The sequence below is a fragment of the Candidatus Nitrosopumilus sp. genome, assembly GCF_965223225.1.
Taxonomy (GTDB): Archaea; Thermoproteota; Nitrososphaeria; order Nitrososphaerales; family Nitrosopumilaceae; genus Nitrosopumilus.
This window is the reverse complement of record NZ_CBDCVU010000004.1, coordinates 1,634,983-1,812,117: the sequence shown is the minus strand read 5'-3', so window position 1 is coordinate 1,812,117 and position 177,135 is coordinate 1,634,983. Positions and strand designations below refer to the sequence as shown.

The 177,135-nt window shown below is 33.5% G+C and carries 212 protein-coding genes, 7 tRNA genes, 1 other RNA gene and 2 pseudogenes (1 of these 222 only partly in view); 103 read left to right on the top strand and 119 right to left on the bottom strand.

The genetic code is table 11. The features are described from left to right. The first annotated feature begins 559 nt into the window (after positions 1 to 559). Positions 560 to 1,222, top strand: coding sequence for a plasmid partition protein ParG (locus tag ACOQN3_RS11460; protein ID WP_420546570.1), 663 nt, complete (start codon positions 560 to 562; stop codon positions 1,220 to 1,222). Positions 1,223 to 1,306: 84 nt separating this feature from the next. Here ACOQN3_RS11460 and ACOQN3_RS11455 read toward each other — a convergent pair whose 3' ends face one another. The 6 genes from ACOQN3_RS11455 to ACOQN3_RS11430 form a co-directional block, all read right to left on the bottom strand. After that, the gene (locus ACOQN3_RS11455; protein WP_420546569.1) at positions 1,307 to 1,630 is read right to left on the bottom strand and encodes an ArsR/SmtB family transcription factor; all 324 of its coding nucleotides are present in this window, start codon (positions 1,628 to 1,630) and stop codon (positions 1,307 to 1,309) included. Positions 1,631 to 1,835: 205 nt separating this feature from the next. Then, positions 1,836 to 2,120, bottom strand: coding sequence for a hypothetical protein (locus tag ACOQN3_RS11450; RefSeq protein WP_420546568.1), 285 nt, complete (start codon positions 2,118 to 2,120; stop codon positions 1,836 to 1,838). A 66-nt stretch (positions 2,121 to 2,186) separates the two neighbouring features. Beyond that, positions 2,187 to 2,717: a hypothetical protein gene (locus ACOQN3_RS11445; RefSeq protein WP_420546567.1), complete on the bottom strand. Its 531-nt coding sequence runs from the start codon at positions 2,715 to 2,717 to the stop codon at positions 2,187 to 2,189. 3 nt (positions 2,718 to 2,720) lie between these two features. Beyond that, positions 2,721 to 3,077 carry a hypothetical protein gene (locus ACOQN3_RS11440; RefSeq protein ID WP_420546566.1) on the bottom strand — a complete coding sequence of 119 codons (357 nt, stop codon included), beginning with the start codon at positions 3,075 to 3,077 and terminating at the stop codon, positions 2,721 to 2,723. Beyond that, on the bottom strand, positions 3,077 to 3,550 hold the full coding sequence (locus ACOQN3_RS11435) for a hypothetical protein (protein WP_420546565.1): 474 nt from the start codon (positions 3,548 to 3,550) through the stop codon (positions 3,077 to 3,079). Before ACOQN3_RS11435 ends, ACOQN3_RS11440 begins: the two co-directional genes overlap by 1 nt. Before the next feature lie 331 nt (positions 3,551 to 3,881). Further along, positions 3,882 to 4,250 carry a hypothetical protein gene (locus ACOQN3_RS11430; RefSeq protein WP_420546564.1) on the bottom strand — a complete coding sequence of 123 codons (369 nt, stop codon included), beginning with the start codon at positions 4,248 to 4,250 and terminating at the stop codon, positions 3,882 to 3,884. A gap of 363 nt (positions 4,251 to 4,613) precedes the next feature. On the opposite strand from ACOQN3_RS11430, the gene ACOQN3_RS11425 reads away from it, so the two are divergent. After that, positions 4,614 to 4,829 (top strand): hypothetical protein, encoded by a 216-nt coding sequence (locus ACOQN3_RS11425; RefSeq protein ID WP_420546563.1) that lies wholly within the window; start codon positions 4,614 to 4,616, stop codon positions 4,827 to 4,829. Between the two features lie 315 nt (positions 4,830 to 5,144). Here ACOQN3_RS11425 and ACOQN3_RS11420 read toward each other — a convergent pair whose 3' ends face one another. Continuing rightward, entirely contained in the window at positions 5,145 to 5,477 is a 333-nt protein-coding gene (locus ACOQN3_RS11420) for an OsmC family protein (RefSeq protein WP_420546648.1), read from the bottom strand. Between the two features lie 435 nt (positions 5,478 to 5,912). Between ACOQN3_RS11420 and ACOQN3_RS11415 the strand changes: the two genes are divergently transcribed. After that, positions 5,913 to 6,572, top strand: a complete 660-nt coding sequence (locus ACOQN3_RS11415) for a hypothetical protein (RefSeq protein ID WP_420546562.1) — start codon at positions 5,913 to 5,915, stop codon at positions 6,570 to 6,572. A gap of 52 nt (positions 6,573 to 6,624) precedes the next feature. Here the strand turns inward: ACOQN3_RS11415 and ACOQN3_RS11410 are convergent, their stop codons facing one another. Then, complete coding sequence (locus tag ACOQN3_RS11410) at positions 6,625 to 7,659, bottom strand: class I SAM-dependent methyltransferase (protein WP_420546561.1); 1,035 nt, start codon at positions 7,657 to 7,659, stop codon at positions 6,625 to 6,627. A 168-nt stretch (positions 7,660 to 7,827) separates the two neighbouring features. On the opposite strand from ACOQN3_RS11410, the gene ACOQN3_RS11405 reads away from it, so the two are divergent. Next, entirely contained in the window at positions 7,828 to 7,971 is a 144-nt protein-coding gene (locus tag ACOQN3_RS11405; protein ID WP_420546560.1) for a hypothetical protein, read from the top strand. Between the two features lie 42 nt (positions 7,972 to 8,013). On the opposite strand, the gene ACOQN3_RS11400 is transcribed toward ACOQN3_RS11405, so the two are convergent. Then, on the bottom strand, positions 8,014 to 8,364 hold the full coding sequence (locus ACOQN3_RS11400) for a winged helix-turn-helix domain-containing protein (RefSeq protein WP_420546559.1): 351 nt from the start codon (positions 8,362 to 8,364) through the stop codon (positions 8,014 to 8,016). A gap of 155 nt (positions 8,365 to 8,519) precedes the next feature. Here ACOQN3_RS11400 and ACOQN3_RS11395 point away from each other — a divergent pair, with 155 nt between their 5' ends. Continuing rightward, positions 8,520 to 8,822 carry a hypothetical protein gene (locus tag ACOQN3_RS11395; protein WP_420546558.1) on the top strand — a complete coding sequence of 101 codons (303 nt, stop codon included), beginning with the start codon at positions 8,520 to 8,522 and terminating at the stop codon, positions 8,820 to 8,822. 83 nt (positions 8,823 to 8,905) lie between these two features. Here ACOQN3_RS11395 and ACOQN3_RS11390 read toward each other — a convergent pair whose 3' ends face one another. The 5 genes from ACOQN3_RS11390 to glnA (ACOQN3_RS11370) all read right to left on the bottom strand — a co-directional run bounded on the left by ACOQN3_RS11390 (position 8,906) and on the right by glnA (ACOQN3_RS11370) (position 12,729). Continuing rightward, positions 8,906 to 9,814: a malate dehydrogenase gene (locus tag ACOQN3_RS11390; RefSeq protein WP_420546557.1), complete on the bottom strand. Its 909-nt coding sequence runs from the start codon at positions 9,812 to 9,814 to the stop codon at positions 8,906 to 8,908. Next, positions 9,811 to 10,155: a hypothetical protein gene (locus ACOQN3_RS11385; RefSeq protein ID WP_420546556.1), complete on the bottom strand. Its 345-nt coding sequence runs from the start codon at positions 10,153 to 10,155 to the stop codon at positions 9,811 to 9,813. Before ACOQN3_RS11385 ends, ACOQN3_RS11390 begins: the two co-directional genes overlap by 4 nt. Positions 10,156 to 10,232: 77 nt before the next feature. Then, positions 10,233 to 10,664 (bottom strand): universal stress protein, encoded by a 432-nt coding sequence (locus tag ACOQN3_RS11380; protein WP_420546555.1) that lies wholly within the window; start codon positions 10,662 to 10,664, stop codon positions 10,233 to 10,235. Between the two features lie 152 nt (positions 10,665 to 10,816). Next, the gene (locus ACOQN3_RS11375) at positions 10,817 to 11,239 is read right to left on the bottom strand and encodes a potassium channel family protein (protein WP_420546554.1); all 423 of its coding nucleotides are present in this window, start codon (positions 11,237 to 11,239) and stop codon (positions 10,817 to 10,819) included. 86 nt (positions 11,240 to 11,325) lie between these two features. Then, positions 11,326 to 12,729: a type I glutamate--ammonia ligase gene (gene glnA, locus ACOQN3_RS11370; protein ID WP_420546647.1), complete on the bottom strand. Its 1,404-nt coding sequence runs from the start codon at positions 12,727 to 12,729 to the stop codon at positions 11,326 to 11,328. Between the two features lie 89 nt (positions 12,730 to 12,818). Between glnA (ACOQN3_RS11370) and ACOQN3_RS11365 the strand changes: the two genes are divergently transcribed. After that, positions 12,819 to 13,052, top strand: coding sequence for a hypothetical protein (locus ACOQN3_RS11365; RefSeq protein ID WP_420546553.1), 234 nt, complete (start codon positions 12,819 to 12,821; stop codon positions 13,050 to 13,052). A 53-nt stretch (positions 13,053 to 13,105) separates the two neighbouring features. Further along, positions 13,106 to 13,282, top strand: a complete 177-nt coding sequence (locus ACOQN3_RS11360) for a hypothetical protein (RefSeq protein WP_420546552.1) — start codon at positions 13,106 to 13,108, stop codon at positions 13,280 to 13,282. Between the two features lie 81 nt (positions 13,283 to 13,363). On the opposite strand, the gene ACOQN3_RS11355 is transcribed toward ACOQN3_RS11360, so the two are convergent. Next, a complete protein-coding gene (locus tag ACOQN3_RS11355; protein WP_420546551.1) occupies positions 13,364 to 14,155 on the bottom strand; it encodes a rhodanese-like domain-containing protein in 792 nt (263 codons plus the stop codon). Between the two features lie 189 nt (positions 14,156 to 14,344). Between ACOQN3_RS11355 and ACOQN3_RS11350 the strand changes: the two genes are divergently transcribed. Beyond that, positions 14,345 to 14,890, top strand: a complete 546-nt coding sequence (locus ACOQN3_RS11350; protein ID WP_420546550.1) for a hypothetical protein — start codon at positions 14,345 to 14,347, stop codon at positions 14,888 to 14,890. A 97-nt stretch (positions 14,891 to 14,987) separates the two neighbouring features. Here the strand turns inward: ACOQN3_RS11350 and ACOQN3_RS11345 are convergent, their stop codons facing one another. After that, positions 14,988 to 15,140, bottom strand: coding sequence for a hypothetical protein (locus ACOQN3_RS11345; protein ID WP_420546549.1), 153 nt, complete (start codon positions 15,138 to 15,140; stop codon positions 14,988 to 14,990). A 349-nt stretch (positions 15,141 to 15,489) separates the two neighbouring features. Here ACOQN3_RS11345 and ACOQN3_RS11340 point away from each other — a divergent pair, with 349 nt between their 5' ends. After that, positions 15,490 to 16,092, top strand: coding sequence for a nitroreductase family protein (locus ACOQN3_RS11340; RefSeq protein ID WP_420546548.1), 603 nt, complete (start codon positions 15,490 to 15,492; stop codon positions 16,090 to 16,092). A gap of 115 nt (positions 16,093 to 16,207) precedes the next feature. Here ACOQN3_RS11340 and ACOQN3_RS11335 read toward each other — a convergent pair whose 3' ends face one another. The 3 genes from ACOQN3_RS11335 to ACOQN3_RS11325 all read right to left on the bottom strand — a co-directional run bounded on the left by ACOQN3_RS11335 (position 16,208) and on the right by ACOQN3_RS11325 (position 17,409). Continuing rightward, positions 16,208 to 16,456 carry a hypothetical protein gene (locus ACOQN3_RS11335; RefSeq protein WP_420546547.1) on the bottom strand — a complete coding sequence of 83 codons (249 nt, stop codon included), beginning with the start codon at positions 16,454 to 16,456 and terminating at the stop codon, positions 16,208 to 16,210. 119 nt (positions 16,457 to 16,575) lie between these two features. Next, positions 16,576 to 16,998 (bottom strand): universal stress protein, encoded by a 423-nt coding sequence (locus tag ACOQN3_RS11330; RefSeq protein ID WP_420546546.1) that lies wholly within the window; start codon positions 16,996 to 16,998, stop codon positions 16,576 to 16,578. A gap of 96 nt (positions 16,999 to 17,094) precedes the next feature. Then, positions 17,095 to 17,409 (bottom strand): P-II family nitrogen regulator, encoded by a 315-nt coding sequence (locus tag ACOQN3_RS11325; RefSeq protein ID WP_420546545.1) that lies wholly within the window; start codon positions 17,407 to 17,409, stop codon positions 17,095 to 17,097. Between the two features lie 158 nt (positions 17,410 to 17,567). Here ACOQN3_RS11325 and ACOQN3_RS11320 point away from each other — a divergent pair, with 158 nt between their 5' ends. After that, entirely contained in the window at positions 17,568 to 18,530 is a 963-nt protein-coding gene (locus ACOQN3_RS11320; RefSeq protein ID WP_420546544.1) for a lysylphosphatidylglycerol synthase transmembrane domain-containing protein, read from the top strand. Positions 18,531 to 18,619: 89 nt separating this feature from the next. On the opposite strand, the gene ACOQN3_RS11315 is transcribed toward ACOQN3_RS11320, so the two are convergent. Both ACOQN3_RS11315 and ACOQN3_RS11310 read right to left on the bottom strand, forming a co-directional pair. Next, positions 18,620 to 20,398 carry a cation:proton antiporter gene (locus ACOQN3_RS11315; RefSeq protein ID WP_420546543.1) on the bottom strand — a complete coding sequence of 593 codons (1,779 nt, stop codon included), beginning with the start codon at positions 20,396 to 20,398 and terminating at the stop codon, positions 18,620 to 18,622. A gap of 116 nt (positions 20,399 to 20,514) precedes the next feature. Then, complete coding sequence (locus tag ACOQN3_RS11310) at positions 20,515 to 20,688, bottom strand: hypothetical protein (RefSeq protein ID WP_420546542.1); 174 nt, start codon at positions 20,686 to 20,688, stop codon at positions 20,515 to 20,517. Positions 20,689 to 20,890: 202 nt separating this feature from the next. Here ACOQN3_RS11310 and ACOQN3_RS11305 point away from each other — a divergent pair, with 202 nt between their 5' ends. The 4 genes from ACOQN3_RS11305 (at position 20,891) to ACOQN3_RS11290 (ending at position 22,460) form a co-directional block, all read left to right on the top strand. Continuing rightward, positions 20,891 to 21,274 carry a CBS domain-containing protein gene (locus tag ACOQN3_RS11305; RefSeq protein WP_420546541.1) on the top strand — a complete coding sequence of 128 codons (384 nt, stop codon included), beginning with the start codon at positions 20,891 to 20,893 and terminating at the stop codon, positions 21,272 to 21,274. Positions 21,275 to 21,295: 21 nt separating this feature from the next. Then, positions 21,296 to 21,724, top strand: a complete 429-nt coding sequence (locus ACOQN3_RS11300) for an HPP family protein (protein WP_420546646.1) — start codon at positions 21,296 to 21,298, stop codon at positions 21,722 to 21,724. A gap of 92 nt (positions 21,725 to 21,816) precedes the next feature. Beyond that, positions 21,817 to 21,996: a hypothetical protein gene (locus ACOQN3_RS11295; protein ID WP_420546540.1), complete on the top strand. Its 180-nt coding sequence runs from the start codon at positions 21,817 to 21,819 to the stop codon at positions 21,994 to 21,996. Positions 21,997 to 22,142: 146 nt separating this feature from the next. Then, positions 22,143 to 22,460: a hypothetical protein gene (locus tag ACOQN3_RS11290; RefSeq protein ID WP_420546539.1), complete on the top strand. Its 318-nt coding sequence runs from the start codon at positions 22,143 to 22,145 to the stop codon at positions 22,458 to 22,460. Between the two features lie 112 nt (positions 22,461 to 22,572). Here the strand turns inward: ACOQN3_RS11290 and ACOQN3_RS11285 are convergent, their stop codons facing one another. The 3 genes from ACOQN3_RS11285 to ACOQN3_RS11275 form a co-directional block, all read right to left on the bottom strand. Continuing rightward, the gene (locus ACOQN3_RS11285) at positions 22,573 to 22,965 is read right to left on the bottom strand and encodes a DUF6659 family protein (RefSeq protein ID WP_420546538.1); all 393 of its coding nucleotides are present in this window, start codon (positions 22,963 to 22,965) and stop codon (positions 22,573 to 22,575) included. 10 nt (positions 22,966 to 22,975) lie between these two features. Further along, the gene (locus ACOQN3_RS11280; RefSeq protein WP_420546537.1) at positions 22,976 to 23,347 is read right to left on the bottom strand and encodes a hypothetical protein; all 372 of its coding nucleotides are present in this window, start codon (positions 23,345 to 23,347) and stop codon (positions 22,976 to 22,978) included. 265 nt (positions 23,348 to 23,612) lie between these two features. Next, positions 23,613 to 23,876 carry a hypothetical protein gene (locus ACOQN3_RS11275; protein ID WP_420546536.1) on the bottom strand — a complete coding sequence of 88 codons (264 nt, stop codon included), beginning with the start codon at positions 23,874 to 23,876 and terminating at the stop codon, positions 23,613 to 23,615. Positions 23,877 to 24,286: 410 nt separating this feature from the next. On the opposite strand from ACOQN3_RS11275, the gene ACOQN3_RS11270 reads away from it, so the two are divergent. Beyond that, positions 24,287 to 24,673, top strand: coding sequence for a PDC sensor domain-containing protein (locus ACOQN3_RS11270; RefSeq protein WP_420546535.1), 387 nt, complete (start codon positions 24,287 to 24,289; stop codon positions 24,671 to 24,673). A gap of 1,115 nt (positions 24,674 to 25,788) precedes the next feature. On the opposite strand, the gene ACOQN3_RS11265 is transcribed toward ACOQN3_RS11270, so the two are convergent. Both ACOQN3_RS11265 and ACOQN3_RS11260 read right to left on the bottom strand, forming a co-directional pair. Further along, positions 25,789 to 25,923 carry a hypothetical protein gene (locus tag ACOQN3_RS11265; RefSeq protein WP_420546534.1) on the bottom strand — a complete coding sequence of 45 codons (135 nt, stop codon included), beginning with the start codon at positions 25,921 to 25,923 and terminating at the stop codon, positions 25,789 to 25,791. A 79-nt stretch (positions 25,924 to 26,002) separates the two neighbouring features. Next, positions 26,003 to 26,077 (bottom strand) — tRNA-Val (locus tag ACOQN3_RS11260). Positions 26,078 to 26,156: 79 nt separating this feature from the next. Between ACOQN3_RS11260 and ACOQN3_RS11255 the strand changes: the two genes are divergently transcribed. After that, positions 26,157 to 27,188: a glycosyltransferase gene (locus tag ACOQN3_RS11255; protein WP_420546533.1), complete on the top strand. Its 1,032-nt coding sequence runs from the start codon at positions 26,157 to 26,159 to the stop codon at positions 27,186 to 27,188. 31 nt (positions 27,189 to 27,219) lie between these two features. Continuing rightward, positions 27,220 to 28,638, top strand: coding sequence for an aspartate kinase (locus ACOQN3_RS11250; protein WP_420546532.1), 1,419 nt, complete (start codon positions 27,220 to 27,222; stop codon positions 28,636 to 28,638). 148 nt (positions 28,639 to 28,786) lie between these two features. Here the strand turns inward: ACOQN3_RS11250 and ACOQN3_RS11245 are convergent, their stop codons facing one another. Next, positions 28,787 to 28,993 carry a hypothetical protein gene (locus tag ACOQN3_RS11245; protein ID WP_420546531.1) on the bottom strand — a complete coding sequence of 69 codons (207 nt, stop codon included), beginning with the start codon at positions 28,991 to 28,993 and terminating at the stop codon, positions 28,787 to 28,789. Positions 28,994 to 29,086: 93 nt separating this feature from the next. Between ACOQN3_RS11245 and ACOQN3_RS11240 the strand changes: the two genes are divergently transcribed. Both ACOQN3_RS11240 and ACOQN3_RS11235 read left to right on the top strand, forming a co-directional pair. Further along, on the top strand, positions 29,087 to 30,001 hold the full coding sequence (locus ACOQN3_RS11240) for a branched-chain amino acid transaminase (protein ID WP_420546530.1): 915 nt from the start codon (positions 29,087 to 29,089) through the stop codon (positions 29,999 to 30,001). Between the two features lie 245 nt (positions 30,002 to 30,246). Continuing rightward, positions 30,247 to 30,801: a class I SAM-dependent methyltransferase gene (locus ACOQN3_RS11235; protein ID WP_420546645.1), complete on the top strand. Its 555-nt coding sequence runs from the start codon at positions 30,247 to 30,249 to the stop codon at positions 30,799 to 30,801. Positions 30,802 to 30,818: 17 nt separating this feature from the next. On the opposite strand, the gene ACOQN3_RS11230 is transcribed toward ACOQN3_RS11235, so the two are convergent. From ACOQN3_RS11230 to ACOQN3_RS11220, 3 genes are all read right to left on the bottom strand, one after another. Next, on the bottom strand, positions 30,819 to 31,496 hold the full coding sequence (locus ACOQN3_RS11230) for an adenylate/guanylate cyclase domain-containing protein (protein WP_420546529.1): 678 nt from the start codon (positions 31,494 to 31,496) through the stop codon (positions 30,819 to 30,821). Between the two features lie 290 nt (positions 31,497 to 31,786). Next, positions 31,787 to 31,860: transfer RNA gene (locus ACOQN3_RS11225), tRNA-Lys, on the bottom strand. 61 nt (positions 31,861 to 31,921) lie between these two features. Continuing rightward, a complete protein-coding gene (locus tag ACOQN3_RS11220) occupies positions 31,922 to 32,524 on the bottom strand; it encodes an SRPBCC family protein (RefSeq protein WP_420546528.1) in 603 nt (200 codons plus the stop codon). Positions 32,525 to 32,620: 96 nt separating this feature from the next. On the opposite strand from ACOQN3_RS11220, the gene ACOQN3_RS11215 reads away from it, so the two are divergent. Further along, complete coding sequence (locus tag ACOQN3_RS11215) at positions 32,621 to 33,145, top strand: hypothetical protein (protein ID WP_420546527.1); 525 nt, start codon at positions 32,621 to 32,623, stop codon at positions 33,143 to 33,145. Here the strand turns inward: ACOQN3_RS11215 and ACOQN3_RS11210 are convergent. From ACOQN3_RS11210 to ACOQN3_RS11185, 6 genes are read right to left on the bottom strand one after another with little or no spacing between them, the layout of a single operon-like run. Next, positions 33,135 to 33,578 carry a COX15/CtaA family protein gene (locus ACOQN3_RS11210; RefSeq protein WP_420546526.1) on the bottom strand — a complete coding sequence of 148 codons (444 nt, stop codon included), beginning with the start codon at positions 33,576 to 33,578 and terminating at the stop codon, positions 33,135 to 33,137. The two genes, ACOQN3_RS11215 and ACOQN3_RS11210, sit on opposite strands and share 11 nt — an antisense overlap. A gap of 2 nt (positions 33,579 to 33,580) precedes the next feature. Next, positions 33,581 to 34,549 carry a plastocyanin/azurin family copper-binding protein gene (locus ACOQN3_RS11205; protein ID WP_420546525.1) on the bottom strand — a complete coding sequence of 323 codons (969 nt, stop codon included), beginning with the start codon at positions 34,547 to 34,549 and terminating at the stop codon, positions 33,581 to 33,583. A 12-nt stretch (positions 34,550 to 34,561) separates the two neighbouring features. Then, positions 34,562 to 36,088, bottom strand: coding sequence for a cytochrome c oxidase subunit I (locus ACOQN3_RS11200; RefSeq protein WP_420546524.1), 1,527 nt, complete (start codon positions 36,086 to 36,088; stop codon positions 34,562 to 34,564). A 49-nt stretch (positions 36,089 to 36,137) separates the two neighbouring features. Next, entirely contained in the window at positions 36,138 to 36,569 is a 432-nt protein-coding gene (locus tag ACOQN3_RS11195) for a hypothetical protein (protein ID WP_420546523.1), read from the bottom strand. A 2-nt stretch (positions 36,570 to 36,571) separates the two neighbouring features. Continuing rightward, positions 36,572 to 36,832 (bottom strand): heme transporter CcmC, encoded by a 261-nt coding sequence (locus tag ACOQN3_RS11190; protein ID WP_420546522.1) that lies wholly within the window; start codon positions 36,830 to 36,832, stop codon positions 36,572 to 36,574. Positions 36,833 to 36,888: 56 nt separating this feature from the next. Next, the gene (locus ACOQN3_RS11185; protein ID WP_420546521.1) at positions 36,889 to 37,512 is read right to left on the bottom strand and encodes a histidine phosphatase family protein; all 624 of its coding nucleotides are present in this window, start codon (positions 37,510 to 37,512) and stop codon (positions 36,889 to 36,891) included. Between the two features lie 50 nt (positions 37,513 to 37,562). Here ACOQN3_RS11185 and npdG point away from each other — a divergent pair, with 50 nt between their 5' ends. The 3 genes from npdG to ACOQN3_RS11170 are packed head-to-tail and all read left to right on the top strand — an operon-like array spanning position 37,563 to position 38,867. Continuing rightward, entirely contained in the window at positions 37,563 to 38,234 is a 672-nt protein-coding gene (gene npdG, locus ACOQN3_RS11180; protein ID WP_420546520.1) for an NADPH-dependent F420 reductase, read from the top strand. A 14-nt stretch (positions 38,235 to 38,248) separates the two neighbouring features. Further along, the gene (locus ACOQN3_RS11175) at positions 38,249 to 38,482 is read left to right on the top strand and encodes a hypothetical protein (RefSeq protein ID WP_420546519.1); all 234 of its coding nucleotides are present in this window, start codon (positions 38,249 to 38,251) and stop codon (positions 38,480 to 38,482) included. Then, positions 38,466 to 38,867 carry a pyridoxamine 5'-phosphate oxidase family protein gene (locus tag ACOQN3_RS11170; RefSeq protein ID WP_420546518.1) on the top strand — a complete coding sequence of 134 codons (402 nt, stop codon included), beginning with the start codon at positions 38,466 to 38,468 and terminating at the stop codon, positions 38,865 to 38,867. The genes ACOQN3_RS11175 and ACOQN3_RS11170 overlap by 17 nt, the downstream gene beginning before the upstream one ends. On the opposite strand, the gene ACOQN3_RS11165 is transcribed toward ACOQN3_RS11170, so the two are convergent. Then, complete coding sequence (locus ACOQN3_RS11165) at positions 38,861 to 40,036, bottom strand: aminotransferase class I/II-fold pyridoxal phosphate-dependent enzyme (RefSeq protein ID WP_420546517.1); 1,176 nt, start codon at positions 40,034 to 40,036, stop codon at positions 38,861 to 38,863. The two genes, ACOQN3_RS11170 and ACOQN3_RS11165, sit on opposite strands and share 7 nt — an antisense overlap. Before the next feature lie 44 nt (positions 40,037 to 40,080). Between ACOQN3_RS11165 and ACOQN3_RS11160 the strand changes: the two genes are divergently transcribed. Together ACOQN3_RS11160 and ACOQN3_RS11155 are read left to right on the top strand one after the other, a co-directional pair. After that, positions 40,081 to 40,155 (top strand) — tRNA-Arg (locus tag ACOQN3_RS11160). Positions 40,156 to 40,196: 41 nt separating this feature from the next. Then, positions 40,197 to 40,688: a hypothetical protein gene (locus ACOQN3_RS11155; RefSeq protein ID WP_420546516.1), complete on the top strand. Its 492-nt coding sequence runs from the start codon at positions 40,197 to 40,199 to the stop codon at positions 40,686 to 40,688. Here ACOQN3_RS11155 and ACOQN3_RS11150 read toward each other — a convergent pair. Further along, on the bottom strand, positions 40,652 to 41,245 hold the full coding sequence (locus ACOQN3_RS11150; RefSeq protein ID WP_420546515.1) for a hypothetical protein: 594 nt from the start codon (positions 41,243 to 41,245) through the stop codon (positions 40,652 to 40,654). The genes ACOQN3_RS11155 and ACOQN3_RS11150 overlap by 37 nt on opposite strands. Positions 41,246 to 41,358: 113 nt before the next feature. On the opposite strand from ACOQN3_RS11150, the gene ACOQN3_RS11145 reads away from it, so the two are divergent. Together ACOQN3_RS11145 and ACOQN3_RS11140 are read left to right on the top strand one after the other, a co-directional pair. After that, positions 41,359 to 41,598 (top strand): hypothetical protein, encoded by a 240-nt coding sequence (locus ACOQN3_RS11145; protein ID WP_420546514.1) that lies wholly within the window; start codon positions 41,359 to 41,361, stop codon positions 41,596 to 41,598. A 23-nt stretch (positions 41,599 to 41,621) separates the two neighbouring features. Next, a complete protein-coding gene (locus tag ACOQN3_RS11140; protein WP_420546513.1) occupies positions 41,622 to 42,269 on the top strand; it encodes an SDR family NAD(P)-dependent oxidoreductase in 648 nt (215 codons plus the stop codon). A 13-nt stretch (positions 42,270 to 42,282) separates the two neighbouring features. Here ACOQN3_RS11140 and ACOQN3_RS11135 read toward each other — a convergent pair whose 3' ends face one another. After that, positions 42,283 to 42,921, bottom strand: coding sequence for a PqqD family peptide modification chaperone (locus tag ACOQN3_RS11135; protein WP_420546512.1), 639 nt, complete (start codon positions 42,919 to 42,921; stop codon positions 42,283 to 42,285). Positions 42,922 to 42,959: 38 nt separating this feature from the next. Further along, positions 42,960 to 44,009 carry an S-methyl-5-thioribose-1-phosphate isomerase gene (gene mtnA / locus ACOQN3_RS11130; RefSeq protein WP_420546511.1) on the bottom strand — a complete coding sequence of 350 codons (1,050 nt, stop codon included), beginning with the start codon at positions 44,007 to 44,009 and terminating at the stop codon, positions 42,960 to 42,962. A gap of 91 nt (positions 44,010 to 44,100) precedes the next feature. On the opposite strand from mtnA, the gene ACOQN3_RS11125 reads away from it, so the two are divergent. Next, complete coding sequence (locus tag ACOQN3_RS11125; RefSeq protein WP_420546510.1) at positions 44,101 to 45,114, top strand: SIS domain-containing protein; 1,014 nt, start codon at positions 44,101 to 44,103, stop codon at positions 45,112 to 45,114. A 195-nt stretch (positions 45,115 to 45,309) separates the two neighbouring features. Then, positions 45,310 to 46,068: a class I SAM-dependent methyltransferase gene (locus ACOQN3_RS11120; RefSeq protein ID WP_420546509.1), complete on the top strand. Its 759-nt coding sequence runs from the start codon at positions 45,310 to 45,312 to the stop codon at positions 46,066 to 46,068. A 25-nt stretch (positions 46,069 to 46,093) separates the two neighbouring features. On the opposite strand, the gene ACOQN3_RS11115 is transcribed toward ACOQN3_RS11120, so the two are convergent. Genes ACOQN3_RS11115 through ACOQN3_RS11100 form a run of 4 tightly spaced genes read right to left on the bottom strand, consistent with a single transcriptional unit; the run spans position 46,094 to position 49,143 of the window. After that, positions 46,094 to 47,158 (bottom strand): polysaccharide pyruvyl transferase family protein, encoded by a 1,065-nt coding sequence (locus tag ACOQN3_RS11115; protein ID WP_420546508.1) that lies wholly within the window; start codon positions 47,156 to 47,158, stop codon positions 46,094 to 46,096. 25 nt (positions 47,159 to 47,183) lie between these two features. Then, a complete protein-coding gene (locus ACOQN3_RS11110) occupies positions 47,184 to 47,762 on the bottom strand; it encodes a D-sedoheptulose-7-phosphate isomerase (protein ID WP_420546507.1) in 579 nt (192 codons plus the stop codon). Positions 47,763 to 47,771: 9 nt separating this feature from the next. Further along, complete coding sequence (locus ACOQN3_RS11105) at positions 47,772 to 48,605, bottom strand: N-acetylneuraminate synthase family protein (protein WP_420546506.1); 834 nt, start codon at positions 48,603 to 48,605, stop codon at positions 47,772 to 47,774. A 37-nt stretch (positions 48,606 to 48,642) separates the two neighbouring features. Continuing rightward, positions 48,643 to 49,143 (bottom strand): KdsC family phosphatase, encoded by a 501-nt coding sequence (locus tag ACOQN3_RS11100; protein ID WP_420546505.1) that lies wholly within the window; start codon positions 49,141 to 49,143, stop codon positions 48,643 to 48,645. A gap of 152 nt (positions 49,144 to 49,295) precedes the next feature. Between ACOQN3_RS11100 and ACOQN3_RS11095 the strand changes: the two genes are divergently transcribed. Next, positions 49,296 to 50,762, top strand: a complete 1,467-nt coding sequence (locus ACOQN3_RS11095; protein ID WP_420546504.1) for a hypothetical protein — start codon at positions 49,296 to 49,298, stop codon at positions 50,760 to 50,762. A gap of 40 nt (positions 50,763 to 50,802) precedes the next feature. Beyond that, entirely contained in the window at positions 50,803 to 51,522 is a 720-nt protein-coding gene (locus tag ACOQN3_RS11090) for a cytidylyltransferase domain-containing protein (protein WP_420546503.1), read from the top strand. 25 nt (positions 51,523 to 51,547) lie between these two features. On the opposite strand, the gene ACOQN3_RS11085 is transcribed toward ACOQN3_RS11090, so the two are convergent. Further along, the gene (locus ACOQN3_RS11085; protein WP_420546502.1) at positions 51,548 to 51,742 is read right to left on the bottom strand and encodes a hypothetical protein; all 195 of its coding nucleotides are present in this window, start codon (positions 51,740 to 51,742) and stop codon (positions 51,548 to 51,550) included. On the opposite strand from ACOQN3_RS11085, the gene ACOQN3_RS11080 reads away from it, so the two are divergent. Beyond that, the gene (locus tag ACOQN3_RS11080) at positions 51,741 to 53,072 is read left to right on the top strand and encodes a hypothetical protein (protein ID WP_420546501.1); all 1,332 of its coding nucleotides are present in this window, start codon (positions 51,741 to 51,743) and stop codon (positions 53,070 to 53,072) included. The genes ACOQN3_RS11085 and ACOQN3_RS11080 overlap by 2 nt on opposite strands. Here the strand turns inward: ACOQN3_RS11080 and ACOQN3_RS11075 are convergent. The 8 genes and pseudogenes from ACOQN3_RS11075 to tes all read right to left on the bottom strand — a co-directional run bounded on the left by ACOQN3_RS11075 (position 53,069) and on the right by tes (position 62,890). Further along, a complete protein-coding gene (locus ACOQN3_RS11075; RefSeq protein WP_420546644.1) occupies positions 53,069 to 53,698 on the bottom strand; it encodes a glycosyltransferase family 4 protein in 630 nt (209 codons plus the stop codon). The genes ACOQN3_RS11080 and ACOQN3_RS11075 overlap by 4 nt on opposite strands. Next, positions 53,699 to 54,181: pseudogene (locus ACOQN3_RS11070) on the bottom strand (glycosyltransferase); the annotation flags it as partial. Between the two features lie 71 nt (positions 54,182 to 54,252). Continuing rightward, complete coding sequence (locus tag ACOQN3_RS11065; protein ID WP_420546500.1) at positions 54,253 to 55,200, bottom strand: NAD-dependent epimerase/dehydratase family protein; 948 nt, start codon at positions 55,198 to 55,200, stop codon at positions 54,253 to 54,255. 1 nt (position 55,201) lies between these two features. Further along, entirely contained in the window at positions 55,202 to 56,566 is a 1,365-nt protein-coding gene (locus ACOQN3_RS11060; RefSeq protein ID WP_420546499.1) for a nucleotide sugar dehydrogenase, read from the bottom strand. Between the two features lie 42 nt (positions 56,567 to 56,608). Continuing rightward, the gene (gene wecB / locus ACOQN3_RS11055) at positions 56,609 to 57,694 is read right to left on the bottom strand and encodes a non-hydrolyzing UDP-N-acetylglucosamine 2-epimerase (RefSeq protein WP_420546498.1); all 1,086 of its coding nucleotides are present in this window, start codon (positions 57,692 to 57,694) and stop codon (positions 56,609 to 56,611) included. A 77-nt stretch (positions 57,695 to 57,771) separates the two neighbouring features. After that, on the bottom strand, positions 57,772 to 58,866 hold the full coding sequence (locus tag ACOQN3_RS11050; RefSeq protein ID WP_420546497.1) for a glycosyltransferase: 1,095 nt from the start codon (positions 58,864 to 58,866) through the stop codon (positions 57,772 to 57,774). 126 nt (positions 58,867 to 58,992) lie between these two features. After that, positions 58,993 to 61,083, bottom strand: coding sequence for an STT3 domain-containing protein (locus ACOQN3_RS11045; protein ID WP_420546496.1), 2,091 nt, complete (start codon positions 61,081 to 61,083; stop codon positions 58,993 to 58,995). Positions 61,084 to 61,225: 142 nt separating this feature from the next. Then, a complete protein-coding gene (tes, locus tag ACOQN3_RS11040; RefSeq protein ID WP_420546643.1) occupies positions 61,226 to 62,890 on the bottom strand; it encodes a tetraether lipid synthase Tes in 1,665 nt (554 codons plus the stop codon). A gap of 116 nt (positions 62,891 to 63,006) precedes the next feature. Here tes and ACOQN3_RS11035 point away from each other — a divergent pair, with 116 nt between their 5' ends. From ACOQN3_RS11035 to ACOQN3_RS11025, 3 genes are read left to right on the top strand one after another with little or no spacing between them, the layout of a single operon-like run. Further along, positions 63,007 to 63,774, top strand: coding sequence for a TrmB family transcriptional regulator (locus tag ACOQN3_RS11035; protein WP_420546495.1), 768 nt, complete (start codon positions 63,007 to 63,009; stop codon positions 63,772 to 63,774). A 3-nt stretch (positions 63,775 to 63,777) separates the two neighbouring features. Further along, the gene (locus tag ACOQN3_RS11030; RefSeq protein WP_420546494.1) at positions 63,778 to 64,230 is read left to right on the top strand and encodes a metal-dependent transcriptional regulator; all 453 of its coding nucleotides are present in this window, start codon (positions 63,778 to 63,780) and stop codon (positions 64,228 to 64,230) included. Between the two features lie 50 nt (positions 64,231 to 64,280). Then, the gene (locus tag ACOQN3_RS11025) at positions 64,281 to 64,445 is read left to right on the top strand and encodes a hypothetical protein (RefSeq protein WP_420546493.1); all 165 of its coding nucleotides are present in this window, start codon (positions 64,281 to 64,283) and stop codon (positions 64,443 to 64,445) included. A 1-nt stretch (position 64,446) separates the two neighbouring features. Here ACOQN3_RS11025 and ACOQN3_RS11020 read toward each other — a convergent pair whose 3' ends face one another. Beyond that, a complete protein-coding gene (locus ACOQN3_RS11020) occupies positions 64,447 to 64,866 on the bottom strand; it encodes a secondary thiamine-phosphate synthase enzyme YjbQ (RefSeq protein WP_420546492.1) in 420 nt (139 codons plus the stop codon). Between the two features lie 172 nt (positions 64,867 to 65,038). On the opposite strand from ACOQN3_RS11020, the gene ACOQN3_RS11015 reads away from it, so the two are divergent. After that, positions 65,039 to 65,455 carry a hypothetical protein gene (locus tag ACOQN3_RS11015; protein WP_420546491.1) on the top strand — a complete coding sequence of 139 codons (417 nt, stop codon included), beginning with the start codon at positions 65,039 to 65,041 and terminating at the stop codon, positions 65,453 to 65,455. 8 nt (positions 65,456 to 65,463) lie between these two features. After that, the gene (locus ACOQN3_RS11010) at positions 65,464 to 66,540 is read left to right on the top strand and encodes a pelota family protein (RefSeq protein ID WP_420546490.1); all 1,077 of its coding nucleotides are present in this window, start codon (positions 65,464 to 65,466) and stop codon (positions 66,538 to 66,540) included. On the opposite strand, the gene cutA is transcribed toward ACOQN3_RS11010, so the two are convergent. Further along, a complete protein-coding gene (gene cutA / locus ACOQN3_RS11005; protein ID WP_420546489.1) occupies positions 66,537 to 66,848 on the bottom strand; it encodes a divalent-cation tolerance protein CutA in 312 nt (103 codons plus the stop codon). The genes ACOQN3_RS11010 and cutA overlap by 4 nt on opposite strands. Positions 66,849 to 66,892: 44 nt before the next feature. Between cutA and ACOQN3_RS11000 the strand changes: the two genes are divergently transcribed. From ACOQN3_RS11000 to ACOQN3_RS10985, 4 genes are all read left to right on the top strand, one after another. Then, a complete protein-coding gene (locus tag ACOQN3_RS11000) occupies positions 66,893 to 68,089 on the top strand; it encodes a site-2 protease family protein (protein WP_420546488.1) in 1,197 nt (398 codons plus the stop codon). A gap of 17 nt (positions 68,090 to 68,106) precedes the next feature. Continuing rightward, positions 68,107 to 69,024 carry a TIGR00269 family protein gene (locus tag ACOQN3_RS10995; RefSeq protein WP_420546487.1) on the top strand — a complete coding sequence of 306 codons (918 nt, stop codon included), beginning with the start codon at positions 68,107 to 68,109 and terminating at the stop codon, positions 69,022 to 69,024. A 34-nt stretch (positions 69,025 to 69,058) separates the two neighbouring features. Continuing rightward, an RNA gene (gene ffs, locus ACOQN3_RS10990) (signal recognition particle sRNA) lies at positions 69,059 to 69,370 on the top strand. A gap of 34 nt (positions 69,371 to 69,404) precedes the next feature. Next, positions 69,405 to 69,728, top strand: coding sequence for a hypothetical protein (locus ACOQN3_RS10985; protein ID WP_420546486.1), 324 nt, complete (start codon positions 69,405 to 69,407; stop codon positions 69,726 to 69,728). On the opposite strand, the gene ACOQN3_RS10980 is transcribed toward ACOQN3_RS10985, so the two are convergent. Continuing rightward, complete coding sequence (locus ACOQN3_RS10980) at positions 69,725 to 70,003, bottom strand: acylphosphatase (RefSeq protein WP_420546485.1); 279 nt, start codon at positions 70,001 to 70,003, stop codon at positions 69,725 to 69,727. The two genes, ACOQN3_RS10985 and ACOQN3_RS10980, sit on opposite strands and share 4 nt — an antisense overlap. A 48-nt stretch (positions 70,004 to 70,051) precedes the next feature. After that, on the bottom strand, positions 70,052 to 70,786 hold the full coding sequence (locus ACOQN3_RS10975; protein ID WP_420546484.1) for a 50S ribosomal protein L2: 735 nt from the start codon (positions 70,784 to 70,786) through the stop codon (positions 70,052 to 70,054). 104 nt (positions 70,787 to 70,890) lie between these two features. Here ACOQN3_RS10975 and ACOQN3_RS10970 point away from each other — a divergent pair, with 104 nt between their 5' ends. Genes ACOQN3_RS10970 through gatE form a run of 3 tightly spaced genes read left to right on the top strand, consistent with a single transcriptional unit; the run spans position 70,891 to position 76,341 of the window. Next, positions 70,891 to 73,077 (top strand): CDC48 family AAA ATPase, encoded by a 2,187-nt coding sequence (locus ACOQN3_RS10970; RefSeq protein ID WP_420546483.1) that lies wholly within the window; start codon positions 70,891 to 70,893, stop codon positions 73,075 to 73,077. A 32-nt stretch (positions 73,078 to 73,109) separates the two neighbouring features. Further along, positions 73,110 to 74,429: a Glu-tRNA(Gln) amidotransferase subunit GatD gene (gatD, locus tag ACOQN3_RS10965; protein WP_420546482.1), complete on the top strand. Its 1,320-nt coding sequence runs from the start codon at positions 73,110 to 73,112 to the stop codon at positions 74,427 to 74,429. Positions 74,430 to 74,442: 13 nt separating this feature from the next. Beyond that, positions 74,443 to 76,341 carry a Glu-tRNA(Gln) amidotransferase subunit GatE gene (gene gatE / locus ACOQN3_RS10960; protein ID WP_420546481.1) on the top strand — a complete coding sequence of 633 codons (1,899 nt, stop codon included), beginning with the start codon at positions 74,443 to 74,445 and terminating at the stop codon, positions 76,339 to 76,341. 9 nt (positions 76,342 to 76,350) lie between these two features. Here the strand turns inward: gatE and ACOQN3_RS10955 are convergent. The 6 genes from ACOQN3_RS10955 to ACOQN3_RS10930 form a co-directional block, all read right to left on the bottom strand. Further along, a tRNA-Leu gene (locus ACOQN3_RS10955) sits at positions 76,351 to 76,435 on the bottom strand. Between the two features lie 235 nt (positions 76,436 to 76,670). Further along, positions 76,671 to 77,204, bottom strand: a complete 534-nt coding sequence (locus ACOQN3_RS10950; RefSeq protein WP_420546480.1) for a 5' nucleotidase, NT5C type — start codon at positions 77,202 to 77,204, stop codon at positions 76,671 to 76,673. A 7-nt stretch (positions 77,205 to 77,211) separates the two neighbouring features. Further along, the gene (gene dnaJ / locus ACOQN3_RS10945) at positions 77,212 to 78,291 is read right to left on the bottom strand and encodes a molecular chaperone DnaJ (RefSeq protein WP_420546479.1); all 1,080 of its coding nucleotides are present in this window, start codon (positions 78,289 to 78,291) and stop codon (positions 77,212 to 77,214) included. 48 nt (positions 78,292 to 78,339) lie between these two features. After that, positions 78,340 to 80,238, bottom strand: a complete 1,899-nt coding sequence (gene dnaK, locus ACOQN3_RS10940) for a molecular chaperone DnaK (protein ID WP_420546478.1) — start codon at positions 80,236 to 80,238, stop codon at positions 78,340 to 78,342. A 9-nt stretch (positions 80,239 to 80,247) separates the two neighbouring features. Then, on the bottom strand, positions 80,248 to 80,808 hold the full coding sequence (locus ACOQN3_RS10935) for a nucleotide exchange factor GrpE (protein WP_420546477.1): 561 nt from the start codon (positions 80,806 to 80,808) through the stop codon (positions 80,248 to 80,250). Positions 80,809 to 80,843: 35 nt separating this feature from the next. Continuing rightward, positions 80,844 to 81,980, bottom strand: a complete 1,137-nt coding sequence (locus ACOQN3_RS10930; RefSeq protein ID WP_420546476.1) for a hypothetical protein — start codon at positions 81,978 to 81,980, stop codon at positions 80,844 to 80,846. Between the two features lie 63 nt (positions 81,981 to 82,043). Here ACOQN3_RS10930 and ACOQN3_RS10925 point away from each other — a divergent pair, with 63 nt between their 5' ends. The 3 genes from ACOQN3_RS10925 (at position 82,044) to ACOQN3_RS10915 (ending at position 84,012) form a co-directional block, all read left to right on the top strand. Continuing rightward, complete coding sequence (locus ACOQN3_RS10925; protein WP_420546475.1) at positions 82,044 to 83,072, top strand: DUF354 domain-containing protein; 1,029 nt, start codon at positions 82,044 to 82,046, stop codon at positions 83,070 to 83,072. Positions 83,073 to 83,143: 71 nt separating this feature from the next. Continuing rightward, a tRNA-Gln gene (locus ACOQN3_RS10920) sits at positions 83,144 to 83,216 on the top strand. Positions 83,217 to 83,274: 58 nt separating this feature from the next. Beyond that, positions 83,275 to 84,012, top strand: coding sequence for an NAD-binding protein (locus tag ACOQN3_RS10915; protein WP_420546474.1), 738 nt, complete (start codon positions 83,275 to 83,277; stop codon positions 84,010 to 84,012). Positions 84,013 to 84,018: 6 nt separating this feature from the next. On the opposite strand, the gene ACOQN3_RS10910 is transcribed toward ACOQN3_RS10915, so the two are convergent. Both ACOQN3_RS10910 and ACOQN3_RS10905 read right to left on the bottom strand, forming a co-directional pair. Then, positions 84,019 to 84,759 (bottom strand): ABC transporter permease, encoded by a 741-nt coding sequence (locus ACOQN3_RS10910; RefSeq protein WP_420546473.1) that lies wholly within the window; start codon positions 84,757 to 84,759, stop codon positions 84,019 to 84,021. A gap of 4 nt (positions 84,760 to 84,763) precedes the next feature. Next, on the bottom strand, positions 84,764 to 85,702 hold the full coding sequence (locus ACOQN3_RS10905; protein ID WP_420546472.1) for an ATP-binding cassette domain-containing protein: 939 nt from the start codon (positions 85,700 to 85,702) through the stop codon (positions 84,764 to 84,766). Positions 85,703 to 85,847: 145 nt separating this feature from the next. Here ACOQN3_RS10905 and ACOQN3_RS10900 point away from each other — a divergent pair, with 145 nt between their 5' ends. Next, a complete protein-coding gene (locus ACOQN3_RS10900) occupies positions 85,848 to 87,245 on the top strand; it encodes a single-stranded DNA-binding protein (protein WP_420546471.1) in 1,398 nt (465 codons plus the stop codon). Here the strand turns inward: ACOQN3_RS10900 and ACOQN3_RS10895 are convergent. Both ACOQN3_RS10895 and ACOQN3_RS10890 read right to left on the bottom strand, forming a co-directional pair. Continuing rightward, positions 87,242 to 89,983, bottom strand: coding sequence for a DEAD/DEAH box helicase (locus ACOQN3_RS10895; protein ID WP_420546470.1), 2,742 nt, complete (start codon positions 89,981 to 89,983; stop codon positions 87,242 to 87,244). The genes ACOQN3_RS10900 and ACOQN3_RS10895 overlap by 4 nt on opposite strands. A gap of 92 nt (positions 89,984 to 90,075) precedes the next feature. Then, a complete protein-coding gene (locus ACOQN3_RS10890) occupies positions 90,076 to 90,735 on the bottom strand; it encodes an ATPase domain-containing protein (RefSeq protein WP_420546469.1) in 660 nt (219 codons plus the stop codon). Between the two features lie 108 nt (positions 90,736 to 90,843). On the opposite strand from ACOQN3_RS10890, the gene ACOQN3_RS10885 reads away from it, so the two are divergent. Together ACOQN3_RS10885 and metK are read left to right on the top strand one after the other, a co-directional pair. Beyond that, positions 90,844 to 91,089: a U6 snRNA-associated Sm-like protein LSm6 gene (locus tag ACOQN3_RS10885; RefSeq protein ID WP_014964213.1), complete on the top strand. Its 246-nt coding sequence runs from the start codon at positions 90,844 to 90,846 to the stop codon at positions 91,087 to 91,089. Between the two features lie 18 nt (positions 91,090 to 91,107). Next, on the top strand, positions 91,108 to 92,274 hold the full coding sequence (metK, locus tag ACOQN3_RS10880) for a methionine adenosyltransferase (protein WP_420546468.1): 1,167 nt from the start codon (positions 91,108 to 91,110) through the stop codon (positions 92,272 to 92,274). On the opposite strand, the gene ACOQN3_RS10875 is transcribed toward metK, so the two are convergent. After that, positions 92,260 to 93,120: an NAD-dependent epimerase/dehydratase family protein gene (locus ACOQN3_RS10875; protein WP_420546467.1), complete on the bottom strand. Its 861-nt coding sequence runs from the start codon at positions 93,118 to 93,120 to the stop codon at positions 92,260 to 92,262. The genes metK and ACOQN3_RS10875 overlap by 15 nt on opposite strands. A gap of 93 nt (positions 93,121 to 93,213) precedes the next feature. Between ACOQN3_RS10875 and ACOQN3_RS10870 the strand changes: the two genes are divergently transcribed. Genes ACOQN3_RS10870 through ACOQN3_RS10855 form a run of 4 tightly spaced genes read left to right on the top strand, consistent with a single transcriptional unit; the run spans position 93,214 to position 96,766 of the window. After that, on the top strand, positions 93,214 to 94,302 hold the full coding sequence (locus ACOQN3_RS10870; RefSeq protein WP_420546466.1) for a cobalt-precorrin-5B (C(1))-methyltransferase: 1,089 nt from the start codon (positions 93,214 to 93,216) through the stop codon (positions 94,300 to 94,302). Positions 94,303 to 94,333: 31 nt separating this feature from the next. Next, on the top strand, positions 94,334 to 95,386 hold the full coding sequence (locus ACOQN3_RS10865; protein WP_420546465.1) for a cobalt-precorrin 5A hydrolase: 1,053 nt from the start codon (positions 94,334 to 94,336) through the stop codon (positions 95,384 to 95,386). Continuing rightward, the gene (locus tag ACOQN3_RS10860; protein ID WP_420546464.1) at positions 95,383 to 96,135 is read left to right on the top strand and encodes a sirohydrochlorin chelatase; all 753 of its coding nucleotides are present in this window, start codon (positions 95,383 to 95,385) and stop codon (positions 96,133 to 96,135) included. The genes ACOQN3_RS10865 and ACOQN3_RS10860 overlap by 4 nt, the downstream gene beginning before the upstream one ends. Continuing rightward, positions 96,125 to 96,766 carry a precorrin-8X methylmutase gene (locus ACOQN3_RS10855; RefSeq protein WP_420546463.1) on the top strand — a complete coding sequence of 214 codons (642 nt, stop codon included), beginning with the start codon at positions 96,125 to 96,127 and terminating at the stop codon, positions 96,764 to 96,766. Before ACOQN3_RS10860 ends, ACOQN3_RS10855 begins: the two co-directional genes overlap by 11 nt. Here ACOQN3_RS10855 and ACOQN3_RS10850 read toward each other — a convergent pair. Continuing rightward, complete coding sequence (locus tag ACOQN3_RS10850) at positions 96,755 to 98,107, bottom strand: cobyrinate a,c-diamide synthase (RefSeq protein WP_420546462.1); 1,353 nt, start codon at positions 98,105 to 98,107, stop codon at positions 96,755 to 96,757. The genes ACOQN3_RS10855 and ACOQN3_RS10850 overlap by 12 nt on opposite strands. Before the next feature lie 84 nt (positions 98,108 to 98,191). On the opposite strand from ACOQN3_RS10850, the gene cobO reads away from it, so the two are divergent. Genes cobO through ACOQN3_RS10835 form a run of 3 tightly spaced genes read left to right on the top strand, consistent with a single transcriptional unit; the run spans position 98,192 to position 99,717 of the window. Further along, complete coding sequence (gene cobO, locus ACOQN3_RS10845; protein ID WP_420546461.1) at positions 98,192 to 98,722, top strand: cob(I)yrinic acid a,c-diamide adenosyltransferase; 531 nt, start codon at positions 98,192 to 98,194, stop codon at positions 98,720 to 98,722. A 40-nt stretch (positions 98,723 to 98,762) separates the two neighbouring features. After that, positions 98,763 to 99,560, top strand: a complete 798-nt coding sequence (locus tag ACOQN3_RS10840; protein WP_420546460.1) for a translation initiation factor IF-2 subunit alpha — start codon at positions 98,763 to 98,765, stop codon at positions 99,558 to 99,560. Position 99,561: 1 nt separating this feature from the next. Next, entirely contained in the window at positions 99,562 to 99,717 is a 156-nt protein-coding gene (locus ACOQN3_RS10835; protein ID WP_420546459.1) for an RNA-protein complex protein Nop10, read from the top strand. Positions 99,718 to 99,782: 65 nt separating this feature from the next. Here the strand turns inward: ACOQN3_RS10835 and ACOQN3_RS10830 are convergent, their stop codons facing one another. From ACOQN3_RS10830 to ACOQN3_RS10815, 4 genes are read right to left on the bottom strand one after another with little or no spacing between them, the layout of a single operon-like run. Next, positions 99,783 to 100,229 carry a YbhB/YbcL family Raf kinase inhibitor-like protein gene (locus ACOQN3_RS10830; protein WP_420546458.1) on the bottom strand — a complete coding sequence of 149 codons (447 nt, stop codon included), beginning with the start codon at positions 100,227 to 100,229 and terminating at the stop codon, positions 99,783 to 99,785. Between the two features lie 38 nt (positions 100,230 to 100,267). After that, positions 100,268 to 100,636, bottom strand: coding sequence for a PIN domain-containing protein (locus ACOQN3_RS10825; protein ID WP_420546457.1), 369 nt, complete (start codon positions 100,634 to 100,636; stop codon positions 100,268 to 100,270). Next, positions 100,629 to 101,891, bottom strand: coding sequence for a translation initiation factor IF-2 subunit gamma (locus ACOQN3_RS10820; RefSeq protein WP_420546456.1), 1,263 nt, complete (start codon positions 101,889 to 101,891; stop codon positions 100,629 to 100,631). The genes ACOQN3_RS10825 and ACOQN3_RS10820 overlap by 8 nt, the downstream gene beginning before the upstream one ends. A 31-nt stretch (positions 101,892 to 101,922) precedes the next feature. Continuing rightward, entirely contained in the window at positions 101,923 to 102,330 is a 408-nt protein-coding gene (locus ACOQN3_RS10815; protein WP_420546455.1) for a S6e family ribosomal protein, read from the bottom strand. Between the two features lie 76 nt (positions 102,331 to 102,406). On the opposite strand from ACOQN3_RS10815, the gene ACOQN3_RS10810 reads away from it, so the two are divergent. Further along, positions 102,407 to 102,529, top strand: a complete 123-nt coding sequence (locus ACOQN3_RS10810; RefSeq protein ID WP_420546454.1) for a hypothetical protein — start codon at positions 102,407 to 102,409, stop codon at positions 102,527 to 102,529. Here the strand turns inward: ACOQN3_RS10810 and ACOQN3_RS10805 are convergent, their stop codons facing one another. Then, positions 102,530 to 102,703, bottom strand: a complete 174-nt coding sequence (locus ACOQN3_RS10805; RefSeq protein WP_420546453.1) for a zinc-domain-containing protein — start codon at positions 102,701 to 102,703, stop codon at positions 102,530 to 102,532. 51 nt (positions 102,704 to 102,754) lie between these two features. On the opposite strand from ACOQN3_RS10805, the gene ACOQN3_RS10800 reads away from it, so the two are divergent. Beyond that, a tRNA-Gly gene (locus tag ACOQN3_RS10800) sits at positions 102,755 to 102,828 on the top strand. 1 nt (position 102,829) lies between these two features. On the opposite strand, the gene ACOQN3_RS10795 is transcribed toward ACOQN3_RS10800, so the two are convergent. The 5 genes from ACOQN3_RS10795 to ACOQN3_RS10775 are packed head-to-tail and all read right to left on the bottom strand — an operon-like array spanning position 102,830 to position 109,418. Continuing rightward, positions 102,830 to 103,792: a tetratricopeptide repeat protein gene (locus ACOQN3_RS10795; RefSeq protein WP_420546452.1), complete on the bottom strand. Its 963-nt coding sequence runs from the start codon at positions 103,790 to 103,792 to the stop codon at positions 102,830 to 102,832. A gap of 34 nt (positions 103,793 to 103,826) precedes the next feature. Beyond that, positions 103,827 to 104,369 (bottom strand): type 1 glutamine amidotransferase, encoded by a 543-nt coding sequence (locus tag ACOQN3_RS10790; protein ID WP_420546451.1) that lies wholly within the window; start codon positions 104,367 to 104,369, stop codon positions 103,827 to 103,829. Then, positions 104,370 to 107,225 carry a UPF0182 family protein gene (locus ACOQN3_RS10785; RefSeq protein ID WP_420546450.1) on the bottom strand — a complete coding sequence of 952 codons (2,856 nt, stop codon included), beginning with the start codon at positions 107,223 to 107,225 and terminating at the stop codon, positions 104,370 to 104,372. It abuts the gene before it with no gap. Positions 107,226 to 107,271: 46 nt separating this feature from the next. Then, on the bottom strand, positions 107,272 to 108,393 hold the full coding sequence (locus ACOQN3_RS10780; protein WP_420546449.1) for a DNA primase small subunit domain-containing protein: 1,122 nt from the start codon (positions 108,391 to 108,393) through the stop codon (positions 107,272 to 107,274). Next, positions 108,393 to 109,418 carry a DNA primase gene (locus ACOQN3_RS10775; RefSeq protein ID WP_420546448.1) on the bottom strand — a complete coding sequence of 342 codons (1,026 nt, stop codon included), beginning with the start codon at positions 109,416 to 109,418 and terminating at the stop codon, positions 108,393 to 108,395. The genes ACOQN3_RS10780 and ACOQN3_RS10775 overlap by 1 nt, the downstream gene beginning before the upstream one ends. 76 nt (positions 109,419 to 109,494) lie before the next feature. Between ACOQN3_RS10775 and ACOQN3_RS10770 the strand changes: the two genes are divergently transcribed. The 3 genes from ACOQN3_RS10770 (at position 109,495) to ACOQN3_RS10760 (ending at position 113,112) form a co-directional block, all read left to right on the top strand. Next, entirely contained in the window at positions 109,495 to 110,334 is an 840-nt protein-coding gene (locus ACOQN3_RS10770; protein WP_420546447.1) for a deoxyribonuclease IV, read from the top strand. A 31-nt stretch (positions 110,335 to 110,365) separates the two neighbouring features. Then, positions 110,366 to 111,823: a glycine--tRNA ligase gene (gene glyS / locus ACOQN3_RS10765; RefSeq protein WP_420546446.1), complete on the top strand. Its 1,458-nt coding sequence runs from the start codon at positions 110,366 to 110,368 to the stop codon at positions 111,821 to 111,823. 122 nt (positions 111,824 to 111,945) lie between these two features. Continuing rightward, positions 111,946 to 113,112 (top strand): glycosyltransferase, encoded by a 1,167-nt coding sequence (locus tag ACOQN3_RS10760; RefSeq protein WP_420546445.1) that lies wholly within the window; start codon positions 111,946 to 111,948, stop codon positions 113,110 to 113,112. A gap of 43 nt (positions 113,113 to 113,155) precedes the next feature. Here ACOQN3_RS10760 and ACOQN3_RS10755 read toward each other — a convergent pair whose 3' ends face one another. Then, the gene (locus ACOQN3_RS10755; protein WP_420546444.1) at positions 113,156 to 113,806 is read right to left on the bottom strand and encodes a Snf7 family protein; all 651 of its coding nucleotides are present in this window, start codon (positions 113,804 to 113,806) and stop codon (positions 113,156 to 113,158) included. A gap of 105 nt (positions 113,807 to 113,911) precedes the next feature. Here ACOQN3_RS10755 and ACOQN3_RS10750 point away from each other — a divergent pair, with 105 nt between their 5' ends. Next, positions 113,912 to 114,676, top strand: a complete 765-nt coding sequence (locus ACOQN3_RS10750; protein WP_420546443.1) for a glutamate racemase — start codon at positions 113,912 to 113,914, stop codon at positions 114,674 to 114,676. Here the strand turns inward: ACOQN3_RS10750 and cobM are convergent. The 4 genes from cobM to ACOQN3_RS10730 are packed head-to-tail and all read right to left on the bottom strand — an operon-like array spanning position 114,666 to position 117,288. Then, entirely contained in the window at positions 114,666 to 115,433 is a 768-nt protein-coding gene (cobM, locus tag ACOQN3_RS10745) for a precorrin-4 C(11)-methyltransferase (protein ID WP_420546442.1), read from the bottom strand. The two genes, ACOQN3_RS10750 and cobM, sit on opposite strands and share 11 nt — an antisense overlap. Then, the gene (gene cobI / locus ACOQN3_RS10740; RefSeq protein WP_420546441.1) at positions 115,426 to 116,148 is read right to left on the bottom strand and encodes a precorrin-2 C(20)-methyltransferase; all 723 of its coding nucleotides are present in this window, start codon (positions 116,146 to 116,148) and stop codon (positions 115,426 to 115,428) included. The genes cobM and cobI overlap by 8 nt, the downstream gene beginning before the upstream one ends. 35 nt (positions 116,149 to 116,183) lie before the next feature. Beyond that, entirely contained in the window at positions 116,184 to 116,774 is a 591-nt protein-coding gene (gene cbiT / locus ACOQN3_RS10735) for a precorrin-6Y C5,15-methyltransferase (decarboxylating) subunit CbiT (RefSeq protein WP_420546440.1), read from the bottom strand. A 22-nt stretch (positions 116,775 to 116,796) separates the two neighbouring features. Next, positions 116,797 to 117,288, bottom strand: coding sequence for a hypothetical protein (locus ACOQN3_RS10730; protein WP_420546439.1), 492 nt, complete (start codon positions 117,286 to 117,288; stop codon positions 116,797 to 116,799). Between the two features lie 102 nt (positions 117,289 to 117,390). Between ACOQN3_RS10730 and rqcH the strand changes: the two genes are divergently transcribed. Continuing rightward, a complete protein-coding gene (gene rqcH / locus ACOQN3_RS10725; RefSeq protein WP_420546438.1) occupies positions 117,391 to 119,337 on the top strand; it encodes a ribosome rescue protein RqcH in 1,947 nt (648 codons plus the stop codon). Here the strand turns inward: rqcH and ACOQN3_RS10720 are convergent. Further along, positions 119,315 to 119,704 carry an aconitase X swivel domain-containing protein gene (locus ACOQN3_RS10720; RefSeq protein WP_420546437.1) on the bottom strand — a complete coding sequence of 130 codons (390 nt, stop codon included), beginning with the start codon at positions 119,702 to 119,704 and terminating at the stop codon, positions 119,315 to 119,317. The two genes, rqcH and ACOQN3_RS10720, sit on opposite strands and share 23 nt — an antisense overlap. Then, complete coding sequence (locus ACOQN3_RS10715; RefSeq protein ID WP_420546436.1) at positions 119,704 to 120,858, bottom strand: aconitase X; 1,155 nt, start codon at positions 120,856 to 120,858, stop codon at positions 119,704 to 119,706. The genes ACOQN3_RS10720 and ACOQN3_RS10715 overlap by 1 nt, the downstream gene beginning before the upstream one ends. An 88-nt stretch (positions 120,859 to 120,946) precedes the next feature. On the opposite strand from ACOQN3_RS10715, the gene ACOQN3_RS10710 reads away from it, so the two are divergent. After that, positions 120,947 to 121,570, top strand: a complete 624-nt coding sequence (locus tag ACOQN3_RS10710) for an endonuclease III domain-containing protein (protein ID WP_420546642.1) — start codon at positions 120,947 to 120,949, stop codon at positions 121,568 to 121,570. Here ACOQN3_RS10710 and ACOQN3_RS10705 read toward each other — a convergent pair. The 3 genes and pseudogenes from ACOQN3_RS10705 to ACOQN3_RS10695 all read right to left on the bottom strand — a co-directional run. Further along, positions 121,554 to 122,219, bottom strand: a complete 666-nt coding sequence (locus tag ACOQN3_RS10705; RefSeq protein WP_420546435.1) for a hypothetical protein — start codon at positions 122,217 to 122,219, stop codon at positions 121,554 to 121,556. The two genes, ACOQN3_RS10710 and ACOQN3_RS10705, sit on opposite strands and share 17 nt — an antisense overlap. Before the next feature lie 30 nt (positions 122,220 to 122,249). Further along, positions 122,250 to 123,392: a sulfate adenylyltransferase gene (gene sat / locus ACOQN3_RS10700; RefSeq protein ID WP_420546434.1), complete on the bottom strand. Its 1,143-nt coding sequence runs from the start codon at positions 123,390 to 123,392 to the stop codon at positions 122,250 to 122,252. Between the two features lie 10 nt (positions 123,393 to 123,402). After that, positions 123,403 to 124,122: pseudogene (locus tag ACOQN3_RS10695) on the bottom strand (phosphoadenylyl-sulfate reductase); the annotation flags it as partial. A 77-nt stretch (positions 124,123 to 124,199) separates the two neighbouring features. Here ACOQN3_RS10695 and ACOQN3_RS10690 point away from each other — a divergent pair. From ACOQN3_RS10690 to ACOQN3_RS10675, 4 genes are all read left to right on the top strand, one after another. Then, on the top strand, positions 124,200 to 125,312 hold the full coding sequence (locus ACOQN3_RS10690) for a thiamine biosynthesis protein (RefSeq protein WP_420546433.1): 1,113 nt from the start codon (positions 124,200 to 124,202) through the stop codon (positions 125,310 to 125,312). Positions 125,313 to 125,343: 31 nt separating this feature from the next. Beyond that, positions 125,344 to 126,579, top strand: coding sequence for a glycosyltransferase (locus tag ACOQN3_RS10685; protein ID WP_420546432.1), 1,236 nt, complete (start codon positions 125,344 to 125,346; stop codon positions 126,577 to 126,579). A gap of 155 nt (positions 126,580 to 126,734) precedes the next feature. Then, entirely contained in the window at positions 126,735 to 127,046 is a 312-nt protein-coding gene (locus ACOQN3_RS10680) for a hypothetical protein (RefSeq protein ID WP_420546431.1), read from the top strand. Between the two features lie 10 nt (positions 127,047 to 127,056). After that, positions 127,057 to 127,455, top strand: coding sequence for a hypothetical protein (locus ACOQN3_RS10675; RefSeq protein ID WP_420546430.1), 399 nt, complete (start codon positions 127,057 to 127,059; stop codon positions 127,453 to 127,455). 4 nt (positions 127,456 to 127,459) lie between these two features. On the opposite strand, the gene ACOQN3_RS10670 is transcribed toward ACOQN3_RS10675, so the two are convergent. Further along, entirely contained in the window at positions 127,460 to 128,260 is an 801-nt protein-coding gene (locus ACOQN3_RS10670; protein WP_420546429.1) for an SDR family oxidoreductase, read from the bottom strand. A 58-nt stretch (positions 128,261 to 128,318) separates the two neighbouring features. After that, complete coding sequence (locus ACOQN3_RS10665; protein WP_420546428.1) at positions 128,319 to 129,335, bottom strand: lysylphosphatidylglycerol synthase transmembrane domain-containing protein; 1,017 nt, start codon at positions 129,333 to 129,335, stop codon at positions 128,319 to 128,321. A 226-nt stretch (positions 129,336 to 129,561) separates the two neighbouring features. Between ACOQN3_RS10665 and ACOQN3_RS10660 the strand changes: the two genes are divergently transcribed. Genes ACOQN3_RS10660 through ACOQN3_RS10650 form a run of 3 tightly spaced genes read left to right on the top strand, consistent with a single transcriptional unit; the run spans position 129,562 to position 131,937 of the window. Further along, positions 129,562 to 130,320 carry an ATP/GTP-binding protein gene (locus tag ACOQN3_RS10660; protein ID WP_420546427.1) on the top strand — a complete coding sequence of 253 codons (759 nt, stop codon included), beginning with the start codon at positions 129,562 to 129,564 and terminating at the stop codon, positions 130,318 to 130,320. After that, positions 130,320 to 131,237, top strand: coding sequence for a homoserine kinase (locus tag ACOQN3_RS10655; RefSeq protein ID WP_420546426.1), 918 nt, complete (start codon positions 130,320 to 130,322; stop codon positions 131,235 to 131,237). The genes ACOQN3_RS10660 and ACOQN3_RS10655 overlap by 1 nt, the downstream gene beginning before the upstream one ends. A gap of 19 nt (positions 131,238 to 131,256) precedes the next feature. Next, a complete protein-coding gene (locus ACOQN3_RS10650) occupies positions 131,257 to 131,937 on the top strand; it encodes a 7-cyano-7-deazaguanine synthase (protein WP_420546425.1) in 681 nt (226 codons plus the stop codon). On the opposite strand, the gene ACOQN3_RS10645 is transcribed toward ACOQN3_RS10650, so the two are convergent. The 7 genes from ACOQN3_RS10645 to ACOQN3_RS10615 form a co-directional block, all read right to left on the bottom strand. Further along, positions 131,934 to 132,188, bottom strand: a complete 255-nt coding sequence (locus ACOQN3_RS10645; protein ID WP_420546424.1) for a hypothetical protein — start codon at positions 132,186 to 132,188, stop codon at positions 131,934 to 131,936. The two genes, ACOQN3_RS10650 and ACOQN3_RS10645, sit on opposite strands and share 4 nt — an antisense overlap. Before the next feature lie 41 nt (positions 132,189 to 132,229). Next, on the bottom strand, positions 132,230 to 132,787 hold the full coding sequence (folE, locus tag ACOQN3_RS10640; RefSeq protein ID WP_420546423.1) for a GTP cyclohydrolase I FolE: 558 nt from the start codon (positions 132,785 to 132,787) through the stop codon (positions 132,230 to 132,232). A gap of 62 nt (positions 132,788 to 132,849) precedes the next feature. Beyond that, the gene (locus ACOQN3_RS10635; RefSeq protein WP_420546641.1) at positions 132,850 to 133,557 is read right to left on the bottom strand and encodes a 7-carboxy-7-deazaguanine synthase QueE; all 708 of its coding nucleotides are present in this window, start codon (positions 133,555 to 133,557) and stop codon (positions 132,850 to 132,852) included. Between the two features lie 48 nt (positions 133,558 to 133,605). Beyond that, positions 133,606 to 133,800 carry a hypothetical protein gene (locus tag ACOQN3_RS10630; RefSeq protein WP_420546422.1) on the bottom strand — a complete coding sequence of 65 codons (195 nt, stop codon included), beginning with the start codon at positions 133,798 to 133,800 and terminating at the stop codon, positions 133,606 to 133,608. A gap of 44 nt (positions 133,801 to 133,844) precedes the next feature. Further along, positions 133,845 to 134,834 carry a hypothetical protein gene (locus tag ACOQN3_RS10625; protein ID WP_420546421.1) on the bottom strand — a complete coding sequence of 330 codons (990 nt, stop codon included), beginning with the start codon at positions 134,832 to 134,834 and terminating at the stop codon, positions 133,845 to 133,847. Next, positions 134,831 to 135,895 carry a MarR family transcriptional regulator gene (locus tag ACOQN3_RS10620; RefSeq protein ID WP_420546420.1) on the bottom strand — a complete coding sequence of 355 codons (1,065 nt, stop codon included), beginning with the start codon at positions 135,893 to 135,895 and terminating at the stop codon, positions 134,831 to 134,833. Before ACOQN3_RS10620 ends, ACOQN3_RS10625 begins: the two co-directional genes overlap by 4 nt. Positions 135,896 to 135,899: 4 nt before the next feature. Continuing rightward, entirely contained in the window at positions 135,900 to 136,187 is a 288-nt protein-coding gene (locus ACOQN3_RS10615; protein WP_179371730.1) for a winged helix-turn-helix domain-containing protein, read from the bottom strand. A gap of 504 nt (positions 136,188 to 136,691) precedes the next feature. Here ACOQN3_RS10615 and ACOQN3_RS10610 point away from each other — a divergent pair. Together ACOQN3_RS10610 and ACOQN3_RS10605 are read left to right on the top strand one after the other, a co-directional pair. Continuing rightward, a complete protein-coding gene (locus ACOQN3_RS10610) occupies positions 136,692 to 137,114 on the top strand; it encodes a hypothetical protein (RefSeq protein ID WP_420546419.1) in 423 nt (140 codons plus the stop codon). 102 nt (positions 137,115 to 137,216) lie between these two features. After that, positions 137,217 to 137,690: a transcriptional regulator gene (locus ACOQN3_RS10605; RefSeq protein ID WP_420546418.1), complete on the top strand. Its 474-nt coding sequence runs from the start codon at positions 137,217 to 137,219 to the stop codon at positions 137,688 to 137,690. Here ACOQN3_RS10605 and ACOQN3_RS10600 read toward each other — a convergent pair whose 3' ends face one another. Further along, positions 137,691 to 138,335 (bottom strand): Snf7 family protein, encoded by a 645-nt coding sequence (locus ACOQN3_RS10600; RefSeq protein WP_420546417.1) that lies wholly within the window; start codon positions 138,333 to 138,335, stop codon positions 137,691 to 137,693. A gap of 227 nt (positions 138,336 to 138,562) precedes the next feature. On the opposite strand from ACOQN3_RS10600, the gene ACOQN3_RS10595 reads away from it, so the two are divergent. The 4 genes from ACOQN3_RS10595 (at position 138,563) to ACOQN3_RS10580 (ending at position 141,073) form a co-directional block, all read left to right on the top strand. Beyond that, entirely contained in the window at positions 138,563 to 139,000 is a 438-nt protein-coding gene (locus tag ACOQN3_RS10595) for a hypothetical protein (RefSeq protein WP_420546416.1), read from the top strand. Positions 139,001 to 139,260: 260 nt separating this feature from the next. Beyond that, positions 139,261 to 140,004: an SDR family NAD(P)-dependent oxidoreductase gene (locus tag ACOQN3_RS10590; RefSeq protein ID WP_420546415.1), complete on the top strand. Its 744-nt coding sequence runs from the start codon at positions 139,261 to 139,263 to the stop codon at positions 140,002 to 140,004. A gap of 40 nt (positions 140,005 to 140,044) precedes the next feature. Further along, on the top strand, positions 140,045 to 140,251 hold the full coding sequence (locus tag ACOQN3_RS10585; RefSeq protein ID WP_420546414.1) for a hypothetical protein: 207 nt from the start codon (positions 140,045 to 140,047) through the stop codon (positions 140,249 to 140,251). 9 nt (positions 140,252 to 140,260) lie between these two features. After that, positions 140,261 to 141,073, top strand: a complete 813-nt coding sequence (locus ACOQN3_RS10580) for a 3'(2'),5'-bisphosphate nucleotidase CysQ family protein (protein WP_420546413.1) — start codon at positions 140,261 to 140,263, stop codon at positions 141,071 to 141,073. Here the strand turns inward: ACOQN3_RS10580 and cysC are convergent. Next, entirely contained in the window at positions 141,068 to 141,583 is a 516-nt protein-coding gene (cysC, locus tag ACOQN3_RS10575; RefSeq protein ID WP_420546412.1) for an adenylyl-sulfate kinase, read from the bottom strand. The two genes, ACOQN3_RS10580 and cysC, sit on opposite strands and share 6 nt — an antisense overlap. A gap of 36 nt (positions 141,584 to 141,619) precedes the next feature. Next, entirely contained in the window at positions 141,620 to 142,162 is a 543-nt protein-coding gene (locus ACOQN3_RS10570) for a hemerythrin domain-containing protein (protein WP_420546411.1), read from the bottom strand. A gap of 117 nt (positions 142,163 to 142,279) precedes the next feature. Here ACOQN3_RS10570 and ACOQN3_RS10565 point away from each other — a divergent pair, with 117 nt between their 5' ends. Then, positions 142,280 to 143,665 (top strand): cation:proton antiporter, encoded by a 1,386-nt coding sequence (locus ACOQN3_RS10565; protein ID WP_420546410.1) that lies wholly within the window; start codon positions 142,280 to 142,282, stop codon positions 143,663 to 143,665. A gap of 48 nt (positions 143,666 to 143,713) precedes the next feature. Here ACOQN3_RS10565 and ACOQN3_RS10560 read toward each other — a convergent pair whose 3' ends face one another. Continuing rightward, on the bottom strand, positions 143,714 to 144,619 hold the full coding sequence (locus tag ACOQN3_RS10560) for a transcription initiation factor IIB (RefSeq protein WP_420546409.1): 906 nt from the start codon (positions 144,617 to 144,619) through the stop codon (positions 143,714 to 143,716). A 159-nt stretch (positions 144,620 to 144,778) separates the two neighbouring features. Here ACOQN3_RS10560 and ACOQN3_RS10555 point away from each other — a divergent pair, with 159 nt between their 5' ends. Further along, positions 144,779 to 145,150 (top strand): hypothetical protein, encoded by a 372-nt coding sequence (locus ACOQN3_RS10555; RefSeq protein ID WP_420546408.1) that lies wholly within the window; start codon positions 144,779 to 144,781, stop codon positions 145,148 to 145,150. Between the two features lie 175 nt (positions 145,151 to 145,325). Here the strand turns inward: ACOQN3_RS10555 and ACOQN3_RS10550 are convergent, their stop codons facing one another. Beyond that, a complete protein-coding gene (locus tag ACOQN3_RS10550) occupies positions 145,326 to 145,628 on the bottom strand; it encodes a hypothetical protein (protein ID WP_420546407.1) in 303 nt (100 codons plus the stop codon). Between the two features lie 104 nt (positions 145,629 to 145,732). On the opposite strand from ACOQN3_RS10550, the gene ACOQN3_RS10545 reads away from it, so the two are divergent. Together ACOQN3_RS10545 and ACOQN3_RS10540 are read left to right on the top strand one after the other, a co-directional pair. Further along, positions 145,733 to 145,942 carry a hypothetical protein gene (locus ACOQN3_RS10545; protein ID WP_420546406.1) on the top strand — a complete coding sequence of 70 codons (210 nt, stop codon included), beginning with the start codon at positions 145,733 to 145,735 and terminating at the stop codon, positions 145,940 to 145,942. A 114-nt stretch (positions 145,943 to 146,056) separates the two neighbouring features. After that, positions 146,057 to 146,329: a hypothetical protein gene (locus tag ACOQN3_RS10540; RefSeq protein WP_420546405.1), complete on the top strand. Its 273-nt coding sequence runs from the start codon at positions 146,057 to 146,059 to the stop codon at positions 146,327 to 146,329. 9 nt (positions 146,330 to 146,338) lie between these two features. Here the strand turns inward: ACOQN3_RS10540 and ACOQN3_RS10535 are convergent, their stop codons facing one another. Beyond that, complete coding sequence (locus ACOQN3_RS10535) at positions 146,339 to 146,569, bottom strand: hypothetical protein (RefSeq protein ID WP_420546404.1); 231 nt, start codon at positions 146,567 to 146,569, stop codon at positions 146,339 to 146,341. A 5-nt stretch (positions 146,570 to 146,574) separates the two neighbouring features. Continuing rightward, the gene (locus ACOQN3_RS10530; RefSeq protein WP_420546403.1) at positions 146,575 to 146,955 is read right to left on the bottom strand and encodes a fluoride efflux transporter FluC; all 381 of its coding nucleotides are present in this window, start codon (positions 146,953 to 146,955) and stop codon (positions 146,575 to 146,577) included. Between the two features lie 280 nt (positions 146,956 to 147,235). Here ACOQN3_RS10530 and ACOQN3_RS10525 point away from each other — a divergent pair, with 280 nt between their 5' ends. Then, positions 147,236 to 148,156, top strand: coding sequence for a transcription initiation factor IIB (locus ACOQN3_RS10525; protein ID WP_420546402.1), 921 nt, complete (start codon positions 147,236 to 147,238; stop codon positions 148,154 to 148,156). A 41-nt stretch (positions 148,157 to 148,197) separates the two neighbouring features. On the opposite strand, the gene ACOQN3_RS10520 is transcribed toward ACOQN3_RS10525, so the two are convergent. Together ACOQN3_RS10520 and ACOQN3_RS10515 are read right to left on the bottom strand one after the other, a co-directional pair. Beyond that, a complete protein-coding gene (locus ACOQN3_RS10520; protein ID WP_420546401.1) occupies positions 148,198 to 148,611 on the bottom strand; it encodes a hypothetical protein in 414 nt (137 codons plus the stop codon). Between the two features lie 62 nt (positions 148,612 to 148,673). After that, positions 148,674 to 148,892: a hypothetical protein gene (locus tag ACOQN3_RS10515; protein ID WP_420546400.1), complete on the bottom strand. Its 219-nt coding sequence runs from the start codon at positions 148,890 to 148,892 to the stop codon at positions 148,674 to 148,676. 291 nt (positions 148,893 to 149,183) lie between these two features. Between ACOQN3_RS10515 and ACOQN3_RS10510 the strand changes: the two genes are divergently transcribed. After that, positions 149,184 to 150,542, top strand: coding sequence for an NAD(P)/FAD-dependent oxidoreductase (locus ACOQN3_RS10510; RefSeq protein ID WP_420546399.1), 1,359 nt, complete (start codon positions 149,184 to 149,186; stop codon positions 150,540 to 150,542). Positions 150,543 to 150,562: 20 nt separating this feature from the next. Here the strand turns inward: ACOQN3_RS10510 and ACOQN3_RS10505 are convergent, their stop codons facing one another. Beyond that, positions 150,563 to 152,095: a peptidylprolyl isomerase gene (locus ACOQN3_RS10505; RefSeq protein ID WP_420546398.1), complete on the bottom strand. Its 1,533-nt coding sequence runs from the start codon at positions 152,093 to 152,095 to the stop codon at positions 150,563 to 150,565. Positions 152,096 to 152,167: 72 nt separating this feature from the next. Here ACOQN3_RS10505 and ACOQN3_RS10500 point away from each other — a divergent pair, with 72 nt between their 5' ends. Both ACOQN3_RS10500 and cbiE read left to right on the top strand, forming a co-directional pair. Then, the gene (locus ACOQN3_RS10500; protein WP_420546397.1) at positions 152,168 to 152,659 is read left to right on the top strand and encodes a hypothetical protein; all 492 of its coding nucleotides are present in this window, start codon (positions 152,168 to 152,170) and stop codon (positions 152,657 to 152,659) included. Position 152,660: 1 nt separating this feature from the next. Next, positions 152,661 to 153,377, top strand: a complete 717-nt coding sequence (cbiE, locus tag ACOQN3_RS10495) for a precorrin-6y C5,15-methyltransferase (decarboxylating) subunit CbiE (RefSeq protein WP_420546396.1) — start codon at positions 152,661 to 152,663, stop codon at positions 153,375 to 153,377. Here cbiE and ACOQN3_RS10490 read toward each other — a convergent pair. Continuing rightward, positions 153,374 to 154,303, bottom strand: coding sequence for a cupredoxin domain-containing protein (locus tag ACOQN3_RS10490; RefSeq protein WP_420546395.1), 930 nt, complete (start codon positions 154,301 to 154,303; stop codon positions 153,374 to 153,376). The two genes, cbiE and ACOQN3_RS10490, sit on opposite strands and share 4 nt — an antisense overlap. Before the next feature lie 117 nt (positions 154,304 to 154,420). Beyond that, a complete protein-coding gene (locus tag ACOQN3_RS10485; RefSeq protein ID WP_420546640.1) occupies positions 154,421 to 154,924 on the bottom strand; it encodes a stage II sporulation protein M in 504 nt (167 codons plus the stop codon). A gap of 113 nt (positions 154,925 to 155,037) precedes the next feature. On the opposite strand from ACOQN3_RS10485, the gene ACOQN3_RS10480 reads away from it, so the two are divergent. Then, positions 155,038 to 156,483 (top strand): DNA-directed DNA polymerase II small subunit, encoded by a 1,446-nt coding sequence (locus tag ACOQN3_RS10480; protein WP_420546394.1) that lies wholly within the window; start codon positions 155,038 to 155,040, stop codon positions 156,481 to 156,483. On the opposite strand, the gene ACOQN3_RS10475 is transcribed toward ACOQN3_RS10480, so the two are convergent. Continuing rightward, positions 156,460 to 157,662, bottom strand: coding sequence for a Cdc6/Cdc18 family protein (locus tag ACOQN3_RS10475; RefSeq protein ID WP_420546393.1), 1,203 nt, complete (start codon positions 157,660 to 157,662; stop codon positions 156,460 to 156,462). The genes ACOQN3_RS10480 and ACOQN3_RS10475 overlap by 24 nt on opposite strands. Positions 157,663 to 158,157: 495 nt before the next feature. Here ACOQN3_RS10475 and ACOQN3_RS10470 point away from each other — a divergent pair, with 495 nt between their 5' ends. Then, positions 158,158 to 158,544 (top strand): hypothetical protein, encoded by a 387-nt coding sequence (locus ACOQN3_RS10470; RefSeq protein WP_420546392.1) that lies wholly within the window; start codon positions 158,158 to 158,160, stop codon positions 158,542 to 158,544. A 3-nt stretch (positions 158,545 to 158,547) separates the two neighbouring features. On the opposite strand, the gene ACOQN3_RS10465 is transcribed toward ACOQN3_RS10470, so the two are convergent. The 3 genes from ACOQN3_RS10465 to ACOQN3_RS10455 all read right to left on the bottom strand — a co-directional run bounded on the left by ACOQN3_RS10465 (position 158,548) and on the right by ACOQN3_RS10455 (position 159,952). Next, positions 158,548 to 158,709 (bottom strand): AbrB/MazE/SpoVT family DNA-binding domain-containing protein, encoded by a 162-nt coding sequence (locus ACOQN3_RS10465; protein ID WP_420546391.1) that lies wholly within the window; start codon positions 158,707 to 158,709, stop codon positions 158,548 to 158,550. 135 nt (positions 158,710 to 158,844) lie between these two features. Continuing rightward, positions 158,845 to 159,462 carry a winged helix DNA-binding protein gene (locus ACOQN3_RS10460; protein ID WP_420546639.1) on the bottom strand — a complete coding sequence of 206 codons (618 nt, stop codon included), beginning with the start codon at positions 159,460 to 159,462 and terminating at the stop codon, positions 158,845 to 158,847. Positions 159,463 to 159,589: 127 nt separating this feature from the next. Next, positions 159,590 to 159,952, bottom strand: coding sequence for a hypothetical protein (locus tag ACOQN3_RS10455; RefSeq protein WP_420546390.1), 363 nt, complete (start codon positions 159,950 to 159,952; stop codon positions 159,590 to 159,592). Positions 159,953 to 160,017: 65 nt separating this feature from the next. On the opposite strand from ACOQN3_RS10455, the gene ACOQN3_RS10450 reads away from it, so the two are divergent. Together ACOQN3_RS10450 and ACOQN3_RS10445 are read left to right on the top strand one after the other, a co-directional pair. Then, entirely contained in the window at positions 160,018 to 160,773 is a 756-nt protein-coding gene (locus tag ACOQN3_RS10450; protein ID WP_420546389.1) for a geranylgeranylglyceryl/heptaprenylglyceryl phosphate synthase, read from the top strand. A gap of 8 nt (positions 160,774 to 160,781) precedes the next feature. After that, complete coding sequence (locus ACOQN3_RS10445) at positions 160,782 to 164,162, top strand: DNA polymerase II large subunit (RefSeq protein WP_420546388.1); 3,381 nt, start codon at positions 160,782 to 160,784, stop codon at positions 164,160 to 164,162. 1 nt (position 164,163) lies between these two features. Here ACOQN3_RS10445 and glyA read toward each other — a convergent pair whose 3' ends face one another. Beyond that, the gene (gene glyA, locus ACOQN3_RS10440; protein ID WP_420546387.1) at positions 164,164 to 165,486 is read right to left on the bottom strand and encodes a serine hydroxymethyltransferase; all 1,323 of its coding nucleotides are present in this window, start codon (positions 165,484 to 165,486) and stop codon (positions 164,164 to 164,166) included. A gap of 100 nt (positions 165,487 to 165,586) precedes the next feature. Between glyA and thsB the strand changes: the two genes are divergently transcribed. Together thsB and ACOQN3_RS10430 are read left to right on the top strand one after the other, a co-directional pair. Continuing rightward, on the top strand, positions 165,587 to 167,293 hold the full coding sequence (gene thsB / locus ACOQN3_RS10435; RefSeq protein ID WP_420546386.1) for a thermosome subunit beta: 1,707 nt from the start codon (positions 165,587 to 165,589) through the stop codon (positions 167,291 to 167,293). Between the two features lie 55 nt (positions 167,294 to 167,348). Then, positions 167,349 to 167,630 carry a hypothetical protein gene (locus ACOQN3_RS10430; RefSeq protein WP_420546385.1) on the top strand — a complete coding sequence of 94 codons (282 nt, stop codon included), beginning with the start codon at positions 167,349 to 167,351 and terminating at the stop codon, positions 167,628 to 167,630. On the opposite strand, the gene glnA (ACOQN3_RS10425) is transcribed toward ACOQN3_RS10430, so the two are convergent. After that, positions 167,627 to 169,087, bottom strand: coding sequence for a type I glutamate--ammonia ligase (glnA, locus tag ACOQN3_RS10425; protein WP_420546384.1), 1,461 nt, complete (start codon positions 169,085 to 169,087; stop codon positions 167,627 to 167,629). The two genes, ACOQN3_RS10430 and glnA (ACOQN3_RS10425), sit on opposite strands and share 4 nt — an antisense overlap. 54 nt (positions 169,088 to 169,141) lie before the next feature. Between glnA (ACOQN3_RS10425) and ACOQN3_RS10420 the strand changes: the two genes are divergently transcribed. Further along, positions 169,142 to 169,699 carry a hypothetical protein gene (locus ACOQN3_RS10420; protein WP_420546383.1) on the top strand — a complete coding sequence of 186 codons (558 nt, stop codon included), beginning with the start codon at positions 169,142 to 169,144 and terminating at the stop codon, positions 169,697 to 169,699. Positions 169,700 to 169,733: 34 nt separating this feature from the next. Beyond that, positions 169,734 to 170,018 carry a hypothetical protein gene (locus ACOQN3_RS10415; RefSeq protein WP_420546382.1) on the top strand — a complete coding sequence of 95 codons (285 nt, stop codon included), beginning with the start codon at positions 169,734 to 169,736 and terminating at the stop codon, positions 170,016 to 170,018. Between the two features lie 4 nt (positions 170,019 to 170,022). Here ACOQN3_RS10415 and ACOQN3_RS10410 read toward each other — a convergent pair whose 3' ends face one another. Next, complete coding sequence (locus ACOQN3_RS10410) at positions 170,023 to 170,244, bottom strand: AN1-type zinc finger domain-containing protein (RefSeq protein ID WP_420546381.1); 222 nt, start codon at positions 170,242 to 170,244, stop codon at positions 170,023 to 170,025. 111 nt (positions 170,245 to 170,355) lie between these two features. Between ACOQN3_RS10410 and ACOQN3_RS10405 the strand changes: the two genes are divergently transcribed. Then, the gene (locus tag ACOQN3_RS10405; protein ID WP_420546380.1) at positions 170,356 to 171,096 is read left to right on the top strand and encodes an SDR family oxidoreductase; all 741 of its coding nucleotides are present in this window, start codon (positions 170,356 to 170,358) and stop codon (positions 171,094 to 171,096) included. Between the two features lies 1 nt (position 171,097). Then, entirely contained in the window at positions 171,098 to 172,249 is a 1,152-nt protein-coding gene (locus ACOQN3_RS10400; RefSeq protein WP_420546379.1) for an NAD(P)/FAD-dependent oxidoreductase, read from the top strand. Between the two features lie 3 nt (positions 172,250 to 172,252). Here ACOQN3_RS10400 and ACOQN3_RS10395 read toward each other — a convergent pair whose 3' ends face one another. After that, complete coding sequence (locus ACOQN3_RS10395; protein ID WP_420546378.1) at positions 172,253 to 172,462, bottom strand: hypothetical protein; 210 nt, start codon at positions 172,460 to 172,462, stop codon at positions 172,253 to 172,255. 56 nt (positions 172,463 to 172,518) lie between these two features. Between ACOQN3_RS10395 and ACOQN3_RS10390 the strand changes: the two genes are divergently transcribed. Together ACOQN3_RS10390 and ACOQN3_RS10385 are read left to right on the top strand one after the other, a co-directional pair. Continuing rightward, a tRNA-Pro gene (locus tag ACOQN3_RS10390) sits at positions 172,519 to 172,592 on the top strand. Between the two features lie 104 nt (positions 172,593 to 172,696). After that, positions 172,697 to 173,491 carry a helix-turn-helix transcriptional regulator gene (locus ACOQN3_RS10385; protein WP_420546377.1) on the top strand — a complete coding sequence of 265 codons (795 nt, stop codon included), beginning with the start codon at positions 172,697 to 172,699 and terminating at the stop codon, positions 173,489 to 173,491. Here the strand turns inward: ACOQN3_RS10385 and ACOQN3_RS10380 are convergent. Beyond that, positions 173,484 to 173,921, bottom strand: a complete 438-nt coding sequence (locus ACOQN3_RS10380) for a hypothetical protein (protein WP_420546376.1) — start codon at positions 173,919 to 173,921, stop codon at positions 173,484 to 173,486. The two genes, ACOQN3_RS10385 and ACOQN3_RS10380, sit on opposite strands and share 8 nt — an antisense overlap. Before the next feature lie 132 nt (positions 173,922 to 174,053). On the opposite strand from ACOQN3_RS10380, the gene ACOQN3_RS10375 reads away from it, so the two are divergent. The 5 genes from ACOQN3_RS10375 to ACOQN3_RS10355 form a co-directional block, all read left to right on the top strand. Then, positions 174,054 to 174,494 carry a universal stress protein gene (locus tag ACOQN3_RS10375; RefSeq protein WP_420546375.1) on the top strand — a complete coding sequence of 147 codons (441 nt, stop codon included), beginning with the start codon at positions 174,054 to 174,056 and terminating at the stop codon, positions 174,492 to 174,494. 5 nt (positions 174,495 to 174,499) lie between these two features. After that, entirely contained in the window at positions 174,500 to 174,802 is a 303-nt protein-coding gene (locus ACOQN3_RS10370; protein WP_420546374.1) for a universal stress protein, read from the top strand. 278 nt (positions 174,803 to 175,080) lie between these two features. Next, positions 175,081 to 175,443 (top strand): proteinase inhibitor, encoded by a 363-nt coding sequence (locus ACOQN3_RS10365; protein WP_420546373.1) that lies wholly within the window; start codon positions 175,081 to 175,083, stop codon positions 175,441 to 175,443. A gap of 625 nt (positions 175,444 to 176,068) precedes the next feature. Then, on the top strand, positions 176,069 to 176,869 hold the full coding sequence (locus ACOQN3_RS10360; RefSeq protein WP_420546372.1) for a helix-turn-helix transcriptional regulator: 801 nt from the start codon (positions 176,069 to 176,071) through the stop codon (positions 176,867 to 176,869). Positions 176,870 to 177,029: 160 nt separating this feature from the next. Then, positions 177,030 to 177,135: the 5' portion of a hypothetical protein gene (locus tag ACOQN3_RS10355; RefSeq protein WP_420546371.1), read on the top strand. Its footprint extends 44 nt past the window's final position; only the first 106 of its 150 coding nucleotides appear in the window; the start codon lies at positions 177,030 to 177,032; the stop codon falls past the right edge of the window.

The following is a 177,135-nucleotide window of genomic DNA, read 5'->3' as shown; positions in this document are numbered from 1 at the left end:
ATATTACAGACATTGAATGCCGTGAGGGATTTAACCTTGTAATGAAGTCAAACAACGGAATACCAATGTGTCTCAAATCAGATACAGCACTTAAGATGATTGAAAGAGGTCTTGCAGTTCCTGCAAACTAACTTTTTTCTTTTTTTTACTACAAAAAATTGAGTTTTGATTTTTATTTTCAAGATAAAAAATGATTGTAATTTATGAAATGGTTTTAAATAAAAAACAAATCACTGTTAGCACTTGATCGCTAAATTTTGATTTGTTTATATTCTTAAACCACCCAATTCGATCATGAGTTTTAGGGAATGCGTACATTGTGGTAGAGAATATGAAGACGTGTTTAACAGAAGAATTTGTTCAGACAGGTGTTCTGCTGAGATATCATCCTAATTTTTGATTTTGACCTAACTGATAATATTTCCATAAAAAAAATCATCAAGCAAAAAAGCAAATACAGATACAAATGGAAATATTTGATTGTATTTTATGGCATAACTGATTTTTTTTGAAATGATATCGTGATATCTTATATATGTCAGGATTGGAGAACTAAAACATGACTAAAGACCTACTTGTGCGTGGATTTGACGATGAAATCCATACCAAATTAGGTGATGCTGCAGGAAAAATGGGAGTATCTTTGAATTCAATTGTCAAAGATGCAGTAGACAAATGGTTAGAAGCAAAATCGCAAATCACAAAAAAACATGAATTAATCATGTATGCAGATAATGAAGCTTTGAGGAATTTACTAAAATCAATGCACCGTATCACAGAAAATAATGATATTTTTAACACGTGTTGTGGACCTGAGGATCATCCAGGAATGCAGTATCTTGTCAAACACGGATGGTTCAATGGAACTGTAGAACCATACAAAAATTTTCTTGAAAATCCAAACACATATGGAAAAAAACTACTGAAAAAAATAGGAACCAACGCAGACAAAGAACAGCTTTTGGTTTTAGCATTTCTGACAGGAAATCTTGCTGAAAAAAAATCAGTGTCAGATTCAATAGACTTTTGCAAATGGTATGATGATCAAAATGTTGAAGGAATTACTCATTGTGTTGCAGATGTAAAAGATATTTTGTCGGCAAACTTTGAAGATGTACTTCACTTGTTTGAAACACACGATCAGGTTTTTGTTGCCAAGAGAGATTCTCTGTACAAGATACATGTAACCAAAGAAAACATTCACAAACTATTCTTGGATTGATTTGAATATCAAAGCACTAAAACATTTTGTGTTCCAATAAAATTATTTGAGTAGGATTACGTAAAAATTATTAAAAAATTTTTGTTAATTTAGTTTTGATTTTATTTCATCAAATACTTCTTTACCATCTTCAAATAAGGTAGATGGAAAATATATTGCACCATACTTTTCTCCAACCTTTGAAACCATACTATTTTTCTCTAGAACTCTCATATGATGCTGAACAGCTTTGTAATCCATACCAACTGTTTGTGATAATTGGTTTACATTTCTTGGGCTTTCCAAGATTGCAGACATGATCTTGATTCTACTATAACCTCCTCTACTTCCAACAAAAAGAAAACAAAACAAAGCCTTTGTCTGAGGATGGCTTTTTGCCTTTAAGGTTCTAACCGTAACTATTTGCATAAGTTAGCATAGTTTTATCTACCATATAAAACTTATTATTTTGATATCATGATATCATTTTTAGCTAGACAATGCTAGTTACATTCGTGAACTGAATGGGCATATCATTTGGAAAAAAAGAGGAACAGAGTACTGTCTACCAAGAAAATTAATGTAAAAACAAGTACTCAAAGTTTAGTTTCCACTAGGGAAATCTACGAGTACTTTAGAGAATTTGTTGCTTGATTACTTCATCAAAGGCTTTTAGATGTGTATAGTGAGATTGAATCATCTCAGTTGACATTGTTTCAGTTGTGTCTGTGGCAGGGCTTGTGTCATTTGGGATTGCAAGAATCTCATATTCAACACCATCTAAAAGTTCTCCAAACTCGTGAACTAGAGTATCTGCAGGATTTTGTTCGGATAGATCCGTAAATCCAAGTGCCATCCCGATTAGAATGGTCGTAAGGATCGTCAAACCAACAGATTTTTTGTTGTGCTGTCTAGTCACAAAAAAAAGGACACATTATATTATTTAAAAATAAAGAAGAAAAGATCTTTTATCAATCTGACTGCATTACATTTCTTTTGCTACAGCATAAACATCAGATACTTCTTTAATTGTGTCTTTGACGTTGTTGATGGTAGCTGATTTTTTCGAGTAGGCCATAGTCAAGGAAATCTCATTGACCAAATCTTTGATAGAAAGCATCATTTCTTTGGATGCAATACTCATGTCACGAAGATCTTGACCGTTGATGTTGTTTGGATCATCATCAATGGAAAACGAATTTATTTTTTCTTTGGCAGATTTTACCAGTTCAGAGGTTTCATACATAAATCCTGTCTCACGTAATTGTGTTACAGTATTTTCCATTTTTGCAGAGGTCTCATTCATATTTTCTGAAATAAGACGGAAATTTTCAATGTTTTTTACCATTTCTGATGTACTCAATCCACGTATGATTTCATTAACTGCTTTTGCAGTATCCTTAACTTTGTTTAGGGATTCAAGGACTCCTGGATTTCCAATTTGCTGCATTATTTCTGCTGCATCAGAAACAGTATCTTTGATTTCACGTAGTTTGCTAGATTTTATTGCCTCCATATCTTACACCTCCTTTTCCTTTGTCTCCAGAATTGCTGGAGTTTCAAGTACATCTGCATTTGAAGAAATAGGTTGAATCTTGTTGTTGTGATGCAATTGTGCTAGAAAAATAAAGCCGCTAGCTGCAAATAATGAATTAAGTACTCCAAATTCCACACTATTTGCAAGAAAATCATTTGCAGCCATCAAGGTGTTCAAACTTGCCAATGAGAGAAAAATGATTGGAAAGTTTTTACCAATTCTAGTTATTGCTTCTAGAGAATAGATCAACAGTGTTACTTCAGTATGGTCAGAAACTCTAGTTGCCCATTGTAGTGAAGGACTTGTTCTCGTTTTTCTCTCATTAGCAAAGTTTGACATTATGCTTCTACCTTGTTTTTGATGCTTTTCACTACTTTTCCTGTAACATGACCGGTTTCTTTTCTTGCCGTTTCAAGACTTTCCTTTACAACTCTAGTTGTATAAGGCGTAGCTTTCTGAGCAACATCTGAGAGTTGCTTTACAGTTACAAGGGACTCTTCTGCAGATTTCAAAGTGTTTTCAACTGCACTGGCAGTATCGTTGACTATTCCTTTCTTTTTTAATTCCTGAGTTGTTTCATTGATATCTTTAACAATATCACGAACAGCAAATGAACTTTCTCTAATTGCAAAAGCAATTTCAGGAATAGCTCCACTTTCACGAAGAGCTTTCATGGTCTGTCTCATTTGGGAAGAATGTTCCCTAATGTTTTTTGAGATATTTTGGATTGTTGCAACAGTTTGGTTTGCATTCAATTGATGGATTCTAGCTTCCTGAGAAGATAGATTTGGATTGGGGTTATAATTTTTCATGTTATTATTATATGAAAAATTATTAATAATATTCACGAACAATTTATTCATATCAATCGTCCATTTTTTATTTTGGTTAGTGAAAATTATTTTCAAATTTTTTTAAAATAAAATTTTGATAAAGCAAGATGTTATTTTTTTCAAAAATTTAGAGGAAAACAAAAACACCAAATATCAGGCAATAACATTTCAAATGTCATATCAGACAATTCGGATTAATTAGAAAATAGGTGATAGAGATAATTGATTCTATCAAAATATTCTTTTGGTTAATTATGGAATTTGTAAAAAAAGCAGAGAAAGAATACTAGAGTCCCATGTTAGCATTTACCTAATCTACAATAGTCATGATATTTTTGACGTTGCCAAATTTTTCTCCCTCCAAACTGACAAACAACAAGTGATTGTTGGGGAGAGGTACCGTGACTCTTTTGATTTTGTCATATGCAACAATTGCATATTTACCATGGCCAATCTTGGATGACAAACTATCACGCTTGTTCCAGGATTCAAGAGACCTTTTTAGGCTCTCTTTGGTTTCATCTAGATTGAGATAACTAGTGGTATTATCTCTAATACTATTCCACAAAATATTGCCATCTTGATCACATATTATTGCGATTCTAGAACTTGGAATTTCACCCAAAATCATATTGAGTAATTTCTCTTCGTTCTCGCTGACATTTTGCGTAACAGACATTAGATATAGTTCTCATCAAAATAAAATAATCTTAATGCTTGGACGCCTTTAGAACTGTTTAATTGTTTTAAAATAAATTAACAATTTTTTATTTTACTTTTCTTGCTATCAAGCAATAACTTGAGTTGTGCGATATTCAATATTGAAAAAACATCTCTAATGATTCCTGCAACTATTCTTAGCAGATGATGAGGTATTGAAGAATTAATCAAAAAATGACAAAAAGAATGATTTCTTGGATAAATTGAATATAAGTAATATTACTTATAAATTAAAAATTTATCAATTTTAATTGATATTTATGTTATGATTATAAGGTTTTCACTAATAACCATTAAAATATGATTTGTATCAATACGGAACATGGAAAAAATTGAAGCAATGGTTGGATACAACTTTGACCCTCAAAATGAATTATCAATTGTATTAAAGAACACAGCCAAAACCAAGAACTTTGGAGAATACACAAAATGCCAGTTATGTCTCAATCCGTTACGCTACTGCTATTGTGTTTGTCCTTACTGTGGAGAACGTGATGAATGCGAATGTGCGTTATTTGAGGCAGCTACCGGAGGATAAACATTTTTGAAAAATTGTAAAATTCTAAATAAATTTAAAGAAAATTAATTGCACATTTAATTTTCTGTGTTTCCATATTACTCTATGAGAGAAGATTTTGGAGAATACACAAAATGTATTGAATGTGACACATCATTGCTCAATTGTGATTGTAATTGTCCAAAGTGTGGGAAGAGAGAAAATTGCAGGTGCAATCTGAGACCCATAAAATGGAGTGAATTACTAGAATACGCTTAAAATTGAAAACTAGATTTGTATCAAGATTAGATTTTACCTGATAGAATAATTAAAAAAAGAAATGAATGCATTAGAAAATTACTTTTCTAATGAAGCATTTATTGGCGTAGGTCGTAAAACGGTATTTGCAACTGGAGAGGCTTTCTTTGCCAAAGCAATTAACTCTCGTAGGGTTTCATCAGACGCATCAGATTTTATTCTGAATGAGATGTTGATTCCTTGGTATCCAGGATTTACATTCTCATCTATTTGAAGAAGTCCTGAAAGATCTATGTCACCTTCTAGAGTTGATTCTATTGAATCAATTTTAATTCCACGTGCAGAGGCATGAGCCACCAGACTTGTTGTAATGCATTCAGCCAATCCTGCAAGTAAATATTCAACAGGATTAGCACCGCTGTCATTTCCCAGTAATATTTCAGGTTCATCTTTTACAAATACGTGTGGATTACTTCGTGTGAAAGTTTTGCAAGCACCATAATAATCACTAATGGTAGTTCGATTCTCAGTACCGTCTACCCATTTGTTTTTTGCTCGAAAATTAAATTTTGCAATTGCTGTTTTTTTTTATTGCATCAATGGTGTCAAATAGTTGTGTGACGTTTACACCATTTACTATTTTATTTGTGGTTTGAGACATTTATGCTGACACTCCCATAGTTGTTCTAATTTTTTTCGAGGTTCACAATCAAACCGTTTAGGATTTGACTTTCACTCTCCTGATTGCCAATTGAATTAAAGGCCAATTTCCAATCAGATAATTTTTTTTCATTGTTGAATATGTTTTCATAGTAATGGTACCATGGTACCATAAAGTATATAGAGCATGCAATAGAGATAAGCAACATGGGAAAAGATCTTCACATTAGAGACATTGATGAAAACGAGCATTTGGAATTGACCAAAATTGCAGACAAGATGGGAGTCTCTGTTAACTCTATTGTAAAAGATGCAATTGACAAGTGGCTTCAAAATAAAACACATCTGCCACATGTTCATGATTTATTGATTTATTCTGATGAAAAATCAATGAACAATTTCCTTAAATCGTTGGATAGAATGGCTGACAAGTCCCAATGGCACAAATCCTTTGTAGCTCCACCAGATCACCACACAGAAAAGATTTTTTCAAGACTAAATTGGAACAATGAGACTGTAAAACCATACAATCCAAAAGGAATGGATGACATGAAGTATTGTGGACAATTAATCCAGCAACTTTCAAAAGAATCTAAAAAAAAGCCTCTGTGTTGTGTCGATTTTGTAATTACAGATATTGCGAGAAATTCATTTAGAAAAGCTATGGAGATCGAAAGAGCTTATGATGAGTCAAGGCTTCCTGGATTGATGTTCTGTCCTTACAGTACATCAGATCTTGTAAGTTCAGATATGACTGAAATGATTGAATTGTTTATGATGCATGACAGAATATTCTTGATAAAAGACGATGACATTTACAAACTAAACATGACAAAAGAAAGTGTTCATAAAATATTTCTTAACTGAATGGAAACAGGAAAAAACTTGTTAGTTGTTTGACATTAGAAGAGATAGCAGTCTATGGTTTTGAAATATAATAATAGTTTATTGGATCATGGCTTAACTCTTTGACCTGAACGCTTGAAAATCCTGCATCATTTAACATCTGTGTTGCAAGTTCTTTTCCCCACATTGCACCTAGACCTTTTCCTTCCAATGCAAGAGATACAGTCATGCAGTGTAAACAAGAAACGGTGTAAAGATAAGGTGCAAGTGAATGATCCATATTATTTTCAAGTTTTGAAGAGGCACGTATGTCTTGCATCATAAATACTCCATCAGGCTTTAGTGCTTTTTTGATGTTTTCTAGAACTTTTTCTGGTTTTGCCTGATCATGGATTGCATCAAATGCAGTTATCACATCAAAATAAGACTCTTTAGAAAAGGATGCAGCGTCTTGTTTCTCAAATGAGACGTTAGGCAGGCCAAGTTTTTCTGCTTCATTTCTTGCATTTTGTATTGCCTCTGATGAAAAGTCATAGCCAGTAAAGCTAGAATGTGGAAAGGATTTTGCCATAAGATGGATTGCTCTGCCACTACCACATCCTACATCAAGCACTTTGATTCCTGTTTTGAGTTTCTCAAAGGTAGGAATTAGTGGCAAAATCTCGTTGATTAAGGCAGGGAGAACGGTTTGTTGGCTTTCTTCAGCCATAACGGTATGGAATCGATTGAATAGTTCGTATGATACCCCACCACCCTTCTCAAAGCAATCTACAATATGATCCTCAACATATGCAAGGGATGGAATCCATTGCATTGAAGATGCAAAATTATAATTTCCATCTCGGGTAAGAAACTCTGCTTTTTCCTTAGATAAAGAATATTTTTGCAAATTGGGTTGATAATCTATAATTTTTGAAGTCACTAAACCTCCTAACCACTCTCTTACATAGCGTTCATTCAGATTTGCTGCTGTTGCAATTTCTTGACTAGTTGAAGGTTCAAGTTTTGCTATGGCATCAAATAGTTTAGTTCTATGGCCAACAGACAATAATAGTGCGGTTGCAGCTTTATTCATCACATCTAGCATTTCATCTTCAAATGAAACCATGTTATTTTGGAATATTTATTCAAAGTAATTATTGTTTCGTGTTTTCAAAATTCAAGAAAATTACAAAATATTAAATTAAAATACATTTTTCACCGACAGTTGCCAAATCTGAAAACCACTTGAGAAAATTATGAAATTTGTAATATAGTATTTTGATGAAACAATCACATGAAGCTACGATTAAGGAATATGGAATTTTCAAAAAACATGCCATTTTATGCAAAGATCACAAGAAAATGTCTTGTTTGTGATAGCACAAAGGTATACTCTAATGAATTAGGAGATGCTATGATGATTGTGGAGCAGTTATAGATTACGAAGAGAGTAGTTGTTGCAGAACATAACAAAAACAAATTACCAGTAAGAGCTAACTCCCATACCCTCATTTTCTACAATTTGTATGTCTAATTCTTCCAAACCAAAAACCACGTATATTGATTTTAGTCTATTTTGATAGAGAAAGTATTTTTTCCCATCATCAGTTACAATTGAGCCTGCAACTTTTAGAATTTTATTTTCTTCAAGTTCATGAACCCTTCTATATGCTGTGGTCATGGGGATATCACATTCTTTGACAATGTCTACTACAGACTTTGGTTTTTCAATTGTTTGATTCATAATAGTTCTGGAATACTCGTCAGATAATGCTTTAAGAATTGCCTTACGTAAGTTAGAATCTCTTGCTAAAAGTTTGAAATCAGCCAACTATAGTTTCTAAAAAGCCAATCAATATAATCTTGATTCAAAGGATGAACATAAGGGATTATTATCTAAAATCCAATAGTATGATTTCCATTTTTGAAAATTAGTATTGGAAATTGTATTTTGAATTTAAATCAAGTTTTAGCTAACCTTTTACCATGTCTGCAATCAAAAATAAACCCAAAAAAAGTTCAGATAAGAAATCTCTGATCACAGTAGGCGGAATTATTGCAATTGGGGCAGTATTGTTATTTGCATATTTGATGTGGTACGTTGCACCTGAGGAGACTATGGAGAGAGTCAAGATCATAGCAGTCACAGAATCAGGATGTATTGGAGAGACCTTTGATGGTTATTCAGTCAACATAGGAGAATGTGATGCAGCTCCAGGCGAATCTGTATATGCAATGGTTGACCAGAAAACCAAAGAACGAGCTGCTCTGATGAACCCAACAAGCTAGATTTTTTTCTAACTTTTCTTTGTCCAGAAGAATTCCACTAATTTTCTATTTTTATTGAATAAAACAACAAGAAACATTCAAAGTTAATTTTCAATTGAAGTGATCAAATTTTTAATTATCTCAGAAGATAAATTCAACATTGATGATTCTTCGGAGTTTAGGGCGATCTCATATATCTCTGAAATTCCATTTTGATTAATTTTAACAGGCACGCCCATTGCAACATCATTTGTTTGATATTCTCCCTCTAACACAACACATGCAGGAACAGACAAGGTGTTTGAATTTTTAATTGCCTCAAGAATATCAAAAGCATTTTTTGCAATTCCATATTGAGATCTGCCCTTATATTTTCTCAATTTTTTCCAGTATTCTCTAACATCTTGTGTCATTGAATTTTTTTCTTCATCACTAAGTAATGTTAAAAGAGGTTTTCCCTTGACACTAACTTTAGAAAAAATCGGAACCATAGAGATATCATGTTCTCCAAGAACTATTGCGTCAGAAACATCTGATTGAGACACAGAGAATTTTTTTGATATAAGAAAGCGGAATCTACTTGAATCAAGACTGGATGCAACACCAATTACTTTGAATCTTGAAAATCCCGTTTCTTTTTGAAAAAAATAAGTCAACACATCAAGAGGATTTGAAATTATCAGAACTATTGTAGAGGGACAATATTGTTTAATTTTTGCTCCTATATCTTTTATCATGGATACTTGTTGGGATAAATTTTCAGTTCTGCTTTGCATATAGACTCCAGTACTTGCAGTTACGACAACAATATCTGATCCAGAGATTTTTGAAAAGTCATCAGTTGCATCAATTGAGAATTTTGATGTAGAAGGAATTGCATTTGCTAGATCTAATGATTCGCCAATGGCATCATCCTTAGTTCTATCAATCAGTACAACATCATCCAATCCACTAGATACGCAAAGAAATGCAATAGAAGAACCAACTCTTCCAGCACCGATAATTGAAATCAATCTGCGTCTTTTTTACGAATACTTGAGCGCTGACGCTTGGAATCGTGCTTGGTCAAATTGTCTTCTAATTTACGACATAGTTTGTCTGAGATTTTCAAAATATCCCAATCTGATTCTGAATAAATCAATTGATTTTTTGCAGTCACTATTGTAGCGGTTACGTCATAATGTGTTTTTGTACCTTCTGTGTTTTGGGATTTGACAGAAATTTTTGCTTCAATAATTTCTGGAAGAACATTTTTTGCTTTTTCTAAGACACCACCAAATTTTGACAAGAGTAATTCACCAGCCGGCTCATCTTTTGGCAGACCAATTAGATACAAGGGTACGCTATCAGTCATATTGATACGATATTGATTTGAATTATAAATTAAGGTAGCTATTTCCAAAAATGATTTTTAGCATGATAGATCATGCATTATTTTACAACCAAAACTGGTTTTTTTGATTTATGTAAAACATAGTTTGAAACGCTTCCCAAGAATAATTCCTTGGCAGAGCCCCTTCCTCTTGCCCCAATTACAACAAGATCTATCTTATTTTTAGCATTGTTTGCAAAACGAGCAATATCATAACCAGGATCGCCTGCAAGTGCTTTTTGGGTCAATTGAATTCCTTTTTTGGCAGCACGAAGTTTGGCATCATTAAGGATTTTTTTAACCTCAGTCATGGAATTAAAATCTAGGAATCCGAGTGGGTGAAGTGCATATATTCCAGGCACAGATTTCACTGCAAGTGCAGTAATCGTTCCCTGAGATTGCCGTGCGATGTGAATAGCCATGTCTAGACCTCGAATAGAATTTTTGGAGCCATCAAGTGGAACAAGAATTTTTTTTGTTTTAATTCTCATGTTGTAGGACAAAACAGATGGAGTTTTAAAAGATATAACAATTATCGTCGTTGATTTTCAAGGTTGAAAATAAAAGAGTAGAACGCATAAAAATTGAAAATTTGAGTCAGAATTAATTAAAATTTTTAAAATAGGAATAAAAATTAAAGAAATTATTTTTTGTGTTGTATATCGCGGTGTAGTGTGTCTATCATGTTTTTTAACATCTCAATTTCATTTTTCTCTAATTTTTCTAATTCTTCAATTTTAGATATTAGTAATGATTTTGTATCATCTGCAACTCCTGTTTGCCTCATTTTTGAGCCGATTAATGTTGCGCCAATTGAGGATATGAAAGCACCAATCACGCCTATTCCCACATACATCATTGCAATACCAATCATTCTTCCCGTCTCAGTTACCGGAACAATATCGCCATAACCTACAGTAGTAGCAGTAGCTGAGGCCCACCAAAATGCATCAAGCCAAGAATTTATCTGAGTATTTTCAGCTTCAGACTCTACAACAAATATTGCAGAAGCTCCTAAAATAATAACAATTACAGATACTATTGCAATGTAAATAATTGCCTTCACAAAAAAATTACAACAAATGAATTACAGTAAAGTATAGATATAAAAAAATCACTGTGTGAATTAAAAAAATTGTAGTAAGTTTAATCTTAATCTAAATGAGAAATATACATTTCAAGAAAATCATCATCAAATACTGGTTTTAGAAAATTATTATCTGAGTTGAAAGCATCAATAGATTCTTTTAATGAGGTTGGTAATTTTTTAATCGATAGTTTTTGCATTTCTGATTCAGATAGTTTGTAGGTATCAACATCCACAGGATCAGGTGGCTGAATCTTTTTCTTTATACCATCAAGTCCTGCAAGCAGTATTACCGTCTCTGCCAAGTAAATGTTAGAGGTAGGATCAGGAGGTCGATATTCAATTCGTTTGCTTTCTGGTCGTTTTTTATGATGCGTTGGGATTCTCACACTTACTGAGCGATTCATTTTTCCCCATGCAATGTTAGTTGGTGCCTCATAACCAGGTACCAGTCGTTTGTAGGATTGTTGGGATGGATTGGTAATAGCGCATAGCGCCCTTGCGTGTTCTAAGAGACCTCCAATGTAATAATGAGCAGTTTGGCTCAGCTCTGCATATTTGTCTGAAGGGTCATAAAATGCATTATAATCTTTTTTGTTTTTCGTTTTCCATAGACTTTGATTAATGTGAACAGCAGAACCATTATCATTTTGCATGGGTTTTGGGTTAAAGCTTGCAACCATTCTACGTTTTGAAGCAATTTCACGTATTGTCTTTACACCAGAAACAAAACTATCTCCCATTTTAAGAAGACCTTGATATGACAACACAACCTCGCTTTGTCCAGCTGTAGCTACTTCATGATGATGAGCTATGGTCTTTGTTCCAAATTGTTTTAGCGTATCACAAACTTCGTCTCTAAAATTAGTCAGAGTGTCAGATGGTGAATCTCGATAATATCCGCTTTTTAGTGCAATAACATTTTCAACATCATCAGATATCCATGGAGCTTCTCTTGAAATGATTGAAGGTGTATCTGATTTATTATTCTCGGTAGTTTCATTAGTTATTGATTTAGCCTTGTCAAAAACAAAAAATTCCAATTCTGCTGCCCAATATGATTTTGTAAAGCCGTTCTTTTTTGCATACTGCTCGGCTTTTTGTGCAATATGCCTTGAATCATTTGAAAAACGTCCACCTCCAAATCCATTGTAGATATTTGCAAACATTCTTGCAGCTTTAGGTGAGTAGTCTTCTCCGTCACTTGGAGTGGAATCAAAGTAATCTGGCAAGACCGCAAAGGTTGAAGGATCAGGAACCAAGAGTATGTCAGATTTGTTGATAACGGTAAATCCAAGTATTGAACTGCCATCTAGTGGAAACCCGTTTACAAAAGATTCCTTTGTGATTTCATCAGCAGGGATACTTAGCTGATGAAGCAACCCAAAAGGATTACAAAATTGTAACCTGATCCATTTTACATCTAATTTTTTGATTTGGTTTACTACAGTTTTAGCAGACGTATCGATTTACTCCATATTTGATACGAGGATCTATTATATCAATAAATTTTCATCATAAAAACAGCAACAGATTCTTGAAATTCTAGTCATTAAATTTGAATAAAATAGATGCAGATAACTTCAAACAGGTTTTTATGCAAATTCGAATAAAGGGAATTATGGGTACATTTGAGCCTGGAATTATAAAATTGCTCGAAGGCAAAAACTTTGCATCATTTGTTACTCTGTTAAGTGATGGATCACCTCATGTAGCACCTACATGGATTGATCATGAAGAAGACATCATATTGATAAACACAGCATTAGGGAGGTTAAAGGAAAAAATGTAAGAAAAGATCCCAGAATTGCTCTTTCGATTTATGATAATGAAAATCCATATCACATGTTGGCAGTTAGAGGAAAAGTTGTAGAAGTAACAACTGATGGAGCTGAAACACACGTTGACAAGTTGGCAAAACGATATCTTGGAATGGAGAAATATCCCAGACGATCTCCGGATGAAAAGAGAATTTTAATCAAGATTAAAGCTGAAAAAATTCATCATCAAGATTACTCTTGAATTTCTAGTTTAACATTTAGTCGATTATATTTGAACAATTCTTGAAAAGAAAAAATACTAAATTCAAAAAAAATTAAAGAATTAGGTTTCTAATTCTTGAAAAGAATTCCACGCGTTTATTCCTCCTTCTAGGATTTGAAAGTCAATATCTTCCTGTGCTAGTGCATATGACGCAATAGTTGCACGGTTTCCCGAACCACAGATAACCACCACAGGTTTGTCAGTTGGAATCTCATCTATTTGGTTTGGTTTGAAAATTTCAGCTAGAGGAATATTCACGGACTCATCAATCTTGGATTTTAAAAGCTCGTCAGGCTCTCTAACATCTAGCAGATAGATATCTTCGTTTGTGGCAAGTTTTTCTGATAACTCTTGTGAAGTTATAACAGGATAAGAGCCAGATTCAAGACTCTCAGAAACAATGTTGATGCCTCCATTAAGATAAAAGGTTTGGATTCCCATCTCAGTCATTGTCTGAGCTGCCTTTTTTGCCTCTGTTCCATCATCATCAACTAAAACAAAGTTATACTTTGATGCAACCTCTGGGAGCCTATTTTGGATTGTTTTAACTCTTTTTTCAAGAGTTGCTGGATCCAATTGGTCATAAGATACACCATTAAGATGTCCTTTCTGATATTGATCTGCAGATCTAATATCTATAACTAAAACATGCATATCATTGTCCAACAACACACCTACTGTCTCATAGTCTACTGAGAGTTTGTCCATATTGTCTTGTTCAATATTGGTTCCAACGGTCAAAACCCCAACCATTGTAATTACAACTGCGATACCAGCAAGAATTCCTACATTTTTGGTTTGCATGAATTTGTATCTGTAGATTTTCTTAAAATACCAAAGTACAGTTTTCAAAGATAGTTTCCAAGTGTGGAAATCGTATCTTTTGAATGAATGAAAATAGGGCAATTGATTTGTAAATGATATAAAACAAGTACTGATTAATGGACGAAAATTATCACAAAAGATTCCTAAATGCAGACAGAAATTTAGGCATCATTATTACCATGATGGATTGAAATAGCGCTATATCGAAATGTAGGCATGATTAAGATTGCATTGGTTTCTTTTGTTTTCTTGTTCTGTGCCAATTTTATAATTTTAGAGTCATACCAAACACACATTTCAAGCCCAATAATCACATCAGATAAGACTAACTACAAACAAGGAGAGGACATTGTAATTTCAGGATGGGTAAACTATAACGAAGAGGCAACATCAGATGTATTGTTAAGAATAATTGTTAGTGATCCTCTTGAAATGAAAATTTTTGATGAATATGTAACAAGCAATACAGAAGGAGAATTTTTCGTAGAGATTCCAACGTCAAAAGATTCCAAAGTAGGAAATTACGACATAGAAATAACTAGTCAATGTAGAGAAATTCACAGAGAAATATGTACGCATCAAAATGAATCAATATCAATCACAGTAGAAAAAGAATCAAGTCAAGACAAAAAAATTCCAGACTGGATAAAGAATGTTTTTGTATGGTATGCTCAAGACATAGTAACAGAAGGAGAATTGTTAAGCGCAATTGAATTTCTTGTAAATCAGAAGATAATTCAGATTCAAACTAATAATAGATAATTATTTTTAAAAACTTTACAAGTTTTGCAAACTAGGATGTAATTGACATGCGCAATATAGTTTTAGGCTAAAACAGATCGCATCTAATTTTTTATTTTCATATCCACGGATCATTATCGATATTGAACATTATTGGAATATCAGACAAAGATTTAGCATAAGAGACAGATCTAAACAGGCACACATCAGAGCAATGAGTAACATTATGGTCATGTATTTTTTTTCCACATTCTCTGCATCTATCTGACATATCTATATGAGAATTAAATTGCTTATTAAGATGAGATCATATTCTCACGATTGGGGATGATTATCATTTTTGATTTTTACTCAATTGTTTTTCCAAAAAACTATATCAAAATAATTTGTTTTAAGAAATTAGTAAGGAATGGATAAAGCCCGGTGCTGTCATATCGGTTCCAACTATTTTCTTGGCTGCAATACTCGTATACTTTCAGATTCCTCTGATGTCGTAAAGAAATGATCAACAATATGGAAATAGAAAAGACCATGATGGATTAAAAGATAATTCTAGTGATAATTAGAATTACCTGATCAAATCAAATAAATTACAATTTTTTAAAATTCATACATTCATTATGGATACTTTGGAGGCAATCAAAACCAGACGTGCAACAAAAAAATTCGATAAATCATACAAAATGACATCTGAGCAAGTTAAATCATTGATGGAACATGCAATACTTTCTCCTACAAGCTACAACCAACAAAACTGGAGATTCATTACAATTACAGAACAGTCAATCAAAGATCAAATTAGTAAGGCTGCAAGAGACCAACCACAACCTTCCGAGGGATCTTTGGTTATTATTTTGTGTGGAAACATGAATGCATGGAAGGAAGAGCCTCTAAGATATTGGAAAAACCATCCTTCTGAAAAACAAGAGACAGTAAAAAATGCCCTACATAGAAAGTATGCAGACAGTCCCCAAAATCGTCGGGATGAGGCTATTCGTTCCTGTGGGATGGCAGCCCAGACAATAATGCTTGCTGCAAGACAAATGGGTCTTGATTCATGTCCTATGGGCGGTTTTGAGTATGATGAGTTAGCAAAAGTGATAAACCTTCCAGAAAACCATTTGATTGTTTTAATGATAGTTGTTGGAAAGGCAGCAGAACCAGCAAAGCCTCGTGGCGGTCAGTTATCCTTAGACAAGATAGTTTTTGAAAATAGATTCTAAACTGTAAATTCACAGAATATCAGAGTAAATTTACTTGTGTAAGAGCAAGAATAGTTGTTTTTACTGTTAATAATCATAAATTGGGTTATAGTTTGTTTCGTTCTTTTTTTTTGAATTAAGAATTTAACATCTTGTTGATGTCATCAAGTGTCTTACAGTTAATCATAGCTTTTGCAAAATCAACAGTAACCTTGGGAAGACAAATTTTGTGATAAAAAAAGCCGCCTTGTTTTTCTTTAGTTTGCATTTCAATGCTTTGAATCTCCAACTCTTCTACAGGTTGTTTTGTCCCACAAATAACACAGTTACCATCCCTGATTCTTTGAGCAAATTGCATTTTTACATTTTCAATATTCTCAGACATTAAGTACAGTTATCCGGAGTTATTTTAAAGAAATTAGTTCCCGTATTGTCTAAAGACAAATTTCAGATTTGCAAAACAGTTAAAATTCAAAAACAAAATAATAAAAAGAAATTGTAAATTTATTTTACAATCAATACTGGAACCTTGGACTTGTGCATAACAGCGTTAGATGTACTTCCAAGGAATGCTTCTTTGGTTCCACCAATGCCGCGAGCTCCTATGACAATCATGTCAAAATTTCCTTTTTTGGCTGCATTGATTATTTGAGATGCAGTATTACCGCCACCGGTAGCGTATTTGAATTTGGCACCAGCACGTTCACATTTTTGCATGGCCGGTCCAATTGCTTTTACAGCTTTTTTCTGTGCATCGTCTTTCATTGCTTTGGTGTACTTTATTCCTGCTGCCAAAGGCAAGTGAAACACATAGTATCCAGTTATTTCTGCATCACTGGATTTTGCAATTGATATTGCAGTATCCAGTCCTCTCATAGCATTTGCTGATCCATCAAGAGGTACAAGAATTTTTTGGAATTTTGCCATTACAACTCGCTTTCAGTGATATCTTATATAAAAAGAACATGATTTTCAAAATTGAAAGTGTATAATCGATGTGATTTTGATTTCTTAAAAAGAGATCTAAATGGATGTGGTTCCACGTTTTCTTGTACATATATCCAATGCATCATCTACTGTAGTGACAAAGACTTTACCATCCCCTTTGGTTCCGGTGCATGCAACATTTGCAATGGAATCCAAAATGTCGTCAAGTTTTGGGTCATCTACCACACAAATGATCATGTCCTTGCTAAAGTATTGTCCTACCAGAGGAGGATCTTGTGCTCCTTGACCCTGTACTTGATGGAGTGTAACACCACCGACTCCGTTCTTTTTGATAGCATTCACTACTTTTTCCCTCAGTCCTGTTCGAACGATTGCTTCAATTTTTTTCATAACGATGATTAATCTTCAATGTATTTAAATTCAATTTTTGAAATCTGCAAGACTAACAAATTGGCATAATAAGTAGATTACGTGTTTTTTAGAGGGATTTTTGTTCTGGTGTTTTCCTGCAAATTATTTATCCTAGGATATTCCTACGGGATTTACTTTTGACACATAAGGGAAAGATGCTAGATGCAATTAAAACAAAATTCTTGTGGATTATTCTTGGAACGGCAGTTTTCTATGTATTATTGATTTTGATGTCAGACGTTGAGGAAATATCCAAATCATTTTTGGATATTAGAGCAGAGTTCTTATTTTTGATATTTGTTCTTGGTTTTTTGTCTCATGTTGTGAAGAGTTTTCGACAAAAGGATCTGTTTGGATTGGTAGGAGAAAAGATTCCAATGTTTCAAAATTTGATAATATACATGTCAGGACTTTCACTTGTCACCACACCAGGTGGTGCTGGTATTTTTATCAAATCAGTGTATATGAAAAAAATATTCAACACGCCTACTGAAAAGTCAATTGCAGTTATTTTTCTTGAGAGATATCATGATTTACTTGGAGGGACATCTATTGTTCTAGTTACATTATTGATTCATTTTGGTCTGATCTCAATGTCTTTGGTTGTTATCTCGTCATTATTGCTTGGTGTGATTTTCCTTTTGATTAAGAGTCAGAGATTTTTTGTCTCACTATATTCCAAATTAAGAAAGGTAAGATTTGTATCAAAAAACATCCCAGAAATAAAACCCAGCAAGTCATTTTCCATACTTACAAAGCCCAAAAACATGACCCGTGGATGGTTGTTCAGTGTTTTAGGATGGAGTATAGACTCTCTTTCAGTGTATGTGGTCTTTCTGTCTCTAAATGTTGATCTGGGATATATTCTAACTTCCCAAATTTATCTAGCATCTCTGGGATACGGCATACTGTCTCTTTTGCCTGGAGGCATAGGTGTCAGCGAGGGTGTGGCAGATTTGCTCTTGGTAAGACAGGGATTGGAACTTTCTGTTGCAGCATCACTTGTAATTATGATGAGACTTTGTACAATGTGGTTTGCCACATTCATTGGAATTATTTTTACTCGAATAGTATTAAAACAAAAAATTCAATCATCATAGAATATTTTTGAAATTTTTATTTTTTCAAAAAAAAATATTGTGCAACATTAGGATGTTGTTTCTAAATATATTTGCTGGTCTAGTTTTGTTCAATCATTATCTTCTTCTTTTCCAGTAGGCATCCAGCTGTCAAATACATGAGTTTGAGTCAACCTCTTTATTGAAAAAATAGTATCTAAAATCAGTGGCATAGCTATGATCAAGGCTGCAATTGAGATTATGACTATGACTGTATTATCTTCAAATTCAACGAAGCTGATAAAGATAGATACCAACAGCAACATTAAACCCATAAAAAGAGAATTTCGAATGACTTTGTACAGTGGGCGGTCTACTTGTTTTTTCTCCTTTGAGTCAAAGTTAATGGTGATTTTGTTACAGATATCTGAAATTATTTTTTCTGTTTTTCCAAAGAACGAAAACACTGGATAAATTAAGATGGTTACTGTCAGAATGACAAGAAATATTTCAGGATCTATCAAGAAGGGTATTTCCCATTCATTCATCAATGAGATGATTGTAGGTGAAAAGTAATTCATTGCAGCTAAAATTGTGACTATGACAACAATATGGACCAGGATTAGAGGAGCATATTTTTTGATGCTTGTTTTCTGATCCGAGTCTGGTTTCTGATCAGCAGGTTTTCCTCTTAGCAACATTCCAGCGTAATATATGGTGTTAAGCAGTCTGTATGGTACAATTGATTTGGGGTCTGCCTTTGTCGGCATTGCCCTTAAAAGAAGTGGCATTATCAGCATCGTAATTATTGCCACCAATACCGTTACTGGAAAAATTGAATCTCGTATGACTCCGCTGTCTGCACCAAGCTTTGCTATGATAAATGAGAATTCTCCAATTGGGATCATCACCACCCCTATTGTGGATGCACTGACAAGTGAATTTCCTGCAAATGATGCTGCAAACATGTTTCCTATGAATTTCCCAATTATTGCCACAATCACTATTGGAATGGTGATCCAAATTGCGTCTGGTATCAAAGCAATGTTCACTAGCATGCCTATGGAAACAAAGAACATTATCAGGAAAAAGTCTCTGAGAGGCAAAACCTTGGAGGTTATTGATTCAGAATATTTGGTGGATGCGATGATCATTCCCATCAAAAATGCACCTACAGCACTACTAAGATTCAAAAAGTGAGCAAGTACAGAGAGTCCAAATACTAGTGCAAGTGATGAAATGAAAAGAGCCTCTTCCATTTTGATTTTGCTGACATGCTCTAAAAGTTTTGGAATAATTTTGATTCCAACTCCAAAAGTTATTACAAAAAATACAATGCTTTGAAGTATGATTAATCCAAAATCAGTCAATTCAAAACCATTCCCCTTGGTTGCATCACCTAGGATAGTCAACAACAAAACAGCTGCAAGATCTTCGACGATGAGAATTATTACAACGGTATTCCATTCGGTAGTCTTTACTAGATTAAGGTCCCTGAGAAAACGTAGTGATATTGCAGTACTGGTAATCGACAGAATACTTCCTAAGAATAGGGCTTCAAGATGAGTCCAGTCAAATGCCATGGCTACCACATAGCCTAGTGAAAATACAATTGCAAGTTGAATTGTACCAACTAAAATTCCCGTAAATCCAACTTTTTGTAGTTTCTTTAGACTAAACTCCAATCCCACAACAAAAAGTAGTATTATAATTCCAAACTCTGCAAGCAGATTGATTAGTTCTGCATCCTTTATCAGACCAAGACCAAACGGACCTGCAATTATACCAATCAGTATGAATCCTATGATTGTTGGAAAATGGATTTTGTGCATAATCCAGGCACTAATCATGCCTCCACCAAAGAGAATTGCCAATAAGCTTAGAAATTCAGTAAGACCTGCTGAAACCATCTAGAAAATATTAGAAGGTACTTTATTAATGCAATTCCACATTAGAGAGGCATCGAATTAGCATTACGAGTGTCAAAGGAGATTTTGACCTCAAAAGAAGAATGATTCTACCCAGACTAAGTTTGCACCATCATGGAGTTGATATCCTTTAGCAAACATACAGGATGCATTATTTTTTCTGCCATTATTCCACAGTCATGACAGAACAATCTTGTTGGTTCATCACATCCTTTGCATCTTCTTTGTACTTCAAGGTCAGAGTTGCAAATTTTGCATGGTTTGTTTTCCATGAATACATTATGTAAGCATGGTATAAAAAAAGTATGAAAATCATAAGTAAATAATTAGATCGGATTGTAATTCTTTACGCATGATTAAATTTAGAATATTCGATTATTAGAGATTAATAATTTTACAACCAGTTGCATACACAAACATCATAATTGAGAATGATATCTTCTGTTTTTATATCAAATTCCATTAGGTAAGGAATTGCAAGCAAGAAATATTTCAAAAGAACCAATTACAATATTGAAGAATTCAACAATTTCAGATGCAATCAGGATGTTACTAAATACAAAAATTAGCAGACTAGTAGTTACGGATGATAAAAAACATGTGGGAATAATTACTGAAAAAGACATTGGATTATTTTTGTTTTCAGATAATGCAAACCAAGGATTGGATAAAATTCCAATAACAAAGATTATGAAACCAATTGAGTTTGTAAGTCATGACATCACGCCTGAGAATTCAGCAAAACTGATGATAAAGAAAAACATAAGCTCTTTGGCCATCAAGGAAAATGAGGATAAAGTAGAGTCAATTTTTACAAAAAGTGATCTTGTAAGATATTTTGGAGATAATTTTTCATGAAAAATAAAAGTGGTAGATGTGATGACCAAAAATTATGAGTATACACATACTTCTGCTCCTCTATACAAAGTTGTAAGAAAAATGTTGGACAATAAAATTTCTAGATTAATTGTAAAGAATCAAGATGGAGAATCGGTGGGCGTAATATCATTTAGAGACTTGTTCAGAATTTCAGTTGAGCTTGGCAGTGAGGAAGATTATTCAGGATTCACACTATCAGACAATATCAAACGCGGATTTCTTTCAGAGAATGGGTTTGGAGGTATTTCACTTGCAAGAGATGTTATGACCAAAGGAATAATCACTGTAAAGTTTAATGAGGATTTAGCCAAAGCTTGCAAAACTATCTTAGAAAATAACGTAAGTGGATTGGTTGTTTTGGACGGAAATGATGGCATTGCTGGAATAATCAGTAAAACTGATGTGACAAAGGCTCTAGCATCATTGTAAATGCTCTGTGTTCTTAGCTATTGTTTTGGAGTTAAAAATAGATTCAGACAGTGTGAAAATACTTATCTGAATTGAATCCATGAAATTCTGTTATGGGTTTGTTAGACAGATTTAGCCGTACGTTTGACAAGTATGGATATGACTTATATGGTTATGATAAAAATGGGTATGACAAAGACGGGTATGATGAGAATGGGTATGATCACCTAGGTTATGACAAAGAAGGATACAACAAATTCAATAAAAAGAAAAACGAAATATACAATGATTAAAATAAATTTTTATTTTAATAAATTCAACAAAAATGTACATCTTCACTGTATTCTGAAGATATCTTTCTTGCATTATAGCATCATTTAATTCGACAAAATCACCAATTTCCTTTTTATTGAAAAATGCATACAATTAGTGAGGAAAAATGCTAAGACAAAAAGAAACAAAGAAAACACCAAGGCTTGGATTTATTGCAATGATGGCTGCAGGAACAGCTGTTGTTCTTGTTTTAACATTAACTCCATGGAATTTTATCCCTACACAAATAACTGAAGATGTAACAGTTCTTGGAATTACAGAACACGGATGTGTTGGAGAATCACAATATGGTGTTAGTGTTGTTGTGCCTAATTGTAATGCGCAAGTTGGTGACGTAGTATCTGCAACATTTTATGTTTCTTCGATGGAATTCAGCGGATACTATGACAAATTACAAGATAGAGTTGAAGTAGTTCAGCCATAACTCTATTCTTTTTTATTATGAGAAGTTCATGTGTTCCGGTTGATCTCCCAAATTAAGCATAGAAAATGAACGTAAAATGCATGAAAATTATAAATTTAGATTTAAATTTTAATTATTCTTCGATATATCCCCATTGTCTATTTAATTTTGAGAGAATTCTAAATGCAAGCCTGTCTATATTGATGTGAGATTCTGCAAGTATCATTACTACATTATTATAAATGGGAAAACTCATAATGACAACACGTTCTCTTCTTGAGGCAGAATACTTTACACGACCCAATTCGGAATTAAATTTTTTTCTTTTTGTAACACGAGATGCTAATTCAGAACAAATATTTTGATGTTGTTCATCGGTTAATCTAGAGCAAGTTCCAGGTTTGTAGCCTCCTGCTAAAAGAGAATCCATACCATCCAATAATCCTGCAAAAAGGATTTCTGGATTTTCTAAAATCTTAGAGCATTTATCAGCATATTCATTTACGTCAAGGTTTTCTTGGTTCATTTTAAAAAATTTATTTTATTCTTTTGTAAATCTCTTTGAATTCATTTGAGATGTCATATGACATATTCAACAAATGTGAGATCTGATTCATTGATGTTTTATTCTTGCCCAGATTTCTTAGGATCGTAAAAGCTTTTTGTGGCGAAGTTGTAGATGAGGGTTTTTGATTTGTCCAAGTCTTAAAGGAGTCACCTATATCTAGACAAAAATTTAAAATAAATTCTTTCCAGGTAGGTAAATTTTTTACTTTGTCTGTAAGGATTGTGTTTGATAATTCATCAAATTCATTTTTTCGATCTTTGTATAAAATATCAATGGCTTGTTGAATTTTCTCCTTCTCATATTCTTCAGTGTTTAACATATACATTCCAACTAGATCCATGAAGCAGACATCATATATTCAGATATAAATTAAATAGCAAATTTTTAGTTTTGAATCTATAGAGACTAGTTACAAAAATAATAACATAAGAAAATCTCACATAATCTCATGACTCAGCTACTGTTCTGAGGTCAAAATGAGATACAAGTAGGCATGAATTGTAATTTTACATCAAATCAAAGGTTCTGAATCAAATCTAAATCAAATTTGGGTTTTTAGATATTATTGGTTAGATCATATATCTTTATGACACAGATTAAACTCCTCAACAAACTTTTTCAAGTTTCCATGGGGCCTTCTGAGAAGCTGATTCCATACAGGAATAGTTTCCAGAAATAATTATCTCACCATATTCTAGGTTTACATACATTTTACTAGGAGGGTTTTTGCCATAAAGGATCTTTTCACCCATATCAGGAGAAATCACAAAAGAATAGAACAATGTTGCAGAAAAGAAAATTAAAATTCCAATCCCCACCATTTTATTAATTGACATGTTTTTTGTTTTTCTTCGTGATCGGATTGTCATGTCCTTCTCAAAACCTCTTTAACATCTTCCAATTATATCCATTCAATAAACTCTTGTTTATTGTTACAATCAATTTCTTGGATTTCAGCAAAATTGTTTAAAGTGCATGAACCCAAAAAGTCTTGAACCGTTTTTGAGTATTAAAATGGACACATGGGGTTTGAACTTGTTGGCAAGAGGTTTCATGCACAATACAATCATTACATCTCTTGATTTTCTAAATTAAGGGTAAAAGGAACTAATTTAGAATTAATTTTCATGTCCGGTTCCCAGAAGCTAAAGATTATGTTGTTTACGGGAATTGGAATGATTATTTTAGGTATCATTGCATCACTAATTACACAAGAAAAGATTGTAAAGTTGTTATGTTCTTAACCAAGTTTTTATAAAATAAAGTCGTATAGAATTAGTTGTCATCAGAAGAATCTCAACGATTTGCAAAGGAGATCTTTAATGCAGATCCACAAATTGTTCATTTAGGTTTAGTGGATTTGGAAGGAAGTGTCTTGCTTGATCAATCTTCTGCAGCAAATGCTCCAACAGAACCTGATTCTGACAGAAGAGAGTTTTACAATCAACTTGCTGTTAGACGAAGTACTAGGGAACATTTTGATGAGGCCTACGGCAAAACTGACTACATTCACATTATCAGAGAAAAAATGCAACAAGTGATTTTATACTTGCCAGATTTGACAGTTTACCTTACTTTGGAGAAATCTATGACTCCGGACGAAGTTAAAGTTACTGCTCAAAAAATTAAATTTCTTGATAATGATATAATGAATAGCGGAATATAATCTCAAGTAAATCCAGAGTTAGAATCAAAAACTGTAAAAATAATATCCCAACTTGCCAAAAAATAATCATTTATGAATGTGATATGGGCCCACGTGGACTCAACTACCATTTCGGGGATAAAAATAGACGCAGATAAGCACAAATGCCATCTTTGGCAATCTAAGATTGAAAATTAATCAGAATACTTGATTGGAAATTTCAATTATTTGATTATCTAGATCTGCCTTAGTATTTTGTAAATTTAAAAATTTTACACGATATATCCAATCTCTCACATTCAAGATTGCAATATTGGCTTTTTCTATTATCAAATTCTTTTCTGCATGTTGCGCATATATTTTTGATTTTAAATGTCATTTAATTCAGATTGTATTGGTTTTCTTTGGTTAAAAATTGATTTCAAAAATTATTCAATTACCACTAGCATTATTCTTTATCACTAGTTAAGTATAATGACGGCAGAGTAACTATGAAAGGTTCGGTTGTGACCTGATAACAAAGGCTACAGGTCTTAAACCGATGCTAAAACCAAAACCGTCCTACCCGCAATGGTATCAGAACGAAGCTGTCGTCAGATTTCCTGCTGCTGCTGACCTTAAGTTTCGAAACCTTTTGTCTTTCATTTCATTACTTGCTTTGAATTGATCCAATGATTATGCATTGAATTGATTAGATGGGTTCAATATTTCTAATTGGCCCCCTTTTTGACATATCCAAAGCAATTGTCCTATAATTCCAAAGATAAACACACGGACTATTCTCTTAAGATTTAATTTTCAAAAATGAGATTTGTATTCATAAGACTAGTGTTCCATAAATCCTATCAACACATACTTAACTCAAGAATGCTTGATCAAGGTTATGAGTAAAAAAGAATTTTACATTTGTAAGAATTGTGGCACAGAATTCCCTTCAACTGAAATTAGATTATATTGCAAAGTTTGTAAATCAAATTTAGACAAAACTGGAAATCTACCTAAACTATAGAGAATCATATTTTTAGTTCATAGACACTGTCTTAACGTGAAAATGAAACGAAATGAAAGGAGGGGAGAAAGATCTCTCAAAGAATATGAGCCCTTAAAAATTTGAATCGTTTTTAGGAACAAAGATTCTATTTCTTAGTTTTTTGTGGTTTTGAATGTGCTTTAACCATGTGTCTCATTGTTCTATCAGGATCAGTGAATTTCATTTCACATATTCTACAAACTAGACCAGGTGTTTCAGGCTTTTTTTTGAATAAATTCATGAAAACACAATAATCTGTATCAATATGAACTGTGAAATATTCTAAAAAGGACTTGAATCAATGAAGGTTCAAGTCCAAATGGGCCCACGGGGATTTGAACCCCGGATCTTCGCCGTGTAAGGGCGACGTCATAACCGATCTGGACTATGAGCCCAGAAACCTACCTTGTTGAAATCCATTTAAACTTTGAGACTGGAAAATCTACAAATCTAACATGAAAATCATATAAATTCGTGAATGTAGATTTTTTTGCAAGCCCAATTGGACTAGGCCACATAACTAGAGACATCGCAATTGCAAATAATTTTGGAAATGTTTCGACTAATTTCATCACAGGCAGTGGGGCAGCAAAACTGCTGGAAAATATAGGCTTGAAGGTACAAAATGAATATCACCCACCCTCATTTAATGTTGAAAAAGGAAAGCTCAAAAGTTCAGCAAAGTGGCTTTGGCAATACTACCAATACTACAAGGATTGCAAGAATATTTCAGAGAGAATTATTCAAGAGGATAATCCCAGTCTAGTAATCAGTGATGAAGACTTTGCATCGCTAACAGTTGCTCAGAGCAAAAAAATTCCCACAATACTTGTAACTGATATTTTGGAAACAAGGTTCACTAAAGGACTTGCATCACTAATTGAGAGAAAAATGAACAAGTCAATGCAGGAGATCATAAAAAATTGCAATACAGTAATTATTCCCGAAGATGGAAAAGATCAAGACAACATAAGAAGAGTAGGACCAATTGTAAGACAAACTAAATTTTCAAGGGATCAATTAAGAGAAAAATTTGGCTTTAAAAGAAAAACTGTTGTAATTTCAATTGGAGGTACCGAAGCGGGAATATTTCTAATTGATAAAGCACTAGAGTCATTATCAAAGATCAATCAAGATTTAGAGATAGTACTGGTCTCGGGTCCTTCCATAAAGAGAGATTTTCAAGGAGCAAGAAATTTGGGTTTTGTGGAGAATCTACATGAAGTTATTTTTGCAGCAGATCTCTTGATTTCACTTGCAGGCAAGTCTACTATTGATGAAGCAAGGGCGTATGGAACACCTGGAATATTCATTCCAATAAAGGATCATTTTGAGCAAGAAGACAATGCAGAAAATGAAGGATTTGTTTTTGAAGATATCTACAGGTTGGAGTCTTTGATATTAGAAAAACTGGAAGAAAAGCGAAAACAAGTGAATACTGATGGAGCAAAAAAAGCATCTTCCATTATTTTAAAAAAAATAGCAGAAATACAATCAAATGCTTAATAGATGGCCGTAAAACTTTGGTAAAATACCAATGACCAAACTAGTTGTAGCAAAATTTGGAGGTAGTGCAATAGGCCCAAACGGAGAGGGAATTCCACAAATTATTCAACGTATTGCAGATTTAAAGCAGAATTCAAAGGTAATTGCCGTTTTTTCAGCACCGCTGACAATTGATAATGATGGCAAAAAGAGATCTTTGACAGATGTTATCTTAGAGCAGGGCAGAAATGCAGAAAAAGGCATCGCTCCAACTCTGGAGACGGTAAGGTCAACATATAATCAGATAGTAAAATTGCTAGATTCTGAGAACGAATCAGATTGTAGAAAAATAATAGACATCAATCTAGAAAAGGCCCAACAATCTCTTGACCATGCCCTTGAAAAACAAGAATTTGCAGATGAGACTCGTTCTAAGGCACTGGCATTCACAGGAGAAATTTTGATGTCACATGTAATGAAGTATATTTTGAAAAGTAATCACATCAATGCAGATTCTGTAGAATATGATGATTGGCCAATCATAACAGATAGCAACATAGAATCAACAAACTTTCTTCCATCAGAATCACGGGGAAAAATGGGTAAAATCGAAGAATTGGTTGCACAAAATGAAGTTGTCTCCATCGGCGGATTTATTGGAAAGACAGTAGATAATATCACTACAACATATGAACGAGGGGGATCAGATAGAACAGCAGCTGATCTTGGAATTTTGTTTAATAAAAAATATGAGACCAGCATAGATTTTGAAAAAGATAGTGCAGTAGTTTCTGCAGATCCAAAAACCGTAGAAGAAGAATTGCGAGAGGTCAAGCAATTATCTTACAATGAAGCAAGACTTGCAGGAATGTTTGGAATGAAAATTTTGGATCCAATTGCAATAAAAGAGATAGTAGAAAACGGAGTAGATATGCCGATAACTGTGACTAACATGAAAAATCCATCTGAGATAACTACAATAAAAAGATCATTAGATAACCAAGAAGGTCATCCAATAAAATTAGTCACTGGAAAAGAAAATTGCTGTATATTTAGAATTGAAACAAGCTCCATTCAAAAACTCTTGACATCCCTAGAAAAAGACAAGCGCTACAGTGAATACGTAATATTATCACCATTCACAAAAGATGGAATTGAATTTTCCAGAATTTTGTTTTTGGATGGAGATTATGTAAAACGAAACGAAAAATATCTCATGGGTTTTGACTCTCTTGCAACGATCACATACAACAGAGGAGTAATAACACTAATCGGAGATGAGATGTGGAGAGTTCAGCAGGTCGCATCACGAACCAGTGCAAAAATAGGAGAGTCTGGATTAAACATACTAAACATGGATGCTCAAGAAGAAACTTCAAGAATAATAATCGTAATAGAAGATTCAGAAGGCAACATTAGAAAGGCAATCAAAGCAATACATCACGAAATCTCAAACATTAATTTTATTTAGTAAAAGTGTGGCGTTACAGGTTTTCACCAGTAGCGCCATCATGGGTTTGTTCTTGGACCATTATCTAGAGTTAGTCCGGCGTTACCCAAAACACGCGATACCATATGTTACCATCTCTAGTATTTAGAGCTGATCTATATAGATCACTTTACATATTCTCAGCTGCGTAAAATAAGATTATTCCAATCCCAATTAGGGCATACCACTTGAAGTTTCTTTTATCAACAAAGATATTTGGTGAGGCTAAATTGTCATTGCCATAGGTTGCAAGTCGGATTTTTCTCATTTCAAACCCTTGTCCTATAAGACCAACGACAAGACAAGCTATTCCTGCAAATGCTAAACCCCATTCCATACTTTATTTTGGATATAACCAAATTTGTACCTTACAAGTCCAGAAAATCAATAAAAATAATTATTTAAATTAGCAGGTTTTTTTCCCTCTCCTATGAAAGAAGTTGGCAAGATCTGGATGAATGGAAAGTTGGTCCCATTCAAAGATGCCAAAGTTCACGTACTTACTCATGCATTACATTATTCAACTTCAATTTTCGAGGGAATCAGATGCTACAACACACTAAATGGTTCTGCAGTATTTAGACTCCAAGAACATGTTGACAGATTCTTCAAGTCTGCAAAACTCTATTCAATGAAAATGCAGTTCTCGAAAAAAGAGATTTCAGAAGGAATACTAAAAACTGTAAAATCCAGCGGGCTCAAAGAATGCTACATTAGACCACTAGCATACTATGGTTATGGAACAATGGGGTTGACTCCTACAACGAATAAAGTCGATGTTTCAATTGCATGTTGGGAATGGAAGATGGGTGAGTCAAAGGCCGGAAAATTTTCAGGAGCAAAATGTAAGGTATCAAGCTGGACAAAGATTGATTCTAGATGTCAACCCACGCAAGCAAAAGCTGCATCAAACTATGCAAATGCCGCACTTGCTAGAGTAGAGGCTTTAGAAAATGGATATGATGAGGCAATAATGCTAAACTCAAATGGAAAGGTAGCAGAAGGAAGCGCTGAAAATATTTTCATTGTAAAAGACGATGTTGTTCAAACACCACCACTATCTGCCGGAGGATTAGAAGGAATAACAAGAGACAGTGTGATTCAGATTATTGAAGAGAACAGCGGATTTGTTATAGAGCGGGATCTGGAAAGAGACGATCTTTATTCAGCTGATGAGATATTCATGACTGGGACTGCCGCAGAGGTAAAATCTGTAACGCAGATAGATAAGGTCAAGATTGGCAATGGAAAGATGGGACAGGTTACCAAAGCATTACAAAAATCATTTTCGGATGCAGCAATGGGAAAAGACGAGAGATTTTTGCCATGGCTGACATTTGTTTGAGATTATAGAGAAGAAGTTTTTTACCCATACGCCTAAATGAAAATCATGGATGGATGTACGCCTGGTAAGACCGAAGAGATCTGCTGGTTCTGTAGGAAAGGAAGACATGACGACTGCATGAAAGAAATACCCACACAGGGAAGATCAGATGGTCCACATGATTGTACATTTGATACAAAAATGATCCCATGCAAGTGCCAGCACTAGACGATTACCAACAAATACAGCTTGTAAAAATTAGAATTATGCAGTATAATGAAGAGTTTTGGAATGAATATACAAGTAAAAATGAATCAAGATACAATGAAGAATTTGCAAAATTTATCAGAGATTTAGCTATTTCATTGCGTTGTTCAAGTGTATTAGAGATCGGGTGTGGAACTGGCATAGATTTGAGACTGTTTCCAGACACTTTTACGATAAATGGGGTTGACCTAAATGAGAATGCTTTGAAAATTGCAAAAGAAAAAATGCCAAATGCTAATTTCAGCAAAGAAACAATTACAAAATTACCTTTTGAGGACTCGTCAATAGACTTTGTTTTTACACATCAATTATTGAATTATTTAGAAGATGATGAATTGGAGAAAGGAATCTCAGAAATGTATAGAGTAGCTGGAAAATACATAATGAATTGCGAAAAATTTTCAGAAATTGAAGAAGAGATAGACAAGAGTCATAAATTCCGCAACATGTACAAGAGATGGATGGATTACAAAGTCAGGATAGTAAGTAATGTAGATATGCACGAGGATATAGATCCAGATAAAAGTAGATTCACTCTTTTAAGAAAGATGTAAATTTTTGGATCTATTCATTAATTAGTCCACTTTCTTGAAATCACATAGATAGGGTATGAGTGAGTAGAGCGTACTTCAAAATCACCTATGCGTTTGAAGATAAATTGGTCAAAGGTTTTGATTCTTTCATAAACAGTTCTTCCAATTACCATGTTATTTCTAGCGGCTAGAGTATTGATTTTTGCACAAGTGTTTATTGTTGGTCCAACAAGATCAATGAGACCATTTTTTGTTTTCATTACGGTTACATTTCCATAGTCAAAACTGATTCTAAAATCAATTAGAGGAAGCATATATCTTTCAAGTATGTTGTTAAGTTTATCGTGCATATTTATCATTGAGAAACCACATTCCATGGCATCTAAGAATCTAGTATTTTCAGGATTACACGTATCTCGAAAGTAGAACAAAAGGCTATCACCCATTATTTTTAGAATGTCCCCATTATTCGAGTATACTACTTTTGCCATATTATTTAGAAATATCTCATAATATTTTGGGACTTCATCTGAGCTAAGTTGATCAACTGTTTTGGTTGAATCAACTATATCCACCATTCCTATACAGAAAGATTTAGGTTTGCTAACTGCCGTGATGATTTTTGTAGGTGGAATTTTGTCTGAAAAAACGGATTCATTTTCAGAATAATGATTTTCAAATTTAGTTTTTGAATTTAGTAAAGTTTCTTGATTCATGATAAAAGTAGAAAAATATTTTACATAAGGTTTATGATAATAAAGTTAACAATGTTAACAAAAGTAAAAGTTGAAAATTAACTTTACAAAAACATCAGAGATTAATTTAATTTGTATAAAATAAAGATAATGCAATCAAGTCAATTTCAAATTGATTTTTGTAATTTGTAAATTAGAAGATTTGTGTCTGTCAAAAATACGTAAACTCAATTTGTATATTTGAAGAGACCATGAAATCGTCTAAATTAAAATGCCAATTTTATAATCGTAAATTTAGAAATCAGAAAAAGCGGGTCTAGAGGGATTCGAACCCTCGACAGCAGGATTAAGAGTCCTGTGCGCTACCTGGCTGCGCCATAGACCCCACTAAAACAAAACATGCCCAGAGTTGTTATTAATCTTAAGATTGGAAAATAAGGAAAAACTTAGTTGTGTGCTTTAGCTTCAATCTCACTGTATTTTTCTAGTATAGCAGTAAGTGCAGTTGAAACAGGAACATCATTCATCTTTTTCTTTTCGGCCAAGAGTTTTTGGTATGCATCAAGTGTAATGTACACTGGAATTGAACCATTTCCTTCTAGCAATCCTCTAACGTTGTAAAGTGCAGTCTCCATGCCTTTTTCAGCAGATTTTGCAAACTTTGCTTTATCCATAATTGCTCCTAGTGGACCAAATGGCATTTCATAATCTACAGACATTGTCACTCTTGTAAGGTTGTTACCTAGAGCCTTGAATTCATTAGTAATTTGCCACTTCTTGAATGGACCTTCAATTTGCATTGCAGAAATTTTTTCATTTCTGATGAATTCAGTTGTCTCACAATCCCACTCTAAACGTTTGCCGCTAAAGTCACCGATAACTCGAAAAGTTGTACCTACACCCATTCCTTCTTTGATATCCATAGGAACGACAGTCATGCCTACTGCATCAGATTTAATTTGATCAGAAACATGTTCTGGTCTTGCAAAGTAGGTAAATACATTCTCTACTGGTGTCTTAATGTCGATTGATTTTGTTACGAGGGTCAACGATTCAATGTCTTGCCAATAAGGATTTAAAGGTTTTGAAGATTTTCGTGGCCAAATGATTTACAATATATTCATCTGACCTACAAGATAGATCGTATGGCCAAACAGCGATCAACAATTTTGATATTATTTTTGATCCTTTCAATCATTCCAATATTTGATGATGTGTACGCACATTCTCTGTTTAATTCGGCTGAAAAATTTTATGCTGGATACAGAGTTCAGGTTGCTACGGCACCAGAATTTCCTCAGATTGATGAACCTTCACAGTTTTTGATAAGAGTAACTGAGGGTTTTGAGTATGAAGAAGTTGATCGCTTTACTATGGGAATTAGGGTTTTCTACCAAGATGAACAAATAGATGCAATTCCTCCAACTTCTATTGAGGGCTCGCATTGGGACTTTGATTATGTTTGGAAAAATTCTGGAAACCACATAGTAAAGATCGACCTTTATGACATGGGAGGAACTTCAGGAGTTCTAACTTATCAATTCAACATGGGAACACAAAGCCCGTTTGGATATGTCTTCATAATTGCAATTGCTATTGGGGCTTTGTTTTTTACAGGAATGATGATTTACATCTACTTGCCAAAGTTGTTAAAAAGATTCAAGCAGTAGCAGGTATAGGATTTCTAGAGATCCTAAATGCAAATAGGGTTGTTAGCAGCACCATTGAGAATAGCAATATTCCAATTCCTAAATGGATAGCTACCAATACTGCATGTAACATTGTGTCGATTACTAGTGCACCTAAGGTAATTTGTGTAATTACAAATACAGTAGCAAGAGTGCTTGTAACTTTGATTTTAAGATCAGCATTTTTGTTGAGAAAACTTGCAACCATAGTAGCAATTACCAAAGCCCCAGTTGTAGCTGCTGCCAACCTATGAATCCATTCAATTAGATATTCTTCTGAAGGCATGACTCCATTTGGACATAATGGCCATTCAGGACAAGTCAACCCAAGTCCAGCAGCAGAGATATATCCTCCCAAGAACATCAATGAATAAAGCACTATCATTGTTGCTAGGGCCAGGTACTGAATTGCCAAAATTACTCTACTACGAAAGTGCCCTGCATACCTTGCATTGCGTGTCCAGGTACAGTACAGATGTAATAATAAGTTCCAGGAGCACCTGCCATGAATGTAACACTACCAGACTCACCTGGCTTTAATGGATTACTCATAGATCCAATTTCTGAACCCCATATGACATTGTTAAAGTCATCAGGATTTGCAACAACTCCAAATGCATGGAATGAGTTACCTAAATTAGCTGAAGTAACGGTTACTTCATCTCCAGAATTAACACGAATCTCTGGATTATTGCCGTCTTCACCAGGTAATGCATTAAATGCCAAGGTTCTGAAATCATCAGATTCTACAAAGTCTAAAGTAAAGTCATGAGAAACTCCAGTTGGACCTGCAGCCTCACCACCAGATGAACCACCTTGAGCTGGACCAACAATGATTTCACCAACCATTCCCTGTTCTCTATGACCAGGTACAGTACAGATGTAATAATAAGTTCCTTCTTCACCAGCAATAAATTCAGAAGACCCACTTTCACCAGCTTTCATTGGATTTGATGGGCTAGCTATTTCAGATCCTGGAATAATTCCTCCAAAGCCTTCAGTATCTTTTGTGACACCAAATGCATGGAATGATACCCCATCATTAACTACATTAAACTCAATCTTATCACCTACGCTAATGTTGTAAGTTGGGTTGGCCCCATCTTCACCAGGTAAGCCATTAAATCCCAATGTTCTAAAGTCCGATGATTCAACAAAAGATAGATTAGATGTAATTGTTATTCCAGTTGCTGCTGCAGGGGCGGCATGATCTACATCTCCTGCCATCATTGCCACAACAGGAGCAGGTTCTGAAATCCAATAATCCCACATTGAGAAGAATATTGCTCCACCAACAATACAAATGCCCAACATGATTGCCATCATTTTTCCAGTTCTGGCTGGAGTTGTTCTGTAAATTGTTTGTGGGTCTATATCATGAGTCATTTCATTTATCTCCTAATGTGATGGGTTCTTTGCCTCAAATGGATAGTAATACTTGCCACCAACGCCAAATGGATCGTCTGTGTTTGCAAGTTCGCCTTTACCTGAACTGTAAATCATGTTCCATAAGAATATGACCATACTTACACCAATTATCATGGCACCAACTGAAGCTATTTGGTTCATTGCAATCCATTCAGGGATTGGAGGATAGTCAAAGATTCTTCTTGGCATTCCATACAGACCAAGTATGTGTTGCGTAAAGAATACCAATACAGTTCCTACAAATGATAGTATAAAGTGAATTTTACCCATTGTTTCATTGTACATTCTGCCGGTAACATATGGGAACATGTAGTAGAGATATCCCACTGAGCCAAATAGAATGGTACCCATGACAAACAGATGGAAGTGTCCAACTACCCAGTACGAATCGTGAGTTGTGAAGTCTAATGGCATGGCAGCGTTTGCTACACCACCTGCTCCTGCAGAGAAGAATAGTGCAATACCACCTACAGCCCACATCATTGGGGTTGAGAACTTTATTCTACCATTCCACATTGTAGCAATGAAGTTAAAGACGTGCATTGCAGATGCTGGGACAGCAGCAAGTGTACCAATCATGAAGACTGTTTTTTCTGTAAATGACATTCCTGTAGCATACATGTGATGAGCCCAAGATGAGAAACCTACAATGGATAACAGGACAAATGCAAAGATTCCAGAGTTATAGCTATAGATTGGTTTTCTAGAGAATCTAGGTATAATTTCATACATCATTCCAATTGCAGGAATTACTAATACATACACTTCAGGATGGAAAGTAAACCAGAACAAGTGTGCATATGCAATAGGATCTCCTCCCATAGCAGGATTAAAGAATCCAGTTACACCAAGTCTATCAGTAAGAAGCATGAGCAGTGCTGCTGCAAATGTTGGAATTGCAACTAAGATAATTAATGATGAAGACAAGAAGGACCATGCAAGTAGCGGAACTTGTCCAATTGACATGTCTGGATGTTTACATTTGAGAATAGTGACAATGAAATTAATTGCACCAAGTACCGAGGAAATACCCAATATTTTCAGTCCAAAAATCCACATATCAGCTGCTGGACCAGGTGCACTGATAATAGAATAAGGAGGATTAGCATACCAACTGAAATCTGCAAAGCCTAACCAGATGAGTGCTCCACCAGGTGGAATCATCCAAAATGCAATGGCATTTAGTTTTGGATAAGCCATGTCTTTGTATCTAACCATTATTGGAACAAAGTAGTTACCAACTGCAGATGCAAATGGGATGATAAACAAGAAAATCAAAGTTGTACCGTGAACGGTAAATATTCTGTTGAATGTCATGGCATCTCCAATAATTTGTGCTCCTGGCAAGAACAATTCTGCTCTAATTGCTAGTGCTAATGCACCACCAAGGAACATAAATCCAAGAGACATTATCAGATAAAGTAAGCCTACATCAGTGTGATGAGTTGAGAACATAATTTGCCAAATTGGGCGTGGTTTTTGTAATTCTAGGACCATTAGTTAATCTCCTCCATTGAGCCATTTGAAACTTGGGATAAAAGCGTTATCAAGTTGAAGGTTCCTCCACATACAATGTTCCACGCATATTATAGTGAATTAATCCACAATACTCTCTGCATTGAATATCATGAACTCCAGGTGCATCAGGGGCAAACCACACAGTATTGACTCTGCCGGGTATTGCATCCATTAATACCACATAGTCATGAATGTTAAATGAATGATTCACATCTTTTGAATGTATTTCAAATTTGTATGCCTTTCCAGCTTCAACGTGTAATTCTCCAATTTCTTTGGTTCCATCTTCATGCTCAAAAGTCCAGAACCATTGTTGGCCCACAACCTTGATTATTTCAGCATCTTCTGGATAATGTTCTACAAGTCTTTCTACTTCCCATGCTTCAGCACCTACCCAACACATCAAGGCCACTACAACACCGATATAGATCCATTCAGGCCAGTTAGAATGATCACCCATTTCTACCAGTCAGTCCCCTCATATGCAGTAGGCTTTGCTTTAGGATGAGACTCTCTAAATCTCCAGCATTGCCAAATAATAGTACCAGAAACTACTGCACCAACTACAAAAGCAACAGTCATCATTTTAAAGAATAAATTCCAAATAAGCACTCTACGGTCCATATATTCTCCAGGTTCGTCACCTGCGGCAAAAGCCAATTCCAAGGATGGAATTCCTACCAAAACTGCCAATACTAAGAATAATCCGACCACATTCTTCATTAGCGATTGACAGACGTGACCTTTGATTTCTATTTAAGGGTTTTCAAGATTACTACTTACCAAGTTTGATCGAAACGAGAAGGATGCATTACGTTCAATCCAGAAAGTGAGAACTTGCGATCGTTTTCTCGAAATATGTTAAGAGAAGCATTGGCAATTATTAGTTCAAAAAGAGCAGTAGGAGTTAATTCAAAAATTGATGAGAGCATTGCTTTGATCGGATCCATATGTGTTACTAGGACAACGTTTTCGTTTGGATGTTTTTCAAGAACGTGCTCAACTATGCTATTTACTCTTTTTTTTACTTCAGAAAAAGTTTCCACGCCGTTATGAGCGATCTCGAGCTCACCATTATAGAATTTCATAAATACATTGCCATGACTGTTAAAGATTTCATCATAAGGCATTCCTGTAAATTTTCCCATATCAAGTTCGATTAAACGATCATCAATTTGCACATCAATAGAGTTATGATTACCAACGATCTCAGCAGTGTGCTTTGCCCGTTGAATAGGACTGGAATAGATTGCAGAGATATTCATATGTTCTAGTAATTGTGCAGTGTGTTCAGCCTGCTGTACTCCTCTTTCAGTTAGAGGTATGCCTTCGGTTCTTCCAGCCAAAATTCGTTCAGTATTATTTTTTGCTTGACCGTGTCTTAGAAAAATTACTTGTCCCAACTTGATCGAGCTTCAAATAGAGATAATAATAACATTATCAGATAGAAATTATGAAAATTGGAATAATTGGTGGAACAGGTGGAATGGGCAAAGGTTTTGCCTTGAGATGGTCACAAAAACATGATGTAATTGTTGGATCAAGAGATGCAGCTAGGGCAGCTGAATCAGCAACAGAGTATACAAATCTTGCAAAAGAAGCATTTGGAAATATTAACGGTACAATTTCTGGAAGTGACAATCTTTCAGTTGCAAAAGACAGCGACGTATTGATTTTATCAATTCCTTACACCAATATTGACACGGTGTGTTCAGGACTGTTATCTGAGATTAAAGATGGTTGCATAGTTGTATCGCCAATTGTACCAATGACAAAGACAGATGTTGGTTTTGAGTTTATTCCCATTAAAGAAAACAAACCATTTTCATACCAATTGGTTTCAAAACATATGAACGACAAGTCCAAACTGGTGTCTGCATTTCATGTAATTTCAGAAAAGAAACTGATTAACCCAACATTAGAACTTGATTATGATATTTTTGTCTGTGGAGACGACAAGGATTCAGTTGAAGTTGTAAATGGATTGATTAACGAAATAAAAGGACTAAGACCAATCTATCTTGGTTCTGGTGAGCTCTCTTATCTTGCAGAGATGTGTACACCTCTTTTACTAAATGCAATGATTAAAAACAGGATAAAAAATCCAGGAATAAAAATTATCTAAGTCATTCATTTGTCATGAGTCACGAGTACCAAAGGAGAGGTCGAAATTGGTATACGGCCATGGGCGTGCTTTTTTGTGTAAGTGCGGCTATCGTTCTAATCAGACAATTACTAATATGGGGACCAGAATTTGTTTCAGACTTTTTGTTTAATGATGAAATCACAAATGAAAAGGTTTCATTTGCAATGCTAACGTTTGGCTTGATAATGGTACTACTAGGATTTAGAAAACATGAACAAAAAAGATGAATTTTTAAAAACACAAAAAATCATAAGGATTGCCACTATTGACAAAAACAAAACTCCGCACATTGTTCCTGTTTGGTATATGTACAGTAGAGGAAAAATATACATTGGAACAAACAGTACCACCAACAAAGTAAAAAATCTCAAGAGAAATAACAGAATATCCTTCTGTGTAGATGTTGGAATTAATTCGCCAAAAATATTTGGTGTCATGGGACAAGGAACAGCAAATCTGATCTTTGATACAGACAAAGTTAAAACAATTGCAAAAAAAATATTGTTGAGGTATTTTAAGACATTAAAAAATAGTTCTGCAAAAGAGTTACTTGACGATACTGATTGCGTTATTGAAATAATTCCGGCAAAGTCTTCACAGTGGAGTTATTGAGATACAAAGTCTTCAATTTTATTCATTGCAGATTCTAAAATTTGCATATCTGGAAGATAGACAAGTCTAAAATGTCCACTGCCATATTTTTCACCAAATCCAGAACCGTGAACAGTCAATACCCCTTTTGTTTCTAAAAGTTTTGTTACAAAATTTTTATCGTTACCAAATTGTTGAGTCTCAATTTTTGGAAAAGCGTAAAAGGCTCCCTTGGGGTTGGGGCAAGAAATTCCAGGCATTTCATTTAAACGCTTTACGACAAGATCTCGATGTTTTTTAATTTCTGAGACAAATTTGCCTATATAGTCTTGAGGACCGCGAAGAGATTCAAGGGCAGCATGTTGAACAGGCAAACTTGTTGCTATACGCACTCGAGCTAGTTTAGGCAGATTTTCTTGCAAATTATCAAGTTTAGAAGAATTGTTAAATGCAATATATCCAATTCTCCAACCAGACATTAGATGAACTTTTGAAAAGCCATTAAGAACAATAACAGGAGAGTCTCCAGCCACCTTGCCAATTCCTACAAACTTTTCATCAAAAATGATCTGGTCATAGATTTCATCACAGATGATGTACAGATTGTGTTGGTTAGCAACATCAACCAATTCTCTCAAAGAGTTTTCGTTGAATACCACACCTGTAGGATTATTTGGACTAATCAAACAAATCGCAACAGTACGTGAAGTAATTTTTGATTTGATGTCTTCTATATCCGGAGTAGAGTAATTCAGATCAACTTGGAACTCAACTGGAATTCCTCCATGTAATCTGACATATGATGCATAAGGAGGATAATACGGTCCAGGCAACAATACTTCATCCCCATCTTCTACAATAGAGGAGATTACCATATCAAGGCCTTCAGAAACACCGTTAGTTACCAAAATGTTTTCTTCTGAAATTGACAAGCCTTTTGCATTTTCTTTTTTGGCAATCTCTTGCCTTAATTCCAATAATCCTTCTGATGAAGAGTAAAAATTATCCCCTCTGTTTATTGCATCAATTAAGGCTTGTTTAACATTATCAGGAGGTTGAAATCCAAATTGGACAGGATCTCCGATATTTAGATAGTCTACCTGCATTCCTTTTTGTTGAACTTTCCTTGCTGCCAGAACAATGTCTCTAATGGCATATTCAACCCCAGCAACTTTTTTTGAGACTTTCAAAGCACCTAGACAGATATTTAGGCCTGTTAAATTCTTACTTGTTTGGACTCGTAGCACAGTCTGGATAGTGCGGGCGGCTTCGAACCGCCAGGTCGAGGGATCGAAGCCCTCCGAGCCCTTCAGATTATCTTATTAATCCAGTATTTGGATAGTAGATGAATTGAAATTATCACTTTTCAAACTAGGAGTGGTATTAATCATAATAGGAATAATGTGGATTGGAATTATTTTTAATGGAACTGAAAAAACTCAGGATGTATTTCAAATAAAACAATCAAATTCAGTTGAATCAAAGATAAAACTTTCAGGTGAAGAAATTGGATTTTACAAGATCTATTTGCCAGAATTTTTAGGAGAACAAGTTTTCATTCAGATACTAAACACGCAGGGAAATGTAATTCAGGAAGAAAAAATCCAGACAAAAATGTCAGTAGGATATTTTGATTTTACAGATGATGGAACATACACCATGAAAGTCACAAACATTTCTAAAAATATGATAGAAGTACAAACTGAATTTGGCAATACTAGCTCTCAAGAAATGATTCCAGCAGGGATTTTGGTGATGATAGGATGTATTACAGTATTGGTAATGTCATATTTCAAATTAGCAAATTATAATATCGCACATCCTGATGAAAAGATTTCATAAACTGGAATACACTGAATTGTGTGTCCAAAGATTAGGACCAAATTAAACAAAAGCCACGTAGTGAAAAAAAGGAAAGTGACAACAGAAAAGGGAATAAACATTTTCAGTTTTGGATTTTCATTATTTTTTAGAATCATAAAGCCTCCAAGAGACGCAAGTACAAGTCCAAGTTCAAGAGGCTGATGAGACCAAGATATCAGTCCGTCAATACCATAGATTTCATGAGAAATCGAATCACCAAATCCTGAAATTAGTTGAATGGCAGAACCTACAATAACAAGAATTATTCCAGTTTTGAAAGATTTCCTAATTAGTTTTCTAGCCAACAAAACAGTACCTAGAATTGCAGCACACGAAGTTATAGAAACTCCAGTATAAACAACAATGTGTGGAGAGCTCCAAAAGAATTCAGGCTCCTTTTGAAGATGCGATATAGCATCCCAAAAACCAGCGCTGACTACAATAACAGGCCCGATTACTGCCAGAATAGATACAACAGAAATGAGAGTATAAGGCTTAACAAAAGAAGAGTTTGAAATTTTTTGAAGTAACTTCATTTGTATTGTCTAGTTATCAGGCATATTTGAAATATTGTGACAATTTCAGATCTAAAATACACACAAAGGTAATTTTGACATTATCTATATTAGATGAGACATTAAGGAATAGTATGAGCCCAGGAATAGGACTAATGAAAAGGCGTCTTGAAAAGGAGAAAGACGCAATTGCTCTTGCAATTTCAGGGATTGTAAAAAAGTACAATACAAAACCAGAAGAGATCAAAACATTAGAAACAAAATATGATGATGATGCTGGAGATTGGTATGTTGCTTTAGAATGGAATGAGAAAAGAGCAATAATAAAAATGGATTCTGTTCAAGCCACAATAACTGAAATTAAAGAAATTTAATCTTCCAGAACTTCTTTCATTTTATGACCAGAGCGATAATTCTTGGCGGTTCACGTGGCATAGGAAAAGCAATTTCAAATTCACTAAAATCTATTCAAATGGACGTTTTTGCAGCTTCTAAGAAAGATGTAGATACTTCAAATTTGGATAGTGTCAAAAAGTTTTTGAACAAATACGGCCAAACAGATATCTTAGTGTTAAACACAGGAGGGCCTGCTCCAAAACTATTCCCAGAAATTAGTGAAGAAGATTGGAACTCGTATCATAATCAATTGTTTTTGGGATTTTGTTTAATTTTACAGAAAATGAAGATTAATGATGGAGGTTACATTTTTTTGATAAGCTCAAGTGTAATTAAAGAACCAAATCCAAAGCTGATAATTTCATCTGCATATCGTGCTGCATTTACTGAAGTATTCAAAATTTTAAGCAAAGAATATGCTCAGAAAAATATAAGCTGTATCAATATTGCTCCTGGCCCTATCAATACAGACAGAACACAGGAATTGATAGAAGATGTTGAAGAATTCAAAAAATCATTGCCTATGAAAAGATTAGGGGAACCCCAAGAAATAGGAGATTTCATAAAATCAATAATTGAAAATGAGATAAAATACCTATCAGGAGTTACAATAAACTTCGATGGCGCAAATTCAAATTATGTTTTTTAAAAATAATTAAAAATTATTTTTTAAATTCAACATTTGGTGTGTCAGGTTGACCTGCAATTGCAATTAGTCCACCATCACGCAATTGTTGTAATAGTTGCATTACTTCCTTCTCCACTTGATTTCTTTGAAGTCCTGTTTGTTGTGCAAAGATTTCTACTAGTTCGGTAACTTTGCGTTGTCCGTTACAAGATTTCCAAAAATCAACAATTGCTTGATTTACCATAAATCCTTGATCATGCTCATTTGCTAATACCATTGAGCCATCTTCTTGTTGAACAAGTTTTCCAACACCTTGTGGAAGAGCAGTTTCATAGTTAATTGGTGCAGGAGTATTCGTTCCAGCTCCCATATTTTTGATTTTGATTTTTGCCTCTTCAGACATTTTATCCATTGACCAAGGTGGATCCCAGACAATATCGACATTGACATTGTTAACTCCTGGAACTTTCTTGACGTATCGGGTTGCGTCTTGAACTAAGGTTTCATGTAATGGACAACCTTGAGTAGTCATTGTCATTTTAATATTAACATCATTATTTTCTGCAACATCGATTCCATAAATCAAACCCATTTCTACAATATTAAGAGGAACCTCTGGATCCATACATTGTTTGAGAGAATCCTCAATTGCTTGTTCAGAAACAGTACTCATATGAAATTTGGATATTGAAAAAGAATAAAAACTTTCTATTAATTAGCTTCAAATAATTTTGAGATGGACTCCTCATATGGAGATTGAGCCACTCCTTTTTCTGTGATAATTCCTGAAATTAATTCAGGAGGGGTCATGTCAAAGGCGGGATTTATCACATCAACATCATCAGGCGCAGTTTTTTTGTCACCAATCCCTGTTACCTCAGTTCCTTTTCTCATTTCAATAATTACATCCTCAAATTTACTTTCTAGATCAATAGTAGACAGAGGTGCTGCAACATAAAATGGAATTCCGTGTTGTTTTGCCATGGTAGCAACTTGGTATGTACCGATTTTATTGAAGACATGGCCAGTTTTTACGATTCTATCTGCCCCAACTACCACCTTATCTACCAACCCGTTAGCCATAGAATATCCAACAGCTGTATCGGGAATCAAACTAACATCAAAACCATCATGTTTTAACTCAAATGCAGTTAAACGTGAACCTTGTTGGACAGGCCTGGTTTCCGTTGCAATTACTTTGACATTTTTCCCACTCTCCTTTGTAGCTCTGATAACCCCTAACGCAGTCCCATAGGCAACAGTAGCCAAAGCACCCGCATTACAGTGAGTCATTATCGTATCATTATTTTCAAAAAGAACAGAACCATTTTTTCCCATTGTTTTGTTAATTTGAATATCATCATCAGCCATTTTTTTTGCTGCCTCAACAACAGATTTTCTAATTTCTACAGGATCATCGTATTGTCTTGCAACCTGCATTATCTTATCTAGTCCCCATTTGAGATTAACAGCAGTGGGTCTTGTTTCAAAAAGAATTTTTTGTGCTTTTTCTAAATCTAAAATTAATTGGTCTTTTGTTCTTGCATCGCTTTGAAGTGCTGCCAAAGCCAAACCAAAAGCTCCAGAAACCCCAATTGCTGGGGCCCCTCGTACGATTAGAGTTTTAATTGCATTTGCAACTTGATTGTAATCATTGTATTCAACAAAGATTAGTTCATTTGGTAATTTGGTTTGATCTATCATTACAACTTTGTTGTCTAACCATTCAACAGTTCGTAAAGAAGACGCCTTAGGATTCATTTAACCACCCTGACTAGATTAGTATATTTAAAATCAACTTATTGAAGATAGAATCAAACATTATATTATTATCAAGATATTCAGCAAACACTTGTTGGATCTAGAAAGTTTAGAAAAGTATGACTCACAAAAGATGTACAAAATTTATGAGAAATGGCCAGAAATAGCAAAAGAGCAATATGATCACAATTTTCCAAAAGTAGATTTTCAGAACATATCAAATATCATTTTTGCAGGAATGGGAGGTTCGGGGACAATTGGGGATATTTTCTCATCAATTTTATCAAAAACCGACATTCATGTTAATGTTGTAAAAGGATATCTTCTTCCTAAGACAGTCAATAACAACTCACTAGTAGTTGTAACAAGTGTGTCAGGAAATACGGATGAAACATTAAACATTTTGGAATCCACACAAAAAATAGGATGTAAAACTATTGCCTTTTCAAGCGGCGGATTGGTAAGAGAATATTGCAAAAAAAATAACATAGAATACAGAAAACTAACTATGATACATTCTCCCAGAGCATCATTGGTATCATTCCTTTATGCTATGTTAAAAATTTTAGAACCGATCATTCCGATTCTAAAAAAAGACATAATACAATCAATAGAGGAATTAGAAAAGATCAAGAAACAAATTTCATTTAGAAATTTGTCAAATACAAATCAAGCGTTATCTGTTGCAGAATGGATAGAAAGTATTCCAGTAATTTATTATCCGGCAGGATTGCAATCAGCTGCAATAAGATTCAAGAATTCTCTTCAAGAAAATGCAAAACTCCATGCAATAACAGAAGATATCATAGAGGCATGCCATAATGGGATAGTTCCATGGGTAACTAAAACAAATTTGAAGCCAATTTTGTTAGAAGGTTCTGATGATTATCACAAAACAAAGGAACGATGGGGCACAATTAAAGAACTGTTTAATTCTACACAAGTAGAATACAAAGAAGTTTTTTCAATTAATGGTAATATATTATCAAAATTGATGTGTTTGATTTACCTATTAGACTACGCATCAATATACAAAGCAGTCATATCTAAAACTGATCCAACACCAGTAGAACCCATAGATTTTGTCAAACGAAGTCTTGAATAATTATGGATGAATTTTCATGTGGCTCTATTTTTTAATTTAATGATTATTATGCATGTATAAGGAAATCAAGATATGAATCAAACTTGTATAATTTGTAACAAGAAAAATTTTTGTACAATTTCAAAACATGTAAGAGATTCAAAAAGACATAAAATAATTAAATGCAAAAATTGTTCACATATACAATTATTTCCATTGTTAACAAAATCAGCTTACAGAAAATTCTATGATGAGAATCGACAAACTAGAAATATAAAATTTGATTTCAAAATAGAACAACTTGAAAAGAAAAGCAATTTTGATGTCAATAAAAGGTCAAAATTATTAAAAAAATACTGTCTTAAAAAAGAGAAAATTTTAGAGATAGGTTCTGGAAATGGTTTTCTTTTAAAAAAATTGTATGAACAAGGATATGATATTAGAGGAATTGAGATATCACAAGAAAGGAGAAGAATTTCACAAATAGTATCAGACGCACCAGTAATTGATTTTGACATACTTTCTGAAACCAAATCAATTGGACAATTTGATACAGTGGTTATGTTTCAGGTTTTAGAACACATAGTAGATCCGGTAGAGTTTTTAAAAAAAATATCTAAAATTCTTAAAAAAAATGGTAAATTGATAATAGAAATTCCAAATGTAAATGATTTTCAATTAAAATTAAATCAGATTTATAGAGATTGGTTCTGGCAAAAAGCTCATGTAAGTTATTTTTCTGCAAAAGTTCTTTCAGAAATCTTAACAAGAAATAAATTTCAAGAAGTCAAGATTTCGGGAATTCAACGATATAGCATTGAAAATATGTTCAGTTGGAAATTAAATGGAAAACCACAAGCAAAAAAACCAAGTTACAATATGCCAGCAGAGTACGATTGGATTGACAATCATTATAAAAAATATCTAGAGAAGAAGCTAATCTGTGATACCTTAATAGCAATAGCAAAAAAATAATCTTGAGAATACAGAGAAGTAATGTTCAAAGTTGTAAACGATTTTTAATGAATTGGAAATTTGTTTGGTATGTTTGTTTAATTTTTTGCATGATTTGTTTATGCATCAAATCCCAATTCAAGTCAGACAATTCGTTATAACGTTGGATTAATTTTTTGCCCAGCATTGGATCAGATTCCTCAATCCCAAAATGAGACAAACCCATATCTTTTAAAAACCAACTAAGTTTATCATGTGAAATTGGAGTCATTATTTTACAACCACATGCAAGTGGAATCATTTGACCGTGTCCTCTATCTGCAACTACAGTATCAATTTCAGAATATTTTTTGTAAATATATTCTGCATCTTTTTCAAATAAGTCAATCTCCGCATCAAACGTTAGGTACTCCTTTATCCAAGTATCATTCAAATGGTTTACAAGAATAGTTTTAATCCCATTTTGTTTTAGGTAATTTACAAAAATATTGATTTGCTCAAAAAATTTATTCAAGTCAGTATGGCGTAAATGTAATCGATCACCTCCAAAGACAAAGCCTACATTTTTAGTAGAATGTGAATTTTGAAACTTGTATTTCTCGTTTAACATTAAGGTAGGACAAAAATTTAGTTTTACCTTATTAGACAAATTTTTAGGGATATGGTTTTGGACAGACAGACAACTTCCTGTGTTTCTCATACTAAAGAAAATAGATTTTTCAACTAACTTAGTGACTGTTTTATCAAATAAACCGTTAAAATTTCTCTGGTTTCTGAATTTATTGTATCCAATAGCATAAACAATGATAGGAATCTTAATTTGTTCAAGTAATTCCTCAGATATTCCCCATTGCCAATCCGAAACGTTATTTGGAAAAGTATCATACAAGAATACTCCTCCTCCACTCAAAAAAAGTAAATCAGCTTGATTGATTGTATCTATATCACTAGTGGAGAAAATTTTTCTACAATTCATGAATTCAATCTTGCTGGAAGGAAATTCTTTGGCAAATAAATATTCAAATGCGCTTCCAATTGCAGTGTCACCTGCGTTTCCTTTGCCTGCCTTTTTGCCAGGGCCTATTTTTGCGCCTAATTGAATAATTTTCATATTAGAAAAATTCCAAATGCATAATTTATTTTATTTTTGTTTTAGTTAAGGACTGTTCTACTAGATCACAAATTATATGATAAACAACTCTGTGTACCTCTTGGATTCTAGGGGTTGAAGAAGATTCCACGATTATTGGTATGTCAACAAATTTGGATATTATTCCACCTCCATTTCCCAACAAGCCAATAGTTTTTGCTTTTTTTTCTTTGGATAATTTTAACCCGTTGATAACATTTTTGGAATTTCCACTTGTAGATATCCCAATAACAACATCATTTTTACAAACTAATCCCTCACATTGACGACTGAATATTTGATCAAAAGAGTAGTCATTGCCTAAAGCTGTAAGAATGGATGTATCAGTACTTAATGCAATTGCAGGTAGGCTTTTTCGTTCACACAGATATCTTCCAACAAGCTCAGCTGCTATATGTTGTGAATCAGCAGCACTACCGCCATTTCCAAAAATAATAACTTTGTTTCCATTTTTTAAAGAATTAATAATTTCATTTGCAGCACTTTGAATACCAGCTGAAAGTGAGAGTGAATTTTTTATTATTTCTGCACTATCGAGTATTTCTTTTTCAACAAAAGTAGTCATACTTAAACACTAAGCCAAGATTTCTCGAAGTTTTTTCATAGCTGGTTTTTCGGTGTCCCAAATTATTTTTTTGCCATCACCTAAAAGTTTCTCAAGAGTTCTAACATCTCTAACCATCCTATATAATCCATGAGGCTCTAGAGAGGCAGCTTGATCAGAGCCATACATAGATCGATCAAGTGTAATATGACGTTCCAGAGATGTGGCACCAAGCATTACAGCAGCAACTGATACAATATAGGAGGCTACTTCATGACCACTATAGCCTACTTTGCATCGGAATTTTTTTCTAAGAGTTTCTATAACTTTGAGATTAGCTTGTTCCAGCGGCATTGGGTAAGTACTATTAGAATGCATAAGTTCAAAGGGACAGCGGTATTTTTGCAAAATTTTTACGGCATGTGAAATTTCTTTAAGTGTGCTCATTCCAGTAGATATGAAGGTGTATTTTTTTTCAGAGGCAATGGTTTCCAATAATTTATCATGAACAAGCATTGCAGATGCAACTTTGTTATATTTAGTTTTGAAAGATCTCATCAGTATTTGGCTATCAATATCCCAACATGAAAGATACCAATCTATTTTTTGCTGTTTGCAATGCTTATCAATTTTTTTGTAATCAGCAATTGAGAACTCCAGGCCATTTTTTTGATCTCTTTGTGTATTTCCCCATGGGCTTTCTCTTGGAGAATCAAGAAATTCTTGTGTGTATACTTTTTCTACAGTACGCTTTTGGAATTTGACTGCATCACATCCTGCAGTGGCAGCAACGTCAATCAATTTTTTTGCAATTTCAATGTCACCATTATGATTGATGCCAATTTCAGCTGTAATAAACACCACAATAGAGAAATAATTGGGTTACAATATAGTTTTTTTGTTAATACCAATCAGTTTTTGAGGGGAATTTTTTAATTAAAATTAAGTCAGCTAATTCTCGAAAAGAACCTTTTCCGCCTTCAGATTTACAAACATAATCTACAATTTCTTTTACAAAAACAGAACTGTCTTTTGGACATGCTGAAAATCCTACTTTTTGTAATAATTTGATATCATTAACATCATCTCCAATAAACGCAATTTCATCATAGTTTATTCGAAATTCATTACAAATTTTTGGTAATAATTTTTCTTTGTATATTGCTCCGGAATACACCTTTGTAATATTCATTTGAACAGCCCATTTCTTAGTTATTGGAGACCTCTCTTTAGTTATAATGGCAGTAGGGATGTCATTTCTTAACAATAAATTAACACCCATTCCATCTCTTGTATGAAACTTCTTTAGTTCTTCTCCATTTTTAGAAAAATATCTACCACCATCAGTAAGCACACCGTCAACATCGGTTAAAACAAGTTTAATATTTTTAATATATTTCAAAAAGAATCAATAAAGGTGAAGATTATCCAAATTAAAATTTATTGATTAATACTTTTACAAAGTTTTGAAACATAATTCTTGTAAAATATAAAGAGTCGTTGTTTTTTTGTAACAATTACCTGATGAAAAATAAAATATTATTTTTACTGGACATGGAATGGTTACATTTTGGAATAGCAAAATTCATAATCGACGCACATCCATGCGAATCATTTGCAATAATAGATATAGATTATAATTCAAAACAGTTTTACAAAAATCAGAAGATAATCAAATTTGAAAAATGTTGGTTCTATAGAGATTTTTTGCAGAATGGAGTAAAAACGCCTGATCTAGAGTTCTTAAAAAAGATGGAAAAGAAATACAAAATAGATTTATGGAGAATTGCACTTTCAGAGAGATTTTTCTATCAATATAATCCATACCATATTTTTTCTGCAATTGAAGTACAAACCATACTTCAAAATGAAATTCAATTGTTTGATGAAATATTAGAACAAGTTAAACCTGATTATCTAGTTACCAAATTAACAGATTCACATCAGAGTGAGCTTCTTCTCAGAATGTGTAAGGCCAAAGGCATAAGAGTATTGATGATGGCATCAACAAGATTACATAACAGATACGCAATTTTTGATGAATATGATAAATTCGATACGAGGGTTATAGGAAACATAAACGACAAAGAGAGGAGTATAGAAGAGTTAAAGGACATAGTAGACAAACACAATAAATCAAAGGCACTCAAAAGTACCTATACAAAAACTGAGAGTTCAATTACAAGAATTAAAAAATATCTAAAATATTTAAGATTACTAGACAGCACTACAACAGATTACTACGCTCATTTAGGCAAAAACAAATTTTCGGTTATTTCACAATGGATGTTTTTCAAAAGATGGTATAGAAGAAAATTCATAGATAAAAAATTTCTAAGCAAACCAGAAATCAAAAAACCTTTTGTATATTTTCCACTACATGTTGAACCAGAGCGCCAGCTTTTAATGGTTGCGCCGTTTTTTGATGATCAATTAGAAATAATTCGTAACATAGCAAGATCATTACCAATAGATTATCGATTAATAGTAAAAGAACATTGGATGATGGAGCCTAGAGGATGGAGAGACAAATCATATTATGAACAAATTTTGAAAATACCAAATGTAGATTTAGTACATCCGTCATTTGATGGGGAGGTTTTAATGAAACATTCATCACTGGTAGTTACTATTTCTGGAACATCAGGATTTGAGGCCACTTTTTACAATAAACCAGTTATTACGTTTGCAGATAATAGTTACTCCACATTACCATCAGTATACAGGATTAGGGCAATTGAAGAGTTACCTAAAATCATAAGATCAGCAATCAATGAAAAGGTAGATTTTTCTGCTTTAGACTCTCATGTAAGGACAATAGAACAAAATTCTTTTGAAATAGATCTAAGGCAATTGGGAATAGATTTTAAGAATTATTTTGGATTGAATGTTAATACAATTAAAAGTGATATTGACGTACCAAAAATGGAAAAATTTTTAGAAGAACATAAAAATGAATTTTCTACAATTGCTGAAGAACATGTTAAAAAAATTAAAAAATACACAAGATCAAAAGACTAAGTAATTAGTATTGGACCAAGTTTAACCAGATGATAATAAAATGGAAGTTTTAGCAATTATTCCCGCAAGAGGAGGATCAAAATCAATCCCTTTGAAGAATATGAAATTATTAAATCATAAACCACTTATCGATTATTCTATTCAAGCAGCGTTAAAGTCAAAATATGTTTCGAGAATCATAGTAAGTACAGATAATGAAAAAATTAAGAGGTATGCAATAAAAAATGGAATTGAAGTACCTTTTAAACGACCAGCAAAATTATCAAATGACAGAGCATCAACAATAGATGTTATCAGACATGCGATAAATTTCCTTGATGAAAAAGAATCATACATTCCAGATGTAGTGACATTATTACAACCTACAACGCCATTTAGGACTGTAAAGATGATAGATTCGTCTATACGATCACTAAATCAATCGAAAGCAGATATAATTATAGCTGTAAAAAATTCTAAAAATCATCCATTTAGAACATTTTGGTACAAGAAATTTTTGGAACCCTTAAACAAAGATTTTTTAAAATATCATCAAAGACAGATGTTCCCAAAATGTTATTACCCAACTGGAGAAATTTACACCTTCTGGACCAAAAATTTAAAAAAATTTAATCATATGTATGGACCAAAAATACTACCCTTAATTCCAAAAAACCACATTTCAATAGACATAGATGAACCATTAGATTTTTTTATTGCAGAGCAGATAATGAAAAAATTGAATAGATCAAGCACGCACAATATTTCAAAAATCTTTTAGTAAAATAATCAAATTCCTCAAACCTTTAGATTAACCCTATAGTTCGGATCTGTAAAATCATGTCTAACATCAGAGTAACATATTCAGGTTTAATTTCATTTGTGATTGGATTACTAAGTATCATTACAGGCTTAGTATTTACCATCATAGTAACCAGACAATTGTCTCCTGAACAACTAGGCTCATGGACGTTGATTGGAGGATTGATTGTGTATGTCATGGTTATTGAACCAATGATAAGTTACTGGGCAACAAGAGAAACTGCAAGAGATATTAAATCGGGAAAGACTGCATTAGTTTCATCAACTATTTTTTCAACAATAGCAATTACAATATACTTGATCATTGCATTAGTAGTAAGTGAAAACTCTCAAGTAAGTAGGGAAACATTATTTTTTGCGGCAATATTAATTCCTGTGACTTTTATCAATAGGATTCTATCTGCTATTAATTATGGATGGAAACCACATGTAGAAAGGTATGGTTTTCTTGCAGCAGAGATTTCAAAGATACCAGCAGGGATATTATTCGTATACTTTTTACAAATGGGAGTAGAAGGAGCTATTGTCGCGACCTTCATTGGAAACATAATTAGTATTAGCGTTCTAATTGTATTTGGTAGAAGAAAACTAAAGGGAAGTTTTTCATTTGATTTTGTTAAAAAATGGTTCAAACTTAGCTGGATTTCTCTTTATCCTGGAATAACTGGAGTTATTATAAAATTAGATGTTCTGATATTTTCAATTTTAACAGGTGCTGTAACAGGATTAGCATATTACACAGCAGCTTTTGCTGTAAGCTCACTAGTTATTCATTCAGGTGCAATATCAAAAGCGATTTATCCAAAATTACTGGGTGATGCTAGAAAAGAACATTTAGAAGAAAATTTAATGAGATTATTTTATTTCTCAATACCTCTTACAGCAATTTCTATTGCATTTATGAAAGGAGGTCTATTTGCATTAAATCCTGCATATGAAATTGCAGTAATTGTTGTTTTTTTCTTGAGCTTGAGAGCTTTTACATCAACTTTGACTGTTGTATTCACACAATCATTATCAGGAATAGAGAAAGTTGACATGGATGAGAAATCTACTTTCAAAGATTATTTTAAAAGTAAATTGTTTTTCGTGCCAACTGTTAAGATGATTAAAGCAGGATTGTACATTATTAGTCTAGTTATCATATTCGTTATTTTCAATGATTCAACACAAATACAATTAGTTGAATATTGGGCAATGGCCGCGTTATTGATAGAAATTCCATTCACAATTTATTTTTATTTAGTACTAAGAAGATATTTTGAAATACAAATAGAGAGATTTACCATTTTAAAATATGTGATAATTAGTGTGGGTGTATTTGGAAGTACTTTCCTATTAGCTGAAAATTATTTAGAGTATAATGCTGAAATTTTTAAATTTCTTCCGAATCTTTTGATATTTGTTTTTATTGGAATTTTGGGATACCTAGGTTTAACATATGTGATAGATATTAAAACTAGAAAGTTATTCAAGTCTATTTTTAATGAAATTCGCAAGAAAAATTAATTTTTATTTAAAATCTTTTCCAAGTTCTCCGCAATTATGTTCCAATTGAAGTTTGTTTTAACATGATTTAAAAAATTAAGAGATATATCTTGTCGAAGTTGAGCAGAATTTAATAAGAGTTTCAAATTATGTGCAAATTCATCTGAATTTGAAGGTGAAGCAAGATATCCAAATAATTCATGTTTTAGCAATTTTTCTGTTTCTGTTACTTTAGTTGCAACTATAGGTTTTCCACATGCACCATATTCAAGTAATTTTACCGGGTGTGCTGCTGCATAATATGGTTCATCTGGAAATGAATCAATACAAACATCAGCACAAAGTAAGAATTTTGGAATTTCTTCTCTAGGTTTCTTTCCAGTAAAAATAAAAAAAGAATCTAATCCTTTCTGTTGAACTTTTTTTTTCCATTGGTCCTTAGAACGGTTTGGATCACGATGATCACCTAAAATTAGATATTTTGTCTCAGGAAAATCAGAAATTACACTCTTTGCAGAATCAATTATTATATTTAGATCCTGTAACGCTCCTGAAAAAACTATGAGATTTTTGGCGTTAAAGGAATTACGTAGGTTTTGAATTTCTTCAGAAGAGTATTTGGATGGATTGAATAGATCTAAATCCACTCCATTAGGAATTATGTGGATTTTTGATGAATTTATTCCTGAATTTATCAAAAATTGTTTTAGATAATCAGTTATAGTGATAATTTTATCTGCATTTTCAAACGATCTTTTAGCTAATCGTTTAGGCCTTACATAGACATGAAGATCTGCAAAATCAAGTATGTGTTGAATTTTTAATTTTGATTTAAGTTTCATAGCAGGATATGAACTTCCAATGCCAGGCATGTAGGAATACACAAAATCAATTCTCTTATTTTTCATAATTTCTAGAGCAGTTTTATAGATTGTTGAATTACAAAGAAAGTAATTTACATATTTTCCAACTCCTTTTTTTCCAGAAAACGGAGTGTATGATGGAGGATGAATTTCAAATACATCAATAGAATTATCTCGAAAAATAGAAACAGATGGAATTTTTTTTTCAGGCCTTATTACAAAAATGGTTACTTTGTGACCTCTATCAGAAAATGCTTTCATAAGTGAGAAAACTCGTGTATAGTCACCCCATTTTTGAGAAAGGTCAACATTGCATAAAACAAGTAGATGTAATTATATCACCTATTTTGAGAAAACCACTCACATGTTTTAAAAATTCCATCTTTGATGTCTGTTTTAGGAGAATATCCAAGAAGTTTTTTTGCTTTTGAAATATCCATTTTTCTTCTTGTAATGTGATCAAACTTACGTTTTGGTTTAAAAATAATTTTTGACTTACTGTTAGTATTTTTTTTAATTAGTTGAGCAATTGTAGAAATTTTTGTTTCTTTGCCTGTCCCTAGATTAAAAATTTCATTTCTTGCTTTTGGTTTTTTTGCTGCTAAAATTATTCCATTAACCACATCATCGACAAAAGTAAAATCACGAGTTTCGTTTCCAGTACCAGTAATAACGATATTTTTATTTTTCAATGCACTTTGAATAAAATTTGGAATTACATTTCTATATTTTCCAGGTGGGTCATATGGACCATAGGAATTAGATAATCGTACAATTGAATAATCCATCCCATACTGTTCATGAATGGCATTACAATAAAATTCACCAGATAATTTACTGACAGCATAAGGGGTAGTTGGTTTTGGAAATAAAGACTCATTTTTTTTAATTAAATTTGTTTGGCCGTAAAGAGAAGAAGAAGAAGTATAAACAAACCTATTTACATTTTTTTTAGCAGATTCTAACAAAATTTTTAATGTTCCTTCTATGTTCACACGTAAATCTTCAACAGGATCATAAACTGACATTTCGTTTGCAAATCTAGCTGCCAAATGGAAAACGGCATCAAAATCATTAGAAAAGGTTTTCTTAAGAATTTTAGAGTTTAATAAATCACCTTTGATTATCTTGAGGTTTTTGTGGTTGTTCAAATTATGAATACTACTTTGAGAGAAATCATCTAGTACTGTTACATTAGTGCCAGATGCTAATAATTTTTGAACTAAATTACATCCGATTGCACCGTTTCCTCCTGTTACTAAAACTTTTGAAGCGTGTAAATGCAATCTATATTCCTCTATTATCAGACATATCTGAATTTTTTACATAACCAACTGAAATGTAGATTACATCTAAGTTTTCAACTTCTGTTGCGTTAAACATTCGTTTTGTATCAATTAGGATTGGAGTTTTTTTCATTAATTTAAAAAAAGAAGGTTTCAGCTTTTTAAATTCATCATGATCAGTTGCAATAATTAGAGTATCACAATTTCGGATTATAGATTCGTCTAAGACATCAATTTTTTCAGCATTAAAGGTCTCATCTGTATGTGGATCGTAAAGTAAAACTGTGCAGAGTTTTTGTTGCAAATCATGAATTATGTGCCTAGAAGGTGAAAATCTAGTATCGCTTACATTTCCCTTATAGGCAGCTCCTAAAATTAGAACGGTGGACTCACTAAGTTTTTTTCCTTGTGATTCTAATGCATCAGTAACCAGTTTTGATACATGAAGTGGCATTAGGTCATTAACTTTTCTAGATTCTTGAATTATTTTGGAATTTAGTTTAATATCCCCAGCAGGATTCAAAAGAAGAAACGGATCTTTAGGTAAACATGGACCTCCCACTCCAGGTCCTGCCATATGCAAATCAACTCTTGGATGGGAATTGCAAACATTTGCAAGTTTTGTAAAGTCTACCCCATAATGTTCACAAATGAGAGCAATTTCATTCGCGAATGCAATGTTCACATCTCTAAAGGAGTTTTCAACTAATTTTGATAACTCTACAATTTTTGAAGCTGTTATAATAACTGGTAAATTAACAATATTTTCATAGAGAGATTTTGTCAGATTTCCAGATTTGTCATCTTCAACTCCAATAACCCTAGGAGTTTGTTTAATTTCAGATAATGCTTTGCTAGGAGAAAGTCTTTCAGGAACATAAGCGGCCCAAAAATTTTCACCAAGTTTATTCTTTTTACTAATAATAGGCAATACAGAGTTAGTAAAAGTTCCAGGCGGAATTGAACATTCTATGATTACAAGTTTTCCGTGCAAATTCATTGTACCTAATGATTCAGATACATTTTGCAGAAATGTCAGATCAGGTTTATTATTAGATGCAATAGGAGTGGGTACGCAAACTATGATTATGTCAGATTTACTGACTACATAATCAAGTGATTCATGAGGCTCAAATTTTCCATTGTCAATTGTTAGATTGATTAATTCGTTCAAGCCTTCTTCTTTGAAAGGAGATTTTTTTTGAATAAGGGAGGAAATCAATGTTTTATTGATATCATTTCCAAAAACTTTGTAACCTTGTTTTGAAAAAGTTAACGCAGTTGGTAGTCCAACCTGACCTAACCCTAAAACAGAAATTTGTGCCTGATAATTTTTTATTTTTTCAAGCAGTAATTCATAAGACATAATGTTATTCATATTCTTCAGATATAATATATCGTGACATGACTAATCAAACGTTTTCTTCATAATATTGACTATTTTTTGACTTGTATGGCCTATTCCATACGGATTTTTTGAAAGATTGAAAGATGTATCAAAATTTTTTCGAATAGACTTGGTTATCATAGAAGATTTTATTCCTATTAATTCGGCATATCCAGAATCAATGGCTTCAGTTCTTTCTGTTGAAGTTCTCAAAACTAGAACTTTTTTACGTATATGTTTAGAAGTAGATTCTTCTTGTATTCCTCCAGAGTCAGATACTATGTGATTACATTTTTTCATAAGATACAACATATCAAAATATCCAATAGGTGGCAAAATGGAGATAGTCTTCAAGTTTTCTATTTTACTATACAGTCCAAATTGTTTTAGTTTTTTGTAAGTACGTGGATGTAAAGGGAAAACAATTTTTACTTTTGAATCAATTAATCCTTTTATTATTCCAGATAAAATTTTTTTGTCATCTACATTTTCTCCTCTATGTAACGTTAAGAGTACAAAATCATCTGAATCATAAGAAAGAGTTTTCATTTTTTCAATACGATGTATATTTTCATTAACCGCATCAATAGAAGTATTTCCAGTAACAAAAATTTTACCATGCACTTGTTCATTTTTTAAAATGGACTTGTTTTTGTGAGTTGGTGCAAATAAAAATTCAGAAATGTGATCTACTGCAATTCTATTATGTTCTTCTGGCATTCTCCAATCATAACTCCTTAAACCTGCTTCAACATGAGATACGGGAATATTGCATTTAATTGAAGCAATAGATGATGATAAAACTGTATTAGTATCTCCTTGCACAATTACAGTGTCTGGATTTATAGATGTGAAAATTTTAGCTAAATTTATCATAATTTCACCAATTTGAGTAGCACGATCCGTTGTAGTATTCTGAAGTTTAGTTAATTTTATTTTGTAATCAGGTTCTCTTAGTCCAAGCTGATCTATGAATTTAAGACTCATTTCGAAATCATAATGTTGGCCAGTAAAAATTATGGTAGTTAATTTTTTTGGAAGTTTTTTAATAATTGGTGCAAGTTTGATAATTTCAGGTCTAGTTCCCATTGCAATAGCGATTTTCATTGATTTCCAATTGAACTTGATTTTGATAGGTATATTTCATTATGTAAAAAAATGTTAATGACAAACAAATTAATTTATTATAATTTTATTGAAAGCTTATTGTTTAAGTAACTTTCTAGATTAGATTTGAAATTTTCTTTATCGAATTGTTGTATAGACTTGTTGAGAGGATCCAACAAGTGATCAAATTTGCCGTCTAAAGCATCCTTAAGTTTAGTGGAGGCATCGTTAATATCATTTGGTCTATACCTGAGCTGTTTAAAAGGAACAGTTTCTACATGTGCAGAATCATCAGGTACAATAGGTATACACTTAGACGCAATTGCTTCAATTACAGATATCCCAAAAGTTTCTGGAGACGAATGAAAATAAACCTTGGACATTTTTAGATTTTTAACTAATTTTTGTCTTGATGTATTTTTTAAAAGATTGACTTTATGATGAATTCCATATTTGTTAATTTTTGCTAAAAGTTTGTCAAAATATAGTTTGTTAGATTTTGTCTTAGTATTACCAATGATTGTAAATGATCCATCAAAATCTTTTATTACATTTAAAATAAATTCAAGATTTTTTTCTTGTGAGAAACGTGAAACTGTTACAATTTGATTTTCTTTAGGTGAAGTATTTTTCGTAAATTCTGACAAATTGACAGGAGGATAAATTACAGTAGATGATTTTGAATATCTAGATTTAATGGAATCATGAGTAAATTTTGAATTGGTAATAAGATGGATATTCTTATTGTGAATTAAATTATTAAGATCTTTTATAAAATTAGAATATGGTTTGTAATAGAGGGACCATAATCCTTTGTATTTTGAAATTTTCTTTCCAAGCTCATCTTGGAAATCACTATGGCAATAAACTACTATTTGTTTTACAGGATTATCAGAAGAAATTAAACCACCAGAAGCATTGATTATCAGATCATCTTTTTCAGTTTTTTTTATTAAATTTTTTTCATAATATCTTTGATACAATCCAAAAAAAGGTAAGTGGAATGGAAGAATGTATTTTAATTTAATTCCAGTAACTGGAATAGAAGGTTTTGAGAATGAATATAATGTAACATTATGTTTTTTCTCTTTAAGAAAATCAATTATTGTTAGAAGTGTTTTTTCGGTACCACCTCCACCTCCAACAAAACCATGAATCAGACCAATATTCAACAATAAGAAAATGATTTAGGACTATTAAGGTCTTAGATTGTTTTATTACAAATGGAGAGAGGGCAAAAAATATTTTTTAATAAATTACCATCATAGTATCATGAACATAATTTATACAAAAATAAGTTAAGAGTCATTAATGTTAATATCTGATACAACATAGTTCTTGTTAACTTCATAAATAAATACACCAATCATTGGACCAGATTTTTCTTCAGTAAAACTGGGTGATGCATATACCAATTTGAATGGACCATCTTCGTTTATAGGATATTTGATTTCTTTTTCATATATTGGAATAAATCCAGGCACATATGAGACGGATTGTTGTTGTTGATTTTGAGGATTGACGTAACCTAACAATGAAAAAGGGAACATCTGTCCCAACATAGTTTGATCCCAGAAATAATCAGTTCCACTAATACCATCTGAATGTAAATATTTTGATAATGGTTCATCAGCGATACGCATAAACCATTGTTTTTTTGATTCATCACCCCCTCCACTAAGAGTGTAAAGAGGAGTTTCACTAGGAATATCTAATTTCTGACCTGACACGAAAATAACTACATAATCTACATCTAGTTTATTTAGCATCTCCCAAGATTGATCAGGAGAATTCAGAAAGATTTTTGCAATTTGTTGAATTTTGCTAGTATGAATTGTAGCATTATCTGCCAAAGTAGATCTTTCAGATAAGGTTGTAATCCAATATCCATAATCCCACCAAGAAGCAATTACAGAATCTTCAGGAGTATTTTGTTTAATCCATTCTAGAGAATCCTTCCAATCATTGGTGGTGATAGTAAAAGAAGTCCCTCCATTCAATATTGTTGGGGGATTACTAGATGCACTAACCCAGTTTCCATTTAGAGGGAAAATTAAAGGCATGAGAAGGAGAACTACAATTCCAGAAATAAATAGGATTTTGGAAGAAGTTCTGACAAAATTAGTTTTTGATTGAGATGATTGTTTATTCATAAATTTATGGATTAATACAGACAGTCCAATTGAAGATAGAATAATAATCGATATGGATGCAAACACCTCTAATCGAACAAAAGCAGAACTAACATAGACACCTAACATACCAATAATTAATGAAAAAGCTATATTCTCATTTGAAATGATTGGGGGATTAAGGGATGATTTCCTACTGAAGATCAACCAAACTCCTAATCCTGCAAAAATCATCAATATTGAATGAAACAAGAAGGATTGTTGTATGGTGGTCGTTGCGTGTTCTGAAACTGAATCAACCAAAGGATCAGTCGTAGTAAGAAAGGGATTAATTGCATTTAGGTATCTAAAACTAGGTAATGAGAGCAAGTCAGACTCATTTGCAATTACAACGCATGAAACCCCTATGATTATTATTGCCATTAAGAACAATAAACCATTTCTTCTTTGATGTTCAGGTTTGCTTTTCTTTTGTAATAATGTGCAACCAACCATAAACAAGGTTGGCATAATTAAGGACAAGCCACCAAGACCCAATACAAAATCCATACCAGGTCTTTCAAACAATCCAGCAGTAAACAGAAAAGAGACAACAAATAACGGTATTGTGATATTTAAAAAACGAAAATCATGTCTAAGAAATGGGAGGGCAAAAATAAAAATTCCTATAGGCAATACAAAAAATTGTATTCCACCCCACGATGCTAATCCAAAACCTAAAACAATTCCACCTCCAATTACTTTAAGAAAAGCTATTTTCTGATTTTCAGATTTTATTCCACTTAGTAGAAGATAAATCCCTAAGAGTCCATAAAACAATCCCAAAGGTTCAGATTTGAACCATCCCAGAGTTCCTCTAATAACAATTGGTAAAGAAACTGAAAAGAGCAATGCAGCAATTAGACCTGCAACCGTGCCACCCAAAACCCGAACTAATCCAAAAATAACAAAAACTGTCAACGATCCAATAATTACCGGAAACATGATTGTAAAATCATACAAAGAAGAATCACCACCAAAAATTGTATAACTTGTCGCTGCAGTAAGATGCAACATCACTTGTGAACTACTAGATACGTTACGTCCCTCTGGATACCATGTCATATCATCATGCCAGTGAAAATATTCAGAAAAACCATTTTCTATAATAAATTGAGTTGCACGAAAATTAAAAAAAGGATCAAATTCGTTTAATTCAAATCCAAATGCTGCAGGTTGATAACGAATCAAAAAAGAAGTAGAAAATGCTAGAATCAAGATGCCAATAATCAATATGTGAATTAATCGAAACTCAAAATTTTGAATTTTAAATAAAGTATATTGAGATGTCAACAATGAAACAATAGAATAAATGGTTATTACTCTTTTGAAAAAAGAGTTCTAGAGTAAGAATCTAGTTTCACATTGTAGCCTGTGCTGCATCATGGAACATCTGACTCTTAGCACAACCAGCTGCAAGTTCATCTCCTGCTCCACGTCTCATAAGACCACGATATAATCCATCTTCTAATTTTACACCTTCTCTTTCTTCCCATTCTTCAACGGTGATAGAATATTTCTTTTGAATTCTATCTCTATACCATTCTGGAATTACATTGAATGCACAGAATGGAACTATTCTAAGATCTGGTGTAAGATAATGAATATCACATCTTTGTAATCTCTCAAGATCTTCGTTGTATTTGTCTTGGAAATGCATCATACCAAGAAATAGACCTTTAACATGCCATGAACCGACAGAATCAAATGATCTTTTCATTAAGATATTTCCAAACATTTTAGCCAAATCCAACCCAGCAGGTTGTTTCTTTGTGTCAACAAATCCTTTGAGTTTTCTTACAACTTCAAGCATTGTGAAATACTTATTTTTACCAGAACGAATCTCTTCAGATTTATCTTCAAACAATTCCAACATACCCTGAATATCACAGAACTTTGTTAATGGAACAAATTTCTTAGTTTCCTCATCTTCAAAGATGTAAGTTCCTGCACCACAAGCAAAGTGGATTGATAACTCGTATTTTGGTTTGCTTGAGAATGCTTCAATTACATTAGTCAGAGGCATACAACTTGGTACTGGGAACCAATCATCAACAGTAACTTCTCCGTTGGTCTGTTCTTCAATTCTTTGAATACAATCTGGAATAGTAATTCTGTATTTTTCACGTTCAGATTTTCCCATTCTTCCAGTAAGAGATACAGGTTGGAAGTTTACAGCATGAACTACGTCCATGTTCTTTTGAGCATATCGAATAATTCCACCAAGTTCATGATCATTGATGGATTTAATCACAGTTGGCACAAATACAACAGTTGTACCGGTTTTTCTGCAGCTATCAAGAGCATAAGGAATTTCCCAGTGGTTTTTTGGATTAGTTCTTGCAGTTACTCCATCAAATGAGAGATACAAGTTGTTACATCCAGCAAGTCTAACTTCTCTTGCAGCTTCAGGATCCATCGCATGTCTTATACCATTGGTATTCATTTGAATATGATCAACGCCCTCTTCTTTCATTATTTTAATAACATCTGCAATGTCCTCTCTCAACATTGGTTCACCACCAGTTATTTGCATGGAATTTCCTGGAATTGGTCTTTCAGCTCTAAGAGTTTTCATCATTGCTCTGACTTGAGTATGATCTGGCTCGTACATGTATGCACCTTCAAGTCCTTTCTTAACGTAAAAGAAACAATACCAACATGTAAGATCACATCGATTTGTAACAATCATGTTTGCCAAGCCGCTGTGAGACAAATGGTTTGAACATAATCCACAATTATTTGGGCAAGAACATTTGTCAATCATTACGTTTGGAGCATGAGCACCCTTTCCATCCATCCAATAAGTGCTAAATTTATTGTACATTTCATAAGAACCAAAGTACAATTCTTCACATTCGCCATGTGTTGGGCATACTTTGGACATGAATACTTTGTTGTCTCTCTCGAAAACCTCAGCGTCCAGAATCATATTACAGTCAGGACATATGCTTTGAGTGAATCTTATGGTGGACTTCTTACCTAAATTTTTAGTAGATTGGTTAGATATTTGAATTAGAGCCATGCTTACATTGGGCATTTTTCAGAAATACTATATAATGCATTTCATACTTGCCCCCGTGTGGAATTTAGGAAGTACGTGTGCCTGGTTTAAATATTAAATCTGATCGATTAGATCGCATGAGCATATCAGATAAGACAAGAAAGGCATTAGAAAAAATTGGATTAACAAGTTATGAGATTAGAACATTTTCTTCTCTCTTAAAATCAGGGGAATTAACAGCGTCGGATCTTAGTCAAAAATCAGGAGTTCCATATTCAAAAATTTATGAAGTGTTAGGAACTTTAGAAGAGAAAGGATGGATTGGATCAGATGATTCAAGACCAACAAAATATTTTGCAAAGTCACCATCAACTGGAATAGAAACTACAAAACAAAAGATGGAAGTTGACTTTTCAAAAAATCAGAGCATTATACTCAATGAGTTAGTTCCGCTGTATGAAAAAAGTGGAACAAGTGAAAGGCCAGACATTTGGGTACTTTCAGGTGCAATAAACATAGCAGCAAAGATTTTGGAGATGGTAGAGACCTGTAGGAATGAAGTAATGATTGCACTACCTGAAGCTGGAGAAGAACTTGTCAGACAAGCGTTACCAAAATTAAGATCGTTACATGATAAAGGAGTGGATATCACAATACTTACTTCAGATAAAATGGATAAAGAATCTATCAAGGCAATTAAAAGAGTTGCAACTGTAAAAATAAAAAAAGGATTGTTTGGAGGAGGTATAATTTCAGACAAAAGATATGTTGTAATATTATTAGGTCCAGAAATAGGAGGTAAAAATTCGTCTGAGGTGGTTGCAATTTGGGCAGATCATGCAGGGTTGGCCGGATTTGCAAGGCAATATTTTGAATACTTATTAAAAGATTCAAGGAAGGTTTAGGATATGGATGCACTAAATGATGAAGAGATTCTTTTTGTTGGAACTGCAGAAGCAGAACATGTTGAGATGTATCTAAAAGCTATATGGCATATCAAGGAAAGAGGGGAAGATGTCAAAATTAGCACCATAGCAAAAATGCTCAATGTTAGACAACCCAGTGTTGTTCAAATGTTAAAGAAATTGAATGCTCAAAGTTTGGTTACCTACAATAAAGCAGGAGTAAAACTAACAGAAGAAGGAGAGAAGATCGGTGCAAGTATGATGCGTAATAGCAGATTACTGGAAGTTTTAATGGATAGTGCATTAAAGGTTGCAATTGATGAGGAAATGGTATGTGGGATAGAACATCATATGAACAAACAATTTACAGATGCTTTGTGCACAATGCTAAATCATCCCAGAAAATGTCCCCATGATCATGAGATTCCCGCTGGTGAATGTTGTAAAACAGGGTAACAGAAGTCTACATCCTAAAAGATATATCATATTGAAAAGTGGAAGTAGATATGGCATGTTTTTGTGGATGTGAAACTTATAGTAAAGACACAGATGGGTTCAAGATAGCATGTACAAAATGCGGACATGGCCCTCAAAATCATGATGAAGAATTCAGGGCAGCTGCAAGAAAGAATGAATCACAAAGCCAGAAACGTGATGCAGATTTTGGATAAGTTATTCTCCAATAATTTTTACTAAAACTCGTTTTGGTCTTTTTCCATCAAATTCTCCATAGAAAATTTGCTCCCAAGGACCAAAGTCCAATTCACTATTAGTAATAGCTACCACGACTTCTCTTCCCATGATTTGTCGTTTTAGGTGAGCATCAGCATTGTCTTCACCTGTGTTATTGTGATCATATTGATCGATAGGAGAATGCGGTGCCAAGTTCTCCAACCACTTTTCATAATCTTGATGAAGACCTGGTTCGTTATCATTAATGAAAACACTTGCTGTAATATGCATCGCGTTGACAAGACAGATACCTTCTTGAATTTGGCTTTTTTTAACCAATTTTCTTATGTCAGGTGTGATATTCACAAATGCTCTACGAGTTTTAGTTTGAAACGTAAGATATTCAGTAAGAGAAATCATATATTTTTAAAAAGAAAATGTTCAATTAATATCATTAGACAGGCTCAGAACTCAAGATCCTCATCATCAATCAAAGGGATATGTTCATCATTACCTGTAGGCATATTCTAAACAGATGACTTTTGAGTCTTTCAAGAAGCTTGATAAATGGCGAATAGTTTAGTCATTCAAAATGGTTTCAATTGATACACCTGCATCATTGGAAAGTTTTAGGAGATTTATCATTTCAAGTACGTGTAAATCATATGCGCCTAGAAGTTATTTGGATGATTTTGAAGTATTTGCAGAAAGAGAAGATAGTTTAGGATCAATTTACGTAGAGGCAGCCGACAAAGTTACATTAAAAAAAATCAGAGACATTACATTTGTAAATGCAAGAGATGTTCTTGGCATAATCTATAATTCAAAAAGTGGCAACACCTCACTAAAATGGCGTCAATTAAGACGAAATAATGGAAAAGTTAGTGGAGAAGCATCAGCAAATTCTCTGACAAATTTGGCAGAAGCTGGAGTTCTCACCTTGGATTGGGTTGAAAATTATCTCAAGAAAAAATCTGAAGAAACAAAAATCAATGAAGAATCAAGCTAACTCTTCATTTGGCAGTTGTTGTTGAATATAGAATGATTACAAAAACTATTGATGACAATTCAATTTCAATTATTCCAGAAGATTCTGACGATCTTTTGAATCTACGCAGAATTCTAAAGATAAATGATCAAATAGTTGGAGACACAACAAGGGTTTTAAAAAAAGATAAGGACTTTACAAGACCAGACAAAGGAGAAAGAATTAAGGTAAGAATCAGATTAGCATTAGGGAAAATTTCACTTGACGATGTATTAGACAAGTTACGGATAGGCGGAACAATTCTGGAGTCAAACAACGAATCTGTTCCACATGGTTCTCATCATTCCTTAATTTTGAACATTGGAGATAGCATAACAATTTCTAAAAAAAAATGGCTGCCAATTGAAAAAAATCTAATTAAATCAAGTAATAATAAACAAGGTTTTATTCTTGTTGCAATTGATACTGCAGACTGTGGAATTGCAAGATTAAAAGGAACGCATCTAGAGTTCATGCCAAATATTTATTCAGGTTCAGGTGGAAAAAGATACAAAACGAATTTTAAAATAGAAAAATTCTTTGTTGAAGTGCAACATGGCTTGTTGTCAATAATCAAAGAAAAAGATATGATTATTATTTTTGGTCCAGGTGAAACAAAAAAAAGATTTGCAAATTTTATTCAAAAGTCTCAAAACATATCAAATTCAAAATTGCAAGTTATTGAAGGAATTGATTCAGGAGGTGAAGATGGGATTTACACCTTTACAAAATCAGAAATAATGAAGGAAATAATGACAGATAGTAAATTAGCCAAAGTATCTGAAATAATAGACGAGGTTATGATACTTGCAAATAAAACTAGTAAGAAATTCACTATGGGTTTTGACGATACATTTGCTGCAAATCAGATGGGTGCAATTGATTCTATTGTATTTTCGGATAAATTAATTCAAGAATATGATGAACAGAAGATAATTGATTTTTTAAATGATGTTGAAAGTAAAGGCGTAAAAAGCTACAGTGTAGATTCGTCAACAGATATCGGCCTTAGAGTTACGGGTTTGGGAGGTATAGTTTCTTTACTAAGATATGCAGTTGAAATTTAATTGGTGGACTGTACCATCCAATTCAGATATTCCTTATTGATAGAAGTTACATCAATTTCTGCTATTTCAGGAACTTCATATGGATGAGAATCTTTAATTTTTTGTTGTAAGAGTTTTTTATTTTTTGGAACTGTTTTAAAAATAGCCAAATATTCAGATGCATTTTCAATTTTTTTATTCCAAGAATAAATAGAGGAAATTTTTGAAATATTTACGCATGCTACCAATTTTGTTTCTACAAAATCATTGGCTATTTTTGTAATTGACTTTTTATCAGGATAAGTAGAGACAAGAACAATCGGTTTCATAGTAACCGATAAATGTACGTACTTTAAAAAAATTAGCAATTAGTTTGGAACTTGATTTTATTACCCAAAATTCGATAATCTATGTCTTAATTGCTTGGGTAGTTGTTGTAATAGTTGCAAAAGGACTCCGACTAGAGAGATTTGGTTTTGAAATTAAAGCATATAGTCTTGTATACAAGAATAAACAAGTAAATTCTGTTCTTCTAAAAATTTTAGGGCGAACAAAAAGAGGAATTAGGGTTTTTGCAGATGTCAGTGTGATTTCAGGTTTCATAATGATGGGATTTGCATTTTGGTTTTTGATAAATAATATTACAAACTTTTTTGTCGTGCCAACTGAATTCTCAGAGTTAACTGTCCTTATCCCAGGTGTAACATTGACTTCCTCGTCATCTATTACATATTTTTTACTATCAATTCCAGTTGTGCTTGTCATTCATGAAGGAGCACATGGTATTGTTGCTGCATTAGAAAAAATTAAGATCAAAACAGGAGGTTTTGCAATTTTTATTGCAATGTTTGCAGGATTTGTTGAACCAGACGAAGAAGAATTCACCAAGGCAAAAAAGATTTCAAAATTGAGAGTAATTGGAGCTGGTGCCACATCAAATGTAATTTTTGCACTTGTACTTGGAGTTATTTTGTTAACAAATCCCTTTTTCGCAATGGTATTACCAGAACCACTTTTGAGTACCTTTTATGATTTGCCAGAGGGAGTTTTAGTACTTTCAATAATTGAAAATTCTGGAGCTGAAAAGGCTGGAATGTTAGCAAATGATATCATTACATCAATTAATGGAATACCGATTCTGAGTCCCGTTGATTTTCCTAGTCTGAGTCCTGGAGAAACAGCAAGTGTGGATGTAATCAGAGACAATCAGGAATTAGAATTTGATGTAGAAATAACTCCAGCGCCTGATGATCCTGAAAGAGGATTAATAGGAATTATACGAGACAATACATTTGCATACAAACCTGTTCTAAATTTTATTGAATGGAACGATCCAAACGTATCGATGTTTTTATTGTGGTTGTGGATGATTTCGTTTTTCATTGGAATAATTAACATGCTTCCTTTACCAATTTTGGATGGTGGAAAATTTATTCATACTATTATTGATAAAAAAATCTCAGAAAAATCGCTAAACGGAGTAATGTGGGGAATTTATGCATTCACGTTTGCTTTATTTGGGTTAAATATTGCATTATCATATGTTAAATCAGGATGGTTTACAATATAGAAATCATCTAAAGAATCATGAACTGTACAAGATGTAAAAATAACTTAGCAGCATATACAAGAAAATATTCAGGAGAACAGCTATGTTCAGAATGTTTCTCAAATTCTATTGTACGAAAAACTGCTAAAACAATTTCTAAATACAATATGATTAAGAATAATGAATTAGTAGCAGTAGCTGTATCTGGAGGTAAAGATTCCCTAGCTTTACTAAAAATTATTCATGAGATGTCGTTAACACATAACTTTAGAGTAAAGGCAATCACAATCGATGAAGGAATTCCAGGATATAGAAATGAGGCATTACATATCGTTGAAAAATTCTGTAACGAGTTAAAAATAGAATACAAAGTTTATGCTTACAAAGATCTATTTTCATTAACATTAGATGAAGCGTTGGAGATTAGAGAGAATCAAAAAACATCATCTTGTTCAATTTGTGGAACATTAAGAAGGCGTGCAATTGACTATGCTGCAAAAGATATTGGTGCAGATGTGATTGCAACAGGACACAATCTTGATGACACATTACAGACTTTTGTGATTAACATGTTATCAGGAGATACTAATAAAATTGGATGGACTCATCCGGATACGTCAGGTAATTCTTTAAGAAAAATAAAACCATTTTGTGAAATATACGAATCAGAAATTGTGTTTTATGCCTTTACAAATGATATTCCTTTTCAATCAGAACCATGTCCTCACATGAATGAAGGTATAAGAACAGAAATTCGTGAATTTCTAAATTCTTTGGAAAATCAACATAGTGGCATTAAAAATAATTTTTATCAATCAATACTCAAAATATCAGACATCGTAAAAAGCTCCAATACAAAAGAAAAGAGGATTTGTTCAAAGTGTGGAAATCAATGTACAGGTACAACATGTTCTGTTTGCAATATGATTTTAAAACTGAAAGAAGAACAAACCTAATGCAAATATAACATACTTTCATTAAAGAAATTGGTAGTAGGTAGGATCGGGGTGCCAGCCGTGCCCCATTCTGAAACCGGCTATATGCAGAGATCAGTAACTGTTGGGTAAATCTCTAGAGGAGTAATTCCCGCTTGGTGTGCGGAAATGAAATCACGCCGAGGCGGGTGGTTGCAGGGCTAGAATTATTCGAAGGAATAACGTCTAAGACCGAACCATCGAAAGGGATGAGGTCCGGGAGGGAGCAATCCTAAGGTGGAGCATCCACGCTTCCTCGTCAACGTGGCGGATCTTGTATGCCTTGAAATGGGGCTATTCGTCTAGACTGGAACCAGCAGAGCTGCTACCTTTATTATAAAACTCAATTATACTGTAAGAGAATGATTAGATTTGGAAATAAAAGAAACTTTGAAGATTTTAAACCACAAATTCCCAATCAGGTACTGCCACTTTTTGACTCAATCAAAAAATTTTGTCTGGAATTAGGAGATAATGTGATAGAAGATGTAAGAATGCATAGAATCGTTTATTGTAAGTCTATGACATTTAGATGGTTTTTAGATGTAGAACCAGAAGAGGAAGGTCTAATTCTCAAGATTCAGAAAGATCGAAAAGATATGAAAAAAATAATCCATGTAAAAAAAGATGAAGAGATTACTGAATATACCAAAATTATCAAAGAAGCTTTTGATTTAATCCATTAATACAAAACATCAAATTTTACAAATTCTCCTGTAAAATTTTCATTTCGAATTTCTACATCTTCGACTCTAGCATTGGCAGGTCCTCTGTGAGCCCACTCTATGACTCTGCTAACTTTTTCTTCATTTCCTTCCAAAATCGCTTCTACACGACCATCATCAAGATTTCTGACCCAACCAAAGACGTTATTTTTTTTAGCAGTTACTTTCAGAGCTTGACGAAAAAAAACACCTTGTACCTTACCTGTAACAAAAATTTTGATTCGTCTGTCTGTCATTTAACTACTGTTTGATAGAGTTACTAATCAATTTTAAGTTAGATTAACTCACTTTCTTTCTTTGATTCTAGCTCTACCAGTCTTTCTTGCAGCAATAGAACCAACTTTTGCACCTGGTGGAGCATCTCTAGATACAGTTGAGCTTTGTCCAACATGTTGATGACGACCACCACCATGAGGGTGAACATAAGCTGCTTGAGCAACACCTCTAACAATTGGGTATTTCTTTCCTTTAGCTTTAAAGTTTCTCCATTTGCCACCTGCGCTCATGAATGGTCTTTCACTAGCTCCGCCTCCAGCTAATGTTCCAATCATAGCTCGATTTTTTGGATTAAGAGTGGTAAATTTGCCAGATGGTAGTTTTACTGTAACACCTTCATCTCCATGAGAGAAAATAGTAGCATCAGTACCGGCAGATTTGACAATAGCACCTCCATCGCCAAAGTGTTTTTCAATATTACAAACAATTGTACCATCTGGAATATTTTGTACACTAATGACATTTCCCTTTTCAATTTTTGATTTTAGACCAAATTGCATTGTTGTGCCAACCTTGGTGCCAAGTACGGCAGGAATAAATGAAATTGAACCATCTTCAAATCTTATTTTTGCCAGTGGAGCGTCTCTACCACGCTCATGAATTAAATCAATAACAAGACCCTCATGTTGTTCTGAGAGTGGAAAACGAGGATAATTTGCTTTGGAGCCTACTTTTCCAGTAGAAGTAGATCTAAATTGGAATCCTCCACGGCCACGTCTTCTAACTAATGGTCTTTTACCCAAGTTGATCGTTTCCTACGCACAGAGGATTTTAAGCTTGTGATTACTGAGTACCATTTGAATAAATTACCACAAAGATATAAAAATTAGACAGAGGGCTTTTCTGTATGAGTCAAAATGCTCTTTCGCTTAAGGTTCTAGAAGCATATACTAGAGATGTTGGAAGGGGAGTAGCAAGAATTGATTATGATTCAATGGATACGCTTAGTGCCTCTACAGGAGATGTAATCGAAATTAAAGGAAAACGAAGAACAGTAGCAAAATGTCTTCCACTTTACCCATCCGATGAAGGAAAGGGGATAATCAGAATTGATGGACTTGGACGAAATAATTCGGGTATCGCAATAGGAGATACTATTTCAGTCAGGAAGATAAAAGCAGTGGCGGCCGAAAAAGTTGTAGTTGCTCCGCTAGAAGCAATTCCTCCAATTGATGAGAGATACCTTGCTGATGCTTTGGAAAGTGTTCCTCTAATTAAGGGAGATAATGTGATGGTACCTTATTTTGGAGGTCGTTTGACATTTCAGGTTATTGGAGTAACTCCTGCAGCTGATGCAGTTTTAGTTACACAAAAAACAGTATTTCACATTGCTGAAAAAGGTGAAACATTACGTGGGGTTCCACAAGTTACTTATGAAGACATTGGAGGATTAACAGATGAAATTAAGAAAGTTAGAGAAATGATAGAGCTTCCGTTAAGACATCCGGAAATTTTTGAAAAATTAGGGATTGAAGCTCCAAAAGGTGTTTTGTTGTATGGTCCACCAGGTACCGGAAAAACGCTATTAGCAAAAGCTGTTGCAAATGAAAGTAACGCTCATTTTATTAGTATTTCAGGACCGGAAATTATGAGTAAGTTTTATGGAGAGAGTGAAGCTAGATTAAGAGAAATTTTTAAAGAAGCTCGAGAAAAAGCTCCATCAATAATATTTGTAGATGAAATTGACTCCATTGCTCCAAAACGAGAAGAAGTAACTGGAGAGGTTGAACGTAGAGTAGTGTCACAAATGTTATCCTTAATGGATGGTTTAGAAGCAAGAGGTAAAGTGATTGTTATTTCTGCAACAAATAGGCCAAATGCAATTGATCCAGCACTTAGAAGACCAGGTAGGTTTGACAGAGAAATTGAAATTAAAGTTCCAGATAAAAAAGGACGAAAAGACATCCTTGCAATTCATAGTAGAAACATGCCCTTATCTGATGATGTTAATGTAGATAAAATTTCATCAGTAAGCCACGGATACGTTGGCGCAGATCTAGAATATCTTTGTAAAGAAGCTGCAATGAAATGTTTGCGAAGACTGCTACCAATACTTAACTTGGAAGAAGAGAAAATTCCTCCTGAAACATTAGATAAATTAGTTGTAAATCATGAAGACTTTACAAAAGCTTTGATTGAGGTAACTCCTTCTGGAATGAGAGAAGTTTTCATTGAAAATCCAGATGTAAAATGGAATGAAGTAGGAGGTTTAGAGGATGTTAAGAGAGAGCTCCAAGAGGCTGTAGAATGGCCTATGAAATACCCAGGATTATATGATAAATTAGGACACAATATGCCCAGAGGAATTTTGCTTCATGGACCTAGCGGTACAGGTAAAACGTTACTAGCAAAAGCAGTGGCAACTCAGAGTGAAGCAAATTTTGTTTCTGTGAGAGGTCCAGAATTACTTTCAAAATGGGTAGGCGAATCAGAGCGAGGAATAAGAGAAATTTTCAAGAGAGCTCGTCAATCAGCTCCATGTGTAGTATTTTTCGATGAAATTGATTCTATCGCTCCTATAAGGGGAGCTGGGGGTGAAACTGCAGTGACCGAAAGGGTTGTGAGTCAACTTTTGACAGAATTAGATGGAATGGAAAATATGCATGGAGTTGTGGTTCTAGCTGCAACAAATAGGGCAGACATGATTGATCCGGCTTTACTAAGACCAGGTAGATTTGATAAAATAATTCAAATTCCATTACCAGATAAAGAAAGTAGAAAGAGTATACTGAAAATTAATGCAGCAAAGATACCAACGGTCAACGAAGAAAATGATCCTCAACGTGTTGATTTCGATAAAATTGCAGATTTGACAGATGGATTAAGTGGAGCTGATACTGCTTCTATTGCCAACACAGCAGTATCATTAGTTATTCATGAATTTCTTGATTCACATCCAGACGTTAAAGATGTGGAAAAGAGTAGTATTGATGCAAAAGTAACAATGAAACATTTCGAAGAAGCCGTAAAGAAAGTTAGGGAACAAAAAGACCTAAAGATGGGCGAAAAATTAGTAGCATCCTATTACAGGTAGTTTTAATAAAATAACAAATCTAGAGTTCATAAATGTCTGAACTTGCCGGATATAAGGGACGTTCTTTAAAACTTCTAGAAGATTTCCATGTAAAAGTTGGAGACACAGTACAAATTACTACGAAAGGAGACAGTGCTGCATTTTCTGATAATTATGCCGGGATAATAATGCCAAGATATGAAAACGCTGATGACAAACATGTCGTTTTGAAAGTAGATAGCGGGTACAATATTGCAATAGAGTTAGGCAGAATTGATAAGATTTCAGCAATGGAACAAAAACCAACTAAAAATGAAAAGTCAGAGCAGAAAATAAAAGCAGATTCAAAATTACCCAAGTTATTACTTCTATCAACCGGAGGCACCATTGCAAGCAAGATTGATTATAGAACAGGTGCTGTAACTCCAACACTGACTGCTGAAGAATTAAACAATTCAATCCCTGAGCTAGCAGAAATTGCAAACATAGAGACAGAAGTATTATTTTCAGAATATTCTGAAAATATCATGCCAAATCATTGGTTAGAAATTGCAAACAAAATTAAAAATGTAATTCAAGAAGATAATGGATATCACGGAATCATAGTGGCTCATGGAACTGATACAATGCATTATACATCATCATTTCTGTCTTTTTCACTAGCAGGATGTCCAATCCCTATTGCATTGGTGGGATCACAGAGATCATCAGACCGTGCATCATCAGATGCTGCACTAAACCTGATTGGAGCAACAGAGTTTTTGGTAAAATGTAAGACAAATGGAATCTATGTAGTAATGCATCAAGATGAAAATGACGAAGTAATTGCATGTCATCTAGGAACAAGAGTGAGAAAAAACCACACTAGCAAGAGAGGAGCATTCCAAACAATTGGAGGCGATCCTGCGTTTCTAATTATAAACAATCAGATTCACAATAATAAAAAAACAGACTTTTTTTCGAATAACAAGTTTGAACCAAAAATAGCATTAGATGAAAAAGTTGCATTAGTAAAATATTATCCTGGATTTGATCCTGAAATCCTTCAAAATTATATTCAAAAAGAATACAAAGCAATAATTTTTGAAGGTACAGGTTTAGGACACGTAGGTAAGAACATGTATTCTATAATAAAATCAGCTAATGAGAAAGACATCTTTATTGGCATGACTTCCCAGTGCATTGATGGAAGAGTTAGTATGACGGTATATGAGAGTGGAAGGGATTTGTTAAATCTTGGAATAATTCCTCTTGAAGATATGATACCTGAAGTTGCACTAACAAAAGCAATGTGGGCAGCAGGAAATAGTAAAAATTCTCAAGAAATAAAAAAAATTATGCTAAATAAAATAGCTTCGGAAATATCCAAATAGTCACGTGAAGAAGATGGAAAAGTTTTCTATAGACAAATTAGGAGTTTTGATTGGATTAGAAATTCATCAACAACTTGCAACAAATAAAAAATTATTTTGTAATTGCACTCCAATTGAATCAGATGAATATCCAATAAAATTTCACAGAAAGCTTAGAGCTTCAAAAAGTGAATTGGGAGAATTTGATCCAGCTGCAAAGTTTGAAAATACAAAATCAAAGACTATAATGTATTATGCTAATCCTCAAAGCAGTTGCATGGTGGAACAAGATGAAGAACCACCACATGAATTAGATAAAGATGCCTTAGAAACTGCACTCATCATCGCATCTACATTAAATTCAAGAATTTTTAGTGAAGTTTATCCTATGAGAAAAACAGTCATTGATGGTTCAAACACTACCGGATTTCAGCGAACTATGTTAATCTCTGATGGTGGCTTTTTTGAAGTAAAGGGAAAGAGAATAGGAATACAATCAATTTGTTTAGAAGAAGATGCAGCGAAAATTTTAGGAGAAAAAGATTCTGTTAAGAAATATAGTTTAGAAAGATTAGGAGTACCACTAGTAGAAATTGCAACTGAACCATTTCAAGTAGATTTGAGCCAAGTAAAAGAGATTGCACTATCTCTAGGGAGAATTTTACGAAGTACTAGAAAGGTCAAACGAGGTTTAGGATCAATAAGGCAAGATGTCAACATATCAATCGAAGGTGGAAAAGTTGTGATAGAAGTAAAAGGAGTTCAGCAGTTAGATCAATTAGAAAAAGTCGTGGAATATGAAGCAAAAAGACAACATGGGTTGTTAGAGATATCTGAGAAGATAAAAAATAGCAATTGGGATCAAAACACGTCAAAAAAAGAAGATATTACACACTTGTTTTCAAAATGTAATTCAAAAATTATTCAAAATGCATTAAAAAAAGAAAATGAAATTTATGCAATATCCTTTCAAAACATGTCAAATATTTTTGGATATTCCCCACATGAAGACATAAGATTAGGAAAAGAAATTGCAGAGTTAGTTAGGTTTTTTGGAATTGGCGGTGTTTTTCATTCTGATGAACTTCCAAATTATGGAATAGAAGAACAAGATGTAAAGAAAGTAAGAGAAGAATTGGCACTAAGTAATAACGATGCATTTTTGATTTTAGCAAGTCCTAAGGATAAAACACAAATAGTAATAGAGCAAATAATCTCAAGAGTAGACCATATCAAAGAAAAAGGAATTCCAAGAGATACTCGTTTAGCAACACCAGATGGCAAAACAAAATTTTTGAGACCAAGGCCAGGATCAGCTAGAATGTATCCAGAAACAGATGTTCCACCAATTATCATTTCAAATAAGGAATTGGAAGAATTACGAGGAAAAATTCCAAAATCATTGGATGAATCAATTTTAGATTTACAAAAAAAATACAATCTCAATAATCAACTTTCTGTTCAAATTTTTGATTCAGAATATGGGGACTTGTTTGAAAAAATAGTTGAAAATACCAAAGTCAATCCCACCTTTGTTGCATCAGTACTTTGTTCTTCTATTACTAGTTTAGAGAGAAAAGGATTGGATTCAAAATTATTGAAAAATGAAGAGATTTTGAAGATGTTTGAAATGTTAGAATCTGAAAAAATTGCAAAAGAATCCATTGAAATAATTTTGGAAGAAATAATGTCTGGAAAATCACATACACTTGCAGATGCAATAAAAAATTCAGGAATCGAAACAACTAGTATTGCAGATGTTGAACGAATAATTGAAACAATTGTGGAAAAAAATCAACACATAGTTAACAAACAAAAAGAAAGAGCAATAGGACCATTAATGGGGATTGCAATGAAAGAATTACGAGGAAAAGCCTCTGGTGAGAGCATAAACAAAATTTTACTGCAAGCAATTAAGAAAAAAATGCAATAAAATAATTAATGCGGGAAATGGGATTTGAACCCACGAACTCCTAGAAGATAAGGATCTGAACCTTACGCCGTTGACCAGGCTGGGCGATTCCCGCACTGAGGATTTTTGAGATCTAGAATAAGTTTCTTTATTATAATATGAATAAGTGATAGCTAATGGAAATGGAAATGCAATTCAGAGAAGTTTATTGTTTAAACTGTAAAAAAATTCTCGGTCGTTATAATATTAAATTTTATAGTAATGATAAGATTAATGAATTATTGAATACAACCCACGTAACTCATGTAAGAAGTGGTCATCAAGTAAAAATTAGAAAATATGTAAAGAAATTATCCTAATTTATCTACCACGTCAGAAAGAGTAGAAATTCTGTAAAAACGATTGTCTACAAGATTTTGATTCCAAGGTTGGGAATATAGAAATATTTTTTTATTTTTTTGAATTAATTTTAATGCATTTAATGGAGAGTCGTCAATAAAAATATCATAATTCAAATTTGCTTTCATAGGTCCATCAATTACTGATACGTAATTGTCGTATGTTATATTCTGAACATTCAACCATTCTTTTACAAAATGATCAGTAGATTTTTCTCTGGCAGTTACAATATCAACTTGCCCAATCTCTGCAAGATTTTTTGTTACATTCTTGAGATTCTTTTCTGTAGGCGGTATTGAATTCCAATTTTTCCAACACAAACTAAGTTCTTTATAAAAATCATATCTATCTATCTTGTATTTTTTCCAGAAATCCCAACTAGTAATATGAGATTTTTGAATTTTAAATCGAATTGAGTTATTATAATTTAACCAGGATTGAATAACATCTGCCAGCACACCATCGACATCTAATGCAATTCTCATTGTTTATTCAATTATCTTCATTTTGGAATTCTTCCAAAAGTTTTTTTTGATGTTTGTTGATGTTTTTTGGAATATTGACAACGATCCTAACATATTGATCTCCCCTACCTCTAGAATTGATGTATGGAACTCCTTTCCCCTTAAGTTTTATTATCGTATTTGGCTGGCTGCCAGCGTCAACTTTTATTTTTTCGGACCCTTCTAATGTTGGAACAACTAGTTTGCATCCTAATGTTGCATCAACCATAGATACATCTTGGTCGTAGAAGATATCTTTTCCATCTCGTTTAAAATTGGAATGAGGTTGAACCCTAATCCTAACAATCAAGTCACCATTTTCCCCATCTGGTACTTCATTTCCTTCTCCTGGCACGGTATAATCTCCAGAATCAATCCCAGGTGGAATTCCAAAAGTAACTTTTTTGGTACCATTTTTCTTACCTTGTCCTTTACAGATTGTGCAAGGAGTTTCAATTACATGTCCCTGACCACTACAAGAAGAACAGGGAGCAGCAGTTACAAATGATGCAAACCCCATATTTCGAGTTTGTTTAACTTGACCTTGTCCATTGCAGGCGTTACAGATTTTCTTTTGAGTTCCAGGTTTGCATCCAGTCCCATCACATGTATCACATTGAACCTGTTTTTGTAAAGTAATATCCATATTTTTTCCATTCAGTACATCTTCTAATGTTACGGAAGTTTCATAGAGAATATCAGAACCTCTTTGTCTGGCAAATCCTCCACCTCGTCCACCAAAAATGGATTCAAAAATTGATTCAAAGCCACCTCCACCACTTCCAAAAATATCACTAAAATTACCACGTGCACCTTGAAAAATATCTTCGCTACTATATCTTCCATCTACTCCAGCGTGTCCATGTTGGTCGTAAACTTGACGCTTAGAAGGGTCTGAAAGAACAGCATATGCTTCAGAGATTTCTTTGAAATGTTCAGCTGCTTCAGATGATTTATTACGATCAGGATGGAACTTTAATGCTAATTTCCTATATTGTTTTTTTATTTCATCGGGAGAAGAAGATTTTGAAACACCCAATACTTCATAATAATCACGTTTTGCAGACATTGATTCTTTCCCTTATTTCAATAACCGTATAAGTAATCGATTTTGAAGCTAATTAGATTTCGTTTCATTAGATGATGATGAGTTAGTAGACTGTTCGTTATTATCTGCACCTTGTTGTCCTTCTGCACCTTGTTGTCCTTCTGCACCTTGTTGTCCTTCTGCACCTTGTTGTCCTTCTGCACCAGGTGGAGGTGCAGCATTTTTGTATAATTCAGTTGTTATCTCACCAACAATGGATTGTAGAGTTTCCAATTTTGGTTTTAGTTCATCAGGTTCTTTATCCAGTACTTCTTTTACTTCTTTTACAGCATCAGTAATTTTGATTCCCTGTTCTTGAGATATTTTATCCTTAAGATCATGATTAACTAATTTTTCAGTTGTGTAGATATAACTTTCAGCTTCATTTTTAAGATCGATTTTTTCTTTTTTCTTTTTATCTTCATCAGAGAATTTTTCTGCATCTTCTTTCAATTTTTCAATTTCATCTTTAGATAATTTAGAGCTGGATTCTATAGTAATTTTTGCTTCTTTCTGAGTTCCAAGATCCTTTGCAGTGACATTAATTATTCCATTTGCATCAATATCAAATTTTACTTCAATCTGTGGAACGCCTCTAGGTGCCGGTGGCAAATCAGTTAGGTTAAAACTTCCTAGCGAAACATTATCGGTTGCCATAGGTCGTTCACCTTGAACAACATGTATCGTTACGGCCGTTTGATTATCAGCTGCGGTTGTGAAAACTTTGCTCTTAGATGTCGGAATTGTTGTATTACGTTCAATTAAAGGTTCTCTAACCCCACCCAAGGTTTCAATTCCAAGGGTTAGGGGAGTAACGTCAAGTAGTACTATGTCACTAGCAACATCACCTGCAATAATTCCTGCTTGAATCGCAGCTCCCATGGCAACAGCTTCCATAGGATCAACTCCAGATTCTGATTCTTTTCCAATAACTTCACTTACAAACTTTTTTACCAAAGGAATTCTGGTTGGTCCGCCAACCATGACAATCTTGTTAATATCAGAATTTGAAAGCTTTGCATCTTCAAGAGCCTTGACGATAGAGGGTCTACAGCGCTCCACAATAGGAGTAATCAATTCATCTAGTTTTGCTCTAGTGATTCTTAATTCAAGGTTTTTAGCTCCAGTTGATGCGTCATGAGCAATAAATGGTAAATTAACATCAGTCTCCATTACTGTTGATAACTCAATTTTTGCTTTTTCTGCAGCCTCCCGTATTCTAGTCATTGCCGTAGTATCAGATGAAAGGTCAATTCCTTCTTTTTTCTTGAATTCATCATTGATGTAATCGATGAGAACTTTGTCCATATCGGTACCTCCTAGTTGAGTATCACCTGAAGTGCTCATGACTTCAAAAACTCCTCCGCCCATTTCCATGATTGTCACATCTAACGTACCTCCACCAAAATCAAAGACAAGTATTTTCATATCTTCTTTTGATTTATCCAATCCAAAAGCTAAAGAAGCAGCAGTTGGTTCGTTGATAATTCTAACAACGTCTAGACCAGCAATTGTTCCTGCATCTTTGGTCGCCTGACGCTGATTATCATCAAAGTAAGCAGGTACAGTAATTACAGCTTTTTCAACAGTTTCACCTACGAATGCTTCAGCATCTTTTTTGATTTTTTGAAGAATAAATGCTGAAATTTGTTGAGGTTTGTATTCTTTGTCTTGAATTTTGAAGACATGATCGCTTCCCATTTTTCTTTTTGCAGCCACAATTGTGTTGTCAGGATTTGTTACTGCTTGTCTTCTTGCTGGTTCACCAACAAGCAGATCACCTTCTTTTGAAAAGGCCACAACCGATGGAAATGCCTTTCCTCCTACTGTAGCACCTTCTGCTGCCGGAATAATCGTTGGTTTACCACCCATCATAACTGCTGCCGCAGAGTTGCTTGTTCCTAAATCAATCCCAATTACTTTTGCCATTTTTTATCATCACTTTTTTGAAATTTCTACTAATGTTGGTCTTATAACCCTCTCATGAGAAATATATCCTTTCCTGATCTCTTTTGTGATTGTATTTTCATCCAAATCAGGATCACTAACAACAGAAATTGCTTCATGAAAATTTGGATTAAAAATCTCACCCAAGGCATCAATTGGTTTTACATGATATTTTGTAAGCAACGAATCCATATTTTTTAGAATAGACTCTAATCCTGTGGTATCGATTTTGCTTTGAGAAAATACTTCTTTTGCCCTGACAAAATCATCATAAATTTTTAAAAAATCTAGCATAAATTCATCAATCTTACTATTTACCCCATTTTCAATATCAGATTGTGTTTTTCTACTTAGGTTTTGAAAATCAGCCAAAACATGTTTTAATTTTTCTTCATATTCTGTAACTTTCTTTTGTTCTAATTCTAACAAAGTCAACACATCATCAATATTTTTTTCTGAAGTTTTAGTTGATTGGGTTGAATCTTCTGTATCGTTTTTATTTTCTGATATTATATTAACAGAAATTTCATCATTGTTTGTTTCAGTTGACAACTTAAACAGAATAGCAATTGAGCTAATTTATAGTCTTATTGAATTGTTTCACACAAGGGATTAGCTTTTACGATTATAAGATCAGAATTTTTTTCGGTTTTCTTTAGATTTTCATAGTCAGATTTGGAACATGCAACAACAATTGTGGTCTTGTCACTATGAAATAGATCAAAATTTGGGTCTTCATATGCTTCAACATCGCCTATATAATCACGAAGTTTTGAAGTTAAATTTTGAAGCATTTCAATTTTATCACCACGCATTGTATGTTGATCTAAAGTCCAAGACAGTGCGATTTTCGTTCTGCTAGCTTTTAGATCATTTTTCTTTAAAGTAGATCTAATTTCATCAATTAAACGTTTGATGTATCCATCAATTCCTTTTACACTTCCATTGATTAGATACATCAATGTATTAGTACCCTCAAATGAAGAACCCAAAGATTTCAAATCAAGTAATCCACCAGTCATATTATCAAGAAAGACTTCATGAATACTATCTGAAGATAAATCATTTTTTGTAATATCATCTTGAGCAAACTTACACACTTCTAAAATGCTACATAGACTCGAAAATCGAGATAAAACATCAATAGCGTGAAAATGTTCAGATGATGAAATAGCAACAAATTTTTTATTTTTTTTATCTACAGTAAGTAAGTCAGATAAAACTGGATCATCTTTTCCATTAAAGGAGCCTACAACTTTTGGAGGAGGGTTTAGATTATCCAAAGGGTAGTAAAAATAGGAAATTTGTTTTCCAACCTCTAATCCAGTTAAATGTTCTAATAACGATATATTTTCATTGTTGCCACCAAATCCAACTGGAAGAGTAAAAACAACTGAACTATTTTTTTTTAACGATGTTACTGCATCTTTGAATTTAGAATGAATTTCAGTTTTTACGTCTTGTCCTGTTTTTCGTATTCTAGGTGTAAAAAAGAGATATTGAGCTTTAGAGATTGCAGTATCAATTGGTTCCATGGCCAATAATGGCTCATCTTCTTTTAGAGATGAAACATTTGGATAAGTCTTGGCTATTTCTGATTTAAGCAAAATGGCAGAAGGGGTAGATTCATCAATAATGTAAACTGTAGCACCTTTGATTGCCATTTGTGAGGCAATAGAATATCCTTCTGTGCTTAATCCGTACACTACTACATTGGTACTCATTACAATTACGACATTATTAGACTAAGAAAAACTTATTGAACTTGCAATAATTACTGAAATTACTTGAAAATTTGGATAGATGTTCTTACACCAAAGCAATTATTGTTTGCTGAACCTCTAATTAAAAAATTAAAGAAGAATAATGACCTATTGTGTACATCAAGGAAGTATAATGAAGTCACAAAACTGACAAAAATACGTAACTTGGACCTTATTTTTGTAGGAAAGCATGGAGGTAGTGAAAAAGAGTCTAAACTAAGATTTAGTATCAATAGAATGAATAAATTATTAACAAAAATTACGAAATTTGAACCCGACATAACAATTAGTTTTTGTTCTCCTGAGGCGGCTAGAGTTTCATTTGGATTGGGGATAAAACACATTGCTTTTTGTGATTCGCCACATGCTGATGCCGTGATGAGATTAACTCTTCCATTGATTCAAAAATTACTAATTCCTAATGCAATACCAAAAAAAGAATTTACAAAATATGGAATAGAACAAGAAAAAATTATTCCTTACAATGCGATAGATGCATTTGTCACTATTCAGAGAAGATACACAAACAACACAAAATTACCATTTGAAAATAATCAAAGAAAAAATATTTTGATTAGGATAGAGGAAGAGGAGGCATCATATGCATCAAAATCAAAAATAATCATTCCAATTATCAAAAAAATTATCAAAGATCATAAAAACGAGAATATCGTAGTTCTTGGAAGATACAAAAAACAAATTCAGGATTTAAAGGAACAGACAAATAGAGAAATTAAGATCGTAGAAATGTCATTTGATGGAAAATATTTGCTAAAAAATACTGATATTTTTATTGGATCAGGCGGAACAATGACTGCAGAGGCAGCATTAATGGGAATTCCAACAATATCATACAATGCAGTTCCTAACATAATTGAGAAGTTTTTAGTGAAAAAAACATTAGTTAAAAGAGAAATAGATCCCAAAAAGATTTCTAGATATATTACCAAAATTTTTCAATCAACAAATGACGAACGTCAGATTAGAGCAAAAGAAGTCATACAAGAAATGGAAGACCCAATAGAGAAATTAATCAAAATAATAAAAGAATAATTTTCATTTTAATAATTAACCAAATACAATAAAAAGTTCATTAAGGGAAAAAAACTGCCCGAAATAGTAGCAGCCCGGTAGTGTAGCGGTCAAGCATAGGGGCCTTTGGAGCCCTTGACCCCAGTTCGAGTCTGGGCCGGGCTACTATATTTTAAAATTAAAAATCAATATAGTGTAGAAGATTTATTTAAAATCAGATAACATGACAGAGATCATTTTGGGAATGGGTGAAGTAGGAAAAACTTTGTTTGATCTACTTTTGGAAAGAAAATTTAATTGTGTTGGAATTGATGCTGACGAGCAAAAATGTAAAAATTATTCAGAAAATTCATTAAAAGAAAATCCGGAATATCTTCATGTTTGTCTTCCAGGAGAGTTGGAAGATTTTGTAGATATCGTATCAGAATGGATTAAAAAATTGCCAAATTTGAAAATGGTTTTAATTCATTCAACCATACGACCAGGAACAACAAAACAAATTCAAGAAAAATCTAAAATTCCAATTTTATTTTCTCCAGTTCGTGGGGTGCATAGAAGATTTCTGGAAGATATGAAAAAATATACAAAATTTATTTCGTCAGATAGTCCTATAAACGAAGAAACAAAAAAAGAGCTAGAAGAAAGATTTCATAAGATAGATTTGATGTCAACTACAAAAACTGCAGAATATGCAAAGATACTAGTTGACACAACATATTATGGATGGTTAATTAACTATGCCCAAATTACAAAAATGATTTGTCAAAAAGAAGGCATCGACTTTGATGAAATGTGGAAATTTGCAGATGAGATTCATTCGAATTTAGGAAATAGACCTAAAATGTATCCAGGGATAATTGGTGGACATTGTGTAATTCCAAACCTCAGTTTACTGGAAAATGAAGACCTAAAAATGATAAAAAAAGTTAATGAATTATATGAAAAATTCAAAAAACAATAAAAATTACTAAAAATCTAATTTCGTGAGAAGTTTGGAAGCAATAATAAAAAAGACGGATGCAAGAAAAGCAAGTATCACCATTTCAAAAATAACAAATTCAGTTACATTTCCAAAGATCCCTGCTCGAATAATATCTACTAAGTAGGTCAAGGGATTTAAGAAAAATGCAGATCGTAAAGGTTCAGGAACACCTTCTACGGGATAAAATGCAGTGCTAACAAAAGCAAAAAAGAGAAAAACAGTATTAATGATAACGTTAAACCCTTCACTTGAACGTAATCTAGTTGAAATAATTGACGCTAGTGAACCAAACAAGACAGAACCTACAACTGCTCCAAAGATGATTAATGGAATTGTGAAGTATGACATTTCAACTGATTCAAAAAATACAGGATAACCAACTAAAGCAATTAAAGATGCACTAACTAAGCCAACTATTCCTATTGTACAAATATTACTTAGTATGTAATGACTTCGAGTAAAAGGACCAGACATTATTTGTTCGAACATGCCATGTCGTCTATCATTCCAAATAATAATTCCAGATACTAGTGTACTATTCATAATGTTAAACCCAATCATTCCAGAAGCAAGGAATGCAGGATAATCAAGATCTTTAACACCAAATGGAACTTGTTGAATTAATGGTGCATATGCAAAACCTGCAACAAAAATGTAGATAAGAGGAAAAATCACTTGCCATATTAAAAATCCAGGATTCAAGGAAATGGTTAGATTCCTATTCACTAATCTAATTATCGGATGAATTTTCTCTCACCATTTTTAGAAATATTTCTTCAAGATTTGTTGGCATTGCAGATAGATCCTCAATTTCAATACCGTTGTCGTTAAGAATTTTTAATATTTGTAATAAAACAAGTTCCGATTGTTCTGAATGAATAATTATGTTTGTTCCATTTTTAAAATTAATTTCACAGTCTGAAATTGTACTTAACATGGATGAAACATCAGGATGCTTCTTTAGTAAATGAATTTTAATAGTTTTTTCTTTTCCAAATTTATTTTTTAGTGCATCTGGAGAATCAATGGTTATAATTTTTCCCTTGTCAATAATTGCAATCTCATCACATAGATATTCAGCTTCACTTAGAATATGAGTAGTGTAAAAAATAGTTAAACCAGTTTTTACTCTTTTTTTTAAATAATCCAAAAGATTTCTTCTGGCAGTAGGATCTAAACCCACAGTGGGTTCATCTAGGAACAATAATTCCATATCATGCATAAATTCTCGTGCAACCTGAACTCTACGTCTTTGGCCAATGGACAGGTCTTCATTTCTCTTTTTTCGTATTTCGTTTAAATCAAAGTCCACCAATAATCGTTCCATCCTTTTTTTACGCTCATTTTTGGATACATTCCACATCATACCATACTTGTCAAGTGATTTTTCAACAGATAAAGTAGGTTCATAGCTTGGTTGCTGTAAAACAACTCCTATTTTGTGACGTACTTGTAGGGGATTTGCAATTGCATCAATTCCTAAAATAGAAAGAGAGCCATTTGAAGGGGGCATCAAAGTTGTAAGTAATTTAATTGTGGTAGATTTCCCCGCCCCATTTGGTCCTAAAAAACCAAACACTTTTCCTGGCTTTACAGATAAAGTGATGTTATCAACTGCTTTGATTGATCCATACAATTTTGATACGCATTGTACATCAATACAGGACACACACAAGGTACGATCTTTCCTATTAATTTAGTTAATGAGTATAAGCAAAGTATCTTCAAAATCAAATTTGAAGAGATAAAATTATTTTTCTAAGACAACATAATAATGAAATTGTTATTAATAGAAACATTTTATCAACAATAAATTGACGGAATTAGAAGATCTAATTACTAAACTTTTGGAACAGAAACCAGAATTGTCAAAAGAAGAAATTATTGAACAAATTCAACTAAAGAAAGAAAAGATAGGTGCAGGATACTTGACAGATCAAGGTGCGCTATTTTTAATTGCGTCAGATTATGGAATCACATTATCAGAACCCTCACAAGTTGAAATTGGGTTAAAGGATCTGTATGCAGGTGCAAAAGAGATTTCATTAGAAACCAGAGTTTTGAATTTATCACCAACAAAACAATTTTCTAGAAAAGATGGTTCTCCATTTTATTTAAGGACAATGACAGTATATGATGAAAATTCAACTGCAAGTGTAAAGTTATGGGATGAAAAGGCCAATTTACCAGGGCTTAGTGATCTTAGGCCAGGAGATTTAGTCAAAATCATAAAAGCATATGTAAAATCAGATCTTGATGGATCACCAACAATAAACATAGGTTCAGGCTCAAACATAGAAGCTGCAGATTCCGAAAGTAAAATTCCGACAATTGAGAATATTACAAAAAATGTTAGTGAATTAAAAGAAGGACAGAAAGATCTTGTGATTTCAGGAGTTATTGATGGGATAATCAGTGGCATGAAGTTTACTAATTCCAGAGGCCAACCAGGCACAGCATTAAGAATGAAATTAAAAGGAAAGGATGGGATTGGAGTGAAAGTAGTTATTTGGGGTAAGGATGAGTCATCAATTCCAAATATGATTTCTCAATCTGCTAATGTTAGATTACTAGGAGTGAAAGTAAAAAGTGGTAATAATGGATTAGAAATTCATGGAAATGACGCCACAATTATTGAGATTGAGGGAGGAAAAGAGGCCGAACCAATTATTGCAAGAGTCCTTTCAATTTCAACAACTGAGAATGGAAATAATATGATTATTGGAATGGATAAAAAAAATAATCTTTACAATATTAGTGACTTTTCAAATTCTACTAGTATTTGTGGTGAAGGAGATGTAATAGAGTGTATGCCATCAAAAATATATGGTAATTCAATTACATTAGACGAAAATTCTTTTGTAAGAAAAGTTGACGATGATGATTCGATTCCACAACTATCTCAAGCTAGAACAAAAATCAAAGATGTAAAAGTAGATTCTAGTTATTGTATTGAAGCAATAATTTTAAAGATTCCCGAACGACGAGAAGTTCAAACGAAAACAGGAGAATCAATCTTACTTGCTGAAATGTTTGTTGAAGATGATACAGGTCAAATTTGGGTAAAAGGTTGGAGAAATCAAGCTAGACTAATAGACAAATGTGAATTGGGAGAAATTATTTCAATAACAGGACTTAACGCAAAATCAGGACTTGAAGGTAGAGTAGAATTATTTTTAACATCATTCTCTAAAATTACAAAGAAGAATTAAGAATCCCAAAAACCTCTTGTTACAATATATTGTCGTTCTGCTTCATAGATTTGTTTAAACAAGTGTTCTTCATCAATCATGTTACGTAGTATTCTGGCTCCAGTATCAGCTCCTATCCCATATCCAGAAAGTACAACTATTGCAGTCTTACCAAAATTTTCAACTAAAGAAGAAACTTTCCAAGCACGAATAAATTTGTGCTTTTCTTCCTTGGATAATTTTTTGCCAGCATGCTTCTTTTTTATTATTGACGGGAGATCATAATCTGAATAAAAAGTGGCAGTAATCTGCCTACCTTTACAGTATGGACATGCTAAAAGACCTTTAATTTCGCGTGTTTCAACAACACGTTCCCATTTTCCACATCTAGCACAAATTAATCTATGTTTTGTCTTCTCTAATCTGGATTTAACAAGATCAAGAATTCCCTTATCAAGATTTGCTGGTGACGAATAGTATTTTGCAGTGTGATCTAAAATGGGTTCAGCTAATTTGGAAAATTTATCAACCTCAATCCACTTGACAGAAATTTCATTTTTACGAATTTTTGACAGAATATCTTCAGTATTTTCAAGATCGTATTTATCATGGAATAATTCACGCAGTGCTTCACGAACTAATACAGATTTAGAATATCTTTCATACAAGAAACGAGCAGATTTTTTTTCATAAATTGCTCCTCTTCCTACAATTCCAAATTTTTTGGCTACACACCAGGTCTTCCAATTTACATTGTGAGTTCCAGTTAAAGATGCACCAACGATGGAATAAAGATCATAATCATCCCTTATAACTTCGAGAAATAATTTTTCGGAAATTCTAGAGTGAGAAGACAAAACAATTCGATAACCATCTGAACGAGAATCAACTATAGATCCTAATAGAGAAGACAACATGGACGAAAGAAGGGAAGACAATGTGGAGTTAATTTTGGTTCCAAAACAACAATGCATCACTATTGATCCTTGTATTTTGTTAGATTCAATGGTAATGTTATTTTCATCGATGAATTCACCAAAATTTAATTTTTCAACTATTTTGTTATTGAGTTCCAACATATTCTTCTTTACCTTACTACGAAATTGTCCAACTTTTTGTGCCGTTTTAAAATCAATGGGAATACTTTCACCTTCCCAATATGGAACTGTATTTTCTCCTCCTCTAAAAGGCTCAACATTTACGGTAAAAGATTTTTCATCAACGTTTAGTATTCTCCATTGGGAACCTTTCAATACAAAGACATTTCCCGAATCTCCAAAATCGCCTACAAACCTCTGATCTAAAGAACCAATTATTTTTTTTCCAACACTGTCAAAAACTTTGAATTTAAGTATGTCTGGAATTGTAGACAAATTTTCAAAATAATATTTGAATGATCGGCCTTTCTTCCAAAAAGTCATTTTTGTTCTGTCAAAAAAGATTAGATAATTAGAATCAAGTAGATCTAATACATTTACAAGATCATCTATCCGTATATTCCTAAATGGGTATGATTTAGTTACAAGTTTGAAAGCTTGTTCAACAGAAATTTCACCTATTTGCATGGTTAGTCCCACCAAATGGTGAGCCAAAACATCTAGGGAATCACTATGTACTGTTTGCTGTTCAATTGAACCCTCTTGTATACGATTAAGAATGGCTTGAGCTTCGAATTCATCATCAGGACTATTAGTTATGATTAGACCTCTGGCTGATTCATTACGATTGTGTCTACTTCTTCCTATACGTTGAACAAATTTTGATACTTGTCTTGGCGAACCATAATGAATTACCAATTCAACAGAACCAATATCCAATCCTAATTCAAGCGAAGACGTACATACAACAATCCCAGATTTTCCTTCCCGTAAAATTAATTCAGTTTCTTCGCGGACTTGCTTAGATAAAGAACCATGATGTAATTCTATTGGGATAGAAGATTTTTCTTTTAAAACAGCAGCTAGAAATTCTGCTTCACCTCTTGTATTAGTAAACAAAAGAATAGGAGAATCTAGCCTTATTTCTAAAACATATTCTATTATTTTGTCAGCTACATCAGAAATAGTTCCATCAACATATTTTATTTCTACATCATATTTTCGAATTGAATTATCTTGGATTATCTTACATTTTCTTTTTGTTCCTACGACAAATTTTGCTGCTTCTTCAGGATTACCAATTGTTGCTGAAAGCCCAATTCTAGTAAGTGGATATTTTGAATTATATTCCAATCGTTCAATACTTAATGAAAGTTGAGAACCACGTTCACTTGATAGTAATTCATGCACTTCATCAATAATTATCCATTCCAGATCAGATAATGCATCAAGCATCTTAATTTGAGTCAGAAGAATTACAAGAGTTTCGGGTGTAGTAATTAAGATATCAGGAGGATTATCACTAATTTGTTTTCTATCTTTTTGAGAGGTGTCACCATGTCTAATTCCAATGGACAGACAATTAGAATGAGCATATTTTGTTATTCTTCTGAATACATCACGATTTAATGCTCTTAAAGGAGTAATGTAAAGTGCTTTGATCTTTTTTTCTTTTTTAGAATTTTTTAAAGTAGAAAAAACTGGTATGACAGAAGATTCAGTTTTTCCTGAACCAGTTGGAGCAATCACAAGACAGTCTTTTTTTTGTAAAATTACAGGTGATGCCTTTTTTTGTATTTGAGTTAATTTGGAAAATCCAAAATTTGCAAATAATAATTCAAGGTTGTTTGTATTTGACTCTATTTTATTTTCAAATTTCATATCAAAACACCAGAGATTAGAGAATACAAATTACAATAAATGTTGAAGTAAAATCGACAACAATTCTCATTGATAGGCTTTGTTATTAGATGTTAAATATCTTCAGAACAATTTGATACTCCAGATGCATGTATTTCATATGAAAAAGATTCTTTTTTAAAAGGAGAAAAAACAATGCCTGAAAATTTAGATGATTTTTTGAAGAGATGAATTTTGATATGAGTGAATTGATTGATTGCAGTATTCATATTTTCGATTTCCTTACCTTCAATATTTCTAACCATATTTGTAATAACAATAGGGATTTTATTTTTAGTTGCCAGTAGGGAAAGATTATGCATGTATTTCATAAATAAAAAATTTTTTTCAAAAATTGATTCTGGTTTTTTATATTCATATGAAAAAAGATCAGTTATGTTATCAATTACAATTAAAGAATAATTTTTTGTTGAAAGATTTTCTATGGATTTTAATTGCTCAGAGGTATTTCTTATTCTTGATATGGTTATTGAATTTAGAAAATTTTGATTAGTTTTGGATTGTTCTTGAATTTCAAGTATTCTCTCTGGTCTGAAGCCTCCAGTGGTATCAAAATATAAAACATGTCCACCATTCTTGACAGAATTAAAAGTAAGTTGCAATAGCATTTGAGTTTTTCCGGTTCCATTTTTTCCAAAGATATCTACAATTAGACCTTCAGGAATTCCTCCATCTAGAAATTTATCTAATTTTTGCAGACCAGTAGAAATCATTTGTATAATATTTTAAAAACTAAGAAAAAATTTAAGGAATTACAATTTTTAGAAAGGAGGTAAGGCTTTTATTCTAGAGAACAAAGTTGCAAAACAAGTGAATAATTAGTGTCCCAATCAAATAGTGCAAAAAGACCTTTAACAACTCTTCAAAAAAGTACAAAAAAGAAAGTCACCGTACGACTAAAAAATGAAGTAGAATACAAAGGAAAAATGGATAATGTAGATTCCTACATGAACTTGATTATGACAGATGCAGAAGAACTTCATGATGGTAAAACAATTGCAAACTATGGACGAGTAATAGTAAGGGGCAACAATGTATTATTTATCAAACTAGAAAATGAACTCTAGTTAGTTTGGGGTGATTTTATGCCTAATAATTTTCTATTTACCTCTGAATCTGTCACTGAGGGCCATCCAGATAAAATATGTGACAATATTTCAGATGCTTTTTTAGATGAATATCTTAGACAAGATCCTGATTCTCGTGTAGCTGTAGAGACAATGGTCACTACGGACTTCGTTGCAATATCAGGTGAGGTTACATCTAAAGCTGAGCTTGATAAAAAATCTCAGGAAGAGCTTGTAAGAAAGATAATTAGAGAAATAGGATACGATAGCAAGGATTTGATGTTTGATGCCAATACATGTCAGATTAATTTACGATTACATTCACAAAGCCCAGACATCAGTCAAGGAGTAACAGCTACTGAAGATAAAGAACAGGGTGCAGGAGATCAAGGATTGATGTTTGGCTATGCCACAAATGAAACTGCAGAATTAATGCCAATGCCAATTTTACTAGCTCATAAATTAATTCAAAGACTTTCTGAAGTTAGAAGAAATAATACATTGTCTTGGGTTAGACCAGATGGCAAATCACAGGTTTCTGTCAGATATGAGGACAACAAACCAAAAAAAATTGAAACAGTTGTAATTTCAACTCAACACTCGCCAGATGTTTCACAAGAAGAAATCACAAAAGAAATTACCGAAAAAGTGATCAAACCGGTTTTAGGCAATCTTTGGAATGATTCAATTAAAATTCACATCAATCCCACTGGGAAATTTGTTATTGGTGGGCCCCATGGAGACGCTGGATTAACAGGTAGAAAAATTATTGTAGACACATATGGTGGATTTGGAAGACATGGTGGCGGAGCATTTTCAGGAAAAGATCCATCCAAAGTAGACAGATCAGCATGTTACATGTGTAGATACATTGCAAAAAATCTTGTAGCTGCAGGACTTGCAGAAAGATGTGAAGTACAGCTTGCATATGCAATAGGAGTGGCAGAACCAGTTTCATTGTACGTCAATACGTTTGGAACAAACAAAATTGCAGAAAATCAGATAGAAAAAATAGTCAGAGAGAATTTTGATATGAAGCCATCTGGAATAATATCACAATTAGATTTAAAGAGACCAATTTATAGAAAAACCGCTTCGTATGGACATTTTGGAAGAAATGAGCCGGAATTCACATGGGAAAAAACTGATAAGGCAAGTGCATTAAGACAATCAGCAGGCCTTTAAAAGACCTAAGATTGATTGAAATTTTATTCCAGAAATTTCTTTTAGTTTCTCATGATTTCCAGTAAACCCACCTAACAATAGATTAAGATCATCAACTCCAAATTCAGAACTTGAAGTATGAATGGCTCTATGAAATGCATCTTCTAAATTAATTTTTTTTACTAAAACATCTGAATTTTTAGAAAATAATCTAACATAATCTTTGAATGATATTTTTTCAGGTCCAACTAAATCAAAGATTTGATTATCAAATTTTTTTTCTAAAATAGATTCCAAAACAATTTGTTCAACATCATTGATATGAATAGGTTGAATTAGAAATTTTCCCGAACCTGGGATTTCTATTGAACTATTTTGAATTTGTTTCTTGAGATATTTTGTAAACAAATCATCTTTTCCTATTATGTATGAAGGACGGAAAATTGTATAGTTTAATCCAGAATTTTGGATTAGAATCTCTGCCTTATATTTAGAAATAAAATAACCTAAAGGAGTAGTAGAAGAAACTCCCAATCCACTAAAATAAATGAATTTCTTTATTTTAGTTTTTTTCGATAAATTAACAAAATGTTTAGTCAAACCGACATTTATTGATTCAAAATCAGAATCAACTGACTGTTTTCCAGTTCCTACCAAATGTATCAAAACATCTACATTTTTAATTTTATTAAGAAGAGATGGATCATCATATTTTTCTAAGATGATTTTTTCTTCATTTTTATATTTCTTAAAATTGTTTCTTGCAATAGAAATTAGTTTATAATGATTCAAAGAAAGAAATTTTCTTATATTTTTTGCAACAAATCCAGAAGCTCCTGTAATAACAATTTTTTTGGGTTCATTCATAAGGATTTGAATTTTTTATTAATTTTAAATGTATTAAGAAATATTTGATTTTATCAAATAAGAGTTAATACAGTATCAAGTAGTAAATGCAATGTGGAAATAAAAAGTAAAAAACTAAGAACTGGATATACGACAGGTAGTTGTGCAACTGCTGCTGCTAAATCCGCATTATTGTCTATAATTAATCAAAAAAAAATAACAAAAACAGAGATCAAATTGCCAAAAGGAGGGCATATTGAAATTCCAATTAAATCATGTAAATTCGGGTCTGAAGAAGCAGAAAGTATTGTGATAAAAGATGGGGGAGATGACCCAGATGTAACCCATGGGGCAGAAATTTGTGTTAAATTATCAATAACAGAAAAAACAGACGAAATTGAAATTGATGGAGGCGAAGGAGTAGGAATCGTAACTAAACCAGGTCTAGGATTAGAAATTAACAAACCTGCAATTAACCCTGTTCCAAAAAAAATGATAATCGAGAATTTAAGAGAGTCTGGAAACAGCCTTCTCAGTAAAAAAGGAATCAAAGTAGTAATTTCGGTTCCAAAAGGAAAAGAACTCGGACCAAAAACAGATAATCCAAGAATTGGGATTAAAGATGGAATTTCAATACTAGGAACCAGTGGAATAGTGATTCCATTTTCGACTGCATCATATGCTGCATCCATTAGACAAAATTTGGATGTAGCAATTGCCATGGGTAACGATACGGTTGTTCTAACTACAGGAGGAAGAAGTGAAGATTTTGCAAAAAAAATTGTAGATCTTCCAGAGCACTGTTTTGTACAGATGGGAGACTTTTCTGGTTATACAATGCAGCAATGTGGTAAAAAAAAAATTAAGAAAGCATATGTTGTTGGATTTATTGGAAAACTCGCCAAGATGGCAGCAGGAGTAAAACAAACCCATGTAAAAGGCTCAAAAGTAGACATGAATTTTTTAGCTGAATTAGCAAGTGAAGTTAATGCTGACGAGAAAGTAATCGAAGAAATAAAAAAAGCAAATACAGCAAGACATGTTTCAGAAATAATTCAAGAGAATAACATAGAGGGATTTTTTGAAATAATTTGCTCAAATGTGTATAAACACATGAAGAAACACAGCGATGGAAAAGTTCCAATTGACGTGATCTTATTTGATTTTGAAGGAAATATTTTAGCAAGAAAGTCTTCAGAGTAAGGTATTTTATTAAATCAGAAAAGATTTGGTTATGGAAAAAATCTCAGTTCTTGCGATTACTAAAAACGGCATAAACATAGGACAAAAACTAAAAGAATTTTTTCCAAAATGGACTATTTTTGCACCGTCTAAATTTTCAAATGAGGACAATTCAATTACATGGTATTCAGAATCTACATCAGATAAGATTATTGAACTATTCAAGAATAATGACGCTTTGATTTGTTTATTTTCATTAGGCGCAGTAATTAGATTAATTTCTCCTCATCTTATAGATAAAAAAACTGATCCTGCAGTAATTGTTATCGATGATAAAATGAATTTTGTAATTAGTGCTTTATCTGGACATATAGGTGGAGCAAATGAGCTAACAAAAAAAATTGCTGAAAAATTACAAGCACAGGCAGTAATCACTACAGCTGCAGATGTGAATAAGACCATTGCAGTAGATTTAGTTGGAAAAGATCATGGATGGAGGATGGAGGATGACTCAAATGTAACTAAAATTAGTGCAGATATGGTAAATGAAGAACCAATTGGCCTTTTTCAAGAAGCAGGAACAAAAAATTGGTACAAACAATTACCAAAAAATGTCTCAATATTTGAAACCATAGAAGAATTGGAAAAATCAAATTCTAAATCAAATTTAATAATTTCAGACAGAATTATTGAAAAGGATTTAGCATCTAAATCAGTTATCTATAGACCACCTAGTCTAGTGATAGGAATAGGTTTGCATTGGGATACATCAAAAGAAACTATCAAAGAAGGAATCGAAAACTGTCTTGAGAAGTTTGGTCTTAGCTCAAAGTCAATCGCAAAATTAGTTTCCATAAAAAAACCACAAGACGTACAAGGGCTAATAGATATTGGAAAAGAAATGGCAATTCCAGTAGAATATATCAACAGAGAAGATTTAGCTAAGGTTACAGCTCCTAATCCATCTGAAACTGTAAAAGCCTTTGAAGGGACAGCAAGCGTATCAGAAGCTGCTGCAATTTTAGTGTCAAGGGGTAAATTAATTGTAGAAAAACAGAAATTCCCACCAAATTTGACTATAGCTATAGCGAGGATTGAAGATTGAAACGTGGTCTTTTGATAATTGATAGAGGAAGTAGGGAAAGAGAAGCATCAGAGGAATTAGAAACGATTTGTTCCGGAATTAAAGAAAAAAAGGACTATGTTTTAACTGATTTTTGCTTTTTAGAGGTGGAGCCACCATATATCGAAGATGGTGTAGCAAAATGTCTCAAAGAAGATATCGATTCATTAACCATAGTACCGTATTTCCTATACCCAGGAAAAAAAGTCAAAATTGCAGTAACCGATGTAATGAAAATGCAAAAAAATACCAACGTAAAGTTTCTGATAACGAAACCAATGAGCATGCACAAAACTTTGGTGGACATTGTTAAAAGTAGAATTACAACTACATTAAATGAAAACAACATCAAATTACCTAACAAAGAAGTAGATGTATTGATAATTGGTCATGGTAGTAAAGATCCTAATGCACAAATGTCCTTAAATTATATTGTAAATGAACTAAAAGATTCTTACAGAAATATTAGCCGATGTTGGTTAGAAATAGAACAGCCAGATATTTTTGAAGGAATTAAAAAATGTGAAAAAGACGAACCAAAAGTACTGATAATTGTATTTTATTTTCTACATGAAGGAGCTCATGTTAAAACCGATATTAACAATGATCTTATACCAGCATTAAAAGAATCAAATCTCAAAGATACTTTTATTACAAAACATATTGGAACTGATGAAAAAATTATTGATTTGATTATTGAGAGAGCAGAAGAGGTAGAAGATGCAAACTAAAAAAGGCCAATCAATTGAAGATGCAAGTATGCAAATGATTGAAGAAGAGATTGGTTCTCATCCATACAATGAAAAGGAATGGCCCATTGTACGAAGAATTATTCACTCCACAGCAGATTTTGATTTTGCAAATAAGAATAAAATAATTTTTCATAAAGATGCGATTGAAAGTGGAATAAATGCTTTGAAAAATGGTTGTAGTATTGTAGTAGATGTTAATGGAGTGATAGGTGGTCTAAACAAACAAAATCCAAAAGATTTTGGAAATGAAATTGTCTGCAATATATCCAAACCTGAAATTATGGAATTAGCAAAGAAAGAAGGAAAGACACGTTCTCAAATATCTATGAGGGCTGCGCAGTCAGATATCGATAAAGGAGTTGTGGCCATAGGAAATGCACCAACAGCCCTACAAGAAGTTATAAAAATGGTAAAAGAAGGAATTGTCAAACCTGCACTAATCATAGGCATTCCAGTAGGTTTCATTTGTGCTTCGGAATCAAAAGAGGAACTATCCAAGCTAGAAGAAGTACCATTTATCACGAATTTAGGTAGAAAGGGAGGCAGTTCGTCAGCATCAGCAATAATAAATGCAATTTTTAAACTGATTAGAGAAGAATCATCTTCTTGAATATTTCATACAATTTTTAATAAAAATCTCTGCATAATTTGCACTATCAAAATAAAGATGACCGTAAGATGCAAGAGAATTATATTGAATCAAACCATCTTTAGAATTTTTAATTCCATCACCTATCTTTAGTTCATAGGCAAACCTTGAATCAGAAGATACAGAAGATAATTTTGAATAATGAAACTCATGACCCTGTATATTATGAGTTCTTTCAGAAATTATAGAAGGAAGAATTCTTCCCTTAGTATAATTTAATGTCATTTTTTTTGTCATCAAAGTTTCTGCGTCAAATAGACCAACCATTTTATGCTTTTTATTGTCAGATGAAATAGAATTTGTCAGATACATCAATCCTCCACATTCGGCATATATTGGAAGATTATCTTCTGCAAGTTTTTTAACAAGTTTTTTCATAGTTTGGTTCTTTGCCAATTTAGAACCCAAAATTTCTGGAAATCCGCCACCAATGTATAATCCATCACAGTTTGGAATTTTTTTATCGTTGACAGGACTAAAAAATTTTAGTGAAGCCCCTTCTCTTTGAAGAGCCATCAAATTATCGCGATAATAGAAATTAAATGATGTATCTAATGCTACTGCAATTGTGATTTTTGGTTTTTTAAAATGAGATGAAGAAATGGTAGACATTTTAGATGTATTTTTTGAAATTTTAATAATTTGATCAATATCAAAATTTTTTGAGATAGATTTTGATATCTTTTGGATTTTATTGTATAATGTTTTGTTATCCAAAGTAGAAAACAATCCCAGATGTCTTGATTCTAATTTTAAGAGAGGATCTTTTGGGATTACTCCAATTATTGGAATTTTTGTTACTCGTAAAGCCTGTCTACATAGATTCTCATGTTTTTTGCTACCTATTTTGTTTAGAATTAGGCCAGAAATTCTAGAATTTTTATGAAATTTTTGAAATCCCAAAGCTGTAGCAGCAATAGAACGAGCAGTTTTACTTGCATCAAGAACAAGAATTACGGGAGATTTTGTTAACGTGGCAACATGATGAGTGCTAGCATAGTTAGTCTTGCCTTCAAATCCATCATAATACCCCATTACACCTTCAATGACAGAAATATCTGATTTAGAATTAGAAATGAAACTTGATAAAAGTTGGTTTTTACCCATTAACCAAACATCCAAGTTGAATGTTTCATTTTTTGAAATGCTTGAAAGGTAACTTGGATCTATATAATCAGGTCCAACCTTGAATGGTTGAACAGAGAATCCGTGTTTTCTTAGTGCATAAATTATTGAACAAGTAATGGATGTTTTTCCAACTCCACTACTTGCACCTGCCAATACAATTCTAGGAATTTTCAATTGCATGAATGATATTATTTTTTTATTTAAATCGAGTGTTTGTAAAATCTTAATCTTTTTACTTAGATGTTAAAAGGAAATCCTATGGATAAGGGATTAACTATTGTCTATACAGGTAAAGGTAAAGGTAAGACAACTGCAGCGTTAGGATTAGCACTAAGAGCTACTGGTTATCAGAAGAAGATCTGCATGATACAGTTTATCAAAGGTTCATGGCATTACGGTGAGATGGATTCATCAAAAAAACTTGAACCAAAGTTTGAAATGGTTGCAATTGGAAAAGGATTTGTCGGCATTATTGATGACAAAAGTCCAAGGGAGGATCATGAGAAAATTGCAAAGGAAGCAATTAAGATTAGTAGTGAAAAAATTCAATCTGGAAAATATGATATTGTAATTTTGGACGAGATCAACTATGCTGTCAATTTAAATCTCGTTTCTTTAACCGAAGTTCTGCAACTCATAAAGTCAAAGCCTTATGATGTTGATTTGGTTTTGACCGGGAATTACGCCAAAAAAGAAATAATTGAGATAGCAGATCTTGTCACCGAAATGAAAGAGATAAAACATCCTTTTCAAAGTGGTATTAAAGCAAAAAAAGGAATTGATTTCTAACTAGCAACATTAATTTACGCATGTAGAAGTTTTAGAAGAAATGTCTACAGAAATTCAAGAGATGCCTGAACAAGGAGAAATTGTTATTGCCACAGTTACAAAAGTAATGGATCATGGGGCATATGTGACATTAGACGAATATGAAAATATTCAAGGTTTTTTACACATTTCTGAGATTGCGCCGGGATGGATTAGATCGGTAAATCGGTTTGTAAAAGATGGAGAGAAAAAGGTACTACTTGTAAAAAAAGTAAACCCCAATAGAGGAGATATCGATTTATCATTAAAACAAGTATCTAACGACCAGAAGAAACAAAAATTAAAAGAAGTAAAGAAGTTTGAAAAAGGAAAAACTTTACTTCAAAATGTACAAGAAAAAGCAAAGCTTTCAGATGAAGAAATTGAAAAGTTAGAAGATGTCATTTATTCAAAATATGATTCTGTTTATGATGCCTTTATTGAAATTGGAAGAAATGGTATTGGTGTTGTCAAAGATTTGAAGCTTGCAAAAAAAACTGCAAGTGTTATTGAAGAAATTTGTTCTAAAATCAAACTACCTTCAGTTGAAATAAGAGGAATTATGGAAATTACAAACTATAATTCACAAGGAGTAGAAATTATTAAGAAAATATTGTTGGATGTTCTAAAAAAGGATCCCACGATAGATATAACATATTTAGGTGCTCCAAAGTATAGATTATCAATTACAGCTGAAGATTTTAAATCTGCAGAAAAGTCTCTCAAACCAATTATTTCAGAAATTCAGAACAATATAGAAAAGAAAAAAGGATCATTCAAGTTTACAAGAGAAGTCTCAAAGAAAACTAGGGAAAATTAAAATGAGATTTCAATTAAGAAAATGTTCAAAGTGTAATAGATATACATTAAAAGACAAATGTACAAAATGTAAAGAAGAAACAAATTCTGCACATCCGGCAAAATTTTCTCCTGATGATAAGTACATGAGATACAGATTAGCTGAAAGATATGACTAAATCAATAAAATTTAGTTTTTTGGAAATGATTCTATAAAAAAAATTGATTTGATACGAAACTAGAATTAAGGAGTGTATTTTCCTTCAAGTTTTGTATCTGCTAAGATGTGATTTTCCATCGACTTTTCAAGTTCTTGTTTATTTGAGCCTCTCTCTAGGTTCAGTAGTGTGTCTAATGCATAAAGCTTGAATTGATATGTATGTTCTTTATCAGGAGGTGCTGGTCCTCCATATCCAATTTCATTAAAATCTGTTTTTCCTTCAAGTGAATTTGGAGGTATAGAATTTTCAGATATTTCATTGGATTCAGGAGAAATATTCCACAAAATCCAATGGACCCAAACTTTTCCAACTGCACCCATTGCATCAGGATCATCCATAATCAAAGCTAGTGATTTAGTACCCTCAGGAATTTCAGCAAAATTTAATGGAACGCTATGATTCCCATTTTTATAACCATATTTTCGTGGTATGCTTTCTCCATTTTTAAAAGCAAGACTTTGAAGTAACATAACTAACAATCATGACAATCTCTTCAAGTTAAATTTTTCTAAGGTTCTAAGACAATTTTATTATTTGAAAAAGAAATTACAGAGCCTCCAGCTTGTTTTATCTTTTTTTTTAATATTTTGTCCATGGTTGCAATAAAAGAATTATGAGTTTTTACATAATTGATTAATTCCTCATCAGCAAAACTTCCAAAAATGGGAACTATTTTCATATTTTTTATAAATTCCAACGTTGCAGTGATATCTTGTTTTTTTGAAGAGATACTTTGTAGTTTAAATAATTCAGATAAAACTACCTCTGGAACAACAAAAGAGATTGAACCTATTTCCTGGTCAAGGTTATCAATATTTTTGATTCGTCGAGTGGATAAATGAATTAGGAAATTAGTATCACAGATTACTTCAACCAACTATTCCGGCACCGATTAATCTCCATCTATCAGCAATACGTCTGCTTATAGCTACATTACCACCTTCAAAAATACAAGCAGGTCGTCTCAATTCAATCTCAATTTTCTTCGATTTGATTTTGGTAACTTTTCCTAATACAGGAGCAGTTCCAATATTGAGTCGAAGAAGTTCGCCAGATTGGATTGGTTGTACTTTAACATCTTCAGTCACCCCAACTGCGGAGTCAAATAGGTTTACAGTTAGAATTATTGTTGAAGAATTCTCAGGAAGTGTTCCAGGTTTTCCAATTACGGATCCAATAAATGAATCGCTTCGAGTCATAGATGGATCTAGTTTTGTACCAATTGCCACTAGGCCACCAGGTTTTACAGATTCAACTATTCCTGCAGCGGTGCCCAGTGAGGTAATTTCAGTTAGCAATGGTTCATATGACTTCTTTTTCTCATTGATTATTCCAGGTTTAATCTCAATTTCATCTCCAACTTTAAAGACTCCTTGAGTCAAACTTCCTCCAATAACACCACCACGAATATTTTTTAGTTTTGTACCTGGCTTGTTCACATCAAAAGATCTTAACACATGCATTACTGTATCCTTTTTCTCATCTCTTTCAGGTGTTTTTATTGTTGATTCAATTGATCCAATTAGAGCATCAATATTTAATCCAGATTGAGCTGAAATTGGTATTACAGGTGATTTTGCTGCTGTAGTTCCTTTTACAAATTTTGTAATATCTTGATAGTTTGCCAAGACTTCTTTGTAGGAAAGCAAATCAACTTTATTTTGAACAATAATAATTTGTTGAATACCAAGAGTTTGGAGAGCTAATAGATGTTCTTTAGTTTGAGGTTTAGGAACTTTTTCATTTGCTGCAACTAATAATAATGCACCATCCATTAACGCAGAGCCAGAAAGCATGTTGGCCATTAAGCTTTCATGTCCAGGACTATCTACAAAACTAACAACTCTAGATAATTCACTTTCGCTTCCGCAATTATTGCATTTAGGGGTTGTAGAGTATCCTAATGGTTCTTCACAGCTTTTGCATTTGTAAAATGCGGCATCAGAATATCCAACACGAATTGTAATTCCACGTTTTAATTCTTGACTATGTACACTAGTCCAAGATCCAGTTAATGCTTGAATAAGAGTTGTTTTGCCATGATCTACGTGACCTGCGGTACCAATGTTTACACATGGTTGATAACCATATTTTTTTACATACCAATCAGGGAGAGTCTCTTTCCAGTGCATGAGTCAAAAGATAGAATTGGTATATGTTAAGTTATTCTTTTTTATCTTGAGCTGATTCCTCAGTACTTTCAGATTCATCACTAGCTTTTTCAACGGGTAATTCTCCATCAAATTTACAATTTACTTGATAGATTTCTTCAGATACTGTATTGCCACGCATTAACTTTCTCACTCTTTGACCAGTTTCAGCATTTTGTAAACCAACTCCTTTAGAAAGTAAAACATATTTTCTTGCTGCACCATGAATATCATTTCTCATAGGAACACCGGATTTGTCACTACCTCCTGTTAGCTTTAGTTTTCCATTTAATCCAACTATAGAGGCGTCAGTTTCATTACCCAGTTGTAAGCCCAATAGAGGATTAGCATCACTGTCCTTGAGTTCTTTGGACATAGATTTACCTTTGATGTCTGAAATCGTAAGCTTGAAGTTTGCCATGTATTTGCAAAAAAAAATTGAACGACTAATTAACCTTTGGACATTATTTTTTAACTATAGATTAAGAAATTTGAGTGTGAATGAAGAGATAAGGTGCCCTAGATGTGATAATAAGATGGTTGACATGCAAGCATGTCACATGTTTTGTCCTAATTGTGGAGCTCATCTTGATTGTTCAGATAAAGGAAACTATTGGTGATTAAAGTCCAGGTCGATCGGGAATATATTCAGAGGACATATTGATCGCCTGATCTTTCATGATTTCTAAATAAGTATCATAGTCTGCCTGAAAATTACAATGAGGACATTTTACATTAGTAATAGCATCATCTAGAATAGCGACTTTTTCACATTCAGGACATCTTGCATCCATACAATTATTGTATGATGAAGATATTTAATTATATTTGCTGAAGTGTATGTGGCGGAGTTAGTTTAGTCTGGTATGACGTCAGCTTCCCAAGTTAAAGGCCGCGGGTTCAAATCCCGCACTCCGCACTCAGAGTTCTCTTATAGCTTGTTCAATTATGCCTCTATCAGGAGCTCGTGGAAAAATTTTCAAGTATTTTTTCAAGTCATCTTTGACACCAGAAATGTTACCTAATTTTTCTCTAACATATGCACGGTTCTTGTAAATTTTTGCCGATCTTTTTGGATTGATTTCAATAGCCTTGTTGTAAAAATTTTCTGCTTTTTCAAATTGATTTGTTTTGAGATAAAAATTTCCTAGGCCATTATAAGACAGATAAGATCTTTTATTAGATTTTAGACTTTGTTCAAATAGATTAATGCAATCAGAAGAATTCTGTGTACTAAGCATTGTCCCCATAAGATGTAAAGCAACAGAATTATCAGGAGAAATTTCTAGTGCTTGTTTAAGTGATTCTAGTGCTTTTTCTGGATTTTGTAGAATGTTATATCGTTCAGCTGCAAAACACAATCTGTTTGATTGATCACTTGATATGTTTTCAAACATCAATTTAGATAATATTTCTGAAGGTGCTAAAATTATTACAAGTCTTCCTTCTTCAGACCATTCATCATCAAAAATATTCTGTGGGATTACTCCTTCCTGTTGCTCTCCCTCTTGTGTGCCTTTCTGAACATAATGAAATATGGTATTTTCTTCATCACTATATCCTGTGATTATTGATGCATGTTGTGTAATTTCAGGAATTCCTGGTAAAAGGACAATAGGAGGAATTCCAGAATCAATTATTTTTTTTAATTCAGATAAAGATGAACTAACAATTTTACATTGTAGGCCATGTCGTTCTGCAGATTCAATACCTTCAATCATTATACTCCCACTAAATGCACCGTATTTTTTTGCCGTCTCTATTGCTTCACTCATTGGTAATTGAATATTCCAATATTGTGAGACTGCATTTATTGGTAAAGGTAGACATATGTTTTCTTCTTCAACAAGAGGTAAAAATAATTCGTGATTTTCTTCGTCCACGAATATAGAGAATTAGAAGAGTTATTAAAATCAATCAAAGAGAACAGAATTTTTCAATAAGATCATGACCGTCTGGACTCATTTCTGGATGAAATTGAGTTCCAAAAATGAATTGATTTCGATATTGTATAACTTCATACTTACAATTTTCAGATTCAGCCAGATGAGTAAAAGAAGCAGGTAATTTTGATATTTCAAAGTTATGACTTTCAAATACATTCAAAGAATTATTCAAGATAAAATTATTTTCAAATACTTTGATACGTTGATTTCCTTTTTGAATAGATTTACTTTGTTTTATTGTTCCACCCAAGGTCAGAGCTAAAATTTCTGCACCATAACAAATTCCAAGTAATTTGATGTTGTTTTTGATGCAATAAAAAATAATTTTTGAATTTATTTCATTTATTTTTTTATTATTTTTTCTTCTTCCAGATAAAATAATGGAGTGATAATTCGATAATGAATCTAGAGAAGTGGATTCAGGAGTTTCTTTTTTAAATTGAATCTCCTTATTTTCTAAGAAATCTGTTAGTTGCTTTGTGTAGATAGAGCCATTATCTACAACAAGAAGCAACTAGCTACCTACCTCAATTGAGATATAGTGCATTTCTGGTACTTCATCTTTAACATAGACTGTACCTATGTTAAGATCATTTCCTTCTTCCCACATGAATACCCTATCACTTCTTGGTTTCACGAAATTATCAATGAACTTATCAATGAACTTTTCGGTACTCTCACGATCATTCTCTGTAAAGAAGAACATACTTCCTTCGTTAAATGATAATGGGATTTGAATTGATGTTGGTTCAGCAATTGTAATTCCATTTTCTTTGAATACAGATCGAATAACATCAATTCTATCAACTCTATCTAGTTCAACATAGTCACTATCTGGTGTTGTAATAGCTGGAGCAACACCTGAAACTTTTTTCAGATAAGCTTCAAACGCTTTTTCTTGGGTGTCACCCAAACCAACAAAATACTCTCCATTAAAAGCAGCACCTACGGCTGCAATTGTACCTAATTGAGCAACGACTCCACCTGCGCCTGCAGTATAAACAGGAATAAAGTAAATATCATGAGCACCAACACGATAAAGGATATTATCACCAATTCTTGGGTTTCTCAAAAGCGTCTTTAGTTGGGCAAATTCAGGATCCCTATCAAGAGCCTCACGTACAGCTGTAGGTCCTATCAATTTTGTAGTTGAATTTAATGGAACTTCATAGAATTGTAGATTTCCAAGATTAGTTAGATCATTTTCAACTACCATGTAGCCGGCAAGGTTTCTTCCCTGAGATCCCTTTAATTCTAATGAAAGTAACCCAAGAAATTCGGTTTGTTCAAAACCAGGTGGTTTTGCTTCTACATAATATGTGTCAAGGCCACGTGGAATTTCATAAAATTGATTAGCCTGGATAAATGTCTCAACATTCGTTACATGATAGATGTTATACATCTCAGTTTTCCAATTAAATAGTTCTACAGGATATCTAATCTGTTCTTCTAACCATGCAGGCATAGGTTCAAATTGCTCAGAATATTGACTTGCAAACATTTCAGAAAAGAAATCATTTCCAGTCTTCAGGAGTTGAATATCACCATTATAAGAGTCGACTAAAGCATATCCAACTAATCTAAGGTAAGGATTACCTACTGACCAAGGAACATCACCAGTATCAAAACCAATAATCAATGGAATTAACCAATAGGAGTTTTCGCCATCAGTAACAGGCAACGAATCTAGTTCTCTTCCAAACAAATCGTATAGGAAATATGGATAAAGGGTTTCCATTCTCTCGTTGACATCCTTATAGCGCATAATGTGAACAGATTCGGCAGGAAATGACAACAAGAAATTAGGTTCAAATATCCAGCTTAGAGGAGGCGAAATATCCAAACCACCTGTACCGGCATAAGATGCTCCTCCTAGCTCTGCACTATTTGAGCCTCTTGAGTTTGGGTATGCAGACCAAGTTTGCTCAAATAATCCACCTTCACCGTAGTAGATTTCCCTCTGTTGGAAAAATTCACTACTATCAACAATCTGGCCACTAGTAGCCTCTAAAGTTAAAAATCCATCTGGAACATGAGTATATACAAGGTGTTCATTATACCATCTATTTTCTAAGCTGACTGATGTTGGTAAGATTGGCTTCATAGAAGCAGTCCAATACAGTGTATTATTGAAACGAAGAATATCGTTATCTTCAAAATCGACATACGGAATTAATCCAATTTCAGGTTTTAATTTGGCAAAGGCAGCCTCCCAATCCCATACTCGTATTACATCAAGAACATCACTATTTTGTTTAACATAGTTATTGATATTATTTGGAGAAACAGATGTCAGCTTGACATCATGAATATTTTCTTGCACATTTGTTAATTCACCTAGATAACGATTTACGCCAATTTGTTGTGCTGTATATGGGCCAAGAAATTCAATTTTTTTGGCGTCAGCGATGCTGTTGTTAACAGAAACAACTCCCAGTACAATAATAGCAATTGCAATTATTGTTAAGAATCTAATGTAAACATCACGTTTGAACATATGGGTAAGGACACGTGCTCTAATTCTATCAACTATTGAAAAAGCAATAAGAGCAGAACCAATTACTAAAGTACCACCAATTACGTAACGTGTATTATAATCAATTTGATCTGTAAAGAAGAGATTAAACCCAGCCCATAAAACACCAATTCCGAGTATTCCTTCTATAGTTGAAACATAATTTAGATATCTTGGTTTGCCATCATTAGAATCTTGAAGATATGACGTGATAACGTTAATAATTCTATGCAAGCCTACATACAAAACTAATCTCATACCTATAGCTGCAAGAATTGGCGGAATCAAAATTACTAAAGCTGGAATCATTGGGACGACCTTATCTGCAGCATAAGCAGGATCAGTATCAGGAGTTACAAATGGTAAGGAAAAGAGATTTGGAAGATTTTCAATTCCAAGATAGTTTCCGTCAATAAATGACATTGCTGCAAATCCAAACATAATATTGGCAAAAAATGCACCAAATAGGAAAATCTTGGTAATTTGCCAAATTACAAATTGTGCAGGGGTTAATTTGTAATCTCTAAAACTTTGAATATTGCTGGATATGGGTTGTTGTCCACTTCTGCCTAGAAAACCAATTGCAGTACTAATTCCATACCAGAATATTGAAGAACGTCCAGCAATGTTGACACGTACAAGAGAGATGGCAGATAAAATTAATGTGGAAATAAGGGTGTAGTACAGAGGTTTACTGAATTGATCCCCAAATTCGTTAAAATTCATTGATAAAATTACCGCTTGATTGCCAACAAGAGTAAAAATTACAATTCCAATAATAGCAACAATACCCAACCTGATGTATTTACCAGCATCAGGAGGTGGAGCTTGCTTATCAGTAGAGGCGCTATACAAAATCAAATTTTGTTGTGATTTGGTAAATTAATGTCTTACCAGCAAATTAAGATAATGTGGCTAGTTTTTTGCAAATCATATAAACCGCAGCATAGGTTGGAACGGTTACCTTTTCTTTGTTATAAGGACCAAATTTTTTCTGTCCAAGTCTGAATTCTATGGGACAATTTGCATAGATTTCAATAGTATCATCACTTAGTAAGGATGCTTCAACATAAGGATCAAACTTAGTCAAATCATCGCACAGAATTTTGGTCAAACCACTTTTACTATTGATAGATCCAGGTAATCTAAAGATTCTATGAATGTCCATCGTCACGTTAGGATCAATTTTTACTCCAATTTTACTTGAAAAATTGTCTAATGTTTTTTGAAATGAACCATAACCATTTCCAATTAACTCAGTAATAATTTTTGAGCGCTTTGATTTTGAACCATATACATACTTTGCAAATCTACCTCGCCATCCTTTTTCATGAAAATCCGGAAAATCAGATCTATTTGGTTTAATTTTTCTCATCCCAAATGTTTCAGGAATTACTCCTTTTAACAAAATATAATCAGCCAATTCTGAACGTTCTCTGGAACCAATAGTTTGAAATTGTGAGTCATAGACATATACATGAAAGCCTTCGTTTCCAGAAAAAAATGTCTTGATATTTTTTTCTGGAATTGCAAAGTCATCAGTTAAAATTTGATATAACTTACTGACTTCATTTTTTGATTCGTTAATACATATTTTACAAGGTAGGGATTTGTTTTCTAGTTTAGTAGAATTGCATTTAAAACACTGTTTAGAATTTTGTAAAACAGTATTGCATTCATTACAAATAGATACGATATGATTTTTCCTACATGGTAAATTAAGATCTTTAGCATCAATATCAAAAATAAGATCAGCCTCTTTCCATTCTTTTTCATTCATAGCTAAATTAGGAAATGAATAGTATGCATTTGAACAATAAACATCAGATGGAATATTTTGCATAAACAAAAGATGAAGTTCTTTGTTATTTTTTACCGATATATGACGAGTCATTCCAGAATTAAATTTCTGAAAACCAAATTCTCTTTCAGATGCTCGTTCAGGAACATGGATCAAATCAAAATGTTTGAAATAATATTCTTTAAATGAATCCTCTAAAAATTTAATATCAATTTCTTGCATTACTTTCTCTTCTTTCCAAATTGTAAAGGGCTAATGATATTATCACATTCTGGTATTGCAAAACACAGGCTTTGTGTTTTTAATTTTTCACATGAAGGACAGGAATATTGAGTTCCGCTTCCTGAAGTTCCTGCTAAGTGATTAAGTTGGTAGAGAGTAACACGTTCATTGTAATCAGGAGCATTTTTGAACATGGGTGCGATTTGTTGAACAGATTGACCTTTAGATAATAGAAAAGTGGCCAACATAAATCGTCCTGAATGTGGCAAATTTTCACCTTTTTCAAGTACTTCAATAGCATGTTTTATACAAGGAGGGTATTCACCAGTAGATACAGCAAAAATTGTATATTTTTTAGAGAGTGAATTTAGTTCATCTACCATTGACTCAAGTCCAGGAATCATAGGGGGAGTGGGTGCATTAGTAATTTTTGAGCTAATATAATTGCCAAGTTCTTTTCGAATTAGTCTTACTGTTTTCTCTGGGCTAAGAAGAACTTTACCATTTTCAACATGTCGATTAATTAATTTCCATTCACGTTCATGAAAAGCTACTGAATGTTTTAGATAATCTGAAACCGGAATTTCAAAAAAATCACCTTGTTTGATTACTTCAATGTTAAATAAATCATAAATTATTCTAGTTGCCAAATCAATCTTGGATTTGTCAGAGGCATTTCCCAAATCTTTTTCAAGATATTTTTCTGCTCTTCGGGCTTCGGCCAATGCAAATCGTTTGATCAAAGTAGACATGCCCGTTAATTTTATCAATACAATAGCAAGAAGAAAAGAGAAAACTTCTCTCTCAAGAATATGAGGTTTTGTTGCCTGTCCGTCAATTAGATCTGATTTGTAAATAGTGCCTTCTGTAACAACCTTGATTCGATGAAAAGCTTTCTCTGCAGATAATTTAAGGACAGGATCAGTTCCAAATTCATTTAATGAAAACCCTTTATCCTTTAGATATTCACCTGCATCAGTCAAAAAAGGATATTTTGCCTTTTCATCCTGACCAAGTACTAGCATAATATAGATAAATAATATTTACATAAAAATCTGATTTTATGCTGATTTAAATTATGTTCTGATAAATTATTGGAATATGGAAATAGGATGCCATGTTTCAATATCAGGTTCAATCGATAAAGCAGTAGATAATGCTGTTGAACGAGAATGTTCTGCCTTTCAGATATTTACTAGAAATCCAAGAGGATGGCATGCAAAAGATCTTTCAGATGAAGATATTACAAATTTTAAATCAAAATTAAAGTCAAGTAAGATAAACAGATTTGCAACTTGTGCACATATGCCATATCTACCAAATTTGGCAACCCCAAAAAAAGATGGATTTGAAAAATCAGTTAAAATTCTAATAAACGAAGTAGAGAGATGTGCACAATTAGGAATACCCTATCTTGTAACCCATCTAGGCAGTCATCTAGGTACTGGAGAGGAATCAGGAATCAAAAGATTAGTTGAAGGATTAACAAAAGCAGGAGAAACAAAAAATGATGTAATGATATTATTAGAGAATACTGCAGGACAAAAAAATTCTGTTGGTTCTGATTTTCAACAACTAGGGGAAATTTTTAATCAGTTAAAACCAACAAAAAAATTTGGAGTTTGTTTTGATTCTTGTCATGCCTTTGTTGCAGGATATGATCTCAGAACGGAAAAAAAGGTAAAAGAAACATTTGATGAATTTGATAAATATGTTGGAATAAAAAATTTAAAAATTCTTCACCTCAATGATGCAAAAGGAGATCTTGGTTGTAACCTAGATAGACATTATCACTTAGGATTAGGCGGAATTGGAGAAAAAGGAATAACTGCAATTGTAAAATTTGCAAATAATCACAAAATACCAATAATTTTAGAGACTCCAATAGATGATGATAGAGATGATTTTGGGAATATTAGAAAAGCCAAAGAATTTGCGTAGAAATTTATGCAATGATTGAGGGGAAACAATAATGGATTATGAAGCTGTGATGAAACTAGCACTAGAAAGAGGATTTTATTTTCCTAGTTGTGAGGTATATGGAGACGCGCAAGCAGGATTTTGGGAATATGGACCATCAGGAGTTAGCCTCAAAAATAAATTCCTTGAATTATGGAGAAGAGAACTCATCAGAAGAGATGGAATGCTCGAAATTGATGGATCCCAAATAATGTCAAAATCAGTTTTTGAAGCTTCAGGTCATTTGGGAAATTTTGCTGATCCAATAATAAAATGTACAAAATGTAGTTCTACATTCAGAGCAGACAAGACAATAGCAGACATGATACAAATTGAAATTCCAGAGAATGCAGAGTTGGAAGAGTTTGATAATGCAATTAAAGAAAATAACATAAAGTGCCCAAAATGTAAAGGTGAGTTTGAAAATACAAAAAAATTCAATATGATGTTTGAGGTTGGAATTGGTCCAGAAGGTGAGGAGGCATATCTAAGGCCTGAAACCTGTCAATCAATTTTTGTGGATTTTCCTCGACTTTTTAAAACAATGAGAGGAAAATTGCCTATAGGAATAGCTCAAGTTGGCAAGAGTTTTAGAAATGAGATAGCACCAAGACAAAGTCTTCTTCGATTAAGAGAGTTTTATCAAGCTGAAATCGAAGTGTTTTGTAATCCAACAAAATTGAATGAAAGTGAAAAATTCTCAGAAGTTCAAGACACAGTAATTAGAATTCAAACTGATGCAGAACCTAAATCGATGACTTGTAAAGAAGCGTTAGAATCAGGTATTGTACCAAACAAATTTGTTGCGTATTATTTGGGTATCTTGACAGAGTTTTATGAGAAAACAGGAATAGACATTGCAAAAAGTAGATTTAGAAAGTTAGGAGAAAAAGAAAAGGCGTTTTATGCCGAAGTAGCATTTGATTTTGAAGTAGAAACAACAATTGGATGGCTTGAATTAGTTGCATGTAATTATAGATCTGATTATGATTTGTCAAATCATGCAAATAAGAGTAAAGAAAAGTTCGAGGTAATGGATAATGATGAAAAGATTTTGCCACACGTTTTTGAGATTTCTATGGGAATTGATAGGAGTCTCTACACCATATTAGAGCATTCTTTAAAAAATGATAAGGAACATGAAAGGATCGTTTTATCATTAAAACCATATCTGTCACCAGTGCATGTAGGTATTCTTTCACTTGTAAAAAAAGACGGATTAAAAGAGAAAACTGATGAGATTTTCTTAAACGTTAAAAGGAAATTTGACACATTTTTAGACCATTCAGGTGCAATTGGAAGAAGATATAGAAGATTAGATGAGATAGGTGCACCATTTGCCATCACGGTAGATCATCAGACATTAGAAGACAATACAGTAACAATTAGGAGACGGGATTCAATGGAACAAAAAAGAATAAACCTATCTGAGATTGACTCAATTTTATTACAATCTGTTGCATTTCCTTAAGAAATACCAAAAAATATTCATTTAAACTTATTATTAATTAGCAAAGTTTTACAAAATTCAATCAGAAATTAAATTAAAAGAATTAAGCTTTAATATCCACTGAAAAGGTCAAGTGGATAAGGATGTTAAAACAAAAAGTAGATGAAAACGGTCAGATTTCTATCATAATTCCTACATACAACGAATCTGAAAATATCATCAAGATTTTACATTCTATTGGTGAAATATTACCGAAAAATATTCCGACCCAAGCCATAGTAGTAGATGATAACTCTCCAGATGGTACGGGTAAATTAGTAGATGATTATTTAAAAAATGTAAAAAAAATTGCAGATTATACAATAGAAATCATTCACAGAAAAGCCAAAGACGGTTTGGGTTCAGCTATTCTGAAAGGAATTCAGCAAGCAAAAGGAGATACAATTGTAGTTATGGATTCAGATTTTTCACATCCACCACAAATTATTCCAAAATTAATTGAGTCTATAAAAAAATATCAGTATGATATTGCAGTAGCATCACGATATATCAATGGAGGAAAAATTCAAGGTTGGTCCTTCAAGAGAAAATTCATGAGTAAGTTTGCGACGTTGATTGCAAAAAAAGGATTAGGAATAGATACTAAAGATCCAATGTCAGGATTTTTTGCATTTAAGCGAAATATCATAAAGGGATTAAACATCGATGCAATAGGTTACAAAATTCTTTTAGAAATTCTAGTTAAAACCAGAGATGTCAATATTAAAGAAATTCCATATACTTTTCAGGATAGGGAATTAGGAGATAGTAAGTTAACCACCAAGACCATTATTGATTACTGCAGTTCAGTCTGGAAATTATATAGACATGGAAAACCAATGGAAAAACAAGAAAAGCGTTTATCAGTAAAATTTCTCTATAAAGCTGGTAGGTTTTACACTGTAGGGGCATCTGGATTTGTTGTAAATTATTTAATTTCTTTACTATTTGCTGGAGGCGTTTCGGATTTATGGTATTTACATGCAAATGTAATTGGAATCATTGCTTCAATCACTACAAATTTTATTTTAAATAAAGTCTGGACATTTGGAGATAGTAATTTTGGTGCGAAACGAACAATATCACAATATGGAAAATTTGCGATGTTTAGTTCTTTGGGAGCATTAGTACAATTGGGAATGGTGTATTTCCTAGTAGACAGTAATGAAATATCATATCCAATTGCTTTAATTTTAGCTGTAATGACTGCAGCATTTGGAAATTTTGTTTTAAACAAAAAATGGACCTTTAAAGAAAAGCTGTTAGGTTAATTAGTAAAATAAAACAAAAAGAAGACTTTTCGTCTTATCCATCCTACTCAAAGGTTGAAGTAGAGGATTGAGACGAAAGTCCAGTTGAAGAAGGTACAGATGGGAATTTATCTCCTATCTGTTGCTCAGCTACTGCAGATGCTTCTTGTAGAATCTTCTCAGTTTCATCACTTGAAAGATCAGACTCCATGTTAAATGAGTCGCCTGCAAGTGAATCCATCATTAGTCCGTTGAGGGTTTGGGTCATGCTATTCAATTCTGAGTCTGCTTCTGGCATGAATCTTCCCAACGATGATTTCAATCCCTTCATTGTAGACATCGCAGGTCCAATTGCTACCATAGCATCACCTAGATCGTGAATTGTAGTAAGTCGTAGTTGGACTTGTTCTAGTGACATTCTTGCGTTGCCGAGCATCTTTGTAACTTTACGAATTTCAGCTAATTCGTTAGACAAAACTCTACTTGTGCTAGTATCATGTTGCTGCATTGCAGTCACGACTCTCTGAAAGAGTTGCGCATCTCTTTCATGCAGCTTACCAAGCATAGAGTCCATTTTTGAGATCTGGACTTGGAGTTTATTTACTGCAGTTTGAATTCGTGGTTTTAATGCACCTTGAGGCTTTACTGCTTCTCGGAGTTTGCCAGTTACGCTTTGGGTCTCTTGACGAGCCCAAGTCTTATCGAAGTTTGGCATGGTTTGTGGTTTAGAAATAAGCTCTTAATGGACGGTGTATATTTAGATCAACTTTAGACTAAATTTAGCTAACAAACTATTATCCAAGATGAGCAGATCAAACCTATGGGGAAAATCGTAGTTTTTGACTCAGGCTTGGGATCATTATCAATTATCAAGAAGATACAGAAATTATCAAAATTGGAGATTATCTATTTTGGAGACCAAAAAAACTATCCATATGGCAAAAAGTCAAAGAGGGAACTTGAAAGAATTATCAGACAAACAATCACTCTGATAAAAGAAAATTTTTGTCCTGACTTGATAGTAGTTGGATCAAATACTCCAACCATATTATTAGATCTAGAAACTCGAAAAATTATTGGTGTAAAACCACCACTAAAAGAAGCTGCAAGAATTACAAGAACAGGAAATATAGGAATACTTGGAACTGAATCAGCAATTCAGAGTAAAGAATTGAGAAATTTTATCAAAGATTGTAATCTAGACTCTAAAATAAAAATTCATAAAATGAATGGATCCCCATTAGTAGAATTAGTAGAGTCAGGAAGATTTCTTACTAATAAATTATTTTGTAAAAAAGAGATCAGAAATAATTTGAAAAAGATGGTAATGGCAGAAAATTTAGATGTTATCACACTATCAAGTACACATCTTCCTTTTTTGAGATCAATCCTAGAAGAAGAATTTCCTAATGTTAAATTTTTAGATCCTGCTAGTTTGATTGCAAAAAAAGTACATAACAAAATGAAAAAAAATCAAGAAGAAAAAAATAAATTGAAAATTTTTACTTCTGGTAATTTGAAAGTTTTTCAAAAAAATCTTTTAAAATTAGGAATAAGAAACAAACCCAAGGCTTTCATTGCTTAATTTTTGCTTTTCTGTATCCGTGACTGAATTCTTTGTCATATAGTTTAGAATACTCATATGATTCTGGTTCGATTACGTCACTAATTATTACTATAGCAGTTCTTGTAATTTTTTCATCTTGAACTTTTTTTGTAATATCATTTAATGTCCCTTTGATTATTTTTTGATCACTCCAACTTGCCCTATAAACTACAGCAACTGGAGTTGATTTCTTATATCCACCTGCAATGGCTTCTTTTGTTAATTTTGAGAGAAGATGAATGCTTAGATAAAAAACCAATGTTGCTTTGTGTTTTGCTAGTTCAGAAATTTTTTCACGTTTTGGAACCTTTGTTCTAGATTCAGCCCTTGTAACAATAATTGTCTGTGTAACACCAGGCAAGGTTAATTGTGTACCAAGTGCAGCAGCAGAGGCTAGAAATGCAGTGATTCCAGGAACTACTATTGATTTTATTCCCTTTTTTTCTAAATTATCAATCTGCTCTTTGATTGCTCCATAAATAGATGGATCTCCATCATGAAGTCGAACAACAATTTTCTCCTTTTTTGCATTTTTATAGAGTAAATCAAAAATCTCTTCTCTTACGAGATGGGAGGCATCAAATAATTTTCCTTTTTTGCATAGTTTAAGAATTGGTTGAGGTATAAGTGAGCCAGAATAAACCACGATGTCAGCTTTTTGGATTAATTTTTTTGCTTTAACAGTAATTAGTTCAGGATCTCCAGGACCACATCCTACAAAAAAAACATCAGACACGTTTTACCACCAAAATAGAGAAATATTTTGTAGTTAAAGATTCATCGTTCACTTCTCCCAGAGTCATTTTTCGTATAATCTCATTTTCTGTTCCAAGGTCTTGTCCTATAGCAAAAATAGAATCATCAGGAAATCCAGATTCTTTTAACACATCAATAACTTGATCAAAATATCTTCCATCTTTTAGAAACACCATCGTCTCAGAATTTTTTGCAATTTCTTTTACGCTGGATAGATCGTAGCAAGATGGAATAATTGCAACCTTATCAGCACCCTCAGCAATACTAACACCTGCCTTGGAAGCAAAAGTAAACATTGAAACAATACCTGGAATTACACTAATCTCCATTGAAGGATGATTTTCCTTTAGATCCTTGTGCATATAGATCCAAGTGCTGTACAAATAAGGATCACCTACCGTTAGATAAACTACATTTTTCCCCAATAGAACTTTTTGAGCCATAATCCTGGCATTTTTTTTCCACGTTTCTTCCAAAATATCTTTGTTTTTAGTCATAGGGAAGATCAATTTTACAATCTCTTGATTTTTTGATTTGTCAATCAAAGATGAGACAACAGATAATGCAATGCTGGGTCGATCTTCTTTTGATGCAGGGCACATAATGATATCTGCATTCTGTATTGCTTTTACAGCCTTGACTGTAAGTAGATCTGGATCTCCAGGACCTACTCCTATTCCAATCAATCCAGTCATGAGGAAACTTGTTTTAACCCAATTAAAAATCTAGATTAAATTTTAGTAGCAGAAATTATAGTAACAGGATTTCGTGCCAACATCATGGTTCCCATTCGAGTTTTCTTGCTCTTGGATATTGTAACCTGAGTTATATCTACGGATTTAAATTGTAAATTATCTAACACTTGCAGGACTGAATAAAGAGTCTCAATCAATATGATTCCAATTACAATTCTCCCGCCGGATTTTAGTTTATCCTGAGAAATCTCAACTATCTCTCTTGTGTCTCCACCAGTTCCTCCAATGAATATTGCATCAGCAATTTCAAGATTTTGCATTTTTTCTTTTGCATTTCCAAGAATCACAGAAATATTGTTCAGATCAAATTTTTTGATGTTTTTTTTAGTTAGTTCAACTGCATTTTCATCATAGTCAATAGATAAGACTTTTCCAGAAGAGCCAATCTGAATTGCTGCTTCAATAGAGATGGAACCGCTTCCACATCCAATATCATAAACAACTTGGTTTGGTTTTAATCTAGCTTTACTAATTTGAACAGTTCTAACTTCCTCTTTGGTGATTGGAACATTATCAACTCGATCAAAATAATTGTCAGGGATTCCTGGCGTTTTGTATTCCCACATTCAAAACCCTCCCTCAACATAGTTAAGAGATTGGAGATGGAATTCCAGTTGTTCCACTTCCCACGTTAACCAGAGTATATGAGAGAATCCACATAAAGAGATACATAAAGACATAACTTCCTATACCTTGAGTAACAATTTTCTTTCTATCTGAGGAAGGCAACTGCATTTTCATTCCCTTAGCTACAACAATTGTTCCTGCAAATATGACAATCATAAATGCAATAGAAGCCCATCGTCTATCTTCGCCCTCAATACCCTCAAAAATGAAAGTTGCTGCAATACCTGCAATAACAGCAAGACCAACACGAAGCCAAAATAATTTGTTAAGTTTTTTATCTTTGTCGCTCTTTTCAGCTGGATTCATTGGGGGATCAGTAGAAGAATTTTCAGAAACTGGTTCAGTTTTCTCAGTCTCAGGAACAATATCAATTGACTCTTCTTTTACAGATTCTTTTTTGGAATCTTCTGAGTCAGGTGTAGGTTTAGATTTTTTCTTTTTGAATTTTGCCAAGTAAATTTCTAGCGTGTCTCAAGCAGACCATGTTTAAAGTCTTTGGCCAAGATTAGGCTCATAAAAACAAGGATATAATGCCGAGGCAGATCATATTTTGCTATGACCCTAGCTGGGATAGAATTACGTTATCTGATAGATCACATTTCAAAACAAGTCCAGGACTATTATGTTAGTAATATTTACGGAATTACCAAAGACAGCATACTCTTCAAATTACACCATACTGAAAAGACAGATCTCTTCATGATGGTGTCAACTTCAGGAATATGGTTAACGACGGTAAAGATAGATCAGATAGAACCCAATAAACTGCTTAAGAGACTAAGAAGTGATCTTTTAAGATTAAAATTAAAAAAAATCGAGCAAATAGGCGCTGAAAGAATTGCCTATTTTATCTTTGAGGGTTTTGGGAAAGAATTTGTCTTAGTTGGAGAATTTTTTGGAGATGGAAATATTTTGCTGTGCAACAAAGAAATGAAAATTCTAGCTCTACAGCACTCTATAGACGTAAGACATAGAAAACTAACGGTGGGATTAGATTATGCACAACCGCCAAACAAGGGAATAGATATTTTTAATATTTCAGAACTTGATTTTGAAGAACTTAAAACAATAGACTTGACTGGAGGAAAATGGTTTGGTAGAACGCTGGGTTTACCCAAAAAATATGTAGAAGGAATATTTGAAATCGCACAAGTAGATTCAAAAAAAGTTGGAAATCAACTCAATTTAGATGAAATAAACAGAATTTACAAAACTGCAAAAAAAATTGTTTCAGATGTGATATCCGGAAACCACGAAGCAATCATAGTTAGAAATGAAAAGGTAGAAGTTTTTCCTGTAAAACTAGGACAATTAAAAGGAGAGATAACAAAAGTCAATAGTTTTATCGAGGGATTAGATACTGTATTCACACAAAGTCTAATCGAAAAAGGAAAAAATATCCAATCGAGTGATTCTAATAAGAAAATCAAAGAATTAGAAACACAAATTTCAGAACAAAAAAGAGCAATTGAATTAGTTAAAGAGAGATCAAAGAACATTACAAATGTTGCAAATTCAATGTTTGTAATGATCTCTAGTGGAATATTGTCAATAGCAGATAAGAGTTCCCAAGAATTCTTGAAAAATCAAAATGCAAAATTGATAACCGAAAAAGGAATTTCATTAATTGAAATAGGTGACGAAAAGATAAAGATAAACCCACACTCATCTCTTCAATCAATTGCATCGATATTGTTTGATGAAGCAAAAAAACAATCGCGAGCAATTAGCTCAATTGAAAACATATTATTAAAAACTGAAAAAAAATTGCAAAAACTACAAAATAAAACAGAATCAAAAAAGGAACAGTTCACCGTCTCCGAAATTAGGAAAAAAAATTGGTACGAACGATATAGATGGTTCTTCACATCAGACGGAATGCTCGCAATTGGGGGAAGGGATGCTGCATCAAATTCTGCAGTAGTTAGAAAACACTTGGGAAAAGACGATAAAATATTTCATGGAGACATCTTTGGTTCACCATTTTTTATTTTAAAAGATGCTCAAAATGCTTCCAATACTACTATGAATGAAGTTGCACATGCTACTGTTTGTTTTAGTAGAGCATGGAGAGAAGGAATGTATGGATTAAGCGCATTTTGGGTTAATCCAGAACAAGTAAAAAAATCTGCTCCAAGTGGCCAATTTTTACCCAAGGGATCTTTTACAATTGAAGGACAAAGAAATTTCATCAAGGCTGCAAATCTTAGACTGGCAGTGGGAATCATCCCACAAGGAGAGGATGATTTTGCACTAACATGTGGTCCACCAGACACAATAAAGAAAAATTCTCTATGTTACGCAATAATTGAACCTCACGGAATTGAGATGGTAGAAGCTGCAAAAAAAATAAGATTAGAATTTTTGAAGCTAAATGAAGTTGCCAAAAAGATTAGCATAGATGATTTTGTTCGCGTTCTGCCTGCAGGAAAAAGCCAGATTAAAGATATTGGAATAGGAGGACTGCAAAAAGGCGATTTTATTGATGATGAATTAGATTAGATGAATCAGTGTCAAGCAAAAGTTTCATTCCACTCTCAAGAGAACTAAATTTTTCGTCTGTGATAGTGATTAATGGAATATTTGCCAATGCACATCCTGTAGCTACAGTCAGATCTGCTTTTTTGCAAATCATTGCAAGAGGTGCTGCTTTGTTTGATTTTATTGAATAAATTGTGTATGCACCTACACTACTACCCACACCAGATGGAAACACAAGAATAACATCTTTGATTGAAGTTCCAAATAGATCATGGTTTTTATCGGAAACAATGCCGGTTTTTTTATCAACAGTGCCTAGAAAATTAATTGGATCATTTGATTTGAGTACAATTCCTTGTACTTTTCCTGAAACTAAGATTTTGTTCATTACTGTGTTTCATCCTCTATAATTTTGGAGAGGGGTTTTAGATTGATGCCTACTCCATTAGAATTTTTCAAGTAAAAAGCACCCTTGATGCTGTTTGTGGTAACCGCATCTACCTCATCTTTGCATATTAAGGGGCTTAAGCATGTACAGCAATCTGAAAGGATTTCACAACCTGCACTTTCAAGTTGTGTAATATATCCAATTTTGCGTGCCTGATCTACAACAGTTCTAGGAGAAAAAACCATACATCGTTTCTTAAATGATCTTCCTTTTAATTTTCCAGCAAGATCTGAAATTTCTTCTAATCCTAGTTGTGGACTTCCAAGCGTAATTAAATCACCTTTTTCAGATGTGTTTAATTCATCATACACATTTTGCATTTCTTTTTCATCAAAATCAATTTTTTCAGATTGTGAATCTCCATCATCAAAATAAAATTTAGCACAAGTGCCAGAAGTGCCCATTCCACCACACATAGCTTTGCGTTGTCTTCGATCCATTTCAGTTAAACCAAAAATATTAACAGATGTTTCCCCTACTTTTCCTGCAAAAAATCCAAGCATTCCATAAGTTAATTCATTTGGGTTTGTTATCTTCATACGGATTGTAATATTTGCAGAATCTTCTTTTCGTAATGAAGAGTAAGGACTTTTTCCAGTTAGTGCACTGGCAAGTGCACTAAATGCACTTTCTTTATTTGTTTTTAAATTATCATATGAATTAGCATGAATTGCGGCATTACTTTCTGCAAAGGCAACTTGTGAGCCAGATTTTGGGATTTCAAATATCTCATAAGGAATACAAGAAAAAGAGGGAATAACGCCCATCATTTCATATGATTTTTTTATTGAAAGTTGTTTTGAAATAAAATTTTCATCTAATCCATAATTCAAGACATTGTCATTATCAAACCCCATTGGATTTAGAGTAGTTTTTACCTTCACTCTAGCATCTTTGCTAATACTGGAAAGAAATTCCTCGCCAGCATCTCCTATGGTATTATAATTTACTCCAGATAAATGAGCCCACTCTATAGGTACAAGCTTTTCTGCATCTGTTGCCTCTCCAGTTGCAACCAAGATCCTATAAGCCATCTGCATAATTTCTCCATGTTCACCTTTTAATGCAGATTCTTCTTCTCTTGTTAAGTCCATTACAATTATTTTATTACTACAGTTATAATACTTGTAGGTAGTTTTTCAAATTAAATTGGAAAAAATTCTTCGTGGAATGATGAATACTATGAACTCTGTTAAACCCCCTAGAATGACAGCACTCAGAGAATTGCATGAGGCAGAGACTGGAGGTCCATTTAGTATTCTTATAGGTACAATTCTTTCTGCACGAACTAAAGATGAAAGTACAACAAAAGTTGTAAAAGTATTATTTTCAAAATATAAAAATGCAAAAGAACTTGCAAATGCAAAGCTTAAGGATGTTGAAAAAATAATTAAGTCAATTGGATTTTATCACGTAAAATCAAAACGAATCATAGAAGTTGCAAAAATTATTGATAAAAAGTACAAAGGGATAGTTCCTGATGATTTAGATTCTTTGGTTGCACTACCAGGAGTTGGAAGAAAAACTGCAAATTGCGTTTTAGTTTATGCATTTGAGAAACCAGCAATTCCAGTTGATATACATGTTCATAGAATTTCAAATCGACTAGGATTAGTTGAGACAAAGAATCCAGAAGAAACTGAATTGAAATTGATGGAAAAAATTGATAAAAAATACTGGATAGCGATAAACGATACATTTGTCATGTATGGTCAGAATATTTGTAAACCAATATCTCCAATGTGTGATGTATGCAAGATCAAGAAGGAATGCAAATATTACAAAATTACTAAGAGCGTTTCTTAGTTAGGTATAGTGTTCCAACAATGACTCCAATTCCAGCTGCAACGAAAAATGGAAATAATGCAAACACATTTTGCGCAGGATCACCAGACAAGAATTCCATAATAAGGGTACCAGAATTAACTGCTGGTGGATCTGTAGAACCCTCCAATCCATGAACAGAATACGAATCAATTACAAACGTTCCTATGTCTAAGTTAGTAACAACTATTCTAGCGCCATTGTTAACGGTCAAACCTGCTCTGTCAGTATAGGATACAATAGATTTTGCTTCTGGGTACCAACCTCTATCCAAATTTCGATGTACTACAATATACCCTTCTTTAGGAGTTTGAACAGCTACCCAATACTTGTTATCAGGATGAGAACCCATTCCTACCTCAATAAATTCATCAATAGACTCTTGATCATAAATCCTAAAAACAGCATTACCATTAGGATTAGCGTATATGAGATTATTGTCAATAGTTACTTGCCAACTAATTGCATGAACATCATCAAGTTTTACAATTGGAGCATCACGTAAAACTCTGTTAAATTCTTCAGCTGGAATTTCTACAGTTTCAATAAGCAAAGAGGGGTTTATTTGCTGAGCAAACGCAGGTGTTGTAAGAAATCCAATGAACAAAATAAACGCTAGTAAATACTTCACAAGCTAAACCCCTTTTGATCGAATAAATATCTAATCAACAAAGGGTTTAGGATGATCTAGTATTACTTTTGCAACTTCTGGTCTCAGAATATACTGAGATGGTGCTTGACCATTTTGGATCATTTCTCGTAATTTTGTTCCGCTTATCTGTTCTTTTGCATCATCATCATGTGGACATGCCTTCGGATTTGTGTATGTTAAGCATTTTCTGCAGTAGAAGAAGGCTGGGAAAAATACCGGAGCAATTTCTAATTCAGGATAATCATCAAATATTTTTTGTGCTGCAAATGGATCATAAAACTTGCCTACGCCAGCATGATCACGTCCTATAATTATATGAGTGCAACCATAATTTTGTCTCATTATGGCATGATGAATTGCTTCTTTTGGCCCTGCATACTTCATCTCAGTATGAAGAGTTCCAAGACGGCATCTGTTTTCAGGATAATAACTTTCTATCATAGTCTCATAGCATTTTACGATAACTTCGTCTACAAAATCACCAGATTTTTTCTTCCCAATAATCGGATTTACGAAAACACCATCACGGGTAGTTATTGATGTTTTTTGTAGCATTTCATGTGCTACGTGTGGAGGATTTCTTGTTTGAAAGGCACATATTGTTTTCCAATCTGTTTTTGCAAAAGCCTCTCGTGTTTGGATAGGGGTTAATCGATATTTTCTAATTTCAGTTTGTTCGGGTCGACGAATAAGATCAATCTTTCCTCCTACAAGATATTCTTTCATCGACATTGTCTTTGCAACTCCAGGATGAGACAAATCGTTTGTACCATAGATTCCTAGTGCCGTTTTTTCTTTATCAAAAGAGTATGTTTCCTCCACATGTAAAACTGCAATTCTAATACCGTGAGGATTTTCTAACAATACATCTCCAGCATCTTTTATTTTTGATGCTGTTTGTTCATCAACATCTAGTACAATCGGAATTGTCCAAGCTAAACCGTTTGCTAACCTTCCCTTAGAAACAACACTTTCAAAATCTTGTTGTCCTAGAAATCCTTCTAAAGGACTAAAAATCCCATCAGCAATATTTTCTACATCATTTCCCAAATCTTCACTAATTTGGATTGAGATTAATCCTGTTGGTTCTTCATCAATTGTTCTATTAATTAACACTCCACCGTGTGGTTTGATTGAATTATCTTCTGACATAACAAAACTGCTATTTATGGTCTATATGAAGGCCACACTCTTTGTGTTCTCCTTGTTCCCACCACCATCTTCCAGCTCTAAGATCTTCACCAGGTTTTATAGCTCGAGTGCATGGTTCACAGCCAATACTTGGATATCCCTTATCTAGAAGACTATTGTAAGGAAGTTGATTTTCTTTTATGTATTCTTGAACTTGATCCCATGTCCAATCTATTATTGGATTAATCTTAAGAATCCCCCCGTGTCCAGAATCTAATTGAAAAATTTGTGCATTTTCGCGTATTTTTGTCTGATCTCGTCGTAAACCGGTAATCCAACCATCCAAAGCATCTAACATTTTGTTCATTGGATGAACTTTTCTAATTTCACAACATAATTTCCTATTTTCAACACTTTCATAGAACAGATTCATCCCATTTTTTCGAACCATTTCTTCTACTTCATTTGTGTCAGGAAATAGGACTTCAATTGAAATATTGTATTTTTTTCGTACAATATCCATAATATCATAGGTTTCTTGCGGCAATCGTCCAGTATCCAAGGTAAAGAATCTAAAGTCAGGATTAATTTTTAGCATGATATCCATGATGACTGCATCTTCAGCACCAAAACTGGAGGCTTTTGCTACTTTAGGATGAAGATTTTCAGATGCCCATTGTAAGGCTTCTTCTGTAGTCTTTATTTTTGAATTTAATTCATCCACTTGTTCCTGGGTGAATTTTGTCATAAGGTCATTTAGATTATTTGTTTTATATTAATTACCCATATTGCCTAAATTATAAACAAGTATATTTTCAATCATAGAACATGGATAGCATTTCATATGTCGTAGTTTTTCCAAATATTTTTTCAAAGAATAAAATCCCAAATCTAATAAAAAATATCAAAAAAATCTTAAAAATTAAAAATCAAAAATTTAGATCTGTAAAACGTGATGGAGATATTATTTTGGTGGATTCAAACGATCCTGTGTTTGCCTCTTCTGCAATTAATTTACTTTTTGGTATTGAGAAAGTCTCCATTGCTAAATGTGTAAAAAATAATTTTAATGAGATAGTGTCTGAGATCACATCTGTTGGAGGTAACTTAATTCTTAAGGGCGAAAAATTTTTGGTGAGAGTTGAAGGAGTATCAAAAGGATTTCTTACAAAAGATGTAGAGATTGCAGCAACATCAAACATTATAGAAAAAAAATCAAAATTAGGAGCTTACCCAGGAACAGAGAAAAATCATGATAAGCTATTGTATACGTATCTGACAACAAAAAATGCTTACATCAGTATCTTTTCAGATAAAGGTAATGGTGGCATCCCATATCAAGTACAAAAACAAAAAACAATTTGTGCAGTGTACGATGAACTCTCCGCAATATCTTGTTATGAAACGATAAAACAAGGATATGATACTAAAATAATAATTTGTTACAGAAAGAAATCCGAATTAATGAATCTTACAAAAATTGTCAATCAAATAATTCCAAGGATTCTAGAAGATAAAATTGAATTAGAGTTTATTCATCTAAATATTAATTCAAACGGTATTAGAAATTATTTGACTTATGTCAATTCAATAATCTGGATACTAATACAAGATTCAAAAGATTATGTTTCACTAGCGTTGTCACCATTAGTGTTCTCATCAAATTTTATTAGCAATGCACTAAAGCAAGTATTTGAAAGTAAAAAAATACCAATTTTGCCACTCTCAGGAGTAGATGATAATATGTTTTATGACGCAAAAGAATTAGGCACGGATAAGAATTTTAAAAAATTGGAAAAAATAATCAATAAATCAAATGAAGTTCCATTAGTTTCAGAAAAACAAGTAGAATCTATCCTCAAGACAAGAAAAAAAATTTTGATTCATCTGGGTCCTAATAACGTTCATGATATTTTGGACTCTTTAGGTGAAAATCATTGAGAATTTAAACAGGCACATTTGGTTTCATATTGTGCTTAAAATAGGAGAATTCATCTATCCTTGGGGAAGCGGTCATTATTCTAGGATGATGAGATTAAATGAGGTATTAGGTGATTATGTCAAGGAAGATTTTGAAGTTCATTTTTCAAGTAAGGATCATGTATATGAGAAATTATTGAAAAAATTTCCAAATGAAAGAGAAAGAATCCACGAAGTATTGATGCCCACTCCAATTGATGGAAAATTTGGTCCTAGTGTTTCAATGTCATTGATGAATTTACTATTACCTATCTCAAAGAATCCTCCGTTGGTGAGACAGATTGCAAATTATTTGAGGGAGGAAAGAAAAATCTACAACAAAGAAAAGTTTGACCTAGTCATCAATGACGGAGATATGGGATCCAATATTTTAGCAAAAAATAGAAACATTCCAAGTTTGTTTGTCACAAATCAATTTAGACCAAGATTATACAATTCAAGATCTTATTTGTATCCATCATTGATCTTTGTAGCAAAACAAATTGCTAAAGCATCAAAAATTCTTGTTGCAGATTCGCCGCCACCATTTACGATGTGTGAATATAACCTAAATTTTATCAAAGAAGTAGAAAAAAAAGTATTCTATGTGGGACATTTTACCAATCAAAAACAAATCAAAAAAGAACAAACTTCAGATATTGAAAAATTAGTCAGAGATAATGAATTTGGGTATTGGATGAGAACAGGGAATAAATCCACTAATGATGGAACTGGCCAGAGATATGAAGAAGTATTTCATCAAGATGAAATGAAAAATGAGAAAAGGGTTATTTCACATGCTAGGAATGATCCGAAAATTAATTCTGTACTTGGAAAAAATGGGAAAAAATATTCCATCTCAGATGCTGTAGAGAAGAAAGTCGATTGGATTCAGATTGATGTAGGATTCTTGTCCGAGCAAGAAAAAGACACAATTTTGGATCTGTGTAAATATTCAGTAGTTAACGGATCTCATACAGTTATGGGTGAAATAATGGGAGGAAAATCAAAGCCGATAATAGGAATTCCAATTTATGATGAACATACTAATAATATAAGATGGGCTGAGGAGAAAAATTTGGGAGTATTAGCTACAAAAACAAATCAAGTGGTCAAAGCAATCTCTAAAATTAAAGAAAATTATGGAAAATTTGAAGAAAATCTTAGTGATTTTTCAAAAAATTTTATGCCTAACGGTGCAGAAAATTCAGCAAAGATAGCGGCCCAAATTCTAGAAGAAAAGAGATAATAGATTATCTTAAGAATTTGGATTCATCTGGCACGCGGGATGTTCGATGGGCGAACGGACCGCAAGGGATGATGAAAAAATCCGCGTGTCAGATGAATATCGATCAGAAAATAATGTGGGAACGCTTTTATGGAAAAAATTTAGCCAGATCATCAGTGCCTAACTGTCCAGAATGTGTTGCAAGAGAAAAGAAAAAGATTCAAGCAAAGTATGAAGCAGAAGTTCCTGAAGAAGACAGAGATAAGCAAGAATTATACAAATTATTTGATGAAATTAATATTCCAATGAAAATGGATGAAAAAAACAGAAGAAATTTCATCTGTAAGATATGTGGATTATATGGTACAAGAGAAGAGATTTCAGATATTAGATTTAGATTAAATCAAAAAGAGAAAACAAGAGAAGACAAACATGATGACTATCTAGATTGGTGGCAAAAAAGTAAAAAAGAAAAACAAGCAAACTAGAGTTGATTATATGGTAAAAAAGAAAGATGAAATTCCAGATTGGGTTTCTGATGAAATTCAAAATGCCAAGTTTAAGAAACCAGAAGAACTGAAAAGAACTGGGTACATACTGGAATTATACAATGAAGATAATAAAGTTGATGTTCAACTGTATGACCCAGTTGAAGATGGACGACATATTGTTACAATGGATTTGCCAAAAAAGATCAAAATTGATGATTTAGAAAAAGGAGTGGTCTATGAGTTCACTTTTGATCAACACAAAGCCCCACTAAGTAAGAAAGTTTCAGAATATTTAGCTAAAGAAAAAGAGATAGAAATGAATGCAATTTATCAATTTGAATTAAAGTCTCTAGAATTATTAGATGTGGGATCAGAAGATTCTGCTGAAGACGATGCTGAAGAGTAGAGGTTCAATTACATTTTGTATTATCTAATTGTTTCTTAAACGATTTTCCTAACAAGGAGTTGACCAAAAAAGGAAAATTACTTTTCGCCCAGACAACACTACGTGCCACAGAAGGCACGATAATTTCTAATTTTGATGAATTTGATGCTCTCAATATGGTTTTTGCTACTTTTTCAGGACTTAATGATGTACGAGAATATTTTGGCATCTTTTCAAATGATGGATGATCAAAAAAGTTAGTTCGAACCATAATTGGACTAACAACTGTTAGTCCAACTCCTGTATCCTTTAATTCGTATTTCAAACCCTCAGAAAATCCCAACATTGCAAATTTTGATGCACAATATGACGCAATTCCAGGCAAACCAAAACTAGCGGCAACAGATGCAACATTGACAATATGTCCTCTTTTTTTCTTAAGCATTACAGGTAGGAAATGTTTGATGCAATAGATCATTCCAAAATAATTCGTCTCCATCTGGGATTCTATTTCATCTATTGAAAGATCAGAGACAGAGCCATATATTGCAAAACCTGCATTGTTTACAAGAATATCAATAGAATCAAATTTCTCTAAGACAGTTTTGGACATTGATTCTATCTGTTCTTTTTTTGAAACATCGCATTGACATGTTAGTATAGACACATCAAATTTTTTTAGTTCATTAGCAATATTTTCGAGTTTATTTTGTCTTCTACCAATTAAAACTAGATTGGTACCTTGTTTTGCAAACTCAACTGCTGCTTCTTTTCCAATTCCAGAGGATGCACCAGTAATTACTACTACCTTATTTTTAAAATCCACATTTCAGAAAAATTATTGAGAGATAAAGTAGTTTCTATATTTCTAAAAAATTTCTGGTTTAAGGAGAACTTTGTTTGGGTATTTTGCTTAATGCTAATTTGACCAACAGCAACCAAGTGATTAAGATAGGTACGTAATAAGTTGCAATTCTCCAACCAATTACGGCATCCCATGCAACATTTCCTTCAGGAATATCAAAATTGAATGGATCTAAATTGTTAAGGTACGCAACAATTCCAAATTCTGCTAGACCAGAACCTCCTACTGTAATGGGTAGATTTCCAATTGCATTTGCTCCCATTACTGCCATAATAGAATCAAATGCACTAATCATGTATCCTGTACCCATTGCAATAATCATAAAGGATATACCGTAAAACAACCATGATGCAAGCGAAAACAAGAAGGAAATGCCAAATATTTTTTTAGATTCAGAAGTTCGTAAATTTTTTCTGCTCATTGTACATACTTCTTCCATCCAAGAATTTGTTTGATTGATATATTTTGTTCCTTTTTCTTTTCCAAATCTTTGAACTAAATTGGCAAGAAGGTTTGGTACTTGAAATGTATGTTTGGAAGACAAGAAGAACAAAACCATCCACAATGAAGTAACAGTAATGCTAGTAGCTAAAACAACCGCAGCTACAACATAAGCCCCATTTAATAACGCAATAATTCCTGCAAGAATAGACAACAAACCTCCTGCAAATACTTCAGTAACAATATCCATTATTGCAATCCATGTAGATTTTGAGGGTTTTACTCCTTTTTTATGAAGATAATAAATTACAATAAACTCTGCTCCAATAAACATCGGAGTTGTAAATTTAATAAATTCACTTCCTACTCTTACGCCAGTCAATTTCCAAAAGGAATCAAAACAACCAAGATACTTTCTAGTGATATATGCAAACTTGAATCCTTGAAGACCTAATTTAACCATCATTGCTAGAATTGCAGCTACAAAGGGGAAAAATCCAATTGCTAATACATCCTCTAATTTAATATCAAATTGAATTGCAATGATGAAAATAGGAATTAGGGTAGCTGGAATAGCTACAAGTCTCCAGTTCATTTGATAACTTTGTCGCAGATGTAAATATGAAAGTTGAGTAAATTTCCAAATCAAAGTAATTTTTAACCAGTATAGGCACAGAAAATCATTCAAGAATTCGGTTTATCGTAGAGATTTTTATGAATAAAGAAGTAAAGTTATCAATTTATTTTTGTGGATAAAATATTTTGAGGTTTTAGAGTGCCAAGCTAGTTTGAAATAGAAGCATATAAAAAAATCAGATGTATTGAAGACAATTTTTATTTCTGGTACAGCCGGTTCAGGGAAATCGTTGTTAACATCAAAGTTGTATGAATATTATACAAAAAATGGTGCATTTACATCTGTTTTGAATTTAGATCCAGGCGTCGAAAGTCTACCCTATACTTGTGATGTAGACGTCAAAGATTTTGTTGATATTGTATCTATAATGCAACAATATGACCTAGGTCCAAATGGTGCGCTAATTATGGCAAACGACCTCATTGCATCAAAAATAGATGACATAAGGGAAGAAGTGGATAGAATCAATCCGGATTATCTAATTGTAGATACTCCAGGACAAGTGGAATTATTGGCATATCGTTCAAGTGGAAAATTTTTAGTTGAGAATATTGCATCAGATGAAAAAACAAATATTTTTCTTTTCGATGGAGCGTTAATCACAACACCAGTAAATTTTGTTTCAATTGCGCTTCTTGCCACCTCAATTAGGTTACGACTAAATTTACCTACAACAAATGTAGTTACAAAAACAGATCTTATTGGAAATAAACTGAAAGATATTTTGAAGTGGTCTACAAGTTTACCTACCTTAGAAAACGCAATTTCAAAGGAAGCAGATGGAGATACATATACATTAACAACAAACATTTTACGTGGTTTGAATTTAAGTGGATTTGCACAGGGTTTAATTCCTATTTCTAATGTTACAGGAGAAGGTTTTGTTAATCTCGAAGGAGCGTTAAGCAGAATTCTTAATTTAGGTGAAGAGGTCGAAGATTGATGAATTCAAAAATTACAATTCGTGCACCATCAACTACTGCAAATTTAGGTCCAGGTTTTGACGTGTTTGGACTTGCATTAGATGCATTTTATGATGAGATCACATTAACCAAGATCAAAAAAGGAATATCAATAATTACCACTGACAACGTTCCTACAAAATTAGAGGACAACACTGCTGGACTAGTTGTCAAAAATATGAAAAAAAAATTTAAGATTAAAGAAGGAATTGAAATTGAAATTAAAAAAGGAATTCCTGCAGGATTTGGAATGGGAAGTAGTGCTGCATCTGCAGCTGGAGCCGCTGTAGCATTTGATAAATTATTTGGGTTAGGTCTTGATGGAAACAGTCTGGTGGAATTTGCAGGGTATGGGGAGAAAGCAAGTGCAGGTTCAGTCCATTACGATAACGTTGCAGCATCAGTTTTGGGAGGATTTGTTATTGTTAGAACAGATCCCTTAGATGTATTTAGAATAGAACCACCAAAAGATCTTAGGTTATGTGTTGCGGTTCCCAAGCTTAAGGTACCAAAAAAGAAAACAAAAGTTTCTAGAGGAGTCATTCCTAAGAAAATCAAGTTAGAGGATAGTACGAGGAATCTTTCAAATGCATCTACCATAGTTGTTGGATTTCTTACCAAGGATTCTAAATTGATTGGGAAATCAATCAAGGATATCATAGTAGAACCAGCAAGAAAGCACATGATACCAGGATTTGTCAAAGTTAAAGAAAATGCGTTAAAAGCAGGGGCATTAGGAGTGACAATCAGTGGCGCAGGTCCTTCAGTAATTGCTTTTACAGAAAGATCTTCAGATCAGAAAAAAATTTGCAGGGCAATGGAAAAAGGTTTTGCATCAGCTAAAATAGAATGTAAGACAATAATCTGTAAAACCGGTAAAGGTGCTTCAAACAAGTGATAGTTTTTGGTGAGAATAGATGAAAAAAGCAATTATTGTTTTTAGTGGAGGTATTGACTCAGTTTGTGCCGCTTCCTTTTTAAAATCACGATATGAATTACACGGAATAACTTTTTCATATGGACAAAAAGCAAGTATGGAGCTTGATACGGCCAAATATTTTGCAAAAAAAATGAAATTAAAACAACACAAGATAGTTGACATTAGTTTTATGAAGGATTTGTATGGAAATTCCAATGTACTGACTAGTACCAAACGGAAGATTCCAACAAAATTTGATTATTCAATTGTAGTTCCAATTAGAAATGCTGTATTTCTCTCAATTGCTTCAGCATGGGCATATACTCTTAATGCATCCATTGTTGCATATGGAGCCCATACAGGTGACAGGCATTATCCAGATTGTAGACCAATATTTGCAAAAAAATTGGAAACGGCATTTAACCAAGGAGAAATTGATGGAATAAACTCAAAGTTACGGAAAAGACTTGAAATTTGGTCTCCATATAGAGAGGGATTATCAAAAAGTGACTTGTTAAAGATAGGCAAGAAATCTTTAGGAGATGTAATTTTTAATGCATGGAGTTGCTATTCAAACAAAAAGGCTCATTGTGGAGTTTGCGAATCTTGTAATAACAGAAAGTTGGCATTTGAGAAAGCCGGTATTGAAGATAAAACAAAATATGTTAAAAAATACTAGTAACTATTTCGAAGGATTTTCTTTTTGAGAACAAATCCTCTAATTACAATATACCAAGCCAGAAATATTAGTCCAACTATTCCCATGAAGACATAGTTTTGTAATTCGGGAGTAAGTTCTTCAATCGAGTTAGTAATTTCTCTTGAAACAAGCATGGATACTGCAAGAACAATTCCAAACTCAAGTGCAAACCATGTCCAACGAGGCCATGATTCTTTTGGAACATGAACGTTAGGATGAGCACTTCCCATGTTGAAGATCAGAAGAGATGATTATTTAATTATTCAGTATTCTAAAAAGAGGGATCTGAAGCACGTTTCCTAATCAGAGTCATAATTCCCTCTTTTTCCTCTTTATTTTCATAAATTCCTCTGAATGCAGATGATGAAAGCATTGCATCATTTTTTACCCCTCGCATTTTCATACACAAATGCTCAGCATCAGCCAAAACCACAACACCTTTGACTCCTTGAGCATGCAATTCGTCGGCGATATTTTTAGTAAGTCGCTCTTGAATCTGAAGCCTCTTAGAATATTTCTCAACAAGCCTAACTAATTTTGATATGCCAAAAACTCTTCCATTTGGTGAATAAGCGATATGAATTTTGCCAAAAAATGGCAGCATATGATGTTCACACATTGAATAAAACTGAATATTTCGGGCAATAACTACATCAGAGTCTTCAGAAAATTGTACAGATAATTCAGAATCAGAATCATAGCCTCCAAAAATTTCTTTGTACATATTTGCAATTCGTTCAGGAGTTTCTTTCAACCCTTCACGTGTAGGATCCTCTCCCACTTCAATTATCAATTCTCTAACAAGTTTTTTCACTCGTTCTTCGTCCATTTTATACATTCACAGATTTGTGCTACTATTTGAACCTAATCAGATTTTTTACCGTGTTAGAATTATGGGGCCCCAATAATTTTGTGAAGTTGAGGAACTACCTTTACTTCTTCATAATGGGGATAAACTACATCATACAATTTCAATAAGAGATCTAAGGAAGGTTCAGCGATTCCGTATGTTGGTTGGATAATAAATCCATCAATATCATCCTTTGATATAATAGAAAAAATTTTGTTTGTAAGATCATCAAATTCTTTTAATTGAGTTTTTGAACTGACCACAATTTTGATGTAAGTGGTTTTATCAGATCTGACAGATGACTCTAGACATTTCATTGTTTGGCCAATTAATTTTTCGTAATGTTTTGAATCGACAAAACCGGAATCTTTGGTTTTGAATTCAATTTTGGCAATATCAATAAAAGGTAAAACATGATTAAATCTATCCGCATCAAAACATGAAGATTCAAGATAAGTTAAGATTTTTTTATTTTGTACATGTTTTGCCAATAAGGCTACTGACTCATGTTGAATTAAAGGATCGCCTCCAGTAAAATTAACCTTGTAGGTATGGTCTTTAAGATTGGAATCAATCAAATGGTTTGCTTGATCTATTGTATACTCTTTTCCAGAATCAAGTGGTAAGGATTCAGGCGTATCACAATAAAAACAAGTAAAAGGACATCCTGCAAGTCTTACAAAAAGTGTCTTTGTGCCATAGAGAATTCCTTCGCCTTCTACTGATGTAAATATTTCAAATAATCTCACTTTCAAGTAAGTTCAGTAAAATTTTTTCATTATTTATTCAGTGAGTTTTTAGTGCATTACAGGTTCTTTAGTATAAAACAATCCTGAAATAAAGAATACAACGCCTAGAATTCCAATAGTACTGCCTACAAGTTCAATCTGACTTTGATAAATTCCTTCTATTGGAGCCCATAACCATGCCATTAAGGCACCAACAACAATCATTGGAATTCCCACTCCAGCCGTAATTGCTTTAGATGCCATAATCATGCTGTTTGGAAAATGTATATGAAGTTTATGATAAAATGTTAATGAGAATTTTTGATGGTGTGTAATTGCTCTAATAGATCTTTAATTAGATCATTTGCTAGATCAAATTCACCATTATTCAAATGATGTTTAATAATTTCCAATGTTTGTTTTGCTCTTTGAATATCATCATATTCTATGTTACCATTATTAGATAATTCTGAAATGGTTTTCTCAATTTGTAAAAGTCGAGATTCGATTATATCATTATTGGTCAGTTGATACTCTACTTTCAATGACATTACATTTCTAATTTCCTTGATAATTTCACTAGGACTTTCTGCTAAAATGAGATTTTCTTTAGCATTTGATAGTTTTTCAATGATCTCTTGGTCATAATTTTGTTGTTTCGCATACTCAATCAGACGGTCTATTTGTTCTAGATATTTTAATGCGTACTCTTTGGCACGTTGAGACTCGTGATTTGATGCTTCTTCTTTAAGTTCTTGCTTTACTTTCACAATAATGGATTTAATCTCTTTTATAGTTTCAAGAGATAATTTGTATTGTTTATTGTTAATTTGTTCTTGTGCTTGGATAAACAACTTGTCTAGTATAGAGAAGTCAAATGATACGTCATGGTTTTTTGCAAGCAATTTTAAAGTTTTAACATAAGATTGTAGTCTTTGTAGGTCTATTGAAACATGTTCATCATTCAAGTTATTGGAATCACTTTCTTGATTAGACAGTAGTCTTGAAATTTCTGCAAAAATCTTCATTGCAGAAAGAAAATTCTCTTTGGCAGAAATGTCATCTTCATTTCTAATTGCATTTTCTAATGATTCAATATTTTGTGAACCTTTGTTAAATAATTGTTTGATTTTATCAGAAGAATCAATATTTATTTGATTTTCGATTTGGTCTTGTGCACGTTTAGCGATTTTGGAAAGAATTGAAAGATCTTCTTGTGCATAGATATCATTTGTAATACCTCCAAAAATAATGCTAGATATCAAAATTAAGAGACCAAAAGTTAAGATGTTATTCATTCTTCTACATCCTCTGTGTCAATTTTGATTTTTACTAAGTTCTGTAGATCCTTTTTTGTAATCTCAATTAATCCCTGTCTTTCTAATCTTTTTACTGCTCTCCACATGGTAGTGCGTGGTTGAAGGAATTTTTTTCTCAGATCGCTTTCTAAAACTTCTCCGCCATTTTGAGAAATAAATCTAACAATTTCTTTATCATCTTCGCGCATATCTGGTCTGGAATCTAAAATATTTTCAATATTGATTGTGTCATTAGGAATTGATTCAGGTTTTGGATTAGAGTTTGATGATGGTATATTCAAGGAGTTTTTTTGTTTCCTTTTAATTAAAATAATTGCAATTGCTATAGTTGTAGTTATTGGAATAGCTAATAGAACAGCAGAATAAGGTTCGATGGTTGGCTGTTGGGGGTCAACTGGTGGATTGGTAACTGGGGGATTGGTAACTGGTGGATTGGTAACTGGTGGATTGGTATTTCCAAAAATATAGTTAATTTCAGATAAACCTGGATTGAGTTCAAGCTTTGTTTGGTCATCTTGTAATTCCATGTTTAGTGGAAGAGCATTCATGCCAACAATAATGGAGTTTGGAGGCATTAAAAGAGAATATTCAGTTGATGAATCAAATGAGAAAGTCCAGACTCTTCCCTCTTTTGAAATCAAGTCATGAATATCATAATCTATAGTAATAGAGGAGGAGCCTATGGTATCAATTCTTACTTTATCTTCAATAATTTCACTAAACAAAAATCCATTTTCCCCAACTGCGACAAAATTATCCACTGAAGGACCAAACAAATCAACCTCAAAATCTGGTTCCAATGGATCTATATCTAGTTGAGCCGAGACATGAGCTGAACCATCAGCATAAAGAGTAAGATCTAGGGTGCGAGTAGAGCTGAATGAAGTCTGAATTGGCATCATTAAAACAACAACAATTAAGCCAGCTACTATCAATGAAGTCTTAACCATTGTTTCGAGAATACCATCAGTCCTTACAAAAAGCATTCCATCTACTTGGGAATGGATCTTAGTATTGAGAGACTCAATTTCTTGGTGCATCTACTCAATACCTTAGATTCATACTCTCTACTAACCCCTGAAATCTCTTGAATTCTTGGAAGAATTGGAGTCCTTTTTCAGTGATCAGAAAGACTCTGTTCCTGTCATTCTTGACGGATTCGACTAAGCCTGCTTCTACCAGTTTCTCACATTTGTCTAGTACTGCATAGTGAGATAGGTTGGCTTTGCGAGATATTGCAGATACAATGATTCCATTACGACCGCCATCAGCGGTAACGTCTAAGATATCACCCATGATGCCCATTTCGGACCTGTATTGTTGTTTTGACATGGATTAGTATAATCTCAATTGGTTTATCAGGTACATTTTGAAACTTTATAGCGGAACGCATAGCGGAACGGATGTTTCGTGTTAAAAAAAGAGGAATTTTCAACAAAATTGGCGCGCGGGCACTTTGCCAGAAAAAGTCATTCCTAAAATTGAGAGATTATCTAGTGGTCTTTTTTCTGAAACTTTGATTATTTTTCTAATCTTACAAAATTCAATGAATCGATGTAATTGCCAAGAAATATTCTAGAATTCAGTATATAAGGAACAGAACGATTCGTAGTTGTTCCTAAACTAGTATTTAAAGAAAAACCAAATGATGAAAATTAGAAAAAAGCCTGTTTTTGGCATTATGGTACTTTTGATGCTGGGAGCTTCTCCAATATCTGTGACATACTCATTAGCAGATACGTCAAAAACTGGCCAAGATAAGACACATGAAAATCAATTACATATAGAAAAAAAATGCTCAAAATGAGAAAATTAAAGGGATTTTGACTGAGAATATTGTTATCTGATGAACAAACTTCAAGTTGGACATATGTAACTCATAATGCATATGAGTCAGGAATAGTTCTTTTTGACGGAAAAGTCTCCAAGGAAGAGAGTAAATTTTGGACAATTGTATCAAATAATCCTGCAAAGTCTCAAGAAAATCCATCAATTTCAGAATTAAAGGCAAATTCTAATGATATGATTGAATTATCGAATAAAACTTTCTCAGAAGAAAATTTTAGTTACAAAGTCATTTTTTCAGGAAATAATGCAAATATGATTGAAGAAAATGAATACGTCATTTCCTTGATGAAACTAGGTGTAGATAGTCACTATAAAGAAAATGAGATCCTACATTTTACTGATAAAGACGAATCCTATTCGATATTAATTGAACCTACCAACTTTAATCAAAACTATGTAGATATGATGTAAAATAATGGAGTAATCATCATCAAGAGGTAAAAAATCATTCATAAAGTCAGCTTTGGGTTTCTTAGTAACTTTTTATTCTCAGTTTGAATAGAAAGTGATAAAATGTTTGATAAATTCAAAAAAGGTGAAGGGGCAGAAATGACAGTAGAAGAGAGAGTTGAGGAAAAAATAGACGAGACTTCGGTAGAGACAACAAACGAGACTTCATCATCAAGTGATATTGGCATTGGAGAATTAATGGGCAAACGCGCAAAGCTAGAAGAAGCCATAGATTACGTGGGAGTGATGATTAAGAATCTGAAAGACAAAAGAACCTTGCTTGAAAAAGATATTGAAGATGAATCAGTAGATATTAAAAATCTGAAAGAGAAATTACAGAAAGTTAGTGAATACATAGATGAAGAAAATCAAGGAATTAAAGAATTAGCAAACAAGAGAAAACAGGTAGAAAATGAAGCTGATGAAGTAGGAACTATAATCAATAATTTAAGACAAAAACTTTCAGGAATCGACACCATTATTGAAGATGAAGGTAACAAAGTTAAGAGAATTAAAGAATCACGAGATCAACAATAATTAGAAAGATTTTGTGGTTGTGGTAGAGCCTTGAGTATCAGTTGGAACTGAGGGGAACATCTGACCTGCAGAACTTTCTGCAACAGCGGCAGCTTCTTTTAGAATGCTTTCAGATTCAGCGGTCATAGTTTCATCTGTTCCAAATGCTGCATCTCCTGAGAAGCTTTCTGTCATAAAGCCTCCCAACATCTCTGCCATTTGACCAATTTCTTGTTCAGCTCCTGGCATTACTTTTCCTAGAGAAGATTTTAGATTCTTCATCAATCCCATAGTTGGCATAATTGCAACTACGGTATCACCAAGGTCATTAAATGTAGTTAATCTTAATTCTATTTGTTCTAAGGCTATTCTAGCACTACTTAGAATTTTAGTAACTTTACGCACTTCGGCCAATTCATTGCCCAAAACCTTGCTAGTTTGAGTATCATGATTTTGAGTTGCCTCTACAATTCTCTGAAATAATTTTGCATCTCGATCTTGTAAATTTGTTAACATAGAATCTAATTTTTTAATTTGTAATCGTAGTTTTTTTATTCCATTTTCAACTCTTGGTTTCAGAGCACCTTTAGGTTTTATAGTGTCGTTGATTTTTTCAGTAATCGTAGGTTGTGGCTGTTTTGACCATTTATTCTGTAAGTTAGACACAGAACCTCATATTGGAATTGGTACTTAATTTTAAGTGTAAATTTTCATTAACTGCTCATAAAATTTTGCTAACTAACAAGTCGATTGCTGTTGAAAGGTTTTTGTGAGAGAAAATTAGCCGGTTTGAAAAATTTGCAAATAAAAATTCAAAGAGAAGTTGAATTTCGAATACAAGGAAAAGGAGATTATCAGAAAGCTCTTTTTATGTAAATATTAAATTCGATTATGTGAACAAAAAAATGATAATTATTCCAATTGTCATAATATTTGGAATTATTTTTGTGAGTTTTACAACTGATTCGCCTAAAAAAGGAGAGAATTCTGTGGTATTTCATGTAACACTTGCAGATCCAAGTTTGTATGGAGATGATGGAGTTTACACAGAAAAAATCAACGTTAGTGAGGGCCTATACAAATTTAGATTTGTGCCAAATGGAAGCAGTCCAGAAATTTTATCGATAATGTTGAAAGGGGAAAAGTTTGATTTTCACGGAAATTTTGTGCTTGAAAACACTTTGCATGAAACTGGTATTTCACAATATTACACATGGAATTATGAAGGGGAAAAGGAAATTTTGGTGACCATTGATCAAGAAATTTTGGTGACCATTGATCCTAATGGAAACACGATGGGTTCAGTATCAGTAGACATTATAGAAAATTAATTGGCGTAAACCCCTTTACTGCAGAACTTTGAGAGATTTCCTCTCCTTGTCAGAAAACTCTTTTCCGAACACCATTCTCGTTCTGCGGGGCTACGCAGTTTTAGTCGATAGGAATTATATCCATCGGCATTAAATTATATAGTAACTTTAATTATTTAATATTTTCCATTAATTTTTATATAATTTTCGAAAATTTATTGAAAATTTTTGTGCATCCTTTTAACATGGATCTATAAATTACGAATTCATGCCTAAAAATTATGAAATTAGCAAAGAAAGTTGCACTCATAACTGGAGCAAGCAGAGGAATTGGATTAGCTACGGCAAAAATCTTGGCTGAAAATGGTGCAACAGTAGTGATGACTGCAAAAGACTCTGACAGATTACAAAATTCATCACAAGAAGTTCTTAATTCAATTTGTATTTCTGGAGACATCAAAAATAGTCACGATGTTAAAAATATTGTAAAAAAAACAATTGATGAGTTTGGACGATTGGATATTCTGATTAACAACGCAGGAATCTTTCCAAAAATCAAAAAATTGCATGAAATTGATGACGACGAATGGGAAGAAGTATTAGATGTAAATCTTACCGGACAATTCAAGTTTACAAGAGAAGCCATTCCTCACTTACAAAAAACAGGTGGTTCAATAATCAATATTGCATCAGATGCAGGCCTAAAAGCGTATCCAGGTTTTAACGCTGATGCATACTCTGCAACAAAAGGGGCTTTAATTTTACTAACAAAATGCTGGGCATTAGAATATGCTAACGATAAGATTAGAGTTAATTGTATTTGTCCAGGAGTAGTAGATACAGACATGACAAAATCTTTCCTGAAAACAGAAAAAGACAAAGAATTCATGGATAATGAACACCCAATTGGAAGGATTGGTAAACCTGAAGAAATTGCAAATGCAGTACTTTATTTTGTTTCAGACGAGGCTTCTTGGACCACAGGTGCTATCCTTACAGTAGACGGAGGAGAATCAATAAAATGAATTCACAGGAATTTAATACAGCTCAGGAATAGGAATGATGATGAAAGACAGAAAATCCAAAGCCAAATTGATAATACTTTTAGGAATTATTTGGATAATCATTACATTACCTCTTCCGTGGATAATAAATAATCCCGAAGTTTCAGAATCTCAATTTACCACAATACTTGGAATCATCGGAATTATGACCGTTCCATTTATTGTCCTAGGTGTAGTTTGGACACTAAAACCAGAGCTTACAACATAGGGAATTCATTTGATCTTAATTCCTATAACAAATAAAATTCCAGAGTTAGAGATTGCAGTCAATGCTGCAATAAAAGCAGGAGAGACAATACTAGATATTTACGATGGAAATTTTAGGACAACTACAAAAACTGACGATTCTCCTGTAACTGACGCTGATTTTAAAAGCAATGAAATAATTAAGAAAATCCTTTCTAAAACGAACTATTCTATTTTATCTGAAGAAGATATTGACGATCCAAAACGATTATCAGAAAATACAATATGGGTGATAGATCCTCTTGACGGAACTTCAGACTATATTGACAAAACTGGAGAGTTTACAATAATGATATCATTGATAAAAAATAATGAGCCTATTCTGGGAGTGATTGGTTGGCCCACAGAAAAAACGTTGTTTGTTGCACAAAAAGGAAGTGGAGCATTTAGATATTCAAATAATGAATGGACAAAAATGTCTGTATCAAAAATTTCGGATCTTTCACTCTGTAGAACTGTTGGCTCAAGACATCATCTAACAGATAAAGAAAAAAATTTCATTAAAAAATTAGGCATCGTTAATTTCACAAGTATAGGCAGCTCGCTAAAAGTTGGGAAAATCAGTTCAGGTGAAGCCGATGCATACATTACAACTACAGATAAAATGAAAGAGTGGGACTCAGCTGCATCTCACAGTATTGTTCACGAGGCGGGTGGAAAAATGACAGACATGTTAGGCAATGACATATCGTACAATAACAAAGACGTCTACCATCACAATGGGATACTTGTAACAAATGGATTGTTACATGATAAAATAGTAAGAGAATTTAAAAAATTATAATAGATTTTTATTTTTCAGAAATTCTTTGACCTTATTTGCACTTTCAGAAAGCGATTCGTTCTCAGTATCAACTACTAAATCTGCATTCTCAGGAACTTCATAAGGATCATCAATTCCAGTAAATCCTTTGATCTCTCCTTTTCTGGCCTTTGCATACATACCTTTAACATCTCTTTCTTCACACTTTTCAACTGAACATTTTACATAGCATTCAGCAAATTGATCTCCTGCATCAATGATTTTTCTGGCATTTTCTCTGTTTTCAGCATATGGTGATACTAAAGATACACAGCTTGGAACTCCATGTTTTAGTAGGAGTTTTGCTAAATGGGCTACTTTTTTGTTATGCTCGTCTCGTCCTGCTTTTGAAAAGTCTTTTGGGGAAAACCATTCACGTAATTCGTCTCCATCTAACATTGCTAAATTAGGTATATCTTTTTGTAAATCTTTAACAATTGTGGTCTTTCCTGAACAGGGCAAGCCAGTCATCCAAAGAATAAAGGGTTTCATATCTAAAAATCCAAAACAGCACATAAAGAGCTTACGTTAATTTTTTACCCAAGATTGATTTTCCAGATATTCAATCTCTTTGATCATGTCTTCCATTTTTTTGGAGATACTCATTACAGATTTGAACTGATCATACATGTCATATTCTTCCTCTTTTGAAAGAACTTCCGCTTCTGCCTCATCAAAAAATTTTTCTTCTTTTGTCATATGATCCATAAGATATACAGAATATGTTTTGAGGTACCTAGCTACAGGTTCTCTTGCGTCATCGCCTTCATTCCATTTTTTCAGATATTTTTTAATTTGTAATGCAATTCTTCTAGAGAATTCATGTTCTATTAACAATCCTCTAATTTCTTGTTTTAGATGATCATAGCTTGCAACGCACGGAAAATACGAATCTTCCTCTCTGGAATAATGAATTGAATCCAAGAATTCCTCTATTATTACAGTAATTTTATTAATATCAGATAATGGAATGTCTTTTCCAGTATAAAGTTCTGTGTAACATTTGATAATAATTTTGTCTAAACGTCTAATTTGTTTATGATCCTCACGTAGTGTATCAGTTGCACTCAAGTAAATAACAGGGCATTAAGGTTAACTTAATGTGTATCTAAGATTTTTGCTTTAAATCTAACATTGCAACACGATCTAGTTTAATTTTTATCCATACGTAACTACATTTAGTCATTAATGAACTTCACAATTTTATCCATTTTGAATTTATTAACTGGTCAAACAGGTAATGCGCCCTCATTTGCCGGGTTTGATTCAAGTATAATATTGGATAAAATTGCAGAATTAGAAAGATCCGTAGGAACGCTAGCAATTCAAGATGGTCCAATTGCTTCGGCTCATGTAATATTGCTTGCAGCAGGAGTTGTAATTTTTCTTGGAGTGGCAGGTGAAGCATTTTTTAAAAAAACAGGCATTCCAGATGTAACATTTCTAATGATGTTAGGAGTGATAATAGGACCAGTCTTTGGAATTATTCAACCTGAAGCTGTAATTCAAGTTGTGCCGTATTTTGCTGCGTTGGCACTAATCATTATCATGTTTGATGGTGGATTAAATTTAGACATTAAACATGTCATCAAAACTGCTCATTTTTCAGTTACGTTGGCAATACTCGGATTTATTTTGTCAGTTGTCATAATTACACTTGCGGCACACTTTGTGTTAAATTGGTTATGGCTAGAAAGCATCCTTCTTGGATCTATTGTTGGTGGAAGCAGTTCGGCAATTGTGTTTGGACTTGTGAGAAATATCAAAATATCTGAAGAAACAAAATCAATGTTAAGCTTTGAATCAGCATTAACAGACATCCTAGCTACCATTGTTGCATTTATTTTATTTGAAGCGGTATTAGCAGGTCAATTTGATCTTCAAACTCTTCAAGAAACTTTAGGAAGGGCAATAGTAGTTGGTTTGATACTAGGTTTCGGAGTAGGAGTTCCGTGGATGTATGTTTCTACAAAGCTGGGAAATGCGCAGCATGCCTATATGCTTACGCTAGGAGTGTTGTTTGTTTTATTTTTCTTGGCAAATTCATTTGGAGAATCAGGAGCACTGACAGCCTTGGTGTTTGGTTTAATGTTAGGAAACAAGAATCATTTGTCAAAAATACTCAAATTCAAATTACCTAGGATAGAAACAGATGATCCAACTCATAATCAACTTACATTTTTGGTAAGATCTTTCTTCTTTGTATTTGTTGGTTTAATGGCTAGTTTTGGACAAATTGAATATATCATATTTGGTATTTTAATAACGGTTGCAGTTTATTTTGGAAGATTGTTTGTTGGAAAGATAACACTAACGAAAAGATTTTCTAAATTAGATAGAGCAGTAACAAATTCTATGATACCAAGGGGATTAGCTGCTGCCGTACTTGCAACGTATCCTGTAACTATGGGTCTACCTAATGCAGAAGCATACCCACAGATCATATTTTTTATTATTTTATCATCTGTAATTATAACCACAATTGGTTTAGGAAAATCAAAAAACATACCTCCTCCAGAATCTATGGAGGGAGGATTTGTTAAAAAACCACCTGAAGATTCGTCGCAGAGTTAAAACAAGGATTTGAAAATTAAATTAAATTAAGATTTGAAATTCGTCTTGTTATAGGTCTAGAGAATCTTTTAGACCTTTGTATCTATTTCTTATAGTCACTTCTGTAACATTTGCAGCTTCAGCAATATCACGTTGAGTTTTGTCTTCACTATTTTTTACACATGATAGATACAATGCTGCTGCTGCCAGACCCATCGGATCTTTTCCTGCGGAGACTTCATTTTCCTGAGCTTGTTTTAACACTTTTACTGCATATCGTTTTGTTTTTTCAGCTATTCCAATTCTACTTGCAATTCTTGCAACACATTGAATAGAATCAGTTACAGGCATTTTCAAATCCAGTTCCTTGACTAGTAATCTGTAACACCTTGCAATATCCTTCCTTTTGATATTGGCAGCTTGCTCAACGTCTTTCAAATTTCTTGGAGTTTCAGTATCACGACATGCAGCATAAAGTGCTGATGCCATCAAAGCTGAGATTGAGCGACCTCTAACTAGGCCTTTGTCTAAGGCTTTTCTGTAAATATATGCAGCTTTTTCAATTACTGCATCAGATATAGCTAGTTTGTCTTTTAGTCGGTTTAATTCACTAAATGCTTGCCTAAAATTTCGGTCAACAGGCTCATGTACTTGACTTCTACTATCCCAAGTTCGTAGTCTTTCTATTGTACTTTTCATTGATGCTGTAAGAGGTCTTCCAGAGGCATCCTTGTTTACTGGGTTAATTATCGTTGCAAGTCCCATATCATGCATTGTTAATGAGGTTGGAGCACCTGCTCTAGCTCTATCACCGTGTTCATCTTGTGTGAAAGATCGCCATTCAGGTCCAGATTCCTGTAATTTTTCAGTCATAACAAATCCACATTTTGAACAAAACATTTCTCCAGATTCATTATCAGTTACTAATTTTCCCTGTGCACATCTTGGACACATTTCTTTTGTTTTACTTACCATATACGAATCGAGGATCCTGAGTTGGTTGGTATTTATGAATCAACAACTTTTTTTCCAAAATTTTGAGCCTGATAATAAAACAGAATAAGCATTATCGAGTAATTTAACTAAGAAATATGAACATTTTTTGGATATTTCCAATATTGATTGAACTCCATATTGATTACAAATCCAAAAGACAACATCGTGATTGACAGACTTGCAGAAGGTGGTTCATATGGTGTCAATGGAGACAGTGCAGTTTCAAATAATACAAACTCAGGAATTCATTTTCTAAACCTAAACTATTCACAAATTCTGGTTGCAAATAATGAAGTTCGGATGCCTGAGACTTTTCATGATATTGCAATACCCATTACAATAAAGGATACATTTTCAAAAATAGAAACTAAAACTCCTGTTAAAATTACTTTTCAGATCATAACACCTAACGAAGAAATAAATTCTGAATATAATTTTCCTTTTGAAATCATGGTAAGATATACAGACTATATGAGGATGGAACAGAAGATTCACAAACTGTTTCTATAATTTTAAGGCCTAGAATGTTTATGGAAATAATATAGACTGAGGGATATGTATTGGTTATTTCGTTATTGCGCCATATGTCAGTCTTGGGACTAATAGGAATACCTGCAGGTGTGATAATATCACTGTAGATGAGAAGAAATCAAAATTATAGTAAAAAAGACCAAGAAAGAAAAACTTAAGAATTGATTATATTTTCAATTGTTTTGATATATTTTTCATTATATTCATTAAATAACTGAATTTTATCTTGAGCTAAGGCCATAGCACCAGGTCTGCTATTTACGTGATCTCTTGCATTTGTTTGTTCTTCTAAAATTCTAGCAAGTTCAGTTTGTGATTTTGATTCTAGTTCTTTGGTCAAAATTGAAAATTCTTTTTTGAATATCTCTTTTGTGTCAGGATCTAAAGGAGGTTCTGCTCCAATAATTTCTCTGGTCAAGATTTTACCAAAAACTTTCTTGTCTAATTCAAGCATCATGATAATTAAAAACCAACAGTATTATAAACTCAATTTTTTTAAATCATGCAGGTAATTGCATTGCAATCAAATCTTTTATCTCTTTGAGGATTTCTTTGTTTTTCATGACTTACTGTATAGGTAAATGCAAAAATTACAAAGCACACAAACCAATTGAAATTGGAAGATATGCTGCAGGTCAAAAAAGATGCAATTATTGTGAAATATTTCTAGAATATGATGGGATTTGTTGTCCATGCTGTAAGCGACAATTAAGATGTCTTCCAAGAAGTAGGAAGGGAAAGGAAAAGTATTTAGCTCAAGTAGTAAGATAATAGAAATTTTTGTGAACAGTAGAAACCCTTAACAGAATTGTGATTTGTGAAAAATATCTAATCACGCCTGAAAATTAAAGTTCTATTTATAAGAAATTACTCTTATCACTATTTATGACAATTCCTACTGATGTTGAAGAATTTGTTGAAAAACACATCAAGTTAATGATATCTCAGACAGAGACATATCTTCCATTCATTAAGGTTGCATTTCCTTATTCGAAAAATGTTGCTGATGGAGTGTATAATTTGATCATAGGTAGTGCATTATCAGTATTCGTAAATCAATTTGCTATGAGAATGAAATATCCTACAGAAGAAGATTTTGCAGATTTTGGAAAGATTGCTCTCAAGTATAGAGATCAAGTGGACCAATTTTTCAAGTAGTCAATCAAGTCAGCCTAATTCGCCTAGAAAATGAACAATGTCGTTTGTTACTAATACAGTTCTGTCTTTAGGTATTCGATAAAGTTTTTTTGAACCATTAGATGACTGGACTAGGATTTTTGAGTATGGATCTTTTAATGATTTGTAGAGAATACCTTTGTCTCCAATTGATTGAGACCAATTAGTACCTTGTAAAAAAGAAATTGTTTGAAATTTTATAACTTGATAGGAATAGACCATAATTACTAATTATTAATAATTGCACTCATTAAGGATTTTCCTCCAAGCAGTGCTCCAATAGATAGTCCAATGTTTGTCATAATGTTAACAGCAAATGTTGCATAATGTTTGTTCTCTAGAAGATTAGTCGAGTCAAGTGCAAAGGATGACATCGTAGTTAATGAACCACAAAACCCTATTGCTGCAAAAAGAGAATATCTTCCATCAAGGTTCCATTGTTGTGATAATACAATAAACGCTCCAAGAATAAATGCACCAAGAACGTTAACCAGTAAAACATTAACAGGCAAGGTATTGAAGAGTAATTGAGATTCTGTCATTTTGTATCTCAAAAACGCACCAAGTAGCGAACCTACAGCAAGAAATACAAATTCAATGCCCTTCATCATTTTAAATTAAAAAACGACATTATTAGTTGTATTTAATAAAACTAGTTAGTTGTCAGTTTTTATTCCAATGTTCGGGGGTAATTCTTTAGAATCAATTGGAAAATAGTTGTAAAGAATATTTTTTATTTTCAAAAATTATCAATTTGTAGCCATATTTTTTAAAAGAACAATTATTTTTAAAAGGATTAGGTATTTCTTGATTATTTTTTTAAAATTTCATTATTACGTTACCTTAAACAATTTGTTTTTATTTTAAAATCACCTTCTATTAACAACAGTGTTAGAGAATTATTCTGGCAATTTTAATGTCAAATGTCAATTAGATACATGCAAGAACTATCCTGCAGTTACAGACTTTGAACGAGGAGAAATCGTATGTATGAAGTGTGGATCAATTTTACTGCAGAAAATTTGGGACATGTCATCTGAATCAAATACCTTTTCTCAAGAAAGTTATATGAAATCAACAAGAACAGGTCCAAATATTTCACTAACAATGCATGATAAGGGATTATCTACTGTTATTGGTTCTAACAAAGATTCTTGTGGAATCCCATTATCAAATAAATCAAAATATGAATTCAATAGGTTGCGAAAGTGGGATCAAAGAAGTCAATCTAGAAAAACAGCAAGCTTGAGCAAGGCCTTTACCTTGTTACATGCAATGAAGTCGAAACTTGGCATTCCCAATAATGTTGTGGAAAAAACGGCCTACATTTACAGAAAAGTTGTAAATGCAAAATTAACTAGAGGAAGAACCATGAAGTCTCTGATTTCAGCATCATTATATGCTGCATGTAGAGAAAGTGGGATTCCTAGAACATTAGATGATATTGCAATTGCGGGAAATGTTGAAAAGAAAATACTTTCAAGAGATCTAAGGACCATAATTAAAAAACTTGAATTAAATCTTAATCAATATGACACGACGACGTTTATTTCAAAAATTTCAAATAATTTGAATTTAAAAGAAAAAACAAAACGTGATGCATTTGAAATTTTTTACAATTGTGAAAAAAAGCAGATAACGGCTGGAAAACATCCAGTCGTGCAAGCTGCTGCCGCAATCTATGTTTCTTGTATGATAAATAACGAGAAGATTAGTCAGAGCAAAATTTCAGCTGAGTCAGGAGTAAGTAGTGTAACAATAAGAAATAGAGTAAATTCAATTAGGAAAATTATGAAAATAGCTGATTAAATTATAGAGGTCATATGTTTGCCGAATTGGTGATTGTATTTTCAAGGAATCATATCTTTTAATTTAGTTACAAAATCCATAATCAAGCGAGCTTGTTCTAAAACTATTTTTTGAAATTCCTGCATAGAATGCTTTAGTTCTGTTATTTCGGTTTGTAATCTTAATTGTTCGTCTTTAAGATTTGATATCTCTGTTTGTAAGGCGGCATTTTGTTGCTTTAGTTGAGAATTTTCATTTGTTAATCGTTTTAATTTTTCTGATTCAGTTTCTTTTGGGAATGGATCTGGTACTGGAGTAGGATCTGGTAGTTTGATTGGTTCAGGCTCTGGAGTTGGTTCTGGAATTTGAGGAGGTTCAGGCTCTGGAGCACTGTCTGAGGCGGATACAAAAGAAAAGGAATTTGGTGACAAAATTACAAATGCTAGTAAAAAAATAATTGATGTTCTAGTTCTCATAAAAAAGAATTACAATAATTTGTATATGAACATAATTGTGAATTTCAAAATATGTAGGAACTCTACTGATAGAAATCAGGTTCTTGATTCTTTTTCTGTTTTGGTAGATCTTCCATTACGGCTTGAACAACTTCACTATGGTTATAGGTCAAGTGTCTTAGGAATTTTGCAGATTTATCAGATCTTGTTTCTGCGTCTGCAAATAGCATTTCAGGACTGCTTAACTCTGCCATCATAGTATGGCACTCTTGGCAAGGTTCAAAATCAAGATAAAGCTTCAATGTTTTAGGTCATTTTCCTTAGTATTTAGACTATTTTGTAGATCGAGTAGGCATAAAGCTATTTTTTTGAGGCTAGTTAATCCTATATCTCAAAAGGATTACATGCAAACAAAATTAGTTAGAAATTAGTTTTTAGTTAAGACATTGCATGATCATTCTCAATTAGAGGATGATGATCCATTAAGAACTCATAGTTTACATTTAGATATACCTGAAAACATGATAGCAATCTAATTTGGACTGAAGTTAGGCTTTATAGCATATATTCACCTAGATTGTGGGAAGTACGCCTTGGGCAGAAATAAGAAAAAAATTGTAATCTTAGGTGGAGGTTTTGCGGGTGTTGAGTGCTCAAGACAGTTAGAAGATCAATTCAGGGACAACCCTGAAATTGAATTGGTGATGATCAGTGAAGATAATTTTTTACTGTTTACTCCAATGTTGCCCCAGGTAGCATCTGGAATGATCGAGACAAGGCACATAGTCTTACCCATCAGAACAATATGTCAAAAAACCAAATTCTATGAAGGCCGAATAAAAAATATCGATCCATATGGAAAATTAGTTACAATTTGGGGAACAGGAGACAAACGTAGTGTTTCTATCCATTATGATTTTCTAGTAATTGCTCTTGGCAGTGAGACTAATTTCTTTGGCATGGCAGATGTTGAAAAAAATGCGTACACTATGAAGACGCTTAATGACGCAGTAATGTTAAGAAATAGAGTAATAGATATGTTAGAACAAGCAGAAAATGAGACAAATCCAATTTTACGAAAAAGTTTTCTGAACTTTGTAGTAGTTGGAGGTGGATTTGCAGGTGTTGAGACAGCAGGGGAATTGATGGACTTACTTTTAGACGCACGAAAACATTACCCAACAATATACAAAGAAGATTTGAAAGTTGTGATACTAGAAGCATTGCCAATGATTCTACCTGGTTTTAACCAAGATTTAGCAGAATTTGCAAAGCAGAAAATGATAGAGAGAGGAATTGACATTAGGTTGCGTACAGCTGTTACTAGTTTTGATGGAAACGAAGTCACAATAAAGAAGTTAGATGAGAATCCAAAAAATCCTTCAGATGAATCAAAAATAGACGCAATTAGAACAAAAACTTTGGTTTGGACTGCAGGTGTAACACCTGTTAACACAATAAAGAGATCTCTCTTTAAGACAGATAAAGGAAAAGTCATTATCAATAAATACCTAGAAGTTGCAGATTTTCCTGGTGTTTTTGCAATAGGTGATTGTGCATTATTTTTAGATCCTGAAACAAATAGGCCATTTCCTCCGACTGCTCAAATTGCAGAAGCCCAAGCTAAAACTGCTGCAAAAAATTTGAATGCATTGATTACAAATTCTGAAAAAGAGAAATTTGAATATCATTCAAAAGGTCAAATGGCAATTATTGGAAAGAGAACAGGAATTGCAACTTTTCTTGGAATGAATATTTCTGGATTTTGGGCTTGGCTAATTTGGAGAAACGTCTATCTCTCAAAAATATCAACATTTGATAAGAAAGTGAGAGTATTTTTAGACTGGACCATAGATCTTTTCTTTGACAGAGATATTTCCAGACTGAAACTGATGAAGCATAAAACAGAAAAAGAATACAAAGTGCTCGATGAGGTAGACGATGTTTGGTAAAAAAATATCTTACTTGGATTCTATTTTCTGATCTTGTATACAGCTACAGCTGCTACAGGTAATGCAAAATATATTCCAATATTCATCATGATAACTCCAATACCATAAGATACTATCTCAAACTCTGAATCAATTTCTTCATGATTCAAAATAGAAAGAGTTGAAAGCATCGGCGTGATTAAGAGCTTGACAGTTTCCTTGAATAGAGGGCTTTGACGCTCTAGATCTGCAATTGACGGTGAAAAGGAATAATAGATTTGATTAAATGTAGTCATAAAAGCTAGTCCTGAACTTGTTTGTAGTATTTTTGTATCTCTAATCTCTCTTAATTGTTGTACTTGTGGAGCAAGCTCCGATCCATATGTTGCAGTTGCAATCAAGCATCCACCGTTTTCTTCTTCGGTTGATGCATTATCATCAGTAGGAAATGATTGATTTCCTTTTGAAAGAATCTCAAAAGAATCTACCGTTTCTTCAAATCTTGGAATTTGAGAGTCAAAATCATCTATGCCATTTGCGTATGCTATGGTGTAGGTTTTCTCCACATCATAAATCATGATTTCCTTAAACTTTACATCATATTGTTCGTTATTAGAGGAGAATATTCCTTCTGCATCAATTGCATAAGCATCATTTCCATTAATTGTTATTTTTTCTTGGGAGATTAGACTAAGACTTCCTGATTCAACTGCTTTGTTTAACTGTTCATTTTTTTCAGCAATTAAATCGTCAAAAGTTTTTTCATTGGTTAATTGCACAGTCAAAGAAATGACTGGGTTCATCACACCTACCTTAGGACCAACTGCAACTACATCCGGAGAGTCTTCTTGAAGTTTTTCTCTTTGCTGCAATAACCAACCTTCTGGCACACTTAGAGAAATATCATGTTCATCACTTTCAAATTTTTGGTTGCCAGGAGTCGTAACTGAGGTAGATTGTGTTCGTTCTGGTTCTCTCAAATCTAGTTTGTCGGCAACCTCATTGGCATTTACAATTGTTATTTTTGTGATTTTTACTTTTTCTGTGTCTGTTGGATTGTCTCTGTCTCCGGTTTCAACAGAAGCAATCTTGTCAAGTGTATCAAAACTTTCATCAGTTACAATCCGGCCAAAAACTGTGTATTGTTCATCAAGAAAATTAGAATTGCTGTGAACTATGAAAAATTGAGAACCGGCACTGTTAGGATCAGGCGAGCGTGCCATCGAAACAATTCCTCGATCATGTTTGATGGTGTTAAATTCTGCATTTACTCGGTGTGCTGGTCCTCCCAATCCCCAAGTACTAGGATCACCATCAATTGTGTTTGGGTCACCCCCCTGAATCATAAATCCAGGAATTATTCTGTGGAAGATGGTTCCGTCATAGAATCCAGATTCAGCTAATGTGATAAAATTATCAACATGATTTGGTGCATCGTTTGGAAAGAATTCAATTACCATAGTACCAAGATTTGTTTCTAATACAGCAAGTTTTTCGTCGGATTGAGCTAGTGCATTATGACCAAAAGAAAATAGTGTTATCGAAATTGCCATAACAAGTAATATTTTATTCAACAATGTTTTGCAAAAGGAGTTACTTAAAAGGCAATTGATGGGTTTTTAACAAAGATAAAAAAATTAACCCACATGCAACCTGATGAGAAAATTCAGGCACATTTGGTTTCTGTTTGGAGAGAATCAAAAAAATTCCTATCAATTGGTGGAAGGGAAGGTATGCTAATTTTAACGGACAAACACTTGATGTTCATACATAAAACAAAAGCCAAAATGGCTTGGTGGAAAGCAATTACTCAACGACAGGTAGTAAGTTTCATTAAATCAAAAAATACAATGATCCAGCATGACGGATATGGTGAGAAGGAACTAGAAGTTGATTTGGAAGACGACAGAAACGTAGAATTATCTTTTGATGATATTTCCAGCATTAGTTTTGAAGAAAAGGAATGGGGAAGCCTACTACATCTAGAATATGAAAAGGATGGAAAAGAAGAAAAATTTCAGTTTTCAATAGCGCAAGACTGGGTAAAATATCCTGCAAAGGAACCAATGAAGCACATGAAGGTAGATTGGTCCCCCTTTGTGAAATACATTAAAGACAGACAAAAATTTACAAAATAAATTGGGAAAAATTTATGCTGTTGGAGTTGGACCGGGTTCGCCAAAATATGTTACAGAGATTGTAAAGCAAGTAATCAAAGAGTGTGATATTGTAATAGGCTACAAGTATACGTTAAAAACAATCGAGGAAATAATCAAGGGAAAAGAGATTCATGAAATTACTATGAACGACCAAGAAGAGGCATACCAGAAAGTTCTTCCTAGATTAGGGGATAAGAAATTGGTAATTCCATTTACTGGAGATGTCAATTTCTCAGAGTCAGAAGTAGTAGATAGGTTAATAGAAATTTTTGGTGAAATCGAAATTATTCCGGGGATTAGTGCCATTCAGGTAGTAGCAGCCAAAGCCCAAGTTCCACTTGACAAGTCCAAGGTAATAACAATGCACGTAACAACTCCAATTGAAGATAAAAAGTTAGAAATGCAAAAGGCATTGATTGATGGTTTTAGTGTGATTCTGGTTCCTCGCCCATGGCCAAAACAACCAGACAAACATTTTATGCCATCAGAAATAGCTGCTTACCTTGAATCCAATGGTTTTAACATTGCTTCTATGAAGGTTCATGTTTTTGAGGAATTGACTACAGAAAATGAAACTGTTTTTGAAGGCACTGTTAAGGATTTGAAGGGGAAAGAATTTTCTGATTTGTCCGTAGTGGTTTTCAATCAGGCTAAATTAGATTCATACATGAATTACCGATGGCAATGGGAAAACTAGTTTCCAAAATTTTTTCCCTGTCCAAGAACTAGTTTATCAGAATCTGGAAATACATAAGCTACTATTCTCATCCACGGATAATCAGGATCATACAATCTATAGAATCCGGCATCTTCAAATGTTATGTTTGCTGTTTTTCCTGATATAATTTCTCCTGTAGAGATTCTTCCATCTGCAGTAAAGGGATTATGACGATCACCATAGTTTTCTTTACCGCTAAGAATGCTATGCGACACAACATCGTTGTTCATTATCGTAATGGTAGTACCAGGCTCTACTGAGATTCTGTCAGACGAAAAATACCTTAATCGTGAAAGATCAGAAGGAATTTCTGTAGAACTGGTTTGTTCCCTTATTGAACTAGCGTCAATGTAGCTATTTATCAGACCTTGTGTAGATGAACCCCTAAGAATGTGAATGGTAATGTCTTCTAACTTTTCAGAGGTTTGTGTCACATCAATCTGTGAAAGGTTTGAAAGTTTTGTAGTGTAAATTATCTTGAAAGATTCATCTGGAGTGTTAATCCTTCCTGTAAATCCATACACTGCAGCATCTTTGCTTTCATCAACTAACCTTCCAAAAAAACTAATTGTAGTATCAAACCCTGTTGGTCCTTCAACGTTGCCATTTATCCTTATGTAACGACCCTCACGCAAAAATTTTCCTTCTAAATCAGAAATAACGAATTCCTCATCAGCCAAAGTAACAAATCCATCTTCAATCATAAAGTTAATTGTGCTTCCCCTTTGTTGTTGGGATAACAATCCCATATCAATTTCTGAAATTTCAATAAAGTCTTCAGTAACGGCAAATCCTGAACCTTCCAAAATAAAGGCCTGATTTTCTGAAATCTCAGCATATGATTCATCAACAAAGTATCCTATAGCAAATACAAATAATGAAAACAGAAGTATGGCCTTCTTCATGATACAATTGTTTTTTTTATTAGTTTATAATTTGCTACTAAATTATTTTAGATTAAACCAATAGTTAGTATAAACACAGAATTTATGGCCTTTATTGTCTAGGATGTATAGAAAAAATTATCCTTCTAGTAATCCAAACATTCCTTCTTCTTGAGCCAGTTCTATCATGTAAAATTCAATGTATCCTCCTGCCAGAAGTAGACTGATCATGATTCCTATTTCTATTATTGTTGGTTTGATTTGTGGGTAGACAGAGATTTTTTTAATTATTGCCTGAATTAGAAGAAAACTTCTTGAGATGCCCAGTGAATATGCGGTAAGCTCCATCAATCCAAAAGGAGAAAAGAACAGTATGGAAAGTGGCGGAATTTCTTTTAATTCTGGTGCCGTAGTAGCAATTGAAGCAAAGGCAAATCCTGTTGACCATGCTGAAAAGAGACCCCAAACAATTCCAAACCCTGGAATAAACATGGGCAAGGCGATGGTTGTATTGTGGGCGAATATTCCAAAAGCGTCAATGTCTAAAACCAGCTTTTCAAATTCAGATAAAAACTCCTTTGCGTCTTCCTCATTTACAGTAGACATGGAGCCTATCTGGAATGTAGTAGAAAACAAAATCAAAAAAATGAAAAAAGTTGTTAATCTAGATTTATTCACGTCAAGTTTGTTTTTTGACATTATTTGAGGGTTATAGTTGGGCGCAGATTTAATTAAACCAGAAATTATTTTTTGATATGAAAAAGGAACTGTCCTTTGCATTAAACTATGCATTAAACAAGGGGTTCCAGATTCATCCTGATGCTTTTAAAATACTAGAAAATGTAGATGTTAGGAAATTAGAGAAGATCATAAAGGAAATTGTCAAGGAAAAAACAAAGCAGAAATTATTTCAAATAAGTCAGGACGATTTAGAGGTATACCTAGGAATAAAAGATGATCCTACACTACAATGTGAGGTCAAAGTCATATCGGATCCTACTTCAAAAATCACCACGGGTGAGGGCGTCAAAGGCTATAATGCATTATTTTCCAGCAGATTTAACAAGTTCAAGCGAATAGTTTCAGAACGACCCGAATCAAGGATGCTAAAATCGATAGCTTCAACAAAAACAGCAAAAACTGAGGATGACATGTACGTATGCGGCCTTGTTACTAACAGAGTTTCAGAGAGAAACATTACAAAATTAATTCTAGAAGATCCCTCTGGTTCGTTTGAAGGAATTATTTTTGATAAAGAATTGCAACAGTTGGCAGATACACTACTTAGTGACCAATTTGTAATGGTAAGAATAAGTATTGGAAAAAATTCAGGACTGCTTGTAAAAGATATCATATTGCCTGACATACCTGATCAATCTGGCAATAGGTCAGAAAGTGAGACATATGCTGCGTTTCTTTCAGATCTGCATATAGGCAGTAAATACTTCATGGAACAGGAGTTTACCGAATTTGTGCAATGGTTGTCAAGTCCAGATCCTGTGGCAAAAAAAATAAGATTTATCCTGATAGGAGGAGACGCAGTCGATGGGGTAGGAATTTACCCAAATCAGGACAAAGAGCTTGTCTGTCAAACCATAGAGGAACAATTAGAAAAAATGGAGAGTTTACTTGATAAAATTCCAAAAAATGTCAAGATCATCATTATGCCTGGAAACCACGATCCTGGAAGAAGGGCATTGCCACAGCCTGCCATTCCAAAAAAATACAACTCCAGTTTATGGGAACGTGAAAATGTAGTAATGGTCGGAAATCCAGCCGTTATTTCACTAAATGGTGTCAAGGTTATGATGTTTCACGGACAAAGTATAGACGATATCGTAAAAACAACGCCGGGTCTCAGTTATGACAAGCCAACCACTGTAATGAAACATCTGTTAAAGGCACGACATCTTAGTCCAATTTATGGAAGCCAGACCCCTATTGCACCTGAGATGCAAGACCTGATGGTAATCGAGGACATTCCAGATATCTTTCATGTAGGCCATGTCCATAGGGCCCAGTTAGATATGTACAAGGGGATTTTATTAGTAAACTCTGGTTCTTGGCAAAAACAAACCCCCTTCCAAGCTAGTGTTGGAATGACACCAAATCCAGGTATTGCAATCATGGTTAATCTGAAGACTTTTCAGGTCCTTCATGAAAATTACAACTCAAATTTAGATAATGTCTTGCAAAGTTAGGTCATCTTTGAAGGTCTTTTTTACCATTTCTGAGGAAACTGTCAGTTTGTATTTTTTTGTTCTACCGTGAATTCCTTGATGAACCAACCTTCCTGAAATAATTCCAGAAAGTTCTATCTCACTTAGCATTTGGGTAATTCTTCTTTGCGTTAATTCATCTCGTCCAACCATTTTGCAGAGATTTTTGTAGGATGAGTAAATTTCTCCAGTAGAAGACCCATTGGCCTTCATTATGGCCAATATTACGAGTTTTTCATGTAAAGGATATGATTTTAGAGATGTTTCCTCTTTGTTTTCTTCAATTTTTTGGGATGCCTCCCTAACATGCTCAATTGTAACTTTGTATGATTGCTGTCTCTCTGCAAGCTCTCCGGCAACACGAATCAAATCAATCGCCCTTCTTGCATCCCCATGTTCCCCTCCTGCAAGGGCCGCACAGAGGTTCAATGCAGGCTCTTCAACTGAATTGGCTACAAATGCTTCCTTAATTCGCTCTTCTAGTATCCTCTTTATTTGGTCAACATCATAGTTAGTAAATACAATCTCCTCTTCACCCAGACTGCTAATTACCCTAGGATCTAACTTTTCTTTAAAGGTCAAATCATTTGAGATTCCAACTAATGTTAGGGACCCTTGACTTAGCCTCTCATTTGCCCTTGTTAGTTGATAAAGGATGTCTTTGCCGGTTTTTGAGACTAGTTGAGCCAAATAATCAATTTCATCAATTACGAAAATTGCATTAAGTTTTTTCTCTGTAATATTGTTTAGAATCCTCTTGAAGACCTCACTTATTGCAAGGCCTGTGTTGGGTATTTCTTTTTCGGTTAGGTCTAATTGCCTTCCTAAACTCACCAATAATCCATAAAGAGTTGTTTCTTCTTTTGAATTGGAATAAACAAGTTTGATTGGAAAATTTGATTTTTTTACCCTTTCTTGGATTTTCGAGACAACTTTTTTTACAACAAGAGTTTTGCCGGTTCCGGGTTTTCCATACACCAAAAGATTCGAAGGTCTGGATTGTTTTAGAATTGGAAGTAAGGATTGCGTTACTTGTTCTTGTTCGGAATCTCTATGAAGGATGGTTTCAGGAAGATAGGTAAAATGTAAAATTTCACGATTGGTAATAATTGATTTACCGGTTTCAGCTGCATCAAGTAATCTATCTATTGGGTCAGACATACTCACACACCTTTGTTTCCACTCAATAACATTACAACCATTATCTAAATTATGAGAGTATAGTATAGAATAGTAACTCTAGTTTAGTTTGTAATTAATTATTTTTAGTTAGGTTTTAGGTTTTCAAAAAAAAAAAAAAAAAAATTAAAAAAAAGAGTGGAAACAAAGGTGTGTGGGTTGATCCTAAAAATAAAAAATGAATTAACAAATTGTTAAATTCATGTTAAGGAATATTAAAAAAAGCCCATTTTAACCCCTTTATTTCCATTCCAGGCGTTAAGATAGACGTTAACACTGTTAAAATCAAAGAAATAACCCCTTTATTTCCATTCCAGGCATGAATTTTCCTCAAATTAACCATATTTGAAGGGCCTTGTGTTAATAACAAAATAAAGGCTAGGCGTGACTTACGCAGTCAACATTAACAAAGTACTGTGTTAACAAAATTTCTTGGATCAATTGAACTGTTAACATCAGATCCTCAAGATCCCTGAAATGGCAAAAAAACGAATTCGAATTGATATGGAAGACGCAGATGGCGCCAGGTATGACATAAAGTTAGAGGGTAACGTAACAAGGGAAAAAGTCCTAAAAATCTTTGAAATGATGGACTTGATGAATATTGAAGAAGAAAATGAATCCACAAACATTGATTCTGTAGGCTCAAAAATTTGGCATATTATAGACAAATTCTTCCCTATGGGCAAGTTCACATCAACCAATATTCTCGAGAAATATGAAGACGAATTCAATGAACCAGTAAAACTTAGTGTAATTTCCACATATTTGTCGCGGTTTTCGACAAAAGGGAGGGTTGAAAGAACAAGAACGGGTCGTGAATGGACCTACCAAACCATAAAAATCAGTCAGAAACAGACCTAGAAATTAAGATATCACAATTTTTCTTACGATTAACCTATCCTTACCAAGAATTACTTTCACATATTCACCTTTTTGAACATCCATGTATTTTCTAAATTGCTTTGGGATTGAGATAGTACCTGCTGATGTGATTTTGACTAAAACTTCATTTTCTTGTACTGACATAAATCGATTATAATTTAATAATATATATAATTTAATAATTACTATATATTATAAATTAATATCAAAATTCATTAAATGAGAGAGAAAATTACTTCAGATTGTCAATTTGGTGTATAAAATCTAAAATTTTGTTTGTTATGCAGTTGTAAGTTTTGGTTGAACAGTACCGACTTTCATCTTTCCTTTTTCGGTGATTGAGTAGGTGTAGGGTTTGCTTTCTGTATTTCTTTGAACATAACCATCTTCAAATAATTTCTTCATTAGTCTGGAAGTATGTTCTCTACTTCTTTTTAATGTGATTTGGATGTCACGTGATGTCATATCCTTGTTTGTGATTAATTGTAGCACATAATCAGTTGGATTTGTCACATCAATTTTAGGGATGGTAGAGATATCATCTTGTTTTTCACTCACCTTTTCTGTCAAAACCTCGTCTTTCTCTATCCTTTCTGGTACAACAGAACTATGTTCTTCTTTTTTTGCTAATTTTTCTAAGAATTGCTTTAATTCCAGATTTGGATCCTCTATTTTTTGTTCAATTCCCTGAATTTCTAAGGCATCTAGGCGTATTTTCATATCAATTAATTGCCTTTCATAATATTCCAGACGTTCTGATTCTAGATTTCCTGATACTGAATCTTCATTTTTTATCATTGGACGAATTTTGTAATATGCGTATAATCCACCTACCCCTAAAATAAAGGCCAAAATCACACCTAAAATTATCTTAGGATCAGGAATTTCTACTAACATCACAATTTCTATACCTAGTTTGTGATTTATTGTGATTGAACAATATTATTTCACATTTTAGATTAACAAACTCACATGAAGCGTCACGGTTTTTTCATCCAGTTGAACATTGGTTTGTCACATTACGTCACATATTACACGCCTGACGAATCAACTTGTCAATCACACTAATGACTTCATCCTCTCTTTCTGGGAATATATCACTGTCATTTATCACACGAATCTGGTCTGAAAGCTTTGATATCACATCAATATCATCAGGCAAAAGTATGCCTAGACCGCGTAAAAGTATGATTGAGTAAAACAATGCAATTAATTTCTCTCTTGACTGCCCAACTTGCCTGTAATAGGCTCCTTTTGATATTGAAAAACTAGATTCTAAAAGATCTTTCTGATTTAAAATAATTTCAATTTGTCTCTCGGTAAATAGTGATTTTTTGATAATTTTGCTAATAATATTGTTAAAATTTGATTTTGTAGAGTCCACCATAGCTATACAAATCTGTATACTGCTATTCCAATTAAACTTTAAAGAGTCATCTACAAACGTCTTTTATGACTGGAAATAAAGTTGAATCATTCCTAAAATCAGAATTAGAAAAGAAAAATGCATTATTGTTTGTGTTAATTGATTCAGAAGTGTCAAATTTGGAGGCCTCAAGCAAGCTTGCAAAAGATGTGGAAAAAATTGGTGCATCTGCAATCTTAGTTGGGGGTTCTTCTGCTACTGATCAAATTGAGATGGCAGAGGTGGTCAGGGGAATCAAAAAGGGAATAGAAATTCCGATAATCCTGTTTCCAGGTAATGTTACAGGAGTCGTACCTGATGCTGATGCTATCCTTTTCAGCTCCTTGATGAACTCTGAAAATCCATATTTTATTACTCAAGCTCAGGCTCTAGGCGCTCCAAGCGTTCTTAAATTTGGCCTTGAACCACTTCCTACCGCATATTTGGTGATTGGAGATGGTACATCTGCGTGGTTTGTTGGTTCAGCAAGAGGAATACCTTTTGAAAAACCTAAAATAGCTGCGGCGTATGCATTAGCCGCACAATTCCTAGGCATGAGGTTTGTGTACTTAGAGGCAGGCTCAGGAGCTAAAACTCATGTTACTCCTGAAATGGTTCAAACAGTTAGACGCACTTTTAATGGATTTTTGATTGTAGGTGGAGGAATCAAAGATGTCGAGACTGCTCAAAGTTTAGTACAAGCAGGAGCAGATGCACTAGTTATTGGAACCTTCCTTGAAAAAGGTGGGAGCTTAGAGAAACTAAAAGAAATATCAAAAGCAATTCAAAGAAGCAAGGAGTAGTAACCTACATGTCTGAAAACGACGCAATATCTAGAATCCGCGGTATTAAGATGCCTGATTATTATCTTAATTACTATTCTAATCTATCTGCTGAAACATATTCTATTTTTGAGAATGCGGCAGCAGCAAAAGCAAGTTTGGTTGATTCTTCAGGAATGATTGAACCAAAGATTGCCTTTGACTTGGCCGACAGAGTTTCTAAAATGCACGAGATTGATATTGCCGAACCATTGAGGGAACTACTCAAGATTAACGGAAAAGAACTATCTGCACTTATTCTCTCAAAGGAAATTGCAATGGGCAAATATTCCCTCCCAGATGCTTCATTGGAAGAAAAATTAGATCTAGCTGTACGTGTAGGCCTGGCAATTGTTACTGAGGGAGTGACAATTGCACCTCTACAGGGAATCAATGAAGTAAAAATAAAGAAAAACAAAGATGGTACTGAATATCTTTCTGTTTCCATCGCAGGACCTATGCGATCTGCAGGAGGTACTGAATCTGCGGTAACCATGTTAATTGCAGATCATGTCAGAAAGGCAGTCGGCTTGTCAAAATTTCAGGCAAACTCCTTTGATGATGAAACTGGTAGATTTGTCGAAGAATTACGAATTTATGAACGAGAAGCAAGCAGCTTTCAATTTCATATTCTAGATGAAGATATTGAACATGTTATTTCCAATCTTCCTGTGGAACTAGACGGTGTTGATACAGATCCATATGAGGTAGTAAATCACAAGTCCATGACTCGTATTAAGACTGATCGTGTCAGAGGAGGGGCCTTACGTGTTTTAAATGACGGCCTGATTGGAAGAGCGAAAAAACTACTCAAAAGGATTGAACTGTATAATCTAGATGGCTGGGAGTGGCTAAATGATCTAAAAGGAGCAGTCCAGAAGGGAGACAATCAGGAAGATGCTGCTGCAAAAAGAATGAGAGAGGTGATTACAGGGCGGTCGGTTTTGTCAATGCCCAACAAACTAGGCGGATTTAGGTTACGTTATGGAAGAGCATGCAATACAGGATTTGCTGCAGTTGGACTTCATCCTGTAATTGCAGAAATCCTAGATCATACAATTGCAGTGGGGACACAAATCAAAATTGACATACCTGGAAAAGGAGCCACAGTTGCCTTTGTTGATTCTATTGATACTCCAATTGTTCGACTAAAAAACGGCAATGTAGTTAAGATTAAAGACGTCCAACACGGTCTAGAATTAAAAAATGATATTGAAAAGATTCTCCATTTAGGAGACATCCTGATTTCATTTGGAGACTTTCTTGAAAATAATGCACAATTAGTTCCTTCTGGGTATGTTGAGGAGTTTTGGATTGAAGAATTAAAGCAAAAAATTCAAAAATATGATCCCAATAATCAGCATCTCAAACAATTTTTAGTAAATCCTCCCAAAATCGAGGAAGCATTCAAAATTTCCCTTGATTTCCAAATTCCCCTACACCCTCAGTATCTGTATTTTTGGGATAAAATTTCGTCAGACGAACTCTCTCTACTTTTGCATCCGGAAAGCAAAACTCAAACATTAATCAAATACCCAAAAGACAGGAAAAAAATTCTTGAGAAACTGGGCACTCCCCATAAAGTTGAAGGAAATTCAATTGTCTTAGAAAATCAGGAAGCAATAATTTTCACTAATCTATTATTTGGAAAGAAACCATTATTGGATTCAGATTTTTCAGTACCAAAAATTTTGACAGATTCTAGCGGAATCCAGATCAAAAATAAATTCTCAACATCAGTCGGAGTCAGGATTGGCAGACCAGAAAAAGCTGCACCCAGACAAATGAAACCTCCTACCCATGTACTCTTTCCAATTAGTGATAAAGGAGGTCCTACTCGAGACCTCCTAAAGGCATCCAGAAATGAACACTTCTTCACAAATATCTCAAACAGGCATTGTGACCAATGTGGCGAACCTTCCATTGGCATAAAATGTTCAAACTGTGATCAAAAAACGATAATAACCTACAGATGCTCACGTTGCAGAGATAATCTTGATGATCCTTTCTGTGAAAAGTGTAAAAGAAAAGCCCAAGCGCATTCTCACAAAGAATTTCCACTGAAAAAAAAACTCCTATCTGCTCAGGAAAGAATGGGTCTAAGAGCCCAAGAGCCATTCAAAGGTGTAAAGGAATTAATCAATCAAGACAAGATTGCCGAACCGCTCGAGAAAGGCCTTGTTCGTCAAAATTTTGGACTTACTGTCTTTAAGGATGGAACTGTAAGGTTTGATGCTACAAATTCGCCTCTAACTCAATTCAAACCGTCTTGGATTGGAACGTCAATTGAGAAATTACACGAACTTGGTTATTCACATGATATTGATGGAAATCCCCTTGAAGATCCAGAGCAAACTATAGAGATACGAATGCAAGACGTGATAATTCCACATGAAAGTGGAAACTATCTTGTTTCGGTTTGCAAATACATTGACACTCTATTGGAAAAATTTTATGGCAAGTCAGCATTTTACAGAGTGGATAGCACTGACCAATTAATAGGCCACCTAATTATCGGCTTGGCTCCACATACATCAGTAGGTATAGTTGGAAGAATTATCGGCTACACTGAGACTCATGTTTGTTTTGCAACCCCAAACTGGCATTCGGCCAAAAGAAGAGATGCTGATGGTGATGCAGATTCTATTATGCTTTTGATGGACAGCTTGCTAAATTTCTCTAGACAGTTTCTTTCTGATAGGATAGGCGGACTTATGGATGCTCCATTGCTTGTTCAACCACTTGTTTTGCCGCACGAATCTCAACCACAAGCACATAACCTTGAAGTGACAAGATCACTTCCATTGGAATTTTTTGACTCTACATTACAACAAGTCAAGGCTTCTGATGTAACCTCAGTTGAAATAATCAAATCAAGATTGGAAACAGAACGACAATTTTATGATTATTTATTTACACATAGTACATCTTCATTAATTACTTCTAAATCTAGAAGCGCTTATTCCACACTTGGCTCTATGCTCGATAAATTTGACATGCAAATCCGTAACGCAGAGTTGATTGACGCTGTTGATACATCAGAAATTGTATCAAACGTAATCTCAACACATCTCGTACCTGATATCATGGGAAATCTTCGAGCATATGCAAGACAAAACTTTAGGTGTACGGGTTGTGGAAAGTCATTTAGGCGCATGCCTTTAATCCAGACTTGTGTTTGTGGTCATAAACTAATTCCAACCATAACTAGAGGCTCTGTTGAAAAATATCTTAAACTTGCAAAAAGGCTTGTTGAGAAATATGACGTGAGCAAATACCAACGAGGAAGAATACATGCTCTATCTGATGAAATTGAGTTGGTGTTTGGCAAGAGTCATGGTGACCAAGCACTTCTTACAGATTACGCGTAGTTTATCTTAACTTGACGTATTCATATGCACCTAGTTTACCATCAAAGCAAAACTTGACTTTCTGGTAATTTTTTCTCAAAGCCTTTACTTTAGGCAAAATCTTTTTTGGATCTTTCTTTTCTATGATTACTTGTTTGATAAATGATGCAATTTCTTGCATTTCGTTCTTTTTCATGCCAAGACGTGTAATTTCAGAAACTCCCAATCTGATCCCACCAGGATGAAAATAATTCCTACCCGCCTTGATATCTCCTGGAATCAATTGTCTATTTACTATAATGTTGGCTTTTTCCAAATCAGCTTCGACCTTTCCTCCATCTGAGTAATCAAGAACATTAACGGCAATTTGATGTGATTTTGTAAACCCTCTACTTTCTCCTAATACCTTGAAACCTACATCACTAAGAGCTTCTGCAAATGATTTTGCATTTTTTATTACTTGAGAGGCATAGTCTTTTCCAAATTCTAGTGCTTCTGCAAATGCCACTGCTTTACCTGCCATATGATGAATATGATGACTGCTAGTAAGACCTGGAAATGTAGCCTTTTTAATTGGCTCTTCATGTTCGTCAGAACCTAATACTAATCCTCCTTGAGGTCCAAACAAAGTCTTGTGAGTACTCATCGTCATAGTATCTGCACCCTCACGCAAAGGATCTTGGAATTTTCCACCTGCTATTAGTCCTGCAACGTGTGCTGCATCATAGTTTATGTGCATATCATAACTTTTTAGAAAATCTGACAATTCCTTAACAGGATGTGGGAACAAGAACAGTGATCCACCAAACATTGCCATCTTAGGAAGTCTACTGTCTTTTTTTAGATCCTTGATTTTCTGCTTGGTTTTATCAACATCAACAGTCATTTCTTCAGCATCAAATGGATAGAACTCAATTTCTAATCCATGTACCAAACCAGCTGTTCCAGAATGTTCTTTTTTACCATGTGAAATATGTCCACCAGCTGGAATAGATGGAGCTAACATAATATCTCCTGGATTGGTAAAAGCAGAGTATACTGCAAGATTTGCAACAACTCCTGAAATTGGACGTACATCGACAAATTTTGATTTGTATAGCTTTTTGGCCAATTTCATGCATTCAAACTCAATTTCATCTATGTAGACACATCCTGCATAAACTCGTTCTCCCGGCCATCCTTCTGCATATCTATTTCCAAAATCTGAAATTATTGCCTCTCTTACTGCAGGACTAGGAATGTTTTCACTTGCAATTAATGGAATTGAATTCTCAAACCATTTGTGATGTTCTTTTAATTTCGTGAAAATTTTATTGTAAGATTCTTTATTTTGTGACTTTGCCATGTTCTAAAATTTAATTTTCCCAATTTAAAAACACCGATACTGGATAGATCACACATTTGATTTGGAAGGTATAAAAGGGGAATCTAGAGTTTTTTGATTTATGGGTATGCAAGCTACTTCAAAGGGAAATATGCCAGTTGTATTGCTAAAAGAGGGCGGTTCAGAAACCAAAGGCAGAGATGCACAAAAGAACAACATCGCAGCATCTAAAATTATTGCCGAAATTGTTCATACTAGTCTAGGCCCAAGAGGCATGGATAAGATGCTTGTTGACTCATTAGGAGACGTTACAATTACAAACGATGGTGCTACCATCCTAAAAGAAATTGATGTTCAACACCCAGCAGCAAAAATGCTAGTTGAGATTTCAAAAACAACTGATAATGAGGTAGGAGATGGAACAACTTCTGCAGTTGTTTTGGCTGGTGCCTTACTTGAAAATGCAGAGTCATTAATTGATCAGGATGTTCACCCAACCATTATTGTTGATGGTTATAGAAAAGCAGCAAGAAAGGCAAAACAATTTCTAGAAAGCATTGCAGACACTGTTTCTGCAAACGACAAAAACATTCTAACAAAAATTGCAAAAACATCTATGCAAACAAAATTAGTTAGAAAAGATTCTGATCAACTTGCTGAAATTATTGTTAAGTCTGTCCTAGCTGTTGCAGAAAAGGATGGAGATAGTTTTGATGTTGATATAGATGATATTAAAGTAGAAAAGAAAGCAGGAGGATCCATTAAGGATTCTATGATTATCCAAGGTATTGTATTGGATAAAGAAGTTGTACACGGCGGAATGCCTCGAAAAATTACTGATGCAAAAATTGCATTAATCAATACTGCATTAGAGATCAGCAAAACTGAGACTGATGCAAAAATTAACATTTCAAATCCTCAACAACTCAAGTCATTCCTAGACGAAGAAAACAGGATGCTCAAGACAATGGTTGACAAAGTCATTGGTTCTGGTGCAAATGTTGTCTTATGTCAAAAGGGAATAGATGACATGGCACAACACTATTTGGCTAAAGCAGGAATTGTTGCAGTAAGAAGAATCAAAGAAAGTGATCTGACTAAACTTGCAAAGGCAACTGGAGCAAGAATTGTCACAAATCTAGACGATCTATTTGAAAAAGATCTTGGTGTTGCAGATCTTGTTGAAGAGAGAAAAATTGAGGAAGACAAGTGGGTATTTGTTGAAGGATGTAAACATCCAAAATCTGTTACCCTGCTTTTACGAGGAGGATCTCAGAGAGTGGTAGATGAAGTAGAACGTTCTGTTCACGATGCATTAATGGTTGTAAAAGACGTAATTGAAAACCCATCAATTGTTGCAGGTGGTGGAGCACCAGAAACCTTCGCTGCAACAAAGCTTCGAAACTGGTCAAAATCTTTAGAAGGAAGAGAACAACTTGCTGCAGAAAAATTTGCAGATGCCTTAGAGGCCATACCATTAACACTTGCTGAAAATGCAGGAATGGATCCAATTGATACTCTTACCTTACTTCGTTCAAAACAACAAAAAGGTGAAAAATGGACTGGAATTGATGTCATGAAAAGCAAGATCACTAACATGAAATCAAGTGATATTATCGAACCACTAGCAGTTAAACTTCAGATTGTTTCAGCTTCTGCAGAAGCTGCATGTATGATTCTTCGCATTGATGATGTTATTGCCACTCAAAAATCTGCAGGTGGACCTCCACCAGGAGCAGAGGGTGGAATGCCCGGAATGGGTGGAATGCCCGGAATGGGTGGAATGCCCGGAATGGGTGGAATGCCTGACATGGGCGGCATGATGTAGTAAGCCGTTCTGAAATTTCTTCAAAAGTTTATTTGATAACTACATTTACGCTCTAATGTTGAATGATTCTCCATCTGTTGTTGTACTGAGCTTAAAGTACATCTATCTAGTTGTGTTTTTTGCACTGTTAGCAGGTTTTTTCCATCCAATAATCACAAACACTACTTTTGATCTAGTGGTTGTTGGAGTGTTGGTACTGTTTCTTGGTCTTGCAGGAGGTGTTTTGCTTTATCGGGCCTCTACATCTGAGAAAAGAACAAAAATGTTTTTGGGTGCAGGTTTTGCTTTAATTACAATTTCGTTGTACTTTATTTTCCAGCTTACTGGAAGGGTCTAAACGTCAAAGTAAAGATAGAACTCATGTGGATGTGGCCTGATAGAAATTTCACGCTGATCTCTTCTTTCTAATTCAATTATCTTATCAGTTACATCATTAGTGAAAATAGGATTGAGGAATTTTCTATCACTTTCTAACTCATCTAAAGCCTCACCTAGACTTTTTGGAAGTACTCCTATTCCTCTTTTTGCTCTATCACTTTTTGTCATTTTGAAAATATCATCACGTACTTGGTCTCCAGGATCCAGTTTTTTCTTGATTCCATCCATTCCTGCTGCAGTCACAGCTGCAAAAACAAGATATGGGTTTGAAGAAGGATCAGGTGCTCTGAATTCAAGTCTTTTTAGGTGTGAGTACTCTTTTCCTTTCAGATGTTTTGGAACTCTAACTATTGCTGAACGATTTCCTGAACTCCATGCAATATATGCCGGAGCTTCATATCCTGGGACTAGTCTGTGATATGAGTTTGTGGTTGGATTACATATTGCAGATAATGCTTTGGCATGTTCGACAATTCCACCACAAAAGTAACGTCCTACCTGACTTAATTCAATCTCATCGTTTGGATCATAAAATGCATTTTCCTTTCCTTTCCATAAACTGACATTTACATGCATTCCAGAACCTGAATCCATTGCTATTGGTTTTGGCATCATAGTTGCAACTTTTCCGTATTTCTTTGCAACATTTCTAATTACATACTTGTAAGATTGTGCTGCATCTGCTGCATTTGTCATGTAATCATATTTTATGTCGATTTCACATTGACCTGCTGTTGCAACTTCGTGGTGATGATTATCACATAATATACCGAAATTCCTCTTGAGAATGTTTACACATTCATTCCTGTAAGGAGTAAGTGTATCTGATGGTGTGCTTGGATAGTAACCTTCCTGTAATCCCATTGGATATCCATCTCCTTCTTGACTCCATGGAGCTTCTTTGGATTCTATAGAATATGATTGACCCTTGTATGGTGTTAGGACATCCCAATGTACTTTGTCAAAAACAAAGAACTCTACTTCAGGACCCCACGTGCTAAAATCATATCCTTGTGTTTTGATATATTCCTCAGCTTTTTGAGACAATCCTCTAGGATCTCTTGATAGTCTTCCTCTGCCTTCTCCCCAGTAGACATCACACAAAAGCCTGGCTGTTTTATTTTCAGTCATCCAAGGAATTATTGCAAATGTGTTAGGATCCGGTTTTAACAACAGATCAGAGTCATCAATACTGGTAAATCCTACAATTGATGATCCATCCAATTTGGGTAAGCCATCTCTCATTTGTTCAGGCGTAAACGTATCAGCTGAAATTGTGGTATGATGAAAATGACCGGTAAGACCTGTAAATTGCAAGTCAATAAACTGAATTCCTTCATGTTGAATTCTAGAGAAAACCTCATCAGGCGAATATGTTACTTGTATTGCTTTACCGTGACTTACTTTATAGGGCAATTTTGTACTTCAATCAAACACAAATACATCCATCATTTAAGGATTAGCTAAGAAATGTCCAAATTTAATCAGCTTGACCTAAATTCATTGCATCTAGTCGTTTTACGAGAAACTGAAAATGACTCCATCTTAGAACTAAATGCCAATTTCTACAGAAACCTCTCTGATTTTATTGGAAATCTAAGAAAACAAGAATTTGATGGTGTTGAAAGTAAGATTAAGGACACCATAATTGAAATGGCCGTAGAACTTACCTCATTACTACTCCATATCAGACTGGATAAAATTTCCAAATCCGATAAACTGGAGCTTGGTTATCTGCTAGATGAGGAAAAATTCATTCTGGACTCGCAAGATGAACAGTCAGAACGAATAGAGATGATTCTTTCTGCCACCATTAACGGAAAATCAAAATTTCTTGAATCAATAGCGCAAACTCATAAAACCAGAAAAATCCTTGTAAGATTTCTACAGGAGGTAAATGAGATCGTGGGAGCTGATCTTGAAAAATACGGTCCTTTCAAAACTGAAGATATTGCCACGATACCATATGAAAATGCACAGGCCTTGATTGCAAAAAATATTGCAACAAAGGTACATTGGGAAGATTAGATAGAAATTATACCTTAACCCCTTTGCATGTTGTATGTCCCACACAGGCGTAGATGTAATTGATTTTCTATTCTATACAATTTATCCTGTGATTGGAATTTTTGTTGTAGAAGGAATAAGTAGAATAGTAAAAGCCCCTAAATGGATTAAACTCTGGATTCAAGCAGCTGTCTCAATTGGTTTTGGAGTTTATTATTGGTTCATTTTGCCTGCCCCTCAAAATTTTCCATTAACTGCATTAGTTATGTTTGCACTTGCAATTGCGCTTATCTATCAAGGAAGGCGTGCAAAAATTTCTCCTGATAAAAGCCCATACTGATAAGCTAAAATCTTCCAAAAATACGTCTAAAAATATTTGGCCTGTCTCGCCCACCATCACGTATTACTTTTCTTTCTCCAAATCTCTTTGCTCTTATCTGGCTTAATTTTACACATCTGTGTTCTTCAGGTAGTCTGTGTTCTGAACAAAAAGGATCCTTGCAATAATTGCATTGAAAGGGTAAATCTGTTAAATCGCCACAATAGGCACATTTCTCAGGTTTCACAAAATAATTTATTATTTTTCTTTTAATAAAGTTGCCAATGAATTCTTCAAACTATTCTTAGAAAGGATAAACATTTTTACAATATGAAAATTTAGTTTGAATGTGATTTAGATGATTAAAGATAAAGTGGCAATTGTTACTGGAGCAAGCAGCGGTATTGGTTATGCTACTGCTTTGGCATTATCAAAAGCAGGAGCTAAGGTTGCGATAGGAGCCAGAAGAACTGATAGATTAGAAGATCTTGCAAAAAAGATCACAGATAATGGTGGTGAAGTTTTTTATCAAAAATTAGATGTTACACAAAGATCTGAATGTGAAAATTTTTCTAAAGCGGTTTTAGAAAAATGGGGTTCTATTGACATTCTTGTAAATAATGCAGGTTTGATGCCTTTGAGTTTCTTCAAAAGCCTAAAAGTTGATGAATGGGACAGAATGATTGACGTTAATATCAAAGGTGTATTGTATTGCACTGGTTCTGTGATATCTCACATGAAAGAAAAAAAATCTGGTCATATTGTGAATTTATCATCAGTGGCAGGAAGAATCGTTTTTCCAGCTGGAAGTGTTTACTGTGCAACAAAACATGCAGTTGCAGCGTTTAGTGAAGGATTAAGACAAGAATTTAGTGTACGTTCTAACATTCGGGTTACAAGCATTGAACCAGGAGTAGTTGCCACTGAGCTCAATGATACTATCACTGACGAATCTCTCAAGGGATTTATTGAAAATGCAAAAAAGATGGAAGCCCTACAGGCAGAGGATATTGCCAACGCAATTTTGTATGCAGTAGAATCTCCGTCCCATGTCAATGTTAACGAGGTATTGATAAGACCAACTACCCAAGAACGTTAAGTTGCAAAAAGTTCCACATGTAGTCATTTTGGGAGGTGGCTTTGGAGGCCTTTCTTCTGCTAACGAGTTGAGAAATTCCTTACCCGCAGAAAAACTAGCAATTACTCTGATAGATAAAAAAGATTGGTTCATGGTTGGATTTGCCAAACTATGGATAATGAATGGGACAAGAAAATTTGAAGACTCTGTTGGATCGTTAAACAATCTTTCAAAGAAGGGAATCAATTTTGTCAAAGACGAGGTTCTTTCAATTGATCTAGAAAATAAAACTATTACAACATCGACTAAGAAAATCTCTTATGATTTTTTAATAATCTCTACAGGCTCTGTTTTAGCTCCAGAAAAAATTCCTGGGTTGGTTGAAAATGGATTCAATCTATATGATCATAATCAACTTTCCGAGATAAATCAAAGACTCAATGATATGGAATCTGGAAAGATTGCAATCTCCATAATGGGAATGCCTTACAAGTGCCCGCCTGCACCTTTTGAGGCAAGCTTATTGATCAATTCTATGCTAAAAAAACGTGGAGTGCGAGAAAATGTCGAAATTCACTTTTACAGTCCAGCTCCAACAACTTTACCTGCAGCAGGTCCTCAAGTCAGCAAACAAATCTTTGATCTAGTAAATTCTGAAAAAATCATCTTCCATGATTCATGTAAGATAAAATCAGTTGAATCAAAAAAATTAATTTTTGAAAATGATAGAGAAGAAAGCTTTGATCTGCTCTTGGCAGTACCTCCACATGTTGCCCCCAAAATAATATATGATTCCGGATTGGCAAAAGAACCAGGATTCATTTTGATTAATAGAGATTGTAAGACATCTTATGACAATGTTTTTGCAATAGGTGATGTGACAAGTATGGTAGTGTATGAATCAATGGCAATGCCAAAAGCAGGCGTCTTTGCAGAAGGAGAAGGAATAGCAGTGGCCAAGAATATCATCTCAATGATTCAATCAAAAGAGGAATTTGTACTGTATGACGGAAAAGGTGGATGCTTCATAGAATCCGGTAAAGATACAGCATCAGTAATTGAAGTTGACATGTTCTCAAATCCAAAACCTTCTACTACCTTAACTGAGCAAACACATGAGAACTTGATAAAAAAAGTTGATTTTGAAAAAGAAAGATTATCTAATTGGCTGTAAAGGCTAGTCTGCTTTCTCTTTCTCTTTAGTCATATGTTCTAGTATGGCCCTTACCTCAACGCCCAACTCTTGATTATCTTTTGATAAATTCAGTTTTTCTGGAATGCTATTTTTAAAATCCTCATCTTCCATCTCTATACTTCTTCTTTGTACGCAATCGAGATGATCTTGATCAGTTGCAGAAATCTTCTTACAAACGCTGCAAATCTTCATGATGTTAGGTAGATAATACGACGATTTAATAATTTCATTTTGACTGTCTGGAGTAAGGGATCGTCGTCTAGCTTGGTATGATACTAGTCTGGGGGGCTAGTGGTCGCAGGTTCAAATCCTGCCGGTCCCATACAACTTTAGTGACACAAATAGTCTCACTACGTAATAGAGATATGATAAAACTAGAATCTATTGAAGAAAATTACTAATAAGTACAAAGTTTGGTTTTCTGTATTGGTTGAAGATTTTCAAAAAATTGCAAGTTATTTCCTAGATCTTGCTAGTGAACAGCGTCTTCAAATTATGTCTAATCTTTCAGTAAAACCCTCTGGTGTTACCCAACTTGCAACAAAACTTGACGTAACCGCACAGGAAATCCACAGAAATCTTAGTCGCCTTTCAAAATCAAATCTTGTTCAAAAAGGATTAGAGGAAAAATATGAAATCACTACTCAAGGAAAAATAATGCTTTCACAAATCCCTTTGATCAAATTTCTTTCAAGAAACCAAGAATTCTTTGAAAACCATAACCTACAACCCATCCCATCAAAATTTACAAAGAGACTTGGTGTTTTAGGTTCTACTACTCATATTCGAGGAGTAACCAAAGTTCTGGAAAAATGGGGTTCTATATACAAGAATGCTGAGAATTATGTGTACGATATCATATCAGAATCTCCTCCTGGTTTAATTCAACCTTTAATTGAAAGAATCAAAGATGGTACAGAATACAAGCATATCATCTCAAATAATCTCTTAGAGCCCGAAAATAGAGAAAAAACTTTACAGAAAAGCGGTTATTACAAACTAATCCAAGATGGTCATATCCAAAGACGAATCACAAAAACAATCCATACAATTGTACTGCTAAACGAAAAAGAGGCAGGAGTGATTTTTCCTTCTGTGACAAATGAGCCTGATCTCAAACACATGTTTTACAGCACAAATCCCGCCTTTCATGAATGGTGTGTGGACTATTTTGATTTTATCTGGAAAAAATCCAAAGTACTAAGACGAACATCTAGTTAGAATCTCTGTATTTTGATTCGTATTGTGTTAGTTTCTTTGCTGATGCATTGATTTTTCCAAGTATTTTTTCATTATCTCTACATATTTTCAGACGTTTTTGCTGAATCTGTTTTATTGATGTCTCAGTTAATTCATCCAATCCTGAAAGAGAGATCAAAAGGGTTTGCAGTTTCTTTATGTTTCTTTTTAGTTCCTCAGAATTTTTTTGCTGAATTTGCTTTTCAGATTTTATTTGATCTTTTATGTGGGAATTCTTTTTGGTGTGTGTTTTTTTGTTATTTCTTTTTCTCATTTTTTGCATAGTTTTTGCATTACCATAATTCTTACTCAGTCTTTTCTTTTTTACTCCTAATGGATTTATTCGCACCTTTTTTCTTTTAGGTACACGTAAGTTGTGTCCAATTTTGATTTTAGGTTTTTTTACATTCATAATCCAAAGGAAATAATTTTTGTTTACACTAGATTATGGAATTTACACAATAAAACAGATCATAAGCTATTGTGTTGAAATTAAGCTTTTTTGCTTATGAGAACTAATTAAATTTCCATTCAAACAATGCCTATGCAGAAAAACACCAAGCAAATCCTAGTTCCTTTTGTGGGAAACTATGGAAGTAACAAGGCGTTTTCAAGCATTTTGGATATTGCCAGGAAAGATAACTCAAAAATTCACCTACTTACATGCCTAAAAGAGAGGATCTCTTTTGGTTTCTTTAAATCAAAATCTGATAAAATACACTTGAAAAAACAAAGAGAGAAAGTCATATCAAAAACCACCAAATGGGAAACTCTTGCCAAAAAGTTCAATATTCCAGTAGAAACCAAAGTCGTAAAATGTGATATTGCTTCAAAGACTATCCTTGATTATGCTAAAGAAAACAAGATTGACCTAATTGCAATGACTAAGACTAACCCAAAGTCTCATGTAGACAAAATCCATCTTGAGGAGACAACACGGAACGTCTTTGAGGACTCTCCATGCTCATTTCTTTATTTGCGGTGATGCGATTGACTGATTTTAATCATATTTTAGTTCCATTTGATGGTTCTTCAAACGGATACAACTCAATTGAAATTGCATCAAAGATCGCTGCAGATCGTGGAGGAAAGCTAACTATTCTTCAATTAATTGAAAAAAAATTGCCTAGATTTTTCTTTTTCAAAACTAAAAAAGACAAATTCAATGAGGCAAAAGAAATTAACATCGCAGAAAAAAATGCAGAAAATTTCAGAAAGATTGCAAAAAATATGGTGCAAATGTTGCAATCAAAATTAAAGAAATTGATACAGAACCACATGATCATATCATAGAATTTACAAACAAATCTGATGTTGATCTTGTAGTGATGAATCCCTCAAAAAATATCAATACCAATGAAATTCATGAAAGTATTGTAGACAAAATCTCTAGAAACATAGACTGTTCAATACTGAGGTTACAATGACCTGTTTTCTTCCAGAGTGTCATGTAGATGATCCTTGTAGGATTTGTAGCAAAATGTTTGGTAGACCTACAAAATTCTATGAAGAAATGGATGACTAATTTTCAAAATCTTGATCTTTTATAGTTTAAAACGATACTTGTTATTATGAAAAAAGTCACCTCTTTTGGAATAGGCATTATAGTAATTGCAATTGCTGTATTTGGCATGAGTATGAATTTTGATACAGAACCCATTCCTCCTGTGACTCAAAATGATCTAAGAGTTATGATTGATGATTGGATGGATAATCCAGTTGATGATGGTGTGGAGCAACGACTAGAGATAATGAAAGCATTTTACACATTCCAAGAATCAGGCCAGCAATTAACTGATGATCAAGAGGGCAGAGTAATGTTAAACCAGATAAGAAAGATGGTCAGTTTTGATATTCCTAAAGTAGAACTTGATGCAATGAAACAAGAAGTAAGAGAAGAACTAAAAGAACTTGGTTTTAAAATCCAAGGCTAATCATATCCTTGCAACTTCACTCTTGCATTTCTTACATCTGGGTCGTTCTTAGACGATGTTGGCAGCAAGGACAAAACACTCATCGTGTATAATCCACTGATTGCAATATTGACATAACTTCTGTCCTAATTGGCATCTCTTTCCCACCTTTGGCCTTTGTGCTTGAAACTCTATACCCTTTCCTGCACATGATGGGCAAGGGTCAGAGTCTCTTGACATCATGCAACCTCTGGAATCATTGATCCGTTGTTCATGTCAACTAACATGCATATGGAGTGAATTTGCTTATCCAAGTCTATCATGCAATATTGACATTCGAATTTTATTGGTTTTTTACATACAGAACAATTTTGTTTACTTTTTAATTCTAGACCACACTTTCTACAACTCTCTATTCTCAATTTATTTTTCCTCCTTTAATACAGCGAGAACTAGTGAGACAAAACTCACAGTTCTGTAACTTGTCTAGGGTGACAGTTTGTTCTCGCATAGTATAGTTACGTAACTTTCAGAGATATACCCTAGTCAGCTAGATAGCTGACTAGGGATATTTTGTCCCAAACCCTGTCATTAGTTTTAGCTTATTTCCAGCTGGTTTTTTAGTAAATAAGACAATGAATTTTTCATGGGTGACTTGATTGATGAGACTGCAGATTACGTTTTGGAGCTTGCAAGTTCTCAAAGATTGAGTATATTGATTGGACTTCTAACAAAACAATACACCCCAACTGCATTTGCAAAAAGCATAGACTCTACTAAACAAGAAGTTCATAGAAATTTTTCAAGACTAGAAAAAGTTGGATTGGTTAAGAAAAATGTTGGTGGAACATATTCTCTTACCACATTTGGGCAAGTGGTATGCACACAGGTACCATCACTAGTGTTTTTGTCACAAAACAGAAGATACTTTGAGGAACATAATTTTGGGGATATCCCACACAAATTTCAAATGCGTTGTGGACAGCTTGCAAATTCTCAATATGTTAAAGGAGTGACCAAAGTTTTAGAGACCTGGAAATCTATCTACAAAAATTCTCATGAATACATTTATGAGATTCTATCTGAAGTTCCTCTAGATCTGATTGAACCCCTTATAAAACAAGTTAAAAAAGGTGTAAAGTTCAATTACATCTTCTCAGAGTCTGCTGTTGTTCCAAAGGGACGAAAGACATTACTCAAAAAACTTGGATTTGACAAGTTAATGGAAAAGGGACTAGTTGAAAGAAAGATGGAAAAAAATGTCAAAACGGTGGTAGTCTTAAACGAAAAGGAGGCCTGCATAATGTTTCCTACGTTAAATGGAGAGTCAGACATTAGCGAGATGCTATATTCTGATGATCCGATGTTTCATGAATGGTGTCTTGATTATTTTAGATATTGTTGGTATGGGTCTGATGTTTTCAAAGAAAGCAAACTCAAGGAATAGAACTAATTTGAATAGTCTGAGGCTTTCTTAAACTCTTCTTCTTTTTGTGTTCATGATGTACTGTACATTTACAATATGATGAGGAATGGTAAGCTTCCAAGCTTACCTGTAATGATTTGTTTTTACTATAATCTTTGTTTAACTGTGTGTAACTAGTATCATGAAAACACAACAAATCTCAAACTGGGATAAAATGGTTCATGCTCCATTCAAAAAGATCGTAAAATTCGATCTTATCTGCATGGCAATTGGTACAGTAATGGGAA

Bases quoted from the DNA above. Each gene is read 5' to 3' on its own strand.
- ACOQN3_RS10585 (WP_420546414.1), top strand. From the start codon at position 140,045: ATGAAAGACAGAAAATCCAAAGCCAAATTGATAATACTTTTAGGAATT.
- ACOQN3_RS10890 (WP_420546469.1), bottom strand. From the start codon at position 90,735: ATGATTTCTACTGGTCTGCAAAAATTAGATAAATTTCTAGATGGAGGA.
- tes (WP_420546643.1), bottom strand. From the start codon at position 62,890: ATGGCTCTAATTCAAATATCTAACCAATCTACTAAAAATTTAGGTAAG.
- ACOQN3_RS10520 (WP_420546401.1), bottom strand. From the start codon at position 148,611: ATGAGAACTAGAACATCAATTATTTTTTTACTAGCATTTGTAATTTTG.
- ACOQN3_RS10980 (WP_420546485.1), bottom strand. From the start codon at position 70,003: ATGACAGACAGACGAATCAAAATTTTTGTTACAGGTAAGGTACAAGGT.
- rqcH (WP_420546438.1), top strand. From the start codon at position 117,391: ATGACCCTAGCTGGGATAGAATTACGTTATCTGATAGATCACATTTCA.
- ACOQN3_RS11280 (WP_420546537.1), bottom strand. From the start codon at position 23,347: ATGGATCTAGTTGGAATGTATATGTTAAACACTGAAGAATATGAGAAG.
- ACOQN3_RS11200 (WP_420546524.1), bottom strand. From the start codon at position 36,088: ATGGTCCTAGAATTACAAAAACCACGCCCAATTTGGCAAATTATGTTC.
- ACOQN3_RS10665 (WP_420546428.1), bottom strand. From the start codon at position 129,335: ATGAACTGGAGACTTGTAGCTATTCCAGCTACCCTAATTCCTATTTTC.
- ACOQN3_RS10475 (WP_420546393.1), bottom strand. From the start codon at position 157,662: ATGTCTGACCCAATAGATAGATTACTTGATGCAGCTGAAACCGGTAAA.
- ACOQN3_RS10550 (WP_420546407.1), bottom strand. From the start codon at position 145,628: ATGATGCTTGAATTAGACAAGAAAGTTTTTGGTAAAATCTTGACCAGA.
- ACOQN3_RS11455 (WP_420546569.1), bottom strand. From the start codon at position 1,630: ATGCAAATAGTTACGGTTAGAACCTTAAAGGCAAAAAGCCATCCTCAG.
- ACOQN3_RS10655 (WP_420546426.1), top strand. From the start codon at position 130,320: ATGAATTCAAAAATTACAATTCGTGCACCATCAACTACTGCAAATTTA.
- ACOQN3_RS11060 (WP_420546499.1), bottom strand. From the start codon at position 56,566: ATGTCTTATGAATTACTGCTTGAAAAAATAAAAAATTATCAGGCACAA.
- ACOQN3_RS11325 (WP_420546545.1), bottom strand. From the start codon at position 17,409: ATGAAAAAAATTGAAGCAATCGTTCGAACAGGACTGAGGGAAAAAGTA.
- cysC (WP_420546412.1), bottom strand. From the start codon at position 141,583: ATGAAACCCTTTATTCTTTGGATGACTGGCTTGCCCTGTTCAGGAAAG.
- ACOQN3_RS11035 (WP_420546495.1), top strand. From the start codon at position 63,007: ATGAGCATATCAGATAAGACAAGAAAGGCATTAGAAAAAATTGGATTA.
- ACOQN3_RS10395 (WP_420546378.1), bottom strand. From the start codon at position 172,462: ATGAAGATTTGCAGCGTTTGTAAGAAGATTTCTGCAACTGATCAAGAT.
- ACOQN3_RS10445 (WP_420546388.1), top strand. From the start codon at position 160,782: ATGTCTGAAAACGACGCAATATCTAGAATCCGCGGTATTAAGATGCCT.
- ACOQN3_RS11240 (WP_420546530.1), top strand. From the start codon at position 29,087: ATGAAAGAAGTTGGCAAGATCTGGATGAATGGAAAGTTGGTCCCATTC.
- ACOQN3_RS11360 (WP_420546552.1), top strand. From the start codon at position 13,106: ATGTTGGCAGTTAGAGGAAAAGTTGTAGAAGTAACAACTGATGGAGCT.
- ACOQN3_RS11085 (WP_420546502.1), bottom strand. From the start codon at position 51,742: ATGACATACACAATCAATCCTCCAATCAACGTCCATGAGCCTAGTTGT.
- ACOQN3_RS10460 (WP_420546639.1), bottom strand. From the start codon at position 159,462: ATGTTAGTAGAAATTCCTGATCCTAAGATAATTTTAGGTGTGATTTTG.
- ACOQN3_RS11460 (WP_420546570.1), top strand. From the start codon at position 560: ATGACTAAAGACCTACTTGTGCGTGGATTTGACGATGAAATCCATACC.
- ACOQN3_RS11385 (WP_420546556.1), bottom strand. From the start codon at position 10,155: ATGACTGATAGCGTACCCTTGTATCTAATTGGTCTGCCAAAAGATGAG.
- ACOQN3_RS10375 (WP_420546375.1), top strand. From the start codon at position 174,054: ATGCAGAAAAACACCAAGCAAATCCTAGTTCCTTTTGTGGGAAACTAT.
- ACOQN3_RS11080 (WP_420546501.1), top strand. From the start codon at position 51,741: ATGGTTATTGAACCAATGATAAGTTACTGGGCAACAAGAGAAACTGCA.
- ACOQN3_RS10490 (WP_420546395.1), bottom strand. From the start codon at position 154,303: ATGAAGAAGGCCATACTTCTGTTTTCATTATTTGTATTTGCTATAGGA.
- ACOQN3_RS11345 (WP_420546549.1), bottom strand. From the start codon at position 15,140: ATGTCAGATAGATGCAGAGAATGTGGAAAAAAAATACATGACCATAAT.
- ACOQN3_RS10415 (WP_420546382.1), top strand. From the start codon at position 169,734: ATGTCCCACACAGGCGTAGATGTAATTGATTTTCTATTCTATACAATT.
- ACOQN3_RS11440 (WP_420546566.1), bottom strand. From the start codon at position 3,077: ATGTCAAACTTTGCTAATGAGAGAAAAACGAGAACAAGTCCTTCACTA.
- cobO (WP_420546461.1), top strand. From the start codon at position 98,192: ATGGATAAGGGATTAACTATTGTCTATACAGGTAAAGGTAAAGGTAAG.
- ACOQN3_RS11285 (WP_420546538.1), bottom strand. From the start codon at position 22,965: ATGAACCAAGAAAACCTTGACGTAAATGAATATGCTGATAAATGCTCT.
- ACOQN3_RS10545 (WP_420546406.1), top strand. From the start codon at position 145,733: ATGACTTACTGTATAGGTAAATGCAAAAATTACAAAGCACACAAACCA.
- ACOQN3_RS10930 (WP_420546476.1), bottom strand. From the start codon at position 81,980: ATGAGTACCAATGTAGTAGTGTACGGATTAAGCACAGAAGGATATTCT.
- ACOQN3_RS11295 (WP_420546540.1), top strand. From the start codon at position 21,817: ATGGGTTTGTTAGACAGATTTAGCCGTACGTTTGACAAGTATGGATAT.
- ACOQN3_RS10995 (WP_420546487.1), top strand. From the start codon at position 68,107: ATGAACTGTACAAGATGTAAAAATAACTTAGCAGCATATACAAGAAAA.
- ACOQN3_RS10625 (WP_420546421.1), bottom strand. From the start codon at position 134,834: ATGAATAACATCTTAACTTTTGGTCTCTTAATTTTGATATCTAGCATT.
- ACOQN3_RS10535 (WP_420546404.1), bottom strand. From the start codon at position 146,569: ATGGTCTATTCCTATCAAGTTATAAAATTTCAAACAATTTCTTTTTTA.
- ACOQN3_RS10780 (WP_420546449.1), bottom strand. From the start codon at position 108,393: ATGCAAGAAATTGATATTAAATTTTTAGAGGATTCATTTAAAGAATAT.
- ACOQN3_RS10620 (WP_420546420.1), bottom strand. From the start codon at position 135,895: ATGCACCAAGAAATTGAGTCTCTCAATACTAAGATCCATTCCCAAGTA.
- ACOQN3_RS11310 (WP_420546542.1), bottom strand. From the start codon at position 20,688: ATGGAAAACAAACCATGCAAAATTTGCAACTCTGACCTTGAAGTACAA.
- ACOQN3_RS10915 (WP_420546474.1), top strand. From the start codon at position 83,275: ATGACAGAGATCATTTTGGGAATGGGTGAAGTAGGAAAAACTTTGTTT.
- sat (WP_420546434.1), bottom strand. From the start codon at position 123,392: ATGTCAGAAGATAATTCAATCAAACCACACGGTGGAGTGTTAATTAAT.
- ACOQN3_RS10530 (WP_420546403.1), bottom strand. From the start codon at position 146,955: ATGAAGGGCATTGAATTTGTATTTCTTGCTGTAGGTTCGCTACTTGGT.
- ACOQN3_RS10500 (WP_420546397.1), top strand. From the start codon at position 152,168: ATGCAACCTGATGAGAAAATTCAGGCACATTTGGTTTCTGTTTGGAGA.
- ACOQN3_RS11350 (WP_420546550.1), top strand. From the start codon at position 14,345: ATGATTAAGATTGCATTGGTTTCTTTTGTTTTCTTGTTCTGTGCCAAT.
- ACOQN3_RS11110 (WP_420546507.1), bottom strand. From the start codon at position 47,762: ATGACTACTTTTGTTGAAAAAGAAATACTCGATAGTGCAGAAATAATA.
- ACOQN3_RS11145 (WP_420546514.1), top strand. From the start codon at position 41,359: ATGAGCCCAGGAATAGGACTAATGAAAAGGCGTCTTGAAAAGGAGAAA.
- ACOQN3_RS11140 (WP_420546513.1), top strand. From the start codon at position 41,622: ATGACCAGAGCGATAATTCTTGGCGGTTCACGTGGCATAGGAAAAGCA.
- ACOQN3_RS10755 (WP_420546444.1), bottom strand. From the start codon at position 113,806: ATGCCAAACTTCGATAAGACTTGGGCTCGTCAAGAGACCCAAAGCGTA.
- ACOQN3_RS11090 (WP_420546503.1), top strand. From the start codon at position 50,803: ATGGAAGTTTTAGCAATTATTCCCGCAAGAGGAGGATCAAAATCAATC.
- ACOQN3_RS11300 (WP_420546646.1), top strand. From the start codon at position 21,296: ATGACCAAAAATTATGAGTATACACATACTTCTGCTCCTCTATACAAA.
- ACOQN3_RS10480 (WP_420546394.1), top strand. From the start codon at position 155,038: ATGAAAAAGGAACTGTCCTTTGCATTAAACTATGCATTAAACAAGGGG.
- ACOQN3_RS10775 (WP_420546448.1), bottom strand. From the start codon at position 109,418: ATGCTAGTACTTGGTCAGGATGAAAAGGCAAAATATCCTTTTTTGACT.
- metK (WP_420546468.1), top strand. From the start codon at position 91,108: ATGCCTAATAATTTTCTATTTACCTCTGAATCTGTCACTGAGGGCCAT.
- ACOQN3_RS11340 (WP_420546548.1), top strand. From the start codon at position 15,490: ATGGATACTTTGGAGGCAATCAAAACCAGACGTGCAACAAAAAAATTC.
- ACOQN3_RS10950 (WP_420546480.1), bottom strand. From the start codon at position 77,204: ATGAGAATTGCATTAGATGTCGATGGTGTGCTGGCAGATGTTATTCAA.
- ACOQN3_RS10560 (WP_420546409.1), bottom strand. From the start codon at position 144,619: ATGGTAAGTAAAACAAAAGAAATGTGTCCAAGATGTGCACAGGGAAAA.
- ACOQN3_RS11430 (WP_420546564.1), bottom strand. From the start codon at position 4,250: ATGTCTGTTACGCAAAATGTCAGCGAGAACGAAGAGAAATTACTCAAT.
- ACOQN3_RS10875 (WP_420546467.1), bottom strand. From the start codon at position 93,120: ATGAATGAACCCAAAAAAATTGTTATTACAGGAGCTTCTGGATTTGTT.
- ACOQN3_RS10470 (WP_420546392.1), top strand. From the start codon at position 158,158: ATGGCAAAAAAACGAATTCGAATTGATATGGAAGACGCAGATGGCGCC.
- ACOQN3_RS10715 (WP_420546436.1), bottom strand. From the start codon at position 120,858: ATGGACTTAACAAGAGAAGAAGAATCTGCATTAAAAGGTGAACATGGA.
- ACOQN3_RS11395 (WP_420546558.1), top strand. From the start codon at position 8,520: ATGTCTGCAATCAAAAATAAACCCAAAAAAAGTTCAGATAAGAAATCT.
- ACOQN3_RS10430 (WP_420546385.1), top strand. From the start codon at position 167,349: ATGTTGAATGATTCTCCATCTGTTGTTGTACTGAGCTTAAAGTACATC.
- ACOQN3_RS11235 (WP_420546645.1), top strand. From the start codon at position 30,247: ATGCAGTATAATGAAGAGTTTTGGAATGAATATACAAGTAAAAATGAA.
- ACOQN3_RS10970 (WP_420546483.1), top strand. From the start codon at position 70,891: ATGAGTCAAAATGCTCTTTCGCTTAAGGTTCTAGAAGCATATACTAGA.
- ACOQN3_RS11265 (WP_420546534.1), bottom strand. From the start codon at position 25,923: ATGAATTTATTCAAAAAAAAGCCTGAAACACCTGGTCTAGTTTGTAGA.
- cbiT (WP_420546440.1), bottom strand. From the start codon at position 116,774: ATGTGGGAATACAAAACGCCAGGAATCCCTGACAATTATTTTGATCGA.
- ACOQN3_RS10365 (WP_420546373.1), top strand. From the start codon at position 175,081: ATGAAAAAAGTCACCTCTTTTGGAATAGGCATTATAGTAATTGCAATT.
- ACOQN3_RS10615 (WP_179371730.1), bottom strand. From the start codon at position 136,187: ATGTCAAAACAACAATACAGGTCCGAAATGGGCATCATGGGTGATATC.
- ACOQN3_RS11250 (WP_420546532.1), top strand. From the start codon at position 27,220: ATGACCAAACTAGTTGTAGCAAAATTTGGAGGTAGTGCAATAGGCCCA.
- ACOQN3_RS11020 (WP_420546492.1), bottom strand. From the start codon at position 64,866: ATGATTTCTCTTACTGAATATCTTACGTTTCAAACTAAAACTCGTAGA.
- glyA (WP_420546387.1), bottom strand. From the start codon at position 165,486: ATGGCAAAGTCACAAAATAAAGAATCTTACAATAAAATTTTCACGAAA.
- ACOQN3_RS10835 (WP_420546459.1), top strand. From the start codon at position 99,562: ATGAGATTTCAATTAAGAAAATGTTCAAAGTGTAATAGATATACATTA.
- ACOQN3_RS11245 (WP_420546531.1), bottom strand. From the start codon at position 28,993: ATGGAATGGGGTTTAGCATTTGCAGGAATAGCTTGTCTTGTCGTTGGT.
- ACOQN3_RS11380 (WP_420546555.1), bottom strand. From the start codon at position 10,664: ATGAGAATTAAAACAAAAAAAATTCTTGTTCCACTTGATGGCTCCAAA.
- ACOQN3_RS10420 (WP_420546383.1), top strand. From the start codon at position 169,142: ATGTCCAAATTTAATCAGCTTGACCTAAATTCATTGCATCTAGTCGTT.
- ACOQN3_RS10720 (WP_420546437.1), bottom strand. From the start codon at position 119,704: ATGAACAAAATCTTAGTTTCAGGAAAAGTACAAGGAATTGTACTCAAA.
- npdG (WP_420546520.1), top strand. From the start codon at position 37,563: ATGAAAATTGGAATAATTGGTGGAACAGGTGGAATGGGCAAAGGTTTT.
- ACOQN3_RS11415 (WP_420546562.1), top strand. From the start codon at position 5,913: ATGGGAAAAGATCTTCACATTAGAGACATTGATGAAAACGAGCATTTG.
- ACOQN3_RS10465 (WP_420546391.1), bottom strand. From the start codon at position 158,709: ATGTCAGTACAAGAAAATGAAGTTTTAGTCAAAATCACATCAGCAGGT.
- wecB (WP_420546498.1), bottom strand. From the start codon at position 57,694: ATGAAAATCGCTATTGCAATGGGAACTAGACCTGAAATTATCAAACTT.
- ACOQN3_RS10750 (WP_420546443.1), top strand. From the start codon at position 113,912: ATGGGGAAAATCGTAGTTTTTGACTCAGGCTTGGGATCATTATCAATT.
- ACOQN3_RS10690 (WP_420546433.1), top strand. From the start codon at position 124,200: ATGGATAGCATTTCATATGTCGTAGTTTTTCCAAATATTTTTTCAAAG.
- ACOQN3_RS10605 (WP_420546418.1), top strand. From the start codon at position 137,217: ATGTTTGATAAATTCAAAAAAGGTGAAGGGGCAGAAATGACAGTAGAA.
- ACOQN3_RS11190 (WP_420546522.1), bottom strand. From the start codon at position 36,832: ATGAAGAATGTGGTCGGATTATTCTTAGTATTGGCAGTTTTGGTAGGA.
- ACOQN3_RS11150 (WP_420546515.1), bottom strand. From the start codon at position 41,245: ATGAAGTTACTTCAAAAAATTTCAAACTCTTCTTTTGTTAAGCCTTAT.
- folE (WP_420546423.1), bottom strand. From the start codon at position 132,787: ATGGACGAAGAACGAGTGAAAAAACTTGTTAGAGAATTGATAATTGAA.
- ACOQN3_RS11315 (WP_420546543.1), bottom strand. From the start codon at position 20,398: ATGGTTTCAGCAGGTCTTACTGAATTTCTAAGCTTATTGGCAATTCTC.
- ACOQN3_RS10565 (WP_420546410.1), top strand. From the start codon at position 142,280: ATGAACTTCACAATTTTATCCATTTTGAATTTATTAACTGGTCAAACA.
- gatD (WP_420546482.1), top strand. From the start codon at position 73,110: ATGTCTGAACTTGCCGGATATAAGGGACGTTCTTTAAAACTTCTAGAA.
- ACOQN3_RS11445 (WP_420546567.1), bottom strand. From the start codon at position 2,717: ATGGAGGCAATAAAATCTAGCAAACTACGTGAAATCAAAGATACTGTT.
- ACOQN3_RS11025 (WP_420546493.1), top strand. From the start codon at position 64,281: ATGGCATGTTTTTGTGGATGTGAAACTTATAGTAAAGACACAGATGGG.
- ACOQN3_RS10985 (WP_420546486.1), top strand. From the start codon at position 69,405: ATGATTAGATTTGGAAATAAAAGAAACTTTGAAGATTTTAAACCACAA.
- dnaJ (WP_420546479.1), bottom strand. From the start codon at position 78,291: ATGTCTGCAAAACGTGATTATTATGAAGTATTGGGTGTTTCAAAATCT.
- ACOQN3_RS10645 (WP_420546424.1), bottom strand. From the start codon at position 132,188: ATGGGAAGTGCTCATCCTAACGTTCATGTTCCAAAAGAATCATGGCCT.
- ACOQN3_RS11230 (WP_420546529.1), bottom strand. From the start codon at position 31,496: ATGAATCAAGAAACTTTACTAAATTCAAAAACTAAATTTGAAAATCAT.
- ACOQN3_RS11030 (WP_420546494.1), top strand. From the start codon at position 63,778: ATGGATGCACTAAATGATGAAGAGATTCTTTTTGTTGGAACTGCAGAA.
- thsB (WP_420546386.1), top strand. From the start codon at position 165,587: ATGGGTATGCAAGCTACTTCAAAGGGAAATATGCCAGTTGTATTGCTA.
- ACOQN3_RS10450 (WP_420546389.1), top strand. From the start codon at position 160,018: ATGACTGGAAATAAAGTTGAATCATTCCTAAAATCAGAATTAGAAAAG.
- ACOQN3_RS10830 (WP_420546458.1), bottom strand. From the start codon at position 100,229: ATGTTACTTCAAAGTCTTGCTTTTAAAAATGGAGAAAGCATACCACGA.
- ACOQN3_RS10815 (WP_420546455.1), bottom strand. From the start codon at position 102,330: ATGGCAAACTTCAAGCTTACGATTTCAGACATCAAAGGTAAATCTATG.
- ACOQN3_RS11215 (WP_420546527.1), top strand. From the start codon at position 32,621: ATGGCCAAACAGCGATCAACAATTTTGATATTATTTTTGATCCTTTCA.
- ACOQN3_RS11095 (WP_420546504.1), top strand. From the start codon at position 49,296: ATGGAATGGTTACATTTTGGAATAGCAAAATTCATAATCGACGCACAT.
- ACOQN3_RS10855 (WP_420546463.1), top strand. From the start codon at position 96,125: ATGCAAACTAAAAAAGGCCAATCAATTGAAGATGCAAGTATGCAAATG.
- ACOQN3_RS10650 (WP_420546425.1), top strand. From the start codon at position 131,257: ATGAAAAAAGCAATTATTGTTTTTAGTGGAGGTATTGACTCAGTTTGT.
- ACOQN3_RS11330 (WP_420546546.1), bottom strand. From the start codon at position 16,998: ATGGCAAAATTCCAAAAAATTCTTGTACCTCTTGATGGATCAGCAAAT.
- ACOQN3_RS11335 (WP_420546547.1), bottom strand. From the start codon at position 16,456: ATGTCTGAGAATATTGAAAATGTAAAAATGCAATTTGCTCAAAGAATC.
- ACOQN3_RS10455 (WP_420546390.1), bottom strand. From the start codon at position 159,952: ATGGTGGACTCTACAAAATCAAATTTTAACAATATTATTAGCAAAATT.
- ACOQN3_RS10710 (WP_420546642.1), top strand. From the start codon at position 120,947: ATGAACTCTGTTAAACCCCCTAGAATGACAGCACTCAGAGAATTGCAT.
- ACOQN3_RS10865 (WP_420546465.1), top strand. From the start codon at position 94,334: ATGGAAAAAATCTCAGTTCTTGCGATTACTAAAAACGGCATAAACATA.
- glyS (WP_420546446.1), top strand. From the start codon at position 110,366: ATGGATTATGAAGCTGTGATGAAACTAGCACTAGAAAGAGGATTTTAT.
- mtnA (WP_420546511.1), bottom strand. From the start codon at position 44,009: ATGAATCCTAAGGCGTCTTCTTTACGAACTGTTGAATGGTTAGACAAC.
- ACOQN3_RS10770 (WP_420546447.1), top strand. From the start codon at position 109,495: ATGGAAATAGGATGCCATGTTTCAATATCAGGTTCAATCGATAAAGCA.
- ACOQN3_RS10405 (WP_420546380.1), top strand. From the start codon at position 170,356: ATGATTAAAGATAAAGTGGCAATTGTTACTGGAGCAAGCAGCGGTATT.
- cutA (WP_420546489.1), bottom strand. From the start codon at position 66,848: ATGAAACCGATTGTTCTTGTCTCTACTTATCCTGATAAAAAGTCAATT.
- ACOQN3_RS11410 (WP_420546561.1), bottom strand. From the start codon at position 7,659: ATGGTTTCATTTGAAGATGAAATGCTAGATGTGATGAATAAAGCTGCA.
- ACOQN3_RS10540 (WP_420546405.1), top strand. From the start codon at position 146,057: ATGACAATTCCTACTGATGTTGAAGAATTTGTTGAAAAACACATCAAG.
- ACOQN3_RS10630 (WP_420546422.1), bottom strand. From the start codon at position 133,800: ATGGCATCTAAAGCAATTACGGCTGGAGTGGGAATTCCAATGATTGTT.
- ACOQN3_RS10895 (WP_420546470.1), bottom strand. From the start codon at position 89,983: ATGAAATTTGAAAATAAAATAGAGTCAAATACAAACAACCTTGAATTA.
- ACOQN3_RS11435 (WP_420546565.1), bottom strand. From the start codon at position 3,550: ATGAAAAATTATAACCCCAATCCAAATCTATCTTCTCAGGAAGCTAGA.
- dnaK (WP_420546478.1), bottom strand. From the start codon at position 80,238: ATGGCAAAAGTAATTGGGATTGATTTAGGAACAAGCAACTCTGCGGCA.
- ACOQN3_RS11205 (WP_420546525.1), bottom strand. From the start codon at position 34,549: ATGACTCATGATATAGACCCACAAACAATTTACAGAACAACTCCAGCC.
- ACOQN3_RS11115 (WP_420546508.1), bottom strand. From the start codon at position 47,158: ATGAAAATTATTCAATTAGGCGCAAAAATAGGCCCTGGCAAAAAGGCA.
- ACOQN3_RS11425 (WP_420546563.1), top strand. From the start codon at position 4,614: ATGGAAAAAATTGAAGCAATGGTTGGATACAACTTTGACCCTCAAAAT.
- ACOQN3_RS11175 (WP_420546519.1), top strand. From the start codon at position 38,249: ATGAGTCACGAGTACCAAAGGAGAGGTCGAAATTGGTATACGGCCATG.
- ACOQN3_RS10590 (WP_420546415.1), top strand. From the start codon at position 139,261: ATGAAATTAGCAAAGAAAGTTGCACTCATAACTGGAGCAAGCAGAGGA.
- ACOQN3_RS11170 (WP_420546518.1), top strand. From the start codon at position 38,466: ATGAACAAAAAAGATGAATTTTTAAAAACACAAAAAATCATAAGGATT.
- ACOQN3_RS10820 (WP_420546456.1), bottom strand. From the start codon at position 101,891: ATGCACTGGAAAGAGACTCTCCCTGATTGGTATGTAAAAAAATATGGT.
- ACOQN3_RS11290 (WP_420546539.1), top strand. From the start codon at position 22,143: ATGCTAAGACAAAAAGAAACAAAGAAAACACCAAGGCTTGGATTTATT.
- cobI (WP_420546441.1), bottom strand. From the start codon at position 116,148: ATGACTGGATTGATTGGAATAGGAGTAGGTCCTGGAGATCCAGATCTA.
- ACOQN3_RS10805 (WP_420546453.1), bottom strand. From the start codon at position 102,703: ATGGATGCAAGATGTCCTGAATGTGAAAAAGTCGCTATTCTAGATGAT.
- ACOQN3_RS10675 (WP_420546430.1), top strand. From the start codon at position 127,057: ATGGTAAAAAAGAAAGATGAAATTCCAGATTGGGTTTCTGATGAAATT.
- ACOQN3_RS11275 (WP_420546536.1), bottom strand. From the start codon at position 23,876: ATGACAATCCGATCACGAAGAAAAACAAAAAACATGTCAATTAATAAA.
- ACOQN3_RS10760 (WP_420546445.1), top strand. From the start codon at position 111,946: ATGTTAAAACAAAAAGTAGATGAAAACGGTCAGATTTCTATCATAATT.
- ACOQN3_RS10840 (WP_420546460.1), top strand. From the start codon at position 98,763: ATGTCTACAGAAATTCAAGAGATGCCTGAACAAGGAGAAATTGTTATT.
- ACOQN3_RS10360 (WP_420546372.1), top strand. From the start codon at position 176,069: ATGGGTGACTTGATTGATGAGACTGCAGATTACGTTTTGGAGCTTGCA.
- ACOQN3_RS10380 (WP_420546376.1), bottom strand. From the start codon at position 173,921: ATGAATGTAAAAAAACCTAAAATCAAAATTGGACACAACTTACGTGTA.
- ACOQN3_RS11015 (WP_420546491.1), top strand. From the start codon at position 65,039: ATGGTTTCAATTGATACACCTGCATCATTGGAAAGTTTTAGGAGATTT.
- gatE (WP_420546481.1), top strand. From the start codon at position 74,443: ATGGAAAAGTTTTCTATAGACAAATTAGGAGTTTTGATTGGATTAGAA.
- ACOQN3_RS11195 (WP_420546523.1), bottom strand. From the start codon at position 36,569: ATGGGTGATCATTCTAACTGGCCTGAATGGATCTATATCGGTGTTGTA.
- ACOQN3_RS11135 (WP_420546512.1), bottom strand. From the start codon at position 42,921: ATGAGTACTGTTTCTGAACAAGCAATTGAGGATTCTCTCAAACAATGT.
- ACOQN3_RS11405 (WP_420546560.1), top strand. From the start codon at position 7,828: ATGAAGCTACGATTAAGGAATATGGAATTTTCAAAAAACATGCCATTT.